The organism is Natronogracilivirga saccharolytica (assembly GCF_017921895.1).
Classification (GTDB): domain Bacteria; phylum Bacteroidota; class Rhodothermia; order Balneolales; family Natronogracilivirgulaceae; genus Natronogracilivirga; species Natronogracilivirga saccharolytica.
Genome location: NZ_JAFIDN010000002.1, coordinates 288357 through 488967 on the forward strand (window position 1 = coordinate 288357; position 200611 = coordinate 488967).

General features: G+C 50.6%; 173 protein-coding genes and 1 pseudogene (1 of these 174 running past the window's edge). 78 read left to right on the forward strand and 96 right to left on the reverse strand.

Annotated features, from left to right (window positions below; all coding sequences use genetic code 11):
- From NATSA_RS03525 to NATSA_RS03535, 3 genes are all read left to right on the forward strand, one after another.
- On the forward strand, window positions 1-659 hold the 3' portion of the coding sequence (locus NATSA_RS03525) for a M20 metallopeptidase family protein (RefSeq protein WP_210510451.1). It extends 577 nt beyond the left edge of the window; the window shows 659 of its 1236 coding nt (coding positions 578-1236); its start codon lies off the left edge, out of view; the stop codon is at window positions 657-659.
- Between the two features lie 407 nt (window positions 660-1066).
- Complete coding sequence (locus NATSA_RS03530) at window positions 1067-2998, forward strand: AMP-dependent synthetase/ligase (protein ID WP_210510452.1); 1932 nt, start codon at window positions 1067-1069, stop codon at window positions 2996-2998.
- 12 nt (window positions 2999-3010) lie between these two features.
- Entirely contained in the window at window positions 3011-4072 is a 1062-nt protein-coding gene (locus tag NATSA_RS03535; protein ID WP_210510453.1) for a bile acid:sodium symporter family protein, read from the forward strand.
- Between the two features lie 28 nt (window positions 4073-4100).
- On the opposite strand, the gene NATSA_RS03540 is transcribed toward NATSA_RS03535, so the two are convergent.
- The 3 genes from NATSA_RS03540 to lpdA all read right to left on the reverse strand — a co-directional run bounded on the left by NATSA_RS03540 (window position 4101) and on the right by lpdA (window position 11617).
- Window positions 4101-6638, reverse strand: coding sequence for a CotH kinase family protein (locus NATSA_RS03540; RefSeq protein ID WP_336244680.1), 2538 nt, complete (start codon window positions 6636-6638; stop codon window positions 4101-4103).
- A 321-nt stretch (window positions 6639-6959) separates the two neighbouring features.
- Window positions 6960-9899 (reverse strand): right-handed parallel beta-helix repeat-containing protein, encoded by a 2940-nt coding sequence (locus NATSA_RS03545; RefSeq protein WP_210510455.1) that lies wholly within the window; start codon window positions 9897-9899, stop codon window positions 6960-6962.
- A 296-nt stretch (window positions 9900-10195) separates the two neighbouring features.
- Window positions 10196-11617 carry a dihydrolipoyl dehydrogenase gene (gene lpdA / locus NATSA_RS03550; protein ID WP_210510456.1) on the reverse strand — a complete coding sequence of 474 codons (1422 nt, stop codon included), beginning with the start codon at window positions 11615-11617 and terminating at the stop codon, window positions 10196-10198.
- 250 nt (window positions 11618-11867) lie between these two features.
- On the opposite strand from lpdA, the gene NATSA_RS03555 reads away from it, so the two are divergent.
- The 11 genes from NATSA_RS03555 (at window position 11868) to NATSA_RS03605 (ending at window position 22251) form a co-directional block, all read left to right on the forward strand.
- The gene (locus NATSA_RS03555; protein WP_210510457.1) at window positions 11868-12914 is read left to right on the forward strand and encodes an amidoligase family protein; all 1047 of its coding nucleotides are present in this window, start codon (window positions 11868-11870) and stop codon (window positions 12912-12914) included.
- Between the two features lie 33 nt (window positions 12915-12947).
- Window positions 12948-13838 carry a gamma-glutamyl-gamma-aminobutyrate hydrolase family protein gene (locus NATSA_RS03560; protein WP_210510459.1) on the forward strand — a complete coding sequence of 297 codons (891 nt, stop codon included), beginning with the start codon at window positions 12948-12950 and terminating at the stop codon, window positions 13836-13838.
- Window positions 13822-14340 (forward strand): PH domain-containing protein, encoded by a 519-nt coding sequence (locus tag NATSA_RS03565; RefSeq protein ID WP_210510460.1) that lies wholly within the window; start codon window positions 13822-13824, stop codon window positions 14338-14340. Before NATSA_RS03560 ends, NATSA_RS03565 begins: the two co-directional genes overlap by 17 nt.
- A 5-nt stretch (window positions 14341-14345) precedes the next feature.
- On the forward strand, window positions 14346-15989 hold the full coding sequence (locus tag NATSA_RS03570; RefSeq protein WP_210510462.1) for a PH domain-containing protein: 1644 nt from the start codon (window positions 14346-14348) through the stop codon (window positions 15987-15989).
- A gap of 354 nt (window positions 15990-16343) precedes the next feature.
- On the forward strand, window positions 16344-17249 hold the full coding sequence (locus tag NATSA_RS03575; protein WP_210510464.1) for a CsgE family curli-type amyloid fiber assembly protein: 906 nt from the start codon (window positions 16344-16346) through the stop codon (window positions 17247-17249).
- Between the two features lie 7 nt (window positions 17250-17256).
- Window positions 17257-17688 carry a curli production assembly/transport component CsgF gene (locus tag NATSA_RS03580; protein ID WP_210510466.1) on the forward strand — a complete coding sequence of 144 codons (432 nt, stop codon included), beginning with the start codon at window positions 17257-17259 and terminating at the stop codon, window positions 17686-17688.
- Window positions 17689-17694: 6 nt separating this feature from the next.
- Window positions 17695-19065 (forward strand): CsgG/HfaB family protein, encoded by a 1371-nt coding sequence (locus NATSA_RS03585; protein ID WP_210510468.1) that lies wholly within the window; start codon window positions 17695-17697, stop codon window positions 19063-19065.
- A gap of 211 nt (window positions 19066-19276) precedes the next feature.
- Window positions 19277-20116, forward strand: coding sequence for a hypothetical protein (locus NATSA_RS03590; protein WP_210510781.1), 840 nt, complete (start codon window positions 19277-19279; stop codon window positions 20114-20116).
- A gap of 43 nt (window positions 20117-20159) precedes the next feature.
- Window positions 20160-20966 carry a hypothetical protein gene (locus tag NATSA_RS03595; RefSeq protein WP_336244676.1) on the forward strand — a complete coding sequence of 269 codons (807 nt, stop codon included), beginning with the start codon at window positions 20160-20162 and terminating at the stop codon, window positions 20964-20966.
- Between the two features lie 58 nt (window positions 20967-21024).
- On the forward strand, window positions 21025-21573 hold the full coding sequence (locus NATSA_RS03600) for a hypothetical protein (RefSeq protein WP_210510470.1): 549 nt from the start codon (window positions 21025-21027) through the stop codon (window positions 21571-21573).
- Window positions 21574-21648: 75 nt separating this feature from the next.
- The gene (locus NATSA_RS03605; protein WP_210510472.1) at window positions 21649-22251 is read left to right on the forward strand and encodes a carboxypeptidase-like regulatory domain-containing protein; all 603 of its coding nucleotides are present in this window, start codon (window positions 21649-21651) and stop codon (window positions 22249-22251) included.
- Between the two features lie 70 nt (window positions 22252-22321).
- Here the strand turns inward: NATSA_RS03605 and NATSA_RS03610 are convergent, their stop codons facing one another.
- Together NATSA_RS03610 and NATSA_RS03615 are read right to left on the reverse strand one after the other, a co-directional pair.
- Window positions 22322-24955: a cohesin domain-containing protein gene (locus NATSA_RS03610; RefSeq protein ID WP_210510474.1), complete on the reverse strand. Its 2634-nt coding sequence runs from the start codon at window positions 24953-24955 to the stop codon at window positions 22322-22324.
- A 140-nt stretch (window positions 24956-25095) separates the two neighbouring features.
- Window positions 25096-30573, reverse strand: a complete 5478-nt coding sequence (locus NATSA_RS03615) for a right-handed parallel beta-helix repeat-containing protein (protein WP_210510476.1) — start codon at window positions 30571-30573, stop codon at window positions 25096-25098.
- A gap of 367 nt (window positions 30574-30940) precedes the next feature.
- Here NATSA_RS03615 and NATSA_RS03620 point away from each other — a divergent pair, with 367 nt between their 5' ends.
- Window positions 30941-31894: a ferredoxin reductase domain-containing protein gene (locus tag NATSA_RS03620; RefSeq protein WP_210510478.1), complete on the forward strand. Its 954-nt coding sequence runs from the start codon at window positions 30941-30943 to the stop codon at window positions 31892-31894.
- Window positions 31895-31955: 61 nt separating this feature from the next.
- Here NATSA_RS03620 and hypE read toward each other — a convergent pair whose 3' ends face one another.
- The 4 genes from hypE to hypF all read right to left on the reverse strand — a co-directional run bounded on the left by hypE (window position 31956) and on the right by hypF (window position 37047).
- Window positions 31956-33056: a hydrogenase expression/formation protein HypE gene (hypE, locus tag NATSA_RS03625; RefSeq protein ID WP_210510480.1), complete on the reverse strand. Its 1101-nt coding sequence runs from the start codon at window positions 33054-33056 to the stop codon at window positions 31956-31958.
- A 13-nt stretch (window positions 33057-33069) separates the two neighbouring features.
- Window positions 33070-34152 (reverse strand): hydrogenase formation protein HypD, encoded by a 1083-nt coding sequence (gene hypD / locus NATSA_RS03630; RefSeq protein WP_210510482.1) that lies wholly within the window; start codon window positions 34150-34152, stop codon window positions 33070-33072.
- A 75-nt stretch (window positions 34153-34227) separates the two neighbouring features.
- Entirely contained in the window at window positions 34228-34488 is a 261-nt protein-coding gene (locus NATSA_RS03635) for a HypC/HybG/HupF family hydrogenase formation chaperone (protein ID WP_210510484.1), read from the reverse strand.
- 129 nt (window positions 34489-34617) lie between these two features.
- Window positions 34618-37047, reverse strand: a complete 2430-nt coding sequence (gene hypF / locus NATSA_RS03640; protein WP_210510486.1) for a carbamoyltransferase HypF — start codon at window positions 37045-37047, stop codon at window positions 34618-34620.
- Window positions 37048-37310: 263 nt separating this feature from the next.
- Here hypF and NATSA_RS03645 point away from each other — a divergent pair, with 263 nt between their 5' ends.
- From NATSA_RS03645 to NATSA_RS03670, 6 genes are all read left to right on the forward strand, one after another.
- On the forward strand, window positions 37311-39116 hold the full coding sequence (locus NATSA_RS03645) for an NAD(P)H-dependent oxidoreductase subunit E (RefSeq protein WP_210510487.1): 1806 nt from the start codon (window positions 37311-37313) through the stop codon (window positions 39114-39116).
- A gap of 85 nt (window positions 39117-39201) precedes the next feature.
- Window positions 39202-39897, forward strand: coding sequence for a 2Fe-2S iron-sulfur cluster-binding protein (locus NATSA_RS03650; protein ID WP_210510489.1), 696 nt, complete (start codon window positions 39202-39204; stop codon window positions 39895-39897).
- Window positions 39898-39909: 12 nt separating this feature from the next.
- Window positions 39910-40464 (forward strand): NADH-quinone oxidoreductase subunit B family protein, encoded by a 555-nt coding sequence (locus NATSA_RS03655; RefSeq protein ID WP_419539833.1) that lies wholly within the window; start codon window positions 39910-39912, stop codon window positions 40462-40464.
- 53 nt (window positions 40465-40517) lie between these two features.
- Window positions 40518-41993 carry a Ni/Fe hydrogenase subunit alpha gene (locus tag NATSA_RS03660; RefSeq protein WP_210510492.1) on the forward strand — a complete coding sequence of 492 codons (1476 nt, stop codon included), beginning with the start codon at window positions 40518-40520 and terminating at the stop codon, window positions 41991-41993.
- 24 nt (window positions 41994-42017) lie between these two features.
- Window positions 42018-42521 (forward strand): hypothetical protein, encoded by a 504-nt coding sequence (locus NATSA_RS03665; protein ID WP_210510494.1) that lies wholly within the window; start codon window positions 42018-42020, stop codon window positions 42519-42521.
- A gap of 21 nt (window positions 42522-42542) precedes the next feature.
- Window positions 42543-43526 carry a dihydroorotate dehydrogenase-like protein gene (locus NATSA_RS03670; protein WP_210510495.1) on the forward strand — a complete coding sequence of 328 codons (984 nt, stop codon included), beginning with the start codon at window positions 42543-42545 and terminating at the stop codon, window positions 43524-43526.
- Between the two features lie 56 nt (window positions 43527-43582).
- On the opposite strand, the gene hypB is transcribed toward NATSA_RS03670, so the two are convergent.
- The 9 genes from hypB to NATSA_RS03715 all read right to left on the reverse strand — a co-directional run bounded on the left by hypB (window position 43583) and on the right by NATSA_RS03715 (window position 53749).
- Window positions 43583-44545 carry a hydrogenase nickel incorporation protein HypB gene (gene hypB, locus NATSA_RS03675; protein ID WP_210510497.1) on the reverse strand — a complete coding sequence of 321 codons (963 nt, stop codon included), beginning with the start codon at window positions 44543-44545 and terminating at the stop codon, window positions 43583-43585.
- Between the two features lie 134 nt (window positions 44546-44679).
- Window positions 44680-45021, reverse strand: a complete 342-nt coding sequence (gene hypA / locus NATSA_RS03680; protein ID WP_210510499.1) for a hydrogenase maturation nickel metallochaperone HypA — start codon at window positions 45019-45021, stop codon at window positions 44680-44682.
- Window positions 45022-45030: 9 nt separating this feature from the next.
- Window positions 45031-46227: a TrmO family methyltransferase domain-containing protein gene (locus NATSA_RS03685; RefSeq protein ID WP_210510501.1), complete on the reverse strand. Its 1197-nt coding sequence runs from the start codon at window positions 46225-46227 to the stop codon at window positions 45031-45033.
- 142 nt (window positions 46228-46369) lie between these two features.
- Window positions 46370-47584, reverse strand: coding sequence for a chromate efflux transporter (gene chrA / locus NATSA_RS03690; protein ID WP_210510502.1), 1215 nt, complete (start codon window positions 47582-47584; stop codon window positions 46370-46372).
- A 93-nt stretch (window positions 47585-47677) separates the two neighbouring features.
- Window positions 47678-48475: an ABC transporter ATP-binding protein gene (locus tag NATSA_RS03695; protein WP_210510504.1), complete on the reverse strand. Its 798-nt coding sequence runs from the start codon at window positions 48473-48475 to the stop codon at window positions 47678-47680.
- 57 nt (window positions 48476-48532) lie between these two features.
- Window positions 48533-49615: a FecCD family ABC transporter permease gene (locus NATSA_RS03700; RefSeq protein ID WP_210510506.1), complete on the reverse strand. Its 1083-nt coding sequence runs from the start codon at window positions 49613-49615 to the stop codon at window positions 48533-48535.
- Window positions 49616-49863: 248 nt separating this feature from the next.
- On the reverse strand, window positions 49864-51036 hold the full coding sequence (locus NATSA_RS03705; RefSeq protein ID WP_210510508.1) for an iron ABC transporter substrate-binding protein: 1173 nt from the start codon (window positions 51034-51036) through the stop codon (window positions 49864-49866).
- Window positions 51020-53152 carry a TonB-dependent receptor plug domain-containing protein gene (locus tag NATSA_RS03710; RefSeq protein WP_210510509.1) on the reverse strand — a complete coding sequence of 711 codons (2133 nt, stop codon included), beginning with the start codon at window positions 53150-53152 and terminating at the stop codon, window positions 51020-51022. The genes NATSA_RS03705 and NATSA_RS03710 overlap by 17 nt, the downstream gene beginning before the upstream one ends.
- A gap of 117 nt (window positions 53153-53269) precedes the next feature.
- Window positions 53270-53749: a DUF302 domain-containing protein gene (locus tag NATSA_RS03715; protein WP_210510511.1), complete on the reverse strand. Its 480-nt coding sequence runs from the start codon at window positions 53747-53749 to the stop codon at window positions 53270-53272.
- A gap of 865 nt (window positions 53750-54614) precedes the next feature.
- Between NATSA_RS03715 and NATSA_RS03720 the strand changes: the two genes are divergently transcribed.
- The gene (locus tag NATSA_RS03720; protein WP_210510513.1) at window positions 54615-55991 is read left to right on the forward strand and encodes an MATE family efflux transporter; all 1377 of its coding nucleotides are present in this window, start codon (window positions 54615-54617) and stop codon (window positions 55989-55991) included.
- A gap of 124 nt (window positions 55992-56115) precedes the next feature.
- Here the strand turns inward: NATSA_RS03720 and NATSA_RS03725 are convergent, their stop codons facing one another.
- The 5 genes from NATSA_RS03725 to NATSA_RS03745 form a co-directional block, all read right to left on the reverse strand.
- The gene (locus NATSA_RS03725; protein WP_210510515.1) at window positions 56116-57420 is read right to left on the reverse strand and encodes a phospholipase D-like domain-containing protein; all 1305 of its coding nucleotides are present in this window, start codon (window positions 57418-57420) and stop codon (window positions 56116-56118) included.
- Between the two features lie 109 nt (window positions 57421-57529).
- On the reverse strand, window positions 57530-59458 hold the full coding sequence (locus tag NATSA_RS03730) for a hypothetical protein (RefSeq protein ID WP_210510517.1): 1929 nt from the start codon (window positions 59456-59458) through the stop codon (window positions 57530-57532).
- A gap of 14 nt (window positions 59459-59472) precedes the next feature.
- Window positions 59473-60942, reverse strand: a complete 1470-nt coding sequence (locus NATSA_RS03735) for a hypothetical protein (protein ID WP_210510519.1) — start codon at window positions 60940-60942, stop codon at window positions 59473-59475.
- A 51-nt stretch (window positions 60943-60993) separates the two neighbouring features.
- Window positions 60994-63750, reverse strand: coding sequence for a PAS domain S-box protein (locus tag NATSA_RS03740; RefSeq protein ID WP_210510521.1), 2757 nt, complete (start codon window positions 63748-63750; stop codon window positions 60994-60996).
- A gap of 99 nt (window positions 63751-63849) precedes the next feature.
- Window positions 63850-64560 (reverse strand): porin family protein, encoded by a 711-nt coding sequence (locus NATSA_RS03745; protein WP_210510523.1) that lies wholly within the window; start codon window positions 64558-64560, stop codon window positions 63850-63852.
- Between the two features lie 233 nt (window positions 64561-64793).
- On the opposite strand from NATSA_RS03745, the gene NATSA_RS03750 reads away from it, so the two are divergent.
- The 4 genes from NATSA_RS03750 (at window position 64794) to NATSA_RS03765 (ending at window position 70363) form a co-directional block, all read left to right on the forward strand.
- On the forward strand, window positions 64794-65978 hold the full coding sequence (locus NATSA_RS03750) for a PQQ-dependent sugar dehydrogenase (protein ID WP_210510525.1): 1185 nt from the start codon (window positions 64794-64796) through the stop codon (window positions 65976-65978).
- A 69-nt stretch (window positions 65979-66047) separates the two neighbouring features.
- Window positions 66048-67637: an N-acyl-D-amino-acid deacylase family protein gene (locus NATSA_RS03755; protein ID WP_210510527.1), complete on the forward strand. Its 1590-nt coding sequence runs from the start codon at window positions 66048-66050 to the stop codon at window positions 67635-67637.
- A complete protein-coding gene (locus NATSA_RS03760) occupies window positions 67588-69237 on the forward strand; it encodes an N-acyl-D-amino-acid deacylase family protein (protein ID WP_210510529.1) in 1650 nt (549 codons plus the stop codon). Before NATSA_RS03755 ends, NATSA_RS03760 begins: the two co-directional genes overlap by 50 nt.
- Window positions 69238-69418: 181 nt before the next feature.
- Window positions 69419-70363, forward strand: a complete 945-nt coding sequence (locus tag NATSA_RS03765) for an ion transporter (RefSeq protein ID WP_210510531.1) — start codon at window positions 69419-69421, stop codon at window positions 70361-70363.
- Here NATSA_RS03765 and glgC read toward each other — a convergent pair.
- A complete protein-coding gene (gene glgC, locus NATSA_RS03770) occupies window positions 70358-71683 on the reverse strand; it encodes a glucose-1-phosphate adenylyltransferase (protein ID WP_210510533.1) in 1326 nt (441 codons plus the stop codon). The two genes, NATSA_RS03765 and glgC, sit on opposite strands and share 6 nt — an antisense overlap.
- A gap of 239 nt (window positions 71684-71922) precedes the next feature.
- On the opposite strand from glgC, the gene NATSA_RS03775 reads away from it, so the two are divergent.
- The 9 genes from NATSA_RS03775 (at window position 71923) to NATSA_RS03815 (ending at window position 82477) form a co-directional block, all read left to right on the forward strand.
- On the forward strand, window positions 71923-72612 hold the full coding sequence (locus tag NATSA_RS03775; protein WP_210510535.1) for an HAD family hydrolase: 690 nt from the start codon (window positions 71923-71925) through the stop codon (window positions 72610-72612).
- Between the two features lie 359 nt (window positions 72613-72971).
- Window positions 72972-73589, forward strand: a complete 618-nt coding sequence (gene hoxE, locus NATSA_RS03780; protein ID WP_210510536.1) for a bidirectional hydrogenase complex protein HoxE — start codon at window positions 72972-72974, stop codon at window positions 73587-73589.
- A gap of 21 nt (window positions 73590-73610) precedes the next feature.
- Entirely contained in the window at window positions 73611-75260 is a 1650-nt protein-coding gene (locus tag NATSA_RS03785) for a NuoF family protein (RefSeq protein ID WP_210510537.1), read from the forward strand.
- On the forward strand, window positions 75257-75976 hold the full coding sequence (gene hoxU, locus NATSA_RS03790; RefSeq protein WP_210510538.1) for a bidirectional hydrogenase complex protein HoxU: 720 nt from the start codon (window positions 75257-75259) through the stop codon (window positions 75974-75976). The genes NATSA_RS03785 and hoxU overlap by 4 nt, the downstream gene beginning before the upstream one ends.
- On the forward strand, window positions 75973-76503 hold the full coding sequence (locus NATSA_RS03795) for an NADH-quinone oxidoreductase subunit B family protein (protein WP_210510539.1): 531 nt from the start codon (window positions 75973-75975) through the stop codon (window positions 76501-76503). Before hoxU ends, NATSA_RS03795 begins: the two co-directional genes overlap by 4 nt.
- A 16-nt stretch (window positions 76504-76519) precedes the next feature.
- Window positions 76520-77992, forward strand: a complete 1473-nt coding sequence (locus NATSA_RS03800) for a Ni/Fe hydrogenase subunit alpha (RefSeq protein WP_210510540.1) — start codon at window positions 76520-76522, stop codon at window positions 77990-77992.
- A 250-nt stretch (window positions 77993-78242) separates the two neighbouring features.
- A complete protein-coding gene (locus NATSA_RS03805) occupies window positions 78243-80588 on the forward strand; it encodes a PAS domain-containing sensor histidine kinase (protein WP_210510541.1) in 2346 nt (781 codons plus the stop codon).
- A gap of 121 nt (window positions 80589-80709) precedes the next feature.
- A complete protein-coding gene (locus NATSA_RS03810) occupies window positions 80710-81393 on the forward strand; it encodes a hypothetical protein (protein WP_210510543.1) in 684 nt (227 codons plus the stop codon).
- Between the two features lie 109 nt (window positions 81394-81502).
- On the forward strand, window positions 81503-82477 hold the full coding sequence (locus NATSA_RS03815) for a sensor histidine kinase (RefSeq protein WP_210510545.1): 975 nt from the start codon (window positions 81503-81505) through the stop codon (window positions 82475-82477).
- Window positions 82478-82502: 25 nt separating this feature from the next.
- Here NATSA_RS03815 and NATSA_RS03820 read toward each other — a convergent pair whose 3' ends face one another.
- From NATSA_RS03820 to NATSA_RS03840, 5 genes are all read right to left on the reverse strand, one after another.
- Window positions 82503-84764 (reverse strand): prolyl oligopeptidase family serine peptidase, encoded by a 2262-nt coding sequence (locus tag NATSA_RS03820; protein WP_210510547.1) that lies wholly within the window; start codon window positions 84762-84764, stop codon window positions 82503-82505.
- Window positions 84765-84975: 211 nt separating this feature from the next.
- Window positions 84976-85908, reverse strand: coding sequence for a tetratricopeptide repeat protein (locus NATSA_RS03825; protein ID WP_210510549.1), 933 nt, complete (start codon window positions 85906-85908; stop codon window positions 84976-84978).
- Entirely contained in the window at window positions 85905-86603 is a 699-nt protein-coding gene (locus NATSA_RS03830) for a DUF3471 domain-containing protein (RefSeq protein WP_210510550.1), read from the reverse strand. Before NATSA_RS03830 ends, NATSA_RS03825 begins: the two co-directional genes overlap by 4 nt.
- Before the next feature lie 128 nt (window positions 86604-86731).
- On the reverse strand, window positions 86732-89614 hold the full coding sequence (locus NATSA_RS03835) for a phosphoenolpyruvate carboxylase (RefSeq protein WP_210510551.1): 2883 nt from the start codon (window positions 89612-89614) through the stop codon (window positions 86732-86734).
- A 150-nt stretch (window positions 89615-89764) separates the two neighbouring features.
- Window positions 89765-89923 carry a hypothetical protein gene (locus NATSA_RS03840; protein ID WP_210510552.1) on the reverse strand — a complete coding sequence of 53 codons (159 nt, stop codon included), beginning with the start codon at window positions 89921-89923 and terminating at the stop codon, window positions 89765-89767.
- A gap of 89 nt (window positions 89924-90012) precedes the next feature.
- Between NATSA_RS03840 and NATSA_RS03845 the strand changes: the two genes are divergently transcribed.
- Together NATSA_RS03845 and NATSA_RS03850 are read left to right on the forward strand one after the other, a co-directional pair.
- Window positions 90013-91077: a polysaccharide deacetylase family protein gene (locus NATSA_RS03845; RefSeq protein ID WP_210510553.1), complete on the forward strand. Its 1065-nt coding sequence runs from the start codon at window positions 90013-90015 to the stop codon at window positions 91075-91077.
- Between the two features lie 104 nt (window positions 91078-91181).
- Window positions 91182-92249, forward strand: a complete 1068-nt coding sequence (locus NATSA_RS03850) for a glycosyl hydrolase family 18 protein (protein WP_210510554.1) — start codon at window positions 91182-91184, stop codon at window positions 92247-92249.
- Between the two features lie 94 nt (window positions 92250-92343).
- Here the strand turns inward: NATSA_RS03850 and gdhA are convergent, their stop codons facing one another.
- Window positions 92344-93705: an NADP-specific glutamate dehydrogenase gene (gdhA, locus tag NATSA_RS03855; RefSeq protein WP_210510556.1), complete on the reverse strand. Its 1362-nt coding sequence runs from the start codon at window positions 93703-93705 to the stop codon at window positions 92344-92346.
- A 251-nt stretch (window positions 93706-93956) separates the two neighbouring features.
- Between gdhA and NATSA_RS03860 the strand changes: the two genes are divergently transcribed.
- The 4 genes from NATSA_RS03860 (at window position 93957) to NATSA_RS03875 (ending at window position 98777) form a co-directional block, all read left to right on the forward strand.
- Window positions 93957-94382 (forward strand): secondary thiamine-phosphate synthase enzyme YjbQ, encoded by a 426-nt coding sequence (locus NATSA_RS03860; protein WP_210510558.1) that lies wholly within the window; start codon window positions 93957-93959, stop codon window positions 94380-94382.
- Window positions 94383-94442: 60 nt separating this feature from the next.
- Window positions 94443-95213: a creatininase family protein gene (locus tag NATSA_RS03865; RefSeq protein WP_210510560.1), complete on the forward strand. Its 771-nt coding sequence runs from the start codon at window positions 94443-94445 to the stop codon at window positions 95211-95213.
- A 100-nt stretch (window positions 95214-95313) separates the two neighbouring features.
- Window positions 95314-97458 carry a M1 family metallopeptidase gene (locus NATSA_RS03870; protein ID WP_210510562.1) on the forward strand — a complete coding sequence of 715 codons (2145 nt, stop codon included), beginning with the start codon at window positions 95314-95316 and terminating at the stop codon, window positions 97456-97458.
- 170 nt (window positions 97459-97628) lie between these two features.
- The gene (locus tag NATSA_RS03875) at window positions 97629-98777 is read left to right on the forward strand and encodes an AI-2E family transporter (RefSeq protein ID WP_210510564.1); all 1149 of its coding nucleotides are present in this window, start codon (window positions 97629-97631) and stop codon (window positions 98775-98777) included.
- 75 nt (window positions 98778-98852) lie between these two features.
- Here NATSA_RS03875 and NATSA_RS03880 read toward each other — a convergent pair whose 3' ends face one another.
- The 5 genes and pseudogenes from NATSA_RS03880 to rpmH form a co-directional block, all read right to left on the reverse strand.
- Window positions 98853-100718: an N-acetylmuramoyl-L-alanine amidase gene (locus tag NATSA_RS03880; protein WP_210510566.1), complete on the reverse strand. Its 1866-nt coding sequence runs from the start codon at window positions 100716-100718 to the stop codon at window positions 98853-98855.
- A 122-nt stretch (window positions 100719-100840) separates the two neighbouring features.
- Window positions 100841-102676, reverse strand: coding sequence for a membrane protein insertase YidC (yidC, locus tag NATSA_RS03885; protein ID WP_210510568.1), 1836 nt, complete (start codon window positions 102674-102676; stop codon window positions 100841-100843).
- A 221-nt stretch (window positions 102677-102897) separates the two neighbouring features.
- A pseudogene (gene yidD, locus NATSA_RS15660) lies at window positions 102898-103110 on the reverse strand (membrane protein insertion efficiency factor YidD); the annotation flags it as partial.
- On the reverse strand, window positions 103107-103538 hold the full coding sequence (gene rnpA, locus NATSA_RS03895) for a ribonuclease P protein component (protein ID WP_210510571.1): 432 nt from the start codon (window positions 103536-103538) through the stop codon (window positions 103107-103109). The gene rnpA and the pseudogene yidD (NATSA_RS15660), both read right to left, overlap by 4 nt.
- A complete protein-coding gene (gene rpmH, locus NATSA_RS03900) occupies window positions 103519-103677 on the reverse strand; it encodes a 50S ribosomal protein L34 (protein WP_210510573.1) in 159 nt (52 codons plus the stop codon). The genes rnpA and rpmH overlap by 20 nt, the downstream gene beginning before the upstream one ends.
- A 237-nt stretch (window positions 103678-103914) precedes the next feature.
- On the opposite strand from rpmH, the gene secA reads away from it, so the two are divergent.
- The 3 genes from secA to NATSA_RS03915 all read left to right on the forward strand — a co-directional run bounded on the left by secA (window position 103915) and on the right by NATSA_RS03915 (window position 108642).
- A complete protein-coding gene (gene secA / locus NATSA_RS03905) occupies window positions 103915-107280 on the forward strand; it encodes a preprotein translocase subunit SecA (RefSeq protein ID WP_210510575.1) in 3366 nt (1121 codons plus the stop codon).
- Between the two features lie 239 nt (window positions 107281-107519).
- Window positions 107520-108083 (forward strand): hypothetical protein, encoded by a 564-nt coding sequence (locus NATSA_RS03910; protein WP_210510577.1) that lies wholly within the window; start codon window positions 107520-107522, stop codon window positions 108081-108083.
- A 100-nt stretch (window positions 108084-108183) separates the two neighbouring features.
- Complete coding sequence (locus tag NATSA_RS03915; protein WP_210510579.1) at window positions 108184-108642, forward strand: RrF2 family transcriptional regulator; 459 nt, start codon at window positions 108184-108186, stop codon at window positions 108640-108642.
- Here NATSA_RS03915 and NATSA_RS03920 read toward each other — a convergent pair whose 3' ends face one another.
- The 12 genes from NATSA_RS03920 to ric form a co-directional block, all read right to left on the reverse strand.
- Complete coding sequence (locus NATSA_RS03920) at window positions 108643-111786, reverse strand: efflux RND transporter permease subunit (protein ID WP_210510581.1); 3144 nt, start codon at window positions 111784-111786, stop codon at window positions 108643-108645.
- Window positions 111787-111890: 104 nt separating this feature from the next.
- Complete coding sequence (locus NATSA_RS03925) at window positions 111891-112964, reverse strand: efflux RND transporter periplasmic adaptor subunit (RefSeq protein ID WP_210510583.1); 1074 nt, start codon at window positions 112962-112964, stop codon at window positions 111891-111893.
- A 274-nt stretch (window positions 112965-113238) separates the two neighbouring features.
- Entirely contained in the window at window positions 113239-114132 is an 894-nt protein-coding gene (locus NATSA_RS03930; protein WP_210510585.1) for a nitroreductase family protein, read from the reverse strand.
- A 164-nt stretch (window positions 114133-114296) separates the two neighbouring features.
- Entirely contained in the window at window positions 114297-115112 is an 816-nt protein-coding gene (locus NATSA_RS03935) for a YceI family protein (RefSeq protein WP_210510587.1), read from the reverse strand.
- A 13-nt stretch (window positions 115113-115125) separates the two neighbouring features.
- The gene (locus NATSA_RS03940) at window positions 115126-115737 is read right to left on the reverse strand and encodes a YceI family protein (protein WP_210510589.1); all 612 of its coding nucleotides are present in this window, start codon (window positions 115735-115737) and stop codon (window positions 115126-115128) included.
- Window positions 115738-116069: 332 nt separating this feature from the next.
- Window positions 116070-116720: a response regulator transcription factor gene (locus NATSA_RS03945; protein ID WP_210510591.1), complete on the reverse strand. Its 651-nt coding sequence runs from the start codon at window positions 116718-116720 to the stop codon at window positions 116070-116072.
- A gap of 25 nt (window positions 116721-116745) precedes the next feature.
- Window positions 116746-118353, reverse strand: coding sequence for a PAS domain S-box protein (locus NATSA_RS03950; protein ID WP_210510593.1), 1608 nt, complete (start codon window positions 118351-118353; stop codon window positions 116746-116748).
- Between the two features lie 276 nt (window positions 118354-118629).
- Window positions 118630-119877, reverse strand: a complete 1248-nt coding sequence (locus tag NATSA_RS03955) for an MFS transporter (protein WP_246481662.1) — start codon at window positions 119875-119877, stop codon at window positions 118630-118632.
- An 84-nt stretch (window positions 119878-119961) separates the two neighbouring features.
- Window positions 119962-120549: a class I SAM-dependent methyltransferase gene (locus NATSA_RS03960; protein ID WP_210510595.1), complete on the reverse strand. Its 588-nt coding sequence runs from the start codon at window positions 120547-120549 to the stop codon at window positions 119962-119964.
- A gap of 108 nt (window positions 120550-120657) precedes the next feature.
- Window positions 120658-121017 (reverse strand): DsrE/DsrF/TusD sulfur relay family protein, encoded by a 360-nt coding sequence (locus tag NATSA_RS03965; RefSeq protein WP_210510597.1) that lies wholly within the window; start codon window positions 121015-121017, stop codon window positions 120658-120660.
- A gap of 68 nt (window positions 121018-121085) precedes the next feature.
- The gene (locus NATSA_RS03970; RefSeq protein ID WP_210510600.1) at window positions 121086-121742 is read right to left on the reverse strand and encodes an ArsR/SmtB family transcription factor; all 657 of its coding nucleotides are present in this window, start codon (window positions 121740-121742) and stop codon (window positions 121086-121088) included.
- A 157-nt stretch (window positions 121743-121899) separates the two neighbouring features.
- Window positions 121900-122616 (reverse strand): iron-sulfur cluster repair di-iron protein, encoded by a 717-nt coding sequence (gene ric, locus NATSA_RS03975; RefSeq protein ID WP_210510602.1) that lies wholly within the window; start codon window positions 122614-122616, stop codon window positions 121900-121902.
- Window positions 122617-123076: 460 nt separating this feature from the next.
- Here ric and NATSA_RS03980 point away from each other — a divergent pair, with 460 nt between their 5' ends.
- Together NATSA_RS03980 and NATSA_RS03985 are read left to right on the forward strand one after the other, a co-directional pair.
- Entirely contained in the window at window positions 123077-123397 is a 321-nt protein-coding gene (locus NATSA_RS03980; protein WP_210510604.1) for an AraC family ligand binding domain-containing protein, read from the forward strand.
- A 260-nt stretch (window positions 123398-123657) separates the two neighbouring features.
- Window positions 123658-125328 (forward strand): S8 family peptidase, encoded by a 1671-nt coding sequence (locus NATSA_RS03985; protein ID WP_210510606.1) that lies wholly within the window; start codon window positions 123658-123660, stop codon window positions 125326-125328.
- A gap of 75 nt (window positions 125329-125403) precedes the next feature.
- On the opposite strand, the gene NATSA_RS03990 is transcribed toward NATSA_RS03985, so the two are convergent.
- The 5 genes from NATSA_RS03990 to NATSA_RS04010 form a co-directional block, all read right to left on the reverse strand.
- Window positions 125404-126312, reverse strand: coding sequence for a phosphodiester glycosidase family protein (locus NATSA_RS03990; protein WP_210510608.1), 909 nt, complete (start codon window positions 126310-126312; stop codon window positions 125404-125406).
- A 107-nt stretch (window positions 126313-126419) separates the two neighbouring features.
- Window positions 126420-129176, reverse strand: coding sequence for a UPF0182 family membrane protein (locus tag NATSA_RS03995; RefSeq protein WP_210510610.1), 2757 nt, complete (start codon window positions 129174-129176; stop codon window positions 126420-126422).
- A 205-nt stretch (window positions 129177-129381) separates the two neighbouring features.
- The gene (locus NATSA_RS04000) at window positions 129382-130845 is read right to left on the reverse strand and encodes a sodium:solute symporter family protein (RefSeq protein WP_336244681.1); all 1464 of its coding nucleotides are present in this window, start codon (window positions 130843-130845) and stop codon (window positions 129382-129384) included.
- Between the two features lie 260 nt (window positions 130846-131105).
- Entirely contained in the window at window positions 131106-132092 is a 987-nt protein-coding gene (locus NATSA_RS04005) for a hypothetical protein (protein WP_210510614.1), read from the reverse strand.
- On the reverse strand, window positions 132073-132801 hold the full coding sequence (locus NATSA_RS04010; protein WP_210510616.1) for a spermine/spermidine synthase domain-containing protein: 729 nt from the start codon (window positions 132799-132801) through the stop codon (window positions 132073-132075). The genes NATSA_RS04005 and NATSA_RS04010 overlap by 20 nt, the downstream gene beginning before the upstream one ends.
- Before the next feature lie 284 nt (window positions 132802-133085).
- Here NATSA_RS04010 and mnmE point away from each other — a divergent pair, with 284 nt between their 5' ends.
- The 4 genes from mnmE (at window position 133086) to NATSA_RS04030 (ending at window position 138832) form a co-directional block, all read left to right on the forward strand.
- On the forward strand, window positions 133086-134495 hold the full coding sequence (gene mnmE, locus NATSA_RS04015; RefSeq protein WP_210510618.1) for a tRNA uridine-5-carboxymethylaminomethyl(34) synthesis GTPase MnmE: 1410 nt from the start codon (window positions 133086-133088) through the stop codon (window positions 134493-134495).
- A 172-nt stretch (window positions 134496-134667) separates the two neighbouring features.
- Complete coding sequence (locus NATSA_RS04020) at window positions 134668-135957, forward strand: hypothetical protein (protein ID WP_210510620.1); 1290 nt, start codon at window positions 134668-134670, stop codon at window positions 135955-135957.
- 364 nt (window positions 135958-136321) lie between these two features.
- Window positions 136322-137620: a BspA family leucine-rich repeat surface protein gene (locus NATSA_RS04025; RefSeq protein WP_210510622.1), complete on the forward strand. Its 1299-nt coding sequence runs from the start codon at window positions 136322-136324 to the stop codon at window positions 137618-137620.
- A gap of 324 nt (window positions 137621-137944) precedes the next feature.
- A complete protein-coding gene (locus tag NATSA_RS04030; protein WP_210510787.1) occupies window positions 137945-138832 on the forward strand; it encodes a hypothetical protein in 888 nt (295 codons plus the stop codon).
- Between the two features lie 344 nt (window positions 138833-139176).
- Here NATSA_RS04030 and NATSA_RS04035 read toward each other — a convergent pair whose 3' ends face one another.
- The gene (locus NATSA_RS04035) at window positions 139177-140040 is read right to left on the reverse strand and encodes a bacteriorhodopsin (protein ID WP_210510624.1); all 864 of its coding nucleotides are present in this window, start codon (window positions 140038-140040) and stop codon (window positions 139177-139179) included.
- A 324-nt stretch (window positions 140041-140364) separates the two neighbouring features.
- On the opposite strand from NATSA_RS04035, the gene NATSA_RS04040 reads away from it, so the two are divergent.
- The 3 genes from NATSA_RS04040 to NATSA_RS04050 all read left to right on the forward strand — a co-directional run bounded on the left by NATSA_RS04040 (window position 140365) and on the right by NATSA_RS04050 (window position 143097).
- A complete protein-coding gene (locus tag NATSA_RS04040) occupies window positions 140365-141291 on the forward strand; it encodes a Brp/Blh family beta-carotene 15,15'-dioxygenase (RefSeq protein WP_210510626.1) in 927 nt (308 codons plus the stop codon).
- A gap of 315 nt (window positions 141292-141606) precedes the next feature.
- A complete protein-coding gene (locus NATSA_RS04045) occupies window positions 141607-142515 on the forward strand; it encodes a helix-turn-helix transcriptional regulator (protein ID WP_210510628.1) in 909 nt (302 codons plus the stop codon).
- 90 nt (window positions 142516-142605) lie between these two features.
- Complete coding sequence (locus tag NATSA_RS04050) at window positions 142606-143097, forward strand: hypothetical protein (protein WP_210510629.1); 492 nt, start codon at window positions 142606-142608, stop codon at window positions 143095-143097.
- Here the strand turns inward: NATSA_RS04050 and NATSA_RS04055 are convergent.
- Window positions 143054-143470 (reverse strand): hypothetical protein, encoded by a 417-nt coding sequence (locus tag NATSA_RS04055; RefSeq protein ID WP_210510631.1) that lies wholly within the window; start codon window positions 143468-143470, stop codon window positions 143054-143056. The two genes, NATSA_RS04050 and NATSA_RS04055, sit on opposite strands and share 44 nt — an antisense overlap.
- A gap of 9 nt (window positions 143471-143479) precedes the next feature.
- The gene (locus tag NATSA_RS04060; RefSeq protein ID WP_210510633.1) at window positions 143480-144037 is read right to left on the reverse strand and encodes a DUF2911 domain-containing protein; all 558 of its coding nucleotides are present in this window, start codon (window positions 144035-144037) and stop codon (window positions 143480-143482) included.
- A 489-nt stretch (window positions 144038-144526) separates the two neighbouring features.
- Here NATSA_RS04060 and NATSA_RS04065 point away from each other — a divergent pair, with 489 nt between their 5' ends.
- Complete coding sequence (locus NATSA_RS04065) at window positions 144527-145138, forward strand: trimeric intracellular cation channel family protein (RefSeq protein WP_210510635.1); 612 nt, start codon at window positions 144527-144529, stop codon at window positions 145136-145138.
- Window positions 145139-145274: 136 nt separating this feature from the next.
- Window positions 145275-146255, forward strand: coding sequence for an aldo/keto reductase (locus tag NATSA_RS04070; RefSeq protein ID WP_210510637.1), 981 nt, complete (start codon window positions 145275-145277; stop codon window positions 146253-146255).
- Between the two features lie 53 nt (window positions 146256-146308).
- Here the strand turns inward: NATSA_RS04070 and brnQ are convergent, their stop codons facing one another.
- A complete protein-coding gene (gene brnQ / locus NATSA_RS04075; protein ID WP_210510639.1) occupies window positions 146309-147595 on the reverse strand; it encodes a branched-chain amino acid transport system II carrier protein in 1287 nt (428 codons plus the stop codon).
- A 306-nt stretch (window positions 147596-147901) separates the two neighbouring features.
- Here brnQ and NATSA_RS04080 point away from each other — a divergent pair, with 306 nt between their 5' ends.
- On the forward strand, window positions 147902-148582 hold the full coding sequence (locus tag NATSA_RS04080; RefSeq protein ID WP_210510641.1) for a DUF502 domain-containing protein: 681 nt from the start codon (window positions 147902-147904) through the stop codon (window positions 148580-148582).
- Between the two features lie 6 nt (window positions 148583-148588).
- Here the strand turns inward: NATSA_RS04080 and NATSA_RS04085 are convergent, their stop codons facing one another.
- Both NATSA_RS04085 and NATSA_RS04090 read right to left on the reverse strand, forming a co-directional pair.
- Window positions 148589-149581, reverse strand: a complete 993-nt coding sequence (locus tag NATSA_RS04085) for a hypothetical protein (protein ID WP_210510643.1) — start codon at window positions 149579-149581, stop codon at window positions 148589-148591.
- 185 nt (window positions 149582-149766) lie between these two features.
- Window positions 149767-150699: an aldo/keto reductase gene (locus NATSA_RS04090; protein ID WP_210510645.1), complete on the reverse strand. Its 933-nt coding sequence runs from the start codon at window positions 150697-150699 to the stop codon at window positions 149767-149769.
- Window positions 150700-151096: 397 nt separating this feature from the next.
- Between NATSA_RS04090 and NATSA_RS04095 the strand changes: the two genes are divergently transcribed.
- The gene (locus tag NATSA_RS04095; RefSeq protein WP_210510648.1) at window positions 151097-153850 is read left to right on the forward strand and encodes a CARDB domain-containing protein; all 2754 of its coding nucleotides are present in this window, start codon (window positions 151097-151099) and stop codon (window positions 153848-153850) included.
- 155 nt (window positions 153851-154005) lie between these two features.
- Here the strand turns inward: NATSA_RS04095 and NATSA_RS04100 are convergent, their stop codons facing one another.
- Window positions 154006-155424: a sensor histidine kinase gene (locus NATSA_RS04100; protein WP_210510650.1), complete on the reverse strand. Its 1419-nt coding sequence runs from the start codon at window positions 155422-155424 to the stop codon at window positions 154006-154008.
- A 209-nt stretch (window positions 155425-155633) separates the two neighbouring features.
- On the opposite strand from NATSA_RS04100, the gene NATSA_RS04105 reads away from it, so the two are divergent.
- Window positions 155634-156992: an amidohydrolase family protein gene (locus tag NATSA_RS04105; RefSeq protein ID WP_210510652.1), complete on the forward strand. Its 1359-nt coding sequence runs from the start codon at window positions 155634-155636 to the stop codon at window positions 156990-156992.
- Window positions 156993-156996: 4 nt separating this feature from the next.
- Here NATSA_RS04105 and NATSA_RS04110 read toward each other — a convergent pair whose 3' ends face one another.
- The gene (locus tag NATSA_RS04110; protein WP_210510654.1) at window positions 156997-157344 is read right to left on the reverse strand and encodes a DUF3024 domain-containing protein; all 348 of its coding nucleotides are present in this window, start codon (window positions 157342-157344) and stop codon (window positions 156997-156999) included.
- Window positions 157345-157479: 135 nt separating this feature from the next.
- Between NATSA_RS04110 and NATSA_RS04115 the strand changes: the two genes are divergently transcribed.
- Window positions 157480-158178 carry a hypothetical protein gene (locus NATSA_RS04115; protein WP_210510656.1) on the forward strand — a complete coding sequence of 233 codons (699 nt, stop codon included), beginning with the start codon at window positions 157480-157482 and terminating at the stop codon, window positions 158176-158178.
- A gap of 65 nt (window positions 158179-158243) precedes the next feature.
- Here the strand turns inward: NATSA_RS04115 and NATSA_RS04120 are convergent, their stop codons facing one another.
- On the reverse strand, window positions 158244-158462 hold the full coding sequence (locus NATSA_RS04120) for a hypothetical protein (RefSeq protein ID WP_210510658.1): 219 nt from the start codon (window positions 158460-158462) through the stop codon (window positions 158244-158246).
- A 274-nt stretch (window positions 158463-158736) separates the two neighbouring features.
- Window positions 158737-158919 (reverse strand): hypothetical protein, encoded by a 183-nt coding sequence (locus NATSA_RS04125; protein ID WP_210510660.1) that lies wholly within the window; start codon window positions 158917-158919, stop codon window positions 158737-158739.
- 162 nt (window positions 158920-159081) lie between these two features.
- Between NATSA_RS04125 and NATSA_RS04130 the strand changes: the two genes are divergently transcribed.
- Window positions 159082-159285 (forward strand): DsrE family protein, encoded by a 204-nt coding sequence (locus NATSA_RS04130; RefSeq protein WP_210510662.1) that lies wholly within the window; start codon window positions 159082-159084, stop codon window positions 159283-159285.
- A 36-nt stretch (window positions 159286-159321) separates the two neighbouring features.
- On the opposite strand, the gene NATSA_RS04135 is transcribed toward NATSA_RS04130, so the two are convergent.
- The 11 genes from NATSA_RS04135 to NATSA_RS04180 form a co-directional block, all read right to left on the reverse strand.
- Window positions 159322-160734, reverse strand: a complete 1413-nt coding sequence (locus tag NATSA_RS04135; protein WP_210510664.1) for an NAD(P)(+) transhydrogenase (Re/Si-specific) subunit beta — start codon at window positions 160732-160734, stop codon at window positions 159322-159324.
- Entirely contained in the window at window positions 160731-161021 is a 291-nt protein-coding gene (locus tag NATSA_RS04140; protein WP_210510666.1) for an NAD(P) transhydrogenase subunit alpha part 2, read from the reverse strand. The genes NATSA_RS04135 and NATSA_RS04140 overlap by 4 nt, the downstream gene beginning before the upstream one ends.
- Window positions 161021-162124 (reverse strand): Re/Si-specific NAD(P)(+) transhydrogenase subunit alpha, encoded by a 1104-nt coding sequence (locus tag NATSA_RS04145; protein ID WP_210510669.1) that lies wholly within the window; start codon window positions 162122-162124, stop codon window positions 161021-161023. The genes NATSA_RS04140 and NATSA_RS04145 overlap by 1 nt, the downstream gene beginning before the upstream one ends.
- A gap of 261 nt (window positions 162125-162385) precedes the next feature.
- Window positions 162386-164824 carry a TonB-dependent receptor gene (locus tag NATSA_RS04150; RefSeq protein WP_210510671.1) on the reverse strand — a complete coding sequence of 813 codons (2439 nt, stop codon included), beginning with the start codon at window positions 164822-164824 and terminating at the stop codon, window positions 162386-162388.
- A gap of 34 nt (window positions 164825-164858) precedes the next feature.
- Complete coding sequence (locus NATSA_RS15570) at window positions 164859-164981, reverse strand: hypothetical protein (RefSeq protein ID WP_272491739.1); 123 nt, start codon at window positions 164979-164981, stop codon at window positions 164859-164861.
- 366 nt (window positions 164982-165347) lie between these two features.
- On the reverse strand, window positions 165348-166475 hold the full coding sequence (locus NATSA_RS04155; protein WP_210510672.1) for an AraC family transcriptional regulator: 1128 nt from the start codon (window positions 166473-166475) through the stop codon (window positions 165348-165350).
- A gap of 116 nt (window positions 166476-166591) precedes the next feature.
- Entirely contained in the window at window positions 166592-167014 is a 423-nt protein-coding gene (locus NATSA_RS04160) for a PIN domain-containing protein (protein WP_210510674.1), read from the reverse strand.
- Window positions 167007-167258, reverse strand: coding sequence for a DUF6364 family protein (locus NATSA_RS04165; RefSeq protein ID WP_210510676.1), 252 nt, complete (start codon window positions 167256-167258; stop codon window positions 167007-167009). Before NATSA_RS04165 ends, NATSA_RS04160 begins: the two co-directional genes overlap by 8 nt.
- Window positions 167259-167363: 105 nt before the next feature.
- The gene (locus tag NATSA_RS04170) at window positions 167364-167510 is read right to left on the reverse strand and encodes a hypothetical protein (protein ID WP_210510678.1); all 147 of its coding nucleotides are present in this window, start codon (window positions 167508-167510) and stop codon (window positions 167364-167366) included.
- 35 nt (window positions 167511-167545) lie between these two features.
- Window positions 167546-167959, reverse strand: a complete 414-nt coding sequence (locus tag NATSA_RS04175) for a type II toxin-antitoxin system VapC family toxin (RefSeq protein ID WP_210510680.1) — start codon at window positions 167957-167959, stop codon at window positions 167546-167548.
- A complete protein-coding gene (locus tag NATSA_RS04180) occupies window positions 167952-168200 on the reverse strand; it encodes a DUF6364 family protein (protein WP_210510682.1) in 249 nt (82 codons plus the stop codon). The genes NATSA_RS04175 and NATSA_RS04180 overlap by 8 nt, the downstream gene beginning before the upstream one ends.
- A gap of 198 nt (window positions 168201-168398) precedes the next feature.
- On the opposite strand from NATSA_RS04180, the gene NATSA_RS04185 reads away from it, so the two are divergent.
- Both NATSA_RS04185 and NATSA_RS04190 read left to right on the forward strand, forming a co-directional pair.
- A complete protein-coding gene (locus NATSA_RS04185) occupies window positions 168399-168665 on the forward strand; it encodes a DUF6364 family protein (RefSeq protein WP_210510684.1) in 267 nt (88 codons plus the stop codon).
- A 34-nt stretch (window positions 168666-168699) separates the two neighbouring features.
- Entirely contained in the window at window positions 168700-169110 is a 411-nt protein-coding gene (locus NATSA_RS04190; protein WP_210510687.1) for a type II toxin-antitoxin system VapC family toxin, read from the forward strand.
- Between the two features lie 304 nt (window positions 169111-169414).
- On the opposite strand, the gene NATSA_RS04195 is transcribed toward NATSA_RS04190, so the two are convergent.
- On the reverse strand, window positions 169415-170542 hold the full coding sequence (locus tag NATSA_RS04195) for an ATP-binding protein (RefSeq protein ID WP_210510689.1): 1128 nt from the start codon (window positions 170540-170542) through the stop codon (window positions 169415-169417).
- Window positions 170543-170989: 447 nt separating this feature from the next.
- On the opposite strand from NATSA_RS04195, the gene NATSA_RS04200 reads away from it, so the two are divergent.
- Complete coding sequence (locus NATSA_RS04200; RefSeq protein ID WP_210510690.1) at window positions 170990-173404, forward strand: T9SS type A sorting domain-containing protein; 2415 nt, start codon at window positions 170990-170992, stop codon at window positions 173402-173404.
- 88 nt (window positions 173405-173492) lie between these two features.
- Here the strand turns inward: NATSA_RS04200 and NATSA_RS04205 are convergent, their stop codons facing one another.
- The 3 genes from NATSA_RS04205 to NATSA_RS04215 form a co-directional block, all read right to left on the reverse strand.
- Window positions 173493-174242, reverse strand: coding sequence for an META domain-containing protein (locus NATSA_RS04205; RefSeq protein WP_210510692.1), 750 nt, complete (start codon window positions 174240-174242; stop codon window positions 173493-173495).
- 203 nt (window positions 174243-174445) lie between these two features.
- Window positions 174446-174727, reverse strand: coding sequence for a hypothetical protein (locus NATSA_RS04210; RefSeq protein WP_210510694.1), 282 nt, complete (start codon window positions 174725-174727; stop codon window positions 174446-174448).
- 61 nt (window positions 174728-174788) lie between these two features.
- Entirely contained in the window at window positions 174789-175811 is a 1023-nt protein-coding gene (locus tag NATSA_RS04215) for a hypothetical protein (RefSeq protein WP_210510696.1), read from the reverse strand.
- A gap of 196 nt (window positions 175812-176007) precedes the next feature.
- Between NATSA_RS04215 and NATSA_RS04220 the strand changes: the two genes are divergently transcribed.
- A complete protein-coding gene (locus NATSA_RS04220) occupies window positions 176008-176769 on the forward strand; it encodes an SDR family oxidoreductase (RefSeq protein WP_210510698.1) in 762 nt (253 codons plus the stop codon).
- A gap of 82 nt (window positions 176770-176851) precedes the next feature.
- On the opposite strand, the gene NATSA_RS04225 is transcribed toward NATSA_RS04220, so the two are convergent.
- From NATSA_RS04225 to NATSA_RS04235, 3 genes are read right to left on the reverse strand one after another with little or no spacing between them, the layout of a single operon-like run.
- A complete protein-coding gene (locus NATSA_RS04225; protein ID WP_210510699.1) occupies window positions 176852-177028 on the reverse strand; it encodes a DUF2442 domain-containing protein in 177 nt (58 codons plus the stop codon).
- Window positions 177029-177039: 11 nt separating this feature from the next.
- On the reverse strand, window positions 177040-177516 hold the full coding sequence (locus NATSA_RS04230) for an HIT family protein (RefSeq protein WP_210510700.1): 477 nt from the start codon (window positions 177514-177516) through the stop codon (window positions 177040-177042).
- 26 nt (window positions 177517-177542) lie between these two features.
- A complete protein-coding gene (locus NATSA_RS04235; RefSeq protein ID WP_210510791.1) occupies window positions 177543-177815 on the reverse strand; it encodes a hypothetical protein in 273 nt (90 codons plus the stop codon).
- Here NATSA_RS04235 and NATSA_RS15720 point away from each other — a divergent pair.
- Window positions 177802-178014: a Fic/DOC family N-terminal domain-containing protein gene (locus NATSA_RS15720; RefSeq protein ID WP_419539834.1), complete on the forward strand. Its 213-nt coding sequence runs from the start codon at window positions 177802-177804 to the stop codon at window positions 178012-178014. The two genes, NATSA_RS04235 and NATSA_RS15720, sit on opposite strands and share 14 nt — an antisense overlap.
- Here NATSA_RS15720 and NATSA_RS04245 read toward each other — a convergent pair.
- From NATSA_RS04245 to NATSA_RS15665, 3 genes are all read right to left on the reverse strand, one after another.
- Complete coding sequence (locus NATSA_RS04245) at window positions 177969-178784, reverse strand: class I SAM-dependent methyltransferase (protein ID WP_210510702.1); 816 nt, start codon at window positions 178782-178784, stop codon at window positions 177969-177971. The genes NATSA_RS15720 and NATSA_RS04245 overlap by 46 nt on opposite strands.
- A complete protein-coding gene (locus NATSA_RS04250) occupies window positions 178781-179317 on the reverse strand; it encodes an OsmC family protein (RefSeq protein WP_210510703.1) in 537 nt (178 codons plus the stop codon). The genes NATSA_RS04245 and NATSA_RS04250 overlap by 4 nt, the downstream gene beginning before the upstream one ends.
- A gap of 260 nt (window positions 179318-179577) precedes the next feature.
- Window positions 179578-180669: an HNH endonuclease domain-containing protein gene (locus NATSA_RS15665; protein ID WP_210510705.1), complete on the reverse strand. Its 1092-nt coding sequence runs from the start codon at window positions 180667-180669 to the stop codon at window positions 179578-179580.
- 384 nt (window positions 180670-181053) lie between these two features.
- Between NATSA_RS15665 and NATSA_RS04260 the strand changes: the two genes are divergently transcribed.
- The 4 genes from NATSA_RS04260 (at window position 181054) to NATSA_RS04275 (ending at window position 184027) form a co-directional block, all read left to right on the forward strand.
- Entirely contained in the window at window positions 181054-181596 is a 543-nt protein-coding gene (locus tag NATSA_RS04260) for a hypothetical protein (protein WP_210510707.1), read from the forward strand.
- Window positions 181593-182063 (forward strand): helix-turn-helix domain-containing protein, encoded by a 471-nt coding sequence (locus NATSA_RS04265; RefSeq protein ID WP_210510709.1) that lies wholly within the window; start codon window positions 181593-181595, stop codon window positions 182061-182063. Before NATSA_RS04260 ends, NATSA_RS04265 begins: the two co-directional genes overlap by 4 nt.
- Window positions 182060-182497 (forward strand): hypothetical protein, encoded by a 438-nt coding sequence (locus NATSA_RS04270; protein WP_210510711.1) that lies wholly within the window; start codon window positions 182060-182062, stop codon window positions 182495-182497. Before NATSA_RS04265 ends, NATSA_RS04270 begins: the two co-directional genes overlap by 4 nt.
- 159 nt (window positions 182498-182656) lie before the next feature.
- Window positions 182657-184027, forward strand: coding sequence for a DUF6880 family protein (locus NATSA_RS04275; RefSeq protein WP_210510713.1), 1371 nt, complete (start codon window positions 182657-182659; stop codon window positions 184025-184027).
- A 118-nt stretch (window positions 184028-184145) separates the two neighbouring features.
- Here the strand turns inward: NATSA_RS04275 and NATSA_RS04280 are convergent, their stop codons facing one another.
- From NATSA_RS04280 to NATSA_RS04320, 9 genes are all read right to left on the reverse strand, one after another.
- Window positions 184146-184907, reverse strand: coding sequence for a nucleotidyl transferase AbiEii/AbiGii toxin family protein (locus NATSA_RS04280; RefSeq protein ID WP_210510789.1), 762 nt, complete (start codon window positions 184905-184907; stop codon window positions 184146-184148).
- On the reverse strand, window positions 184856-185533 hold the full coding sequence (locus tag NATSA_RS04285; protein WP_210510715.1) for a type IV toxin-antitoxin system AbiEi family antitoxin domain-containing protein: 678 nt from the start codon (window positions 185531-185533) through the stop codon (window positions 184856-184858). Before NATSA_RS04285 ends, NATSA_RS04280 begins: the two co-directional genes overlap by 52 nt.
- A 370-nt stretch (window positions 185534-185903) precedes the next feature.
- A complete protein-coding gene (locus NATSA_RS04290) occupies window positions 185904-186812 on the reverse strand; it encodes a hypothetical protein (protein WP_210510717.1) in 909 nt (302 codons plus the stop codon).
- Window positions 186790-187722: a hypothetical protein gene (locus NATSA_RS04295; protein ID WP_210510719.1), complete on the reverse strand. Its 933-nt coding sequence runs from the start codon at window positions 187720-187722 to the stop codon at window positions 186790-186792. The genes NATSA_RS04290 and NATSA_RS04295 overlap by 23 nt, the downstream gene beginning before the upstream one ends.
- Complete coding sequence (gene yidD / locus NATSA_RS04300) at window positions 187723-188124, reverse strand: membrane protein insertion efficiency factor YidD (protein WP_210510721.1); 402 nt, start codon at window positions 188122-188124, stop codon at window positions 187723-187725.
- The gene (locus tag NATSA_RS04305; RefSeq protein ID WP_210510723.1) at window positions 188121-188789 is read right to left on the reverse strand and encodes a hypothetical protein; all 669 of its coding nucleotides are present in this window, start codon (window positions 188787-188789) and stop codon (window positions 188121-188123) included. Before NATSA_RS04305 ends, yidD (NATSA_RS04300) begins: the two co-directional genes overlap by 4 nt.
- 43 nt (window positions 188790-188832) lie before the next feature.
- Window positions 188833-189234: a hypothetical protein gene (locus NATSA_RS04310; protein WP_210510726.1), complete on the reverse strand. Its 402-nt coding sequence runs from the start codon at window positions 189232-189234 to the stop codon at window positions 188833-188835.
- Window positions 189235-189678: 444 nt separating this feature from the next.
- A complete protein-coding gene (locus NATSA_RS04315; protein ID WP_210510728.1) occupies window positions 189679-190005 on the reverse strand; it encodes an AAA family ATPase in 327 nt (108 codons plus the stop codon).
- 167 nt (window positions 190006-190172) lie between these two features.
- Window positions 190173-191060: an aldo/keto reductase gene (locus tag NATSA_RS04320; RefSeq protein WP_210510730.1), complete on the reverse strand. Its 888-nt coding sequence runs from the start codon at window positions 191058-191060 to the stop codon at window positions 190173-190175.
- A 503-nt stretch (window positions 191061-191563) separates the two neighbouring features.
- Between NATSA_RS04320 and tnpA the strand changes: the two genes are divergently transcribed.
- The 5 genes from tnpA to NATSA_RS04345 all read left to right on the forward strand — a co-directional run bounded on the left by tnpA (window position 191564) and on the right by NATSA_RS04345 (window position 194297).
- Window positions 191564-191791 (forward strand): IS66 family insertion sequence element accessory protein TnpA, encoded by a 228-nt coding sequence (gene tnpA, locus NATSA_RS04325; RefSeq protein ID WP_210510732.1) that lies wholly within the window; start codon window positions 191564-191566, stop codon window positions 191789-191791.
- A 3-nt stretch (window positions 191792-191794) separates the two neighbouring features.
- Window positions 191795-192034: an IS66 family insertion sequence element accessory protein TnpB gene (tnpB, locus tag NATSA_RS04330; RefSeq protein ID WP_210510734.1), complete on the forward strand. Its 240-nt coding sequence runs from the start codon at window positions 191795-191797 to the stop codon at window positions 192032-192034.
- A 46-nt stretch (window positions 192035-192080) separates the two neighbouring features.
- Window positions 192081-192641 (forward strand): helix-turn-helix domain-containing protein, encoded by a 561-nt coding sequence (locus NATSA_RS04335; protein ID WP_210510736.1) that lies wholly within the window; start codon window positions 192081-192083, stop codon window positions 192639-192641.
- Between the two features lie 155 nt (window positions 192642-192796).
- Complete coding sequence (locus tag NATSA_RS04340) at window positions 192797-193162, forward strand: cupin domain-containing protein (protein WP_210510738.1); 366 nt, start codon at window positions 192797-192799, stop codon at window positions 193160-193162.
- A 25-nt stretch (window positions 193163-193187) separates the two neighbouring features.
- Entirely contained in the window at window positions 193188-194297 is a 1110-nt protein-coding gene (locus NATSA_RS04345) for a fatty acid desaturase family protein (RefSeq protein ID WP_210510740.1), read from the forward strand.
- Between the two features lie 109 nt (window positions 194298-194406).
- Here the strand turns inward: NATSA_RS04345 and NATSA_RS04350 are convergent, their stop codons facing one another.
- Window positions 194407-194844: a hypothetical protein gene (locus tag NATSA_RS04350; RefSeq protein WP_210510742.1), complete on the reverse strand. Its 438-nt coding sequence runs from the start codon at window positions 194842-194844 to the stop codon at window positions 194407-194409.
- Between the two features lie 226 nt (window positions 194845-195070).
- Entirely contained in the window at window positions 195071-195238 is a 168-nt protein-coding gene (locus tag NATSA_RS04355; protein ID WP_210510744.1) for a hypothetical protein, read from the reverse strand.
- A gap of 235 nt (window positions 195239-195473) precedes the next feature.
- Here NATSA_RS04355 and NATSA_RS04360 point away from each other — a divergent pair, with 235 nt between their 5' ends.
- The 3 genes from NATSA_RS04360 to NATSA_RS04370 all read left to right on the forward strand — a co-directional run bounded on the left by NATSA_RS04360 (window position 195474) and on the right by NATSA_RS04370 (window position 197042).
- Window positions 195474-195758 carry a transposase gene (locus NATSA_RS04360; protein ID WP_210510746.1) on the forward strand — a complete coding sequence of 95 codons (285 nt, stop codon included), beginning with the start codon at window positions 195474-195476 and terminating at the stop codon, window positions 195756-195758.
- The gene (locus tag NATSA_RS04365) at window positions 195758-196597 is read left to right on the forward strand and encodes an IS3 family transposase (protein ID WP_246481699.1); all 840 of its coding nucleotides are present in this window, start codon (window positions 195758-195760) and stop codon (window positions 196595-196597) included. The genes NATSA_RS04360 and NATSA_RS04365 overlap by 1 nt, the downstream gene beginning before the upstream one ends.
- 115 nt (window positions 196598-196712) lie before the next feature.
- The gene (locus NATSA_RS04370; RefSeq protein ID WP_210510750.1) at window positions 196713-197042 is read left to right on the forward strand and encodes a hypothetical protein; all 330 of its coding nucleotides are present in this window, start codon (window positions 196713-196715) and stop codon (window positions 197040-197042) included.
- Between the two features lie 222 nt (window positions 197043-197264).
- On the opposite strand, the gene NATSA_RS04375 is transcribed toward NATSA_RS04370, so the two are convergent.
- Together NATSA_RS04375 and NATSA_RS04380 are read right to left on the reverse strand one after the other, a co-directional pair.
- A complete protein-coding gene (locus tag NATSA_RS04375; RefSeq protein ID WP_210510752.1) occupies window positions 197265-197939 on the reverse strand; it encodes a hypothetical protein in 675 nt (224 codons plus the stop codon).
- Between the two features lie 164 nt (window positions 197940-198103).
- Window positions 198104-199093: an IS30 family transposase gene (locus NATSA_RS04380; RefSeq protein WP_210510753.1), complete on the reverse strand. Its 990-nt coding sequence runs from the start codon at window positions 199091-199093 to the stop codon at window positions 198104-198106.
- A 164-nt stretch (window positions 199094-199257) separates the two neighbouring features.
- Here NATSA_RS04380 and NATSA_RS04385 point away from each other — a divergent pair, with 164 nt between their 5' ends.
- The gene (locus NATSA_RS04385) at window positions 199258-200427 is read left to right on the forward strand and encodes an O-antigen ligase family protein (RefSeq protein ID WP_210510754.1); all 1170 of its coding nucleotides are present in this window, start codon (window positions 199258-199260) and stop codon (window positions 200425-200427) included.
- Window positions 200428-200611: the final 184 nt, after the last annotated feature.

Consider the following 200611-nt stretch of genomic DNA (forward strand, 5'->3'; position numbering starts at 1 on the left):
AACCGGGCCGGGTGGCAGTAAAAAAAGGTCCGATGATGGCTTCACCATACGAATTTACTGTGGAAATCCGCGGCAAGGGAGGACATGCCGCAGCACCGCATCAGGCAGCAGATCCCATTGTAATTGCGGCCCAGGTCATCATGCAGCTTCAGACGATTGTCAGCCGCTATACCGATCCCGCCGATGCGGCAGTCGTAACCGTGTCCAGGATTAAAGCCGGTACCGCCCGGAACATCATACCCGAAACTGTTGTGCTGGAGGGTACCATCCGAACCTTCAGTGAGCAGCAGACCAAAGACATTTTCCGGAGAATTGAATCTATTTGTGACCATGCCGCTGCTTCTGCCGGCGGCAGCGCGGAATGCGAGCTCATAACGGGATATCCGCCCGTTATCAACCATCCGGAGACAACAGAAAAGTTTATGAATATGGCCGGTGATGTCCTCGTCCCATTGGAAAAACCGGTTATGGCCGGCGAGGATTTCTCCTTTTATCAGAAACAGATTCCGGGAACGTTCTTCTTTCTCGGAAGCGGAAGTGATGAAGCTGACAGCAGGCACTCCTGGCATCATCCGCGATACAATGTGGATGAGCGGTGCCTGAAAACAGGGATGCGGGTCATGGCATCACTCGTGCTGCAACTTGATCCGGAGGCATAGCTTCATCAGAATTCGAAGCAAACCCGGACATGTCCGGGCAAAAGACAGTGCCGAACGCATATGGTACGAATTCCGTTTTCTCCTGACAGCAGGTGTAAATTAAACTCTTGTATGAAGTGGTGTTTGTGGATACATTGTTCAAAAGGAAAAAAAACGTATCTTTGATTCCTGTGTTTTCATCCTGTTTCATTGCTTGTAAAGGACGTTGGGATGTAACAGTTTTATAGCACGAAACGTCTCCGCTTGTGACATGCCGGTCATCCGGTGGCTGACTTTATCGTGGGGTTTATCAGTATACTCATGCAGGTTCAGGCAGATGCCTTTGGCAAGAGCTCACATAATGCGTGTGGAGGTTTGCCGGACATCGGACTGTTCATGCATTAATCAATCTTTTCCGAAGCGGTTTTATGGAATCCCGTATCATTGCGTCAAATCTGGCTGATCTTTACCGGAAGGCTGCAGACAAGTATGAGTCGCTGCCGGCATTTGCTACACGAAAAAAAGCACTTGAGTGGGAGCCGGTCTCATTCCGGGAGTTGTACGAACAGGGCAAAGAGCTGGCAGCCGGACTGATTGAACTTGGCGTAGAGGCACGGGATCATGTCGGGCTTTTCAGTGACAACCGCGTAGAGTGGATGCTTGCCGATTACGGGATTCAGCTTTGCGGTGCGGTGAACTCCCCCCGCGGTGCCGATGTCACCGATGACGAAATGGTGTACATCATCAACCACGCCAGAATCCGGGTAGCTTTTGTGGAGAATGATGCACTGCAGAAAAAAATCATGAGGCTGAAGCCCGATATGCCGGAACTGCAGGAGGTCATTCTGCTGAGTTCGAAATCCGAACCACTCGAAGGGGTGCACCCGCTGCGGGAAGTGATGGCCATAGGCGCCCTGCAGAGGGAAAAAGGTGACCGCCAGGTTGAAGAGCGAATGGACGCCATCCGCCCGGACGACCTGTTTACGCTTATCTACACATCGGGGACTACCGGCAAGCCCAAAGGGGTCATGCTTACCCACTCGAACATGATGTCGCAGATGGAGGTGATCCCGATTGAGCTCACCTGCACTGACCGGGTTCTGTCCATATTGCCCATCTGGCATATTTTTGAGCGGGTTTTCGAGGTGTATACCATCAGCTGCGGTGCATGTAATTATTATACGAGTATCCGGACACTCGGAGATGACCTGCAGAATGTCGAGCCTACGTTCATGGGATCGGCGCCCAGATTGTGGGAAAGTCTGCATCAGCGCATCCTGGAAAATGTACGCAGCGCACACCCGGTCCGGCGGGCACTTTTCCACATCGCTTATTTCCTGGGACACTATTATCAGGAATCTATTTTCTATATAACCAACAATGATCTGCAGCTCAAGCCGCAATCCAAAATCAAACGCGCGATATTCCGGGCCGGACATCTGATCCGGCTGCTTCTGCTGCTTCCCTGGTACGGGTTCTTCAATGCGGCTGTGCTTGAAAGTGTGCGGAAAAGTGCAGGCGGTTCCATTAAAGCGACGGTTTCCGGCGGCGGCGCACTGCCCATAGAAATCGACAAGTTTTTTAATTACATCGGAATTCCTGTGCTGGAGGGATACGGGCTGACCGAAACATCTCCGGTTATTGCCGTTCGCACCGAAGAAAAACTGGTCAACGGTACGGTGGGACCGCCGGTGGCGGATACCGAAGTCCGGATTGTGGATCTTGACACTGAGGAGGTACTGTACCCCAACGAGAAATACCCGCATCAGGGACGCGGTTTGCGCGGCGAGATCTGGGTCCGCGGGCCGCAGGTGATGAAGGGCTATTACCGCGAACCGTCAATCACAAAAAGTGTGCTGCGGGATGGCGGTTGGTTCCGCACAGGGGATATGGGAATGATGACGCACAACGGTTCACTCAAAATCCTGGGCCGCAGCAAATCCACCATCGTACTGTCCAACGGCGAAAACCTGGAGCCTGAGCCGCTGGAAATGCAGCTGCGCCAAAGCCGCTACATTGAAAACTGCATGGTGGTCGGACAGGATCAGAAATTTGTGGGTGCGCTGATTGTCCCGAGGCTGGAAGTTTTTCGTGAAGAAGGTGTTGAAGCAGAATCACTTGAGGATCTGGCTGAAAACCCGAAGGCAAACCGCATCATGAAGGAGGAGGTCCGTCAGATGCTGACCCGTACCGCAGGCATCAAAAAGTTCGAGTATGTACGTGATTTCCGTTTGCTGCCCAATACCTTCAAGGTTGGCGACGAAGTAACCAACCTGTTCAAGCTGAAACGGCACGTGATCGAAGATAAATATCAGGATACCATAAACGATATTTTTGCGCCCAAAGAGGTAAAGGTTTAGGAAACGTACGACATGGATATTGAAACCCAATTACTTCACTCCATCGACCAGATCCTTCTGGCACTGATGATTTTTGTGATCATGTTCGGCATGGGTGCCAGCCTGACCATCGAGGATTTCAAGGCGGTGGCCAGAAGGCCGCGCGGCGTGTTCATCGGTTTTCTGTCACAGTTCGGTGTCATGCCTCTGATAGCATTCAGTCTGGCTGTCATTCTTGAACTTCCTCCTGCATTTGCGATTGCACTCATCCTCATAGGGTGTCTTCCGGGCGGAACAACCTCGAACATGTTTGCCTATTTTGCCCGCGGATCGGTGGCGTTAAGCATTTCGATGACTACTGCCTCTACATTGCTGGCATTGCTGATGATGCCGCTGCTGCTGGAGTTGTATGCTTCGGGCTTTACAAGGCAGATCAGTGAAGCCATGGCGGCCGAGGGTACGGCGACGGGTGCCGATTTTGTCATTCCGACCATGAATATCGTCGGATCACTGTTGCTGGTTCTGATACCCGTTGCCGGCGGTATGGTATTGCGAAGATTTTCTCCGGGATGGGCGAAGACGGCGGAAGATACAGCCGGTTTTGTTGCCATCATCGTGATTCTGTTCCTGCTGGGAACTGCATTTTCACGGCACGGCGGACTGTTCCTTCAAACGCCATGGCAGGTATATTTCTCGGCTATTTTTCTCGGGCTGCTCGGATTTCTTTTCGGTTACTGGATGTCGCGGCTTCTGGGCGTTCAGCCACTGTTTCAGCGGGCCATTTCCCTGGAAACCGGTATCCAGAACGGACCGGTTTCGTTTGCCATAATCCTGCTGAGCTTTACCGAACCTACGGTACAAAACCAGATGATCTGGCTTGCCATTCTTTACTCTACCACCATCGTGATTACGTCGTCGTTTATCACGCTCTACCTGCGGAAAAAGGGCAAGTACGATTGGGAGGTATACCGAAATACCGTTGTACACAACCGTCTGTTCGGTGATGACTACGTGACGGAGTATCCGGAAGGATTTCTCACTCCCCGCATTGCAAATGATCCCAGCCAGGGCACCTGCCCGAGCCAGAAGCGCTGAATGCGGCTCAGCCGGTGCTGTTTCGGTATTACTTGATCAGGGTGATTTTCCGGGTGAAATTATGCTGCTCACCGCTTCCAGCTACCATTTCTGCCCGCACCAGATAGACACCGCTCGCCAGCTGTCCGGCATCAAAAGTGACCTGATGTGTTCCGCTGCTGTACCTTTCATCCGCCAATCTTGCAACCTGCCTGCCGGTGACATCATAGACGGTAATACGCACATCGGCAGGGTCAGCCAGAGAGAAAGGAATGGTAGTTTCCGGGTTGAAGGGATTGGGGTAGCCCTCTCCGAGTTTGAACTGATCAGGCGTGGTTTCGCGGGTCTTTTCATCATCTCCTGATGCAGAAACATCTCTGGGCTCATCAGCAGGTGTGCCCAGGCTGAAGTTGTTGAACGTAACGCGGTTGCCGTCATCTGCCGACATATCGTCACCGTCGAACCGGATGCGTATCCGGAAATCGGGATTGTCGGCAGCATCGTCGATTTCACTGAAGTCAATTTCGTACTTCCGGAACTCGAAGGTCAGCGGATGCCGGTATTCATCCAGGCCGTCGGTTGTCCAGGTTTCCTCGCCATCCGCCGAATAATCGATGATCAATTCGTCCGCGGCAGCTTCATCCATGGCTGCAAACCGGAAAACGACATCATCCAGCCCGGTTGTGGGGACTTCGAACACCATCGTATTTTCTCCGCCGTCACCCGTGAATGGCTGCCGGACCTGAAGTGCGCGCATGCGGTTCATGTCGTAGGGTCTGCCATGATTGCCCTCGGGGCGGTAGTTGATGTCGGTGGGCCGGTTCCGTCGCTCCATTGATGCGCTGCGCCACTCGGGGTGATCCTCATCAAACGGGTAACCGTCCAGCGCCGACTCAAAGCGGATGCGGGCGCTGTCGACCAGGGCATACCGGGGCTCGAGTGTTTCGAAAGGAGTGTTGTTGGCCATTTCGTCACCGAAATACCAGAAATAGCGCAGCTGTGATTTCGGTTTGTCCGGAGGGGTGCCCATTTGCGAGTCGATCCAGCTCAGACGCTGTTCTATCCAGTCAACCATGTAGTCGACTTCTTCATCGTAGGTGTCGCCGATGAAATGATTGGGCCACACATATTCACCCAGAATTTGCCATCGGTCAAAATTGCGCTGCTGGGACTCATACAGCAGATCGGCGTAGTCACGGATGAGTCCGGTGATGTGTTCGGTGGCGAAGGGGCCGTCGCGCAGTTCCCACCAACGCTCTCTGTAGCGTTCATCAAAGCCGGGATCTTCGAATAACCGGGTATACCAGCCGTTCATGTAATCTTCTTCAGAGATTTGAGTATAATACCATCCCAGCGGGTTATAAGCCTGAAGGTAATTTCCGTTACCCAGACTGATGTTGTAGTCCCAGACCGGACCCATGACCAGCCTTCCGCCGCGGTCCTTGTGCAGATACGTACTCAGCCGGTAGCCGTCGATCTCCTTGAGCGCCTCGGTAATCAAATGATGATCGATAAAGGACTCCGGATCCAGCCAGGCGGCATAGCCCTGCCGCGGATCGTCAAAGTCGGGTCCGAACAGGGCCCGTTCAAGATTACCGATGTAACCGGAAATCCAGTTGCGCTGCTCCGGTGTGATGTCCCAGTCCTGCGGACGGACCAGCGCGAAGCCGGTATTGCGTTCATCGCTCCGGAAATGCACATCGCGGTCATAGTTGATGATGTAACCGCCGGTTATTTCGGGTTCCTGATTGTCATCGGGGCCAACTTTGGTGATGTCGACCCGGTTGTCGTCCCATTTGATGCGTTCGACCAGCATGTATACGCCATGGTAATGACCGGACGTGACCGGTCCGTCGCCGTCGTGAAGAAAGAGCTCGACGAAGCGGGTACGCGGGGCATACCGGCCCATGTCCCGGCTGAGCCGGTAGGCGACGGCATTGCGCATGAGCGTTTTGTCATCGTACGGGGCATGCATGATCCAGTTGTTTTCCGACGGCATACCCAGAATCGGCTCGTTGCGGTTTTCGTCATCCTCGTCAATCAGCCGCACACCGAACTGACGTTTCGGGAACATGGACAGGGAGCTTGTCCCGCGATAATTGGACTCGCTGCGCCCGTGCACATGAAGGTCATCCGAAAGTAGCCGGGCCCGTCCGTCATCATCGCGGTCGATGACCGAAAAATAGACAAGCGTACGCTCGCAATTTGATGGTGAATCGGGATTGTCACAATTCTCCAGCATGGTTTCTTCGAACTGATGGACGATGACAAGCGGCAGGTCGGAATCAAAGTCAGCTACGTTGGGATGGAGGCGGCTGTAGATTTTGGTTACGACTTCCCCGGGCTGATCTCCCTCCCGGTAGGCCCGCGCACGTATCATTCTTGTGCCGTGCATCTCGATGGGGTCGTCCTCAATGTACCGCCGGGAAGAGCGGTCAGGAATCCCGCCGTCGGTTGTGTAGTAAATTTCGGTTTCCTCGCCGGCGGACAAATGCAGTTCGAACGGATCGGTAAAAGTGCCGGCCGGATGGGAAAATTCGGGTGGTCCGGGGGGTGACCCTGCAACTGCCCCGGACGGGAAAGACACCAACAGGAAAAAAACTATTGCATGTAAGAATAAAAAGATCTTGCAAGAAACAAGGGGAATGCGGGAACTTCCTGATGCAGGAGACTTTTTGCTAAAACCTGTGGCAGACCGTGAATTATTAAACAGAGAGTAAAAGCGAAAAGGCATAAAAACTGAAAATACTGGTGCTGTTGTCGGCTGCTAATGAAATAACGCAAAAAAGAGGGCAACTGAAACTGATACAAAAAAGATATCAGTTTCAGAATACGTAAATTTACGGACATTTTCAGTTGGTTTGCCCTCAATGTCTATTTGGCTCTATTTACTATTAGGAAAATTTTCTTATTTGACGAAAGTCATTTTGCGCGTCAGCGAGTAGCTGTCAGCGTCCAGGCGGTACAGATAAATACCGCTGGTGATTGCTGAAGCATCAAACCGGATGTCATATTGCCCCGGCTCGCGGAGCTGGTCGACCAACACGGCGATTTCGCGTCCAAGCACATCATAAACAGCCAGGCGTACATGTGAAGCCTCTGCGACGCTGTAGCGGATTCTGGTCGACGGATTGAACGGGTTCGGGTAGTTTTGTGCCAGTTCAAAAGCGGCAGGCACCTCACGGCCCGGACCATCCACCCCGTCTCCTGCCCGCGTCGGAATGGTCCCCTGCCCCAGCCACGGATCAAACCGGGTGGTACCCACAATGGCGTCTCCGCTGCCCCCGGCAACCGTCTCTGTTACCGAATCCTCGACATCGCCCGACGGACCCGACGCACTGCCCCACCAGTTATTGCGTGCATCCGCATCGGGGCTCATATTGCCGGCATCCAGTCCGACAGCATTGGCCAGAAACTCATTATCTGCAAAAAATATGGGCGCATGTTCACCCTGAAGCAGCACGCCGGTGTCGTTGCCGGCAAACGTGTTCTCCACGATGGTTACAACTTCCGTGCCGGTTGTATTCAATCCGATCTGCAACCCGTCAAATGTGGTATTGCGGACGATCAGCGTGTCCGAAAATCCTGCCTGCACACCCGCCGCCACATTCTCAAACGCCAGATCCTCGACAACCGCATATCCTCCCTGGAAGATAATGACCTGTCCCGGATCCGCCGGGATTTCGGGAAGCGTGTCCCCGCGCGAATAGAACAGCTCTTTGCCATTCACGGTGTTGCCGCTGATGAAATGGTCGTAGTTCTCGCTGGTTTCACCCACTATCAGGATACCTGTTTCAAAATCATTGTCGTGGATTCCCTGCCGGCGCCGGATTTCAGCCATATGGATGTCTATGGGATGTCCGGACAGGGTGTTTCCTTCAATTTGGGCGCTATCGGCCAGGCGGTTATCCATATAGATACCGGTCAGGTCGTTGTCGGCGATGGTGTTGCCATTGATGTTGGCACCAGAAGCATCCGAGCCGATATAGATGCCGTATTCACTGTTCTCTTCAATGGTGTTACCGGTAATCGTCGCGCTGTTGGTAGAGTTGATTCTCACCCCGTGCCGCTCATTATGGCGGATCGTATTGTTCTCGTAGACAATGTTGCTGGAGATGAGTCTCCGCGTTCCCACCACAAGTCCATTCCCTTGATTGTGGGTTATTATGTTGTCTGAAATGGATCCCGTTCCCTCGAGATTGCCGGTTGAAATACCATTCGCGCCGTTGCGCAGCGCTGTGTTACCGATGACTTGCGGATTTCTCACCAGTCCCACACTCAGCCCGGTTCCAATATTATCATTGGCCGTGTTGTTGCTGGCAACGGACCGGGCGGATCGTGAAACGACGATGCCGGTTCCGTTTTCGGTGGCCGTGTTGTTGATGACCGTGCCATCGTGCGAGTTCCAGTTGTAAACGCCGTTATCGCCGTTGCCCACTGCGGTGTTACCGTCAAACGTAGAGTTTTCCGACCAGAAATAGACCATGCCGTTTTCTCCGTTGCCGGTCGCACTGCTGTTTTCCACCAGTGAGTGGGGCGATGACTCCAGAAACAGTCCGTCGTTTCCGTTGCTGTTGAATTCGCTTTCACGGACGGTGGTTCTTTCAGATACCACCAGCCGGACACCCGTGAAGAGATGGTTCTCTGCGGTGATATTGGTGAGGGTCACATTGTCGCTGTAGGAGATCTGCAGCCCGATCGCCACATCCGAAAAGGAGAGGCCGGACAAGCTGAGGCCGTCGGAGTTGTGGATGATCACCTGCTGCGCGCCGGCGGGGACATCATCGGCAGTGATGTTCTTTCCGTAGTACAACAACCCGCCGTTGACTGTGTTGTTCTCCATGGTGTGGTTGTAGTGGGTCTGTCCCGCTGTGAAATCAGAGCGGATGTTGTCCGGATCGATAACTATCCCTGTGCCCAGGTTGTTGTCATTGATGGTTGCGTAAGCGGACTCCACCATGTAGATGTCCGCATCGTGACCGGACAGGGTATTGCCCAGCAGTGATGTCTGGTGCGAAAATTCCTCCATTACAATGCCGTGCAGGCGGTTATCCGTAATGGTATTGTCCTCAATCACATTGCCAAGGGACTCTTCCAGATGGATGCCGTGCGTGTTGCCATCTGTGATCATGTTGCCGGCTACCATGATGGAGTCCGATTCCAGCAGATACACACCCGAGCCGTTATTCCCGGAAATCTCGTTGTTTAGTACGTTCATGTGCCGGGACCGGAGCAGCCGGATGCCATCGGAAGGATTCTCGCTGATGGTATTCAGGTCGATAAGAACCGAGTCCGATTCAGCAATCTCGATGCCAAAACCCTGACGGAATCCGAAGCGTTGGTCGGTCAACTCGTTTTCGGTGACATGAAGTCCGGGGGACCGAAACGCGGAAACGGCTTTGCCGTTGTTGGTCATGTAGTTGCCGCGGATCACTACATCGGAACTGTTTTCCACTCTCACGCCATCATTACTGAAATTCCGAATCGTTAATCCAGAGATGACCGTGTTGCCGGTATCGGTGATCCGGATGCCGGTGTTGCCTCCTTCGATGACAGGTGCCGCGTCGTCATCCGCCGCCCGAAGGGTGAGATTGGGCGTGCTTATTTCAAGATCCTCCTCAAACGCGCCCGATTCAATGCAGATGACATCTCCGGATGATGCGGAATCGATCGCTTCCTGGATGGATTCACCGTTTTCGACGATTTTACTGCAAGTTCCGGTGATGGCGGGGGAATAGGCGGACGTTATGGCGAACACGGACGAGCCGGTTACCGTTATGATTGCTGCTGCAAATAATATGAACAGGGTAGAGTTTGCCCTTATCAAGTAGTATTTGATGGATGGCATTTTTCCTGGGTTGGATTTCGGTTGCCGGATCCAGCCGGGAGGATGCAATTGTACCGTTGGATGCCGTTGGCCGGATGATACTTCCCCTTCCCGTTTACCCCTGAGACCCTGTGGTATGGTTACCCCGGTTCCGTACTGACAATGTAAGGCTGGTCATTTACAATGTCAAACAGGTATCTCCCGTGAGTTTTATGGTGTAAATGTTCAGTACGGGATTGATGTTAAATCAAAAATGAAATCGCCGTTTGTCATGAAGGGCTGATGGAATTAACCATCAGCCCGGATTTGCTCTTTTTCTACTTTTTCTTCGGAGGTGTACCCAGGTGAACTCCCTCGCCGTACGCTTCGGCCACCGCTTCCATTACGGTTTCCGAAAGGGTCGGATGCGGATGAACCGCCGAGATGATCTCGTGTCCCGTGGTCTCCAGGTCGCGCGCCACCACCGCTTCGGTGATCATGTCCGTAACATCGGCACCGATCATGTGGCAGCCGAGCCATTCGCCGTATTTCTCGTCGAAGATCACTTTTACGAAACCATCGGTCTGTCCTGCGCCCACGGCTTTGCCGTTGGCCTGGAAAGGGAATTTGCCCACTTTGACCTTGTAGCCGGCTTCCTTCGCCTGATCTTCGGTCATGCCCACTGATGCCACCTGCGGCTGGCAGTATGTACAGCCCGGTATATTTTGATAGTCAATGGGTTTCGGGTCTTCACCTGCGATTCGTTCTATACACCTCAGAGCTTCATGGGAGGCTTTATGAGCCAGCCAGGGTGCTCCGGCGACATCGCCGATAGCATAAATACCATCTACACTGGTCTTATAGGTTTTCCGGTCCACCTGAATAGCACCTTTTTCGACCTTCACCCCAATGTCTTCAAGACCAAGTCCTTCCACATTGCCGACCACGCCGACGGCTGAAAGAACCACATCGGTTTCGATTTTTTCCTCTCCTTTTTTGGTCTTGACGGTCACTTCAAGCTTCTGGCCTTTTTTGCTGACATTTTCGACCGTGCTTTCGGTCAGGATGTTCATCCCTTTTTTCCTGTACAGTTTTTCAAGTTCCTTGCTCACTTCGGCATCTTCCACCGGCAGGATATTCTTCTGCATTTCAACAACCGTCACTTCGGTTCCGATGGCATGATAGAAATAGGCGAATTCGATCCCGATAGCGCCGGCTCCTACGATCAGCATCCTTTTGGGCTGCTTCTCCAGTTTCATGGCGCGTTCGTAATCGATTATGGTTTTGCCGTCAAATTTCAGGTTGGGAAGCTCCCGGGCCCGTGCACCGGTGGCGACGATGAAATGCTTTGCCTTTATGCGCCCGGTTTCCTTGTCCTTGTCATCGACAATCTTCAGCTCGTTTTTGGAATCAAAAACACCCTTGCCCCTGATGACCTCGATTTTGTTGGTTTTCATCAGGAACTGCACACCCTTGCTCATCTTGGTGGCAGCGTTCCGGCTCCGCTTGATGATTTTCGGGAAATCGGGTTTTACTTCGCCTGCATCAAAGCCGTAGTCGCCGGCATGCTGAAAGTATTCGGCTACCTGGGCCGACTTCAGCAAGGCTTTGGTCGGGATACATCCGATATTCAGACAAACGCCTCCCAGATCACGTTTTTCTACTATTGCCGTTTTCAATCCCAGTTGGCTGGCACGGATGGCGGCGACATACCCGCCCGGCCCCGAGCCGATTACACAAACATCAAATTCTTTAGCCATAATTATTTTTCCGGATTTGTTGGTATTTTAACAGTGCAAAAAAATGGTTTATCCTGGTGATGCGTTTCCTTTATTCGCGGTAAGGTACGGATTATCGACGATTTTCTCAGAAAACGTTTGATTCAGAGAACGTTTGACAGGGCCGCACGGTAGTAACCAATACTAATATGAATCTCTGAAGGTTCATGGAGCAAGGCCCCGGGTTTACCGAACGGCCCCGGAATCACCGGAACAACAACTATAACATAGAATGGCAAAAAATATATCCGGAATGTTCCGGAAAAATCGATTTCCGGAAAATACAGATATTCCTCCAAGAGGTGAGAACCCGGAAGGAAAGCCGCGAAAGATGGGGCTGGAGATCGAATTTTCAGGACTCACCATTGATCGTATTGTATCTCTTGTCAGGCTTTGTTACGGTGGAGAAGTGGAATCGGAGAGTGATTACAAAAAATATGTCCGCAATTCACGTCTCGGCGACTTTACCATAGAACTGGACTGGATCCTGCTGCAAAAACTGGCAAAAACGGATTATTTCAAAAAAATCGGCAAGGAAATTGGTATTCATGTGGATTCCCGCTGGCAAAAGACCGTAGAAAAAGTGCTTGCATCAACAGCGGAGCCCTTTGTTCCATATGAGGTTTCGTTTCCGCCCGTCACCTTTGACCGCATTGCCGACCTGGAGGACTTGCGGAAGGCAATTTACCGGATGCGCGGCAAGGGCACATCAGCCTCGCCGTTCAATGCGTTTGGATTGCATCTCAATCCTGAAGTGCCGTCCCGTGAGGTGGACATTATTTTGCGTTATTTTCAGGCATTTCTTCTGCTGTACGAGTGGCTGCGTCTCTCCCATGAGATCGACATGATGCGCGAAATCACCCCTTTCATTGACCCGTTTCCGGAAAAATACATACTGAAGGTGCTGGACCCGTCATACAGGCCGGATGCATCCGGATTTATTGATGATTATCTGGATGCCAATCCCACCCGGAACCGGCCGCTCGATATGCTTCCCCTTTTTGCATGGATGGATGAAGAGCGCGTCAGGAACCGGCTGAAGGATGAACTGATACGGCCCCGCCCCGCATTTCATTACCGGCTTCCAAACAGCTCGATTGATGATCCGGACTGGACGTTTACAAAAGAGTGGAACGTATGGGTTCAGGTAGAACGACTGGCCGAATCAGGACAGAAGCTGATCGATATGCAGGAGTTGTATCTCGAAAAAAAACTGCACCCGCTGAAAACCTGGGCCGATGAATGGATGCGGGAAATGCGGGTTCGTTTTTTTGAATAATCCAGGTTTTTTATACAGCAAGGTGTAACTCCAATGAGACTACTGAAAAAAAAACCGGTCATTTGGGTGAGTGGTCCGGACAAAGGCGGCACCGCAGCATGGCTTGCAACGAAATTTGCCGTCCGCCGCAGCGGAGGAAAAGCAGTTCGGGTCACGCCATCGAAGCTGGATGCCATCCGCAGGAAAAGCCTGCCGGATGAACCCCATGCCCTGATTCTGGGCGGAGGTGCGGATATTGATCCCGGACGGTACGAGGATTTGATTTCCGACCTGAAGAATATCCGGACGAGCCCGGACGAAAAAGAGCCCAAGGGTCAGCGCTGGGTTACATTGATACTGGCTCCCCTGTTCGGATTGCTGCGAAAAGCGTTCAGTGCAGGGTCGCTGGCGGTCGATGAAGGCCGGGACAATATGGAGTGGCAGCTGCTTGATCTTGCCGTGGAAAGACATCTGCCGGTGCTTGGAATATGCCGCGGGGCACAGTTGATCAATGTATATCACGACGGTACCCTTTACCAGGATCTTGCATCATATTATAAGGAAAGACCCAAGATCACGACCATTTACCCGAGGAAGAGAATTCATCTGGAGACCGGCAGCCGGCTTCATGATATTTTCGGCACGGACAGCATACGGGTAAACAGCCTTCACAATCAGGCAGTTAAAAAAACGGGTCAGGGCATACGCGTGGTGGCCAGGGAAACGGATGGGGTTGCCCAGGGAATAGAGCATCAGCGGGACTCCTTTCTGATTGGAGTGCAATGGCATCCGGAGTATCTGCCGCAGGTGCCGTCCCAAAGAAGGCTGTTTGATGAGCTGGTGCGATATGCTATTTTGCGGCGTGACGCGGTACCGGCAGCGACAACGAGCAAAAGCAGACTAAAAAACAATATGAGGCAGGCGGAGCATGGAAGAAAACGATAAAGCAGAAGAAGAGATACTTCGCGATGAACAGGGGCGCCGGTTTTTGTCTACGGAAGCGATCAATGCCTGGAGGATTACCGGTGCGCTTGGATCACTTGTCTACTGGCTGGTTCCGCTGGGATACGGTGCGGTATCGATGGGAAGTGAAGACTGGCCGCACTGGCCCGGTTACGTTTTGGGTATATTGTTTTTGACTTACACCATTCTGGAAGGAACGGTGATACCATATATTCGATGGAAACGGTGGCGTTACAAGGTGGATCAGAACGAAATTGATCTGCAGCGCGGGTTGTTTGTCGTCACCAGGACCCTTATTCCTATAAAAAGGGTGCAGCATGTTGATACGCGTCAGGGGCCGGTATACCGGCAGTTCGGGCTGGCTTCGGTTACGGTTACCACTGCCGGGGACACCCATGAGATTCCCGCGCTTTCCGAGCCGGTAGCCGATGACCTGCGCAACACCATATCCGAATATGCACGAATTGCCAGGGAGGATTTGTAGCTCAGATGTCCGATCCGAATTTACCAGATCCTGAATACGAGAAGCCTGATCCGGGCATGAAAGGTGCTGAAGGGAGTCCTGCAGAGGATTCGCATTCATCAGGCAGGCGGGATGCCCCGGGACAAACAGATGATACCGCAAGAACTGATGCCGCAGATGACATCAGGCAGCCCAGACGCCAGCATCCTGTGGCAACTTTGACGTTCGTTCTGCGCACGCTCCGTGAGATGATCGTGCCCATCATCCTGGTCTTTTTTCTGGGCCAGGGAGGCAATTCGCCCCTGTTTACCTGGTGGGGCCTGTCCTTGCTTGTTTCCGTTCTGCTTGTTGTGGGCTTTGTCAGCTGGTTGCGGTTCACTTGGCGTGTCGAGGAGGACGAGCTTCGGATTGAGCAGGGACTTTTTGTGCGGAAAAAAAGATATGTCCCGCGTGACCGTATTCAGGCCATAGACGTGAGTTCCGGACCTGTGCAGCGGCTCTTCGGCCTGGTTCGCCTTAATGTACTCACGGCCGGCGGTGATTCCCCCGAAGCCGAGATCAGTGCCATAACACGGCAGGATGCCCGGAAGATCCGCAAAGCTCTGGATGTCGAGATGCGCAATAGCGTATCTTCTGAAACGGCAACGGATTATCCCGTCTACAGGCTGTCACGCAAAAGGCTGCTGATTGCAGCCAGCACTGCAGGCAGCTTTGGAGTGGCTTTGTCCATTGTCGGCACGCTGATGGCCCAGGTAAATCAGGTTGTCAGCGAAGAGCAGATGATAGCTTTCATTGAGGCATATACCGGCGGAACAGATACCGAGTTCTGGATCACAATGGCTGCAGCAGCAGTAGTTGCGGCATGGCTGCTGTCTGTTTTCGGGACGCTGCTGCGGTTTTCAGGATTCACCCTGTCCCGGAACGACCGGGAGCTTCAGATCCGCCGCGGTCTGTTTGAAAAGAAACAGATTACCATTCCGTTTCATCGCATTCAGGCAGTGCGGGTAGTTGAAGGGATTTTGCGTCAGCCGTTTGGCTATGCGATGGTATATGTGGAGAATGCCGGATTCGGAGACGAAGGGGGTAAAACCACGGTGGTCATACCCCTGATACGAAAAAAAGAGCTTGAACAGTACTTTGACGATATGCTGGAGGAGTACAATGAGTCACTGCCGGGTGTTCGTCCGCCGGGAAGAGCCTTTCTGAGGTATCAGATCAGGACGGCCGCTCCGGTACTTGCCATTGCCGCACTGGTGGTATGGTATCTTGGACTTTACAGTTTATTGCCGGTAATACTGGTACTGGCTGCCCTGATCGGATACTTGCGTTACCGTGATGCTGCCGCCGGTTTCCGGAACGGGCTGGGTTTTCTCAGGTTCAGGAGGCTGGCCCGTTCAACGGTAATTTTTCACCGCAGGCGGATTCAGTCATTGACGGTGCTGGCAAACTGGTTTCAGCGGCGAAAACAGCTCTGCTCCGTGATGGTTACGGTGGCATCGGGCAGCGGCGGCGCTTCATTCCGCGTGGATCATCTTGATGAATCGGTTCGTGCCGACTGGATGGGCTGGTACGGAGCTGACAGAGCAGCAGATGAGCCCGCAAGTCCGGCAGGAAAGTGGCCTGACTGGAATGTTGCGATTAGCCGGCCGGCTCCCGCTGATAAAGGTTAAGATATTCTAATATATGACCGGTTTTTAACCGAACGGGCAACACAAGGACATCCAAAAGAAAAATAAAGCGGCTGATCGGCTGTCCGGCAGTGTTCAATATGTGATCATGTTAATATCTAATAAATTATTAACAAGACTCAAAAACGGCCAGAGAAACCATGATGAGAGTTAAGTAATTCTAATTTTGATTCTTACATGATTTTGCCGAAAATTAGCCTAGGGAAAAAGGCGGAATGAAACAGCAAAATAACTGGTAATCACTGCAAAACAATCAAGGGAATCGATTTGAAATAGCTGTAATTTATCATCCTGTCGACGATTGACAGATTCAATATTTGGTTCCTGATTTTATTAATGATCACTAAGCCTCTAAATATAATCCTTATCCTGCTATTGCTGCCTGTTCTTCCTGCAGGTGCCGGCGGACTGTATGCTGATCAGGACGAAGAAATTGCAGGGCTGATTTCGTGCGAAGAACCCAAGGAAACCTATACAATTGAAGAGGGTGATCATTTGTTTGGAATTGCGGAAAAGTACGGAAGTGGTTTCCTGTGGGAGGCTATTTATGCGCTGAACGCAGACAGGATCGCCAATCCGCATTTTGTCCGGCCGGGCAAGACGCTCGAAATCCCGCATAAAGTCTACCGGTTTGAAGAAACCGGGATGACCGCCCAGCAGGTGCTTGACGATCCCTTCTGTGAATCATCACGGGTCCCGGTTGAATTCATAAATCTTGAGTACTCGGAAATCATGTATGAGGACCGGCTGCTCACTTTTGTGCAAAACGAACTGGAAGCAAGAAGACAAAAAGAGCTTGAAAAGGAAGCAGAAGATACCGTCGGGGTGGAAGACGAAGAAGCGCTTGAAAAATTCAGGGAAGCATTTGAAGCTCTTGTGAGGGAGGAAGAACAGGAAGAGGAAACAGCAGAGCAAAGGCAGGCTGAAGCAGAGCAAAGAATGTTTGTGGAGATTGACGGAATGATCCATGATGAAACCAGGTCGAAGGTGGGCCGCGATTTCTACGATATATTCTACTCAAACTGGCAGCCTCCTGAAGAAGCTAGTAATTACTCCATCCGAATAACCGAACAGCCGGCCCCCAATCTTGGTACGATAGTTGCTGTAGAAGTGAACAATACGGAAACCTTCCGTACCCGTCTGCAGCCCAGATATGATTTAATTGAAGAAGCAAGTGAATTTGCGGTGCGCCGCACGTATATTTACCTGCGGGATCATCAACAGCAGTTTCAAATCTACTGACAAAACTATGCGAATCTACAGATCTGTACTAATTGCCGTAACGTTGCTCATGACAGCAGGAATCTTCACTGTAAGCCAGGCGCAACAGATGATATATGAGCCCAAAAATCCGGCATTCGGAGGCAATCCGGCCAACTACTCCTGGCTTAAAAACAGTGCCCAGACTCAAAACCAGCATGAAGAGACCAGAGATGCCCGGTTGGCCAGGGACCCGCTTCAGGATTTTCAGGCTTCACTGCAGCGCCAGGTTCTCTCACAGCTGACCCGTGATATTGTGCGGAGGCAGTTCGACCTTGAAGAAGGTGAAGTGATGGATGAGTCGCGCTTCGAGTTCGGTGAGTTTACCATTGACCTTCAGCCCGGTGTGGATGGTGTTACGGTTCTTATTTCCAACATAATGACAGGTGAAGAAACAAGTATCACCGTTCCCAGTTTTTGATATCATATGAAAATCCGATTTACACATATACTATTTTCAGTAGTTCTGGTCATTTTGGTGACCTCCTGCTCCGGGACCATGCGCCCGATGCATACCGAACCGGTTGAACACGGTGTGCTAAGCAGATCCAATGAAGCACTGCGTTCGCTGCCGGAACCAGAAGAGAAAATTGTTGCGGCTGTGTACCGCTTCAGGGATCAGACCGGCCAGTATAAACCGTCGGACCGGGTGGCAAGCTGGTCAACAGCTGTTACACAGGGGGCAACATCTATCCTTATCAAGGCCATGGAGGACTCCGGCTGGTTTACCGCCATTGAGCGTGAGAGCATTTCGAACCTTCTGAATGAGCGTCAGATTATTCAGAATATTCGCCAGCAGCATTCAGGTGGCCAGGTAAGTCCTCTCCCGCCTTTGCTGTTCGCCGGAGTGATGCTGGAGGGAGGTATTATCGGATATGATACCAATATCATTACCGGCGGAGCAGGTGCGCGATATCTTGGCATCGGTGGTTCCAGTAAATACCGCAAGGACCAGGTCACTATTTATCTCCGGGCTGTTTCTACGCAAAGCGGCCGCATTTTGAAAACGGTGCATACTACCAAGTCAATCCTGTCCCAGCAGCTTGAAAGCGGAGTATTTAAATTTGTTGATACGAACAAGCTGCTTGAAGCTGAAACGGGATATACCTATAACGAACCTCCTGTTATGGCTGTAACAGAGGCAATAGATGAAGCCGTGAAGAAGCTGGTCCTTGAAGGAATTGAGGAAGGACTCTGGGGTGCAAAGGATGATGATGAGGTGATGGCTTATCGCGAACAGTTTGACTACGAAAAGAAAGTACAGCGTCAGCTGGAGCGCGATTATTTCGGATTTACAAACAGACCGGACTATCGTGGTGGCTGGTCGCTTATTACCAGCGCCTCAATGGGCAGTATTATAGGGAACTACAATAACCCTGAAGTCAATCCCGGATTTTCTATGATGATTGAACGTGGCCTGACACCGCACTTTTCGCTTCAGGCCCGCGGTGAGAGAACCAGAATCAGCGCTCAGGATGCTTACTCAAGTCCGGTCAATGCAGCTGATCTGTCATTGAATATGTATGTCCTGCCGGATTACAGGCTCACCCCTTTCTTCTCTGGAGGAGTGGGGTCATTTGCATTTGACAGAAAATTTGACGGTCAGGATGACAGATTTTTCCCATATGTGGCAGCTGAAGGTGGACTTGATTTCAGGTTCAACAGAAATTTTGGAGTTCGTGTCAGTTCCAGCTACCGGTATCTTATGTTAGACGGACTTGACGGGGTCTCGATGGGCAAATACAACGATCAGCACTGGGGTGTTAACGTTGGTTTTGTAATAAATCCGGCTTACTGATGGATATGTAAAAAAAAGCAAGGCAACGTTGCAGGAACCTCACAATATATAATGATGTAAGGGGTGACCAACCAAAAACCTGAACGTTACCTTGCATAAGACTTGTAAACAAAAATTAAAAAAAAATCATAAATAATCTACCTTTTTACAGGAGTTTTTTTTAACCGATGTGATTTTAGAAAAACTAAGCGCCTGGTGCCTTAAAAAAACAATGAAATTCACTTTATTTGCCATAATACCGGCTTTCATGCTGCTGGCTTTCACAGGCAGCAATGAAGCAACTGTCAGTCAGCTGGGAAGTGTCAACGAAGCTTCCATAGAGCAGGTTGGCAGTGCGAATTATACGGCACTGGAACAGGAAGGTGCCGGAAGCAATGCGGATGTGGCACAAGCCGGCGGCGATCACTATGCCGATATAGTGCAGCAAGGCAGTCATGAGGTGTTTATTGAGCAGCAAGGCAGCGGAAACAGGGCAACAGTAGTTCAGCAGGAGGGTGACTCACAGGGCTCATTCCCGCCAGGGTCAGGTGATTCTGTACCGTTCATGAATGGTTCTGATGGAATGTACACCTCATCAGCATATATAGATCAGATCGGAGAAGATAATGTGGTAAGCCTCGGGCAGTACGGGAGTCATTATGCGGAAATTTATCAGGATGGCAGCGGTAACCAGGCAAACGTAATGCAGTCAGGGTACGGATCTGGTATTCCATTTGATCCGCCTGGCAAAGGCAGCCCCTCCCCCCCGCCGTTCTCCAATGGTTATGAAGGGAGCGGGTCTGTCGCCATGATTCATCAGGAAGGAGATGATAATGTGATCAATTTAAACCAGGATGGTTCTCACTATGCAGCTGTTGAGCAGCATGGAGGAGGAAACCAGGCTGAAATCAATCAGTACTATGGAAACAACGGTGCTGACTATGGTTCCTATGCCTGGATTACCCAGCACGGAGCAGACAATATGGTTGATGTGCACCAATATGGTGGCGGACACTCTGCCGTGGTGGATCAATTTGGCAATGGAAACACAGCTATTGTAATTCAAAGGTAAAAAATAACGTTCTTCAAATAACAAGAACTCAGGGTGACCAACCGTGAAAAAAATAATTACAACATTATTTGCAATTTTGCTGTCTTGTGGCGTTGTTCAGGCACAGGACAATGAAGCTGCAATACAACAGCAAGGAGACATGCAGGATGCTGTAGTCCAGCAAATGGGCTCAGGCAACGATCTTTCTGTTTCCCAGATGCAGGATTTCAACTATGCCTGGCTAAGCCAGACGTCAAATGAGTCTGGTTCATCACGTGCCACAGTGACTCAGGAAGTGACTTCAGGGTCAGGGCAAAACCCGGAAAATGGCGGTCATGAAGTACGGCTGGAACAGGTTGGGAGCAATAAGGCTGAGATAGAACAAATTGGATTCGGGAATATTGTTTCCGGTTATGCGGGTGGCGATCCTGCAATGCAGCAGAGTACAAATCAGAGGAACACACTCATCATCACACAACATGCCGGATGGTCGGTTACCGGAGTAAACCAAAAAACCGGCGGCAATGAAGCGTTCATATCACAAAGTGACGGTGATAATCTGCAAATGCTTCTGCTTCAGGATGGTGAGGGCGGCAGTGCAGCAGAAATCATGCAGTCCGGGGATGAATCTGCCATCGATGTACATCAAACCGGTGATGGCGGACATAACGTGACAATTAACCAGGGAATGGCGGGTGGCGATGCTGGTCAAAGCGGCATCATATTTCAGGATGGTTATGGTCATGAAGCGGTTTTAAATCAGTGGGGAAACGGAAATACAGCGACAATCATGCAGTATGTATCATCCAGCACCGCTTCTGTATCACAGGATGGAAGTTCAAACAGGGTTTCTATCAGTCAGGATAATTAATTTTCTTTTGATTCCGATTTTTGTTACATAAATAAAACGAACATCTTATATTCAAGTTATGAAAACACTTGCAATCATATCGGCCTTCCTGCTAACGGGATATACAAGTGTGCTATCCCAGAACAGCGAACGGGAAGTTTTTCCGGAACAAGTGTCCATTGATCATAATGAAGCTGTAAGAGGATTCAGTGGTGATTTTGTCACAATGAATCCAACAGCCGGCCGTACGGATGAAGATCTGCCTGAAACCTCGCAAAACACGGCAATCATATCGTTGATCGGAATGGAAAACATGGTCATGCTTGAGCAAATCGGAAGTATGAACAGAGCCGCACTGTCTATTAATGGTGACGGTAACGATGCCGAATTCACCCAGAATGGCATCGGAAATACCGCATCAGTTAATGTTGTTGGCAGCGATAACTTTATCAGAGGCTGGCAGGAAGGAAATTACAATCATATTGGTCTTAACTATGAAGGCTCCGGCACCCAGCAGCAAGTTCAGCAACTTGGCAATCATCAATCTGCTGAGTTCAACGGTGTAGGAATGCCGTTAACCATTACACAGTCCGGAGATGGTGCCCGGGTAATAATTGAAAACAGATAAAGCTGATCAGCGCCAGACGTACCCCCTAAAGATATAATACCTATGTATAGCCGTATAAATGCTGTTCTCAGCATTATGATAATATTTTTGCTGATATCCTGTTCACAAGATACTGTCAATACCGAAGTATATGGTGATATCGAAGGTGTTGTTATAGATGCAAAAACCGATGAGCCCATTCGAAGCGCAAGCATTGCCACTTCTCCCGGAACGGTGGCCATTCTGACGGAAGATGACGGATCATTCTATATTGATGATGTTCCAACCGGAAACTACAATATCACAGCACGTAAAGACGGCTATAGCAATGCCTCGGTGAGTGTTGCTGTCCGCGAAAGCCGAGTGGCTACGGCAAGCATTACAATGAGGCCTACCGATGAAGATACATCAGCTTCAACAGATGACCTTGAAGCCAATGTGACTTCCTGGTTCAACAGAGCAGATGGTGACTCCATGTTCGTTGATGTTGAATACAGTGTCAGTAATATTGGGGCTGATGCTGATATTGATGATTACGAAGTATATTTCGAGATCAAGACGGACAGCGTATCTTTTTTTTATGATGTAGCAGGAACTGATTTAAAGAAAGGACAAAAGAGATTCAGGGAGTTCAGCAAGTATATTTATACAGCAACAGCTACCGATGTTGTGGTTCTTGAAACATGGGTCAAGGAATAGCAAAGCACAGAAAGCTTTGCAGCATAAAGTTTTTTGGTAAATACGGAGCACAGAGGTAAGTTCGCCACCCCTATTTAATTATTGTCATCTGGCGGGTTATGGATTTCTGACCGGCTGTCAGGCGGTACAGATAAATACCACTCGAGAGTTCAGCTGCGTCAAACTCAACACTGTGATACCCGGCCGTCTGTCTTCTGTTTACCGGCACTCCGATTCGTTGCCCGGTGACGGTAAATATTTCCAGTTTTACTTCTGCCTCAGACGGAAGGGCATAGGTGATTGTTGTGACCGGATTGAACGGGTTGGGATAATTCTGATGCAATGTAACTGATGATGGTAACTCTTCTGTTGCTTCGATAAACGTCTCCATGACGGTCTGGAATGAAAACGTGTCAGACCATTCACTGGAAAGGGAGTCGCTATAAGCCCGCACCTGCCAGTAATAGTCAGTCATGTAATCCAGATCAGATACATTGTATGTGGTGTCTGAAACCGTAACCTGATCGATCATCAGCTCGGAAAAGTCAGAATGTGCGGAAAGTTGAACGCGGTAACTGTCCGCTTCTGCCACAGAATACCATCGCAAGATAACAGCTGTTTCTACGTCTGCTGCACCATTATCCGGAAATGCAAGCTGAGGTGCCTCAGGAGGCACGGGAGAAGGCTCATCATCTTCCTGGATGGTGGTAAAGCTTCGGGGCCCTGACCAGTTACTTGTCCCCTGAAAATTGACACCGCGAACCCGCCACCAATATGTAGTCTCCTTCTCAAGTTCCATTTCCAACGTATATGTTTCAGATTCAATATCATTCAAATATGCAACCAGGTTTGAAAAATCACGGTCTGTTGCAATTTGAAGGTCATAAGTTTCCGCAAGTTCTCCCTCCCATGCAAATTCAGGTGTCAGCTCCACTTCAAGAGCGTCGTCTTCTGGCTGAACAAGTACAGGGACAGAAGGATCATCAGGGTCAGAAAAAGAGATTATGCCATCGTGCAAAAGAGCTGTAGGAGCTCCGGGCAGACCCGGATCATTGAAGGTGAGTTGCTGCAGATAGAGACCGGCAGAGGATCCGGCCGAAGCTTCCGGTCCTTCTGAAAATACAAGTTTTAAAAGCTGTCCCTCACCTTGCAATTCTTCAGTTCCGGCAGCCGCAATTTTCAACATGCCGTCACTGATATTAGAGCTGACGGACATGCCTTCGCTAATTGTTTCACCCGTTTCCAGACCCTGGAAATCAAGCATGGTCGTATCCAGTGCGATTTCCATTTCATAGGAAAAAATGCCCAGCCCGGACACATCGTCAACGATCACGGGCAGTTCCGCTTCCAGGCCGGTGAAAAGGGTAATGTTTTTAAGCGAAGCGTTGATATCATGAACGACAATTTCGCTGGAACTGGAAGTAAAACCTTCATCATCAATAGCAAAGACTTCCGCAGTCCCGCTGCCGGCAGCCGTTATTTCACCGGTTTGCTCGTCAATGGTGACAACGTCTTCATTAGTCGTCTGCCAGTTGAAGGGCGAGGTGCCCCCGGTTTCCACTGAAATGGTTGCGGTGTCACCAGTCACCAGCTCAATAAGCTCTTCCGTCAGTGTGATCTCCGGTGCATCCAGGATAGAGATGGTTCCGTAATCAAAATCCGGATCGATGTCCTCATTAAACATTAAAGTGGAGAATTCAGGAGTTCTGTTTCCGGAGGCGTCATTTCTGACACGAAACTGAAGCCAGATAAGCGGACCGGAGCCTTCCGGGGGATTTACACCGGCAGCTGCCACGCTCAGGGATCCGGAGCTGTGGTCATAATCCACAGATCCGAAGCCGGCGTCATCAAGAAGAGAGTTTTCGGTGCTGAGGGCCAGGAACTCGAGATGCTGGCCGGACCACCCAAGTTCGAACTGCATTGAAGTGATATTCAGGTCCGTCACATCACTAACCGAAACCGGCCACCAAAAGTCCCGGGTCTGACTGACCGAAGTATCGGGTGTCGAAACAGTAAGGGTCTGCAAAACATCAGGCTGTACCCGGAAAAGATCCGTCGAATCTCTGAGGCCAATCTGATCCTCAACAAATACCCTGATTGTGCCCGGCTGGAGGCCCGTAAGCCAACCTTCCTGGCTGATTGATGCGCGCTCACTGTCACTAACACTCCATGTTACCGGTGGATGAACATCTCCACTGACAGAAAAACGGGTCGAGTCTCCCTCAATCAGTGTTACAGAGGAAGGTGAGACGGAAATGCCGGGAGATCGGATGACACCAGAAACAACCGTGTTTTCCGGAGTACCCTCATTGAAAAAGCCCTGCATTTCAAAATTTGTCTCATCGCCGCCGGAAGCATCATCGTCCATGATGATGGTCAGATAAAACAGGATATTATCATTGTCATCGCTGAAAGTCAGGGCTTCAGAAGAGGCAAAAGCAATACGGCCCGTAGTTGCATTATAATCCAGGCTAACTGATCCCTCCAGCAGGGAACCATCGGTTGCCACCGAGGTAACGGATATAAGTGAGCGGTCATAGTCCAGTGTGAACTCCCCTGACAACACGGAGTCATGCCCGTCATAAGTGTCGACCGTAACGGGCATCACAATCTGGTCACCGGGCAAAACAATGGTGTCAGGCATGGTAATATTCATCGTTTCAGCCCGGAGCCCGGATGACAGCATGGTCAGTATCAAGACGGAAGTGATAATCAGGCCGCGCATACAACCCGCAGCCAGCCTGAAGGGGAATAGAGACCGAATTAAATAAATCACGGGCCTTGTGTTACGATCGGGGCAAAGATCAGGATTGTAATTCATCACCCTGAGTGTCATATAATCTCCTCTGATGTGGCTGTTTCAAATTACTTGACCAGAATCATTTTACCGTTGTCAATGAATGACTGATGGTCGTCACTCTGAATTTCAATGCGGTAAATGTATGTTCCGCTTGCCAGTCGGGAGGCGTCCAGCACAGCCTCATGATATCCGGCCTGCATCTCTTCCCGCACCAGAACCTGAACCTGCTGACCAAGAATGTTGTACACCGTCAGTGTGACATTGCCATCCACGGGAAGCTGAAACGGAATAGTAGTGGTCGGGTTGAATGGATTCGGATAATTCTGCTGCAATTTAAATTCATCCGGGATATCGGTAAGCTGTTCCGAAGCAGATGTGACCATATCACTGAAAATATGTGTCAGGTCATGACGGTTAAACCGGTAGGTATCAAGCGAGAAGAGATTGCGTCCACGCAGGTCTGTTTCCTGATCGAGGTGCAGGCGCAGGTGGATTATATCACCCGGCTGATTAAACGGTTCGGATGCGGCTGCAGCAAGCATGAATTTCCCGTCCTTGTCGTTGGTAAACAGCGTAAAATGGTCACTGAATGAAGTTTTCAGATGTTCCACCTCTGATATGGCATCACTGTCATATTCCAGCACCAGATCCGTGGCAAATGCATCCCTTTCGGTTTCCAGTCCTATGGTGACATCCAGATACCGGTCAGTGGCTTCAGTCACAAGGAACAAGTCATCCCGGATATCCGGCTCCGGAAGCCTCCGGCCCATTCCGGGGAAGCCGCTGATTTTACCGACAACAAACTGAAGTATATAGGATGCATCCATGGCAGTAACGGTTCCGGTGCCCATCACATCAGCCGCCTGAAGCTGGGATGTGCTAAGTTCAATGGCATCAACGAGGTATTGCAGCACAAGGGAAGCATCAAAGGCAGATATCATCCCTGATTCGCTGACATCACCAAGAAGGATGCCGGTGCGGTCAGTAAGCCAGGGGTCATAATCTACATTCCCGGCACTGCCCATTCTGATTTCATTGCCTTCTCCACCCAGATTGGGTTTCTCGGAATCATCTACAAAAGGTCCGCTTTCGTGTCCCCAGTAATTATCGACGGCAGTAGTGGTATTGCCGGATGAGTTTTCAAGTCCGTAATCTTCATTATCCCTGATATTGCTGAGCCTGATGACAGGTTCTGAGCTGCCGGTTACAAAAATACCGGTGGGATTGGAGTGGATTTCAGAATAGTTGATGGTCGGAGAGGCATCCCGAATGTAAAGACCGTTGTTGCTGGCATGGGAGCTGAATAGCGAATCGATAACCATTTCATTGTTCCGGATATCCAGGTTCCAGCTTGCATATCTGACAATGACATGACTCATGTAGGAATCGTCATCACTGCTGTATATGCGGAGGTTGCTCCAGTCTCCGGGCTCCGGCACTGTTGCCGTGCTGTCCGCATTGGTGTCGCCTCCATAGGTGTCGTCTTTCCAGGAGGTAAAGACAATTTTGTCCTCGGCCTTACCGGCAGCTGTTATTTTTCCGTCAATCTGCATTCTGCGTCCGTCAAGCTTGAAAATGGTACCGGGCGCAATATCAATTTCCCTGTTGCTGCTGACAGAGACATGATGATTTTTTGCAACGAAAACAGGACGTTCGCCCGCTTCTCTGTCGATATCCTGAGGGGCGGTGTAGCCTATCCTTCCATATATGCTGCTGCCCAGTTTGATGGCACTGGCCGGATAGGTATTGTCCTGAATGCTGTTACCTGAATAGACGTTTCCGTACGGATTGCCGCTGTCTTCCAGTGAAAGCTGCTCCTGCACACCGAGGCCGAACCGGTTCCCGGAAATAGTATTGTCCGAAATAAGCGCCCTGGAGGAATAAATTCCGACATGGTCATTGTCAAGAACCTGGTTGCCGCTGATAACCAGAAGCGTATCAACGTCATTGTTCAGGCTGTTGATTCTCATTCCATGTCCGCTGTTTGTCTGGATGGTATTTCCGGAAAGGGTCTGAGGGATATTGGCCTGATCAATCAAAATACCGTCTCCGTCATTTCCTTCTATAACCGTTTCACTGACAACCCGGAAGGAACTGCCGGAGGTGCTTCTGAGTCCTTCGTCGCCATTGTTTCTGATGATACTGTTTCTGACGGAGGCCTCATTGTTTCCGAATATGTAGATACCCTCGTCACTGTTATTTTCTATGGTAGCGTATTCTAAAGACACTCGTCCGCTGGTTTGTACCTGAACGCCCCTGCCGGAAGAGTGGTGGCTGTGAAGATGCCGTACGGCATGCTCCATATTTTCTCTGAAAATAACGTTGTTGTTACCATAAGCGACTACTGCATGTTCGAGCCGGGATGAGGCAGCCCCGCTTCTGAAATCAAGCTGATCCCAGTCGCCCGGCTCAGCAACATCTGTATCATCGGGATGATGTGTCCAGCCACCCCTGGTGGTATCACGCCAGGAGGTGAATACAATCGGGTCTGTCTCATTTCCAACGGCTTCCAGCACTGCCGAAACACGTATCCAGTTTGAGTCTTCCACTTTTATAATAACACCGGGATCAATTTCCAGATCATTGCTGATGGAGATATTCTGAACAGCGACATAGACGGGTTCAGGTATACTCCCGGGAAAGTCAGCAGTAAGCCGGCTTCGGATACCGGAATAGACAGCAAGGGCTCTGTTGAAGACGTTATCTTCAATAACATTGTTGTCATTACCCTGGTTATCGGTGTAGATGTTTCCGGATCTGCCCATAACCCCTATCGGATACCTGTTTTCCCGGATGGAATTGTCAACAAACCGCGCGCGGGAAGAGACGATGCCCTCCCGGCTGTTTCCGGTCACAATGTTACCAATAAACTGCAGCTCCGTGGCAGCGGCAACCGAGTTGTTGTTCCAGATACCCGAGTCCGAATTGTTCCGGATAATGTTGCCGGAGAAGGACTGCGGTATTGTGGAGTTGTCAACCCATACACCGTGACCGTCATTATCCTCAATCGTAGTGTTGGATACTTCCCGGAAGCTGCTGCCTGAGGTTGCGGCAAGACCGTTGTCTCCGTTGTTTCGGATATAACTGTTCCGGACAATCGCTTCATTATCGCCGAAAATATAAATGCCCTCACTGTCATTATTTTCGACGGTTATTGTATTGAAGGTGACCTGTCCTCTGGTCTGGAGCTGTATCCCGCGGTTGGATCCGTCATGAACATGAATATTTCTGACTGTATACTCCATGTTTTCACGGAATATCAGATTGGTACGGCCATAGCTGACAATTACATGTTCCAGTCTGGAGTTTTCCGAACCGCTGCGAAAGTCGAGCTCATCCCAGTCGCCCGGACCAACCGGTTCGTTATCATCCGAAGCCCGGGTTGCACCACCCCGTTCATCGTCACGCCACGAGGTGAACACAACAGGATCGTCACTTGTCCCGACGGCATTAAGTTCGGATGAAACCCGTATCCAATTGGATCCCTGTACTTTGAAAAAGACGCCCGGTTCAATTTCAAGTCCGTTGCCAATACTGATATTTTCCACGGCTACATAAACCGGCTCGGGCATGGATTCCGGAAACACCGTTCCCATCGTGCCGCGAATTCCGGAGTACACGGAAATGGCATTGTCATATCTGTTGTCTTCAATGATATTTGTATCGTTTCCAAGGTCATCGGTATACGTATTTCCAAGGTAACTGACCACACCTATAGGATAGCGGTTGCCACGGATTTCATTTGCCGTAAAGGATGCAGCCGTGCTTACGATACCATCGCGCTGATTGTCTTCGATTATATTGCCGTCAAATACAATGGTTTCGCTGCTGTTCTCAACCCAGAGGCCGTACCGGTCATTTTCACGGATTTCATTTTCTGCAAATGTCTGCTCGCCGTCAGCTGTGGTGTTGGTGACCCCTCCGCTTCCATTTTCAGCGACTACGGAGTTTTGCAGCAATTGAATGCGCGCATTCTGACCGGATGCGTCGATTCCGTAGTCATCATTGAATTTGAATTCCGAGTCGGTTATTTCTAGCACATAATCGGAGACGGCACTGATGCCGGAACCGCGGTTATTGTTTGCTGTGATCCCGGACATGCTGACTGTTGCTTCACCGGAAAAGAACCTGATACCGTCGTTTCCACTGTTGAGAATCTCAAGATGATTCAGCGTATAGGAGCCGTCACGGGCATAAATAGCCGCATTATTCCCGCCGCCAAAACGGATCAGACTGTGCTCGATCACGGAACCGGGGTTCCGGAGATATATCTGGCTCCAGTCACCGGAGGATGGAATGCTCCCGGGATCATTATTGGTGTCTCCTCCGTAACTGTCATCATTCTCTGATGTGAATACGATGCGATCCGACTCGGATCCCTGTGCTATGAGCTGTCCAAATACCTGAAGCCTGACGCCGTTTCCAAGCTTAACTATTACACCCGGTTCAATCGTGAGCGTATTACCGGAAGTCACATTTACAGAACTCCGAATCCAGTAGACGCCTTCACTCCAGATCTGATCCGATTCGATGTCATTGGTTATTTCGGTGACATCAAGGTCATCTGCTTCAATCAGCCATGGATCATAATCCACAAAACTGCTGACCCGATCGCCTTCTCCGCTAGGGTTGGCAACGGGATCGAACGGCCCGGTATCATCCCCCCAGAAATTTCTTGTGGCATCAAGCTGCCTGCCTGCAGAGGTGGCATTTCTGATTCCGAACTCCGTGTTTCCTGCAATATGGTTGTTGCGAACGTCCGGACGGTCCGAACCCAGTTCCGTAAAATAAATACCTATGCGGTTGTCCAGTATCTGATTGTCATGTATGGTTGTAGAGGCATCGTCACTGTTGTAGATTCCGTAGTCATTATTTTCAATAACGTTATCTGTGATGACGGGGGAGGTGTTGATGGGCACATGGACACCGCCAGCTGAGTTGCCGGATATTGTGGAGTTTGACAGCTCAAAGTTTGAGAAAAGGTCTGAAAAGACACCGTATCCGGCATTATCGGTAACGGTAAGGTTGGTCAGAACCGGACTCGAAGACCGGGTGTCAATACCGTTACCATCGCCGGACTGAATGGTTGTATGGCTTACGGGTACTCCGAAGGCTGATGTGCGATAATAGATGCTGCTGTTGGTGGAGCCATAGCCGGCATATTCCACCACGGCATATTCCAGTACGGATCCGGCATCATTCAGCCTTTCGAAAGTGATTCCCGCCCAGTCACCTGGTTCCGGACCGGAAGCAGCCGAAGTGAAAAGTACCGGTTCGCTGTCACTGCCCCCGGCGACAAGTGATCCGGCAACGATCAGTGCTGTCTGCGGCTCAAAACGAACTTCCACGCCGGGATCAATAGTGAGAGTGGCATCTTCACCGATAATCAGACTGTCAGATACGGTAACCGGACTGTCGGAAATTGTCCAGTTTGCATCTTGTGTCAATGTTCCGCCTTCCTGTGCATACAGAAAGGAATTGAAGTGTGTTAAAAGAAAGAAAAGAGAGACAGGAAGTATCAATAACCGTATTTGTTTTACCATGACCAGGACCCTTGAGTTTTATGTAAAAATCTGCAAGTGCAATTTAAGTAAGCACTTTGTTCGCACAGGCCTTAATTAACAGATATTTACGCGCAATAACAAAAAAGTAAATTAAATCTAATGTTTGCGGCAGTGTGGGACTGACCTTCAGAATTCCTTATTTTCCAATATTGTTTTTGTAATTAAAATAGAAGCGGGGGCTGTACTGAATGTTGCCGGAAAAAGAACGTTGCAACTGGGGACATCGTTGATGGATAAACAACACAGAAGTGTCCGGGCAAGCTGATGAGAGAAAGGGTGATGCGGGAAACCCATTATCCTTGCCCGGTATTTCTTTCCCTGTTTTTTGTAAACCTGAAGATGCAGTATGAACAGCAAGACACATAATCACTCTGAAGTATCCTTCCCGGATGTATCGGTGAATCTTTACAAACCCAACAATCCCGTTGAGGTCAGTGTGGTTGAAAACAAGCTGGCAACGCTTGAGGTCAGTCCGAATATCATCAGACATATCACATTTGATGTCAGCGGGACAGAGCTGGAAGGGAATATCCGGACGGGGCAAAGTATCGGCATCATTCCGGAAGGCTATACCGAGCATGACGGCAAACCGGCAAAAGTCAGATTATACTCTGTCTCGTCACCTTCGAGGGGTGAAGACGGCGAAGGAAAGCTGATTTCCACTACCGTAAAGCGCGTCATTGAGGAAGATCTGGATACCAATAATCTGTTTCTCGGCATTTGTTCGAATTATCTCAGCAGTCTCAAACCGGGTGACAAGGTAAAGATGACCGGTCCCAGCGGAAAAAGATTTGTCCTGCCCGAAAACAGCCATGATTTCAATTATGTGTTTTTTGCCACCGGAACCGGTATTGCCCCCTATCGCGGCATGATCACCGATTTGTTCGAAAACGGTTTTGATAAACAGGCTGCACTGATTTTTGGCGCGCCTTATCGCACCGACCTGCTGTATTACGATTTTTTCCAGGGGCTATCGGTCCGCAACGACAATTTTCATTACCTGACCTCTATTTCCCGCGAAGGAACGCGTCCCGACGGCACCAAACCCTATGTCCAGTATCAGCTTATCGATTCGCGGGAGGTGCTGCGGCCGCTTCTTGAGCAGGATAATACGCTGATATATGTTTGCGGACTGAAGGGCATGGAGCTGGGGCTGTACCAGCTGCTGGCTCAGGAAGGCTACGAGGGCTATCTGCGGATTTCCGATGACATAAGGGACAAATCACCTGCGGAATGGGACCGGGATGATTTGAAAAAGCGGGTAAGACCATCCGGAAGGATGTTCCTTGAGGTGTATTAGTGCAATCCGGATGAGCGGCAGGTCATTGTCCGGCAGGGGTGTGACAGTAATGATGTATTGATCAGCATATCCGAGGCAACTGTTCGCCGGCCAGCATATCCAGAAACCTTCTTCCGCCTATCTCTGTGCTGAGCACGACTTTCCCTGGTTGCCGGTCAGTAACAGTTCCAATAATGGCGCTGTTATTACCGAGCGGGTGATCCTGCATTACGGAAAGCACGCCGTCTGCCTGGTCGGGCGGAACAACCATGACTACCTTTCCCTCGTTTGCCATATACAGGGGATCATAGCCGAAAACTTCGCAGATACCGCGAACCTCTTCATGGACCGGAATGGTGCTTTCATCAACATGGACTCCGAATGCCGGCCGTGAGCTTTTGCTTTTGGCCATCCGGGCCAGTTCTGCCAGAACCGTTGCCAGACCTCCCCGGGTAGCATCACGCATGAAATGCACGTCGTGGCCGGACAGAACATCTTCAATCAGACCATTCAGGCAGGCAGCATCCGACAGAACAGGAGAAGAGAATGACAATGATTCGCGCTCGCCGAGAATGGCGATGCCGTGATCGCCCACGTATCCGTTGACAATAATCTTGTCGCCGGTCCGGATGCGGTTTCCCTCCGGAATATGGGAAAACCGATGCTCAAGAAAACCCACCCCGGCAGTGGTGATGAACACCTTGTCGCATTTTCCCTTGTTCACAACCTTGGTATCGCCGGCGATGATCTGTACCCCCGCATCCCGCGCAACCGTGCCCATCTCACGCACAATCGCCTCCAGCTGGTCCAGCGGAAGCCCCTCCTCAAGAATGAAAGCCGCAGACAAGTACAGCGGCCGGGCACCGGTTACCGAAATGTCGTTGACCGTTCCGCTCACGGCCAGAGAACCGATATTGCCTCCGGGAAAAAAAATCGGATCTACAACATAGGCATCGGTGCTGAAGGCTATGCTTCCCCCCTGAAACCCGTTTACGTCACTCTGAGATTGTTTCTTGCCGCCCTGAAATTCTTCCCTTCTGCCCGGCTGCGGGAATATCCCGGAATCCCCCTGACGCCACAATATTTCGTTGTCAAAATGCTTCAGAAAAAGATCGTTGACCAGATCATGCGTCAGTTTTCCTCCGCTGCCGTGGCCAAGCCTGATATTTCGGTTCTGTTCCATTACTGCCATTCCGTTACTGTGATCCGTATTTGTAGAACGCGTGGCACGCCCCCTCTTCCGAAACCATGCAGGTCCCGACCGGATTGGCCGGATCACAAACCGAATCATACAAAATGCAATCCGACGGATGCCTCACCCCTTTCAGCACGTCCCCGCAGATGCATCCTTCCGGCTCTTCAGCAGCATCCACCTCGACCTCAAACCGGCGTCCGGCATCCCAACTTGCAAATTCCTCTCTGATTCCCAGACCGCTGAGCGGCAGAACACCCAGCCCGCGCCACCAGTCATCGCGGTATTCAAAAACCTCATCCAAAAGTGCCTGCGCTTTCCGGTTGCCCTCGGGTTTTACCACACGCATGTACTGAATTTCGACCCCGGCCCGTTTCTTTTTCCGCTGTTCAAGCAGCATGTGAATCGACTGCAGGATATCAGCCGGTTCGAACCCGGAAACAACAACCGGCAAACTGTACTTTTCTGCAATGTCCCGGTAAATTTCGGATCCTGTAATTGTGCTTACATGGCCCGGCGCCAGATAGCCGCTGATCTTCACATTTTCATCCACGATGGCAGCCATGGCCGGCGGCATCACTTTGTGCGCGCTGAGCAAATAGAAATTGGACAGGTTTTCCCGGCGGGCCTGAGTCAGTGCCACGGCACTTGCCGGCGAAGTCGTTTCGAATCCAATCCCCAAAAAAACCACGTTTTTGGATGGGTTGTCTCTGGCGATGGCCAGCGCCTCCAGAGTCGAGTAAACCATACGGATGTCCGAACCGCGCGATTTTTCCTGCTCGAGGGAAGATGAGCTGCCGGGGACGCGGATCAGGTCGCCGTAAGTGGTGATGATGACATCGCTGCGCCGCCCCAGTGCTATGGCGTGATCGACGAACTGAAGCGATGTTACGCAGACGGGACAACCCGGTCCCGACACCAGCGAAACATTATCAGGCAAAAGTGACGGAATCCCGAATTTCTGGATGGCCATGGTGTGACCGCCGCACACCTCCATGAACCGCACAGGCGGGCCGTCATAGGCGTTGATCCGTTCCACCAGAATGTGCACCAGATCTTTGTCGCGGTATTCCTTGATGTATTTCACGGGGCTGTTTCAGGTTAGTTGAGATTGTCCGGCCGGCTGTTCAGATAAAGCACTTGCCGGTACCCGGGAGTTCTGCTAATGCTGCTGATGAAGTCCGCCGGACGGCCCGTTTCCGGGATCTCCGGGCCCTTCCATTTCGCGGATGAGCTCGAGGGTGCGTTCCGCTTCTTCCTCACTGATTCGCTGCAGGGCAAAGCCGCTGTGGACAAGGACATAGTCTCCGATGCCGGCATCTTCAACAAGCTGCAGTCCCGCTTTCACTTTGCTTCCGCCAATGGATACCGTGGCAATATCGTCATTGATTTCTATGATTTTTCCTGGAATGCTGAGGCACATGATAGTGTTTTTTTGCCGTGAATGTTACTGCTGTTCGTGATTGTAATGTAATATTTTTTTTTGACCTGTTTCTGAGGCAGATGATGCTGCAGGGACCGGTCCGGCTGCGCTGCGTCCGGCCACGAAGGCTCAGATATTCCGGCGTGCGGCAACAGCAAGCTGCCCCAGCGCAATACCGGCATCATTGCAAGGTATTTTCAAAGGGGAGTAAACGTCAACAGATTTTTGCAGTTCGGACTCGGTTTTTTCCAGCAGGTAACGGTTTTGAAAAACCCCGCCGGAAAGTACGACTGTACTGGTGCCATAATGATCCTGCATTCTGGCTACCATATCAACAGCAATGGCTGCCAGCGTGTTGTGGAATCTGGCCGATATGACAGGCAGCGGTGTTTCCTGCTGCAGGTCAGCAACCATATCGCGGATCAGCGGAGCCGTGTTGACGACGGCCGGTCCGGATTCTTCTCCGGCCGGCTGGATGGAGTAACGATAGGAATCGCTGACCGTGTGATCGATGGCGGATTCAAGCCTCATCGGCGCTTCGGCATGAAAGGAGTTGCGGCTGCAGAGCCCCGTGATGGCGGCAGCTGCGTCGAACAAGCGCCCCACGGATGATGACAGCGGTGCATTCAGCTTGCGGTCAATGGCCTGATACATGAGCGGCCATTCCGGTCTGTGCCGGACCTCATCCGCAAAGGGTAGCCGGAGTTTCCAGATATCATCACCATAGACCCGGTACAGCAGTGAAGCCCCGGTCCGCCAGATGTCTTCTGCGGCCTTGTCGCCGCCGGGCAGCGGAATGTGACCGAAGTGGCCATAACGTCCGAATGAGTAGAAATCGGCATGGAGAAATTCTCCGCCCCATATGGTGCCGTCGGTTCCCAGTCCGGTTCCGTCCCAGCAAATTCCAATAACAGATTTTTCAAGGTGGAATTCAGCCATTGCCGCGGCGATATGTGCATGATGATGCTGGACCTGCTCCACAGGCAGACGAAGATCATGGGCGTACCGGGTGGAGAGGTAGTCGGGATGGAGGTCGCAGGCCGCCCGCCCGGGCTCTACCCGGAACAACCGGCACAATCGCTGCGCCGATTCATCAAAAAATTCGTATGTAGCCGGATCCTTGAGGTCGCCGATATGCTGGCTGAGCAGGATTTCATTACCTTTTCCTATAGCAAAGCAGTGATTCAGTTCGGCTCCGGCTGCGAAGATTCCGTCTGCCGGAAACGGCAGGTGAACCGGCTCGGGTACATAACCGCGGGAACGCCGGATCAGTCTGGGTTTGCCCCCCGATACGAAGGCAACCGAGTCGTCAGTACGGTTATGGATATCCCGGTTGTAGGTCAGAGTGGCATCAGCCATCCCGGAAAAAGTATCCAGGGCGGATTCGTTGTCCGTCACTATCGGTTCATCGGAGAGATTGCCGCTGGTCATAACGATGGCGCAGGGTCCTTCGGGAAGCAGCCTGTCGAATAGTTGGTGATGAAAGGGCATGTAAGGGAGCATCAGTCCTGCCGTGTCAAAGCCGGGGCTGATATCCTCTGCGAGGGGATTTCCGTTGACTGGCCGGACCTGCTTAAGCAGTACGATAGGACGTCTCCAGGATGTCAGCAGAGTGGCTTCTTCTGCGGATACATCGGCAAAACGGCGTGCCGAGGCGATGTCGGGTACCATAACCGCAAATGGCTTGCCGTTGCGCTGCTTGGCATTGCGCAATTTCCTGACGGCGGAATCGCTTGTCGCATCACACATCAAATGGAATCCGCCCAGACCCTTTACGGCCACCACGGCGTTGCTGCGGATCAGCCTGACACATTCATCCAGGATATTGCCGGTACCGGTGACGGGCTCCGGACGGTGCGGTTCCGGGTTGTCATATCGGGAGCCGGCTTTACCCGAATCAGATGGAGCATTTGTCCCGGAGTGAGCCTGGTGAGAAAATGAATCGCGGTGAGGTAATGAATCGCAGAGAGGCAATGAATTGTGATGCACGTACAAGGTATACACCGGCCCGCAGTGATTGCAGGCGACGGGCTGGGCATGGAACCGCCGGTCATCCGGAAAATCATACTCACCCCGGCATACTTCACACATTTCAAAAGGAGCCATTGTGGTATTGGGCCGGTCATAGGGCAGTTCCCGGATAATGGTGAAACGCGGTCCGCAGTGCGTGCAATTGGTGAAGGGATAGCCGATCCGGTGATCCTGGGTATTCATGTCTGAAAGGCAATCCCGGCAGACTGCGATATCGGGGCTGACTCTGGTAATGGAGTGGGATACTTTCCGGCTTTTTCTGATCCGGAAACCTGCGTGGTTTTCCGGTTCGGACTGATGAATTTCAAAGGAGTGTATATCTGATGATGCCGGTGCCTTGTCCCGGATGTCTTTTATAAAAAGCGCAAGCTGCTCCCCGTCACCTTCGGCAAAAATATGCACCCCGTCGGAAGAGTTGTGCACCCATCCTGCCAGGCCGTGCCGGCGGGCTATGCGGTAAATAAAAGGCCGGAATCCGACTCCCTGAACCAAACCTTTTACAGATATTTTCCTTGCCTGTATATCCATGGCTGCCGCCTTTTATTAACAGTGATGATGGAGACCGGGTGTATGATAATATAAATGAATTGCGGTGTCTTTTATTGACATTATAAATACCACACAGGAAAAAGTCAGCTGTTAAGCAGTGTTAATCAAAAGATATCACCAAATATTTATGATGTATGAAGAATAGTAATTTATAATGGATATAAATGCTTTTTTATATTATTATGGTAGTAATAGTATTGAAGCAGAAAGCGCTTTTTTCAACTATTTAAACGGTGATTACGATGGAAGAAAGTATTGCATCCACACTCGAGAAGTATCACCACGATCCCACCCGCCTGATGGATATTCTCATTGATGTGCAAAGCGAGTTCAGCTGCATCAGTGATTCCGCAATCAAGCAGATTTCCCGCGGACTTGATATATCGATAGCGGATGTTGAGCAGACGCGTTCGTTTTACCACTTTTTTTCAAAAAGACATACTGGCGAATTCTCCATCTTTTTGAATACGAGCGTGAATGCCTACATGATGGGACGTGATGCCGTTGCGCGGACCTTTGAGCAAGAAGCCGGCATACCGTTCAATGAAGTGACCCCGGACGGGCTGATCGGACTTTTTGATACGTCGTGTATCGGCATGAGTGATCAGGAACCCGCTGCCATCATCAACGGCAAGATCTTTCCCAACCTCACCCCCTTCCGGGTCAAGGAGCTGATCCGTGATATCAGGGCCGGTAAAAGTATGGAGGAACTGGTCGTGGAAGGCTACGGGGACGGCGAAAACAGCAACGAGGACATTCGCGCCGTTGTAAACAACAACATCAGGAAAATCGGACCGGTACTGGATCCGCAATATCGTCCCGGTGATGTGATCTGGAAAATACTTCCGGAAATGTCACCAGACAAGGTTATTGCTGAAATCAAGAAATCGAATATCCGTGGACGTGGCGGTGCCGGCTTTCCGACAGGTATGAAATGGGAGCTCGCCAGGCAGACAGAATCCGATGAAAAGTACATCATATGCAATGCGGATGAGGGTGAGCCGGGCACGTTCAAGGACCGGGTGATTCTGACAGAGCGCCCCAAACTGCTGCTCGAAGGCATGGTTATCGCCGCATATGCAACAGGAGCAAAAAAAGGCATATTGTATGTCCGGCATGAATACAAATACCTGAAAACGTATCTCGAGAACCTGATTAAGGGTGCCCACGAACGCAATCTCATGGGCAAAGACATCGCAGGAATCAAGGGATTCGAATTTGATGTGCGTATTCAGTACGGCGCAGGTTCCTATGTGTGCGGTGAAGAATCGGCATTGATCGAATCGGCGGAAGGCAAGCGCGGAGAACCGCGTGACAAGCCTCCGTTTCCGGTAGAGCGCGGGTATCTGGGCAAGCCAACGGTAGTGAATAATGTTGAGACCTTCTGCTCCGCGGTGAAGGTGCTGCTCAACGGTGCGGACTGGTACCGGTCTTTCGGCACAAAAGATTCCACAGGCACAAAAGTGCTGAGCATATCCGGAGACTGCCGGTATCCCGGAGTTTATGAAGTTGAGTGGGGATTTACGGTGCGTGATCTTTGCGAGATGTCCGGTGCTGTGGATGTGAAGGCAGTGCAGGTTGGCGGGCCGTCCGGTTCGCTCGTCGGTCCGGAAGATTTTGACCGGACCCTTTGCTTTGCTGACCTGTCAACCGGCGGATCGCTGATCATGTTCAATTATTCCAGAGATCTGCTTCAGGATGTCGTGCTCAACTTCACTTCGTTCTTTATTGAGGAATCATGCGGCTCCTGCTCTACCTGCCGGGTGATGCCGGTTATCCTGCGCGACAAATTGCAGAAAATTCTCAATGCACGCGGAGTGAAAAGCGATGTCAGCGATATGCTTGAATGGGCGAAAGTGCTCAAATCAAGCAGGTGCGGACTTGGCCAGACTGCGGCTAATCCGATTGTGACAAGTATCCGGAACTTCCCTGATCTGTACGACCAGAAGATCAGAGGCAAGGATGATTATGATACCGGTTTTGATCTGAACAGAGCTACCCGGGATGCCATGGCTGCAGCCGGAAGACTGCCGGTCAACGGGGGCTGAATATTCATCCTGCGACCGGCGGCGGAAGGAATCCAACCGCCGGGAAGTGTGAACCGTAACATTGCATTAACATAAGAGATTACATATGAGCAGCCTTAACAGATTTAACCTCGACGGTGAGAAGTGCATGGCCTGGGAAGGCGCCACGATTGTTGACGCTGCCAGGGAGAATGACAAGTATATCCCCACACTTTGCAACCTTGAGGGGGTGCCGCCCAAAGGCGCCTGCCGCGTGTGCACCGTCAAGGTGAACGGCAAGCTTATGACGGCGTGCACTACAAAAGTAACCCAGGGCATGCAGGTGGAAAGCGACACACCCGAACTGAACGACCTGCGAAAATCGATAGTGGAAATGATGTTTGTAGAAGGAAATCATCTGTGCCCATCCTGCGAGAAAAGCGGTGATTGTGAGCTGCAGGCTCTGGGCTACCGCTACAAGATGACCGTACCCCGCTATCCGTACTTTTTCCCGAAACGGGACATCGACTCCACCCATCCCAAAATTATCAAGGACCACAACCGGTGCATTCTTTGCAAGCGATGTATCCGGGCTATAAAGGATAAAAACGGACAAAGTATTTTTGCATTTCTGGGGCGTGGCTTTGACACAAAAATCTATGTGGATCCGGATCTCGCGGAAAATCTGACCGATGAACTGGCCGATAAATCCGTAGAGGTTTGTCCGGTCGGCGCCATTATGAAGCGCGGTGTCGGGTTCAAAACACCGATAGGCCAGCGCCGCTATGACCATCAGCCGATAGGAAGTGATATTGAGAAATAAACGGAGGTGAAAATTATGAAAAAGCCCGTCGTTGCCACAGCTTCGCTGGCCGGATGTTTTGGGTGTCACATGTCCCTGCTGGACATTGACGAGCGCATTCTGGATCTGATCGAGCTGGTGGATTTCAACAAATCCCCGATAACTGATATCAAAAGTTTTACCGGAAAATGTGATATCGGGCTGATCGAAGGGGGATGCTGTCTGGATGAAAATGTGCATGTGCTCAAGGATTTCCGGAAACATTGCCGGATTCTGATTTCTGTCGGAGAGTGTGCTATTATGGGCGGTTTGCCGGCGATGCGCAACGGTATTCCGGTACAGGAGTGCCTGGAAGAAGCATACATCAGCGGCCCGTCGGTCAAGGATTCCAATCCGGAGAGAATCATACCGAATGACAAGGAGCTTCCGGTGCTGCTGGATCGTGTTTACCCTTGTCACGAAGTGGTCAAAATGGACTATTTCCTGCCCGGGTGTCCGCCAGATGCCGATCTCATCTGGAATGCCCTGACAGCCTTGCTTGAAAATCGAGAGATAGATCTTCCATACGAAGTATTCAAATTTGACTGACAATATTGCAGTTAATAATCTGATAAAAAGTATTTGCAACCGAAGGTGTCTTTATGGGACAGAAAATCACAATTTCTCCAGTTACCCGTGTTGAAGGACACGGCAAGGTGACCATCCATCTGAACGACAAAGGGCAGGTTACACAAAGCCGCCTGCACATTGTAGAATTCCGCGGCTTCGAGCGCTTTGTTCAGGGTCGGCCCTATTGGGAGGCGCCTGTGCTGGTGCAGCGCCTGTGCGGCATTTGTCCGGTGAGCCATCATCTCGCCGCAGCGAAAGCCATGGACGTCATCGTTGGTGCAGGTACGGGTGACGGACTTACCCCGACGGCCGACAAGGTGCGCCGCCTGATGCACTACGGACAGCTCTTCCAGTCTCATTCCCTCCATTTTTTCCACCTCGTCTCCCCGGATATTCTTCTTGGCATAGATGCGGATCCGGCAATCCGGAACGTGATTGGCGTTGCAAAGTCATCCGAATACAAAGACCTGGCAGTTCAGGGGGTGATGATGCGCAAGTTTGGTCAGGAAATCATTCAGGCCACGGCAGGTAAAAAAATCCACGGAACCGGGGCGGTGCCCGGAGGTGTGAACAAGAGCCTGATTCCGGAAGACAGGGACCGGTTTCTGAATGGCGAAGACCCGATGAATATTGACAAAATGATCGAATGGGCGGAAGGTGCCATCGCACTGTTCCTTGATTATCACAAGAAGCACAAGGAGATGGTGGACAACTTCTCCAAATTTCCCTCCAACCATCTGAGCCTGGTCGGCAATGACGGGGCGCTTGATCTGTACCACGGCCGTCTGCGAGCGGTGGATCATGAGGGCAAGAAAATCCTGAATGACATTGATTATCAGAATTATCTGGATTATATCGGCGAAGAGGTGCGCTCCTGGAGCTACATGAAGTTTCCGTATCTTACGAATGTCGGCAAAGAGGAAGGATGGTACCGGGTGGGACCGCTAGCCCGGCTCAATACCTGTGATTACATTCCGACGCCCAAAGCGCAGAAAGCCTTTGAAACCTACAAGGCGTACACCGACGGCAAGCCGAACAACATGTGCATGCACACGCACTGGGCACGGCTCATTGAAACACTGTTTGCAGCCGAAATGATGAAGGAGCTGCTCAATGATCCGGATATCACGGGAAGCGACATCGAAGTTAAGGGTGATAAGATATTTGAGGGCATCGGCTTGCTGGAAGCGCCGCGCGGCACGCTTTTTCATCACTACCGCATCAATGAGTTCGACCAGATCACCATGGCCAATCTGATTGTCTCGACCACCAACAACAACGAGCCTATGAACCGGGCGGTCGGACAGGTGGCGAGGGAGCAGATGAACGGTCAGAAGGAGATTACGGAACCGATGATGAATGCGGTGGAGGTGGCGATCCGCGCCTATGATCCGTGTCTGAGCTGTGCCACTCATGCGCTGGGCCAGATGCCGCTTGAGCTTGAGCTTTATGATGCAACAGACCGGCTGATTGATCAGAAAGCCCGCTATATTGACACACCCGGCTGACGGAGGCGGGATTAATTATACATCATGGCTGAATCCGGCAACATATTGATTTACGGATACGGGAATCCCGGGCGGCAGGATGACGGCCTGGGCAATGAAATAATCGGGCTGGCCGGGGATTGGGCTAAACGCGAGGGGATCAAAGGTCTGGCGCTGGATTCAAACTATCAGCTGCAGGTTGAGGATGTGACCATGATCCACGACCGTGATCTGGTGATATTTGTGGATGCCAGTATGCGTCAGGATATTGCCGACTACCGGCTGGAGCCGGTTCAGGCCGATCCGCGGGCAACTTTCACCATGCACTCGGTGGCTCCCGGTTATATCCTCGCGCTGTGCCGGGAGATTTACGGGCAGCATCCTCCCGCCTATTTGCTGCATATCCGCGGTCACGAGTGGGAAATAAACGAACCGATATCTGATAAGGCCAGGGAGAACCTGCAAAAAGCCTGGGTGCGGCTCCGAAGGCTTATCAGAAAACCGGAAAAAGCCATGTCAGCCATAGATGATTTCAATTCTGCGGAGTAAACCCTAACCGGAGGTGCCGTTATGAAACTGTCGACACGTTATCTTGGACTCGAGTTGCGAAATCCGCTGGTCATGAGCGCATCGCCACTCAGCAGCAATATGGAAAATCTTCGTGCATGTGATGAACACGGAATTGGCGCCGTGGTCTTCCAGTCCCTGTTCGAGGAGCAGATCCAGAATGAAATGGACATGATGCTGGATAAGGATGACATGTATTTCTGGTATCCGGAAGCCGCTGAACTGGTAAAGGAGATCACAGGCGACCAGATGATCAGGCCCTATCTAAAGCGGATAGAGACTGCGAAAAAGGAGGTTTCAATGCCGGTGATCGCAAGCATCAACTGCCATAGTGCCGGCAGCTGGACCGCATTCGCCAAACAGATTGAGGATGCCGGAGCAGATGCCCTGGAGCTCAATATCGCGACGCACCTGCCTTACGAAGATGAGATGGATGACCGCACAATTGAGCAGATACAGTCGGATATTGTCAGAGCAGTCAAAAAACAGACCAGCATACCGGTAGCGGTGAAAATGGGTCCGTATTACACCAATATCATCCGCGCCGCACGAAAACTGACGGATGCAGGCGCTGACGGCTTGGTTCTTTTCAACCGGTTTTATCAGCCGGATATCGACATTGAAAAAATTGCTTTAGGCTCTGACAATTACATGAGTGCTCCGGAGGAAATGCTTCAGTCACTCAGGTGGATAGGCATTCTTTCCCCGCAGCTGACGTGCGATTTTGCCGCATCAACCGGCATCCACAGCTATGAACAGGTGATCAAGCAGCTTCTGGCCGGTGCAACGGTCACCCAGATCTGCACAACGCTCTACAAGCGGGGTTTTGATTATATTCCGTGGATACTGGAGGATCTCAGGGGATGGATGAAAGAGAAGGGCTACGCTTCGGTGGATGAATTCCGCGGAATCATTGCGGATGACAGACTGAGCTCGCCCAAATTTGAGCAAATTCAGTTTATCAGGAAAAACACGGTTCTTGACTGATGCAGGCTGTTGATGTCAAACAGCCCGGATGACGCGTAACCAGATCTTTCCGGACATTAGTGGTTTTTGACCGCTTTCAGAGATTTCAGCCAGTCGGTCCAGGTGTCCATGCCTTCTCCTGTGTATGCCGATACCTCGAAGAAACGTATGCCGGGGTTGATGCGCCGGGCGTATTCCCTGGCTTTTTCAAGGTCAAAAGGCACATGCGGCAGCAGATCGATCTTGTTGATTATGCAGTAGTCCGCATTCCGGAAAATGGTGGGGTATTTTGCCGGCTTGTCATCGCCTTCGGGAACGCTGAACATAACGATCCGGTGCGACTCGCCGAGGTCGAAGAGCGCCGGACAGACAAGGTTTCCGACATTTTCAATCAGCAGCAACGACTCCGGTCCGGGATCAAGCTGCTTCATTGCGCTGTTGATCATTGAGGCATCCAGATGACATCCGCTGCCGGTATTGATCTGCACAACCGGCACGCCGGTGGCATCAATACGCTCGGCATCATTCATGGTCTGCTGATCACCCTCGATGACAAAAAACGGGATTTTATCTTTGAGCTTCCCAAGGGTTTTTTCCAGCAGGGTTGTTTTTCCCGCGCCCGGTGAACTGATGAAATTCAGGGCGGTTATCCCTTTGGCCTCAAGATAGCCCCTGTTGCGCTCGGCCAGCAGATTGTTGTGCGATAAGATATCCTGCTCCAGACGTATTTCACGGGCTTTGGGCGAATCCTGATGTCCGTGATGATGCTCATGATTGTTATCATGGTGGTGATGATTGCCGTGGTGGTGAGCATGAATGTGACCGGTACGATCATGATGGTGATGATGATGGTCATGATGCACATGATCATGGCCATGCTCGTGAGCCCCGTGTTGGCCATGGTTGTGCGTATGTTGACCATGGGGACCGTGATGGTGGTGTGTCCCGTGGTGATGCTCATGGCCGTTGTCGTGTTTTTGTCCTGGCCGGCGAATGGTTACGCCGCCTTCGGTATCGCTGCATCCGCAAGTTCCGCACATAAGGCGCTCCGATTTTTACGGTCTGAAGGGCTGGAAAAATAATATCTGATGCTTACAAGCAACATACACAATTCGCCGATTGAGTGCAACGAATCAGTGTGCATAACGTCCGTTTAAAACAGCTTTAAAGCAGCTCAGACCACGCTCAGTGATGCAACACGCAGCTCCTTGCCCTGTATGATTTCCAGAGAAGCCGACGGGCACTCCGGACACAAATCTATATAGTCGGATACCGGGTACTCCCTGCCGCACGTGCGGCACGATCCGCGCGCGGGGATCTCCCGGATCGAAATCCTGGCCTGCTCTGCCACCGAATTGCGGACTGCTTCCTGCAATGCAAACTCAAGGGCATCCACTACAACGCCCGACAGCGCCCCCACGTCAATCTGCAGATCTGTAACCCGCTCTGCACCGGCCTTCCGGACTTCCAAAGTGGCAATATCAACGATATTTATCGCAATGGAGAGCTCATGCATGCAGACACCTCATGTTTGGTTTTCCAGACGGATGCCGCCGCCGTCCAGCGTTCCGGGACGAACACGGGCGCAGTCAAAGCAAAGAATGGCAGCGTTGTTGTGAGAATTTACCGGTTGCGGGGCTGCGGCGGATGGTGTTCCTGCGGATGTCTCCGGTTTTGATTCAGAACCCCCTGATCCGGCATTCGCTGGTACACGGACGGTACGGGTCGCCATGACATCTTCACCACAGTGATGGCACTTTTCGCTGTGATGCGACGGTGCATAATCCGGCACCGTCACGGTTACCCTTTTCGTATCAAACAACGTGTCAAAATCAAGTTCCAGGGTGCCGAAGGAGCGTTCTGTGCCACTTTGCTTGTAGGCCGCAACTGCTTCTTCAGAACGATCCTTATTTTTAATCACCTGCTCATAGAGCTCCTCGAATCCGGGAAAGGAAGACCGGATGTAATCGCGGGACTCCGGCCGCGAGATGATCCGCAGGCCATTGCCGCTTCGGTCAGCCAGCGTAAAGGCGGTTTTGCCGACATCCCGGAAAATGAGTCCGTTGTTTCCGAGAGAACATCCGGTAACTATCTGTACACCATCGGCAAAACAATTATTGGTTTCGACGATGGCGAGCAGGTCTTCCAGCCCGTCGGATTCCGGCCCGTTTTCATCGCGCAGATGACGCATGGCATGTGTGGCCGCCATAACTCCCATGGCCAGCCCGGGACAGTAATGTCCGTGCATGGCTGCAGCAGTCATGAGCAGTGACCGGGTGTCATTGGCCATGATCTGTTTGCGGATCGCCCGGCGTGGCTGTTTCTTCCGGATGGACTCGTGAACCGGTCCGGCAGCATCCAGCAGAGAGGTGTCAGGCGCCTTGATGTCCAGCACCGGTGTATTGTCAACTGCATCGAGACCGGTAACATAAAGAGTGTTGCCCTCACGGCGTTCCAGCTGTACTGTGGTGATGCCGATAGGATTGGGACGGACGGGCGACCGGCTGGCAAACGCGCCGTCAGGTTCCCGGCTGCGGGATTGATGAAAGAAAAAAATGATGTCAATGTATTGATGCTGCTCCAGTCCGTGCAGACCTGCGGTCATTTCGTCATTCAGGATGATTCGGCTGGTTTTGTGCTTGTATTCATAAGCCCTGTCAACATCGGTTGCCTCATTCCGGATGACACCGACGGGAGTAAAAGTGCAGGAAGTTGTGTTCATGGCTGGCATGTAATCTGATGCGGATCTTTTGTGAAATATCAGAAATATCCCGGTGCAAGTCAGCAGTCCCGGACGAATTTTCCGGTTTTATGATGAGTTGCTGAATTTTTGGGGAGAGCCTTCTGCTTAAAAGTTTATGTACTCACACAAAAACCCCGGCAACCAGTGCTGCAACGACAATCAGCGGTGCCGGAATCTTGCCGGATGCGAGCAGTATGACAGAGATAACAACGGCAATAATGTTTTCCGGTTGGAAGCCACTGGCCTGCATCAGGATAATTGCCGCTGAAGCAATGAGTCCCCCGGCAACGGCATTGATCCCTTTCAAAGAAATACGGATAGCATGAATTTGCTTGAGCTGTTCCCATACGGGATAAACAAAATAGATCAGAAGCAAACCCGGCAGGAAGATACCGATACCACCGGCCATGGCTCCCCCGATCTGCAACAAGGCTGTTCCGTCACGAGCCGCCATGCCACCGGCATAAGCGGCAAAACTGAACATCGGTCCGGGCAGTCCCTGAACCAGACCATAACCGGTCAGAAACTCTTCGTTGGACAGGTATTCCCGAATTTGAACCAGTTCGGAATGTATCAGGGGAATGACAACCTGTCCGCCGCCGAAGACAAGATATCCGTACCGGTAAAAATGCTCGAAAAGCTGAACAATCCGGTTATCGGATACTCCGGCCACAATCAGAGCGCAAAAAGCCACTGCTGCAAATATAATAAAGTATCTCCATGGTGGATTGAGCCGCACACGGTTCCAGATGTCCGATTCCCGGGAAACAAGAATACTGATCAGCCCGCCTGTGATCAGCACGACGGGAAATATCCAGGGATCGCGGAGGAACCATGTTGTTGCGGCACCAAATAACAGGAGCAGAGCCGTGGTGGTGTCGTTAACAACCTTTTTTCCAATCCGGAAGGTTGCAACAATGATAAATCCAACGGCCATCGGTCCGATGAATCGCAGGATGTCATCAGAAATCTCCCGGGCTGCGAGAAACTGATAAAGAAAGGAAAGTGCGGTCATTGCAGTGAGTACCGGCAAAGCCCAGACAAGCATTGTCAGGAAAGCGAGCAGGGGTCCTCCGGTTTTGTGCCCGACGGCGATTATGGTCTGTGTACTGGTCGGACCCGGCAGTATGCTGCATAGTGCTATAAGTTCTACCAGTTCGTTTTCGGTCAGGTATTTTTTCCTGGCTACCAGCTGATCAAGAAAAACACTGTAATGCGCTTCAGGCCCGCCGTAGGCACCCAGCGAGCAGATAAGGACATCCTTCAGAAAGGTACTTCTTTTTACAGGGTGCTCCGGTCCTGCTTCTTGTTCACCGGTTTGCGCAGAAACATTCATCTGTTAAAGTTGTGATGTGCTTTGGGAGTTTTTGCGGCCCGCCCGCTTATCAGCAAGTACTGGCAAGAGTTGTCTGACGCTATGTCCGGCATGTTAATTATTGGTATGGTTTGAGTGCTGTGAAGCAGGTATCTCCCGCCGGGGCAGAACCCAGATGTATTTGTCATCACGACGCACCTGCACCTGCACTCCGTACAGTTTCCGGATGTTGTTTTCGGTAATTATATCCGGTCCGCCATCGGCAAAAAGGCGCCCCTCTTTCATCATGAGAATCCGGGAGCTGTACATTGCGGCGGTATTAATATCGTGAATCGCCATGATGATGGTTATACCGCTCCGGGCCAGTGACTCCAGAAGCTCCAGCACCTCCATCTGGTATCTGAGGTCGAGGTTGGCTGTGGGTTCATCAAGCAGAAGGATTTTGGGTTCCTGAGCCAGTGCTCGTGCGATGAAAACCCGCTGCTGCTGTCCGCCACTCAGTTTGGTGATGTCGCGATCGGCAATATGTTCAAGGTTCAAGTCGTGCAGAATGCGGGAGGTTACCTGCAGATCGTGCTGACCGGGTTTCCAGTGGATGTGAGGTTTGCGCCCGAGAAGCACCGCATCAAAAACCCGTGCCGGTACCATTTTTTGCTCTGTTTGCGGAACATAGGCGATCATCCCGGCCCGTTCACGGGGACGGATATCCTGCAGTGTGCGATCGCCGAGTATGACACTTCCCTTTTGCGGTACCTGAATTCCGTTAAGACACTTTATCAGTGTACTTTTTCCGGAGCCGTTCGGGCCCACCAGCGCCGCAAATTCGCCGTCTTCAAAGTTCGTGGCAATATCCTGCAGTACCGGTATCCCTTTCTCGTATTGAAACGTGATATGTTCAAGTGTGATGCGCATGTGTGATAATGTATGAGAGTCACGGTAAAGCGGCAATGTCGGGTTGATGCGTGCGTGTCAGGTCCAGTAACCCCGTCCGACCCCCCTGATCAGCAGAAACAGGAACAGCGGTGCGCCAATGAACGATGTCAGAATGCCGACGGGCAGGATGACCGGGGAGAAAAGGGTGCGTGCCACCGTATCGGAAAGCAGCAAAAACATGCCTCCGAAAACTGCGGTGGCCGGAATGAGAAACGATTCGTCCCCGCCGATTATACGCCGGACAATGTGCGGAACCACCAGTCCTACAAACGCAATTATCCCGTAATAGCTGACCACAACAGCTGTGGCCAGGGAAGCGGCAAGCATTCCGCTCAGCCGGATACGGTCCGGATTTACGCCAACACTGCGTGCATATTCGTCCCCGGATTGCAGCGCCTTGTAATTCCAGGTCATAAACATGAAGAAAACCATTATGGGCGTGAGGATCAGCGCAAGCATGCCGATGTCGGTCCAGCCGGCACGACCCAGGTCGCCGAACATCCAGAAAACGATAGCGGCGAGTTCGATATCCGTGGCGATGTACTGCAGGGCCGATAATCCGGCGCTGAACAGCGATCCGATTGCGATGCCGGCCAGGATCAGGATTTCCGGGGTAATCCCGCGGAATCTGGCAATGGCCAGGATCAGACCGGTACCTGCCAGACTCCATATAAACGCCGAACCCATCACCGCGTAGCGATCCTGAAATACCGAAAAAAGACGAATGGCTGCTTCTCCGTCACCGCCGGCAATGTGTCCGGAACCCAGGAAGACGATGCCGAAAGCGGCTCCGAAAGCGGCGGCGCCCGATATCCCGAGCGTGTAGGGTGAGGCCAGCGGGTTTCGCAGCAGGCTCTGCATCACAGCTCCTGAAACCGATAGTGCGAGTCCGCCAAGCAGTGCTGCCAGCACCCTCGGAAGCCGGATATGTATAACAATCTGTTCCGTGACGGTATCACCGCGTCCGGTTACGGCCAGGATCACATCGCGCCATGACAGTCCCGCAGCACCGCTGGACATGGCATAGACAGCGACAAGCAGTGTCGCCAGGAAGATCAATGCCAGAAACAGCAGTCGCTTGCGGATATGATGATGATATTGGCGGATGACCTGGTTCATGCCGGAAGGTAGGCTGCTATTGTTTCTGTTTCAAATAAACAGGGTAAAGAGCTGCGGATTTTTCTGTGTGAACACAATCTTGCCTCGTCCGTAAATTCCCCCTTAACTTCTAAAGAGCTGCGGATTTTTCTGTGCGAACCCGTTTGGGTGGGATCCATGTTATGTTCGGTTGAGTGTCGGCCGGATCCGGCAATTCGCCTGAAAGAAGCCTCCTGCAGCAGGATGGTGCAGACAGCCATCGGGGAAACTCACAGTTCACCGGACAGACTGCGAAGCCCGCCGTTCATGGTTCCGGACACCTGGTCATACACCCCCCGTCCCAAAAAAGCTTTGTAAACGGAGTCCGCTTTATCGGCCATGTCAATATCGTCGAACCGCCCGGGGTATAGTTGTTTGCCGGCATACCAGGCGTTGATGAGCATGTGCTCGTAGTTTGCGGCGTAGTTGTTGTAGGGCAGCAGACCGTAAACGCGGCCCTCCCCGATAGCGGAGAGGCCGTTATACAGCGGTGTGCCGGACCGGATTTCCGGCTGTACCACCTGCCAGCTCGATAAATCGACAAACAGCACATCCGGATTCCACATCAGAAGCTGTTCCTTGTCTATGAATGTGCCGTCTATGGGATTGATAAGCTGTTCATCGAGATCTGCGGCGACATTGTCGATTCCGGCAAACCGGAACGGCGGATAATGAGGCTCGGTGGCATTGATGCCCTGTGCACCGCGATAGGATATGCCGCCGACATAGGCGCGCGGACGTTCACCGGAGTTTACATCTCCGGTGCGGTCTTTCAGATCGCGGATGGATGAGCGGATGAAGCGGGTAAGTTCTTCGGCACGCTCCTCCCTGCCAAGCACGCGCCCCATAAGTTCCAGCGACTCCAGAAGCACGCCGCGGCGTTCGGCAAAATCGCCGTAATCCAAGACCACGACCGGGATGCCGGTTTGATTTTGCAGCTCATCCGCCTGTCCTGAAGTGGCGAATGTCATGAAGATAACATCCGGGCGGGCTGCAACCAGCAGCTCGGCATCTCCTCCCATCAGCGGACCAATGACCGGACGTTCGCGCAGTTCGGGATGGGCGAACAGATAGGGCCGGTCGGCATTGCGTTCCGGCTCTTCAATCCCGGCAACCATATCAGATGCATTCAGCCAGGTAATCAAACGCAGCGCACCTGCGCGCAGGCCGATGATGCGTTCGGGCGTACGGTCGAATGTGATTTCACGACCGGCCATGTCGCGAACGGTTATGGAGGTATCTTCCCGGGCATCTGTGACGTCCCTTGCGGGTTCAGAAGAACTGCCGCCGTCGCGCCCACCGTTTTTGCAGGTCGATGTCACAAAAAGGAATGTGAGCAGGAGCGCAATGGCGGCCGTCATTTCCAGAAATCTTCCGTTGTTTTTGCTATTGCGGCCAGTCATAACTTAGCGTCAGGTTCAGCATGCGGCCCGGAGACATGTCCTCGGTTGTTTCCATGCGGCGGTTATCAGCGATATCAAGAACCTCCAGTGACGCCGAAACTCCGTAACCGATATCGCGGGCCACCATCAGATCAAATGTAACATAGCTGTCAAGTGATGCCGTGTTGTCATCGGATGTGTACTGCCGGCTTTTGTACAGGGCGGAAAGTCCGAACTTTGCAGGGGCGCCCCGCCACTGGAGGCGGCCTTTGATCTGATGTTCGGGCGAATAGGTCAGCCTGTTGCCTTCAAGGTCTTCGCGCTCGGGAAAGGACAGGATACGCGTGTGATTGTAGCCGTAGTTGGCACTCAGATGCAGGCGCTCCCCGGCAATCCAGTTAACGTCGAATTCGGCTCCGGCAACCTGCACTGCGGAGACATTCTGGCGCTGATGAATCATCGGACCGTTTTCCCATAACCGGTCACCTGTGGCGACGTAATAGAGAAAATCACGGCCATAGGAGTAGAACAGCGAAGGCGCCAGCTGCCAGCGCCAGTGGGGGCGCCATTCGCCGCCGGTTTCCCAGGTATCGACGGTCTCGGGTCCGAGGCGGGGATTGGCAATTTTCGGACCGACACGGCTCCAGCCGGTTCGGGTCAGGTCATCCAGTACCGAGGCGCGGAATCCCCTTCCGTATGACAAATAAGAAGAAGCATTCGGTTGTGGTGAAAAGCGAATAGCAATGCGGGGACTGAACGTGGACCAGGTGTGCTCATCCAGCTCGCCGTTCCAACCGGCAAAATCGCTGACCTCATCACCATCCGCCCAAAAATATCCGTCGTAAAAGCTGACGTGATCGTACCGGAGTCCGAGCTGCAAGTGCATCGTTTCGTCGCGCATGGAAATTTCGTCCTGCACGTATCCGGCCAGAAATCGCATGGTTCCCCGGTTGACGACCTGGTCAGGCGAGGTCTGATAAAAATCTCCGCCGTCAATAGAGCCGCGCCGGACATCGAATCCTGCCGTGAGTTCATGATTTGCGTTCCCGGTAAGCGACGGGATCGTTCCGGTCTGATGGAACAGATCGAGCGTCAGGCCCATGTCATCCCGGTCCGAGTCGACATCAAACCGCTCATAGTTATCGCCGCGCATGCGCTCGCTGATCCGGAAATAGTCCTCACGCTGGAAAAATACGTTGAGCCGGTAGCCGAGATCGGCGCGCTCTCCCCTGGCCTGCAGCCTCATGCGTGTCATGTCAAAATTGCGATGCATTCCGTCCGGAGCCTGAATTTCCGTGCCCTCGCCACGCTTGTCGCGGTAAATATCCAGCCCGGCATCCAGTTCAAGAAGACTACCGGCCCGGTAGGTGGCCCGTCCCTGAACGCCGCCTTCCCGCAGGAATCGGGGGACACTGTATTCGTAGCCCGGTTCGGACCGAAGGGAGTCCGGGGTGGTGTTGTAGCCGTCACTGTAATTGAAGAAACCGCTGATGCGGAAATCGAACGAATCGGATGGGCGTCCGGAAAGCGTGAGGCTGCTTTTAGAGGTGTTGAACGTTCCGTACGATACAGCGGCGGATGCGGCAAGCGGCTCCTCCGGAGTTCTTGTGACAATGTTGATCACACCGCTCATGGCATTGCTTCCGTAAAGAGACGAACCGGGGCCTTTGAACACCTCGACCTGCTCGATGGTCCGGGTACTGATGCTGTTCCAGTTGACTCCTCCGGAATCCGAGGTGTTTACCGGCATGCCGTCCAGCAGCACCAGTGTGCGGCTTTGCTCATCGGCGGAGATGCCGCGTATGCTGACGCGCGGGCGCATGGTAAACATACCCATGGAACTGTTGACATTGACACCGGAAACGGTACGGAGCTTGTCATCGAGGCCCCGGGCGGGTGTCAGATCCCAGTCACGTGACGACAGCACATCAACCCTCGCCGGCACACTGCGTGCCGGGCGGGCTGTTTTTGTTGCGGTGATTTCGATGTCAAGAAATTTGTGAAAAAGCGTGTCGATGCGATCTGTTTCGGCTGTTGCATTACCCGGACTGGCTGACAGGGAACCGGAAAAGGCGAAAGCAGACAGCATCACCGGGATTATGGCAGGCACAGAAGACTTCAGTATCGTACGTATCATGACAGATAACCTCGGTGTGTCGGGTTGTTGTATCTGCTTTCAAAATACGATTTTGTGTGAAATCTCTGTGAAATACCATTCAGCAGATACCGATGCTGCTGAGATTAAACATCAACATTATTCGATAACTTCTGTAATAATGTCCTCTATTTCACTTGTAGCCCTGGCCATGACATCCTCTATGACACCGCTGAAGGAACGGGCAATTGCCTCATTGTCCATCCGGGATATGTAAGTGTTGCCGTTGCTTTTTTCGTAGACGGCAATGCGGCACGGCATCAGGGGTGAGATGATCCGTTCGTCGTCGAGCTCAAGGATCCGGGCAGCATAGTGTGATGAACACAGTTCCAGTATCTGAATATTCTGAACGTCATGACCGTGACCGGCCAGAGTGGATTTCATGTCGTGTACGTTGACGATACCCCATCCGGCATCATCCACTTTCTTTTCAATCTGTTCGATGGTTGTGTCGAAGTCAAAACGGGAACGGTCTTCCATCAGGATGTGATCATCGGTGGAGCTGAAGGCGAAGATACCGGAGAAAATCAGTGCGAACAGAGCACCTGAAAATGTAAATAATGCTGTATTTTTAATCATTTTTATATGTAGTTGCTTGTTGTTGGTTAATTTGTATTATAAAATATATATAAATATATAAGTATATGCAATAGCTGTCTCCTTATCTTCTGCAAGGCAGGAAGAGATTGGAATTCCGGAACCGGAACATGATTAAAAAAGAGTGAACTTTTAGCATAACAAGGGCCGGATAATGCATGGTAATATTAAATACTCTTAATGACCGACGGCAATTATTAGACCGCTGTAACATTGAGCCGGGCAAAACGGCGATTTTGAAGCGAAATAATGTGACTTTATCAGAACAGCGCTCTGGCAACCCGCTGTCGGTCCAATTCGCTTAAGGTATTCTAATTTGGAGACTGAGGGCGACGGTTTTAGATTACCTCCAGAATTTAAAAAGCGCTGTACAGATGCAGCGTAATTACTGAAGAGCAGAATGTGAAACAGCGGGTGACCAACCCACAGAAATAAAGGTGACCAACCTGACGTCTTGGAAAACTGATTAATGTTGCGGTATGCAACCCGAAAATCAGGAGAAGTAACTATTACTCAAGACTATGTTAAAAAGCCCCGGTATCATGCAGATGCCGGGGCTTTATATTTTAGCACTTCGTCAGCATTTCAATGCCGTAGTGTCATGTCCGGATACAAGAAGAGGACAAGCTTTTCGTTTGAAGATGAGCAACGGAATCTTGTCAGGCCGGCAACTGTTTCATACTCCATCACTAATGATAGTTCACACTGTTAAGGAAACAGCCCGATTCTCAGCAATGAGATCGGCAGCTGCTCAAACAAACCGGACGGCAGGTTATTAACGACAGGTCATTAACGAAACGATATATTCTTATGGCATCCTGTTTTACCGGGCAAGCACGGAGGAAGTTTGAGCGACGATAAGAGGGACGCTTTCGGCACGCAGCCCCTTGGTCAGCTGCTTCGCAAACAGGCGGTACCGGCATCAGCCGGAATCCTGGTGATGTCAATCTATGGTATCGTAGATACATTGTTTGTCGGACTCTGGGTCGGATCGCTCGGCATAGGAGCAATCACCGTGGTACTGCCAATCTCATTCCTGATAGCCAGCATCGGCATGGCAATAGGCATCGGTGGCGCATCGGTCATATCCCGTGCATTCGGCGCCGGTGATGACGAGAAAGCATATCACACTTTCGGCAATCAGATGGGGATGACATTTACCCTTTCAGTGGTCTTCATGGCTGCCGGGTTTCTGTTTATGGATTCCATTCTCAGCTTGTTTGGCGGCCGTGGTGACGTTGCCGAGTTTGCCCGCACGTACTTCGGGATCATCCTGCTGGGTGTTCCCTTTCTGGCGTGGGCGATGATGAGCAATAATGTAATCCGCGCAGAGGGACACCCGCGCACTGCGATGCTGATCATCATGATCCCCGCTGTTGTCAACATCATACTCGATCCGATTCTGATTGTATATCTGGACATGGGTCTTGCCGGGGCTGCCTGGGCAACTACATTGTCCTACATGTGCAGTGCCGTTTTCGCCACCTGGTTTTTTCTCAGGGGAAAGTCCCGGATGAAGCTGCGGGCAGAGTATTTGCGTCCGGATCCAACTATCGTTCGTGAAGTGTCATCACTGGGGGCCGTCTCATTCGCCCGCCAGGGTACCATCACGTTACTGTCGCTGGTTCTGAACAACTCGCTGTTTATCTATGGCGGAGAAATGGGGCTGTCCATATACGGGATCATAAACCGGCTGCTGATGTTTGCAAACTTCCCCGTAATTGGCATCACGCAGGGATTTGTCCCCATTTGCGGATATAACTACGGTGCCCGGCTCATGAAAAGAGTACGCCGGCTGACCCGTATGGCCATAACATCAGCCGTGCTTATATCACTGGGCATATTCACCATCATTATGACAATGGCTCCTCATATCGTCTCCATTTTTACCAACAACCAGGAGCTTATTGAGCAAACAACCCCCGCCCTTCGCTGGGTTTTTCTCGGCATTCCGCTCATAGGCATCAATCTGATCGGCAGTGCCTATTTTCAGGCCATTGGAAAAGCACGTCCGGCACTGGTGCTGGCACTTGCAAAACAGGGCATATTGCTGATTCCGCTCGTTCTGATGCTGCCGCTTGTTTTTGGAATCAATGGCATATGGTACGCGTTTCCGCTTGCAGACCTTGGTGCTGCATTGATTACACTTGTGTTTTTCCGCTACATGGGAAAGAAACAGGAGTATCCGGTCGAAGCAAAAACTGAAGCTGTTGCAGGGAATTAAAAACCGGTTGTCTGATGATGACTTCCCGGTCTGAGAATATGAAGTTGCGGCAACTGCTGAATCAAAGATAAGCTTCGATGTCCGGCAAGATTGAAGCCACAGTCGCGGCATTCACATCAGTTAATCACAGATAGGCTCCGATGGTGCCGCGGACAATCCATCCCCATGTTTTGTGCCGCAGTGGCCTGTTGCTGAGATCTTCCAGAGTGAGTCGTTCGGATTGTGCCAGATCCCGCTCATAATGCTGCACCATTTCTCTGGCAAAAGTGGAATCCAGTGCGTTGACGTTCATTTCATCATTGATCCGGAACGAGCGGTTGTCAAAGTTCGTCGAGCCAACAGACACAAAATAATCATCGATAATCAGCATTTTTGCATGATACATTGACGGCTTGAACTCGTAAATGGCCACACCGTCTTCGATCAGACCGGTATAAAGCGTATGGGCAGCATGCCGGATGTATTTCTGGTCAATGTGTTCACCGGGCGTAAGGATAGTGACGTCTACTCCGCGGCGGGAGGCATCACGAATGGCATCCAGAAAGAAACGGTCCGGGAAAAAGTAAGCGGAGCTGATACGGATGGAGTTTTCAGCCGAAGCGATGGCGTGCAAAAGCATTTTCCGCATTCGTTTTTCACCTTCCCTGGGCCGGCTGCTGACTACCTGCATGGCAGCGGTACCGACGGAGTCGGAATTCGGATAATATTGTTCACCAAGGAGCAGCTCGCCGCGGGCAGACACCCAGTTTTCAGAAAAAGCGCCCTGTATTTCTCTGACGACCGGACCGCTGATCCGGAAGTGGTAGTCCCGATACCCGCCGTCCACCGGGTCGGGAAGCCAGCTGTCGGCTGTATTGACGCCGCCGGTGTAGGCAACACGGCCATCCAGAACCATAATTTTCCGGTGAGTACGGTGATTGAACCGGGACAGATGATACCATGCAGGTTCGCGCCATCGCTCGAGGTCGACTCCGGCTTGCTGCAGTGTGTCCAGCTGTGCCCGTGTTGCGGCAACGGAGCCGATGAAATCCATCAGGAAATGAATATCGACCCCGCGGCGTGATGCGGAAGCAAGTTCCGCGGCAAACCGGGTGGCCACCTCATCGCCTCTGAAATTGTAGGTCTCCTTGGTGATACAGCACCCGGCCTCACCAATGTCACGGATCATCGCATCAAAGATATCCTTGCCGCGATCCAGAACCTCAATGTGATTGCCGTTTACCCAGTCACGTCCGGTCAGCCGCCCGCTGTCCCGCCGGAACTGGGGATCACTGACGGAATAGGATGTTATTACCGGTTCGGTTACACGAAATTCCTTTGGTGTGGCATTGAAAAAGACCAGGGACCCCAGCAAATACAGGAACAACAAACCTGCCGCAAAGGCAAGCAGTTTCAACAGGCGTTTCGATATGCGAACGCGTTTCAGCATAGAGAGCGGTAATAAATCCCAATGTTAGCAGATACTGCAGATACAGAAATAATAACGGATTCCGAGATTAAAAAAGGATACACAAAATTGCAGCATTAAGCGTTCCCTGCTACCGGTTACGTGACACCTGCGGGTTCAGATCTGCCATTCTTTTACGGGCAATCCGCTGAGCGCGAATCCATTCCTGTTTTACAGGATCAACAGCGGGAGGGCGTTCACTCAGATAGCTGACCGGATGTTCGGTCATTTTTTCCCGCATGTCGAGCAGTTCCAGTACTTCTGTACGTGCGCCATATGTGTAGTGCAGGAAGTCCCGTTGATCTTCTCCCAGCTCCACATCATATAACCGGACCAGTGTCTCTGCCATCTGTTCAGCGGCATACCCCAGGCGGTTGTCGGCATCTTTTGCCATCCGTTTGCCCAGTTCGGCCTTCCTTACGGCATTCATGTCCGGAGCCAGTTCACCAAGGTAAATTGCTTTGGTAGCGTTTATATTTCGCTGCACTTCGGGTCTGGAGAGTTTAATGTGCGGTTCAAGGGCGAGGGCAATCTCAATCGCCAGCCGGCGCGCGGCCATCGCTCCGGAGGTATACGTGCCGGTTTCATGATCCAAATCATCCGGGAAAAGTGTTTCGTTATTGGCTGATGCAAAGGCAAAGCCGGTTTTGTGCACATCCAGCCGCTCAAAGTACCAGGCCAGATGCCGGCAAACCTCAAGCCTTTCATCATCATCCAGAAAGATCATATCCTCTTTTATGCGGATACCCCTTCGCCCCGAACCCAGTCGCAGACTTGCGGGATCACCGTACGCCTGCGAGGTTATCTCCTCCCATTTCCGGGAAGCTTCGATCATGCTGGCATGACGTCTGCCGGTCTCGTTATAGGCCCGGTGCGCCATGCTGTAAAGCTCCAGCCCGGTTTTCATAATACGTACCAGGCGCTGCAGTTCATCTTTAGATGTATTGGGATCCATTGCTGATCGCCGGAGCTCTCCGGCAAGCTGGTCCATCATCCGGGTGACATGGTCAATAAGCTGATGGATGGTCAGGCCTTCCGGCAAATCCTCAACGGTGGCATAGCCCGATTCGATCAGAAAAGCCGAAAGAGCCCGGATCCGGTTGCCTCCGCGGGCCTGATATACCCGGTATTCACTGCGTTTTTGCTCCAGTTCATCCAGCGCACGGGCATATTTCCATCTTCCGGAGTACTGGAAAACAAGCATGGGGATTTCCCTTCCGCTGATCAGTTCATAGGCCAGAATGATCATCTCCTCGACATCGCGGAAAGTCATCAGCCGGGGATTGTTGTTTTCGATGGAGGACATGATACGCTGAAGGAAGTGCGGCTCTCTGGCTATCCCGAACCGAGAAGAGCCGAAGGTCAGGCCGGTAAACCAGTCATGCAGTTCTTTGGCGGCTTCAGGGGCGTCATCTTCGAGTTCCTGTTCGATCTGCCTTATCTGTTCCCGGTATCGGGCATACAACTCCCTGACCCGGGAGTAGAGTCCGATGCGCCTGTAGGTATAGATCTGACCCATGATATCACCGATCTCCCGTCTGCCGGTGAGATCACTAAATGCAATGGTCACGCCGTAGGATGTCAGGTCAACCCGCCTCAGCAGCTGCAGGGCCGCTTCACGCTTGCGTGCGTCTCCTTCATAAGCCTGTACGTTCATATCACGGGCTGCAAGGATCAGATCTCCCAGTTTGTCTGTGACATCGAGCACATCCCGCTCCCCCTGCTCCTCAAGATGACCACGGGTTATATTGTAGAATATACGGGCAATCAAACCGATCAGTCCGGAAAGCACCGTGAAGCTGATGAAATAAATCAGCAGATTAAGGTCGGGAAACTGACCGAAACCAATGTAATAGCCGCCGATCAGCCCCAGTCCGGTCACCGGGCCGGCGGTCCAGAACAACTGCATCAGGGTGCGGGACACGCGCACCTGGTTCAGGCTGCGCTTGAATCGCAGGGAATGCGAACTTATATCCCGCTCAATGGAAATGCGGTTTGATTTGCTTTCTCTTTGATTCACTTCAGCGGAAAAAATTAAAACGCGTTATCCAGCAGCTCAAGATGGTCGAAAGAAATATCGAAAAGCTCTTTGCTGCGACCGGAAATTTCTTCGGAGACGGAATCCCAGTCGGAGGCGCGTTCAAAGGCATCGCCTTTCCGGTACATATTGCCTGCCATGGTGATGAACATTGCGGCGGTTGAAACGGTCAGCCGGTCGTCGGTCACGGATCCGTCGGAAAAGTCCAGCTCCGTCACAAGCCGGCCGTCTATGAGATGGTATTCCATCGCTCCGAGAAGCGCCTCATCAGAAATTTCGCCAATCAGGTCAAAGACGTCAGAACGGTGTTCGGTCAGGTACATGGAGGTTCCTTCCCGTTCGCGGTCAAGGGCATAGCCGCCTCCGAGGTGATTGAGAAACTGATACCAGTCATAAAGGGAGACGGTTCCGGAGGCCGGGCGGGTGCCATCCGGGGTGAATGAAATGCGTTCGGGAAGGCCCCATGGTTCGGCAAGCGGTGCAATAGCTTCCAGCATGGCAACGGTACGGTCAAATATGGTCCGGGACAGTTCCGCATCATCCTCATCGCCAAACATGTAAAGAAAGTCATACATTGCTTTTTTACCGCGGATCATAGCACCGGCGGCGTCCAGATCCCACTCGGTGCCGTCGCCGAAATCGTAGACGGACCTGTCACTGTCCCAGGCATCGTCTAGCACAGCGGCAGCCCCGCGGTATATAGCCACCATGTCGTCGGGAGTGTGTCCCATATGATGACCCAGCGCCTGTTCCGAGAGCACACCCATATCATCTGCCCCGCCCGGTTTTTTCCAGGCAACCCATGCATAGGCATTGGCATGCAGTGCGCCGAGGGCATAACTCATGCTTTGATGATCCATGACACCACTGTCATCATAAAACGCACCATCGCGGTAGTGTTCATTCATGATATACCGGCCGGGAGTGACCAGGTAATTTGTTGGTTCGCGGTTCAGCCGGTTGTACAGGACTTCATTGTCTTCAAAGCGGCCGCTCCGGTGGTGGATGTGATAGGCATAAACAAGATGGGGGTAAAGTGAGAGATCAAGCTCTCCGGAGGCTTCATATACCCCTGCGGATTCTTCCAGCCAGGGGGTGATCCTGCCCTCTTCGTTGAAATAGTCATCGATCTGTACAACCATGGAAAGCCATTGCTCCGCACGCTCCATCATGGCATCAGGGTAGAGTTCTGGCCGGTAGGCTTCATTGCCGTACTCGGAATCTCGGGAAACCGTAGCAATCACAGATATGGCATTGAGCACATTGCTGTAGTCCCTGAAGCGAAGCTGGTCCTGCCTGAATCCGGGCACTCCTTCGGCGTCAATGGTGTAAGGCACCAGTATATCGGGCGCACCTGCTTCCGGAACCGCCTCACCGGGGTCTCTTTCACGGTCAGCATCATTACCGCAGGAAAAAACGATAAGGGGTACTATCAGGATGAGGATGAAAGCGTTGAAATAATTCATGTAAATTGGCTGTTTTTGGTGATTTGTTTGGAAAAATCGAACCGGGATTATTCAGAATAAGGGTAGCTGTGATGGCGGGTTGTCCGACAATCCGGATGATCCGTTTTCCGCATCACTATTTTCGTCATCATCATTGCTGAGTGTATTTCCGATTCCTGAAATATCTTTCTTGGTGAATGTAAGGTCAAATACGGTGCCGTTTCCGGAATTGTATAATTTGTGCTGCGCCTTTAGCTGCTGCACCAGGGTCTGAATAATTTGAAGACCAAGAGATTCAGATGAATTTGCATTTTCGGGGATACCGACGCCATCGTCATGAATGGAAATGCCAACCTCATTTCCGTTTTCCTGCAGTCTGACCGTTATTCTTCCATGCTCTCTGCCTTTGAAGGCGTGTTTGTAGCAGTTGGTGAGCACCTCGTTAATGATCAGTGAACACGGAATGGCCTGATTAATATTGAGTTCCAGGGGGATGAGATGCACTTCCTTTTCAACCGTCACCTCGTCGGGAAGAACCTGTTCAATGGTGTTCATCAGTTTTTTGATGATATCGGTAAAACTCAGGCGGGAGAAATTTTCGGACTGATAGAGCAGTTCGTGGATGGTGGCCATGGTTTGAATGCGCAGGGTACTGTCATGCAGCTTTTCACGAACGACGGCATTGGGTTCTTCCATGGCCTGCAGCTGCATCATGCCGGAAACAACGGCCAGGTTGTTTTTTACCCGATGATGTATCTCCGAAAGCAGCGTCTCTTTTTCCCGGAGTGAATTCCTCAGTTTTTCTTCTTGATATTTTTTGTCGGAGATGTCCCGGAGTGCACCTATCATGCGGACAGCCTGATGATTATCATCCCTGATAATGTATCCGTTTTCGTAAACATAGGCATAACGGCCACTCTGTTTTTCGAAACGGTACTCACAGGTCCATTTTGACTGACCGGGAGTGTCAATTGCCTTTTCAAGGCTCTCTTTTACGGCAGTGACATCATCCGGGTGGATCAATGAGTACCAGTTTTCGATAGGAAACGGCTTGCCATGAACCTGATAGCCGAACTGACGGCGAAATCCGTCACCCCATTGCAGGTGGTTCTGCAGCAAATCCCAGTCGTATATGGCATCATCGGTTGCTTTGTTTACATACCGGAACCGTTCATTGCTTCCCTTGAGAGCCTTGTCCTTGATCTCACTTTCAAGGATTAGTCTGAGCAGTTCGCATATGCGTTCCACCGTTCGTTCTTCCTGGTCGGACGGGGTTTTGGGCTGATCATAGTAGACAGCCAGTGCTGCAAGTATGTCACTTGTGTTGGAGTCAATTATGGGGTGGGACCATGAAGCCCGGATATTTTCGTTTTGTGCAAATTCCCGGTACGGTTCCCAGCGGGGGTCGTTCATGGTATCATCGACAAATACTTTTTCACCGGAAATTATGGCAACACCTGTGGTTCCCTGATCTTTGCCGATGACAAAAGACGCCACGTGCCGGATCAGATCGTCGCCAAATGATGGCGCGGAAAGGACTTTCATCTGTTTTCCCTGTACCTGAATAAATGCATAACGGATACCGGGATAGAGTTCTTCCATACCGGTCAGCAGTTCATCAAAAATTGAGGCAAGAGGTTTATCTTCAGCAAAACTTTTGAGTGTCTTGCGCTCGAGTTTGTCCAGCTCCTGAAAAAAAACCGAATGGGTTATATCCTGTGAGTTGACGATGAATCCCCTGACGGCCGGATCCTCCCGCAGATCTGTAATGGTGCTTTCGAACCACAGGAAATCGGAACAGTCCGGTTCGTTGTAACAGAAGCGGTAGGGACTGGTTTTGAGTCTGTTTTCCTTATCCAGTTCAGAAATTTCGGAAAGAAGCTGCCGCCGGTCGTTTTTATGGATGAAGTCTGCGACCGGCCGCCCGATCAGCTCTTCAGAAGGAATGTCAAGCAGCTGTTCGTATGAGGGGCTGACATATATGAACAGGCCCTGTTCGTCGATAATCCCGAAGTAATCGTATCCGCCCTGGACCAGGGCACGAAACCTCTGCTCGTTGATCCTGACCAGTCGCTGTGACTCTTTTTGATCCGTGATATCAAACCGGATGGCCAGGAAGTGCTCGGGATTGCCGCCGGAATCCATAAAAGGCACAATGGTAGTATCAACCCAGTAAAAAGAGCCGTTTTTTGTTTTGTTCCTGATTTCCCCCCTCCAGACTTCACCTTTTAAAATGGTGTTCCAAAGCTCTTTAAAAAACGAATCGGGATGATAGCCGGAATTGTTGATATTTGTGTGGCTTCCGATGAGTTCCTCTTCTGCGTACCCGGAAAGTTTGCATGTATGTTCGTTGACTTCCGTAATGTAACCTTCAACATCCGTGATCACGATATTTGCAGCCTGGTCCAGCGCATACTTGTATTCGGAAAGATGCTTCAGCGACTTTTTCAATTCAATATCGGTCGCTTTTCGCCCGGAAATATCCAGCAGTGTCGTGGAAGTGAAAGCTTCTCCCGATTCGTCGTGAAAAATTGCCGAGTAGAACTCGCAGGGAAAAGTCTCGCCGTTTTTTCGAATGGCGGTCAGCTCGCCCCGGGCACTTCCGGCTTTTTCGCGCTCCTGCAGAAAACCGGATAATCCGGGACTGTCGGTATGGATGATTCCGCTCCTGCCGATTTGCCGCAGCTGCTCAACAGTATAGCCGAACATGTCGCAGGCAGCAGGATTGGCAGTGATGATGGTACCGTCAGGTCGCGTGATCAGAGTGGCCGTCAGTGAATGCTCGAATGCTGTCTTGTATCTGATTTGTTGATCCTTTTCCTGCGACATGCCGCTTCCTTACAGAATATGACAGAAGGTATTTCTGCGAAAACTTTTTTCGCCCAGGTTGCTTATCCTGATCAATATATCCAAATTAACTGATATAAATCAGAAATAAATTCCGGCCGTAATGGTGAAGACCCGGTTTTTTGAATCGGGATCTGTGACAAAATCATCATCTAAATCATTATTGAAGTCGTTGAAATCGTCAAAATCATCATTATTGGAATCATCGAAAATATCAACAAGGCCGAGCGAGTATCGGGCCTGAACGTTAAGTTTCGTCACACCGACATTGAAGTCCACTCCGACTCCTGCGATCAGGCCGAAATCCAGTGATTCCGTCTCGTCACTGATATCACCCGAAATGGTCATGCCATTCATAGTGACTTCAGACTCGGCGTCCAGCAGATAAGCAAAATAGGGGCCGGCAACTATGTGGGGACTTATGGGACCCGGAGGGCCGAAATACAGTTTGCCCAGCACCGGTATGGTCAGGTAATCAAGTGAAAGTGTGCTTTCGAAATCAAATGTTTCACCAAACTCTTCAAAACTTTCGGAAATGGTGGCACCCTGCTGTGAGTAGTAGAGGCCGGTTTCAAGGCCGACCGGCAGCATGGGCAGTCCGATATCCACAACACCACCGATAATGATTCCGGTTCGTGAATCGGCATCGTCGAAGGCATCGCCACTGACATTGGCGATATTGATTCCGGCTTTGGCTCCGAAAGAGAGCGGACTTTGTGCATGGGCGGACTGAGCAAACAGTACCATCGCCAGCAGAGTAGCAAGTGTTATACAGAAGAGGTTGCGTATCATGGCAGTGTGGTTTGGTTACGGATGAAAAGTGACAGTGAGACGGCGAAATGAACAGATCAAAACAACATGTTGTTAGTGAGTTAGTTAACAAACTGAAATTAATGCGTTTTGGCATAGAGGCAAAGTGAAATCTGCTCTTCGCCATGTTAAACTTAAAGGGGATCAGATTCAAGAAACTGCACTCCTTATTTTCAGAAGCCGAATTTATCTCTTAAAAAACGGGGGAAGACATCATGAAACTATCTGCATATTCACCAGTTCTGATTACAGCACTGCTTGTTCTGCCCGCACTGATTCTGACCTCTTGTGATGACCGGGTCAGTATCGAAACCAATGCATCGCCGGACGGCGATGTGGTCATTGAGTCCGTAGAGTCCGAAGATGCCGACTTCAGGCTGGTCCGCGTTCTGGGCGGCCTTGAGAACCCCTGGGCAGTGGCCTGGCTGCCGGATGATCGCATGATCATCACGGAACGCCCCGGGCGTATGAACCTTTTTGACGGCGAGACGGTAACAGAATTGTCCGGATTGCCGGATATTCATTCCCGCAGTCAGGGTGGCTTGCTGGATGTTGCGCTGCATCCTGATTACGAGGATAACGGCTGGATCTATTTCACATACTCCAAAGCGGATAACGGCAATACCGGAACCGCGCTCGGACGAGCCAGGCTGGATGGTGAGCAACTGGTTGATGTTGAGGAGCTGTACGTCGAGGAACCTGCCAAAAATCCGGGCCGGCATTACGGATCACGTATAGCTTTCCCGGGGGACGGAACGGTTCTCTTTACAATCGGAGATCGCGGGGAGCGTACACCATCGCAGGATCTTCAGGACCCTGCAGGTTCTACCATCCGCCTGAATTACGATGGGTCAGTCCCCGAAGACAATCCGTTTGCAGGAAGCGATGAAGCACTGCCGAAAATCTATTCCTACGGCCATCGCAATGCGCAGGGCATGGTCATCCACCCGGAAACCGGAGCGATATGGCAGCATGAGCATGGCCCGCAGGGTGGAGACGAACTGAATATAATTCAAGCCGGAGGCAATTACGGATGGCCTGATGCCACTTATGGTGATGAGTACGGCAGCGGGCAACCGATTGGCATTGAACCTCATGAAGATCCGGATATTGTCAATCCGCTGGTTCACTGGTCACCGACATCCATAGCCCCGTCGGGAATGGCTTTTTTCTACGGAAATAACTTTCCCGGCTGGCATGGTGATGTATTTATCGGCGCACTGGCCCAGCAGCATGTCCGGCGTGTGGTCGTCGATGGCGAGGAGGTTGTTCGTCAGGAAGAGCTGCTGAGCGGGGAGCCCGGGCGTATCCGGGATATCCGGCAGGGTCCGGACGGCAATCTCTACTTGCTTACAGACCACTCGGATGGAGGCTTGTATCGTATCGAGCCGCTTGACTGATGCACGGTTGGTGATGTTTGACTATATTCCCTCTTCCTGCAATAAAGTCAAATCAACTAGTGTCCTGGTATGATAATCAAAAACCTGTTCCGTTTTGTTAAGGTGGCACGCCTGAACCTCCCGCTGGTGATGGCCTCCCTGATGCTTCTAACAGTTTCATGTAATTCGCAAAATGACGCGGATCTGCATGATCTGTTGATTAAAAATGCAAAAATAATCGATGGAACCGGCTCTGAATCGTTTGCAGGGCATGTTGTTGTTGATGAGGGGGTTATTGTGAACGTCGGTGAATTTGACGCAGAGATTGTGCAGTCAAAAAAAACCATTGACGCAGAAGGGCGCGTACTTTCTCCGGGCTTCATCGATGCCCATTCACACGGCGATCCCCTGGAAACGCCCCGTTTCCACAATTTTCTGGCCATGGGTGTGACCTCGGTCAGTCTGGGTCAGGATGGCCGCAGCCCTGGTGGAAGAGATGTGGCCGCCTGGATGGACAAGGTGGATTCGTCAGGAACCGGACCCAACATCGTACACTTTGTCGGACACAGTACATTGCGCGAACTCATCGATGCTCCCCGCGAGTCAGGACTGGACCAAAGCTATATAGAACAGATGCTGGAGATACTCGGCCGCTCTCTGCAAGCCGGATCCTTCGGACTGACTACCGGTCTTGAATATGATCACGGAATGTTTGCTGATTCTGACGAGCTGGCAGCTCTTGCCGGTCCGGTAGCGGAAGCGAACGGATTGGTCATGAGTCACATGCGAAGTGAGGACGACGATAAAATTCTGGATTCCGTTACTGAACTGCTGAACCAGGGGCGCGAATCAGGAGCGCATGTCCACGTTTCTCATATAAAAATAGTTTTTGGTGATGATCCCGCGCTGGCAGGCGAAGTGTTGGGATTGATGGATGAGACCAGGAAGGAAGGCCTGCGGGTGACAGCTGACGTCTATCCCTATGTCGCAAGTTTTACCGGTATTGGGATTGTCTTTCCGGAATGGGCGCTGCCTCCCAATGATTTCGATGAAGTGGTGGAGAACCGGCGTGATGAACTGGAAGAATATCTTCGCAACAGAGTTGCCATGAGAAACGGACCGGAAGCAACACTGTTCGGCACAGATCAATGGGCCGGAAAAACGCTGGCCGAAGTTGCCGAAGAGAAGGGCAAGCCCTTTGAACAGGTACTGATCGATGATATCGGTCCCCGTGGCGCCAGCGCAGCCTATTTTGTAATGGATGAGGATGTTATGCAGCGTTTTCTTACCGATCCTCATGTGATGGTCAGTTCCGACGGAAGCCCGACTATGCGCCATCCCCGCGGCTACGGAAGCTTCGCTCGCATTATCCGGAAATATGTCAATGAAAAAGAGCTGCTGACACTGGAAGAGGCCATCCATAAAATGTCCGGACTCACTGCCGAAACCATCGGTCTGTCTGATCCCGGCCGGGTTGAAACGCCGCGGGGGATCATCCGGGAGGGATATGCCGCAGATCTGCTGCTGTTTGATCCCGGTCAGATCCGGGACCTGGCAACATTTGAAGAACCGCACACCTATGCCAAGGGCTTTGACCGGGTATTCGTTAACGGCACAGCCGTGGTGGAAAATGGAAATAAAAACACGGAACTCCCGGGCCGGGTCCTGCGGAGAAGATAATGACAGCCAGAAAATGACTTTTACTGCAAGATGTACTGCTTTGTTTTTGATGCTCGTGTCGTTTGCAGCCGCAACGTGCTGTTCTCCGGACCAGCAAGAAAATGAATCCACGGTTCTGATCACAAATGCCCGCATTATCGACGGAACAGGTTCACCGGCATTTGACGGATCAGTTCTGATCCGGGATGAAAAAATCGCCGGGGTCACTAAGGCAGGTTCGGGCGAAAATGAGGGATCTGAAGATGTGAGCCGTGTTATTGACGCCGGCGGAGATGTTCTTGCTCCCGGTTTCATCGATGCGCATTCACGGGGCAACCCTTTTGAAACTCCGCGATTTGATAACTTCCTCTCGATGGGGGTTACAACCATCACTCTCGGTCTTGTCGGGACCCATCCCGGCGGCGAAGATGCAGCATCATGGCTGGATGATGTCAATGCGCGCGGAACAGGTCCCAATATAATCCATTTTACCGGACACAGCACACTCAGGGAGATCGTTGATGCCCCGGATGAGGGAGATCTTGATGCCGCATATATCAGCGCTATGGCAGACATCCTCTCCGGTGCCATGAATGCGGGATCATTCGGCCTTTCGCTCGGACTGGAGTTCGAGCCCGGGAGTTATGCCGGCCGGCAGGAGCTGACGGCTTTGGCCGAAGCGGTTAACGACCACGGCGGAATACTCATGGCCCACGTCCGAAGCGAGGATGACGACCGGATTGAAGCTTCCGTGCAGGAAGTGCTTGATGCGGGGCGGGGATCGGGGGTGCCGGTCCACTTTTCACATCTGAAGATCGTGTACGCCAATGAAGTTGAGCGGGCAGAAGACATTCTCGGAATCCTTCAGGAGGCCCGGGATGAAGGGCTGACTGTCACCGCCGATGTCTATCCCTACGTTGCGAGTTTTACAGGTATAAGTATCGTTTTCCCGGAATGGGCGCGGTCGGAACAGGATTTCGAAACGGCCGTCTCTGAACGCCGGGAAGAGCTGGAGGAGTACCTTCGCGCCCGGATTACCCTCAGAAACGGTCCGGAAGCCACACTTTTCGGGTCAGGGCCCTGGACCGGTAAAACACTTGCGGAAGTGGCCGAAGAGCTGGATATGCCATTTGAAAACGTGCTCATTGATGAGGTTGGTCCGGATGGAGCCAGCGCAGCCTATTTTGTTATGAACGAAGATGTGATGCGGCGTTTTCTTCAGGATCCCCATGTTATGATCGGATCAGATGGCGGCCCGGAAATGCGTCATCCGAGAGGGTATGGTTCATTTGCCAGGATTATCCGCAAGTATGTCCGGGAAGAAGGATTGCTCACCCTTGAGGAGGCGGTTCATAAAATGAGCGGCCTGACTGCTGCCACACTGGGTCTTTCGGATGACGGGATAGTCGATACTCCCCGGGGGTTGATCAGGGAGGGATATGCCGCAGATCTGCTGATTTTTGATCCTTCAAAAGTGCAGGACCGGGCCGTGTTCGAGGATCCGCACCGCTATGCTGCCGGCTTTGACCATGTTTTTGTTAACGGGGAACATGTCATTGCAGACGGTGAAAACGACCACCTGCCCGGAAAGGTGATCAGAAGGCAGGTTCAGGCCGAATAATACCATCCGGCATTCCAAATGTAAGGCGATTTTCATATTTTATGCCGCTTTCACCAACTGTAAGCAGAGTACCAGTATGCAGGTAATATTTCGCAGATAATATGCAGGTAAGCAGAGTATCCGCATTCAGAGTGCGTTGGTCAATTACAGGTCTCTTAGATAACATCAGAGCAGCAACCCCATGAGCAGCTTTTCAGAATTATCCAGGAAAATTGCAGAGTCGTCCTGGTTCAATCAGTTTATTCTTATCGTGATTCTTGCAGCCGGTGTGGTTGTCGGTATCCAGACCTACGGTGAAAAAGTAGCGGACTACAAGGAGCTGTTATGGACGCTCGATCAGATCATCCTGTTCATCTTTCTGGTCGAGGTGATTATTAAAATGTCCGCCGAGGGAAACAAGCCGCTGCGCTATTTCAATGATCCCTGGAATGTCTTCGATTTTACAATCGTGACGGTCTGCTACCTGGCGCTGCTTTTTCCGGAGGTGGAGGGTGCGTTTGTGGCGGTATTCCGCCTGGCACGCGTGATGAGGGTTTTCCGGATCGTCCGAACCATACCAAAGCTCCGGCTTCTGGTCAATACGCTGCTCAAATCCATACCCTCCATCGGATACATCGGAATTCTGCTCAGCGTCATTTTCTATATTTACGCCACGATGGGTGTGTTTCTGTTCCGGGAAAATGATCCTGTTCATTTCGGGAATCTGCAGTTGAGCCTGCTGTCGCTTTTCCGGGTGGTAACGCTGGAGGACTGGACCAATATCATGTACATCAACATGTACGGATGTGATCACGCCATCTGGGGATACGGTGAGGAGAACGGCTGTACGGATCCGCAGGCATTCGGCTTTGGGGCAGCGCTTTATTTTGTGACTTTTGTGCTTATCGGCACCATGATTGTGCTTAATCTGTTCATCGGCGTAATTATGAACAGCATGGATGAGGCCAAGCGTGATGCCCGCGATGAAGCGGAAAGGGCGATCGGCCTGAGGGAGCGGTCACTGCAGGAAGAGTTGTCACGCGTTTCAGGTGAGCTGGATGAGATGAAGCAGCGCATTGACACCCTGGCCAGGCGCCATTCTGTTACAAAAGACACAAAAGACGGCCCGGACCGACACCGGTCATGACTCTCCGGAAATGTTCAGGCGCATGGCAAGGTATTGGCTGTCGGATGTTCTTCGATACTTCTCCCGGGTGTTGAGCATTTCCGGTGTCACGAGGACGATTCCGCCGTCAGTGATGTGAAACCACTTTCCGTCTTCTTCCACTGATTCACCGATGACTATACCTTCAGGAATGACGCAGTATTTGTCGATTATAGCATTTCGGATTCGCGCATTATTGTTGATTACCACATCAGGCAGAATTACCGAGTCGCTGATCCGTGCGTCCATGATGTATACATTGGTGGATATCAGCGAGCGTTCCACAAGTGATCCGGAAATAATACTTCCTTCAGAAACGAGTGAATCCACAGCCATGCCGCGCCGGTTGCTGTCATTAAAGACAAATTTTGCCGGCGGGAACTGGGCAAGGCAGGAGCGAATCGGCCAGCTGCGGTCGTAAAGATTGAATTCAGGGGAGACACTGACCAGATCCATATTGGCTTTCCAATAGGAGTCAACGGTACCCACATCCCTCCAGTATCCGGGCCTGTTCTGCTCCTCATTCCAGAAAGTCCATGAAAATACCCGGTCTGACGGGTTTGTTACTGACGCGGGTAAAATATCACGTCCAAAATCATGCGCGGTCCCCGGTTTTTTGTCATTTTCAATAAGTTTTCTGGTGAGGAATTGCGTGTTGAAAACATAAATACCCATGGAGGCGAGACAATAATCGGGTTGATCCGGAATAGGAACGGGTTTTTCAGGCTTTTCCACGAACCGTTCAACATGGCCGGAATCATCAATTTCCAGCACGCCGCACGCAGATCCCTCCTTGAGTGTAACCGGTACGCTGGCAATGGTAACATCGGCATTCCGCTCTCTGTGAAACTGCAGGATGTAATTGTAGTCCATGCTGTAGACATGATCGCCGCCAAGAACAAGCACCCATTGCGGGTTGTTGCGGACGATGAAATCCATGTTCTGAAATACGGCATCTGCCGTGCCACGGAACCAGTCATTTCGGTTTCTCTGCTGTGCGGGGACAACTTCAATGAATTCGCCGAACTCTGAATTGAAAACATTCCAGCCATGATAGATATGCCGGATCAGTGACTGTGATTTATACTGTGTCAGTACGGCTATTTTTCGCAGATCCGAATTGATGCAATTGGAGAGTGTAAAATCGATGATCCGGTATTTTCCGCCAAAAGGGACAGCAGGTTTGACACGCCAACGGGTGAGATCGGCCAGACGTGATCCGCGTCCGCCGGCCAGGATCATGCACAGCACAGATCCCTTTTTGGGTGGTGGCGTGCTGAGAGAAGGTTTTGCTGTATGCATCACAGGGCGCAAGAGGTGATTAGTGTCTGAGAACCCATGCTATCTACTGGAAATATAGTGAGGAAAGCATAAAATAAGGTTATATTAATTTGCTGTTTATGGATAACAACAGTGTCGCTGAATGACTGTTTGCACGATGAGAATTCATGAGTAAAACAGAGCCACCTTTTCCAATATCATTTTTTAATCACTATTTTGGTCTGAAATGAACTGCGCATTAGCGATAAAGACACAAAGCCGTGAGTAAAACAGTGATAGAAGCCGTTATTTTCGACATGGACGGACTGATGATCGATACCGAACCCATGTATAAGACGGCGCTGCAGGAGACAGCCCGACAGTTTGGATATGAAATGGAGGATGCATTTTTCTACCAGCTCGTTGGGCTTCCCAATACCGCATGCAAGAAGGTAATTGCAGGGAAAATGGGGCCGGGCTTTCCGCTTGATGAGTTTTGGGCCTGGTGGCCGGGAATCTGGAAAACAGAGGCCAGAAAAAACGGGATTGATAAAAAAAGCGGTCTTGATGAATTTTTGAGCTGGCTGTCAGGAACCGGGCTGCCGGCAGCAGTTGCCACATCCAGCACACGCAAACAGGCTTCATTCAGCCTGGAGGCAGCAGGCGTTGACTATCCGTTTGAACATATTGTAACCGGCGATGACGTTAAACACGGCAAGCCCGAACCGGATATCTATATTGAGACAGCTGAAAGACTTGGAGTGCCGGCCCGCAATTGTGCGGCACTGGAAGACTCGGAAAATGGTGTCCGGGCTGCATCATCAGCCGGAATGCTGACCATCATGATCCCCGATTTGAAACAGCCCGGACCGGAGGTGCGCAATGAGGCCGATTATATTCTGAATTCACTTCATGAAGCACGTGATATTTTGTCGGAATTGCACGGGCAATATTCAAAGAGCAGCAAGTAGTTTCAGGATGGAATCAGGTGGCGCGCAGGTGCCACCGGTGATTTTGGTTCATTTTTTTTGTTCTGTTTGACAGAAAAATTGTATTATGATATAAGTACATGGCTGCCGGATGAATACTGACTATTTCCCCGTCCGGTAAATCATGTAATTTCAGAATGTTATTTCGCAAGATTATTGAAAAGAAGTTATACGCGGTTTTTGTAAAGCGAATTTGGCAGAACATCAGCAGCACAGACGCACGACCGACGCAGCAGGAAACACAAATTATTGTACCCGGTACTGCCGCACAGTGTCGTCTCTATCCTGGGAATCACAGGAGAATCAGGCAGTAATTATTGCAGTACGTTCAGCAAATTCATTTGAACGGAAACAAAATTCGGTACAGGGAGTTCACTATGGAACAGGGTCAGGCAGCAAAAGAAAGCAACAGAAGCAGCAAAAGCTCACCGGTGTCTGCATCAGAAAGAAGGCGATCAGCCGGTCGCAAAGGCTCTAAGGTAGCACAGAAAGACAAGCGCCGCAAACTGGTGGATGCCACCATGCGCCGATACGGACATTCCACCTATGCACTGATTGAGACGCTGCATACCGTCCAGGAGGCTTATGGTTATCTCGATGATGACAATCTGAAGTATGTGGCTCATTCACTTCGGGTTCCGCTCAGCAAAGTTTACGGGGTTGCTACTTTCTATCATTTCTTCACCCTTAAACCACAGGGAGATCACACTGCGGTTGTGTGCACCGGAACGGCGTGCTATATCAAAGGCGTGCCCGCCATTATGAAAGCATTTAAGAAGAATTTTGATGTCGAACCCGGTGAAACGACCGCCGACGGCAAGCTGTCACTGCTCACTGCCAGGTGCATAGGATCATGCGGACTCGCACCCGCCATGGTCTATGACGGAGAAATTGCCGGAATGCAGGAGCCGGAGGATATCGTGAGCAAAGTCCGGGCGATGATCCGGAACGGGAACTGATCAAAGTAAAGGTGAATCACTATGACACCGGAAGAATTCAATAAAATCGGGGAAACACACAGAAAAAAACGCAAAGAGTATCCCCAGAATATCAATGTCTGTACGGCAGCGGCTTGTGTCTCTCTTCAGAGTGAGTCCGTAAAGGAGGCGATTGAGGAGGAAGTAAAAAAGCAGGGCAGGGAGAAGACCTGCAGGGTCAGTGGAACAGGATGTCTTGGTCCCTGTGCCACCGGTCCGCTTATTTCCATCAATGACGGAGAGGCACTCTATGCCGGAGTATCGGTCGGTGATGCTCCGGAAATCGTGAAAAATATCGACAAAAAACCGGTCAGCCGCCTTGTCGTGTCCCCGGATTCACCGTTTTTCACCCACCAGGAACGAGTGGCGCTTGAACACTGCGGCAACATCGATCCGGAAAGCCTGAACGACTATCTGGCCCTGGAGGGATATGAGGCGCTTTATGAAGTGCTGACAACCATGACTCCGGTGGAAGTAATTGAAGTGATCGTGCAGAGCGGGCTTCGCGGCCGTGGCGGGGGGGGGTATCCGACCGGCCTGAAGTGGAGCACGGTAGAAAAAGCCGTAGGGGAAAAAAAGTTTGTGATCTGCAATGCGGATGAGGGAGACCCCGGCGCCTTCATGGATCGCAGCATGCTTGAGAGCGATCCGCACAGCATCGTGGAAGGCATGGCCATTGCCGGATATGCCGTTGGTGCATCGAAGGGTTATGTGTACATTCGCGGCGAGTATCCGCTGGCAATTAAGCGGCTGAGAAATGCCATAAAACAGGCAGAAAAACGGGATTTGCTGGGGAAAAACATATGCGGCACTCCGTTCAGTTTTGATATTGAGCTCCGGCTTGGAGCCGGAGCCTTCGTTTGCGGAGAGGAAACCGCTCTTATCGCTTCTATTGAAGGTCGCCGCGGTGCTCCCCGGTCCCGTCCTCCCTATCCTGCAGAATACGGACTCTGGGGCCACCCCACGCTTATCAATAATGTGGAGACATTCGCCAATGTGAGTCCGATCATCCGCAGAGGCGCGGATTTTTATGCTGCGATCGGAGCAGGAAAGAGCAAGGGCACCAAGGTCTTTGCGCTTGCGGGCAGCATCCGGAATACCGGACTTATTGAAGTGCCCATGGGGATATCACTCCGGGAAATTGTGTATGAAATCGGCAGCGGAATTGTCGATGACCGAAAATTCAAGGCTGTTCAGACCGGCGGGCCTTCCGGTGGATGTATCCCGGAAGAATATCTGGATATGCCGGTCGATTACGAATCGTTGGCCGAGGCAGGGTCGATCATGGGGTCCGGGGGCATGATTGTGATGGACGAAACATCGTGCATGGTCGATGTGGCCAGGTATTTCATGGATTTCTGCCGTACCGAGTCTTGCGGCAAATGTGTACCCTGCCGCGTAGGTACAGCACAGATGTACAACATGCTGACAAACATATCGACCGGAAAAGGGACGATGCACGATCTGCAGCTGCTTGAGGAGCTGTGTGATGTGCTGAAACATACCAGCTTGTGCGGACTCGGACAGACATCCGCAAATCCGGTGCTGAGTACCATCCGGTTTTTCAGGGATGAATACACGGCACATATCAGGGACAAAAAATGTCCGGCCGGTGTATGCACTATGGAACATGAAAACGAGGTTGTGTCATGAGTTCATCCGTAAAAATCAAAACCCTTATCATTGACGACCGGCACGTTGGTGCACGGGAAGATCAGAACATTCTTGAAGTGGCAAGGGAAAACGGAATCGATATACCCACGCTTTGCAGCATCGACGGTCTGTCAGCATACGGCGGATGCCGGCTCTGCATGGTGGAGGTTGCCGGTACACCAAAACTGCTTCCGGCCTGCATGACAACGGTGGAAGAGGGTATGCAGGTTTTCACCCAAACCGAACGCCTCCGGAAGCTTCGCAAGAATCTGCTTGAACTCTATTTTTCAGAGCGAAATCATGTCTGCTCGGTGTGCGTGTCCAACGATAATTGTGACCTGCAGGCGATGGCACAGAAAGTGGGAATGGATCATGTCCACTATCCCTATATCTATCCCGATCTGGAGGTGGATGTGACCAGTGAGCGCTTTGTCATGGATCATAACAGGTGCATCATGTGTACCCGGTGCGTGCGGGTGTGTGATGAGATCGAAGGTGCCCACACGCTTGATATCAAAGACCGCGGTATTGAAGCCAGAATAGTTACTGACCTCGATCAGCCATGGGGTGAATCCGAAACATGCACGCTCTGCGGAAAATGTGTACACGTCTGTCCGACAGGCGCGCTTTTTGAAAAAGGAAAATCGGTGGGTGAAATGTCGAAACGCAGGCAATTCCTGCCTTATCTGTCATTAATGCGGGGAGAGAAGAAATGAAGAAACTGAGTCTTGCAACACTTTGGCTCGACGGCTGCTCCGGCTGCCACATGTCCCTCATCGACATTGATGAACGCATCATCCAGCTGACCGAGTCCTATGATATTCTGTACAGTCCGCTGGTGGACTACAAGGAATTTCCCGCGAAGGTGGATGTTACGCTGCTTGAAGGGGCTATCAGCACCGATGAGGATCTGGAAATGGTCAAAAAGATCCGCACAAGCACCGATATGCTGATATGCTTCGGAGATTGTGCCGTAACCGGAAACGTTCCGGCCATGCGCAACCGGTTTAAAGTTGAACAGGTGCTGAATCGCGGCTATGTAGAAACGACGCCGGATAACAAGACGATGCCGGATCAGTACGTGCCGAAGCTGCTGGACAAAGCCTATCCGGTCCATCATTTTGTGGATGTGGACCTGTTTCTGCAGGGGTGTCCGCCATCTGCGGATGTCATTTTTTATACACTTAGCGAAATTGCCGCAGGCAGGACTCCCGACCTCAGGGAACGTACAAAATTCGGATAAAAGGAGATGTTGATTCATGGCTAAAACCATCACTATTAACCCACTGACCCGGATCGAGGGGCACGGCAAAGTGACCATTCACCTCAATGACAAGGGAACGGTTGAGAATGCACTGTTTCATGTTACCCAGTTCAGGGGCTTTGAAAAACTGTGCGAGGGCCGTCCGTTTCGTGAAATGCCGTCACTGATGGCGCGCATATGCGGAATTTGTCCGGTCGCGCATCTCATTGCGGGTGCAAAGGCCTGTGACCGGATTCTGGCCGTTCAGATACCCGAAACAGGCGTGAAGCTGCGGCGGGCAATCAATCTGGCCCAGATAATCCAGTCGCATGCACTGAGCTTTTTCTATCTCTCGTCGCCTGATATGGTTTTAGGCATGGATGCCGATCCCGCCAAACGCAACATATTCGGGGTAATGAAGGAAAACCCGCAAATGGCCCGTGACGGCATTCGCTTGCGCAAGTTTGGCCAGACTGTCATTGAAAAGCTGGCAGGTCAGCGGGTCCATCCTTCCTGGATTGTGGCCGGAGGCGTCAGTGAACCCTGCCGGGAGGAGGTCCGGGATGAAATTCTGGCGCAGATTCCGGAAATGCAGAAGATTATCCTGCGAAATCTGGACTGGTTCAAGACATCGCTGCTGATTGACGGACAGCAATCGGTTCGGGTGAGCAAGTTCCGGGATGAAATCCGGAGTTTTGCAAATATTCAGTCGCTGTTCCTCGGGTTGGTCAATGATGAAGGCGAACTTGATTTCTATGACGGAAAAATCCGTGTTGTGGATGCATCGGGAAAGATTATCGCCGACAGGCTTGAGCCGGAAAATTACCAGGAGTACATCGGTGAAAAGGTGGAAGACTGGTCCTATCTCAAATTTCCGTATTACAAGCCGAAAGGGTATCCGGACGGGATGTACCGGGTCGGGCCTCTGGCCAGGCTGAATATTGTCGACCGGTGCGGGACTCCACAGGCCGATCAGGAGCTGACCGAATTCCGAAGTTTATCGCGCGGGTCGGTGCTGAGCTCGTTTTACTACCACTATGCGCGCCTGATCGAAATTTTGTTTGCCATTGAGAAACTTGAGCAAATTCTCGATGATCCGGGAATTCTGAACAAAAATGTAAAAGCCCGGGCAGGGCGAAACAATACCGAAGGTGTCGGGGTTGCCGAAGCTCCGCGGGGCACCTTGTTCCACCACTACAAGGTCAGGGAAGACCATGGAATCATGGAATGGGCCAATCTGATCATCGCAACCGGGAATAACAACCTGGCAATGAACAAGGGGATACTGCAGGTAGCAAAGCAGTTTGTCAAGGGAGAAAAATTTGTGAAAGACGGAAGTGTTGACCAGGGGGCACTGAATCGTGTGGAAGCGGTGATCCGCGCCTTTGACCCTTGCCTGAGCTGTTCCACCCATGCTGCAGGACAGATGCCGCTGCGGATGGAACTGGTAGGTCAAAACGGGGAAGTCCTTGATACATTAAGGCGTTAGAATTTTCTCATAGAACGTCCGCGCCATTATCTTTTACAGAGAAACAATTATATTTGATTCAGAATTAGAATCGAGGTCGGGTGTAAATTATTTCATTCGATATATCCGGTCACGGAGATATCCGTGATGCTCTCAATTTGGCAATAAGATCGATTTGGGTTCGGTTGCAATGGGCCACAGCACGGGCAGCCGAGCCGATGCGTACAAACGTAATGGATCTGACTCAACACTTTCCGCATAACCGGTATTTATGAAAGGTCGTGATTACAAATCACTGATACACAATTCACCTTTCGGTTTCGTATATCACGAATCGACGGACAGCGGTAAAGGAACACCCTCAGACTTTCGAATAACAGAGGTTAATGCCGCTTTTGAGGCACTTTCTGGATGCAGCAGCAAGATGCTTGAAGGCCGGACGACCGGTGAACTCGCCTCCCGCCGGGAAGGAAAGGGATTTGACTGGGCCGGATACCACGATGCTGTTTCAAACCGCCGGGATGAGGGTGAGTTTGAATTCTATTCCGAACCTTCTGACAAGTGGTTCAAGGTACAATTGTATCGATCGGAAGAGGGGTGTTTTGCCGCTGCGTTTACGGATATTACTGATCAGAAGCGAAACAATGAAAACCTGAAGACCAGTGAAAAGCGGTATCGCGGACTTCTGGAGTCGCAAAACGACCTTATTGTGCGGGTGGATCGTGAAAACCGGTTTACATATGTCAATGATGCTTACTGCCGGATGTTCGGAAAGTCACGGGAAGAGTTGATCGGGCGGACATTCATGCCTTTTGTGCATGAAGACGACCTGCCGCAGACACTTGCGTCCATGGAGCAGCTGAAGCATCATCCATGGCGGGCGCAGATGATACAGCGCGCAATGACACGGGATGGCTGGCGCTGGCTGCACTGGGAAGACAGTGCCGTACTGGATGAACATGGAGATATCAGGGAAATCCAGGGGGTCGGACGGGACATAACAGAGCTGAAAAAGGCCGAATCAAAATTTAAGAAGGCTCAGACACAGCTCAAGTCACTGCTCTCAGAGGTGCCGGCAGTAGTCTATACCATAAAAAACTGTGATGGTATCCCGAAAATCGCCTATGTGAACAAAAATGTAAAAAACATTCTGGGATATCCGCCCGAGAAGTACATTGAAGATTTCGAATTCTGGAAAGCACAGGTGCATCCGGCCGACAAAGAAAAGCTGTTGAAACGATTTGCAGAACATGCTAAGACTGATTTGGCAGGAGAAGAAAAGACCATCGAATATCGGTTCCGGGATCGTGAGGGCCGGTATCACTGGCTCTTTGACCGGTATCGTGTAATTTCCGGGGAGGATGGAACGACCGAGATTGTCGGTGCCTGGCTTGATATCACGCACCAGAAAGAAGAACAGCAGGCGCTCGAAAACGAGCAGAGGCTCAGGGATATCGTCGAAAATATTGACGAAGCATTCTGGCTTTGGTCATCAGACATGACAGTGCTGCTTTATGCCAGTGAAAAGTTTGAAGATGTATTCGATATTTCGCCGGAAGAGCTGACCAATGACCCCGACGCATTTTTCAGAGTCATTCATGAGAATGATCTCTCCCGGATCCGTGACGCCTTGAATCAGGGAGGTAATGCCGGGTACTTTCACGAAGAGTACCGTATCTATGACAAAAAGGGCAATGTTCGCTGGATAGAGTTCAAGAGATTTCCGGTAACAAACGAGGAGGGAGAAGCTGTACGCTTTGTCGGTCTTGCCAGCGACATCACCAGTCGCAAAGAGGCCGAAATCGAACTGCAGCTGGCCAAAGAAAAAGCCGAGGAGAGCAACAGGCTGAAATCCGCTTTTCTTGCCACCATCAGCCATGAACTTCGTACGCCTCTGACATCCATTATCGGTTTCAGCCAGATCATCAAATCATCCACTGAAAATCCGGAAGAGGCGAAATACGCGTCCATTATCAATGAAAGCGGCAGGCAGTTCCTCGGGATGATAGAGGATATTTTCGATATTGCATTGACCGAGCAGGGAGCGGTGACCATCCGGGATCAGTCCTTCGATCTTGAAACCTTTGCAAGAGAGAAGCTCCAGGGCCTTGAGGAGCTGCTGAACGAATCGGGCAAGGGAGACCGCATTGCCGTCATTTATGATCCGGATGAAAAGCTGCTGAAAACTCAGATCTCCTGTGACCGGATGAAGGTCGGACAGGTGCTGACCAATCTGTTTCGCAATGCCGTCAAGTTCACGGAAAGCGGGACCCTGACCTTCGGGTTCCGGAAAGAACAGGATAATGAAATCAGGTTTTTTGTCAGTGATACGGGAATAGGAATCCCGGAAGAGAAACTTGACGTCATTTTTGATTTTTTCAGACAGGCTGATGATTCCACAACACGTAAATACGAAGGGCTTGGTCTTGGGCTGGCCATATCCCGGAATATCACCCAGGCAATGGGAGGCAGTCTTTCGGTGATCTCCACTCCCGGCAAGGGATCCGTGTTCTCCCTCCGCGTGCCGGTCAACGAGGTTAGTACGGCTCCAAACAATGCGGGCGGAAATAATGAACCTGCCAGGGTTCACAAGCGGTCGAGAATCGGGACATTCTGATTTTTTCCCGTTTAGCCTGAAGCAATTCACTGAGTAAGTGAACCGGGGTATGCCTTCCTTCGTATAATCTGGTGAACCCGGCATGGCCGGATATCACTCATTTTAACTGCGGAATGTCCTTATGAAAACATCTTTTGCCTTTTTTATTACACTTATCTTTGTATTGTCGGGCTTTTCTTATGCACAGGCCGATATGATTCCGGGTAAAATTTCCGATACGCAATCCATCAAGAAGGGGATGGCGAATGAGCAGACACCCGGATTTTCCGGTCAGCGCGGCATGCGTCCGTCAGCGGATAACCGCCTCATTATGCAGCTCGATGATATTACGGACGAGCAGCGTGAACACATCAACGAGCTTCATGAGTCTCACCGCGCTGAAATGCAGCAACTGATATCGAAGATGAGAAAAGAGGACATTGACAGAGAGGAGTACACCAGTCGCCGCAGAGAACTGTACAGAGGCCACCAGCAGGATCTCAGAAAAATTCTCTCGGAGAAGCAATGGGAGCAGCTTCAGACGTTGCGCTCCGAACGACGCCCGGAGCGCAGATCGGAACGGGGATATCGGCAGTCATCATACCAGCCGGACAGAAGCCCGGTGATCATACCGGACCTCGACAGGAATGGAGAGTCTGCCGGTGAGCAGGCTTCTGCGACTGAATTGCATCAGGAAATGACCGAAGAAGCGCGGATCTGGAATCAGAGAAGATTCTTCGGAAGAATAAATCCAAAGGATATTCAGCGAAATATATTCAAAGCTCATCTGGACTGTCAGGTACAGCCGCACGGTATCACCGGTTGATGAAACTTTTGTGGTTAATTTCCCGGATTATCATTTAAATTGTGGTCAGGAGTTTATGACTACAGTTGCGGTAATCTTTTAACCTCATATCACCGGGGGGTGGAAGTGTATGGCAGAAAAAACAATCGTCACGGGAAGACTTGAATTTCTCATCAGGAGCAGTCCGTTCGCAATTGCCGGGCTGTATATCATAATCAGTTTTTTGTGGATCTTTTTCTCGGATGCGGCTGTGCTTGCGATGTTTAATGACCCGGAACAGATCACACGGATCCAGTCGATCAAAGGAACATTTTTTGTTCTGGCGAGCGGTTTTTTGATATTTATCCTGGTATGGAAAAACAATACTGTTATGGACAGGGCGATTCATGATCTTGAGCGGAGCCGGATAATGAACCGCAAGTCTGCTGATGAAAAGGAAGTGCTGCTTTCGGAGGTGCATCACCGGGTAAAAAACAACCTGGCACTCATTTCAGCCATGCTGGACTTAAACAACATGCACTATGATGACAAACGGATCAATGCCATCATCCAGAATTATATCAAGCGTCTGAAAAGCCTGTCGCTGACCCATGAGCTCTTTTCTTATGAGGGTAGTGCGATGCACGTTGATTTCAGCCGTTCTTTAAGCCAGCTGGCCGATCTTTATGTTTCAGATGATGAACAGAACATGGGCATAACGCTTGAAAAGAACCTGTCATCCGTTATGCTTAACATTAATCAGGCCATTCCGTTTATTCTTCTTTGCAATGAATTGCTGGTGAAGGAATCCAGGGAAGGTCACAGCCCGGAAGAGGATGAGCAGGAAACGACTGCAAGAGGGGGAATGGTTGCCATTTCGCTGAATGAGAAGAACGGACATATTACTCTTAACTTGCGCGACGACGGTCCGGGCCTGCTGGACAGTCATGATATTTTTAACGCGGAATCATTCAGTCACATGATTGCGCAGGCTCTTGTATCGCAGCTTGGCGGTTCAATGGAACTGGATCCTGACAAATCGGGCACTTCTGTTTCTGTGACCTTCGCAAAGAAAACAAAAAAAGGTGCTTCCAGTACGATAACCGGCAGCGCAACCATCTTTTAGAAAGCAGTTAATTTGCCGCCAACGCTCAGTCGAACGGATTAAGCCCCATGGTGAACCAGGCAAAGGCATACCGGTCGGCCCATTCACTGATCCTCGAATCGGTTGTACGTCCGGCGCCGTGTCCCGCCCGGGTTTCCACACGCAAAAGTACGGGATTGTCGCCGTTATGGCTGTTCTGCAGTTCAGCAGCAAATTTGTAAGAATGCGCCGGCACCACCCGGTCATCATGGTCCCCCGTGGTTATCAGGGTGGAAGGAAAGGTCACCCCCTCTTCAACATTGTGCACCGGAGAATAACCAAGCAGATACCGGAACATCTCCTCGCTTTCATCGGCCGTGCCGTAATCATAAGCCCAGCCGGCTCCGGCAGTAAAGGTGTGATAGCGAAGCATATCCAGCACCCCGACAGCCGGAAAGGCAACCCCCGCCAGATCCGGACGCTGTGTCATTACGGCACCGACCAGCAAGCCACCGTTTGAACCGCCTGCAATTGCCAGCCGCTCGCTGGAGGTATAATTATTATCGATGAGATATTCGCCGGCTGCAATGAAGTCATCAAATACGTTCTGCCTGTTTTTCCGGATTCCGGCATGATGCCAGCTTCTGCCATATTCACCGCCACCGCGTATGTTGGGTTGCGCGTAAATACCGCCGTTCTCCAGCCAGATCAGCCGGGCTACGCTGAACGACGGACGAAGACTGACATTGAATCCGCCGTATCCGAACATGTAAGCCGGGTTGCTGCCATCCAGTTCAAGTCCCTTTTTGTATGTGATGAACATCGGAACTTCGGTGCCGTCCTTGCTTTCATAAAAAATTTGTTCGGTGACATACTGCTCCGGATCAAAGTCGATGTCGGGCATCCAGTACAGTTCAGATTCGCCTGAGGCGATATCGTATTGAAAAATCGTGGATGGATAGGTGAAGGAAGTGAACGTGTAATACAGGACGGTGTCCTCCCTTTCGGCAGAAAAACCGCTGGCCGTACCGATTCCGGGCAGCTCCGCCTTGCGTATCAGGTTGCCGTTGTAATCAAACTGATGGATTTCGGTCTGCACGTCTACGAGGTAGTTGCCGAACAGATATCCGCCTGCAGTGCTGACATTCAGGACATGTTCGGTTTCCGGGATGACATCCTCCCAGTGCTCCGGTCCGGGATTACCGGCATCGGCCTCGACAAGGCGGTAGTTCGGGGCATCGAGGTTGGTGTAAATCAGCAGCCGGTCTCCGTCAGCGTCCACGATGCTGTGGTCGTGCTCGAAATCATCAACTACCGGCACGAGTTTGCCGTTTTCATCCTCCAGGTCCTTGATGTAAAGTTCATTGTTGCTGGTGGTTTCACGGGCGGAGACAACCAGAAAGCGCTGATCATTGGTCACACCACCGGATACATACCGCCGGCGCTGATCTTCACCAAAAACCAGTTCATCCTCACTTTGCGGAGTTCCGACACGATGAAAAAAGAGCCGATGCTGATCGGTCCGGGCCGAAAGCTGGCTGCCTTCCGGTGTTTCGTAGCTGCTGTAATAAAACCCTTCGTTTTTATACCAGGAAATGCCGGAAAATTTGATGTCCGTCAGCGTGTCGCCGATCTGCTCCATAGTCCGGGTGTTGAGGACGATGAACTTTCGCCAGTCTGATCCCCCTTCGGATATTGCATATGTTGCAAGTGAGCCGTCTTTGGTAAAACTCAGGCCGGCCAGTGAGGTAGTCCCGTCATCGGAAAAGGTGTTGGGGTCAAGAAAGATCTCGGCATCGTCCGGATCAGACCCGGTGTCTTCGCTGCTTCCTCTCCGGCTCTCATCATCTTCGGAAACCGGTGTGCGATAGATCACAGAATGGTTCTGCAAACCGTCATTGCGGGAGAAGTACACATAATCACCGCGCTGACTTGGTGAGCTCAGGCGCTCATAATTCCAGTCTTCTTCAAGCCGCTCCCTGATTCGTTCACGGAAGGGTATCTGCTCAAGATAGTCGAAGGTGACCTTGTTCTGTGCCTCAATCCAGGCCGACGTTTCATCGGAAAGGTCATTCTCAAGCCAGCGATAGGGGTCCGGCACTTCAACATCGAAGTAGACATCCACCGTATCGTCACGCCGGGTTTCGGGATAGTCGAGCAGGCGGGCAGTGGAACGGGTAACCTCACCGGAGGAGGCTGCTTGTTCAACGTTGGAGGGTGTTTCTGTATCTGATGGTGCCTGTGCCGATTCGTGCTGTTTGCAGCCGCTGATAATCAGGAAAAATGAAAAAAGCAGCAGAGAGCGTCTTGTGACGGATAATAGTTGCATAATAAATTTTGATATGGTAGAGGCTGTACCGGCGGGACCGTTTATGGTTTTTTATTTATCATCTTAAGTTCATCTTAATGATGACTGTATAACCTAAAAAAATACAAAAAGTTCACATTTTTTTACACTTTTTATTGCAATCACACCTGTTACCTGCTGCAGAATGTGATTAATGGTTGATGTGAACTGCACCGGGTGCGGGAGAGCGGCATCAGAATGGGCGCCGGTTGCAGTAGTTCCGAATAGCCAGATCCGCTGCGTGGTTCTCAAGCGAACTTGCGGTGCGCAGGTCCCGGCAGCCACCATACCAGTTACCCTGGTCGAGTTTGATCAGGCCGCGGTAGAGCCATGCACTGGCATAGGAATCGTCAATCGCGATAGCCTGGTTGTAGGCATTCCGGGCCCTGACCGGCTGCCGGAGCATTTCATGACACCGGCCGGCATACATCCATGCGGCAGCGTGACGGCGGTTGTGATTAACGGCGGCGCGGAAATGAACAAGGGCGCTTTCATAATCATCCTGAAAATAGGCCAGAAAACCGCGTGTCAGCTCCCGGGCTGTATCAAGGGTGACCGCATCAAGCAGGGTGTCGATATGACTAGGGTCAAGTTCTCCGTCCTTTTCAAGCAGGGGCAGGATGTATCGGATGAAATATCCGGAACCGATGGTCCTGTGCAGATCCATCACCTTGTGAAACTCTTCCAGGGCAACCATTACCAGGCCCTTCTGATAAAAAATCAGACCGCGGTAATGATAGACCTTTTGCATGTCCGGGTACTGTTCTGCCAGCCGGTTGAAGTAGTATAGTGCCTTCCGGTCCTGATGCCGGTAATAGTGGATTTTCCCGAGATAGAAAGGAACCAGCCGGCAATCCGGTGCTTTGGCCCGGACCCGGTAAACTTCCATTTCTGCGTCAATCCAATAGCCGTTCTGCAGGTTTTCGCGAATTTTTTCAAATGTATCTTCGAAAGGCTTGCACTCATCGGGAAGCCCATAATCGGTATAGCCGGTTGATGCCGGTGCGGTTGAAGAAAGCAGTACAATCAGCATCATCCAACCTGCCAGTACAAGGCTATGGAGGCTGCCTCCGCTTGCGGAATGGCGTTTGCAAAACTCTGATAGCGATACCAGAGAAGAAGTCACTTTTTCAGAAATTTCAGTTGCTGTCCGTCCTGATGCAGTGTGGCTGCATTGACTTTGCCGTCGGAATCCCTGTGAAAATGCAGCTCTGCATCAACCTCCCGGTAGAAAAACACGTCACGTTCTCTCGGTCGGATTTTCATATCGTCCTGGCCGCTTATGCCGGCCGTTAACGAGTCATTGTCCCGGCTGATGGTCAGCTTCAGTCCGCCGGGCATTTCATAGGTTCCGGTGTACTCATCCAGGTCTTCGGTCTCCATGAAGATGATTTCCGGGTCGATGGCGACATCGGCTTCGATCATGCGCCGGAAAAGGTAAGCGTCCTCCTCGCCGGGCTGATAGTATAAATTCTGGGCGAGGTCGTTGCGGAACTCCTCAAAACGAAAACGGGCATCGAGAGTGCTGTTTTCAAACTTATTTTCACTTACAGCATAAAGAGGTTTCACTGACGCTCCGGCAAAGCGGGCAAAAAGGCGCTCTTCGTCCCGGAAGACAGAGACGTCCGGAAGATCATCCACCGATGCATATGTACCTGCGAACTTGTCCAGCTCTTCGATGCTGAATTCCTGCGATTCGGCAAGGTCCGGCACCCCGGTTTCTCCGGCATCATCCGATTCTATGGGTTTTCCGGAGCATTGAAAGAGCAGGCCGGCAGTTACGGCAAGGATGACAGGCATCGGGGGTATTCGGAAAGCCATGATGGTAAAGAGAAGAAATGAGAGATTGTCTTCTGTGTATATCAGGTAACTTATCCGAATAAACCGTTCCTGTCAATGATAAAACAGCGTTTTTTTGTAAAACAGCAGTTTTTGTCGCCGGGTTGTGCTTAACCGGTTGTTCCAAGCCCTCCGGCGATGGCATTGAGTACCAGCAGCATGTCCGGAAGCATCGCATCTGCCTCCTTCTCCTTTCCGTCCCGTTTCAGATTGCGCCAGGTTTGAAGCTGGCGTATCTGCAGACGATGCAATGGTTTGAGTCGCTCGTTGCGGAATCCGATCATGGTGTACATACGCGGCCGGCGTTCGTGCAGTTCATGACCGTACAACAGCTCAAGCATCTGTTTTGTGCGGTGGAATTCTTCGGTGATGGTCTCAAAAAAACGACCAGCAACGGCCTGGTCATCCATGAGCTCCGAGTACCATTTCATGATCTCCGTGTCGGACAGGGCAATGGCCGAGGAAGCGTTGGTGATGATGTACCGGAATGGCATGAAGTGGACGGCATGCTCGCGAAGGATATCGAAAGATGCGGGATCTTCCGTTTGCAGCTGCTCAAGGGCGCTTCCGACACCGTACCATCCGGTCAGGAAGAAACGGGACTGACTCCAGCTGAATACCCATGGAATGGCGCGCAGATCTTCAAAACTGCGCTTTCCGGTCCGCCGTGCCGGACGCGACCCGATACTGCTCGACTCAATAATGTCGATGGGCGTCGCCTGGGAAAAGAAAGAAACGAATCCGTCTGACCGCACCAGTCCCTGATAGCTGTCAAGGCTGTAATCATAAAGCCGCGAGACGATGGGCTCGAGTTTGTCATATTGTTCGCGCGTGGACCATTTTCTGTCAGCCGGGCCGGATGCATCGTGATCGGTATCACCGGTGTCGAACGCCCCGAGCGTCAGTCCTGCGGTTCCGGCCTGAAGAAGTTCCAGGTTGTACAGGGCCGTCAGCCGGTTGGCATATTTCTGTGATATCACCTCACCCTGTTCGGTCAGCCGCATGTCGCCGCGGATGGTATGCGAAGGGAGTCCGGCGATGAAACGGTGAGTCGGACCGGCGCCGCGGCTGATGGTGCCGCCGCGTCCGTGGAAGAAGCGTATCCGGATGCCATGCCGGTCTCCAATCTCACTGAGCTTCCGCTGAGCGATACTGAGACTCCATAAGCTGGCCAGAATTCCGCCGTCCTTGTTGCTGTCACTGTATCCGATCATAACCTGCTGGTAGAGGTCGTTTTGCCCGGATTGTGCGGATGAAGCTGCCGTGCCGCAAACTTCATCAGATACGAGCATCTGATGGGTGACGGGCCGGCCGTCAGACAACTCTTTTTGTACGTTCAGGCTGCGGCGAGTGACCGGATGACTCAGGAAATCGTCCAGAATCTGCGGCCCTTTTTCGAGATCTTCGATTGTTTCCAGAAGGGGAACTACAGAAAAAAGGCTGGCGAGGCCGTCCTTCCCGGAAACCATCAGTCCGGCCTCCCTTGCAAGAACATAGACCACCAGCAGGTCGGACAAGCTGCGAGTCATGCTCACAATCAACGAACCGATTCCCCGAGTTCCGTACCGGCGTACGTGGCGGTAAAGTATGCGATAGCTGGCCAGTACCGCATCAGCCTCATCACCCAGCCCTTTGCGGTGCCGGACAAAAGGGCGGGCGGTTTTCAGTTCCTCATTGAGAAAAGCCAAACGGCGTTCTTCGGGCCAGTGTTCAAAGTTTTCGGCATCCACTATACCGGCGGCCTGCATAAGCTGCGACAGCGCTTTGTCGTGAAACTTGCTGTTCTGCCGGATATCAAGCGAGGCCATGTGAAAACCAAAAGCAGCTGCTTTTCTGGCTACAGGTTCTACATCAGCCCTTGCGATACGATAAGCCTTGATCTCTGTAAGAGAGTCAGCCAGAATCTTAAGATCCTGCTGGAGCTCCTCCGTGCGGGAATAGTAGCGGTCATCTTCGGTGGATGTCAGCGGATTTCCGGAATCATCCAGTGGCACCCGGAGCTGCATCAGATTCACAAATTGCCGCCAGGGTTCATCCGGATTGCGGTTCATGGCGCTTTTGCCGGCTTCACCGGTGACGTTTTGCAAATAGTTCAGATGCTCACCGAAAAAACCGGGGACAGAAACTTCGTGAGATGAGATGCTGATTTTCCTTGAGAGACCGACCAGATCATCTCTGACCTGATGCAGTGCTTCCGTACGGAGGCGCCGGAGGGTATGCTCGGTAACTTTGTCGGTCACGTAGGGGTGCCCGTCCCGGTCGCCGCCGACCCAGTTTCCAAAGGAAACTCTGGGAAGTTGTTCGCGCTTGTCAATAAGTGAGGGGTCGAAGCCTGCATGTACCCAAGCCTCGCGCAGCCGCTGATCAAGCAGCGGAAGAACTTTGGGAAATACGTTTTTCAGATAATGAAGAACGTTGCGGAGTTCATCATGTATAGAGGGCTTTTGCAAAAACACCTGGCCGGTTTTCCAGAGACGGCTCAGGGCCACTTTGATATCTTCGGCAATCCGCTTTTTCTCGTTTTCGGTCCAGACCTGGTTCTCCCGCTTGACCATGAGCAGATAAATGGCCCGGAGCTGGTCAATTACCGTCGAACGTTTGGATTCGGTAGGATGGGCGGTGAGGACGGGTTCGATGCGGATACGGGAAAGCTCGGATGCGATCTCTTTGCCGGACCTGTTTTTCTTTTTGAGATCCTGAAAAATGCGGCCCCACAAGCCGGATATGCGTTGCGTTCCGTGCTGGTCTTCCAGTTTTCTGCGAAGCTGGGCGGCGGCATTTTCCTCCACTATGGTGGTCAGCTGAAAGTACAGCGAAAATGCCTTGCTGACCTTATCCGGGTCAGCTTCGGCTTCATGATCTCCTTCAAGCTGGCGAATTACCTGGTGTTCCCCCAGATCCCGGAGCACATCAATAAAGCAGGTATGCAGGTAAGAGATATCGTCCTGCACTTTTTGCAGGTCGATGCTGTCATCGGTTGTGCTGAAATACATGAGAAATCTCCGCTCGTTTTAAATCCTGTTCCGGACAGCAAGATAATGACTCAGAGCGAAGTTCTCATGAATTATTAGCAAATTACAGTTGGTAACAGCAGGTTTCAGCCGGATCCAATGACCGGAAGCTGATAATGGTTAACCGGGCTGTTACCGCCTTATATACCGGCAGTAGGTTCCCATACCGTCGTAATCGGTCGGCGTTTCCACGAGTTCTTTACGATTTACACGGTAATCGCGGATCCAGCCAAGCGGAAGGATAATCAGGAGAATCAGTAAGCCGAGGAGTGTTGCAGTAAGTGGTGTCATAAGTCTCTGTTTTACAGGTATTCAGGTTTGTCAGCAAAAGCCCAAACCCCCGGTTGACTTAAATCGTTTCTTTCAGCACTTTATTTGTTATGAAATCGTACATAATCATGCCTGCCCTTGCGGTTTTATTGATCGGATCCTTTTCAAACGGGACTCTGAAGGAATCGCCCCGGAATATTCCCGTTTTGTGCTATCACACCTTTTATCCGGAGTCATTTGAAGGCACACCCGGCACGCTGGCAGAATCCTACAGCAATTTTGAGGAAAAGCTCCGGTTTCTCAGTGATAATGGCTACCGCAGCTACATACCTGACGGTACATCGGAGTCAGATGCAAGCAGCCCTAAAGTAGTTATCACCTTTGATGACGGACACCGAAGCCAGTTCCGTGCCGCTGCACTGCTTGAAAAGTTTGACATGCGGGGCATTTTTTTCGTAATCCCGTCACTCATTGATGATCCGGATTATCCGCACATGACATCCGGGCAGCTTACCGAACTTGCCGGGCGCGGCCACCTGATTGCTGCCCACGGCCACCGGCATAAAAGCATGCCTGTATCCGGACCGGAAATCGTAGCATCACTTGATACCGTACCAGATATCCTGCAAACCATTCCGGGCGTCAGCGGTGATGACCTGCACTCCATCGCCTATCCGTACGGACACTATACACCGGCAGTCAGGAGGGCTATGCTGCCGCAGTATCCGCTGCAATACACTGTCAATCCGGGGTACTGGGACGGCAAATCAACTCTCATCCCAAGGATACTGATTGCCAGCGGTACTGACAGCCAGTTTTATTACGATTATCTGCAGGGCGCTTTTGCGGGTGCACGGTCGCTCACCATGCAGGAGGAAAACGGATCACGTCAATCCGTCGTCCATTTTGACAATCCGGATGGACTTGATCCTGATTCACTCTACATTCAGGCTACGAGTCCGGATGGTGCCGGCCACCACTACAGTATTTTCAGCGCAGCCTCTTATTTGACATCCAAAAACGGAGTCCTGCATTTCGACATTACAGATTATCTGGAAACGCACCACTCCGCAGAGCGAAGGGCGCTTTCATTTGCAGTAGCTCAGCAGAAAAACGGGGATTTACGCTATGTGTCGGACGGCTATCTGATCTGGGTAACAAGAACCGACCGGTGACATCGTCGCGGGGCCCCGCCATAAAGAGGTTTTGCAGTTTCACAAACGTGCATTACATCAGTTCAAAAACATGGCGTAAAAATCATTCAATATGGAGGAGGAACATGGTACCGTTACGGGGAATTTTTGTGCTTCTTATGATCACAGCTATCACAGCAGGCAATGCAAAGGCTCAGGAGTTTGAATTTCAGTTTGCCTACCGGCCGATGGCATTCGAGGTCCTGAAAAAGCATGTCGACAAGGTTGATCTGGTGGCGCCGGAACCGTTTATCATTGACAATCGCGGAGTGATTCACGGCGAACCGGATCCCAGGCTGATGGATCTGGCACGGGAACATAATCTGAAGGTAATGCCGCAGGTCAAGAATCTGGATGCCTCGGCCGGATTGTTTTCACAGGCCTGGGTCAACGAAATGCTGAATGATCCGCAGGCGGTTGACCGGGCCATTGCCTCCATGCTGGAATTGTGCCGAAAGTATGATTTATACGGTATCCAGATCGACCTTGAGGCGGTCCATATTGACGACCGGGATGCGCTGACCGATTTTTATCGCAAAACAGCCGAAGCGCTCCATGCCGAAGGCTATAAAATCAGTATTGCCGTAGTCCATCGTTTCGAAAAGACCGGAGGTGTAAACTCATATACCCGCTGGATGATGGAGGACTGGCGGGGCGGATATGATCTGAAAGCACTGGGTGAGATCAGCGATTTTGTCAAAGTCATGTCTTATGCCCAGCATACCCGGCGTACCACGCCCGGCCCGTCCCAGGGGCTGCCCTGGCTGACCGAAGTCATGGACTACATGCTGGAATATATTCCGGCTGAGAAGCTGAGCATGGGCCTGAACATGCGCTCGTACCACTATCATACGGCAGCCGATCCGGATCGCTATCACATCAACGCCCGCTCCTGGAGCCGCTCCCTTTCACTTGATGAGGTCGAATCACTGATGGATCAGTACGACGGCATGCCTCTGACCTGGGATGACCGGCAAAAAGTGCTTTTCGGATATATCGAGCGGGGCGGTACGCTGGAATGGTTCTTTGTGGATAATGATCCGCGCAGTCTCGAAGCCAGGCTTGATCTTGCCAGGGATCGTGGAATACGCATGCTCAATATGTGGGTTTTCGGGGATGAGGATCCGGCGTTCTGGGAAATGATCAGCAATTGATGCGTCGTCTTCCGGCAATGCCGGCGGTATGACTGTTCTTTTCCGTCAGGCCGCCGCCTCTGTTGATCCATCGAGACCTTCTCTGCAGCAGGGTTTATACCGCTCCCTGGTCCAGCATGGCATCGGCAACTTTGACGAAGCCGGCGATATTGGCGCCTTTGACATAGTCCACTTCGCCGCTTTCGGTTTTGCCGTATCTGACGCACTGGCTGTGTATGTTTTTCATGATGTACAGCAGCTTTTCCTCAACCTTTTCACGCTCCCAGCTGAGTCGCAGCGCGTTTTGTGCCATTTCAAGTCCTGATGCCGCAACCCCGCCGGCGTTGGCGGCTTTGCCCGGAGCAAACAACACCTTGTGATCCTGAAACTGATACACCGCTTCGGTTGTGCAGGGCATATTGGCTCCCTCGCCAACATACGTCACCCCCTTTTCAATCAGCTTTTTTGCATCCTCTTCGGTGAGTTCGTTTTGCGTGGCACATGGGATGGCGACATCAATGTCGCAGGGCGCATTCCAGCTGGCTTCCCCTTCGTAAAAAGTGAGCTCTTCAAACTTATCTGCCATTTCACTCACACGTCCTCTGGCTTCATTTTTCAGCTCCATCATAAATGCGAGATGGTCTTTTGTCAGGCCGTCAGAGGCGTAGATATAGCCGGATGAATCCGAGACGGTTACAACCTTCCCTTCCAGTTCCAGGATTTTTTCAGCGGCATACTGGGCGACATTGCCGGAACCGGAAATGGCAACCCGCTTGTCCTTGAAACTGTCATTTGCCGTATTCAGCATCTCAATGAGAAAATATACCGTGCCGTAGCCGGTTGCTTCCGGACGGATGAGTGACCCGCCCCAGTTGAGGTCCTTGCCTGTAAGCACTCCGGTGAATTCATTCTCCAGCCGTTTGTACTGTCCGAAAAGATAGCCGATTTCCCGTTTGCCGACCCCGATGTCCCCTGCAGGAATGTCGGTGTACTTGCTGATATGCCGGTGGAGCTCAGTCATGAAACTTTGGCAAAACCGCATGACCTCGCCGTTGGTTTTTTCCTTCGGATCAAAATCCGAACCTCCTTTAGCACCGCCAAGCGGAAGGGTGGTCAGTGCATTTTTAAAAATTTGTTCAAAGCCGAGAAACTTGAGCACGCTCAGGTTGACGGTGGGATGAAACCGCAACCCCCCTTTATACGGGCCGATGGAGGAACTGAACTGAACCCGGTAGCCGCGGTTGACCTGAATCCGTCCGTCAGTATCAACCCAGGGGACGCGAAACATGATTACCCTTTCGGGTTCAACCATACGGTGCAGGATATTGGATCCCTTGTATTTTGGATTTTCTTCAATGAATGGGATCACAATTTCGGCGACTTCCCTTACCGACTGGAGAAATTCCGATTCATTTGGATTCTTTTTTTCTACATCATCCATGAAGGATTGGATCTGTGACTCAAAAGAGTTGCTCATCTTACCGAAGTTAAGTTGCTGTTTTACAGTCCCTTTAAAATTTTATTGGGCAATAAGTTACAAAAAAATGTACAGAACCGGTAGTCACAGGCCGCATCGAATAGGTTGTACAACCCGACCTTTGGCCGGCTGATTGCCTTCACTTTAATTATCAAGCCGGTGCCGGTCCGGCTTCATACGTTTTCAACTTACAGAAATTCAGCCTATTATTATGATCTGTAACCGCAAATGGGACTACAAACAGGAAAAGCATGATCATATCCACGAGCGATATCCATTTGAAAACTAAAGGTTTTTCAGATATTCACGATCTTTCGGGCAAGGTAGACAAGGCCGTCCGGGACTCCGGTGTCAAAGAGGGGTTTTGTCATGTATTTGCCGTAGGGTCAACGGCCTCAATTTCTACCATGGAGTTTGAACCGGCACTGGTGAAGGACATCAGGGAGAAGCTGGAAGACTTTGCCTCCGAGAACATGCGTTCCCATCACTCGGAAACGTGGGGCGATGACAACGGGTTTTCGCATATCCGATCCACGTTTATGGGACCGGGCATCACAGTCCCCATTCGTGACGGCCGCTGCATTCTTGGGACGTGGCAGCAGATTGTGCTTCTGGATCATGACAATCGTCCCAGGGACAGGCATGTTGTTGTTCAGGTAATCGGAAATGATGCATAACCGACCTGTAACCCTGCGCTGAGAAGCAGGGGCTGCATCCTAAACCAGATAAGAAGACGTATGAATGAAAAACCCTGGCTTATAGCCGAGACCAACTGGAAAACTGTTATGGATACCGATTATGAGGTGGCGGTACTGCCCTGGGGGGCTACTGAACCTCATAATTATCATCTGCCTTATGCAACCGATAACATGGAGTGCGAATTTGTTGCCGCTGAAGCCGGGCGCCTGGCCTGGGAAAAGGGGGCAAGGGTGGCTGTCCTCCCCGCCGTTCCCTATGGCGTGCAGACCGGAATGCTTGATCTGCCTTTTGCCGTGAACATGAATCCATCCACACAGGAGGCGGTCCTCGGTGACATCGCGCGGTCACTGGACGGGCAGGGCATCCGCAAGCTGCTTGTTCTGAACGGACACGGTGCCAACAACTTTCGCCAGATGATCAGGGAGTTGCAAACAGATCTGGAGCTGTTTTTGTGTACGGCAGACTGGTATCGGGCAGCAGACTGGAACACGTTTTTTGATGAGCCCGGAGATCATGCAGGTGAATTCGAAACCAGTGCCATGATGTATTTGCGGCCGGATATTGTGAGGCCGCTTTCGGAAGCAGGTGACGGCCATGAGCGGAAGTTCCGGCTGAAGGCTATGAAAGAAGGCTGGGTCTGGGCGCCGAGAACCTGGAGCGAGATCACCGACGATACGGGTGTCGGCAACCCCGAAAAGGCCACAGCTGAAAAAGGCGAAAAGTTTATTGCAGCAGCGGCCCGGAATCTCGCCTCATTTCTGGTTGAGCTGGCTGAGACACCGGCGGAACAGCTTTACGAAAGCGAATAGCTTGCTATTACCCCCTGTGAGCCAATACCGTAAAACGACATAAACCCTGTTCTGCCACACAGACCACCAATTCCAAATTTTTCCAATCTCAATTTGTATCATGTTCCCTGCCGAATTACGCACCGCACCAACCGTTCTTTTAATCAGCATAATCTTTTCAGCCGGCCTGTTGCTGCCGGCCTGCGCTCCGGGCGGATCCCTTGAGTCATCAGAGGACAGCTCCGGAGCGGAAACAGCATCCGGAAATATCCACGAAGAGCCGTCCGGGCAGGGTGATTCAGCTGATAAAACACCGGAAGCAATGAACCGCATGGATAAGGATACCCCCGATACGGTATATGTGATGCCGGAGCGCCCGTTGCCGCGCGAAGCAAAACCGCCGGAAGGCTACCTGCGCGCTGTCGATGAAGGAATCCGTACAGCGGACGGCCGTCCCGGTGATGATTACTGGCAGCAGTTTACAGAATATGATATCGACATTACGCTGGACCCGGACAGCAAAACCCTTGGCGGAACAGCAAGAATCACCTATCACAACCATTCCCCGGACGAACTGCGTCATCTCCATCTGGAGCTCGTTCAGAATCTGAACCAGCCCGGAGTGCGCAGAAACCGTCCCGCCGAAGTTACCGGCGGCGTCAGTCTGCATGATGTGATCGTGAACGGCGACACGCTCACCGATGAAAGCGGCCGGTCTGCCCGGTACAGCATTCAGGGCACGCGTATGGTAATTCGTCCCGAAGAACCCGTTAAGGCCGATACTTCCGTTGAGCTTGAAATCAGCTACGATTTCACCATCCCCCGGCAGGGAGCGGGCGGACGCATGGGGCACAGCGGAGATAATTTGTTCTATCTCGGCTACTGGTATCCGCACATGACGGTTTACGATGATGTGGTCGGATGGCACCCGGATCCCTATCTGGGCCAGGCTGAATTCTACCATGGCTTTGCGGACTATGATCTGAGAATAAGGGCGCCTGAGGACTGGATCATCATGGCTACCGGGGAGTTGCAGAACCCCACGGATGTGCTTGATCCGGAACTGGCAAGCCGGTGGGAGGATGCCCGCAAGCAAGATGAGCCCATGCGGATTTTCACGGCTGGCAGCGATCAGCCGGCGACGGTACGGGCTGCGTCATCCGGGGATGCGGGAGCTGCAGGAACCGACACCCTGCTTACCTGGCATTACAGGGCGGAAAATGTCCGCGATGTCGCCTTCAGCGCCACACTTGAATCCAACTGGGAGGCTGCAAGAACGGCCGTCGGCGACCGGACAGGCGACGGAGAGACTGATTACACACTGATCAACACGTTTTGGCGTGATGAAGCACCCTTGTGGGAGGATGTCACCGAATATCAGCAGCATGCCATAACATTTCTGTCCGATATGACGGGTCTCCCCTATCCCTGGCCTCACATGACAGCGATTGAGGGAAGCGGAATCATCGGCGGCGGAATGGAGTACCCGATGATGACCATCATGGGCGATTACAACGACCGCGGAGCCGAAGCACTTTATTCGGTCACGGCACACGAACTGGCTCACATGTGGATTCCGCTGATTGTCAGTACCGATGAACGGCGTTACAGCTGGCTTGATGAGGGGAATACCGTATTCAGCACAGCTGAGGCGGTGATGGATTTTCTGCCCGAGCGGCGTCCGCACAACCAGTCCCGCAATGCCTACACGAGGGCGGCGCGATCCGGAAATGAAGGGCCGATGATGCGAAGATCCGATTATCACTACTCGACCCAGCAGTTCATCATTGCATCGTACCGAAAACCCTCGGCCGTCCTGGTCGCCTTGCAAAAGGTGCTCGGTGAGGATATGTTCTGGAAGGCCTATCGTGAGTTTATCAGCGAATGGGCTTTCAGGCAGGCCTATCCCTGGGATTTTTTCCGGACATTCGAACGTGTAAGCGGCAAAGATCTCGGCTGGTTCTGGTACAGCTGGTACTACGAGACCTGGGTGCTGGATCAGTCGGTTGCGGAGGTTGAAGAAACCGGTGAGGGAACGCGCATTGTGATTCGGGATAAGGGCGATGTGCCCATGCCGGTTTATCTCACAGTAACGTATGACGGAGACAACAAGGCCACCTACACCATTCCGGTGGATGTCTGGCTAAAAGGCAGCCGCAGCGAGGAATTAGTCATACCAGAGCGGGATGTCCGCCGGGTCGAGATCGACTCCGGGCGGGATCTGCCCGACATAAACCGGCAGAATGCGGTTTGGGAGCGGTCTTGAGAAGAGCATGCGCCGGGAGCCGGTTTAAAATGGAATAGCATGTACTAATCGTTGGTTTGTGAGCGTCAGTCTGATTATTTTTCAACCGGCACAAATTTCGTGGCCGGCACCTCGCCGGCACAGTTCAGTCATTGTGCGGATGCAATAGCAGACATCAACAGGAGACTAATTTGGCAAATCAGACGACACTACCCTGGTATGTAAAAGGAACGATTGTTCTTGGGGGGCTGACCCTTTTTGTATTTTTCCTGATTACGGCCAGCTCCATTCTGGTTCCCTTTCTGTTTGCCGTCTTTTTTTCCGTTCTGCTTACACCGCTTTCATCGTTTCTCGAACGCTACAGGATCCATCGCATTTTTTCATCACTGCTGAGTGTTCTGATCGGCATCTCATTTCTGGCCGGTGTCATTTTTTTCTTTTACAATCAGATTGTCAATTTTGCCCAGGACATTGGCATGATTGAAGACCGGATCAACGAGCTGTTTGATCAGTTTTCCGGCTTTATCAACGCCTACCTGGATGTGGAGCCTGATGCTCAGCTCGAGTCGGCTGAAGAGGCCATCATATCCTTCCTGCGTGACAACGTAGAGCCGCTCACCCGCGGGGTTATGACGGCTGCCACAACGCTGACCATGTTTTTCCTGATTCCCATCTATGTATTTCTGCTTTTGATGTACCGGGATTTTTTAAGGGATTTCTTCCTGATGGCGCTTTCCGGCCGGGGAGAGCAGGGCAAAAAAGTTGAGAAGGTGATGAACAAGGTTCGCAGTGTGATTCAGAACTATATTACCGGCATGTTTCTGGTTATTTGTATACTGGCGGTTCTGAACAGTGTGGCATTGCTTATTATCGGTGTGGATCACGCCATGTTTTTCGGAGTATTTGCCGCCATCCTCAATGTCATTCCGTTCCTGGGTCCGATTATCGGTTCGATTCTTCCGATCATCTACTCCCTTCTGACCATGGATTCCCTCTGGTACCCCGTGGCGGTTCTTGCAACATTTTATGTCATCCAGCTGTTCGAAAGCAACCTGTTTACACCAATGATCGTAGGACAGCGGGTAAGTCTCAATCCGCTGGTCACCCTGCTGGCCATATTCATCGGCGGACAGATATGGGGACTGGCCGGCATGATCCTGTTCATTCCGGCGCTGGCCATGCTGAAGGAAATCTTTGATGAGGTTGATTCGCTGCGGCCGTACGGATATCTGCTCGGCAAAGTGAAAACCAGAGAAGAGACCGAACGTGAATATTTTACCGGCCGGCTTGCACGATTCAAGAAAACAGGTCAGGATACGGGAAAAGCGGAGTCAGAGTAAGTCTGAAAGGACCAGCAAGTTGACCGGGGTGCCACGTCATCAATCTGCAGCAGGAATTAACCTGAAAGGCAGGCCTTATCTCATAGCATGCCTGGTGGTGTCGGTGCCGGAGTTTTCAGCAGCATATTTGCGGTAATAATCCCGCAGGCCTTCCGTAATCTTCTCAGCCATTTTTTGCTGATAGTCCGGATCCATCAGCATCATTTCATCCTCGGGGTTGGAGATGAAGGCGGTTTCGACAAGTACATTCGGCATTTCGGTAAGTGCATTCAGTGTGAAGTTGAAGCTGCCAATCAGGCCGAAATCCCTGAGCGGCAGTTCAAGCATCCGGTTATGCACTTTGGAGGCCAGCGGCTGGAACGCATGATAGCGGTAGTATGAGCTGGTACCCTTGACGGCGTCAGGATTGGTTGCACCGCCTATGGAATTGGCATGTATACTGACCAGCACATCGGCATCGGATGCGATCAGCATTTCACTTCGCTGTATCATCGGAATATTCACATCGCGCTCGCGCGTCATGAAGATTTCAGCTCCCTCTTTTTCAAGCAGCTTTTTCAATTTCTGCGTGATATCCATCACCACCTCTTTCTCCTCAATGCCGGTGGCGCCAAGCGCACCGCGATTGCTGCCTCCGTGTCCGGCATCAAGAGCGATATGAACCCCATCCAGTGGTTGTTCTCTGGTTGCAATTTCAGGCGGACGCCGCACCTGGATGCGAAGACTGGAGCCCACTCCATACCCGATGTGATAGCCCCAGTGGGAGTCGTGCTTCAGGTGGATACGCAACCGGAAGTGATTGCTGCCGATCTGCTCCCATTCCACACTCTCAATGCCCATGGCGCTTTTGTGATGCGTGATCCAGTTGGTATTGGAGTCGGCCCCGAAAATGTCTACTTCGATTATGTTCGGATCGGTGCGCATGTTGGCTACGTACGGCAGACGCTGCCCCAGTGAAAATGTGATCATGTCGGCCCGGTCATTGCCGCTGACAGTTGCAGAACCGGTCAGTGACCGTGGCAGGGGTGTGTTTTCGGGCAGAATCTCTGTAAAGCGCATCGGAATGTAGGCTTCCATCTGATCAGAAAGCCGGACGCGGTACAAACTGCCTTCTATGGCGACAATTTCGAGCCTGACACCTTTTTCCAGGAAACCAAGACGGGCGCCGCCCAGCCGGTCGGTTCCGGATCCGGAGTTGAGAAATGCCCTGCGGGCAGTGACTTCCGCAACTCGCGGGAAATCATCCGGTGTGATGGATACCGTAACGGGGGAAGTGGCCGTCACCTTTTCTCCCTGGTCGTTTTCGAGAGTGAAGGTGACTTTTTGATCGCGGACAATGTCATCCGGCCGTGTTGTGTAGCTGCCGCGATAAACACCCCGCAGCCCGCCCGTTCTCGAAGGGTGCTGTTCTTTCATTTCCACGTCTTCTTCAATACCGTCGATACTGAAATAGGCGCGCTGCCCTTCGCTTCCCTTGAACTGCATTTCGATGGTTTCGTCTTTGCCGAGAACAAGCGTCTGAGATGGCAGCATCATGGCATCATCAATTCTGAGCGGTGATGCCGGTGTGGTTTCAGGCGGTTCCGGCCGGATGAAATGGCGCTTTTTGGTGCGGGTCACACCCTCTTCATCAATTACTTTGATCTTCGTCTTGCTTTCGCCAACGGGGACATCGGCAAGTCCCACAAACGCGCCGGATTTATGAACCTTTACCTCTTTGCCGTCAATATAAGCGCGATTGCCGGGACTGGTATTGGCGGCAATTCGCTGGCGGCTCTGTGCAACACGGGTAGTATCATCACCGGGAACGATAATATTGAACTCAGGCCCGTCGTGTTTGCCGTGCCTGTAGCTTTCGGTTTCAGAGCCATAATACGCGCTGTTGCCAAATGAGAAAAATGCAAAAAGAAGCAGTGCCAGAAAATGAGGTAAAAAATGCATGGGGAAGTGCCTGAAAGTGATACTTGGTGATGCCTGGAGGCTTTTCCAAAATAACATTTTTTACGTAACAAGAAAGCATGCAGGGCGACAAGCACTGCAAAAAAAATGGTGCAGTCCTGTTGTTATGCTTCTTTTTCTTCGGCCTGGGCTTTTTTCTTCTTTTTGTTTTCGAGCAGCTGTTCCTTGCGCAACTGCTTGGCCTTCTTCTTGTCCACACTTTCCATCATCTTCACGTGATCGATTTTCTTGTTGATCATTAGCTGCTGAACGATGGACAGGGCGTTATAAACCAGATAGTAGAGACTCAGTCCGGACGAAAGCCGGTTGAATATGAAAAGAAGCATGACCGGAAGCACATATTGCATCATTTTCAGTGCCGGATTGGGGGCCGTATTGCCCTGTCCGGAAACCCGCATCTGAATGACCATTGAGGCGGTCATCAGCAATACGAATCCGGCAATATGATCGCCCATAAGCGGAATCGTAAAGGGCAGATTGAACAGAATATCCGGTGCGGAGAGATCTTCGGCCCACAGAAAGCGTTCCTGCCGGACTTCAATGGCGTTCTGGAAAAAGCGCCAGAAGGTGATCAGGACAGGTATCTGGAGCAGGTTCGGCAAACAGCTTCCCAGAGGATTAACCTTGGCGGTTTTGAACAGCTTCATCGTGGCCTGCTGCTGTTTCTGCGGGTCATCCTTGTACTTCTCCTTGATCGCTTCCATCTCGGGCTGAAGCTCCCGCATGGCGGCCATGCTCTCAAAACTCTTCTTGGTAAGCGGATACAGTACAATTTTAATGAGGATGGCAAACAGAATGATCGTCACACCCATATTGCCGGTAAATCCGCCGACAAATGCAAAAAATGGCAGGATGATGTATTTGACAAACGGATCGGAAAACCACCGCATGAATCCGAATCCGGTATCCACCATGTCATACGCTGTGCCATCGAAATCCCGCAGCTGGTAATAGTCCAGAGGTCCCAGGAACATCTGGTAATTGTACGATGAGGCATCGGAAAGACGGGTGCGGATCGCCGTATTGTAGTCGTGAATCATCTCCCCGTTATCCGGGTCGATGGCGAGCTCAGCGGAGAGTATGGCACCATCGGTGTTCTCCTGAGCTTTCATAATCTGGGTGAAAAACTTGGATTTGCTGGCAACCCAGGATACATCTCCCGTTATGATACTCTCAGAATATCCCTCATCGGAAGGCTGGAATTCCTCCAGGACTCCGCCGGCATAGCTGTAGGCCGATGTGTACTGAGCTTCGGATGCGATATCCCGCTCAGTGGGTGGTATGGCGGGTTTCCAGGCCAGTTCGAAGCTGCGGCCGCTGATGTAGTGTTCCACACCTTCGAATCCGACATTCAGGTGGATCTGATATGAGTCGGCATCAATGGTATAGGTGTAGATCATCCGGCTGCCGTCTTCCAGTTCCAGTTCGTACTGAACGGTAGTGGTTTCACCTTTATCGAGTGTGATGACGGGCTCCGTCGATACCGGACGGAATAGCAGTTCATCGGTCTCGATGTTGTAGTTCTCTGTGGAGAGGAACTCCAGGGAATAAGCCGAACGGGTAGTGTCGGACATCAGCTGGACCGGTCCGCCGTCCCAGCGTTTGTGCTGTTTCAGTTCCAAACTGGCAGGGCCGCCGCCGAGGTTGGTGAAGCGTGCACGGAATTTTGGTGTTTCTATCCAGGTATCAATCGTGTCAGATACTGTTTCGTGGCCGAATACGCCCAGTGAGCGGGTTTCAACAGGCTCCACATCGGGATCCGTTTCAGCCAGGTCCTCTTCAAAACGCGGTTCTTCGGGCTCCTGCTCGGGAATAGTGTCGCGGGCCTGGCGCTCCTGGCGCTGGCGTTCCAGCTCTTCCTCTGAGGGCATGGTGACATACATCCAGGCAAGCATCAGCCCGAATATGAGAAGAAATCCGATTACGGTATTACGATCCAAAATGGTACGGTTTAAAAGTCGTTGGAAATAACAGGTGACATCGTTTTCTCCGAAACGGCAGCCGGCCGGTTACGCAGCCGGTGAGGGTGATGCCGGTTTCGATAGTGGTGTCGTTTACTTTTTTTAATCACCAGGCCGTGGTTTCCGGTACCGGACTGGTGTTCGTGCTGCTCATGTTTGTCATGACTCCCGTCTGTGGCATGACTGCAGCTGTGGGAGCGTGTGCCGGGCACCAGGTCTTCTCCGCCGGCAGTCCAGGGGTTGCATCTGAGAATTCGCCAGACTGTCAGCGCCAGGCCTTTCAGTACGCCATGAACGCGGAAGGCCTGAATGGCATAGTGGCTGCATGTCGGATAATACCGGCAGCTGGTCGGGAAATATGGGGAAATGAATAACTGGTATCCGCGAATGAGGTATATGAAAAAGTGTTTCATGATGCTCCGTCTTTTTCCCGGGCTTCGTCTTTTTCCCGGGCTTCGCGGACCCGCATGAGCAATGACCGGCACTGCTGTTCCATTTCCTGATACGGGATGCCTGCTTTTTTTGCAATAAAGATCCCGTGGATACCGGAGGTTCCGGATTCCGTCAGTTCACTGACAAGGTGCTGGTTATGCCGGTAAGATTCCCTCATACGGCGTTTGGTGGCGTTGCGTTCGTGTGCTTTTCCGAGTCGTTTTCCGACGATGAACCCCATCAGGCAGATGCCCGGCTGACCGGGTAGAATGAGATAACGCAGATCAATGTGTTTTTCGCGCAGGACCCTGCCTTTCCGAAAGAGGCGCTGAATGTTTTCACGTCCTCGCAGGATCCTTGAGCGGGGTAAAGTGTAATTCCGCCGGATATTATTTGCGGAACCCTTCATCACTCACGGTCAGTCGCTTCCGACCTTTGGCGCGGCGTCGTTTCAATACATTGCGCCCGTTGGCTGATTCCATCCGGGAGCGGAAACCATGCTTGTTGCTTCGGCTGCGCCGACTGGGTTGATATGTTCGTTTTGGCATGTTGTTTCGATGTTTGGAATTCTATGAAAGTGAATTCGTTTTTGAATTTAACAAAGACACAAAAAATACCATTTTTTCATTTAAAATTGAACAACGATTTACAGGCTATTTTTAATGTTTGTTCGTTGGAGAGGAGAAGCGAAACAAGAAGGCTGAAACAGCAAGTTGAATGAACCTGTAATTAGCCGTACTTTTAAAGATTGCATCAAATTTTAAAAAACAAGCCAGAAGGCTGCTATGATTGACAAAATTTTTGCCGGTATTTCCAAAATAATGGGCTCCAAAAGTGAGCGGGATATCAAGAAAATCCAGCCCATTGTAGATGAGATAAAATCGTATGAAGACGAGCTGAAGCAGCTCACCGATGACGAACTGAAGGGGAAAACCGAAGAGTTCAAACAGGAAATCCAGGGGGCGACAGCGGCCACCCAGCAGAAAATCAACGAGCTCAAATCTGAGCTGGAGCAGATTCACAACGCCGAATCCGACGACATCGACCGGCGAAATGAACTGGAGACCGAGCTTGAGGAGCTGGACAAAGAGTGGCTGGAAATTACCGATGAAGTGCTTGATGACATTCTTCCGGAGGCGTTTGCCGTGCTGAAAGAGACCTGCCGGCGATTTGTGGGCAAAAGCTGGAAAGTGGCCGGTAATGAAACCGAGTGGAACATGGTTCCGTACGATGTTCAGCTTATCGGTGCCGTTGTGCTGCACCAGGGCAACATCTCCGAGATGAAAACGGGTGAGGGAAAGACCCTGGTTGCCATTTTCCCGACTTATCTCAATGCGCTGACAGGACGCGGTGTGCATATCGTAACGGTAAACTCCTACCTCGCCGAGCGTGACTGTGAGTGGAACGAACCTATTTTCAACTTCCACGGAATTCATGTGGATTGTGTCGACCGCTATCAACCCAACACCGAAGCGCGCCGCAATGCCTACCGGGCGGATGTCACCTACGGAACCAACAGTGAGTTCGGTTTCGACTATCTGCGTGACAATATGGTGATCAACAAGGATCAGCTCGTACAGCGCGGACACCACTATACTATCGTTGATGAGGTTGACTCGGTACTGATCGATGAAGCGCGTACACCGCTGATTATCTCAGGCCCGGTTCCGCAGCAGGACAATCAGAATCAGAAATTCACCGAACTCAAGCCGAGGGTGGAGAAGCTGGTCGAAGCACAGAAAAAGCTGATCGCCAAATTCCTTCATGAAGCAGAGGAAGCGTATGCTGCCGGGGATGAGCAAAAGGCCGGACTGGCACTTTTCCGCGCGCGCCGCGGCTTTCCCAAAAGCAAAAAGTTTCAGAAAATGATGCAGGATCCGACCCTGCAGAAGCTCACGCAGCAGACCGAGTATCTGTATCTGCAGGATCAGGGCAAGAATATGCACATTGTCGACGAGGCGATGTATTACGCTGTGGACATGAAGCAGAATACCATCGAGCTGACCGAGATGGGCCGCGAGCTGATCACCCCTTCCAACGAAGACCCCGAGTTCTTTGTCATTCCCGATATGGGAACCGAAACTTCGGTTATTGAGGAGGAACTGGAAAACAAAGAGCGGGAACAGATTCAGGAGATTGAGAACAACGCCGGATTCAGTGATGATTACAAGCAGCAGCAGATCGAAAAGGTGAAAGAGGAGATCAAGAAGGAGCGGTCGGACCGTATGTCCGGGTTGTACCGGCTGTTTTCCGAGCGCAGCGAGCGCATCCACTCCGTCAACCAGCTTTTAAAGGCATACACACTTTTTGAACGGGATGATGAATACATCGTCACCGAAGGAAAAGTGCAGATTGTCGACGAACACACCGGACGGGTGCTGCCGGGGCGCCGGTATTCTGACGGACTCCATCAGGCCATCGAGGCAAAAGAAAATGTCAAGGTTGAAGCGGCCACACAGACCTATGCCACCATTACCTTGCAGAACTATTTCCGGATGTATCACAAACTGGCGGGCATGACGGGTACGGCATCAACCGAAGAGGGCGAGTTTGCAGAGATTTACGACCTGGAAGTGGTTGAGATTCCGACCAATGTGCCGGTACAGCGTATTGACAGGGAGGATCTGGTCTTCCGGACCAAGCGTGAGCGTTACAATGCCGCGGTTGACAAGATCCGGGAGTATAATGACAAGGGGCAGCCTGTACTGGTGGGTACAACCAGTGTCGAAGTTTCCGAGATGCTAAGCCGCATGCTTAAGCGGTCGGGTATCCGGCACAACGTACTTAACGCGAAACAGCACAAAAGCGAGAGTGAAATTGTAAAAGAAGCCGGACAGAAAGGCTCTGTCACCATCGCAACCAATATGGCCGGACGCGGTACCGACATCAAGCTCGGAGAAGGCGTTCGTGAACTGGGCGGACTGGCGATACTCGGTACCGAGCGTCATGAATCCCGCCGGATTGACCTTCAGCTGCGGGGACGCGCCGGCCGTCAGGGGGATCCGGGTGAGTCGCAGTTCTATGTCTCCCTTGAAGATGATCTGATGCGCCTGTTCGGGTCCGAACGGGTGGCCAATGTGATGGACCGCCTGAAATTCGAAGACGGCGAGGTGATTCAGCATCCGTGGGTGTCCAAATCACTGGAGCGCGCGCAGAAGAAAGTTGAGCAGAACAACTTCAGCATTCGTAAGCGTCAGCTTGAGTATGATGATGTTCTGAACAATCAGCGGAATGTGATATACGGCTACCGCCGAAAGGCGCTGCTTGGTGACGGATTAAGCAGCATGCTGCTCAACATGCTTGAAGATATGATCACGGCCATTGTAAATGAGCTGTATAAAGAAGGTGACTACGATGGTATCCGTGAGCGCATACTCCGCCAGCTTGCTGTGGATGTGGAGGTGGATCGTGAGAGATGGTCGAGTTTGCGGGAAGACGGCGTAATTGACCTGATTTTTGAAGAAGCAGTCAAAACCTATCAGCAAAAGGAAGAGCGCCTGACCACTCCGTTCTACCGGGTAATAAAGCAGGTACATGAGAATCAGAATGAAAACAAGCCGACCAGCGTGCAGATCATGTTTACCGACGGCGTCAAGCGCATGCGGGTTGTGGTCAATGTAGAAGATGCAGTTCAGAACGAAGGCCGCGAGGTCGTCCGGGCGCTGGAGCGCTCGGCGGTTCTGTCGGTCATCGACGAAAAATGGATGGAGCATCTCCGCGAGCTGGATACGGTCAAGGAAGGAATCGGCTTGCGGGCGTTCGGTCAGAAGGATCCACTGCTGGAGTACAAACGTGAGGCATTCAACATGTTCTCACAGTTGCTTGAGGATATCAACAGTGATGTCATTTCGCTTGTCTGGCGTGCGGTTCCGGAAGTGGCCAGCGATCCGAATCAGCTGCAACAGGCCAAACAGCCGGCCCGTGCCAAGGTGGACCTCGACAAACTCAAGACCCAGCATGATTCCGCCGAAAACATGGGACTTCGTTTTGGCGGAGGTGACGGTGAAGGGGATGCACAGCGGGCTGCTGCATCGGCGGGACGTGGTGAAAAAGCCAAGCGTCAGCCGGTAGTTGTGGAGGAGAAGGTCGGACGAAACGATCCTTGTCCCTGTGGTTCCGGTAAAAAGTACAAGCACTGTCACGGCAGGTAATGGAGTCACGGCAGGGGCCTGATATTCAGAATTCCTTATTCCAACCGGTGTTGTGATCCAGGCTCCATTTGTTTGCATTCAAATTCCAGAGCAGAAAAAACGTGATGATTGTGTTGGCCAGGCAGCATACTGTAATTTTGCTGTCAGTGCTGATTTACCAAGGGAATATTATTCAAAGCTTGTATATTATTGGTTGAAATCAGCAGCAAGACCAAAACCTGTACGTCATCACGATTGCCATGGCCAAACCCGCCCGATTTGGTTTTATACTTGCAGCACTTCTGTTAATTCCGGTTTTCTATCAGCCGGTTTGGACAATCACTTTCAGCTCTCCTACATTAGAAAAAGATTTCGGCGCCTATTTCTGGATTGATGACATTACAAGTCACAGTGAAGGTGATCTGGAAACAATAAATTTTATAAGCAAACACATAGGCTTGGAGGAGCTGGATCCTTACAACACTCCGTATTTTGAGTATACTCAGGCGGTGGTTATCGGCATCATGGTGTTTTCGGTTCTTGTAGCGTTGTTCGGAAGCCGTGGGCTGGCCTGGCTCTGGGTTTTCCTGGTTGTTGCCGCTGTTCTTGCGGGACTCGCCGAGCTGTTCATGATCGGCTTTGATTACGGACACAATATGGATCCGCGTCAGTCCATTGTGATCCCGGACAGTCCGGATAGTGCGCAGCCAACGGACATGCAGACTCTGCAAAATGTCAATGTGGCGTCCTGGCCATACTGGGGGGCATTCTGGATAGGGATATCATGGGTGACCGGCATGCTGTCCATTTGGCTCAATCGTTAGTTTCCTGCCGACGCAATGCTTCCGCGCCGGTAAATTTTCCTGTTTTTATTTCAGACTATTCAGTCTTACTTTAAAGCACTTTTTGACTAAAAATAACAATATGGTACTGTCCAAAGCATGTACATACGGTATTCTCGCTTCATTGTTCATAGCGAGAGAGACTGCGCGGTCCACTGCATATGTCCCCATTGGAAAGATGAGCAAGGAACTGCACATCTCGTTTCATTTTTTGACCAAAATACTTCAGGAGCTCACCTCGGCAGGACTTCTGGTTTCAATGAAGGGACCCAGGGGCGGGGTCGCATTCAAGCGTGACCCGGATGAGATTACCATACTGGATGTGGTTCTGGCTATTGATGGCATCAAGGTGTTTCGCGAATGCCTGCTTGGACTGCCCGGTTGCGGAAACGAGGAGCCGTGTCCAGTTCATGATGAATGGGCGGAGATCCGCGAGAACTTGTATAATACATTTCACTCCAAGACCCTTTCAGATACCGCACGCAGAATAGATGAGCTCAATCTGCGTTTTGCTTTGCCGGAGCTTTATGATCAGAAGTGATTATTTTTTAAAAATATTTCGCAGATCGGCTGCAATAACATAGACACCGGGCAGTAACAGCAGAGTAAGTAAACTGCCGATCAGTAATCCTCCTATCACAGTTACAGCAAGGGGCTGCAAAAGTTCGGACCCCTCTCCTATTCCAAGTGCCAATGGCAGCATTCCGAATATGGTTGTCATTGTGGTCATCATGATCGGGCGGAAACGAATTTCACCGGCGCGGATCACGGAATCTTCAACTCCCATGGTTACTCTGTTTGTTTCAATGAATTCAACCAGCAGAATGGCATTATTCACAATTATACCGGTCAGGAAAACCAGACCAAGCAGTACCGGAGCACTAAGTGATAATCCGGTAATCCAAAGCATAAATCCAACCCCGATTAAGGCAAAGGGCAAAGTTGTAAGAATGACTAACGGACTGGATAGTTTCTCGTATTGAACCGCCATAACCACAAACACAAAGAAAATTGCCAGAGCAATGGCAAGCATCAGCGATCTCTCTGATTCTTCGATTGCTTCTTGTTCACCACCGTAAATCAGACTGTATCCGTCAGGCAAATCAATATCCTCCAGTTGATTGCGTATACGGTCAGCGACTTCTCCAACGGTGGCTTCCTCCATGTTGACTGTAGTGTTGACCCAAACAACACGGATCTGGTTGAATCTTTCAATATGTGCCGGTCCGGTTGTTTCCTCAAAAGATGCAAGAGCACCAAGAGGGACGGATTGTCCGTCCGTATTGAATACAGGAATCCGGGAAAGTCCGTCCGTTGAACCGGTAACACTTCTTGGAAACCGAACCCGGACGTTGTATTCAAAACCGCCTTCGACGAAGTGTGTGGGAACAACACCTTCGACGGCACTATTGAGCAAATCAGCAACTTCATTTTGACTCATGCCGTGATCTGCGGCTCTTTCCTCATCCACGCGGATCATCAGCTGAGGAATTTGTCCTTCCCGCCCAATCTGGATACTGCCAAGGCCTTCAATTCCTTCAAGCTGCCGGAAGATTCCGCGGGCTTCGGTTTCAAGAACATCCAGATCCTGTCCGACCACACCAATAGCAATATCAGCATCAAGGAGTCCGGTTTGGATGCCAGGCAAGCGTGGCCCGCGTATTCGTTCCTGGACAAAAGGAAGCCCCATCTCATCCGTTTTCTCAGAAAATTCGGAAGCCCAGCGTTCCCCTGAATATCCTCTGCGTTCCGACAAGGGAACAAGCTGAACGGTAATATCAATCATGCCACCGCGAATGGAGAGTTGTCCCCCACGGAAATACCCGCCTACCGTCATGTAAACAGTTTCCACGTGGGGCATATCCCGGATAGCGTCTTCTATGATTTCTGAAGCTTCATAAGTAGGATCAACAGAAGTTCCTGCTGGCAACACAAAGCGCATGGTGATACGGCCGTCATCAACAGGAGGTAAAAATTCGGTGCCGAGTCCGCGAATAATATATATGCTGCCGCCAAGAAGAATCAAAGCAAAGGTAATCAGCCAAAACCGGCGTCTGATGAGCCATTTAAGTGAGGTGGTATAGTGATTCCTAACCCGCAGAAAACCGGAATGAAATAGCCTGACGGGGAGGGATCGGCTGAGCCCGCTGTTTCCGGAGCGTCCGGCGAATTGTGCTGAAAGTGTGGGGACAAGAGTTACGGCAGCCAGCAGGGAGGCAAGTATGGCAAAAGAGATGGTCAGAATCAATTCACGAAACAGCAGTGCGGCCAGACCTGTGACAAGCAAAAAAGGTAAAACTGCAGCGAGATTTGTCAATGTACCTGCAGTAACGGCAGAGATTACCTCTTTGGCGCCGTTATGGGCAGCCTGGACAGCGGAGTCACCCTCCTCATTTTGTCTTCGGAAAATATTTTCCAGCATGACGATCGAATTGTCAATCAGCAGTCCGACACCCAAAGCAAGGCCGCCGAGGCTCATGACATTGAGTGTTAGTCCGCTCATCGCCATGAGTAAAAAAGTGGCAATAACAGCGACGGGGAGTGAGAGTATGACAATAAAAGATCTGCGGATGCTTCCGATGAAAAAAAGGATAACTGAAATAGCCAGAAGTCCGCCAATAATGGCTGCAATACTGACTGAGCGCAATGAGGCATCAATGAAAAAAGATTCATCCCGAATAACATGGTATTCAAGATCGGGTGTGATAAAGCCCGATGCCCTCAGCTCTTCAAGTTGTGATTTAACATTGGCAATGGTAGCCGATGTGTTGGCCAGCGGCTGTTTCATGATGGAGATCTGAACGGCATCATCTCCGTTCAACCGGGCAAATAACCGTTGTTCGCGGTGGCTGTCACTGATATCAGCTATATCAGACAAGCTGATGCGCCGGTTCATACCGCCGATATTAACCCGGGTATTGCGGACATCATCTTCTGTCCGGTACCGCGTCTCGATACGCCCCATGATGTCGTAATCCGGAGAGGTGATGTTTCCGGCTGCTCTGTCCACACTTCTGCCTTCCAGTAATTCACTGATGTCGGGCAAGTTCAGCCTGTATGAGCGAAGCCGCTCCGGGTCCAGCACCACGTCCATTTCCCGCTCCTTCCCGCCTCCTATATCAATAGTTCCAACCCCGGGAACCGAGAGCAGCTGAGGAGCCAGTTGCTGATCTACCCAGTCCCGTACTTCAATGGGATCACGGACAGGGGAGCTGATGGCAAGCTCAAATACCGGATCCTGTGACGGATCCATTTTCATGATACGAGGCGGGTCTATGCCATCAGGCAGTTCGGTCCGGGCACGTTCCAGCTGGCGGGAAGCATCCTGAAGTGCAATGTCAATATCTGTTTCATAATCGAAGAACATTTCAATATAACTGCGGCCCTCAGATGCCCGTCCATGCAGCTCCGTCAGGTTTTCAGTTGCAGCAAGGTTGCGTTCCAGTGGTCGGGTGACCTGTTCTTCGATGACTTCCGGAGTTACCCCCGGGTAATTAACTACTACTCTTATGTGGGGATAGTCTGCCTGTGGGAGCAAATCTACGGGTAGTCGTCCGGAAAACAAAAGGCCCAGTACCAGAATAACAGCAGTCAGCGAGAGTGTGGCAACCGGTCGCCGGATGGCTATGGATGGTAGACCACTGTGCTGAAAGTTGCTGCCGGGTTTGTTTTGAGAGTCGGTCATATAGCTAACAATATCGGGCGAAGATCTGTTATGATATCATTCGGGTCAGAAATAAATAAATTATAAATCAGCGCTTTTATTTAATGCCGGATAAGAGTGGTTTGTCAGTCGCGGAAGCCTGATCTGCGAAACTCTCCGACAACGGAAACGGCAGAACCATCGTCAAGCGCATCTATGTTGGCAGCTGCAACAGTATCATTTTCTTCAATACCGGAGATGATATGGGTCCACCCGTCACGCCGGACTCCCGTTTCGACAGAAGCAGCCGTAACCGTCGTTTGATTTTCATCAATCAGGAATACAACGGTCTCATTATCCCGTTCTGCAATAGCGCTTGTCGGCACTGTAAGGGCCGGGTCCTGATGGTCTGCGGAAAAAGAAACCCGGGCAAGATAGCCGGGACGAATGACCGGGTCTTCATCAGAGTGCTTCACCTGAAGTTCTACTGTAAAGAGCCTGGAATCAGCATCGACATCAGGGAAAATACGCCGGACCTGGCTTTCAAACTTGTGGTCTGGATACACATCAAGAGTAACATCAATGGTTTGCCCCTGTTCAACGCCTGACAAATCCATCTCCGAGATACCGGGTCTGATCACAAGGTTGTTCATGTCGACAATTTCAAAAATCTGCTCATTTTCTGATACACTGTTTCCAATTTCCACATCACGGGACGTTACAACGGCATTTTTGGGTGCGGTAATGTAGCTGTAGTCGATAAGTTGTTCCAGTCTTTCCACTTCATTTTCAGCCAGTTCAAATTCCCGTTTGTCAGCAAGGTATTCTGACTCGCTTATGGCCTCACGTTCGTAAAGCTGCCTGGACCTTTCATAGTTTGTTTCCGATTCAGCGAGTACTATTTGGGCACGATTTAATTCGATCTGCTGAAGCCTGGTATCGATTTCAGCCATGACATCTCCTTCCTGAACATGATCGCCTTCCTCAAAATAGACTTGCCGGACCAGCCCGGAAATTTGGGAGGCGACAAACACCCGTTGATAGGGCTCCACTTTGGCAGATGTCCGGACCCTGTGTGATAGATCTCTGTATTCCGCGGAAGCTATCGTGACTGAAGTCGCGTCGGTTTCATCAGAGACGTCAGTTTCGCTATTGCAGGCTGAAAATACAAGCAGACCAAGAATCACGGAAAGGGTGACGGGTGTAAGTATTTTGTTCATGGGAAAATAGCTTTCCGGGTGAAATGTATGATTCTTGAGCAAGATTATGAAAGTTATCTGGATGCAGATAATAACTCTTTTACAGCGTTGTCTTTAAAACAAGCATAAGCCTGAAATAATTTCACTTCAACGAGTTATAACAATTTCACAGGATAAGAGATAAGCTCTGAATTAACAGGGTGTAAAGGAGCGGTGGTGACATCCCCTGGCGTGAAAAATTTGCAATTCAGTGGACGGGCTGGCATTTATACGTGCTGAACATGCCGTGGCTGTCTCAGAAACCCTGTTTGATGAGTTCCTGCAAGGGTCGTTTTTGCATATGCTCCCTTGGTTTAACCGGATGCATCTTCAACACAAATTGCGGGTGACCGGGAAGGTTGATCTGCTCTCTGATCCATTTCCTGCAGCAATCGGTGCTGATTACAGGCAGCGCCATCATACCTGCATCCTCACATTGCCTGAGATGTATCATCATGTTTCCGAGCACTTCGCCTGATCGCAGCCAATTGTACCGGTTATCGGTCCTGGTGTACAGTATAAAGTACCTGTGTTTTAATTCTTCCGGAATCCCGGAACCACTGCCTGCGGTAAAAGAATTATTGAAAAAGCTGTCGGACAGTATCACTTCATCTTCATAGATGGTGTCGGAATCGGATTCTGACCGGAGCAGTAAATTCAGACTATTTCTGAAATACTCAGTATCCAGCTTTTTGGCGCAGTTCGACCTGAAGTATTTTTCGAAACGCAGGTTTTCATCATCATTTTGAACCGTCAGCTCGGTATCCTTTTGACGGGCAATACGTGTTATATCCTGCTGGATTTTTTCGATGCAGCGTTTTTGGGAAGTTGGTGCCTGTTCAGTATCTGTAGGATCGCCGGGACCCTTAAGCTTAATAAAAGCAACAAGGTTTTCTTCTTCGAATCTTGGAAAATAGCTTGTTTTTTGCATCCACCCTTTTTCCCGGATGGCATGGGACAAATGTGAAATGAATGTGCCGCAACTGGCAAGCTGAAGCCGTCCGTGCGGATCAACCGGTTCAAGCTCCGGAATTTTGTTCAGATACAGCTCAATGGTGTTCCCGCATACGCGAAATCTCCACGGCTGAGAGTTCAGAACGGACGGGGCTCGGCGGGCCTGTTGTAATATATCGGTTATTACATCTTTCATTGTATGTTGCAGATCACATTATTTGCATCTGAAACATGTATCAGATGCAGTATAATCACTTTTTGAGTTTGGTTTCGCATAAGTTTGCGGCGATCAGCGTCACTAAAAGTAAAAAGCATTTTTTAGAAACATGTGAACCGGGCTTTTGGTTTCTGAAATTGAAGTCAGTGATTATCCTGCTTTGCCAGAACAATGAGATCGAAAAAGACAGTAAGGTCTTCATGAGCGCGGATCAGTCCACCAAGTGCTGTAGGCGGTTCAATGTCAAAATCATGCATGGAAATCTCTTTGTGCCCTTTTACCCGGTATCTGCCGTCCCCTTCCGAACGCCCCTGTGTAATCAGGGTGATCTTGCGATCGACACCGGCAACATTCAGTGTACCTTCAATGGTGTAAGCCCGGAAATCACCGGCAAAAAGTGAGTCAGGTTTGGACCCGTTCTCTTCGATTGGATCAGCCTTCTCAAAATCAAATGTTATGTATTCGTATTCATCTGATTTCAAAGCCTCATACATGTCACGGTTCATGCGGGACCTGCCGCAGTCGAAACTTTCAATCGGGACTTTCAGATTGACATTCAGCCCGGGCTGATCGCCGGAACCGGCGCTTTCCCCGGAAGCGTGATTGTCCGTCCGTGAACCTTCATTGCTGTTACCGCTTCCGGCATTGCCTGCCAGATGCGCTGGTGTGGCAGCAGATGAGGTTTCGACGTAGGGTCCGCCTCCATCATGAGCCTGTCCGGCAATATCCGGGTCCTTACGCATCGTCCCGTAATTTTCCATGTAGGCCGTACCCTCTATGGACATGGCCACACAGTCAAAACTGTGAACGGAAGAAGACCCTTCAAGCCACAACTTACTGTCTACGTGTGTTTCGAAATAGACCTGTCCGGATACATCTTCAGAAAAGGCGAAGAACAGGAAGCATGCAGACAGTAAAAGTGACCTGGTCCACAGGGTGTGTTCGGACAAGGTACTCATAGGTCCCCGGGGATTATTTTTCCAGAATCAGCTCAAATTCGATGGTCATTTCATCACGTGCGCGTACGGACCCAAGCATGGCTGTAGGAGGTTCGATACCGAAATCAGACATTTTCAGATCTTGCGAACCGCTGATAACTAGTCTGCCGTTTTCCTGTTCAGCGATTTCAACATCATGAACAATTTCGTGTGATGCTCCGGCAGCACTGATATTTCCCTTGACCGTGAGCTTATACCCCGGATTGTCAAGTGAAGCAAGTTCTTCGGCTTCAACCAGATTGTATGTGATCTCGGGATAGTCATCCTCTTTAAGATACTCATGCATGTTTCTGTTCATACGCCGGGAGTCAGCATCAATATCACCAACCGGAATGCTGACAGTGACGCTTTCAAACCAGGAGGCTTCGGCCTCGGACCAGTCTTTACCTTCCGGGTTATTAATCGTTATTTCACCGTTGATGGTCTTCACTTCAGCATCCCAGTCGGTAACATTGGCCGATCCGTAAATGTACATATGTGATTCATCAGAGATGGTGAATGTCTGGGCGGAAGCCTGGGTAAACTGTCCGGCTGCAAAGAAAAACAGCAGGGTGAGAAGATATGGTGTGATTCGGTTTGTAAGCATAAAGAAAAAATTTATAAACAGAGCCTAAGGTAAACTCTGTCAGATTAGACGTTAATATACTTTTTAGTGTTTAAGAAACTTAATTCAAAAAACTTGATAATCGCTTCGAATTTTTTGCCGATTAATGTGTTAAATTCGTGTAGTCAGAGGAGAGCGTTTATTCCGAACTACGAAAAATCATCCGAAACTTCAGCTGATTTCCTTTGACCACGGTAAGGAGTACCGGCAACAAGAAGTCAACTGTAATTTCTTTACTTATTCGTTATCAGGTAATAGGCTATACCCTGAATATGAGGTAGGAAATCTCCTGCGTTGTTTTGTAGTGAAAAATCCTACAACTCTTTCTCATTGACAAAATGCATGGCCTGCTGAAGCAGCGACGCCCTGTCGGGTATATTGAGCTTTTCACTGATCCGCGATTTGTAGGTATCGACGGTTTTCGGGGAGATATTGAGGCGTTTAGCAATTTCTTTGGCCGGTTTCCCGCGGCCGATCAACCGGAATATTTCCAGTTCCCTGTCAGTAAGTCGTTCCAGCGGAGAGGCATTTTTGTTATCTGAAGCGGATGAAATTCCCATTAGCAGTTTCTGGCTTACCGCTTCACTGAGATAGAGTCCGCCATTTGCAATACGGCGTACGGCATCTACAATCTGTTCGCCGGCATGCAATTTCATGATATAACCCTGTGCTCCGGCCCTGACGGCACGTTCGGCAAACAACTCCTCCTCATGCCGGGAAACAACAAGAATGCGCAGGTCAGGATAACCGGAACGCAAATGCCGTATGAGCTCAATGCCATTCATGCCTGGCAGAGAAATATCGACAACGGCGATATCAGGCCTGGTCTCTTCGATCAGTCCGAAGGCCTCTTCAGCTGTGGACACCATGCCTGCAACCTCAAAATCAGGCTCTGTCTGAAGCGTCATCTCCATCCCTTTTTGCATCATGGGGTGGTCCTCAACCAAAACTATTTTATGACCCATATGATTGCCATTGAGTGATGATCGTTCAAGAGGTTTCCGCACCGGCACTGTCCAGACTGTAAGATGATTCCGAAGCCGGAATCTTGCAGACAATACGGGTACCGTTATCAAAGTGCTGAATGTCAAGAGTGGCGCCTATCAGCCGGGCACGAAACTGCATGATATCCAGGCCGGAACCTTTTTTGTCCTGCCAGTTTGGTGAAAAACCCTTGCCGTTATCGGAGATGCCAAGTTCAGCAGCGTGATTGTCTGCATCGAGATCCAGCAGCACACTATCGGCAAGTCCATGCTTCACTGCATTGCTGATGGCTTCCTGGGCTATCCGGAAGAGATGTTCTACAGCGGAGTTGTCGTGAAAAACCGGGGCGTTTTTTTCCTTGAAAGTGCAGGTAACGCCAAACAGTCTTTCGGCATTTTGTGCCAGCCGTTCCAGAGAGGTGACAAGTCCCCGGACTTCAAAGTCAACCGGCAGCAGGCCGCGCGACAGGTTTCTCGCATATTGATCGGCATCTTTGATCAGACGTGTAATTTCTTCGGCCTGTTCCGCGGCTTCCGAATGCTCATTTTTCAGCCTGTTTTTCAGGCTTTGACTCATCAGCCCGATGCCGGTGAGCATCTGTCCCAGTCCGTCGTGAAGATCCTGCCCGATGCGCCTGCGCTCATGGTCACTTGTATTCAGGACTTCCTGTTCCAGGCTCCGCTGTTCCGTTATGTCCCTGACAATCCCGGTGAAGTGCCGTTTGTTGTCGATGTGAAACTCACTGACGGCAAGATAGAGCGGGAATGTGGTACCATCCTTGCGGAGGCCGGTGACTTCACGGCTGCTGCCGATAATTCTTTTTTGTCCGGTTGATGAGTACTGCTCAATATACCGGTCATGTTCCGACCGGAACGGTTCCGGCATGAGCATGCTGACATTTTTACCGATAACCTCATCTTCCCTGTATCCGAAAACTTCCTGTGCCGCCTTGTTAAACAATCCGATATTGCCGTTGGCATCAATAGTTATGATGCCGTCAACAGCGGTGTCCAGAATGGCTTTGGATCGTGATTCGCTCTTTTTCAGCTCCCTGTCCTTGGCATCCCTGGCAAGTTTGCCGGCCAGCATGTTCGCAATTGTTTTCAGAAAATCCTGTTCATGCTGCAGGAAGTTTTTTTTATTGCGGTCATAAACGGCAAGAACGCCGCTTGCACTATCTTCACCCGGTATGCGGGTGCTCATGGATGACCGGAATTCGCGAAAACATTCACGATCGGGCGGATAGTATACTTCGGATTCGGAAAAGTCCGAAACCGCAATCACCCCGGAGCTGTCCATGGTAGTCTGCAGGTGTGGATTCTCGATCCAGTTGGTTGTCTCCAGCTTGTCCATTTCGCAGAAGCCGCAGGCGGAATAGAGCCTTACCTGATTGGATTCCGGAATGCGCTGCAGAACCAGGCATCCGTCCACCTGAAGGACATCCCTGACCAGCCGGCTAAGCATACCGTAAACTCTTTCATCTTCCTCATGACGCAGAAAGAAATCTGAGAGCGTTGCAATGGTATCCTGCTGCCGGGTCAGGAACTCTGACCCGGTAAGAGATTGTCGCGAACGCTGATCCGGTATCTTGAGCTGATTATTGCAGGTCTTCATAAGAGTGATATAACCGGATAATCACGTCATCCGGAAGTATTGATTCAGTAAAAGATGGCAATGACCGGCCGGGTTTCAGTTGCCGGCAAGCCATTACAGATCCGGACTGACGGTAACTGCCGGTCATTGATTGTGCAACAGAAGAAGATATCATTATATCTTTAACATACTTACAACTAACGATGTGTCAGTATAATTATTTATGCCGGATTGTTCTACTGGTAACAAGGAAAAAAATGCAGCTATGCCGATGCCGGTGGTGGCCGGCATAACGTGTCAGTTGCGGCGTTCTGAATGTGACTTTTTCATTCCTGAAAACATCCAAATTGAGGAGGCTATAATAAGCAGTCCGGTGATGAAGATTACAAAATGCAGATCAAACATATCAGCAATAATACCTGAAAAAATGGCTCCGAAGGCGTAACCTCCGTCCCGCCACAAGCGAAAGACGCCAACGCTTTCTGCGCGGTCCTGCGGATGTGTGAGATCGGCAATAGCGGCGAGAAAGGTTGGATAAACCATAGCCGTGCCAGTTCCAAGGAGTGCTGCCACGAGAATGAATGCCGAGTAGCTTTCAAGTACGGAAAAAAGCAGCAAACTGATTCCCTGAACCAGCATTCCGGTCCAAAGCATATGTCTGCGCCCGGTATAATCGGATAATTTGCCGGTAAAAATTTGCAGTATTCCCCAGAACGCAGGGTATACAGCTGCAATGACACCAATCTGACTTATGGATAGTCCGGAAGCCGCCAGAAACATCGGAAAAACGCCCCATGCCATGCCGTCCTTGAAGTTGGTCATCATGCCGGCTTGAGAAACAGCCATCAGACTCCGGTTGCCCCATGTGACTTCCCTGAAAAGGTTTTTCTTCTTTCGGATGCGGCTGTCATTTCCGGACTCGTAAGCGACAAATGGAGCGGTATCACGTACGATGAACAGAGACATGCCGAGTCCCGCCACAGCCAGGGCGATACCAAGGTAAAACGGATATGGTCTCAGGCCGAATTCTGCAGCAATCCATCCCGTCAGGAAGGCAACGGCCGCCACAGCCAGATAGCCGGCAAACTCATTCAGCCCCATGGCAAGACCCCGGTCCTTTTCACCGGCCAGGTCAATTTTCATGATGACATTAGCTGACCACGCCAGTCCCTGATTGATGCCCAGCAGGACATTGGCGGCTACAACCCAGCTCCATTCGGGAGCAAACATCAGCATGAAGGGAACGGGAAGGCCAAACAACCATCCGGTCACCAGCATGTTCTTGCGCCCGAATTTCTGGGCAAAACGACCGGCAAAGTAGTTTGACAGTGCTTTGGTGATTCCGAAGACTACAATAAATGAAAAAATCGCAGATCGGGCGGCAATGCCAAAGTCAGACTCGGCAATTTCAGGCAGAATGGTGCGCTCGAGTCCGACCATGCCACCGACAAAAGCGTTGATCAGAACAAGCAGTGCAAACTGTCTCCAGTTTTTTTTCAGACCCGGTTTGTGGGTATGATCACCGGGTGATGCAGTTGAATGCAAGCGCGGTTTATGAAACGGCAAGGCAGTGCGGGTTAAGTGTAAGAATTTGACCGGGAGCAGGAGTTGACCCGAAAGATGTATGTCTCAAGTTATTCTACCCAATACACCAAAATGATAAGGTTTCAGTACTAAAGGACCTTTGAAAACCCTGAACCCCGACTTTTGAAATTGTGATACGATATACTCCGGGGTTGGACGAATAGATAAATCGGGGCCGCGGGGTGTGGGAATGTCACTGCGCCAATGAATGATGCCGGCAAGTCCACCGGGCTTCAAAATACGCCGGGCCTCACCGAGCAGTTCTTCCGGATGTTCATGATGCATGATATTAAAAAGCATGACATAGTCGGAGACGTTATCGTGTAGTCCTGTGGATTCTGCAATTGCGTCACGTATATGTGTTTTGATGCTATCGGAAAGGTTTGTGCCGGCTGTCTGATGTATTTGTATGCTGTGATCCAGGTGTTGTTTCATTTGAGGATCAATGTCAAACGCATGCAGGGTTCCACTGATGCGCTTTGCGGCGGGTATTGTAAAGGTTCCGAATCCGAAACCGATTTCCACCACATGCCGAAGCTTGTAACTTACCTCCATCTCATCCAGAATTTTGTCAACATCAAAATGAGAAGACCAGTTCTGTTCATCAGGCATGCCGCTGTCTCGTACTTTCATCTGTTTTAAATATTTGGATTTATATCGCCATATGAACCGAAGGTCACGAAGTGAAATATCATGACCGAATGTGATCATGCATCAGTGTATCTGTGACCAGGTTGGGTTTCAAAATGTCATTACCTGATCGCTTTCGGCAATCCAGTTACCCAGTTCAGGCATTGTGCTCAGTTTTGCACCTTTGACAAATTTGTTTTCGGCGATGCCACGAGCCTTGGCACAGGTGCCGCAAACTCCAATTTCTGCACCTTTTGCAACTGAAAGCTTGAGCATTCGCTCGATGTTATAGTATCCTTCCGGCGTGTCCTGTCCCGCAACAGCACAGAGTGCTGCATCTGCCATCAGGAAAAGGCGTACGTGAATGTTCTCTTTGTGATCTTTAGCCAACTGGTTTGCTATACGCATGGCATTGTATGCTTTTTCAGTTCCGTAAGGAGCGTCATTGATAATGATCAGAATATTCTTCATCCGTTTGGCTGATTTTGAAGTTCATAGTGATGGTGTTTATAGTGAAATGCAGGGGATTTTTGCAGATACTATTCAACAGGCAGATCGTAACTCTGCCATTCGGGATAGCCGATATCCATTCGCGCGGCATCAAACCCGTGGTCCCGCAGTATGCGAACTGCATCATCCGACATGGCGCAAAGCGGGCCGCGGCAATAGGCTATGATCTTGCGGTCACGCGGAAGTTTATCAAGATGGTCGTTTAATTCAGCGACCGGAATAGAGGCGGCATCGGCAATATGGCCGGCGTCGAACTCTTGTCTTGGCCGGACATCAAGCAGCAGCGTCTCCCGGTTTCGGATGCGTTCACGAAGCTCTTTTGCATTCACAGGTTCCAGTGCGGATGGCTGTTCGTGCAAATCCTGCATGAGTTGCCGTATCTCGGAATTCAATGTAAAACCAAGGTCGCGAAGTCCCTTCCAGGCACTGAAAACCTGTTTGCCGGCAAGGTAGTAGTAGCTGTACTTTCCTCTCTTTTCCGCACGCACCAGACGGACTTTTTTCAGATTCTGAAGGTGTTGCGATGTGCTGGCTATACTGCTGCCGGTTTGTTCGGATATGTATTCAACAGAAGCGGGACCCTGAGCCAGAAGCTCAAGAATCTCAAGCCGAAGCGGATGTCCCAATGCTTTGGTGAGATCAGCCAGCTCTTCGTATACCTGTTTTTTGAATGACCGGATTTGCATGGTTGTGATTTTTTATTCCAGGTTGACAATGAGCAAGTTAATCATTATCAAACTATCATTCAGCTGAATAATATAATGATTGAATGAATGCAGTGGAATCTCTGCACTTTCCGGTCATAATAAACCGTCAATAATAACCCGTCAAAGCAGGACAGCCTCAGACCAAAGCCTGGGCTTTGCGGAACAGAAGATTTTTTTCAAGATGCACGTGTTTATGAAGATCCTCTTCAAATCCGGCCAGGTTTTTGTAAAGAATTCGGTATTTAGTGCAGGCATCATCGGGAGGAGTAAAGCCATTGCTCGCTTGTCTGATGGAAGCCATGAGGTTGCCGGCACCTTCATGATCTTCATGAAGCAGCTCCAGTCCGTCGTGCAGCTTTTTTACTGTATCTGCATCAATTGCTGCTCCTTTATTGCTCATCTCTTCTATCTTTCGAATTAGTGGAAAGACCTTTTTTTCCTCTTCTTCCAGGTGATCGAGCATGTCCTCGGAGAGCTCCAGGAAATCCTGATAAATGGTTATGTTCCACGGGTGGCGCTGACCATGAACATGGGCCACTTTTTTTGCATAATCTGCTATTTCATATACTTTCTGACGGACAAACCGGTGATGCCTGCTTTCAATGTAATCAATCAGCAAACCCGGGCTCCAGTCCTGAAATTGTTCATCAGATGCTTCCCTTTTTTCCAGTGCATCCAGAAGTTTTCCGGATACCTCCTCAGTTGAGATTCCTTTCCTTTCACATGCTTCCCGGAGTGTGATATCCCCTCCGCAGCAAAAATCAATACCATACTCCCGGAACACGCCGGCGGCATGGTAGTTTGAGCAGACAATGTCACTTACGGTGGTTTGATGCAATTCAGATGTGTTCATTTTTGTAAACGTTTGGATTAATTGTGATTAAGGTGTCAATATTCAAGGGGATGACAATGATGTTGTTGTATATCAGAGCGTACAACCTGCCGGGGTATGTAAGTACGAAACTGGAATTAAGAGTATTGTGTCTTAAATATATTTAATAATGCCTCTGCCCGGCAATTAACGTTATATGTACACTTTCCGGGAGAACGGTTGCGGCGAAGCCGATACCATTCAGCCGGAAGCGAATAAGCTGTGAAGCATCGGATAGTCAGCCATCCGGATCGCGGGGAGTGCCGGGGTCGCGGTCGTGTGGGCGGATCTTGTACGTGCAGGCGTGGTCGCCGTTCGGTATGAAATTTGTCCGCCTGACTTCGGCATCAAAGAGTTTTTCTTGCAACGGTGCAATATTTCATATATTTTTGAGATAAAATAGTCTTAAATACAAAAACTCTGAACACATAGCACAATTATTATGCCAAAAAGATTTGAAGCAGAATTATTCGAACCAAAAAATTTACCTGAGCGCGGTATTCTCAGTGAAACAATTTTTAAAAACGATCATACGGCAATGGTCATGATGCACCTTGCTCCGGGAGAGGAGTTGAACGAGCACACCTCGAAGTTTCCTGTCTGGATTCAGACCATCGATGGCCGGGGTGTTCTGAAAACACCGGATGATGAGCAGGATATGACTCCGGGCAGCTGGATCTATCTCGAACCTTCCGAGGAACATGGCGTGTATCCCGCCGGCGAGACATTCGTCCGTTTTGCGCTCATCATCATGAAAAAATAGCTTCGGTCAGCAGGAAGGGATATGTCTCCGTTCTGGTTGATGATGGCCGGTCTGCTCCATCAGAACAAGTAAAAACAGACCGTTACCCTCAAGGTTTTTAAAAAACAAAGACTGTTTTGCAGGTGTTTATTATCTTGCAGTCAGGCATTTCCGACTTTTTGCCTTGCCGGACGTATAATCAGACAGCAACAGGTGCCTTTCCGTTTTCCGGAGCGCCGGTGTCACATAAATTCGAATATTTTTCTGATAGATTTTGGCCTATGACCATTTTGACAATTTCAATACTTATGCTGCTCGTATTGTGGCAGCCGGCAGAAGCACAAAACGGCGCGGGCGATCATCATCCTGACCGGATTATGATCCTGTTCGAAGCGCAGAGTCCGGTTATTTCAGAAATCGCGCCCGGACCCGAACTTCAGAAGTCGTTTCCTGATGGTATCATCACACTGGAAAGAGCGGCATCCATGCCCGAAACCGAAGCACTGATTCGCGATTACGGACTGGAGTCTATGCGGAAAATGGTCCGCTCTTCGGTGAACCGGAAGGTGAATTCTGACGAACTGCCTGCCCGTGACCGCATGTTTGTTGCGTATATTGCTGAATCACGTGATCTCGACGAGGTGATCCGGCAGCTTCAGCAGCGCAATGACATCATATATGCCGAGCCGGACTTCAAGGGAAAAGGAAGCGGCAAACAGAACTCAAATACAAACGCATTCCCCAACGACCGGTTATTTCACCTGCAGTGGGGGCTGGAAAATTCCGGTCAGGCTATCGATGAAGTGGATGGGGTCGCCGGAATAGACATCAACATCCTTCCGGCATGGGAAATTACGACCGGAAGCAGTGATGTCACGCTGGCTGTTCTCGATTCCGGTCAGCCCGATTCTGTCCCGGATTTCGGCAACCGCGTTGTGCCGGGATATAATTTTGTCAGTAACAGCACAAATACGGCAGATGATCACGGCCACGGAACCAGCGTGGCGAGTATCGCCCTTGCAACCGGCGATAACGACGGCGTGATGGCCGGGGTGGACTGGAACGCCTCCATCATGCCCGTGAAAATCCTGGATGAAAACAATGAGGGTTCTTATTCCTGGTGGATTGACGGTATTTACTGGGCGATGGATAACGGCGCCGATGTTCTGAATATGAGCGTGGGAGGAAGCAGCGAGAGCAACTTGCTGCGACAGGCAGTGGAAGATGCATTATCAGAGAGTGTCCATGTCATCGCCTGCATGATGAATGAAGACAACGATGTTACCTTTTATCCGGCCGGGTACGACGGAGTGGTGTCGGTCGGTGCGATTAATAGCCGGGGAGAGCGTGCCAGCCCGTTCAGCTGGGGCGGCGGCAGTAATTATGGAGATCATATCGATCTTGTAGCCCCCGGGGATATGATTGTTTCCTTATCGAGCCAGGATCCCGAAAGTGGAACGTACTGGTCGGGAACATCCCAGGCTGCCCCGATGGTGGCCGGTGTGGTTTCCATGATGCTTTCTCTGGATCCCGGTTTGTCACCGCAGGAAGTTAAAGATCTGCTGACGGAGCAAGCCGATGGTGACGGGACCTGGGACCGGTATTACGGATGGGGCCGGCTTGATGCCCATGAAGTCATCAGGGCGGTGTATAATCCTACGGGAACCGAAGTTGCAACGGACAAGCCGGAGGATTTTTTGTTGGAGCAAAACTACCCCAATCCGTTCAATCCTTCAACAGAAATCGGATTCCGCCTTCCGGAGGCCGCAGATGTACGGCTCGAGGTTTTCGACATTCTGGGACGGCGGGTGGCATTGCTGGTCGATGAACAGATGGCGGCGGGACGGCATCAGGTTACTTTCGACGGGACGAACCTGTCCAGCGGCACCTATATTTACAGGCTGACAACCGGGGATATGATGCGGTCGCGCACGATGGTTCTTTTGAAATAAGGAAATTTTACTGATAGAAACCGGGGCAGACGGCAGCCTGAACAGCAGGTGAATCAATAGCGGCATAAAGGCCATCTATTTCACATAGATCACGGTCTTGATCTCACGCTCTCCTTCATGGTCAAACTCCTGATTGTCAGTGGGGTGATTGACCACTCCTTTCGCAGCGGTCCACATGGTAGTTGACCCGCCCCCGTCGAGGTTGATGCCGTCCATACATCCGAGATCCAGCATGAAACGGGCGAGTTCGTTGAGGGTAAGCCCTTCGGCCTCGCCATCGTGGCGTCCGTCTGCGGCAATCAGAAGGGTGTGTCCGCCATAGGTGCGGCAGATGGCGGTCCGGGGATGTCTGACGGCTGAATGGCGGTCTTCGATATGGGTCGTGTAGGACTCGTCATAGACAACGGGATAGACCGATCCGCCGGTAACCAGCATGTGTCCGCCCGCCATGGCATGATCTACTTCAGGCCACTCGTCGTCCCAGTCATCGCCGTTCCTGGTGCGGAAAACAGGCATCCCGTCCTCATCCAGACCCACAGCCGAACTGCCGACAAAATGGAGCTCGTCGGGTTCGTCATCAAAAAAAGGCAGCAGTTCACCGTCGATTTTGAGTATTCCGGAATTGGCATAGTCCGGTCCGCCGTGTCCGAAACCGGAATTGATGGCAGCAATGGCCCCGAGGCGCTCCCCGTATCGTGACACCGGTTTGCGAAGGTCATCGAACAGGTAGCCGGACGAGAATCCAAGGCCGATGTCACCGGCATCCGGGGTCACTGAAACGACATGGATAAACTGGGGCGCATCGAACAGCGAATCATAGTGGCGTTGAATCAGCTCCACTCCGTCATCCAGTTGGGTGAGTGTCCAGGATTCCGGCTCCGGAAACGAACTGAGCACCGAGTCGCTGTCATTGCCGCATCCGGACAGCAGCGCTGCCGGCATCAGCCAGATAAATATGTATGCGGGCAGCTTTTTGATATTCATCCCGGGTAAGACATGTGATTCTGACATAGAAGTATCAGTGATTTAGTGAGATCAGATCTGAAAATGAAAAAAGGTCTGATAATGAAAAAACTTCTGATGCGGAATAATCAGGGTTCGAGCAGGTTGTCCAGTTCATCCATAAGCTCGCCGTACTGGCGCCAGTCGCCGTCACTGATGGCCTGGCGCATTTCCTGCCAGAGCGACCGGATTCGCTGCAGTTCATCCGGATCAACAGCAACGCCCGGTTCTGCGCCCGGCCGGTCCTCAACCGGAAGCGGCTCTTCCATTTCGGCCAGCAGCTCCTCATCATCCGGTATCGCTTCAGGAGCAACTTCCGGCTCAAGAAAATCGGCATCTTCGCCGAACAGATCGACCATCGCCGTTTCGATGGTTGGTTGCATGGATATGTCGTCACCGACCGCCACGATCACGCGCTGAAGCTGCGGGATGTCGTCACGGTCAGCCAGCAGGAATACCGGCTCGACATACATAAAGGAGTTGGCGACGGGCACGACCAGCAGGTTGCCGCGAATGACCCTGGACCCGCGCTGGTCCCACAGCGCCAGCTGCCGTGAAATTTCCGGATCCTGATCGATGCGTGATTCGATCTGGGACGGCCCGAAAATGAGGCGGTCTTTGGGCAGACGGTATGTGATCAGCTCACCGTAATGTTCGGGATCGGATCGCGCCGCCATCCAGGCGATCATGTTGTTGCGGCCTTCGGGCGTGAACGGACTGATAAGCTTGAACTCCAGCTCTTCGGTTTCTTCACCGGGAAGCCGGCCAAGCACATAGTAGGGCTCCATGACTGTCCGTTGTCCGGCGTACTGTTCAAAGGGTCGCCGCCAGCGGTCTTCGTCATTATAGAAAACGCGCGGATTGGTCATGTGATAGCGCGTGTACTGCTGCATCTGCACCTCGAAAAGGTTGACAGGGTAGCGGAAATGTTCTTCCAGACCTTCGGGAACCTGGTCTGCCGGCTGGAATATATCCGGGAAGATATTCTGATAGACGGCCATCACCGGATCGGTTTCATCCACAACATAAAAATCCACCGAGCCCTCATACGCATCCACTACAATTTTGACCGGGTTGCGCATATAGTTGATATCTCCCTGAGGTTCGGAGTAAGGGAATTTTGAGGATGTGGTATAGGCGTCCTGAATCCAGACCAGCCGTCCGTCATGAACGACCAGATAGGGGTCCTCATCGAGCTGGAGGAACGGAGCGATGCGTTCAATGCGGTCCTGCACCCCGCGCCAGATCTGCAGTCGGCTTTCGGGTGTAATGTAGTCGGACAGCAGGATGTTGATGTCCCCGAGCTCCCAGGCGAACAGCAGCCGGTGGAACCAGCTCCGGAACGGGATGCCTCCGCTGCCGGAATAATGATGATAGACATTGCCGTCGCCGGCAGGATAATGCAGCTCTTCGGTGCCGGTGTTCACAATGTGATATCCAACGCTCTGCTTGCCATAGTAGATAGCCGCATTGTCGATGGGAATGTCGGGATGGGTGACTGGAGGGAGGTCACGGGCCAGCATAAGGGGCTCGCCCTGGCGGTTGGAACGGTTGACCGGACTCATGGCAACGCCGTATCCGTGCGTGTACTGCAGGTGGCGGTTTACCCAGGTGTTGGATCCGTCCGGCAGACGCGGAGACAGTTCACGGCCGGCCAGCATGACCTGCTGTTTCTCACCGTCGATGCGATAACGGTCGATGCCGATGGTATTGAACTGGTAGTACGGACGGATCTCCTGAAGCTGCCGGTAGGTCTGGATGAGCAGCCGGGGATCCCAGAGCCGGATGTTTTCGATTATTTCCTGATTCTCCCGGATATCGCCTGCCTTCAGCGTATCATCTGCTGAATAATCGATCTCCCGTACGTTATCCAGACCGTAAGCAAGCCGGGTCATTTCAATATTATGCTCGATGTAAGGGCGTTCTACCTCAAGTTCGTTGGGGTCGACGCGGAACTGCTGCACGGCCGCAGGCAGTATCAGCCGGCCGAAAAGAAGTGACAGAACAACCAGCACGGCCACACCGGCGAGCACCTTGTTCATCCGCACCCATCGGCTGGCAATGAGCAGCGCCGCCAGAAGAATGGTCAGTATGGATGCAATCCACAATGCGGGAAGTTCAATGGCCACATGCGTGTAGCCGGCTCCGAAAACCACCCCGTCCTCACGGAAAAGCAGTTCGTAGCGGGAAAGAAAGAATCCGAAGCCGAGAAAGAGCAGCCAGATCGCACCGTTGATTTTGATCTGCATCAGCGCCGACGGGTCGGCCCGGAGTCCCTCGTTGGGCCGGGCACTGATCATATCGGTGGCAAAGTAAATCACGGCCAGCAGAAATGTCACAAAAAAGGCCAGCGCGGTGATCGATCCCTGAATGGTGGAAATCAGCGGCAGCTGAAACATGTAGAAGCTGATTTCGCGGCCGAAAACGGGATCAACAGCGCCGAATGGCTGGGCGTAGAAGAACCGCAGGGCGTCATCCCACCGCAGCATGATCGCCAGGGCAAAAATAAAGGCGATGATCAGTGATCCGGCGGTGAATGCGCGGCGCAGCCATTTGTACTGGCGGTCTGCGGGAATGGCAATGTTGAGGCTGCCGATGATGGTGGTGACCAGCCGGGAGTTTTGAAGCTGCCGGGCCAGAAACCGGAAATTGATCATCAGATAAATTCCGGAGAGCAGAAACGCCCCCAGAAACATCATTACCTGTGTGGATTTAAGCACGCGGAAAATATCGGCGTAGCCCAGCTCGCGCAGCCAGACCCACTCCATAATCCAGCTGGAGAAGATCATCAGCAGAATCAGCGGAATGATAATAATAAGAGCGATGCGCAGTATGCGTAATGTCATGGTAAGGTTTGGCTTTTTTCAATGAATTATTTCAGCTGTAAATTAACCAAAAGCCAGCCCTGCCCAAAGTGACCCGCACAAAAAACGACAATTCGTTTCCGGGGTGCCGCCGGGCGAAGAATCCGTTGACTGCTCCCGTTCAGGAAACGTTAAGACAGTACCTTATCGGTCGATGTGATGCGGCGCCGGTGGAAATGGCACTGGGTTACTTTTTCACCTTCTGCATGGCCTCATCCAGGGACTTTTCCGTAGTGTAGAACCGGCCCCACTTTTCTTTCGGATCGGGCGGGGTAAGCAGCGATACCACGATCAGCACCAGAATGGATGCCGATGCCGCCGGCAGAATAATGTACTGCTCGTTGAGCAGCTGCTCGCCGGTTGTACTGACAAGGATGGAATTTGCCACGGTGATGAAAAGCGTGACGCCCATCCCGGTAGCAATGGATGAGACACCGCCGGCAACGGTCACGCGTTTCCAGAGGAAAGCGGCCAGCAGCGCGGGAGTGAGTCCCGCCCCCACCATCGTGTAGGCCGTAAGCGCCATCGCCAGGATCGTCTCGAACTGGGTAAGCAGCAGCCAGGCCAGAATCCCGAGAAGTACTACCGCCATCCGCTGGATGATAACGATCATCTTGCCGTCGGCATGCGGATTGATAAACCGCTGATAAATGTCGCGGGTCAGGTTGGTGGATGGCGTCAGCAGGAAACTGTTCCCGGTCGAGGTGATGATGGCGACGGAGGCCATGATCAGCAGCAGTCCGACGATCAGGGGCAGACCGACTTCGGAGCCGTACCGGGCCGTGTGCAGGATGATCCGCTCTGATTCGCCGCTGGAGAGGAAAAATTCGGAAGCGGACGGCAGTGCGTTGAAGTGGCTGAAGGCAAAGATGGCCAGCGAGGCAAGGGCCGTTTCCACAATGATGGTGCCCACGACCCACCACATAACGGCGGTTTTGGCGGATTTTTCATTCCGGGCAGAAAAGAACTTCTGATACATGTTGGACTCGCCCAGCAGCAGGAAGAACGTCGGCAGAAAGATCCCCATCGCCCACCAGAAATTGTTTTCACCGAAAATGGTAAAGTAGGATGGATCCAGCGTGGTGGTCAGATGCTCGGCGCCGCCGATGTTGATGTAGACCAGCGGGACGGCTATGATGACTGCCGCAGTAATTACCGCACCGTTGATGATATCCACCGAGACGATGGAAAGCATGCCGGCAAAAGCGGTGAAGGTGACGATGAACCCTGCGGTCAGCAGCACACCCTGCCATTCGGGAACACCGGCGACCAGGTCCAGGACAAATCCGCCCGCGCGGAACTGGTACCCCACGATGGTAGTATAGGCGATCACGATGACGATGGTGCCCAGTATGCGAGCCCACTTGTTGTACCGCAGCTCAAGGATGTCGGGCACGGTGAATTCGGCGATGCGGCGCACGCGGGCGGCGAGAAAGAAGACGATGACGATGGCAACCCAGGCTCCGGCAGCCATCCAGAGCTCGGAGAACCCGATGTTGGCGGCGAGTCCGGCTCCGGCCAGAAGACTGCCCGATCCCATCCAGGTGCAGAGGAGCGTACCGACCAGCTTGGATGTGGAAACCGACCGTCCGGCCACCATGAAGTCCTCCTGGTTTTTCACCAGAAAGCTTTTCCAGATAGAGATGGACATCAGCAGGATCAGGTATCCGATCACAACAATAAAAAAGATCACAAAAGCCTCCGTATGTTCGTCCGGCCGGATAATATCCGGCGATGTGGCAGTTTTTCAAGCGCTCCGGGTGCCCGGGCAGTGTCGCGGCTCAGAATGCAAGCTCAGAGGCGGATAATAAATGAATGTGCGGTTATTCACAAGTGACGGCAGGCAATTCCGGACAAATTGGATATCGTCCGTCGGGTAAGTCGCGCTGCCGGGCAGGTTGCGGGGTGCAATCAGCGGAACACGAAAGGAGAATTGGCGCGAATGCCGAGTGTCAGCAGATGCGCTTCTTCCGGTTCGGCCGGGATGCCGCTGTCGTGGAGATATTCGTAGCTGAGCACAAGCCGGAACTCACCGCCGCTCCGGGGAAACCGCCATCCGACGGAAGCGGAACGGTTCAGCCGCAGCCGGTCTTCCATATTAATGAGCTGCAGACGGGTTTCGGCGAACAGACTTTCCTCCTGCGGATTTGCATGCCAGTGCATGTGCAGGGTGGCCATATTCTGAAGATCGTTCCAGTCCGGACCGGTCTCTTCAAGTTCGCGGGGTGTTCGGCGGTCCCAGGTGATCACATACTGCTCAAATCCCAGCATCATCATAAGGTCATCTTCCCTGAGCAGACTTCCAAGGTGCTGGTAGCGCAGGATCATGCTGCTGAAAATGAGTGAGCGCTCCCTGCCGATGTCGAGGTTGTCGATGTCGTGCTTGCAGCGGTGCATGAAGCCAAGCTGAAGAAAGCCGGGGGAGAGGCGTGTGGTGTAGAGAAGTCCTTCTTCCCAGAAAATGGCCCTCGGATTGAAGTTGATGTCGTTGTGCGGGTCGGCGAGGAACTGGATCTGGCCGGTCAGCAGCATGGAAGAAGTGTCACCCTGACGCCAGAGCTCCACATAGCCACCAAGATCCTGATACCACAGATGGTGATCATCGCTGCTCAGCGGGAAATTTCCGAACCCGGCCCAGCCTCCGAATGTGTGAAAAGCGCGGACATCCATGTCCGGCAGATGGTTCCGATCGTCAAGAAGCGGATTGATGATCAGTGAACGTGCTGCATGGCGCTGGGCACCGGCTTCCGGTGCCAAAACAAGAGCCGCAACCAGAAGCAGCAATTGAACGGCAGGACGGATTATTCCGGAAATCCCGGTTGGCGGATGCCGGAAGTGCATGGAAGACCGCTGATCCCCGCAGTCGATGCCGGGTAATTCAGACCTTGCGTCCGGCAAGGAACGTCCACGCTTCACGGAAAGATGGTATGAAAACCCGCTGTTCAACAAAATCTGTGAAATGAGGTTTCAGAGCGTTTTCGATATCGCTCATAATGTCATCGCGTGCAATACCTGTCTCTTCATCAAACGCACGAGTTCCGCAACATTGCATATTGAGCATTCCGCCCGGTTTAAGACTGTCCGCCACCTTCTTCATCAGATCGCTGAGAAACTCCGCGCGGGTCTGCCCCTCTCTGACCGGATCGATAGTGAGATCGTAAATCACACCGTCAAGCTGATCCTGAGAATCGATGTACTCAAATACATCACCGGCAATCACCTCGGCTTTGGGATGGGCGAACGCATCTCCGCACAGGCCGGGCAGATATTTGCGCGACAAACGCATGACCTCCTCATCTATATCGATCATTACCGCTTTTTCCAGTGCTCTGGACTGCTGGCGGTCGATCTCGAGAAGTTCGTGCAGGACGCCGCCGTCACCGCCGCCCAGTATGGCGACGCGTCCGAACGTGCCCAGCATGACAAGCGGACTGACCATGGCTACGTTGTAGGACCTGTCCGATTCGGATATCTGCAGGTCCTTATCTATAATGAGTTGGTGCCCGAACTTTTCATGATACCGGATTTCGATATCCTGCCAGGGACTGGTTGTCCGGGTGATAATTCTGGATTCGGCATCATTTACCGCTTTTTCGAATTCAGCCATGTGTCAGCATAATTTGTGTTCAGGTATTGCGGTCGGTGTGGGGGTCCGGTCGATAAGACTGGCCGGCGCAGCTTCATCAGCAGTTGCAAAATACAACAAATAGTACCTGTATCACCGTTTTTCAGGTAACGAAAGGTACAAAATCCGGCGCATATTCGCATATGCCGAGGTCAGGGTCTGGTTGCTTTGCGGGTATTGGACTGCTCCGTATTTTTCGTGACCTTACATTGTTTGTAAAAATGTATTGTTTGTTTCTGAGTTATCCGTATGATCATTTCGAATCCATGACGCAAGTGACCGAATCCCAAAAACCGGACATCAGCCAGAAACCGGCCATTGCCGCCATCGCCACAGCGCTGGGCGAAGCCGGTATTTCGGTGATACGAGTATCCGGTGAGCAGGCCATCGAAAAGGTGTCCCGGATTTTCCGGGGGAAAAAGCTGTCCGGACAGCCCACGCATACGGCTCATTTTGGACGCATTGCAGATGGAGACCGGATGATTGACGAGGTTGTTGCAACGATATTTCGGTCGCCGCGATCTTATACCGGGGAGGATACAATCGAAATATCGTGCCACGGCGGTGTACTGGTGACCCAGGAGGTGCTGGAGGCGATACTGCGGCAGGATGTGCGTCATGCCGACCCGGGGGAGTTTACACAGCGTGCGTTTCTGAACGGCAAGATGGAGTTGTCACAGGCCGAAGCGGTGGCGGATATGATCCACGCGCGCAGCCGGAAAGCGGTTGAGGCGGCCGGGCAGCAGCTTGATGGAGAGCTTGGCAGGCACGTGAAGGCCTTCCGGCAGCAGATCATCGATGCCACAGCGATGGTGGAGCTTGAGCTGGATTTCATCGAGGAGGATGTCGAGTTTGCCAACAAGGAACAATTGACCGGACTGCTTCGGGATGTGGACAGCGAGCTGGGACGGTTGCTTGAGACATATGAATCGGGCCGGCTGGTGCGGCACGGGGTGCAGACGGTATTCGTGGGCCGTCCGAATGCCGGCAAGTCCACCCTGCTGAATACGCTGATGGGCAAAGAACGGGCAATTGTGTCGGCAACGGCGGGCACCACCCGCGATGTCATCGATGCGGAATGGAGCTACGACGGACTCACCTTCACGCTGACCGACACGGCCGGATTGCGGGAGACGGCAGACGAAATCGAGTCGGAGGGTGTCAGGCGATCCGAATCGGCAGTGACCCGGGCCGATCTGATCATCTATCTTAAAGACATATCCGAGCCGGTTGATGACGAAGAGCTGCGCCTGCTTGCACGGATCGAGAAGCGGGCCAAAGGCAGGGCTCTGCTGAAAGTGGGGACCAAGCTGGATCTGCTGACATGTGCAGAAGCGGACAACGGCGGAGTTCCGGAATGGTGTGACATGGTGGTATCTGCCAGGGACGGCAGGGGGATGGATGAGCTCAAGCAGCGGATGCGCGCCGAAGTTTTGCAGAACCGGGAGATCGACACCGGCAAGCTGATGGTTACGTCCAGCCGTCATCGTGACGGACTCGAAAAAGCGCGGCATCACGTCCGGGAGGCGCTTCAGGGGCTCGAGGCCGGAATGACCGGAGACTTTCTTGCCATCGATCTGCGGGCGGCGCTCAACGAACTGGGTGCCATAACCGGTGAGATCACAACCGAAGATCTTCTGGACTCCATATTTTCGCGGTTTTGCATCGGTAAATGACCGGTGATGCCGGTTTCTTATCCCGGAGCAAAAGGCCTGTAGGGAAATCCCTTACAAAGATATCAGATTAAGTATTACAAAATAATACTATTTACTCTCATATTTTTAGATCGGCAGTGGGAAGCCTGTAACTGCTTATAAAAATTACAACTAAAGTATTTAATTGAATGCCATGAAAAAAATAATCGTAACGATCATAACAGTGACATTTCTGGTTGGATTGTCTGTTCATACTGCTGACGCGCAAAAACCCGAATATGACAGAAAAGGGATCGAAATAGGATCAACAGATAATCTTCAATTTACACTTGGCTTGCATTCCGTCGGAAGAGTTCAGGTTCTTTCACAAGACAATGTCAGAGTCTGGGATGATGGTGACTGGGTTACTCCGGACGAAAATCTGCACGGTATGCAAACATCCTTTGCAAACCTGGAGTTTAACATGACCATCGGTGACAATGATATCGATGTGTTTTTTGACGGGCTCCTCGCTACACAGCGCCATCCAAGCCAGTGGTGGGGAAACCAAGGGTATATGTACATCCGGAATATCCCGGGGAATTCATTTTTAACAGCCCTGAACCCTGTTCTTGAATACATAGACATTAAAGCAGGTAACTTTTTTGTCAACTTTGGTGAACACCAGTTCACAAGAACCATTAATGCTGATGCTCACAGAAATCCATTGGTGGGCAACCCTGTTCTTTCCCCGTTAGGAGCCGAACCGGGTATGGAAATTTATCATAAAGGCCCCGGTTATGGACTGATGGTTGGTGGTGGAATCGGTGCTCCTGAGCAGGATTTTCAGGATGCCCGGAGTTACAGCTTCCGAACCAAAGCGTGGCTGGACATGATTGACGGCGTATATCTCTCCGGATCTTTCTATACCGTTAACCATGATGCAGGCGTGTTAAGAGGTACTAACCTTTTCCGCAGAGAGCGTCATGGTTCATCCTACGGAGCAACATGGAACCTGAATAATGATGGCTCGGGAGCCGGTGAAGGACCCGGTCAGGGACGACCCGGTGTCGGGCAGGAAACTACTGCATGGGAGGCAAATGCCATATTCAACCTGTTTGAGGGTAACAGAATATCTGCTCTGTTCGGTATGGCTACGGACGTAGGCCCTAACCCCGATAACTTTAATGAAGAAGGCGAGGAAGAGTGGAGCTATTATTCTGTAGAGACACGTCAATTTCTGAATGAAAACTTCTACCTTGCCGGACGATACAGCGCCATTGATTACAGCAAGTTTATGACTACGGACAATGATGGGAGTGTATCCCGGATTCAGGCCGGCTTCGGAACCTTTATTACGGATAACATTCTTCTGAAAGGAGAGTATGTTTACCAGTCGGCTTCCGGTTTCCAGGAAGGAACCACTGGAGTTGTTACCAGTGTGGATGTCGGGCAGGACCCGTCATTTCAGGGGGTAATACTTGAAGTGGGTGTTAGCTTCTGATATATCTTAAAAATTCAGTCTGATTATTTAAAAAGGTCACCGGCCGTAATAGCCGGGTGGCCTTTTTTTGTTGTTTCTCATCACTCCGGGGACGTACCGGATAGCTGTGGTTTTGAGTATTTGTAAATTATTATTAATAATGACTTAAAGCATATCACAAATAATAATAGCAGCTATCCATAATGTGTCCCCGGGTACAGTCATACCAGAGACGAGATAACGGCTTCACTATGCATTGCCATCACATCCTGCTATCATCTTTGTAGAGGGGAGTCAGGGAGACAGGGAATTCGGGTCACATTGAAACGAATACCGGAGGTTTCATGCGTTTGAGTTACATTGTTTTATACATTTTTCTTTTTTTATGGGGACGGGCTTTAACACAGTACAGGCACAGAGTGATGATCCCTTTATCACCGTCTGGAAAACCGATAATGAGGGTGAATCAGATGATAATGAGATAACCATACCGGGCCAGGGGATCGATTATCCGATACAATGGGTGCAGGTCCAAAGAGATCGCCTGCAAATTTGGCGGGAGGTAGACGGAGGTCACTCCGGTAGTGAAACCGGCTCCGGTACTCACACCATCGAATTTCCGGAGGCCGGATTCTATATGGTAAGCATTGGCGACGGTTTCAGAAGAATCAATTTTAGTCATGAAAGTGACAGGCTTAAAATTGTGGATGTCACCCAGTGGGGCGATATCGAATGGACAACCATGAACAGTGCTTTTCCGGGTGCAGAAAACCTGAGTATTACCGCTACCGATGCGCCTGACCTGTCACAGGTTACGGATATGACCCGGATGTTCCGGAACGCTGAATCTTTCAATGGTGACATCGGTCACTGGGATACCGGCAATGTCGAGACCATGAACCGGATGTTCAAAAGAGCTGACTCGTTCAACCAGGACATCGGCGGATGGTACACAGCCGAAATCACCAGTATGTTTGAGGTTTTCATGGGAGCCGAATCATTTAACGGAGACATAAGCAATTGGGATACCAGAAATGTCACACACATGAACGAAATGTTTAAAGGTGCCGAAACCTTTGATCAGGATTTTGGTTTTTGGAATACCGGGCAAGTAGAAACAATGTCGGGAATGTTCTCAGAGGCGGTTTCCTTCGACCAGGATATCGGCAATCTTGATGTCAGGGATGTCCAGGACATGGAAAACATGCTGGACGGATCGGGTCTCTCGGTCGATAATTACGATAACACACTCGCCGGTTGGGCTCAGCAGCAGGTCCAGCCGGATGTGATCCTGGGTGCAGAAGGACTTTATTACTGTCATTCGGCAGAAGAGCGGCAACATCTTGTAGATGAATTTGACTGGACCATCAATGATGCTGGGATATCGGTGTATTGTGAAAAACCCGGACCAGTCGTGTTGGTTGACCCGGGCGACGAAGATCCTATTGAACCCGATGCCGTAACATTTACCTGGAATGTCCCTCAGGCAGGTGTTGAGCAGTACGGATTTGAACTGGCCGGTGACGAGTCTTTTGATGCGTTGGTTATCGACTCGGTGACTACTGATACCACCATCACTCTGAACGATCTGGAGTCGGAATCGATCTACTACTGGCGGGTCCGGGGCGAAAACGACACCGGCCGGGGGGGGCTATCTGGTGCGGATGCAGACGGCAGGCTATAGCGATGTGAAAAAAATAACGCTTGTTAAGTAGATGACGGCGATGTTCCGGCATCCAGCGCTGTGTCAATAGATTTTTTTGTTAGAAAGTGTTAATCCGTTGGCGGGTTGCCGGTTAAAACCTTTTTGTATTTCAAAATATGACCGAATTGAGTTGCAGGCGCAGATTAGGCAATCTTAATTAAGCTAATTTAACTTGTAATGGACAAGGTTTTCGTCGTTTATTTGTGATCAAAATGATCATATGCATAATCGCTGTGGTCAAGCAATTGCCGATGTTCCGCAGTTATTGCAAGCTTTTGAGTATTTCATATTTACCAAACGAAAATGAAAAAACCACTGTCCACACTTTTTACCTCCCTGTTGCTGTTTGCGTTTACTCCGCATGGAAATGAGGCGGAGATCGAACAAATTGGTGACGGAAATGAAATCGGGATCGAGCAAATCGGGTCCGGTCATTCCGCGTTCATCACACAGATCGGGAATGATAACGTTGCGGACATAGAACAGATGGGTGCGTCTCATGAAGCCCGTGTTTCACAGGAAGGCAGTCATGAAGTGCATATTGAGCAGGCTGGTACCGGCAATCAGGCCTTTGTAGAACAGGTTTCCGGTCAGGGTAGCAGTGGTGGTGACGGGAACTGGCCGGGCAACTCCAGTCCGTTTGCTTTTCAGGGTGGAGGAGCTGCCGGTGACGGATCATCGTTTGCTCACATCGAACAGGTAGGCGAGCAGAATGTCGCTTCAGTTACTCAGGAGGGTTCACACTTTGCTGATATTTATCAGGATGGAACCGGCAACGCTGTTTCACTGACCCAGGTCGGTGGCGCTTCGGGCGAAGGTTCGGCAGGAAATCCCGGCAACGCCAATCCGCCGCCCTTTTCCGGCGGCAATTTCCCGGGCAATGCCAATCCGCCTCCATTTTCCGGAGGAGCTGAAACTTTCGCGGCATATGCAGAGCTTCATCAGGAAGGGCATGATAACCTGATTGACCTCCATCAGGAAGGCAGCCATTATGCCGAAATAACTCAGATTGGAGAAGGCAATCAGGCTAATGTGAACCAGTTGTGGGGTGACGGCAATGGCGGGTCCCATGCGGATATTTACCAGCACGGAATGTCCAATATGGCAGACGTAACTCAGTATGGAGGCGGCCATTCAGTGATCATCGAGCAGTTCGGAAATGGCAATTCAGCCACTGTGATCCAGCGATAACCGTCCGGTTAATGCAAGGTATGATTTAAGCCGGATGTCGGGAACAGGCAGCAATACCGACGATCAGTTGATGATCATTGCCTGTTCCGATTTATCAGATTGAAAACAAAACCTGATTTCGTAATCCGGAGTCGGGTTTTTTTATGTGCTGATCTTTGCAGGGTTATGTTGCCAATCAGTACAATTGCTTTAAGTAAAGTTGTAATGATATATAAAATAAAAGCCTTGCCGATGATAATATCGGCAAGGCTTTTTCAAAAACCGGGTAACCGGGTTAGCTCTGTTGAAATCAAATTGATGTCATAGAAAACAAATCGGTTAATGCAGGATACCCGCTTTTTGTATCAGCTTGTTGTGGTAAGCTTTTCGTAATCATAGCCGTCCGCCTTGCTCATCTCCTGAGCCGTCAGCGTAAGCAGAATGCCGTAGATTACCTTGGAGCTGACGTCTGCCACGGTGTAGGTGATGTGCCGTCCGACTACAGCAGCTTCACTCAAAGCAGGTTCGAGACCAAGGTTGAACAGATACGGCATCAGATAGGCGCCGGGGTACAGCATCCATGAGAAAAGGAACAGAGCCCAGATCGTGCTGAGATATTTCTGTACTTTCGGCGGCGCTCCTTCTTTACCTTCGGTGATTACCTTTTTCATGACCACAAGAATGTGGATGAAGAACAGTGTGGATATAAAGCCCCAGACAAAAAAGAGTGTTGGGTTGGTGTATTCATAATACTGGCCCACATATCCTGTGAGGATCATCAGTGTTCCTGAAAACCAGAACTGATTTCTTATCGAACTGAACGAGCTTCTGGTCAGCGAAACGACAAAAAGGATCTGAAACAGCAGCATGGGGACATCGATGAGCCAGTTCAGATAGCGGTAACCATTGTTGAACTGATCGGTTTCTGACCCCAGGAAGTAGCGTCCGGCATCTGAATCAAAGACAAAGGCACTGGTCCAGTTCTGCTGCTGAATCATCAGCAGAAGGAATGCAGAAACCATAACCACAACTGAAAGAACCGATGAAATCCGGTATTTCGGAGCTACCGTCTTCATTGTGAGTACGAAATAGAGCAATGCCGCCAGCATAATGGCAAAACCGACAGTCAGGACGTGCGCTGACATCTGGTAAGCCATTTCGGTATATCCTGAATCAATGCCCACATAATTTTCGAAAGTGGCGTTGCCCAGGGACATCAAATTATCCATAAACTCTCCTTTTGGTTAGGATTTAAAAAAAACTGATTTTTTTACAGCATGCCCCAAAACCGAGTTTTTTTTAAAAAAGTTTGACCTGAGTCATGTTTTTTTGAATGATTTCCGTCGTTACAAGCTTGGTTTTTTTACAATTGATTAAGGTGCAGAGAGTTGTGCTGGTTTTCCTGTCAAGGGATTTTTTTATCCGGAAAAAACAGGCAGGCTGTCCCGGAAATGTATCCGGGAATGTCTTCGGGAATGATTCCGGCAATGATTTGTTTTGTTTCAAAGTCATGTGGCAGCTCCTTCTGATTCCTGTATAAAAGATTCATATCTATGAGGCATTCATCCAAAGTGATGGTCTGGTCCGTTGTCCTGGTAACCATTGTCATGATCCTGTTCAGCAGCCTGTTTTCAGATACGGCAGCAAACTGGAGTCTCTGGATCGTACTTGCATCCGTGGTGCTTGTTGGGATACCGCACGGTGCCATTGACCACATTATGGCCGAAAAAATCTACGGACTGGACGCATCATGGCGCGGCCGGGCGCTGTTCTATGGTATGTATTTCGGACTGATGATACTTGTTGGCGGACTCTGGCTCATCCAGCCTGTGCTCGGACTGCTCTTCTTCTTTGCCATTTCCATCTATCACTTCGGCCAGGCTGATATGGAGGATTTTCTTACGCATGAATCAAGTGGATTCACCTGGTACATTACCCGCGGACTTTTCATCATCGGACTGATCGTATTCTCTGACACGACGGTGAGCTACCCCATTATGGCAAAGGCAGTGAATACGGATGCTGCAGCGATATCACACCTGCTTCCGGATGCCGGTGTCATGTTGTCTTTTGTGACAGTGATCTATGGTTCGGTCTTTTTTTATGCCTGGCTAACCAACAGGCTTCAAAACGGAATGCGTTTTCTCGCCGACAGTCTGCTTCTGACGGCTCTTTTTTTATTTACCGGCCCAATGATCGGTTTTGCTGTTTATTTTGCACTATGGCACTCTGCCGGACATGTATTCGAGATGCAGCGTTATCTTGGCGAACAAAACGAACCTATGTCGCTTTTACAGTTCTACAAATCGGCCGCTCCCTTTACGCTCATCTCCCTTGCCGGCCTCGCACTTCTTGCCGCTGTAAATCATGCATTTGGTATGGAAGAGCAGTTCATTGCTCTCATGTTTATTCTCATCAGCGTACTGACTCTGCCGCATATGGTCATTGTCGACAAGATGTACGGAGAGGCAGGCAGTTAAATTCCTGCTGAGAGACGCTTTATTTATCCAATTTCATTGAAACCATCTGCCGTCATTCAACTACGACACTGGTTGTCGCATCAGGATGGTATATTTCAATAGAGTTTAGAAGGGAGACCGCAACGAAGGGCGCGGCCGCTCGGGCAGCTCCTGATGCAAGCCGTCCGGTTGCCTTGTCATCTTCTGAGAAGAGGAGTTGCCCGCAGCGGATTCTGCATGATTATGAGATATCAGGTTGCTATATTGCCTCCATCGTCATGCGGTAATCAACTATTTCTGAGAAACAACTATTTCTTACTAATCATCAGCACCATCATGGTAAAACGCTACTTGCTTCTAACCGAGAAGATAAGCAACGACTGGTACCCTTCGTTCGATGAGCTCAGGGCTTTCCTCAATGAGCACGATATTCACATTTCCGGCCGGACACTTCAGCGCGATATTCAGCACATCCGCAACGAGTACGGTATCGAAATAGAATACGACCGACGGAAAAAAGGATACGTCATCAACCGGGAAAAAAGTCTGGATGTGAACTCTTTCCTGAGGTTCATGGGAATGGTACGGACGGCGGATATCCTGACTGACTCGCTGCGGTCAAGCCGCGAAAGCATGCAGTATCTGCAATTCGATTCGGTTCATCTGTTTGCCGGCAGGGAGTACATCAAACCGCTGCTGCGAGCGATCCACGACCGGCGGCTTGTCGGGTTCACGCATCAGAAGTTTGACCGGGACAAGCCATCAAACGTCATATTTCAGCCCTACTTCCTGCTGGAGTATCAGTATCGATGGTACCTTGTCGGAATTCCGGAAGGTCAAAAAGAGCCCAAAAATTACGGCCTCGATCGTATTTCACGACTGGATATCCTGCCGGAAACATTTGAGCGAACCAGCGATACGTACATCAGGGATAAATACCGCAACACGGTGGGACTCAATTATGATGCCGGGGATCCGGTCACCGTCACCATCCGCTGTACGGCACTTACCGGAAAATACCTCGAAACGCTGCCAGTTCACGAATCTCAAGCAGTTCTGGAAAGGGGAGAATCACACTGGCTGATACGCTTCCGGGTAGTTCCGAATTTTGAGTTTGAACAAAAGCTGATGATGCATTTGCAGCAGATGGAAGTTGTGAGTCCGGACTGGTTTCGCCGGAAATTTGCAGGAAAGCTGCGGGAGGCGCTTAAATATTATGATGGCACAATGCCATCGTCCGGATGACGGGAACGCTGCAGCCCGATGGAGGTGTAATTATAGCTCAATGCCATCACATAATGTCATCGCTATAAAATTACACTTCGCCCAAAATTTATGCCCATTTTTTCCCGCCTTCTCAATCAGTACGACCACATCGACCAGTCTGTCACCCGGTGGATGGCCAGAAACGGAATTTTCCTTCTGCGGATCAGCATCGGCCTGATATTCGTCTGGTTCGGAGCGTTGAAATTCTTTCCCGGTGCCAGTCCGGCCGAGCAGCTTGCCGGCAGCTCCATCGAAATCCTTACATTCGGCATCATCCCGGCCGCAATCGGGCTGCCGTTGCTGGCTGTCTGGGAGTGTCTGATCGGAATCGGCATGTTCGTCCGCAAGTACATGCGGTTTACCATTCTGATGCTTTATGTGCAGATGATCGGCACCTTTTCACCGATTGTAATTCTTCCTTATGTCGTGTTTGACGGATTTCCCCTGGTCCTGACCATGGATGGCCAGTATATCATCAAAAATGTGGTGGTGATAGCGGCGGCTTTGGTGATTGGCGCTACGGTGCGCGGCGGGAAGCTTGAGTCCGAGCCTGAATCCTGAAAAACAGATACGGCCCGATGAATACCCAGACCGGTACCAGCACCCACAAATTGCCATCGGAAATGTTATAGTTCTGCATTATTTCCTGCCAGGATAATCCGGTTGCATAGCGTCCCAAGCCGGTTTCAAATGCAAGCGTCATAAGCAGCCAGATACCGCCAACCGCCCGGGCCTGATTTGCAGAGGCCAGCGGCCACCGGACAGTGAGTACCCGGAAGTAAACGGAAAACAGAAGCAACAGGATGACGGTGGAAATCTGATAGGCGGCAGATGCTGACATTAGCGGGAGATATAAAGCATCCCTGGCGATTCCGTTCAGGATCGCCAGGATCATCATCCCGAACCATGCAAATATGTATTTGACGAGGATCACGTGCCGGTTTCAGGACTCGTCAATCCGGAAGCCGAATTTGACATCATCCCAATGCAGCATCAGTTTCCCCGAATCTTCGGCGATATCTTCAAAGTAAAACATCATCTGCTCCATGTGGAATGTTTCTTCGGGTTCAACCCGGACACGCAAGGCATCTTCATCCGGATTGTAGTTATAGGCGCCCCACTGATCGGCCACCTGATTGAAGATTACCGTCCAGGGTCCCTCTTCCTGCGGGATGGTAAACAGGCTGTACGTACCGGCTTCAAGAGGCTCGCCCTCAACTTTGACATCATCAGAAAGCGTGATGGTGGTAGCCTCATCGGCGCCGGTCCGCCATATTTCGTCAAACGGGACGAGTTCGCCGAAGATGTCCCGATCGCGGACAGCCGGTCTGCCGTAGGTTATCGTAACTTCGGTGGTTCCTATGGTCTGGGAAACAACGGCGTTTGGACTTACGCGGATGTCGTCATGGGCGCGGTCCTGCGCTATGGCGCCTGGTGCCGCGATCAGGTAAATAATGAGTCCTGCCAGAATAGTTTTGATGGATAACATTTGAGCTTTCATAGGAATACTGGTTTTGGTTCCTGTTTCGCGGAATAGTTCTCCGACCATTGTTGTTGTACCATACGCGCTTTCATATCTGTAACGATAAATACAGCTGCCGGTGTTCCGGTGTACCTGTCCGCTTATGGGCATAGCACTTCGTGACCTTCGGTTCGTCTGTTTAAAATTTTCGATTTATAATGACAGATAGAATGACATGACCGTTTTTAATTATGCTCATGTGTGTCCGGATTTCAGCTGGTCATGATCATTTCATGTGTTTAAAATTTTTGATTAAGTGGACACATGCAATTCCATGACCGGTTTTAATCATGCGCCTGTGTGTCCTGACGCCCGTCCGGTCATGTTCATTTCATTTAAAAATCATGTATCGTTTGCAATATGTAAATTATGGTCCGAGATGCCGTAATATTGCAGCCGGCATTTTTTTCTTATGGAAGCTGACTCCGGTCCGGGGCGGCATAAGCATATTTACTTTCTGTGTTACTCATGATGTACATACTTGATCTGCTTGGCACGGCAACATTTGCGGTTACCGGCGCCCTCGCTGCAGGCCGCAAGCGGATGGATATTTTCGGAGTGGTTGTTCTCGGATGTGTCACCGCTATCGGCGGCGGGACGCTTCGTGACGTGATTCTCGGCAATCATCCGGTATTCTGGATTTCCAACAATGTGTACCTTCTGGTTGCCACGCTTGCAGCAGTGGGAACCTTTCTGCTTGTCCGGTACTGGAGGGTGCCGATGAGAACGCTGGTGTACGCAGATGCGGCCGGACTGGCGATTTTTACTGTTATTGGTTTTCAGCGCGGACTCGAAGTGACCGGTTCCTACAGTATCGCCGTCGTTATGGGTGTGACCACAGGCGTGGTTGGCGGGATGATTCGCGATGTACTTGCAGGCGAGATCCCGCTGATTCTGCGGCGGGAGATTTACGCTTCTGCCAGCCTGTGCGGAGCCATTCTTTTTGCATTGATGCACTATTTCCAGTTCCCTGGTGTATGGGCCGTCATCGTTGCTGTCCTGACCATTTTCACGATTCGGCTTGCCGCACTGCGATGGAATGTGTCCCTGCCGCTGCTGCGTCTCGAGGAGGAAAGATAAACGCAATCGTCATTGCAAAAGGATTTTCTTTTTGATACTCTCTGAGAGCAGGCCCGGTGCGCGGGTTATATCCGCCGTTGCAGGGCCCTGTGTTTGGAAAAAAATGATAATAAATGGCTAAAAGAGGTGCATGAGTATGAAATATCGTCCGTTTGGCAATACAGATCTCATGGTCAGTGAAGTTGGCTTTGGTGCCTGGGCCATCGGTGGTCCGGCCATGGCCGGCAATATTCCCATCGGATGGGGGAATGTGGACGACCAGGTTTCCAGGGAGGCGCTGAAAGAAGCACACCGGCAAGGGGTTAATTTTTATGACACTGCCGACTTTTACGGACTGGGCCATTCAGAAAAGCTGATCGGCGAGGTGTTTGGCAACAGGGATGATGTCATCATTGCCAGCAAGGTCGGACACCGTCTCAAAGATGACGGGGTCATTCAAGTTGATTACTCAAAAAAATATGTGATCGAGGCGTGTAACGAGAGCTTGCAGCGCCTCCAGCGAGATACCATCGATCTCTACCAGCTTCATACGGCAAAAGTGGCCGATTTGGAAAACGGGGAGTGTCTTGAGGCACTTGATAAACTGCAGCAGGAAGGCAAAATCCGCTACTGGGGCTTGTCATTGCATACCTTCGAACCCGAGCCCGAAGCAGAATTTATACTTTCACATGAGCTGGGAAACGGATTCCAGCTTGTGCTGAATATTTTGAACCAGCAAAGCGTGCCTCTTCTGGATAAAGCCGCAAAGCAGGGAATGGGGGTGATTGCCCGTATGCCTCTGCAATTCGGCGTACTGACCGGCAAATTCACGAAAGAAACCCGTTTTGGTCCGGATGATCACCGGAGTTTCCGGCTCCCGCCGGATATTTTAGGCCGTACGCTCGATGCGCTTGAGAAAGTCTGGCCGCTGACCGAAAAATACGGATGCAGCAAAACCGAACTCAGTTTGAGTTTCATTCTCAGTTTTGACGCGGTATCCACGGTGATCCCGGGCATCAAAACACCGCATCAGGCCAGGGAGAATACCAGCGGAATCGTGCGGCTGTCCGATGAAGACCGGGATTACATCACTTCATTGTATGAGGATTTGTTCAAACCTGTGCTGGTGCAGAAATAATATGGGGGCATCGGCCGGGCAGCAGCAGTTGTCCGGAAATCAGACAGGATATCTTATTCTCTCCTGAATGTCCTGACCAGGAAGCCGGCTGCAACTCCGGCTGCAGTCGGGATGAGCCATGCGAATCCCTGTCCGGATAAGGGGATGTAGCCGATCAGCGTATCCAGATTATCCAGCGGCAGTCCGACAATGGTGAGTGCTTCGGGGACACTGGTCAGCAGAGCACCGATAACCGCTCCGGTATATACGGCGCGATCGGCGAAGGGGCCGCCGATGAGCGTCAGGATAATCAGGGCGATGGCAACCGGATAGACCATCACCAGCAGCGGCACGGCGACGTTTACGATGGTTGTCACACCTACGGTCGCAAATACCCCGCTGAATACCACGGTGATCACAGCTACAAGCCTGTAATGAAGCCATCCTTTTGTGAGGCTGCTGAAGTATTCGGCCACTGTGGCCGTCAGGCCGATAGCGGTAGTCAGGCAGGCGAGGCTGACCGCCAGTCCCAGCGAAAGCATGCCGGTTTCGCCCATCAGTTCATACGCAATAGCGATCAGCAGATCGGTTCGCTCTATGGAAGTTGCGTACAGCTCACCGGCCGTCGCACCAAGGTACATCAATCCGCCATAAACCAGCCCCAGGCCAAGTGCGGCAATTCCTCCGGCCATCGAAGTCATCATCACCTGCTCTTTGACATTTTTGTACCCTTTGAGCAGCAGCGCACCAATGACAATCTGGGCAAATACCAGTGATGCCAGCGCATCCATCGTCTGATACCCTTCCCTGAAACCGCGTCCTGTCGGACCCTCAAGCTCGGATCCCGTAATACTTCCCATGGGAGAGAAAATCCCCTTCAGGATGATCCAGGTCAGGGTGATCAGAAGCAAAGGTGTCAGAAATTTGGCAATTTTATCAACAACGGCAGTGCGATTCAGTGAAAACAGCAGGGCGATGCCGAAAAAGATGATGGAGAACAGAAAACGCGGGAAGCCTTCCCAGGACGGACGCACACCAAGTTCAAAGGCCGTCGCGCAGGTGCGCGGAATGGCCAGCAGCGGCCCGATGGCAAGAATGATCACGATACTCAGCGCCAGTCCGAACCATGGGCTCACCCTGCTCCCCATATGCTCGATGGTACCGCCGGCCCGGGCAGCAGCCATAATTCCCAGCAGCGGCATGCCGATGCCCGTTATCAGAAATCCGAGAAGCGCCCATTGCCAGTCCACTCCGGCCAACAGACCCATATAGGGCGGAAAGATGAGGTTTCCGGCCCCGAAAAACATGGCAAACAGTGCCACCCCCACAACCAGGACATCTCTGCTGTTCTGCTTTATCATAATGGATGTTACAATGATTCGGACTAAATGACAATGTCGGGAAGGAGACTCCCGAAATGCCGTACACGGCAAGCCCGCATCCGGCAAGCCTGCATCTGGCAAGCCCTTATACCTTAGCCAGTGTCCCGGAAAGAAAGTATATTGTCATGCACCGGTAATGAAACAATCTGATGATAATCACAGAACTTTTCCCGGTAAAGACCGGCCGCTTGCACGGGCTTATTTTGAACTTTTGGATGGTAGTTTGAATTAATGGAAAAGCAACGGCAGATTCAAATACCCGATATACCATAACTTTATACCACAATGTTTGAGCAGAAGAGATCCCGAAAAAAAAGTATTCAGCCTTTTTCCGGCGAAGACAACACCCAGGACTTTTTCAAGAAAGTCAGGCAGTCCTTTTTGCGCGGACTCGCGATTCTCATCCCGGCCTTGATCACCATCTGGGTGTTACAGTTTCTTTTCTCAGCTATCGATGGCATTGCCTCACCATTTTACCGGTACATCGGACTTGATATTCCGGCTCTGGGCTTCATCACTGCCATTATAATCATCTTCCTGGTAGGGTATTTTTCCAGGAATCTGGTTGTAAAGTTCACCATTCACGTTATGGAACGGATATTTCTTAATATTCCGCTTGCCAAGTCAGTTTACAGCGGCGCCCGTGAGCTTATTAACGCCTTTTCACCCGAGCAGAAAGGCCGGACATTCCAGGAGGTTTGCATGATCGAATATCCGCGGAAAGGAACCTATTCGATCGGTTTTGTGACCAATGAGATGAGTTTTCGGGAAAGTGAAACCCGGACCCGCTCCCTGACGAACGTCTACATCCCGCTGCCGCCCAACCCGACGACCGGGATGCTGACACTGGTCCCGACCGAGGATGTTATTCCGCTGAATATCAGCGTGGAGCAGGGAATGAAGCTGATCCTGTCAGCAGGAATTGTTTCCCCCGAAGATTTTGGCAGAAGTGTAGAAACGGATTGACGTTTTCTACCGCAGGCTGCTGGCGAAATCTACACTCAAACTCATCAGATCAAGATGCCGCTGACGTGAATGTGTCTCAGAAAGCGGAATGGATATATCGAACCGCAAACCACCTTTATCCAAAACGGAGACTCTGACAGGCTTCGTTATACTGTGATCAAGGGGGGTAAAGAGATCAAATGTGCCGGTACTTTCATGACTGACATCGTCTGACAAATCTGTTTGTACCGATTCATATGAGTTACTGTTCTGGAAGAAAGGTTTCAAATCCTTGCCTGAAATGCTTTCATCAGCGAACCAGACTTCGACATGGTATTGACCGTCGCGGCCTTCTGAAGCTGTCATGTTTATTCCGCCTTTTTCAGGTGTCAGGTGCAGAGCTTTCCGCAATACAGACCGGAGAATGTTTTCCAGGTAGTCCGGATTGATCTCGGCCATTTTACGTGAATTGCCAATAAGCGATGAGAACTTCTTGTTCATCTTATTTGCTTCAGCGCGGAAGTTCTCAGCTATCAGAGTTACGATGGTGTCGGCACGGAAACTTGCTCTGAGCTCATCAAGTTCGTTGGCCTCCATAGAAGCTGTTGGTTGATGAGCACTTTCTGATGGATGTTCTGCAACTTGTTTCGGTCGTGCTTTGTCTGAAGCGGCTACGCGCTGTTCCGTCCGGTTGTTATTGCCGGTTTTAGTAATGGTACCGGCCTGCATCCGCTTAACTGCGGATTTCAGGGTTTGATTCGTACTGTTTAGGGAGGATTTGTTTTGTTCAAGAGTGATTTGATGCTGGTCCAGGCGGTCGGTTTCTCTTTTCAGCAGAAATACAAGTACTCCGGCAGCCAGTGTAAAAAGGAAACCATTCAGCCAGGTGACAGAATGGAAGTGTTTGATTTCAGTAAGAAATTGAAGCAGATCTGCATTGAGAATCTGGGAAATAAATCCTGAATCTGTCAGAAAATCTGACGTTGCAAGCAGCGGTACCGGCAGAATATCAAAAAGCATCATAAGCGAACTTTGGAAACAGAACGATTGGTTGACAGATCAGTTGTAACATCCTGGCAGGCAGGAATCAGACACAACAGCTGTCTCAGTTGATTAGTTCGTTCTTCCCGAAAAATTCGCACGGATATAAAACGGAAACCTGTGGCGTCAGCCGGATAACGTGAAGCGGTTACCGCATGATGCATTTACCCCTGTGCAACAGCCCGTATTTCTGCCATTTCTTCCTCGCTCAATTGCTCGAATGAGCTGGCGATACGCACGTCTTCTTCCAGGTGCGGGATGGCTGATATGCCCATGATCGTAGTGGATACCGGATAGCTCATGGTATAGGGAAGCAGCTGCCGGATCGACAGTCCCTTTTCAAGCAACCGGCCGCGGTTGGCCACCTTCATGGCAATCACACCCACCTCCTTTTCCTTCGCGATTTCGAAGAAACGGTCGAGCTGGTCGGTATCGTCCATGACCACCTGAGCGGCATTGATGGTAATCAGTGCGCAGTCATAGGGATAGTCCTGAAGGGCATCGGAAAGAATGCGGGAAGAGTGTCCGGTCACGCCGATGTTGCCGATAACGCCTTCATCCTTCAGGCGCTCGAATGCCTGCCGGGCACTGTTTTCCTTCTGAAGGTCTTCGAGCTGACCGAAATGTCCGACAAAATGGTGCTGATACAGGTCGATGTAGTCGGTTTGCAGGCGGTGCAGGCTCTGGTCGACCAGGCGCATCGTGCCGTCGTAGGTATAATCATGGCTTTTGGTGGCCAGGAAGACCTCATCCCGGCGATCTTTGATTGCCGCCCCGATGTTCAGCTCACTTGCTCCATTGCCGTACCATGCGGCTGTATCGATATAGTTGACGCCGAGATCCAGTGCGCGGTTGATAATCTCAACCGCTTCATCATGACGGTCGGCCATCTCAATGGTGGTCTCCCCGCCGAGACTGAAAATACTTACCTGATGACCGGTTTTGCCCAGAGGCCGGACAGGCATCGGTCCGTTGGCCGGTTCGGTTGCCCAGGCTTTCGTTTTCGCAAAAATCCCGGTGGTTCCCACCAGGCCGATCCCTGCCGTTGTTGCAAGACTTTTCTTGAGGAAGGTTCTGCGGTCACATCCGTTGCTCATAAAAACCTCCTTGGTTTGTGGCCGCCTGAATTGGCGGTGGCAATACTTTTATGTTCTGCGGTGCGATGTTTTGCGGCGCAAAAACCGGCGCCGGTTATATGTAATAAATTATGTCAGCGGCGCAAAAATCAGCGCCGGATAAATGAAAAATGATAGTCCGGAACAGTAGAACTGATCCAATAGCAAGGTATAAAAAATCGCGCAGAATGTGAAGATGAAGGCTTTAAGGGCACTTTCAGGGGAGCGGGGGACAGGTCTGCGGCATGGCAAAAAAGGTGTAGGCGCAGCAAAAACAAATGCTTATATTTGTAAAATATTGTTACGTCTGCAGCTGTGTTCTGATGATCATGCACATCATTTCAAGTGCATCCCCCCTAAACCATAATCCTATCTCCAAATGAACACGATCAAAGAGGTATTCCATGCCGGCGGTGTATTCCGCCCGAAAACAGCCGAAGTGACTCCGGGCAGTATGGGCCTGAATTGCCATGAAAGCGGTGCTGACGGGAGACTGTTTTCTGCTGCTAATCTGTTATTTGTTTTTGCACTGGTTTTGATGACGTCCTGCGTTCCCACAGAAGCCCTTCCGGAAATAGAACCCGGGACGGTAACACTTGAGGCTCCGGAAGAGGCCATGTATGTCGGCTCCTATGCCCGGGTGCCCGTACTGATTGGAATCCAGGACGTTGGATTTGACGATCTGAGCTTCCGGGTTGCCGAAGGAGCTCATGGCGGCGTGGTTTCCGATTCCCGGGACCGCACTTTCGATCCGCAGCAGCCCCATACCATGCTGATAGCAGGACCCCGTCCCGGAGAGTATACGCTTGAAGCGGTGCAGGAAAGCACCGGTGACGTGGTCGGAGAGGCATCCTTCAAAGTCACGGTCAGAAGTGCCGGCGGAAGCCGCGGGCCCTCCTTTGTCACCCAGGCATCCGGACCGGGACCGGTGGTTGGTTCAGCCTGGGGAGGCGGTCCTTCCGGACTGCAAAATGTCGGCACCAATCTCAGCACCGGACAGCAGAATATCGCTTTGATATTTGTGGATACCGAAGATCAGCGCTTTACCAGTGACGATGATGAGCTGGATGAGTTTCGTACGCGGTGGCAGGAGCATATGACAGACGGCTTCACCATGCCGGATGGTACTGTGCGAAGCGTTCGCAGATATGTTCAGGAAGCATCCCTGAACCGGGCGGATGTAACCATGGAGATGTTTGGTCCTTATCAGCTGGATGGCAACTGGGATGAAGTCGGAGCCGGAGCCGGACTGGGTGCCCATGCCCAGGCCGCCATAACCACCGCTGATGATGACATCAACTACAACCAGTTCAATTCGGTGCTGATTGTATCTCAAAGTGTCGGTGCGGTCGATGACACAACGGCCAGCTTTGCCTGGCCAAGGGCAACGCTCGGCAGGGGAGCCTGGTGGACGACATCCGACGGCAATGTGACCCTGGGTGCGATGCAAATGCCGAACGACTGGACGGAGCGTGACGGACGCCAGCTCTATGCCACAACCATGCACGAACTGGGGCACAACTTCGGCCTCCCGGATCTTTATACTCCCGAAGTGAGCGGTCGTAATCCCGGCCACTGGGATATCATGCATGCCGACAGGCGAATTCCAAATTTCACCCTGCCAAACCGGCTGCGCCTGGGCTGGACTGACGAGGACTGGGTTCGAGGGTATAACTTCGCAAACCTGGGTACCGATGTGGATGAAACGATATCACTTCGCAGGCCATCATCCGGAAATCCGGGATCCGGAAATTTTGTCGGGGCCGAGATCAGGATTACAGACGGACTCAATTATTATTTTGAGTTCAGAAATCGTGATGATACGCAGATAGCGGATCTTCAGCTCCCGTCGAACCGCCGTATTCTGGGAACCGATGCCCGCAGCGACCCATTTGTGCCACCGTTTGCCCGTCCGGCCATTCTGCGGCTGCCCCAATTTCCGGGAAGTGTGGGTGCTGTGCTGGGTGAAGGCCAGGCCTACCGTGAAACCGATAATACATCGCCTATATATCCTGTTGAGTTTGAAGCCACTGCGCTCAACATTCAGGACAACAGTGCAGACTTGCGCATCAGGTATGGGGTGAATGACAAACCCGATCCGTCCATACGACCCTGGGGCGCCCCGCCGTGGCAGACACCGGATATCGAGGTTCGCAACGAGCGCAATGCCAATAACCCGGAGTGGTTTAATGTACCGTGGCAGGGCAATCCGAACACGGTTATCGCGAAAGTCAAAAACAACGGCATGCTTGATGCACCTGGTGTGCAGGTTGATTTTTATGTAAAGAACTACAATATCGGAAGTGTGCCCGAGTCCTATCTTGGCAGTGATATACAGGATATCGATCCCGGAGAAACAGTTGAGTTCAGCACAAACTGGGTGCCTCCCTCCGATGGTCATTACTGTATAGTGGTGCGTATCCCCCTGTATACCCGTCCGGGCGAACCTCCGGTTACCGAAATGACCGAACTGAACAATATCGCTCAATCGAATTATGACCGGTTTATCTCACCCACGGCTTCGCCGGCTACCCGGCGGATAACCAGTGTGGAGGTCAGCAATCCGTATGATCTGCCCACGCGGGTGTATGTCGGCCTGGATCAGAACAATCCCTATTACCGGACCTATCTTGAGCACCGGTGGCTTGACCTCGATGCAAATGAGACGACCGAGGTTGAAGTGATGATGGAATTTACCGGATCGCTTCCGCCTATCGGGGTCAAAGACCGGCCGACACATAAGCTGGAAGAGCCAAACCGGGTCAGTATCCAGTCACTGATCGTCGATCCATATGATGCGAACGGACATGTTATGCACCGGCTCGGTGGTGCCGAGCTGGATGTAGTGACCGGTCTTTCCACCAGGATTGAGGAGTTCGGTTTCCGGGATGGCGGCTTCGGAGGGGTTGTGATCACATCCGAAGGAGATCCCGTTCCAGGAGGGACGGTAATTCTGACGATCACGACAAAAGGATCGCAGGACGAGGATCCGGAGGTGACGAATGCACGGGGTGAGGTTCAGAATGGTCAGTTCCATATCCCTGTTCAGCGGCGGGAAGGTGATGTGCAGGCCTATTTTGTGCCGAGGCAGGGGTATGGGGACGCAACCAGCGAGGTGGTTTCCCTGCCCTGATGATATGCCCTGATATCGCGAAACACGCAGCAGGTAAGAAATGATAATCACAGCCTCTGCCGGTCATCCTGGCTGGCCGGCAGAGGCTGTGTGGCTGCGGTCCACAGATCTGACTGAAAAAAGGTGCGGGGTTATCGCCTGTACTGCCGCCGGCGCTAACGCAGGCGATACGGAAGCGTAACTGTAAACTCGGAACCCCCATCGGGTATGTTCCGTGCTGACAGGGTGCCGCTGTTGCGTTCTGTAAAATCGTGGCATATCATCAGACCCAGTCCGGTTCCCTTTTCATTGTCGGTGCCCGGACGTGAGGCGGCTTTTCCTTCTTTTATCAGATCATCAAGATGTTCACCTGAAAAACCGGCACCGGTGTCCCTGATTTTCACAGAAATTGACGTCGCATTTCCGTCATGGTCATACTCTTTGTCTGCTGAAATGGCAATTTTACCGTTTTGCGGGGTGAATTTTATCGCATTCGACAACAAGTTGCGAAATACCGCAGACATGGTGGCATAGTCCATCTCAACAATCAGGTCCGCGGGCATATCCGGATCAAAGCTGATGTTTTTTGCATCGGCCTGAACACTGATAACGTCAATGACATCGTTCAGCAGATCCGGCACAGAATGAGGCCGCGGATCCAGTGCGATTTTTCCCGTCTGGCTCCGGGCCCAGCTCAGCAGGTTGTCTATCAGATTAAGTGTGTTGTGACTGGATTTGTTGATCATCCGGGCATAGTCGGAAATTTCCTGTCTGGTCAGGTTGTCTGACTCGGTGCTGATAATGTCGCTGTAGCCGGTGATGGTATTGAAAGGATTGCGAAGATCATGAGCGATGATCGAAATCAGCTTTTCACGAGTCTGGAGAGTTTCTTTCAGTGTTTTTTCCGAATCACGGAGCATCAGGTTGGCCCGGTTTATGGCTTCATTGTGCTCCTTTGTTTCGCGATACAGTGCTTCGGCACGCTGCTTTTCTACACCGAGCATGTACTGACTTTTGAAGGTCTGAAAACTGTATCTGCTTTGGATGATGTTGAACAACAGACCGGCGATCATCATGGGATAAATATTGAAATAGCTGATATCCCAGACGTTCTCCGGGTAGAAAGCAAAAAAGGTAAACACGACGGGTGACAGCAGGTAAACACCCATGGTTATCGCCAGATTGGTTCGCAGCTCTAACGACAAGACCAGCACCACCAGCAGCAGTCCCGCCAGGCTTCCTCCGATCTCGGGATTATCATCCAGCAGAATGACCCTGACGAACATCATAAGCAGGAGACTGATGAGAAGTACGTTGTATAAATGGCGCTTCTGCGTTTGGTAGCCTTCGGTTGTCAGGTTAAAGAAAAGCAGCGTTGCGGCCAGGGCTATGGGGATCAGCCGGATAAGCGACACCGTGAGATTATGGAGCAGTGTGTAATCGGTGTACATGAACAGGACGAGCACACCAATCAGCGGTACCATTTTCAAGGTCATGCCGCGCAAAGCCTGGTCATTTTGCCAGACGTGCCAGCCCGGCATCAGTCCGGAGTCATATTCGGAAGCGGCAGGAATATGTACACTGCTCCTGTTCATACGGATAATAATTTTTCTGAAGTGACTTCTTTTCCCCAACAAAAATTTACAATAATTAGAGGACTATAATATAAATAATTCGCCGGATGTTTTATGAAAAAAAGAACGGGTGTATTTTGAAGGAAGCAGTGTTTATCATGATGCATGTTCATCGGAATGATACAGCAGTTTTTCACTGACTTCCTTAATCTTACATCAATTTCTGGCCTATGCGTTTACTGGTATACATCAGCGTGGTGATAGTCACCTTTGCAGCAAATTCGGCTGCAAACCCGAATCATACTGCGGCAGCTTCCGAAGTGCTGGCCATCCATGATGTTCATGTGCTTACCATGGAGGATGAAGAGATAAAACGCAATTACACCGTCATTGTACGTGACGGCCGGATTGACCGGATGGGGCCTGCGAATGACATCGAAATCCCGGAAAATGCACAAATGATTACCGGCGAACTGTATCTGATGCCGGGGCTCGCCGAGATGCACGGGCATATACCCGGTCCCGACCAGCATATGGATCCGGAAGAAACCCTCCGCATGTACCTGGCTCAGGGAATAACCACCGTTCGTGGCATGCTGGGCCAGCCGTTGCATCTGGAGTTGCGTGAAAAGGCTGATGAAAGCAGCATTTCCAGTCCGCGAATAATCACGTCCGGACCCGGATTCAGCGGGCAGTCGGTCGACAGTCCGGAGCAGGGAAGGCAAATGGTTCGCGAGCAGCATGATGCGGGATATGACCTGCTCAAGTTCCATCCCGGATTAACCCTGGAAGAATTCGAAGCCATTACCGGGAAGGCTCATGAGCTGGATATGGAGTTTTCCGGACATATTTCGTTTGATGTGGGGCTCGAGCGCAGCCTGGATGCGGGCAAGGGCACCATCGACCACCTTGACCGTTATATGGAGTTTATTGCCGATGCACCGGAGGGCCGGGAAGATCCGCCGGTTATTTATTTCGGCTACGATCTGACGGATCATGTCGTGGATGAACGCATCCGCGAAGCGGCCCGCATTACAAGGGAGGCCGGTGTCTGGAATGTTCCGACCAATACGTTGCTCCATAATGTGCTGAATCCTGATTTATCGGTAGAAACCATGCAGGAGTGGCCGGGAATGTCATTTCTTCCGGAGGAGATGGTGGAAAACTGGTCTGAGTTTGTAACCGACCTTCGGGAAGGTGAAATGTATGATCCCGACCGTGCACGGCGGTTTTTGGAGATACGGGACCGGATTACACTGGCTTTGCACGAGGAAGGAGCCGGAATCATGCTTGGTGCAGATGCGCCCCAGATCTTCAATCCTCCGGGGTTTTCGGCTCATCGCGAGCTGGCGCTGTATGTTGATGCCGGACTATCGCCGTTCGAGGCACTCAAAACAGGAACGGTTAATGTTGCACGCTACCTGAATGAAGAAGGCAAATCCGGGAAAGTAGCGCCCGGCTACCGGGCGGATCTGATTCTGCTCACAGAAAATCCGCTGGAATCCATTCCATTTCATGATCACCTTCACACGGTGATATCGGAGGGAGTTCCCTACTCGACGGATGCGTTGCTGGAGAGTTTGAGATAGTTGCCTAACCCCAGAAAGCTCCGGTTTCATCTTCATCAATAATCTGCAAGGCCCTGGCCAGAGTGTCGGTTTGCGGTTGATGCTCAAAACTATGCCATTTCAGGTCCGACATCATCCAGTAGACTTTCCAGGCATTCTGCTTCCTCACAAATGTGATTTTGGCTACGGGGTCTTCCATTGTTTTGTCCGGCCGAATAAACTGAGGCCGTAATTCGAATATCTCGATGCTCTGATTTTTAATGCGATAGGAAAGATCCAGCTTATCGCGCATATCTTCCGGAGGCCGCCGACGTTTCAGAAAATCATCCATTAATTTTTCAATTTCATTTTTTTCAGAGGAAGAAAAGGCCATGGTGTATTGCAGTTTTTTTTCTGGAAAATGCTGATATTTAATATAACAATTTCGTAGAGCAAAATTGCCGGCAAGGGTTGTTTGTGTGGCGGGATGTTGCTTGATGTAACCCTGAAACCGATAAGGAGGGGGCTTATGAGATATTCGTATTTGTTCATCACGATCATTTTTGGCGGCTTTTGGGTGTTCTCCTGTGACAGATTGGTCTCTTCAGATGAATCTCCGGACCTGCAATACGACCGGGAATATTACATTGTTAATGAGGACACGGTCCATGTCCATTTGAGCCATGATATTATCGCCGTCTATCCGGCAGAAGATGCCGATCCCGATGCCTTTAATAAACTGATCCGGTCGTACGGACTCCAGCCGTTGAGGCTATATTCCCATGAGCCGATCAGTGAGGTGCCGGCACAGTTTGTTGAGTCTGGGCGCCCGGTGATCTTCCGGTTGCCTTCAAATATGGACAGACGTCATTTCTACAGTTATTATGAAGGTCTGAATCAACACAGTTTTGCCCGGCATCAGCTTGTGTATTATTCCTCAGCTGCCGGCAAACAAGATCCTGACAGAGAGGGTTGGTTTTATCCAACCAACAAAATTGTAGTCAAGCCTGCAAAAGAAGATTTTTCTGTCCACGATTTGGAAGAAACCTTTCATGTCACTTTGGTTTCTAAAACAGAACAGATAATGTCGTATACATTTCGTGATGAACAGTTCAGAAACGGCAATCCTTATGCTGCAGCGCAAAGTATTTACGAATCAGGTTCATTCGAATACGTATACCCGAGCGCATATCACGAGTATACCACCATGTCAGCTTTTTTGAATTGACCTGAAACGGAAAAAATACTCAGAGTCTCTCACCAGCAGGTAACCAGCAAATATTCAAGGATTCATCATCCCCCGTTTTTCCGGGCATTTCCTTTATTCCTCGTGAACGGACCAAAGGTGTAATAGACACCGGTATATACAATCAGAAACAGCAAAAGATGAAGCGTGTAACCGATATGTCTGTTGGCAAACAGGTTTCCAATATCAAAAAATGAGATTGTGCAGTTTGTAACAATCATGGTAATTATGATGGTTACTATGAATTTCACATAATATGGAGCCATGACTTTTGTTCTGGATTACGTTAAAAAGAAAACCTGTCACCATCTGAGAGGATGGTAACAGGTTTCATTACATCATTCATTGCAGCATGTAGCCTCACTGCAATCAGCGCTGATTCCCTGCTGAATACCATTTATTACTTCGGTGACAATATATCCAGCCAGAAAACCGAATACGACAGGGTTTCCTCCAAAAACAGACCTCAGTTCGTTTTCGGATAAAAAGGTGATTGATTTATGTTCTCTCATGACTTTAGAGTTTAGTGTTCTTGGTTAACTACCTGACCATGGAACCAACACCCGATCTTGCAACGTCTCCGTCAATAACTCCTTCGCAGCCGCATTTAAGATCGGTAATAAACTGGGAAATAACCCGGGAAATCCAGCCGCCTCCCCCGTTTACCATTTTACACTCCTGTTCAGTCATGGATGTAAAGTGCGATATTTTCGTGTTATTCATGATACCTCCTTTTTTATTGTTAAGGTTTAGGGTGTAGTCATAAATAACAGCTGTATACTACACTTATAAATACAGTAGAATATTTTTTTTAATAAAAAAATGTATTTTTGTATCCGATATGTGCTGTTATGGCTGGAAATTTTTCTTATGGCGTGACACGGGTTGCATTTTGTACAAGCCGACCGTTCACCCGGAGACCTTCTCAATAATCTGACAGCACAGGGAGTGCAGGTCGAAGTTTGTGGTATCTATCTTCCTAACCGTGAAGCTGATGAGGATGATCTGGCTGAAGGTATCGGCATGGCGGCACCACCCGAGGTTGCAGAATACATGAGGCAAGAGCACGTGCGCTACTTTACATTCTGATCCGGGCGCAATGTTTCAATCATCCGCAGAACCAGCCTAAAGCTCTTTGAGCGCCGCGATCAAATCGGTGACAGAACTTTTGGCATCTCCGAAAAACATGTAGCTGTTTTCATTGAAAAACAGATCGTTTTGAATACCGGCATATCCCGGATTCATACTCCGCTTGAACACGACCACGCTTTTTGCCTTTTCCACATTCAAAACGGGCATGCCGTAGATAGGACTTGCGGGATTGTTATTGGCAGCCGGATTCACCACATCATTGGCGCCAAGCACCAGCACCACATCGGTATTGGAAAATTCGTCGTTGATTTCTTCCATGTCATAAAGCTGGGGATAGGGGACATTCGCTTCCGCCAGAAGGACATTCATATGGCCGGGCATGCGTCCGGCAACCGGATGAATCGCATAGCGGACATCCACGCCCTTTTTCTCCAGATGCTCGGCGGCCTCACGGATGGCGTGCTGCGCCTGGGCGACAGCCAGGCCATAGCCGGGCACGATAATCACCCGTTTGGAATAGGCCGTCATCACGGCAACATCATCGGCCTGCACTTTCCGTATGGTTTTATCACCATCGGTTTCGCTTCCGGCCTCCATGGAGCCTCCGAATGCTCCGAACAGAACATCAGTCAGTGTCCGGTTCATGCCTTTACACATGATCATGGTCAGAATGAGTCCGGCGGCACCGACAAGCGTCCCGCTGATGATCAGCAGGTTGTTGTCGAGCACAAATCCGGTAGCCGATGCGGCAAGTCCGGACAGTGAGTTGAGGAGGGATATCACCACCGGCATGTCAGCTCCGCCGATCGGCAGCACAAAAAGGATACCCAGCAGCAGGGAAAGTCCGGCCAGAACGGCAAAGGCCGTAACGGGATCAACACCGGCAGCAAAGAATCCGGCAGCAACAATAATAATTGTGAGGATGCCCAGATTTATCCACCTCTGCCCGGCAAACCTTGTGGCATTTCCGTTGATGAGTCCGCTCAGTTTTCCATAGGCCATCAGGCTTCCGGTAAAGGTGACCGAGCCGATCAGTACACTGAGGGATACGGTTATCACAGCCTGCATTCCCGGATCCGCATCGCTGAACCGGAAGTATTCGCCGCTGGCAACCAGTGCGGATGCGATTCCGCCGAATCCGTTGAACATGGCCACCATCTCCGGCATATCGGTCATCGGTACCGTGCGGGCAATAAAAGTCCCGGCCACCGCTCCGATGATCACTCCGGCTATGATGTATTCAAATGTGAGGATTTGCTGATCAAGCAGGGTCACAACCACGCCGATCAGCATTCCGGTTGCAGCCATCTGATTGCCTGTGCGGGCCGTGTCGGGTGAGCTGAGGCGCTTCAGTCCCAGGATAAACAGCACAGAAGCAATAAGATACGCCAGCTGAATCAGGTCAGGCACCCATGTCTGCATGTAATCCGGCAGTAAATTGCTCATTGGTCACCCTCCTTTTTTCTGAACATTCCGAGCATCCGGTCAGTCACCATGAATCCCCCAACAACGTTGATGGTAGCAAAAACAAGGGCTGCAAAACCGAGCCAGGTGCTCAGCGCCGAATCAGAGGAGCCCGCGATTACCAGGGCGCCCACAACGGTGATGCCGGAAATGGCATTGGCGCCGGACATCAGCGGGGTATGCAGTGTCGTGGGAACTTTGGATATGACCTCAAATCCGACAAAGCAGGCGAGGATGAATATAAACAGGTTGAATATGAGTGTTTCCATCACCTGCCCCCCTTTCCGTTATGGGTGAGTATGGTGTCTCTGGTGATCTGATCTTCAAAATCAAATGTCATTTTGCCGTCTTTAATAAGGTGTCCCAGCAGCGCCAGGATATTTTTCCCGTACAGCCGGCTTGCATTCACCGGCATGCTTGCCGGGAGGTTGGTCGGACCGAAAATCGTAACCTGATGCTGTTCAATCTCCTCGTCAGGCCTGCTGAGCTCGCAGTTGCCACCCTGGCCGGCGGCCATATCGAGAATCACTGATCCCGGCATCATATCCCTGACCATGGGCTCGGTTACAAGAACCGGCGCTTTTTTTCCCGGCACCAGGGCGGTGGTGATGACAATATCCGACTTCGCGGCATGTTTGTGGATCAGCTCCTGCTGTTTTTCCCGGCTGGATTGATCCAGTTCCTTCGCATACCCGCCTTCCCCTTCGGCATCTTCGTCCATCTCCACTTCAACAAACGCAGCTCCAAGGCTTTCAACCTGTTCTTTGACGGCAGAACGCACATCAAAAGCTTCCACGGCCGCACCAAGCCTTCTGGCTGTTGCAATGGCCTGCAGACCGGCAACACCAGCCCCGAGCACAAGCACTTTTGCAGGCGGGATGGTGCCGGCGGCGGTCATCATCATCGGCATGTATTTACCCAGGGCGGATGCAGCAACCAGCACCGCCTTGTAGCCGGCAATGGATGCCATCGATGAGAGCGCATCCATGCTCTGAGCACGCGAAATTCGCGGGATGGACTCCATGGACATCACCGTGACATTGGCCGATTCCATGCTGCGGATCCGGTCCTGGTTTTCACCCGGACTCATGAAGCTGATCCATACAGTGTCTGCTTTCAGCTGCGTTATAACATCTTCATCGGGCGGATTGACCTGCACCGCGATATCGGCATCGGCCAAAAGTTCTGAGCGGTCGTGGAAAATTCGGGCACCCTGTACTTGATAGGATTCATCACTGAAGAATGAGCGGCTTCCTGCGCCGGCTTCGATTCCGACCTCAAGCCCCAGCTTTTTTGCCGCAGAAACGCCATCCGGTGACAGCGCAACGCGGGTTTCTCCGGCTCTGTTTTCCCGTAGTATACCTAATAACATATAAATCCAGCGATACAGATTGGATGCCGGTCCGTCTGTTTGGAGGGCATCATTTTACAGTCCTAATATTGAAAGGAAGTGCGGCCGGGCTGCATACTCAGCAGTCTGCAGGAATGAGGTCATATGCGGCCAATTGGGTGCTGACACTCATCCGGATTCCGTACTTCAGCAAGGATCAAATATAAAAAATATCAATGACTAATGAAGCCCCCATATGATTTGTAAATGACGTGCTTGTCCGGTCATGTCACATCATCTGATCTAAAATTCAATTGTGTAACTGATACCCGGGACCACAACCACGCTTTTGTCCAGCACCACGCTTTGGGTTCTGTAGCTGTAGTTGTATCCTTCCGGCATGGCCCTGCCGAGTGCATTTTTGACCTGCACGGCCCAGATGCTTGAGTATCCCGGACGGTTAAGGCGCCATGTCAATGACAAATCGGCGTACACCAACGAAGGCAGCTGATTGCTGAAGGCACGGGTTTCATCGAAGAAGACCAGCTCGCGTTCCCGGGATTTCTCCTGCAGTATAGGACTGACCCGCTCCCCGCCCGCAACATTAAACCGGGTGTTCACGCCGAGGATCCTGCGGCCGTCACGGAGGGCAAACTCCCTTCCAACCAGTGCGTTGGCGACGTAACCCTTGTTGAAGCGGGTGTTACGCCATACCCCGTCGCCGCCTTTGTATCGCGACGAAAAAACCGATCCGGTGACGAGGAAGTAGTATCCGTTGTGCAGGAACCGCTCGAAGGTCACATCCAGCCCTACATTCCGGCCAATGCTATTGTTCTCCAGGATATCACTGAAAAACCAGTCCTGCTTGAAGTTGATCATGGAGAAGGAGCTGTCCGCGATGCCGGGTGCATCAAAAAGGAACTGGGCATAGGGCTCAACCTTCATCCGCATGTTGTCGCTGATCTGCCAATCCCAGGCCAGCACAAAATGGTGTGCACCGGAGAGTCGCAGGTCCCTGTTCGGGAGCGCAGCGGCCCTGCTCGCTTCAGCCCGGATCATGTAAATCTTAAGCTCCTCCCGCTGACTGTGCCTGCCGTAGCCCAGGCTCAGGGAGTGGCTGTCATGGAGATCATAGCGCAGCGCAATCCTCGGGTCCACCCAGAAGGCCTCATTTAGCGCAAAGTACCCGCTGTTCACCCCGGCATTCAGCACCAGGTTCTGCGCCAGGTCCCATCGCCACTGCGAATAAAACTCCACCTCGTGGCTGCTTCCGGTTTCATCGATCACATTCCGGTAGGTCGACGGATCGCTGTCGATGGTGCTGCTCATGGCAAGGTTGTACTGCAGTCTTTTGACGGTTAAACCGGTCTTTGTGGAAACCCTCGGACTGAACGTGTGGCTGATATAAGATCCGAGGCTCAGCTTGCCAGAGTTGTCGACCGCATTCAGGTCGTCGTGGGGAACCAGGTCATCATCCTGCCGGATCGTCACCATGCTGTTTCGGGTACCCGTTGCGGCCAGCGTGGTGCTGACATATGTCCTATTGCCGGTAAGCAGGCGGTGCGAAAGTCCGGCCGCTCCCATCTGGATGTCCCAGTCAAACGAAACCCGGTCCCAGTCGTTCTCCCACATCAACGGATTGGTCTCGAGCGGCTGGGCCATCCGGTCGATGCCGCCGAGTCCCCAAAGGGAAAACGTGCCGGCATTGCGCGTGGGCAGGTTGAACTTGAAGGAGAGGTCCTGATACCGGAACTCCTGATCTGTCGGGATCACATTCAGGTCGGTGAGCAGTCCCAGTGTCGAGTACCGGTAGTTGAACAGGTAGGATGCGTTCGAACCCGGCACAATAGGCCCTTCGGATGCGATATCCAGTCCCAGAGTCCCGGCCTGGAAGGTGTGCTGATGGACCGTGCTGTTGCCGGTGCGCAGGTTCATGTCGAAGACCCCGGCCAGCGCATTGCCGTACTCGGCAGGGAAGGCGCTGGTATGGAAATCGGAATTGTCCAGCATGTGGCTGCTGAAAATGGTCACCACGCCTCCGCCGGCCACGTTGCCACCCGGAAGATGGTGCGGAGTGGGGATTTCCACCCCTTCCACCCGCCATGAGATGCCCTTCGGGCTGTTGCCCCGCACGATGATGGCATTGTCCTGGACGTTGCCGACCGCAACGCCGGCGAACGCAGATACCAGCCGGGCCGGATCGTCCATGCCGCCCGCATACCGCCGCGCTTCCTCCACGCTGAACGACCGCGAACTCACCGTGGCCATGGCGTTCAGCGGCTTGTTCTTCCGGATTTTCGGGGTGATGATTACCTCGCCCATATCGGCGATAGATTCACGCAGGCCGACATCCACCACGACCTCCCTTCCGGATGTGGCCATCACCTCGGGGATGATCACCGGTTCGTAGCCGATGTAATTCACCTGGAGCGTGTGCCGGCCCAGCGGCACTCCGGGTATGCGGAAGCTGCCCCCGGCATCGGTCGATGCGCCCCTAAGAGGCTGGCTGTCGCGTATGACCACCGTGGCACCGATCAGCGGCTCGCGCGTCTGGATGTCATAGACGGTGCCCTTGATGGTTTGGGTGATCGGTTGGGATTGTGTGGTCTGTGCGGTTTGACTAGTCTGAGTGGCTTGGGTACTCTGCGCGGTTTGGGTGTTTGACTCAGACCGGGATTCCGGGACGATGGTGAGCAGCAAAATTGCCGCCAGAATGAAGCTGAGAAGGATGATTCGTACCATGGGTTATATTTCCTGGTTTGGGTGGATTGGTTTGTCAGCGTGATCCGCCGACTGTGTGTATCCAGAGGATGAAGGCCATGATCGCCAAACTGATCAGGCAGATGGCCCCGAGGAGCAGGTAGCGGATGATTTTAATGAGTGTGTTTTGCCGGTTCATATCGCAGTCTTTTGATCGTGTTCCACGGTTGTTGCGTCAACTGCGGTAAATATGGCAAGATGGGATCTGAAGATCGTCCAGGCGTACAGGCATGTACTTCCGTACCGGTCCAGCCCTGCAGGGTTGGACGCTGCACTTCTGGGTTGGACGCTGCCACAGGCATGGGGCCGCAACCTAAAGCATGAAATGGTATCGCATCGGGATGATATGATATCCATCAGCTTGGGATGTAATCCTCAGCATAGGATAGTATCCAACATCATAAAATGGCATCTCTCAGGACGGACGGAGTCCAATGGAATGGCAAGGTGTCTGTCAATGATCGGCCGCATCCAAAAGGAGGGAGGGCAGGGATAGGGTCAGGGTTTACGCTCCGGAAATATGCTGCGACGGAGTTTTGCCCGAGACCTTTTTGAACACCTGGTTGAAAGAGGATTTGGAGTTGAATCCGGAATCCAGCGCGATGGCCAGGATGCTGTAGCTGCTGTTGGCCGGATCGGCGACCCGCTGCTTGAATTCATTCACACGGTAGGTGTTCACAAAATCGAAGAAGTTTTTCTCCTCGTACTGGTTGATGATCTGCGACAGGTGGTTGGCGGAAATGTCCAGTTCGCGGGCCAGGTGGCCGAGGGAAAGTTTCGGCTCGAGGTAGGGTTTGTTCGCGCTCATGTAGTCGAGCAGTTTCTGATGGTACTGCTGCGCGAGCTCCGTTTTCAGTCCCGACCTGACATACTCCCCTGGTAATTTCGGCTCCACGATCTGCGGGATCTGGCTGGTTCCATCGGCGAAAATGTTTTTTTGTCTGATGCCCGAGTATCCCAGAAACAGGATGAAGCCGACGAGGGGCACGTACAGAACCAGGTCGGTGTTGAACCCGAAATTCACTCCCATGCTCCACTCGAACAGGATCACGACCGCGGTTACCAGAAAGATCATGCCGATGCCCCAGATGAAATACTTGAGCCATCCCATGTCGATCGATTCGCTGTACGCGAAATTCTGGCTGGTCAGGTGTTCGTGCCTGCTGAGCATCCGGTAGGATGCGATGGCGTAGCCGAGGCCGGAGGCAAAGAATGCGAACAGCGAAAAGACGATGAAACCGGCGTAATCATCTACCTCCCCGTGGTTTACCATGAGCTTCTCTTCTGCGGAGTAGAAAAACAGGAACGGGATCATGTAGACATAGAAAAGCAGTGCAGGGCTGAAGTGGAGGTAGTCCCTCCAGCGCAATCGCTGGTCGCTTTTGAGCGAGAAAAGCACATAAAGGTACAGAAACGGGCCATGCAGCAGAGGGAAAGGGTGGTGGATGCCGGACAGATGCGGATATCTGTCCCAGTATCCCAGATAGTAGAGGTAATAGCTGAACAGATGCAGGCCGATGAAAAACATCCACACGCCCAGGATCCGGTCGGATATAGACGCCTGCTTTTTCGACAGCAGCAGGAATTGCAGGAAGAAGCAGAGGAAGATCCCTATGGTGAAGACGGTGTTCATTTGGTTGGTTTCAGACAGCTGGTATTAAGCCATCGCAGGCTGGATTCTGCATGGCCATTAAAAAAGTAGCTATTTGCGGCGTGTAAACCAATCTTCAAATGATGGTAAAGGCAGTGTCAAAAATCAGCAATGCGTATAAAACCGGACGGTGAAAAGACCGGAAGCCGTTGCAAAGCATATTTATAATCGTCCGTGTTTCTGGTGAGAAAATAATCGCTGTGGTGGCGCAACGCTATGTAATATTGCAGGGCATCCTCCTTGTCCGTGAATTCCGATTCTATGGCCTGTATGAAAACAGATTTCCCTCCGCTGAACACTTCACAGGCTTCTACGAAATGAAGTAATCTTCCCCCGGCATTTTCAAGCTTGTAGATGTCGAAGCTAAGGTACATAAGAGTGGCCAGGCACGCTTCTGATATCTGGAGCTGGACTTGCTGCCGGCCAGCCATTTGCAGCAGCGGAAGCGCATCAGTGAAAAAAGGCTCCCGTTTGGAAATGAGGTCAAAAGCAACATCCGTATCCAAAAAAACATCAACCATATTTGCGCTCAATATGACGTTTAAGCAGTTCTTTATCGTCAAGTGGCTGCACTGCCTCAGCTTCTTCCAAAAGGGACAGCAGTCGCCTGGCTGCTTTTTGGGTTTCTGTCTCGATGGGATTCACGTCATACGTTTGGAATGCCTCCTCAAACATTTGCGATACAGAAATACCCTTCTTGCGAGCCATTTTTTTAGCTCGTCTCACCACATCAGATTCAACAGTCAGAGTTAACTTTTGTTTCATGGAACACGTATTTTCTTAAATATACGTGTATTCAGTCAGGATTACAAACGACTTGCACGCAACGGAACGCCAGAGCAGTGTTTTTGGTATCCGGGATCAACTTCTTCAACCATCCTGCCACACTCCTTCTATCGGAGATGTGATCTCATCTTCATGGATAACAGACCCCATACTGGATTCTCCTGCTCCAGCGACTTTTTGACCGGCTGCAAGAACTTCATAATCCGGCTCCCGGATTCGGTATGCTGCCATATAGGTCACCTTTTTGAGATAAGGTGGATGGGAGATTATCCCCGTAATTTTTCCGGTGGAATTACTTCGATATCACCCGCACCGGTGCGGAAATCACGCACATTTCGGGTCACGATCCGGGTGCATCCCGCCTCCAGCGCAGCATGGTAAATAATAGTGTCCTCCGTGCCGTTCCAGCGGGCTTTGAGTGCGGCGCGAATGATGTCGCCTGTAACCGGCGCCACCTCCAGGATTTCCAGCAGATCCTCCAGTACGGCGTTCGTGTGTGCGGATGTCGCATTTCGCCGGATCATAAATGCAAGCGTATCGACCGAGGATGCCGCAACGAACCCCTTGATGCGACCCGAAGCCGCGAGTTGCAGGGCAGGGCCTGATCCCGAGATGTGTGGTTGCCGGCTTTCCAGCACATCAAGGAGGACATTCACATCGAACAAGACCCGCTCAGCCATATTTCTCCCGCAAAGCCCGCTCAAGCCGCTCGTCATCGCTTGCCGCGGTGGCGTCGGGTGTTACCGCACCGGTGAGCCGGACCAGCACCGATCCGGCCGGCGGACTCCAAGCCTCCTCCCGCGTCTGCTCTGCAAGATAGCTTTCAACCATATCCGAGACGGATGTGTTTTGTGCGCGGGCATGACGCTTGGCGCGTTCAATTACCTCGTCATCGATCACCAGTGTCAGTTTTTTCTTCATGATTGCTTGCACACGTGTAAAATATAAGTGACACGTGTAATATGGCCAAACATCCTGATTTCGTCAATCTGGACAATATAAGATTGGTTGCACGGGAAATACGCACAGAGGGCACATAACAGTACTCATTAGTAGTTGCATTTGTGGGTTGGATATATTAGTATACGTATAAACTAATAGTATACGTATAAGCATGTTATGGCGAATAAAAACAAGAAATTGACACTGTACGTGGATGAGGAGGTAATCCGGCAGGCCAAGGAGCATGCGCGGAGAAGCGGAACTTCCGTGTCGGACATGGTTGAGAAGTATCTTTCCGAAAAAACAGGAATCGCTAATCGGGACGAGATGACGGATGATTCCATACCGGCTGAATTCGCCGAATTTTACGGGGTTGTGCGCGTTCCGGACGACTTCAATGAAAAGAAAACACTGCGGGATCATCGGCTTGATCGCCACCGGTAACCGGATCATCTGCTGACAGGACTGAGAATATTGGATGAAAAATCTGTTTGTGGACACCAACATTCTGATCGATATCCTGGCCCGTCGCGAACCATATCACCGGGAGGCGATCAGGTTGTTTGAGCAAGCCGATAATAAGCTGGTCCGTTTGTACACTACCGCCACAAGCGTGACCACAGCTTGGTACATGCTTGTCAAATACGGTGACGCCAGGGTCGCACGAAATGCCATTACAGGCTTGTTGAACCATGTGAATATCATCCCGATCTCGCAACGTGCCGTCGAGATGGCCTTACGGTCGGATTTCAGGGATCTGGAGGACGGAGTGCAGCATTTTGCCGCTCTTGAATCCGGTAACATGGATGCGATCATCACGCGGAATCTGCGTGATTACCGGCATTCGCTGATCCGCGTGTGCACAGCCGGGGACTACCTGGAGTTCTGATTCCTCGAAACCGACCTGCGGGATATGCGCCTGGCCCTGGTAACGATGAAATAGCCTAGACCGATCAACACGATCAGCCCGCCAATGTGATGTTTTCGCCTGCCCTTCCTCCAGGATGTCAATGGCCGCCAGTCGCGATTTCGGGAACTCCTGGATTCGGTACGCTGCCATATGGGTCACCTGCGTGAGATAATGGTGGATGGGTGTGAGTCAGGATATGGAGGACGGATTGGTTTGGTATTGAAGAATGGAATTCAGGGTGGATATGATGGACGGATTACCTCAAATGAACTCGCAATGTGCATCATAACAAAAAATCGCGGTAATTATCGCGGTGGATAACTTGAAAACTGCTGTTTGGGTACGTCTTAAGAAATTCGGACGGCTTTTTGACTTTTGCCGCCGGATTCCATTTGAATTCAACGGCTGCAAGTTTTCCGCCGGCCTCCTCAATGTAATCAATCTCCTTGCGGTCATAGGTCCGCCAAAAAAACCGGTTAGGAAACCGGCGCTGATTGTGCAACAGCTTCATACGCTCAGTTACGCAAAAGTTCTCCCAAAGTGCCCCGGTGTCATCACGCAGTTCAAGCGGGTTGAAGTTGTTGATCAGGCTGTTACGAATTCCATTATCATTAAAGTAGACCTTGAATGATTTTGAAAGTTCCTTACGCAGGTTCCGGCTGAACGAACTCAAACGGAAAATCACAAAACTCTTCTCAAGAAGTTCTATATAATTCCTGACAGTATGATGATTCTCGCCCAGTAATTTGGCCAGCTCCCCGTATGATACTTCATGACCTGTCTGAAATGCCAGAGCCTGAAGCAGCTTGAAAAGCAGGTCAGAGCGTTTGAGCTGGTTGAATTGCAGCACATCCTTGTACAGATAGTTGGTTGCAATATCTCGCAGTTCTTCGATGGCCATTTCCTCAGATTGTCCGTATACCTCCGGGTACATACCAAAACGCAAGATGTTTTTAAGCCGCGCACCCCAATCAACCGGATGTGTTTCCTGCGATATCTCGGTCAGGGAAAAAGGATACAGGATAAAGGTGCGGGATCGTCCGGTCAGCGGTTCGCTGACAGATTGGGCCATATCAAAAGATGAAGAACCAGTCGCAATAATCTGCAGATCAGGCCGGGTATCTGCGAGCACTTTCAGGATAAGGCCGATATTGGGTAAACTCTGAGCTTCATCCAGTACAATGATCCGGTAATCTCCCAAAAAGTCATTCAGCAAGGCCGTGTTGGTGGTATCGAGTGCCTGTCTGTATTGAAGGACTTCGCAATTGATGTAACGACCTTCATCGCCGAATTCAGAGAGGATGGTTTTTGAGAGGGTGGTTTTACCGGTTCTGCGCGCCCCGTACAAAATGATGACCTTGCCTTTGAACAGAAATTTATTGATATGATCCTGAATGCTTCGTCGAACCATTGTTCAGGTTAATTATTGATAATGAAGTATATATATGTGTGTGTGCGGGGCGATTGCACTTCAATAATGTAACAAAATTAAACAAATTATGGAAGTCTACTTCCAAATTTATATTAAATTATGGAAATTACATTCCATATTTTTCAAGGGATATACAATCATTCACCAGTTGGATGCCTGCTTTTTTGACGGCAGCAGAAAGAAGCAGAGGAAAATCACGATGGTGAAGTCGGTATTCATTTGACCGGTTTCCGACGGCTGGTATTAAGCCATTGCAGGCTTGTTGAAACCATGTGCATATCATCCCGATCCCGCAACGTGCCGTCGGGATGGCCATACGGTCGGATTTCAGGACAACTTGAAATTTATCAATGAGATGATTAGCCTTCGCGTGAGAACGAAGAGATTAAAAAAAGCATGACTATTCACTTAGTACACGGATTTAATATGACACATAATTACAAAAGGAGCTTTCAATACGCTAATGGGTTTTTTGTCGCACTTTTCATTTTTGCTTTGATTTTCGGATCGGCCCTGAACACCGTTGCCTGGAGTAATGAAAGTTCTGAAAACATAAATCCCGAGAGGGACAATACTACTCGATCTTCACAGCTTGCCGGATTCACCATCCGCCCGGTGCAGGATCCCATCCAGCAGGGCGACCCGCTGGAGGTTGAGTTCGTTGATGCGGTCGATATGGATGGCAATCCCTACTCCACCAGCGATGGAAGCTTCACCAATATCGATATTGAGCATCCCTATGATGAAGAACCGCGCCGCTTTGCCCTGGCTTTTGAGGACGGCGAAGGGACCAGCACGTTCGAGTTGCTGGACGAAAAGGAAACCGAAACCCTGAACCCAGGTATTTATGAGGATCTGCAGGCCTGGGATGTCAACAACGTCAGGGTCCGCAGCACCTACGACATTGAGATCGTGACCACGCGCCTGGCCGAATTCACCATACGCCCGGTGCAGGATCCCATCCGGCAGGGCGATCCGCTGGAGGTGGAGTTCGTTGATGCGGTCGACATCAACGGCGATCCCTACACCACCGGCGATGACAGCTTCTCCAATTTTGATATCGAACATCCCTATGACGATGATCCCCGCCGCGTTGCCATTGACTTTGAGGACGGCGAAGGGGTCAGCACCTTCGAGCTGCTCGACGGGGACGAGACCGAAACCCTGGATCCAGGCACCTATCAGCGTCTGCAGGCATGGGACATCAGCGACAACACGATACGCAGCACCTACGATTTCGAGGTCGTAGCAACCCGCCTGGCCGAATTTACGATCCGACCGGTGCAGGATCCCATCCGGCAGGGCGATCCGCTGGAGGTGGAGTTCGTTGATGCGGTCGACATCAACGGCGATCCCTACACCACCGGCGATGACAGCTTCTCCAATTTTGATATCGAACATCCCTATGACGATGATCCCCGCCGCGTTGCCATTGACTTTGAAGACGGCGAAGGGGTAAGCACCTTCGAGCTGCTCGACGGGGACGAGACCGAAACCCTTGATCCGGACACTTACGAAGGGTTTGAAGCATGGGACATTAGCGATGCTTCTATCAGATCCAGCTATGACATAGAGATCGTCGCCACGCGCCTGGCCGAGTTCACTATTCGTCCGGTGCAGGACCCCATCCAGCAGGGCGATCCTCTGGAGGTGGAGTTCGTTGATGCGGTCGATATCAACGGCGATCCCTACACCACCGGTGATGACCGCTTATCCAACTTTGACATCGAGCATCCTTACGATGATGATCCCCGCCGCGTTGCCATTGACTTTGAGGACGGCGAAGGGGTCAGCACCTTTGAGCTGCTCGACGGGGACGAGACCGAAACCCTGGATCCGGACACTTACGAAGGGTTTGAAGCATGGGACATTAGCGATGCTTCTATCAGATCCAGCTATGACATAGAGATCGTCGCCACGCGCCTGGCCGAGTTCACGATCCGACCGGTGCAGGACCCGATCCAGCAGGGCGATCCGCTGGAGGTGGAGTTCGTTGATGCGGTCGACATCAACGGCGATCCCTACACCACCGGTGATGACCGCTTATCCAACTTTGACATCGAGCATCCTTACGATGATGATCCCCGGCGCGTTGCCATTGACTTTGAGGACGGCGAAGGGGTCAGTACATTTGAGCTGCTGGACGGCGAGGAAACCGAGACCCTGGATCCGGATACATATGAGGGGCTGGAGGCCTGGGAAGTCAATGACACCACAATCAGATCCAGCTATGACATACAGGTTGATGTGAAACCACGTCCGTTCTTTGAAGTTTCCGATCTGGATCCGGAGGAAACCGAAGCAGATCCTGAAGAGCAATTGACAATCACCGCCGATGTCATCAATACCGGTAATGTCACAGATGTTGCGGAAGTAGTTCTTCTGATTGATGAAGACTCAATTCAAACCAAATCTGTTGAGCTTGAGGTTGAGGAGTCCGCCACAATTTCATTTGAGGTTGAAGCTCCATCCGAACCGGGTGAATACGAGCATACCATATCAACCGGTTATGATGAAGTAACGGGATTGCTGCATGTGATTCGGAGCACTTCGGGAGAAGAAATGGCAGACCTTCCGGAAGAGGTCAGTCTGGGACAAAACTATCCTAATCCGTTCAACCCTGTAACCACGATTTCCTACAAGTTGCCGGAAACAACCAATGTAGAAATCCGTGTTTACAATACCCTCGGACAGGAAGTGACAACCCTTGTGAACGAACAGGTGTCTGCAGGTCATCACGAGACTTCGTTTGATGCTTCAACTTTGACATCCGGTATATACATATACCGCCTTTATGCCGGCGATGAGGTAATAACCCGGCAAATGACACTGGTAAAATAGTGTGAGTGGTATCTGGACAGGTCGTTACTCTCTATGCACGGGCGATGACTCTTATGTGTGGTGTGAGCAATATCCGAATCAATAGTAATTAATCTTTTTGATCCGGACGAAAACGATGTTCATCGCCGGATTCCTCATCGAACAATACCAGTTGCCGGTCAACCACCCGGTAGTAGGTAACGTTCGTCAGCCGGCTCATGACCTGTGACTGCCCGGCCGAACCGCCGCGGCTGCCCGTTTCGTAAAACCGGAATTCTCCGTCTTCAGCGATGCCCCAGTACCCCTTGATACGGTAGGAATCGAAGACCGAATCGTCGGCATCCCAATACCAGTTGATGGCAAACGTCCGGTCGGCATTCAGCGAAAGCTCCGGGGTCATGTTACCTTCAAAATTGTCGATTTCCCGGTCCGTCGATCCGCTCAGACGCCAGCGGGTGGCCACCATCGGGGTGCCGGCGACCTCTTCGGGATGGCTGCTGCGGTAGTGGTAGATTCCATCGCCGGATTTAATGGTCAACTCATCGTGTCCGAACTCCGGTAAAAAAGGTTGTGTCAGGTGGTCGTATGGAAAAGTGGCAAAGTCACAGGCAATTTGAGTACTGTAAACGGCGGATGGATTAACGGAGTCATTTTCGACAGTAAACTCGCCATAATATTTATTGCAGCCATCGTCACCCTGGAAATGGGTGCTGTCATTGAACACCAGATTGAAATCGGGAAGATCATCGCGGCGGAGATCTGTTTCGCCGGTATCCCACCGTTCCAGCGTCCAGATAATGCCGGCAGCTTCATCGAGCGTTCGTCCGGGTTGTTCCCGGTCACCGGAATCAGCGCGCATCAGATCGCATCCGGCGAGGAGCGCGGCAGATAAAAACAGCACAGACAATACGACCGGGGAGGCCGGAGAGAAGTGACCGGTCGTGCATGTCCGGCAGTGTCGGAAAAACCGTTTGGCGGCTATGTTACCAGGCCGGTTCATGACATAAGGGGTTAATACACCTGCAAAGTGCAATATCTCTATTTATAGATAGTAAAAAATCATTAAACCTCAAGGATAATCGAATTTCGGGCAGAATTGCGCGGCGTCATGCGGGTATAAACCACGGCATCCGGCCGGCGAAACAGGTCCATGAATGTGCCGGGGAATCCGCGTTCCAGGTCGAATACATCCGAGAGGATATGCCTGGCAAAATTCCGGAACCGAAACAAATCCTCTTCTGAAGATCTGCTGTCTGATTCGTTTTGCTTCTCCTTGCCGGATGTCTGATCAGTTTTGTGCTGATCGTTTTGCATGTTTTCTGGATTGTGATCTTCTTGTGTCATGATGGAAACGGCACATTTCCGGATACAGGTTTATACACCAACGCATTATCAGATCAGGAAGTTAGAGCCCTGCTGATGTTTTTGCAAACGTATAGCCGGGATCCCACCGGACGATGACATTTCTGTGCTTACTGTGGCTGGTACAGGCGTAAAAGAGCCCGTTGCTGTCCCAGTCCATGGCGTAGACCGAGGCTGCCAAAAACAGGGGATCCTGTCTGTACCGTTGGGACAGGTCCAGCATGTATCCGGCGGTGGGTGACGCAAATCCGATCGGACTACTTTCGCTGATCCGGTAGGCCAGAAAGTTTTCGTCTGGCGACAGGGAATAATCTCTTTTCCAGTTACTTGAAATCCTGTGCCCGTGCAATTCCCATATGCCGATTCTTCTGCTGAGCCATCCCCGTGGACGATGACGGGCCAGTTTTCTTCCGTCATGTGAGTAGATTTCAATGCGCCTGTCGGATTCCCGGCGGACCGAAATGTCCGGCTTGACGGCATCAGGCGATTCAGAACACGAAATATGATCGGTTTCTCTGATGATAAAAGGTTTTTCGGTCAGATCCACGACATAGTGATAGCGGGTGACTCGTCCTCCGGGTACCGAAAACCCTGCTGATGCCCCGTCTCGGGGTGCATCGTCCTGAATATCTTCTGTTTCCTGTGTTTCCTGTTCCGATCTGTTAAACTCGCTCATATCCGTAAATCTGAAATAGAGCCTGGTCTGATCGGGACTGAAGCAGCCAAGTCCGTCCGGCCCCAGTCCCTCCGCAATACGGCTGCGCACAGCGGCATCCGGTTCAACAGGATAGTTTTCGCCTGTTTCCAGATCAATCAGAAACGATGTGCGCTGCTGCTCGGAATATCTTTCTTCGGATTGATGATAAGGTGACTGTTCGCCAATATATTGCAGCCATTTTGCATTTCCGGAAATCCGGAAATCGCAGTTTGTAGTCGAGGCAAGAATTTCGCCGCCGGAGTTTTCCGGGTCGGATGTGACCGCACATCCTGAAAGGCTTATACAGACAGCTAAAACCAGAAATGCGAGGCGTGCCAGTGATGACGGGGACAGGACGTTTTTTGTCATAAGAGGTGGCGCTTTTTCTCTCACATATCACTTATCATTGTCAGGTACTTGATTTTACATATTATACACTATTTTTCAGAATGTATTTACAGAATATTCTATTTCCGGCATCAAATTGAATAACCCGGCCTGCTTTTTTTTTATCTTCGACAGGTAACAGAAGATTTACTTGTTCATTTCTTATACAGGATCACGTATGGCTGACAATTTCAAACGCATAGCGATAGTAACCGGAGCCACTTCCGGAATAGGTGAGGCAACGGCTGAAACATTTATCCGCAACGGATACGGCGTCGTAGGCAACGGCCGCAACCGCGAAAAGCTGAACTCACTTGAAAAGGAACACGGCGCGGCTTTTTGCGGAGTTCAGGGGGATGCCTCCCATACCGAAATCATCGATGCGCTGTTTGATAAAGCAGAAGAGCATTTCGGTCGTCAGGCAGACGTGATTGTTGCCAATGCCGGCCGTGGGCTGGGAGGATCGGTCAAGGATGCCGATTTGTCCCAATTTCAGGATGTGCTGAATATCAATGTTACCGGAACGCTTTTTCTGATTCAGAAAGCGGCAAAGAAACTGGTTGAACTGCAGGAGTCCCGCTTCCCCGACTCGGCCGCTGATATCATTATCATCGGGTCGACGGTTGGCCGCATGGTTTCGCCTTTCAGCAGTGTTTACGGTGCCACCAAGTTTGCCGTTCATTCGCTGGCGGAAGGGCTGCGTCGTGAGGTCGGTCCGCTTGGTGTCCGGGTCAGTCTGGTCGAACCGGCCATCGTCATCAGCAAGTTTCAGGAAGGAGCGGGATACAGTGATGAGCTGACCCAGAGTTTTCACGACAAATTTGGGCCGTTGATGCAGACCGAGGATATCGCCAACGCCATCCAGTACATCGTACAGCAGCCCCCGCATGTGCATGTGAATGACATTATGATACGGTCAACCAGGCAGGATTATCCGTAATCGCTGATCATCATTGAGCACGATCTCTTGCACGGATTGGATTTAATGACCAGGTATAATGACTGCTTTATAGTACGGGTGGTCATATTCCGATCAACCGCCATTTTTCTCTTTCAGCTTGACCGGCATCCCGCAGTTTTGGAAACCAGTCCAGTGGAACGGCAAGTTCACGTCCATCCGCCAGCAGGACGACCATTTTATGAGCGGTAAACCGAATGCTCGTTGCTCTTGCCGGTTTTATATTAGCTGAAGTACTCATGCCATGCAGTTTCAATAATCCCCTTTTCCCGGGATGCAGTGCCGCACACCGCCGCGCGGGTTGAGCGTGTCTCCGTCGTAGCGCGGGATGACGTGGATATGCGCGTGATATATCGTCTGTCCGGCGCTGCGTCCACAGTTAAACCCGACGTTGATGCCGGTCGGCTGGTAGCGATCCAGCAGATACTGGCGGACCCACTCCACCAGTTCCCAGCAGGCGGATTTCTCTTCCGGATGCATTCTGAAGTAGTCGGCCACGTGCCGCCGGGGGATGACCAGCGCGTGTCCATCCGATACCGGATAGGCATCCGGAATGGCATAGGCCAGGCGCTGCTCAATGATCTTCGGGGCGGATGGAGCACAAAACGGGCATCTCGCCGGGCCGCGGGACGGGTCACCGGCCGGATTGTGTGACGGATTGGCGCCGGACCGGCTGGCCGAACCGGACGGCGATGTCGATTTTTCAGGTTTGGATCCGGTTTCACTCATAACACAAGGTAAGCAATAGATCCGCATTAGTCATAAATATCCGTTTTATTAGTATAAACTACATATGCTAAACCAGGATAAATTACCGTCAGGCGATCAACTCCGGCATCGGAATCCGGTATCATTTGTGTTCCATAAAAAACTAAAAACAAAATTTGTGTTCCATTTTCCTCTATATTCGGAACACAAATAACTTTGCTTATCATGGGTGGACCACAAATACAGCCATACAAGCCTGCCGATTTACCAATCCAAAACATCGATTGGTCAGCATTTATTGAACTTATGGGCAAGGCCAATCACTATATTGCCCGGTATGATGGTTTGCTTCAATCAATTGTGAATCCGGAAGTATTGTTATCTCCGCTCAGAACACAGGAAGCAGTACTTTCATCAAAAACTGAAGGTGTTTGTGGCCAGGTTAAAGCACCTGAAAGTTCCCGGAAAATCCGCTACTTGTACCCTTTCACAACCAGAAACTCTCCTGGAATATCATAGCCTGCCCCGTTGTGATAAGGCGCAACTGAGTCCAGATATTCCTGGTGCGCCTCTTCCCGGGTCAGTTCATCAAATTTGTTGTACGCCAGGGCAACCGGACCGCCGAGAAAGGCTGCCGTCAACAGATGCTCCGGACTTGTGAAATGCAGATTAACATTGAACCGGCTGGATTCGATATCCCGGAAACCCGCTTCACGAAACGTATACTCCATCGTATTGCCGGTGCCCTGCTGGAAGAACATCGGGCAGACATCAGAGGCAACTTTGTTGTCTACTATCGGGAAAATATCCGCCCAACCGCAGTTTTTCCGCTCTCCCCATATGGCCACAACAGCCCGTCCGCCGGGTTTGAGAACCCGGTACATCTCCTGCATTGATGTGAGCGGATCCGGCATGTACATTATGCCCAGACAGCAAAGTGCCGCGTCAAACTGATCATCATCCAGCTCCAGCTGCCCGGCATCCATCCTCATAAATGAGATGTTCCGGGTGTGTTGAGAACCGTTTTCATTTTTGGCCTGTTCCACCATCTCTCCGGAGATATCCGTGGCGACGACCTCTCCCTCCGGACCCGTTTCTGCAGCAATCCGGAAAGTAACCAGTCCGGAGCCGCATGCGGTCTCGAGAACCCGTTCACCGGCTTTCAGTTCAGCTGTTTCCATCAGCCGGTCCCGGGCCGGCTTCAGCTGTTCCCTCCATGAATTATCATAATAGCCGGCGGCTTTATCCCATCCGTATCGTTGTACCCGTCGTTGCAATTCCGGTTTCATGATGATGCCTCCTTTGCGTCTTTTGAGTTTACAATGCTGATATTCCGTTTTACCGGGATGGCCCGTTTGAAGTCATCGAGCACCGGGCTGTGCCGGTCTGCCTTATCGATAACCTTCTGCACATCGGCTTCATCGGCGGGACTTTCGATGTGTACATTATATCTCAGTTCGATGAAGCCGGGCGGCCGGTCGTCAATGCCCAGCATCCCGCGGGCGTCCAGGTCCGACTCCACATGCACCTCGATGTTGTCTATCGGAACCTCCAGAACCGCCGCTATCTGCGAATAGGCAATGGCAAGGCAGCTGCCCAGGGCACCGCGTTCAAGAATACCAGGCCCCGGTCCGGCATCATTTCCGCCCTCACCGGTTCCGATATCGACCTTGAACTTCCAGTGCTTGTGCTCCACCTCGCAGGTGGTACCGTCAAACAGCCGGATCTTTGTCACCGCTGTGTTTTTACCCAGGGAAGGCCGGATGCGCACCGCCTCCCGGTTCCTCTCATACGCATTTTTAATTTCAATCGGATGTGCCATCTTTCTCCGGATTTAACATTTGCGATGCAGCCGGAAAGCCATGAAAAAGAGAAGAAGAATTCCGGTTTGCCTGCACGGTGCAGGGCGAGACTATATGATATTAAAATATACGTACATTTGCATAAGTTATTATTAATATTACTCTTGAAAGGGGGCGGGGCTCAAATGCAAAAGTGGAAGACTTTCCTCCCATCCGGTAATTACCTGTTATCGCTTTTGATGAGCTCTACAGCGGAAGCTCATCGGGATCTCTCCGGCTGTCACAAATCAAACTCCGGAAACCCCCGTTTGTCGATCAGGTAGGCGCTGATCTGCTTCAGCGAGCCGATAGCCGGGTCCAGCTCATCCCCTCGCCCGATCTCACTTTGGCCTTCAGCTTCGCGCACGGCAAAATCCCCGGAAACATCCCCGCCAGGCTCCCTTGTCCCGCGGGCACGCTCCGCAGCACCTCCGCGACCCACCGCCAGCCCCTCAAACAACTCCCGGTAAAATTGGCTCCCGTAATTCCCGGCATACAGTCCCCATACCTCCCGGATCCTCCCGGCACTCCGGTCGATCAGCCCCGGCGTCGGAATCCGGTCCCGTTTCCTGCTGTTGACCGGCGCGCTCACCGGAAGCAGATTCCACAAATTGTTATTCTGCCACAGCGAATACGGCAGGGCATGGTCGATGTTCAGATCGCCGCGAATCTCCCGCCCCGACCATACGCACCGCAGCCCGCCGGCCCGCTCGCGCTTCAGCAGCCGCCGCACCTGCCCCACATCCCGCGGAATGTCCACTGCCTGATGCAGCAGCGCGATCATATCCTCCCGGGAGAGGTCCGACCCGGGCGCATGGCTCCGGGCAATGCTGCAGGTGAAATCCGCCCAGCCGTAGATGATCGAATCGTGGCCGATGATGAGCGTGCCGATCTCGTCCAGCACATCGTGCAGCTCCGGGTGCATCACAAATCGTCCGGCATCGCGAATCAGCCCGGCGTATGACGGCTCGCGGATGGTCCCGGATGTGCTCCTGACCATGCTGTAATGCTCATTGAAAATCGAGAAGCCGAGGTGCTTCATCGGCATTCGGGTGATTGTGGACCGGGTTTTGCGCATCAGTGAGAGTACCGCGGGGCGGATGTCATCGGGGACGCTCTCGTGGATGAGGTCGTAGCGGAATTGACGCAGGCCGCCTTTGCCGCGGTAATAGTCGATCACGTGGTTGAACTCGCGCCTGAATGCGATGGTACGTCCGGTATTAAGATCCGGCGACTCGCCGTTTTTCTGCGGGATGAAGACCGGATGGGCAAAAATGGGATAGTAGTAGAACATCCAGAAATAGATCAGCAGGCCGAGCGGATAGCTGATCACGTACGGGGCATTCGGCAGGATGGGTTTTGAAACGGATCCATCACCCGCTTTCCAAGCGAAAGGATTGGCATCGATCTTCTTATGCGCGCGCTGCTCCGTCACGCACTGCACGATGGCCCGCAGCAGGGCGAACTTGTACGTCGCGTCCTTGCTGTCCCTGGACAGCAGGGCGGTCACTAATCGCGTGTCAAGACGTGTCATGAGAAGCAAGGTAACAAATCACCGGGAAGAGTTCTATTTCCTTGGACAAGATGTGGTAAAGGATTATTCTGGGTTAAAAGTGAAAAAGCATTTAACGATCAGTTTTTTTGTGCAATGATGTAATTAGATACTAAATCAGATAGAGACAGAATACATATCGGAACTATTTAATCAACCTGTAAGTTGACTAAAGTGAAAATCGTCTGTATTATACCGGACCAAAAAACGTTTCTAAGCGTTGTTGATGAGGAAACTGGCAACCCGGAATTTCGCCAGATTTTTGAACGGTGGAGTGATATTGATTATTTATATGCCTTTTTCGAACGAAACAGATCTGTTATAAGCCGCATAACCATCGAAACCGCAATTAAACGGGTGATAAATGATGCCAGCGAGCTTGAGGAGAAACTGCTAACCATTGCTGAAAATGATGTAGATCAACTGCAATCGATATTCAAACCGCTCAACCCCGGAGATTACCGGTTGCTGGAATTTCAAAAATCAAAAGCTTATGGAACCATCAGAAAAAGTTGGCTGCGAATATATGCGATACGAATAAACGCAGAAACATACATCATTACAGGCGGAGCAATCAAACTGACAAGAACCATGCAGGAAAGATCTCATACAAAAGATCAGCTGAAAAGGCTGACTCAGGTCAGGGATTATTTGATTCGGGAAGGATTTGATGAAACCGACATTGAAGAAATTGAGACAGATCCATGAATAAAAGAGAAAGGAAACAACGGTTTTTCGAAAACATTGAAAACGACAGTGGAAACTGGCTGGAAGAAGCTCGTTACCGCAGGGATAATCGTGACTGGCTGCAAAAATCCCGGGATATTGCCATTCTCCTGCAACAGTTTCTTCGTGAAAAAGGAATGAAACAGAAAACACTGGCGGAGCTTTTGGGTGTTTCTGTTCAACAGGTGAGCAAGGTCCTCAAGGGCAAAGAAAACCTGACACTTGATACGATATCGAAACTGGAAAAGGTACTAGGAATTACGATCATTGAGGTTGTCGGGTTTCAGGCAGAACTTGAGATGCCTGAGTTCAGACTATATGATGAAATATCAACAACTCGTTCTGCCAAACATTTTAAGACCGATGCAAAAATAAGCAAAATCGAAAGCCAGCAATGGACACAACGGCCCGTAAATGATGATTCATCAAAATACCGGATAACAGGATGACAAAAGAGGGAGAACTAGCTCTTGGTTTCAAACTTGCCCGAATCAATACGGAGGAGTTTGCAATTATTGAAGAGGCTTTTGACAAAAAAGAGTCCAGCGGGCTGAGCACTCATGTACAATTCGGTTATAATTTCGATAAAAAAGCCATTGCCGTTAATTGTAAATTTCAGTTTAAGCAAAAGAAAAAGCCATTTCTGATTATTGCTGCTCAGTGCATATTCGAAATGGAAGCAAAAGCATGGGAGAATCTGACCGATAACGGGCAAAATAAAATTACCATGCCAGTTGGTTTTGCATCACATTTGGCCATGATCACGGTTGGTACGATTCGGGGCATCCTGCATGAGAAAACACAAAATACCGAATTCAACCGGTTTATCCTGCCACCGGTGGATCTGACTCGTATCATCAAAGAAGATATCGTTCTGGAATAGTCGGCTTATTTTAGGTCATGCAATTATTGCACTACTTCGTAATCCACCTATGACTAGTTTTTTCCGTAAATCTTATCATGAAGACGTTTTCTGTCGTTTCTCTTTGAAGCGTTTGTACGAAAAAGTTCTGCAGCAAGTAATGAACAAGCAGACAAGATCATGAATGATACCAAAACCAGTACAAATAATACCAAAAGAAAGCGCCTGGTAGAACTGGGCCCGGAGTCACTGGCGGATGCCCTGCTGCAACTGGCCGGACACAATGATACCGCTGATGAACTGGTGGAACGTCTGATTGCCACACCCCGGGAGAATGTCAGGAAATTCCAGGCAAAACTGACCGGACTCAAACGTTCACGTCGTTTTATCAGATGGGGTGAATCTTACGAATTTTCCCACGAGTTGAAGCAGCTGCTTGAAGTTCTCAAAGAGGGAGCAGAGAATCCGGCTATGGGCTCGAAACTGGTTGTGAAGTTTTTCAAGTGCGACGAAGCGATCTTTGAAAGATGCGATGACTCCAGCGGACATGTCGGGGACGTGTTCCGGTATGACGCCACTGAACTATTTTCTACATACGCACAACGCTGTTCCAGCAAAGAGTGGCTGGCTGATCTGGTATTTGACCTTAATAAACAAGACCCCTATGGCGTCCGTGATGCTCTGATTCATTGCGCAGCGGAATACCTTCCGGAATCAGTTGTTCGTTATCTTATCCATCGCATGCAACAGACGGCTGATGAGGAGTTGGATAAATACGAAAAACAACATTGGCTGCATCTTATAGAGTCATTGGCCCGCCAGATCAGGGATCCGGAGCTGTTCCTCAGGACCCGTACAGCTTACCGGGGATCACTGAACGCCAATGCCTGGCTGGATATCGCCGGAGTTTATCTGGCATCCGGTGATGCTCAAACCGCTCTGGAGTGGCTGGAAAAGATCAGCGATGATGATGTCCTTCAAACATCCCGGCGGGACACGATGCTGCTTGAAGTTTACGGTCAACTCGGTCAGTCACAGAAACAGGAAGAAATTGCCTGGAAAAAATTTCGCAGCTGCCGTACTGTCACTGCACTGAAGGAATTACTGGAGGTGATCGGCAAAGAGCGGCATGATACCGTAGTGCAAGAAGAATTACCGAAGATCCATGCGAATAAAAATCTATCGTTGACCGATGCCGCTTTTCTTGTCGATTTGAGCCTTATGGATGAAGCCGGGGACTATGTGCTTGAGCGGGCGGAACAACTAGACGGGGATCACTACTATAGCCTGCTGCCACTAGCGAAAGCCCTCGAAGAATCCGGCTATCCGCTCCCGGCCTTGGTTGTCTACCGGTCGCTGCTCGATTCCATTCTGCGTCGCGGAAAATCGACCATCTATCATCATGGAGTGCGCTATCTCAAAAAGCTGGATCGACTGGCAGCTGATGTTGATGACTGGAAGAATGTGTCCGATCATCAGTCGTATGTCCAGAAGTTAAGGCAGACCCATGGCCGGAAGTCTGCGTTCTGGTCAAAATATGGCGTTTGTTGATGATCATGCAGGATTTAAAGGAGTAACCTAATCTATTGGCAAACCGATCAGCAGTTGGAAATCATATTCTGGACCAAAGTATTGATTTATTTATATGAGACCCGGATAAACAACGAATTCAAAAAGCATACTGCCGCACGACAGCCTGAAATTGTACTACTTTCTTCTTGTCCGACGGATTAAATAAAAACGGCTCTACGTCACCGGCCATCTCATCCATATCCAGCTGCCGGCACCTCTCAAGTACAGCATTTTTCAAAGTCCCGGCATCAGATACGGATATTTTCTCTTTCAGGTACGAGTAATCCGGTTTGATATTCCGGCTCATCAGAAATACCAGATCATGGAAATCCCTTCCTTTATTTCTTTCACGATTGATGATGGCATGCAATTTTTGAGCCATCAGCAATGGCAATGGCGTGAGTAAAACAGTGGTAAACACCTCGAAACGATTAAGTACAAACCGTTCCGGATCATAATTAAAATGCTGTGATTCGGTATCCATCCGAATGAGAAACTTCTCTTCTTTATGGCCGGACAAACCCTCCCCGAACAGCAGCCCGGGGAACGTTATATGGCAGTGCCAGACCCCTTTCAACACGGTTCTCATTTCGGTTTCAAATCCTTCTCTTGTCAGCTCTTTTTCAATGATGCCCGCCAGTTTTTCAAAATCAGCTTCACCCAGAGCGAGATTATCAAAATCCAGATCCTCGGAAAATCGCTGATTCCCGTGCACTATTCTCAGGCAAGTTCCGCCAAGAAAACTGAGCCCATTGGCATACGGGCTGTCATAAATAATTTCCAGAATTTTGCATTGCAGATACTCTCTTAGCAGAAACCTGGGGAACCGCCGTAACGGCTCCGGGTAGAAGGTTTGAATCTCTTCAAGTAGTCAGCATTCAAATAGCTATTCAAATGGTTCATACGGATTTTCAATGCATTGGAGTTTATATAATTCAGATACGCATCCAGCTTTTCCTTACACAAGCGATTTGAAATTTCAACCTTGTTCCATCGCAGGCTTTCAAAATCCGCGGGACTCTCTATTTCATTGTGCAGATACAGGTAGTCGATGATCGTTTTTTCGGGCCCGGCAATGGCATAGTGACGGGCATTCCACTTCCGGAGCTGGTATCCAAAAAAAAGAGCCGGTTTGACATTCCTGTAGGCAAAGGCTGCGATCGGAGTATCAAACCTGTTGGTTTTAAGTGTGGTGCAGGAGGTTATTTGGAAGACACCTTCCGGTATAAAACCATGAATGGACAAGGCCGATTCCAGCGACACGTAGGAAGGAGCATAGATGGTATTCGCGCAGTAAAACAGGTAAGCTTCATCAACCTCCTGATCCATGAAGCGATAGAACCGGTTGCGCAATTTCTGGATGTAGCCTTTCTCCTGCCACTCTACAAGCCTTCTGTTGTCGAAGCCGGGGAAATGCTTTTCGATCTCCCTGACTGAGAAGACCGGAAATGCCTGCAAGGTTTGTTTGAATGTAAGATAGGTCATGATTTTATTTCCATTTATTGTTAATTATAACAACTTATAGAAACAAATATGTGCTTTTTCGCTTTTACAGCAATCATCATCCAAAATATTCATGATCGTGGCATTGAAACAGTCGCATGACTTAAATCGTCATGAATATTCTATGTGTCCTTATGAATCCAATGATTTTAATCACATGAATACCGATTTGGGTATTTTTTCCGCATGCTGAAATATGCAAGGACATCGTTTATCATCAATTCAAGTCGAAAAAATGACTACTACGTTCTCATGGTGCAGGATATGAGCTGGTCATAAATACCAATCCACTTGTTGTTAAACAAAAAAACGCCCGACCAGTCAGGTCGACTTCCTCGTCCGGAAGACTGCCTTACTCTGCCCCCAGAAAATCATCACGTTTCAGAGAAATATCGCCCTGCATAAAGGACTCCCTGTAAATCTCGTCAAGGGACTGCATGGCTTTTCGAATGGCTGACTGTCTCTGGCGGTTATTATATTCATGCACTGAGTGAGCCGCATTATCTCTGTTTCCGTCGTAGTAGCGCCACCACAACAGGGATCCGATCAATAAAGTATGATGATAGTTTTCAAGGGTAACGGACCGGACCAGCAATGCAATGGTGGCCGAGTTTACCATAACTGCACCCAAAGCGTTTGTGTATTGACGGGCGTATAATTGTCCCGCTCCGGGAATAGCGGTTGACAACACTTTTGCCTTATTTTCAGATTTGTAAACCGGTTCCATGCCGGCATAAGAACCGGCTTCCGCCAAATGTTCATCGATAGTATCAGGCAGCTCCAGCTGCAACTCCTTCGCCTGATTAAGATAATATGCCATTTGATACAGATCATTTAAATAGCCGTATAAACGGGCGAGATACAATGTTATGTGCAGTTTCAAAACAGGATCTTCCGCGGCCATCCGGGATCGCAGCAGCTGCAGTTCGCCTGTTGCATGTTCATGATTTACAATCAGACTTCGCCCAAGATGATATCTGAGAACCGGGTCATTCTGTTCACTGGTATTAAACCGGATGGATTCCCGGATGTGACGGATGGAGTTGCTGTACTTCCCTTCCGCATAGTATAACTTCGACAGGTTATAGTGTATGTACGACTTGTAACCCGTTTTGTCCTGTCCATCAAGCTGGTAAAGGGCATGATGGTACCAAAGAATGCCTGTCTCATACTTTTGCTTCTCTGCCGCTGACTGCGCTTTTCGGACCGAGCTGTCAGCAGACGCGGCAAATGCGTTTTCAGGGAGTGTAATACTTGTCAAGAATATCGTCAGAAGCGTTGTCAAGATCATAGTAAAGCGATTCATTGTACTCTTTAACACGGCGGTAACTTCCGTATATATTCCCTATGTGGAATGAAAAACCGAGTCCTCCCAATATGATCGAAGAGTAATGATTCAATCCGTTATTTACAATGGATTCTCCGGTGAGAGCCGCCAGCCCGCCTGCAAGGAGAAAGCTGTAGGCCGCATCCCAGGTCCTTCCGGCATACAGCATTCCCGAACCGGGGACAAATGTCGATAATGCACCGGCCAGGAAAGGGGATTTTGATGAGGGCAACGCATTCAGCTCCCTGTAGAAATTATCTGTTTCAGTTCTTTCCATAAAGGGCTCTTCAGCAGCACCCGAAAGTTGATAGAATGCATCGCGGGCCTCGTCAGGATTTCTCGAAAAAACATGGTATATGCTTGTATTCAGCAATGTGAGGGGATCGCCTTTGTTGTCTGATCCGTGGTGCAGCGCCTGCCCGTCTGAAGAGGTGTTACGACTTACTCTGAACTTTTTGAACGCGTCCAGCTGCCTCCCGGATAAATACCACCCTTCCAGTTTCCTTTGATAGCTGTTCTTTTCTTCAAAATCCAGATCCGCTTCTTCGACAATTTTCCGTAATAAACCTGTTGCAGAATCATGATTTCTCAGAAGCCACTCGGACCAGGCACCTAATGCCGCTTTTTGAATCCAGTCGGACTCATCAGGTTCAAGTGAAGCCGTTAACGTTGAAACGGGCTGATAGTACTCATTTTCATAGAGGTACTCCCAGAACGATAAAGGGAACGACCGGAGTGAGTCGTTGCCGCCGTGGGATAATGCCGCCGCCGGAACAGGCAGTAAAGCTAACGTAAAAAGTGCCCCTGCGGCCAATAATACGATGGTCTTTTTATTGCAGGGCATTTATTCGGACGAGGTATAGTTGCCGGCCGGATCTATAAAGTATCTCCGGTTTTCATCCAGGGGGTAGGAGCCATACATGCCCGGAAGCCCGTTGCACCGTAAAAGCCGGTCGAATGTTAACAGATAGCCTGTTGCGAAATTCTCCTTGCGGAATGCCTGTCTGGAAAACTCGGAACAGTTCGGGTGAAACGGGCAGGATGTATTGTCGTGAGGTGAGATCATGTTCTGATAAAATGCCAGAACCAGCTGCGAGCCAGAATCGATGCTGCCGGAACTGCGGGAATCACTGTGATCCGAAGAAATTGCCGATTTCAAATCCTCAAAATCGTCAGAAAGATCCTGGGCATCAGCAGAAATACTGAAAAAGAAGAGCAGGATGAATATGCAGCGTAAATGCTTCAAAATTGCCGTGTTTCAATTTCTGCGTTCTCCGGGAAAGCAAAATTCCGGACAGAGTCGGGAATATCCGGATTTACCGAGATCTCGTCAAAATAGAGTTTCTCATGAGTAGAGCTGCGCTGATTTTGATGCGATGTGCTTATTTTTGTCGGTATCGCGTGACCATCAATGGTTTTGTGTCCATCCAGCTCAGTCTCCAGTGATATTGACTGTGCTTCAAACCGGGCTTTGACAATGACATTGCCGGAGTGATAAACTTCAAATACCCCGTTTTCGGAACCGGAAGCATGTTCCCATTGTGTGATTAAGGTGTCACCGGAAGTGCTGTTGGACCGCACCTTAAAGCCGATGGCTGCCAGTCCGTAATCATCTTTCAGAGAAGCGATTAAGGAATTGACTATGGGCAGGTCAAACGGAGTGTCGGACGACATGTGGTACCCCCGGTTGCTGTACGGGTAGTATACTTTCATGCTGCCGCCGTCGACATAAGAAATTTGATTTACCGGATGATGAACATGCAGGTGCAGTGACTCATCAAAATAATATGCCCTGCCCAGCAGAGTATCGGATGAGTTATCACCTTTCTGAATTTGCTTGAATTCGAAAGCTATGTTATCCGGCTGGTTCTGACCATACACCTCTGCGGCAAGGGCAAAAAAAATCAGCAACAGGGCTGCCTTTGCCGGGAGGTGCTGTAACAGCCGGCATGCATTACAGCGGATCATCGGCAGCAGCAATTACAGCAGCATAAAGCACAAGGGTTGCCCCGGTACCGACCAGACAACCGTACATGGCATTACTTCTGCGCGTGCTTTGCACTTCCGAAATATAGGTATCTGTAAACGTGGCAACATATTCTTCATCCTTGCCAACGATCGCTCTTGACGGCGGATTGGGTGTGATGGCTGTAGCGACGATATATCCGATAAACCCACCGACACATCCGATCAAAAACCAGGTGCCTCCGCTTTCATCATCTGCATAACTCTTTGCTTCCGCAACCGGATCGGAATCTGAAAAGGCACTGGATGCAGTGTTGAGCGGTTGAACTACCAGTGAAAAAGAAACGATAAGAAAAAAGATACTGCTGTATTTTCTTACTGATTGGCTCATAATTGTCCCCATATAAATTGGCATTTTGTGTGATTCGTGTCCCCGGGATTCGTGTCCCCACAGGGATAATTGTTTACCCCTGGCAAAGAATCTACTATTATTACGATACTTAGTAAAATAAAAATTGCCCGAATCTATATGCTGGTCCCGGGGCGGGTTCCCCTAAAAGCTGAAGCAAGGCAATGGTGTCTCCGGCAGGCAGGGCAGTCGCCAGACGAATCGGGACCGCCCCAAATTGTCCCCACTCCGGTGTCAGCCGGCAGCTGAGTCATAGAAACAGGTTTGATGGATTTTTCTTATCCGGAAAAACCACATTCAGTGAAAACTGGCATGGATTTTGGCTGTGACTTTCATTTCGTGGTTTGCCCGGATATTGCATCCGGCATTACAAACTCCCGGAAGTTATCCCGGGTAATTCCCTGCATCGTTGCACGGTAGGTTCTTTCAAATGTTTTCGGAAAGCTGTTTTTCCTTGAACTGATCAGTAATAATTTTGGATGTCAGTCCGATCCCGGGAATGCGCTGAGCTTCGTCTATAAAAATGATCGATGCAGAGCCGAGGATGGTTCGCAACTCCTCCGTATTCGGTTCTTCCAAAACCTTCCGTACCGTTGGGTCATCTCCGTCAAAAAAAAGAACCTCTTTTTGCGACGGTTCAATGATATTTTTAATCAGCGTTGTCTTACCCGATCTTCGGGGTCCGGTAAGCAAAATGGCCCTGCCACAGAATAATTTCTTTTCAATAAGCCCTTGTAATGTTCTTGGGATCATTGCGGCTTGCCAAATGTTTGATCGTTATTATTATAGTTATTTTGGAATAGACTACAATATAAATATAATAATTTTGGATTTTAATCCTTTATCAAGCAGCATCAATCTCCCAGAAAGATTATTCGCACACAGCGCCGGTCGCAAACCTTAAAGCCCGGATCTCCCCCTCATCCATACCTCATGGCGGTCACCAGGTTCTCATTCAGCACTTTCTTCCATCCGCGGTCACCGATGCCGGTGTTGGAATGCGAAATGACGGCTGATGAAAATGACCGGTCCAGCACATCTTTGTATGACAATCTGGCGCTTTCGACCGGACCCTTGCCTTCATAAGACCGGGTTACCTTGATGGCGGCGACGGTGCATCCTTTTTCGAGGATTTCGGGTATCACAGGCCTGTAATCCACCAGATCGTCCCCGACGTTCAGAACCAGATGGTCCAGGTCATACTCATCCACCAGCTTCACGGCCGTCGACAGGCTTACCGCACCGTGAGATGAAAATCCGGTATTGCCGATAAGGCCTTTTTCGCGCAATTCAAGGAGGGCTGAAAATGCCGAGGCGTTGTCCTCAACACTGTCCCTCAGGCCGGTGTTATGCAGGAGATACACATCGAGATAGTCCCGGCCGAGTTCTTCCATGCTGGTATGGAAGTCGCTCATCACCCCGTCATAGGTGCTCGAGTCGGTTTTGGAACTCACTATAAGCTGGTCGAAGTCATCATCGGTAAGCATTTCCCCCAGGAGACGCTCGCTGCCCGAGTAGTTTCTTGCCGAATCGATGTAATTAACCCCCTTTTCCATGGCGTAGCGCAGGTATTCCTCCCTTTCATCATCAGGAATATGGGACCGGCCGGTGAAACGGCTGCCGGCGCCAAGGCATAGCACAGATGCCATCAACCCGTTTTTCCCCAGCTTTCTCTTGGGAATCACAGCATTCTTCAATTCATCAGGAGTCTCAGTATCATGCGAAACCGTGCTGCCGGAACAGCCAACAATCACTCCAAGCGTCCCAAGACCAACGCTTTGCAGAAACTTTTTTCTGTTGATTTTCATCTTAAGGGATGAGTTTTATTGGATTTGGCCTGTTATGCAAAATACATGCGGGGATGCACGACATCAAGGGGGAGTTGGCAATCGGGCGGATGTACGATGCGTCCATGATGTGTCCCGTACGGTGGGGATGTCGACGGGCGGAAATTGGGGCGCGTCATGAGGTACCGTGCCAAACCGCCGGGAAGTGTTGCATATTCTTGCGCAAGATGAGGTAATGCACTCTCTGCTGAATGCAACATGTACTTGCAGTAAGTGACCTGTATACAAGCTTATGTGCTGCATCTACGCCAGGTCTGCAGCGGGAAGTTCGTTTCCTGGAAATTGTTCAGGGAATCTTCTGGGAATAAATTTTAAGAGATGCTAAGTAGTTTAATTGTATCCATGCAGGCAATTGCATCTTTCGCTGAATAAACCCAGGTTGTTAGCTTAAAGCCAAAAAAGCAATGCAATTGGAAAAACAGCAAAGAATGTTCTCACTGGTCGAGCAGTGGTAAGCCAGCCAGATGACAAAAAAAGAATTTTGCCGGCATCACCAGATCAAGCTATCCACATTTGGTTACTGGACCACCCGCTACCGCCGTAGCTGTAAAGAGTCTGCAGGTGGTTTTGTCCAGATTGATCCGGGCGGTGCGCCATTAGATGGTATGCAGATTATCTATCCCAATGGAGTCCGGCCGAGCGTTGAGGGTTATGATGCCGGTTTGATCGGTGAGCTGATCCATCTGTGGTAAGTCATGTTTACCTTAGGCAACACGCTCACCTACCAGTTATATCGCAGTGTGTGTGACATGCGCAAGTCCTTTGATGGATTGTGCGGGCTGGTCCGCAATGAGCTGGGCCGCCGGCCGGCCAGCGGGGAAGTATTTGTCTTTTTGAACCATCGCCGCATGCTTACTTTTACACTGAATTTGAGACTTGACCCTGGCGTTGCCGGCAGCTACCCTGAATGGATATCTTATATGGAAATGATTTAATAAGGCATCTCAAATGTTGTTCCACCAATGAATGTTAATGGGAGTTATGAAGCTATATATAAAATATATGGTCAGCCTGCGTTGCAAGATGCTGGTACAGGAAGAGTTGAAGAAGCTTGGTCTGAACCGGGTCGCGGTGGATCTCGGGGTGGTGGAAATTTTCGGGGATATCACGGATGAGCAACGGGAGAAATTCAGAAATAATTTGAAAAAAGCGGGACTGGAACTGCTTGACGATAAAAAGCAGATTCTGGTAGAAAAAATCAAAAATGTCATCGTTGAAATGATTCATTACTCGGATGAAATCCCGGAAATGAACGACTCGGACTTTATCAGCGAAATGCTGGGCTACGATTATACCTATCTGTCAAATACGTTTTCGGAAGTCAAAGGTATGACCATCCGGCATTTTATTATCCTGCACAGGATCGAAAAAGCCAAAGAACTGTTGATGTACGACGAACTTACCCTGACAGAGATTGCTCACCGGCTGCATTACAGCAGTGTAGCCCATTTATCCAGCCAGTTCAAAAAGATTACCGGTCTAACGCCCAGCTATTTCAGGGAGTTGAAGTATAAGCGAGTGAAAAATCTCGAGGATCTGTAACATCTGTAACATTTTCCGGATTCGGTGTAACGCATGTTGTATTGAAAATTCCCACCTTGGCGGGTGAGTAAAGAAGGACGAGCTGACGGAATGGAGTCTTTCCTGACTGTTGCGATTAACGCACAATGAACATCACCTGAAAGAGACCGGAAAATATGCAATCAGATGACGGATCCAGGTCTAATGAGATGGAAAAGGCCACGGCTTTTATCATCGTTGAGATCATCGAATATGTTCCCGGTTCGGTAGTGATCAAAACCATCCTTAAGAAAAGAACAGGAAATGTCAGCGCCGTTTCGGTGGATTCCGACGGAGAACTGGAAGAAAAGGCATCCCCTTTTGATATTTTCATACAGATAATAGAAGGCCGCACGGAAATATTCATCGAGGATGATGTATTACATCTTGAAACCGGCCAGTCCGTTATCATACCGGCGCATTCCCGCAACTCTTTCAAGGCCGGCCACCGGTTTAAAATGATATCCACGGTAATAAAAAGCGGATATGAAGAAGTAAGCTGAAGCACGTATTATAATCAATAAGATTATGCAGAAACGACAAAGAGTTACATTCGTTGGTAAAGACAGGAATATCTTTTTTAAAACCCTGAAACAGAGAGTGGACCGGCATTTCCGGGATCAGGGCAAAACCATGCACGCCAATGCTGCCATGGTTCTTAAGTCCGTAATCATGCTGGCGTTGTATATAGTACCGTTTTGCGTGATCATTCTGATGCAACCGCCGCTGTGGTTGTCGCTTCTGCTGTGGTTTGTGATGGGCGTCGGAATGGCCGGTATCGGCATGGCCATCATGCACGATGCCAACCATGGAGCTTATTCTTCACGTCCGGCCGTGAACAAAATACTCGGGTTTTCACTGAACCTGGTTGGAGGCTCCCGGCACAACTGGCACTTGCAGCACAATATCCTGCATCACACCTACACCAATATTACCCATCTGGATGACGATATTGAGAGCAAGCTGATTCTTCGCTATTCCCCGCATACCAGGGTCAGGTGGTACCACAAACTGCAGCCGTTCTACGCTTTTATTTTTTACGGCATTCTCACCCTCTACTGGGTTACTCTCAAAGATTTCGTGCAATTTGTCCGGTATACCATGGACGGTGTGAACCCGAATTCGTTTGGGCGCAATACGGTTTTATTGTCCGGTATCATCTCCCTGAAAATTGTTTATTTTTTCGTGTTTATCGGGTTGCCGGTTCTTGCCGGTATTGCTGTTTCCCATGTGGTCGCCGGATTTCTGTTGATGCATTTTGTCGCAGGAATTATTCTGACCACCGTATTTCAGCTGGCTCATTCCGTGGATGAAACCGAGTTTCCCCTGCCGGACGAGGAAGGAAAAATTCAAAACGCCTGGGCCATTCATCAAATGGAGACCACCGTCAATTTCGCGCGTTACAACAAGTTGTTGTCCTGGTATCTGGGTGGTTTGAACTTTCAGGTGGAGCATCACCTGTTTCCGAAAATTTGTCATGTGCACTATCCGGAAGTTGCCGAAATTGCGCGGAAAACCGCACGGGAATTTGATGTCACGTACAACGAACATCAAACCCTTGGTGCTGCCCTGAAATCGCATATCCATTTTATGATCCGGATCGGGAAGCTGCCGGATTTAAATGATGGTATCGGTTGAGATTGAATATTACTGTAACAACAAAAGCGTATCAATCGGATAAGCCGTGATGAATCCTTTGACGTGATCTGTTGCCGCAACCTGTTGCCGCGTCCTGTTGCCGCGAGTATCAAAACAGGGCCCGATCGTGACGCAACAGGCCCCGCCAGGACGATTCCAAACAGCATTCCGGAGAAAAGCGGCCTTCTCCGCTGTATTCAAAGGAAAACCGGTCGATCTGGAATAGCGGGAAGGGCGAATCCACCGGTACAAAGGCCATGCTGCAATCCCAACCTATTACCCACCTGCTAAAGCGGGTCAATTCCTGTCCGCCTGAAAACTTGGATTTAAAGTTCTTCATCAATTTCTTTTTTTTCGCTTTTGCACAGGCTCCCAAATCAATAGCCGAAACAGAACCTATATCTTGTTGAAGATATCGGTAAAGATTACAGGTGATTAGCGGCATTAATAATCTCTTCCGTGTTGTGGTCAATGACGCGAATGGAAAATTTGCCTTTTGTTGAAGAAGAGAGCGAATCTGATCCATGCTTTTTGGTTTTGTAGCCACACTTGTCCTCCTTTTGATTATGTGTTCAAAAGCAAGCAAAATACTTTCCGGCAACAGGTGGGTCAGTTTAAAGTGAAACGGGTGGATCAGTATAGGGTGATATTCTCAATTAATTCACTTCTTTCCACCTTTGGGTGGCTTCACCGGTTTTCTGCCTTTATTCTGTCCCGGAGGTGCAGGTTGAGTAGTTGGTTTTGGCGGTTTTTTCTGTTCTTTTGCCATAGTTCTATAGGTTATAGGTTACAAAAATGGAAATGCTTACAAAGCCAAAAGTAAATAAAGCGAGAGAAAACGGATTTAATAAATTCAACCATTTTGTGTACTGTCCTCCAGGATCGACCTCTTCAAAGTTTTTACTATCATCCAGCTCATCTATCGCTTTTCGAAATGCCAAGGCACTCAGGTAGTATGAAATTAAACTGATCACAATACTCAGTCCCCAGGTGAGCCAGCTTGTTATCAGCCACCCAATCATTACCGGCTCTCCGTCAACGAAGTTGGATACAAACGCAAATGTCACCGCAAACGCACCACCTGAAAGCTTAATGAGTGTCTTGTCAAACTCATCCTGGGAGTGTAGTGGTCGGGAAAAATTGGACGGTTAAATCCTAACCGTTGATTTGCCTGACATGAAACGTAAACGCCGACACTTCAGCCCTGACTTCAAGGCTACCGTAGCCATAGAAGCCCTCAAAGAACGCCAGAGCGTCAATCAACTGGCCGAGAAATACGAACTGCATCCCAACCAGATTACCACCTGGAAAAAGGAATTTGTGGATAACGCCGACAAAGCCTTTTCTGATGAGAAAGCCAATGCCGAGCAGAAGGATCGGGAAAAGCAGATGGAAGAGCTCTATAAGCAAATCGGTCAAATGAAGGTGGAAACCGACTGGTTAAAAAAAAAGCTTCTATGATGCCGGTGGCGGATCGCAAAAAACTGGTAGACATGAACCTTACCAAGCCCAGTATTACCAGGCAGTGCGGTTTGCTGGGGTTGGCTCGTTCGACCTACTACCATAAACCCAATCCGATCAGTGAGCAAGACCTTCAGATCATGCATACCATGGACCGCATGTATCACGAAGATCCAACCCGCGGCACACGCCGCTACGCCGATGATCTGGCCCATGAGGGCTACAAGGTCGGCCGGGATAAAGTACGCCGACTGATGCAGCTCATGGCCATTGCCGCCATTTACTGTAAACCCAGAACCACGGTTGCTGACCCGGCAAAGTACAAGTATCCCTATCTGCTCAGGGGGTTGCATATCAATCGCACCAATCAGGTCTGGAAGATTGACATCAGCTACATCCCGCTGCGCAAGGGGTTTCTTTATCTGGTTGCCATTATCGATGTTCACAGCCGCTATATTGTGGGTTGGGATATCTCAAATACCATGGAAGCCGAATGGGTGGTGGGTTGTGTCAAACAGGCTGTCGCCCGACATGGTGCTCCTGAAATCATTAATTCTGATCAGGGAAGCCAGTTTACCAGCGATGAGTACATCACCTACATCACAAGCCTGAAAACGGTCAAAATCTCGATGGACGGTAAAGGCCGAGCCACCGATAATGCGCACATTGAGCGCTTCTTTCGAACCATTAAACACGAGAAAATCTATCTTCACCTGCCGGAAAACGGACAAGAGTTATATGCGCTTTGCTCTGAGTTCATAACCTTTTATAATACCAAGCGGTCTCATTCCAAAATTGGAAAGATTCCTCCGGTAAAGCGGTACCTTCCGGCAGCTTGAAATCAAACGAACAATCCTCAAAGAGCTGTCCAACCATTCCCGACCATCTCACGGAGCGGACGCGGGAGGTCAACAGCATGGAGACAATGAAGACAGTGTAAATGAACCGGCGGCAATGACGCCATCCGTGGACTGGAGTGTGATGGATGAAATTGCCGACCGGGTAATGCAGCCGGACATTCCGGACGAAACGTTGTATGGCAGATACCTGGCACTCACCTATATTTTTTTGGCAGCTCCATCTTTGGCCATGGTCTCATATCTGCTGTTTAAAAATGAAAGAGGCCGCTTTTCCCAGAATTTTGTAATGAACCTTTATGCTGTTTCACATATGCTGACTTTCAGCATAATCCAAATCCCCAGTATCCTCTACCAGGGGCAGGTATTTGACTTTCACTCCCACTTAATATACTGTACCTGGTCTGGATGTACCATCGATATTTGAATGTACGATCCATACGAACTGCTGTAAAAGCAGTCTTTTCCTACCTGCTGAGCCTGGCCCTTTAAATTCTTTTTTCCAGTGCTGTTCTATTGATTGCAGCCTTCATTTGGACACAATTATCATGAGAATCGCTCCTGCTCCCATCTAGAATCGCTCCTGCTCCCATCTCACTGGTAATATGTTTCTGATTTTGCCTGTTACACCTTCCGGGAAAAGTCCTGTCTACCACATTCTGTCCGGTGTGATGGCTATTCCGATATTAAACCCGGGGTAGCTCATGCCTTTGCGGAAACCTTCTCCATAGGTGACATCCATCTCTATCAAATCAGGAATCACAGCTAAGCGCAGTCCGGTCTGAAATGAGGGAGTTTCAAAATTGGATGTGAAAATTTCTGAAAGGATCATCACCCTGTCACGAATGCCGAAATCCCCACGGATACCGGATGTAAAGGCGTATTCCCGGTCATGTTCATTAAACCCTTCCATTCCAAGGTTAAGATGCAACACCGAGCTGCCATCCAGTATCATTTTACTGAATAGAACATATGAAAAAAACTCATCCAGATCGCCGTCAAAATTAAAAACCGGGGCCAATACCAGCCCGTAAGCCCAGCCATCCACTTCAACATCTCCTGGCACGGCTTTAAATTCTATAAACCAGTTATCGGGCTCGAGCCCATCTGAGGAATCGAAAATCATTCCCGCGGTTAATTCAAGCCACCGGGTGACAGAAACAGCCGGCTGAAACCAGGACTCTTCGGTTCCATACCACGATTCAATTTGAAAAGAGCGTTGGGTCGTTACAGCCGCATCATCCACGATCATCTGTTGCGCGTCTGCCTTTTTAGAAATCAATATTGGTACAATGAACAGCAGAATAGCTGTGTATCGAATCATTATTATAATTTTGTTCACTTGCATGAGTATCACCTGTTTTTGATAACAGCCACATTACTTTGCCGAATCAAGGCCCGACTCATTGGCGAAAAAGCCTGAATTGATTCAGTTGAATGAGCTCACTGGTACTTGGCAGAATAACATTCCAAGTGCCCGATTATGATTTATGAGGTATCGGGTATAGTTAAAGGTTTGAAGGTATTGAAGAATACTTCAAAAGGCGTTTTATATCCAAGTTTTTTTCGTGGTCTGTTGTTGAGTTTTTCAGTGATGGCCCGCAATTGTTTTGGTTGCACGAATCGAAGATCCATTTTTTTGGGCAAATACTGTCGCACAAGCTTGTTGAGTTGCTCAATACGCGCACTTTGATTGGTTTGATAGGGATGACAAAACCATACATCGGTTTTCAAATACCGGGCAGTGAGCCGGTGATCGGCGAATTCAATGCCATTGTCGTTGGTCACCGATTTGATGTGATATCGAACGTCTTTGAGCTGTCTCCGGGTACCGATATGGGTATCATAGGAAGCTTTTCGGTGAATCTGATCCAACCAGCAGTAACTGGATTTGCGATCGACGATGCTCAATATGGCTCCTTTGTTGGCCGGACCAACGATGGTGTCACGTTCCAGGTCTCCGATTCGCTCGACTCGGTCGACCACATCGGGACGTTGGTCGATGAATCTTCGGTTTTTGATGAACTCACGTATCGTTTTGTGCTTTCTGCGGCGTTTGGGCTTCTTCCTTGCTGTTCTCAGATGTTTGTAAAGGTCTCCTCCGTGTTTGGCATCACAATAAATATGGCGGTATATGGTCATATGAGAGATGTTCATATGCTCGCCATGTTCCATCGTGAGTCTGGGGCCAATGCCGGCCGGTTCCAGACCGGTAGCGGTAAGCAGTTGCAATGCCTTCTGCTTCAAAATACCTTTAAAGCGGTAGGGATGGCGTTTTTGCGTTCGTTTTTTCTTATAACGCTTATGAGCATGATCCGGATCATAGTTGCTATAACCGCCGCCTCTGGCAATTTCGCGCCGAATGGTTTGCGGATCCCGCTTCAAGGTTCTGGCAATATTGGCAGGCCGGTAATCAAATTGAATTGCGCTGCGGATGTGGTATCTTTCCCACAGTGCGAGGTGTTTGTATGGCTTCATGTGCTCGACTCTTTGGTAGGAGAAAAGACGGAAGCTACAAAACTTCGCGAAAAATCCGGGGGGGCTAGCCCCCCGGATTCAAACTTTTCTCCCAGAATCGGGCACTTCAATTGTTAATTAGCCCTGATTATGATCAACTGAAACTTTGGGTATGAATAACCAAAATGAATAAGTCAATAGCTATATTAACTGGTTTAGTATTTACACTTTCTATTAATGTATGGACATTTTACCCTGGAGTAACATCTGCTAGATTAGCAATTATATGTATTATCATTGTTAGCTTTATAAAGCTTTTTAATAATATGTATAAAATACCAAGAAAAGTGATTGTTTTACCCTTATTAGGTATTTTAGCAGCTACTTTCACGATGTTTGGTCTTTTAATTAATGATGGAACAATATGGTATATCTTTTCTTGGGTTTTTTTAGGATTGTTAGGGGGTTTAATTCATTATGTATTACATGATTTTAATCAATATGAAAAGGAGCTTTTATTAAAAACCATACTATATACATTCTTGATCATCATAATATATGTTGTTTATATTATGTATAATAATAATGTGTTATTTAGTGAAGGGCATATAACAAGGAGATGGCTAGATAATTATGTTCCTAGTGGGCTTAATAGATTTCTTAATGGCATTACACTATCATCATTAATCATTTTAGGGGCATTAATTATGAATATTACAAAAAGTAAAGCATTTAATATATTTTCATTTGTTGCTTTGTTTGTTTTTCTATTAATTGCAATTACATCAGGTTCACGTCAATCAATTCTGGTGTTTAGTATTTATACTTTATTTCTTTTTTTTTATATATATATAAAGAATATAACAAATTCTCAAAAGCCTTCATTTTTAATATTATCATCCTTACTAATTGTTGGATATTCTGTATACTCATTAACTGAGGATTGGTTTATGCAAAGATTTATTAATCCCGTGATACATAGAACAACAACTTCTAGTGATGAAACAAGATTAGATATTCTTGAAGCTGGTTATGATATTATCATAAATAATCCATTTGGTATAGGTGCTGGTAATGCTTATAGCATGCTTGGTAAATATCCGCATAATGGCTATTTAGGATTTATAATGGAGAATGGAGTAGTAGGTTTTATATTTTTATTAATAATATTCATATATACAATAAGAAAATACTTGACAATAAAGGAAGGTAATTCTTTATCAATGTTGTTTATGCAAATATATATAGTTTTAGCGATTATTATGACTCTAATGAATGATTTGTTTAGGGAGCCAATTTATTGGACAACATTGGGGTTTTTATATGGTATTATTGACAGTGGAAAGAATAGATGAATTTAATCATATATAGTTATATTATTTAAAAAAACATTTAATATCAAAAAAATATCACCTGATTCCGTGAGTTAGTGCTCATTTTCAATTTTTGGAACCGAAAAATCCGGCAAACGTCTTCTTTCATTTCTTTTCGCAGACAATTGGGCTGGAAAAAAGCATAAACAAGCTTATAAATCCGAGC

Bases quoted from the DNA above. Each gene is read 5' to 3' on its own strand.
- NATSA_RS04180 (WP_210510682.1), bottom strand. From the start codon at position 168,200: ATGAAGAAAAAACTGACACTGGTGATCGATGACGAGGTAATTGAACGC.
- NATSA_RS03645 (WP_210510487.1), top strand. From the start codon at position 37,311: ATGGAAGAAAGTATTGCATCCACACTCGAGAAGTATCACCACGATCCC.
- NATSA_RS04105 (WP_210510652.1), top strand. From the start codon at position 155,634: ATGCGTTTACTGGTATACATCAGCGTGGTGATAGTCACCTTTGCAGCA.
- NATSA_RS04040 (WP_210510626.1), top strand. From the start codon at position 140,365: ATGAGGCATTCATCCAAAGTGATGGTCTGGTCCGTTGTCCTGGTAACC.
- NATSA_RS04010 (WP_210510616.1), bottom strand. From the start codon at position 132,801: ATGGCTGAATTCGAAAAAGCGGTAAATGATGCCGAATCCAGAATTATC.
- mnmE (WP_210510618.1), top strand. From the start codon at position 133,086: ATGACGCAAGTGACCGAATCCCAAAAACCGGACATCAGCCAGAAACCG.
- NATSA_RS04335 (WP_210510736.1), top strand. From the start codon at position 192,081: ATGAAGCTATATATAAAATATATGGTCAGCCTGCGTTGCAAGATGCTG.
- NATSA_RS04070 (WP_210510637.1), top strand. From the start codon at position 145,275: ATGAAATATCGTCCGTTTGGCAATACAGATCTCATGGTCAGTGAAGTT.
- NATSA_RS03860 (WP_210510558.1), top strand. From the start codon at position 93,957: ATGATCATATCCACGAGCGATATCCATTTGAAAACTAAAGGTTTTTCA.
- NATSA_RS03650 (WP_210510489.1), top strand. From the start codon at position 39,202: ATGAGCAGCCTTAACAGATTTAACCTCGACGGTGAGAAGTGCATGGCC.
- NATSA_RS03710 (WP_210510509.1), bottom strand. From the start codon at position 53,152: ATGATACGTACGATACTGAAGTCTTCTGTGCCTGCCATAATCCCGGTG.
- NATSA_RS03915 (WP_210510579.1), top strand. From the start codon at position 108,184: ATGGTACTGTCCAAAGCATGTACATACGGTATTCTCGCTTCATTGTTC.
- NATSA_RS04205 (WP_210510692.1), bottom strand. From the start codon at position 174,242: ATGCGCGCTGATTCCGGTGACCGGGAACAACCCGGACGAACGCTCGAT.
- NATSA_RS03815 (WP_210510545.1), top strand. From the start codon at position 81,503: ATGGCAGAAAAAACAATCGTCACGGGAAGACTTGAATTTCTCATCAGG.
- lpdA (WP_210510456.1), bottom strand. From the start codon at position 11,617: ATGGCTAAAGAATTTGATGTTTGTGTAATCGGCTCGGGGCCGGGCGGG.
- rpmH (WP_210510573.1), bottom strand. From the start codon at position 103,677: ATGCCAAAACGAACATATCAACCCAGTCGGCGCAGCCGAAGCAACAAG.
- NATSA_RS03735 (WP_210510519.1), bottom strand. From the start codon at position 60,942: ATGAATTATTTCAACGCTTTCATCCTCATCCTGATAGTACCCCTTATC.
- NATSA_RS03665 (WP_210510494.1), top strand. From the start codon at position 42,018: ATGGCTGAATCCGGCAACATATTGATTTACGGATACGGGAATCCCGGG.
- NATSA_RS04365 (WP_246481699.1), top strand. From the start codon at position 195,758: ATGCCGGTGGCGGATCGCAAAAAACTGGTAGACATGAACCTTACCAAG.
- hypB (WP_210510497.1), bottom strand. From the start codon at position 44,545: ATGTGCGGAACTTGCGGATGCAGCGATACCGAAGGCGGCGTAACCATT.
- NATSA_RS03700 (WP_210510506.1), bottom strand. From the start codon at position 49,615: ATGAACCAGGTCATCCGCCAATATCATCATCATATCCGCAAGCGACTG.
- NATSA_RS03810 (WP_210510543.1), top strand. From the start codon at position 80,710: ATGAAAACATCTTTTGCCTTTTTTATTACACTTATCTTTGTATTGTCG.
- NATSA_RS04320 (WP_210510730.1), bottom strand. From the start codon at position 191,060: ATGAAAATCAACAGAAAAAAGTTTCTGCAAAGCGTTGGTCTTGGGACG.
- brnQ (WP_210510639.1), bottom strand. From the start codon at position 147,595: ATGATAAAGCAGAACAGCAGAGATGTCCTGGTTGTGGGGGTGGCACTG.
- NATSA_RS03995 (WP_210510610.1), bottom strand. From the start codon at position 129,176: ATGACATTACGCATACTGCGCATCGCTCTTATTATTATCATTCCGCTG.
- NATSA_RS04200 (WP_210510690.1), top strand. From the start codon at position 170,990: ATGACACATAATTACAAAAGGAGCTTTCAATACGCTAATGGGTTTTTT.
- NATSA_RS03765 (WP_210510531.1), top strand. From the start codon at position 69,419: ATGAGCAGCTTTTCAGAATTATCCAGGAAAATTGCAGAGTCGTCCTGG.
- NATSA_RS03950 (WP_210510593.1), bottom strand. From the start codon at position 118,353: ATGAAGACCTGCAATAATCAGCTCAAGATACCGGATCAGCGTTCGCGA.
- hoxU (WP_210510538.1), top strand. From the start codon at position 75,257: ATGAGTTCATCCGTAAAAATCAAAACCCTTATCATTGACGACCGGCAC.
- NATSA_RS03940 (WP_210510589.1), bottom strand. From the start codon at position 115,737: ATGCTTACAAACCGAATCACACCATATCTTCTCACCCTGCTGTTTTTC.
- NATSA_RS04375 (WP_210510752.1), bottom strand. From the start codon at position 197,939: ATGATTCGATACACAGCTATTCTGCTGTTCATTGTACCAATATTGATT.
- NATSA_RS04140 (WP_210510666.1), bottom strand. From the start codon at position 161,021: ATGGAAACACTCATATTCAACCTGTTTATATTCATCCTCGCCTGCTTT.
- NATSA_RS03610 (WP_210510474.1), bottom strand. From the start codon at position 24,955: ATGCGCGGCCTGATTATCACTTCCGTCTTGATACTGACCATGCTGTCA.
- NATSA_RS04145 (WP_210510669.1), bottom strand. From the start codon at position 162,124: ATGTTATTAGGTATACTACGGGAAAACAGAGCCGGAGAAACCCGCGTT.
- NATSA_RS04250 (WP_210510703.1), bottom strand. From the start codon at position 179,317: ATGGCACATCCGATTGAAATTAAAAATGCGTATGAGAGGAACCGGGAG.
- NATSA_RS03570 (WP_210510462.1), top strand. From the start codon at position 14,346: ATGTCCGATCCGAATTTACCAGATCCTGAATACGAGAAGCCTGATCCG.
- NATSA_RS04380 (WP_210510753.1), bottom strand. From the start codon at position 199,093: ATGAAGCCATACAAACACCTCGCACTGTGGGAAAGATACCACATCCGC.
- NATSA_RS04195 (WP_210510689.1), bottom strand. From the start codon at position 170,542: ATGGTTCGACGAAGCATTCAGGATCATATCAATAAATTTCTGTTCAAA.
- NATSA_RS04030 (WP_210510787.1), top strand. From the start codon at position 137,945: ATGAAAAAACCACTGTCCACACTTTTTACCTCCCTGTTGCTGTTTGCG.
- NATSA_RS04165 (WP_210510676.1), bottom strand. From the start codon at position 167,258: ATGAAACAAAAGTTAACTCTGACTGTTGAATCTGATGTGGTGAGACGA.
- NATSA_RS04370 (WP_210510750.1), top strand. From the start codon at position 196,713: ATGACGCCATCCGTGGACTGGAGTGTGATGGATGAAATTGCCGACCGG.
- NATSA_RS04060 (WP_210510633.1), bottom strand. From the start codon at position 144,037: ATGAAAGCTCAAATGTTATCCATCAAAACTATTCTGGCAGGACTCATT.
- NATSA_RS03670 (WP_210510495.1), top strand. From the start codon at position 42,543: ATGAAACTGTCGACACGTTATCTTGGACTCGAGTTGCGAAATCCGCTG.
- NATSA_RS03970 (WP_210510600.1), bottom strand. From the start codon at position 121,742: ATGCAAATCCGGTCATTCAAAAAACAGGTATACGAAGAGCTGGCTGAT.
- NATSA_RS04215 (WP_210510696.1), bottom strand. From the start codon at position 175,811: ATGACAAAAAACGTCCTGTCCCCGTCATCACTGGCACGCCTCGCATTT.
- NATSA_RS03580 (WP_210510466.1), top strand. From the start codon at position 17,257: ATGCGAATCTACAGATCTGTACTAATTGCCGTAACGTTGCTCATGACA.
- NATSA_RS04080 (WP_210510641.1), top strand. From the start codon at position 147,902: ATGTTTGAGCAGAAGAGATCCCGAAAAAAAAGTATTCAGCCTTTTTCC.
- NATSA_RS04100 (WP_210510650.1), bottom strand. From the start codon at position 155,424: ATGAACAGGAGCAGTGTACATATTCCTGCCGCTTCCGAATATGACTCC.
- NATSA_RS03985 (WP_210510606.1), top strand. From the start codon at position 123,658: ATGACCATTTTGACAATTTCAATACTTATGCTGCTCGTATTGTGGCAG.
- NATSA_RS03660 (WP_210510492.1), top strand. From the start codon at position 40,518: ATGGGACAGAAAATCACAATTTCTCCAGTTACCCGTGTTGAAGGACAC.
- NATSA_RS03745 (WP_210510523.1), bottom strand. From the start codon at position 64,560: ATGATACGCAACCTCTTCTGTATAACACTTGCTACTCTGCTGGCGATG.
- NATSA_RS03925 (WP_210510583.1), bottom strand. From the start codon at position 112,964: ATGAACAAAATACTTACACCCGTCACCCTTTCCGTGATTCTTGGTCTG.
- NATSA_RS04150 (WP_210510671.1), bottom strand. From the start codon at position 164,824: ATGGTACGAATCATCCTTCTCAGCTTCATTCTGGCGGCAATTTTGCTG.
- NATSA_RS03935 (WP_210510587.1), bottom strand. From the start codon at position 115,112: ATGAGTACCTTGTCCGAACACACCCTGTGGACCAGGTCACTTTTACTG.
- NATSA_RS03990 (WP_210510608.1), bottom strand. From the start codon at position 126,312: ATGAATATCAAAAAGCTGCCCGCATACATATTTATCTGGCTGATGCCG.
- NATSA_RS03715 (WP_210510511.1), bottom strand. From the start codon at position 53,749: ATGATTAAAAATACAGCATTATTTACATTTTCAGGTGCTCTGTTCGCA.
- NATSA_RS04125 (WP_210510660.1), bottom strand. From the start codon at position 158,919: ATGAATAACACGAAAATATCGCACTTTACATCCATGACTGAACAGGAG.
- NATSA_RS04045 (WP_210510628.1), top strand. From the start codon at position 141,607: ATGGTAAAACGCTACTTGCTTCTAACCGAGAAGATAAGCAACGACTGG.
- NATSA_RS03755 (WP_210510527.1), top strand. From the start codon at position 66,048: ATGATAATCAAAAACCTGTTCCGTTTTGTTAAGGTGGCACGCCTGAAC.
- NATSA_RS04110 (WP_210510654.1), bottom strand. From the start codon at position 157,344: ATGGCCTTTTCTTCCTCTGAAAAAAATGAAATTGAAAAATTAATGGAT.
- NATSA_RS03635 (WP_210510484.1), bottom strand. From the start codon at position 34,488: ATGTGCCTCAGCATTCCAGGAAAAATCATAGAAATCAATGACGATATT.
- NATSA_RS04190 (WP_210510687.1), top strand. From the start codon at position 168,700: ATGAAAAATCTGTTTGTGGACACCAACATTCTGATCGATATCCTGGCC.
- NATSA_RS03980 (WP_210510604.1), top strand. From the start codon at position 123,077: ATGCCAAAAAGATTTGAAGCAGAATTATTCGAACCAAAAAATTTACCT.
- NATSA_RS03930 (WP_210510585.1), bottom strand. From the start codon at position 114,132: ATGAAAGATGTAATAACCGATATATTACAACAGGCCCGCCGAGCCCCG.
- ric (WP_210510602.1), bottom strand. From the start codon at position 122,616: ATGAACACATCTGAATTGCATCAAACCACCGTAAGTGACATTGTCTGC.
- NATSA_RS03920 (WP_210510581.1), bottom strand. From the start codon at position 111,786: ATGACCGACTCTCAAAACAAACCCGGCAGCAACTTTCAGCACAGTGGT.
- NATSA_RS03590 (WP_210510781.1), top strand. From the start codon at position 19,277: ATGAAATTCACTTTATTTGCCATAATACCGGCTTTCATGCTGCTGGCT.
- NATSA_RS04050 (WP_210510629.1), top strand. From the start codon at position 142,606: ATGCCCATTTTTTCCCGCCTTCTCAATCAGTACGACCACATCGACCAG.
- NATSA_RS15720 (WP_419539834.1), top strand. From the start codon at position 177,802: ATGGGCAAGGCCAATCACTATATTGCCCGGTATGATGGTTTGCTTCAA.
- NATSA_RS03600 (WP_210510470.1), top strand. From the start codon at position 21,025: ATGAAAACACTTGCAATCATATCGGCCTTCCTGCTAACGGGATATACA.
- rnpA (WP_210510571.1), bottom strand. From the start codon at position 103,538: ATGAAGGGTTCCGCAAATAATATCCGGCGGAATTACACTTTACCCCGC.
- NATSA_RS04265 (WP_210510709.1), top strand. From the start codon at position 181,593: ATGAATAAAAGAGAAAGGAAACAACGGTTTTTCGAAAACATTGAAAAC.
- NATSA_RS03960 (WP_210510595.1), bottom strand. From the start codon at position 120,549: ATGAAAGTACGAGACAGCGGCATGCCTGATGAACAGAACTGGTCTTCT.
- NATSA_RS03615 (WP_210510476.1), bottom strand. From the start codon at position 30,573: ATGGTAAAACAAATACGGTTATTGATACTTCCTGTCTCTCTTTTCTTT.
- NATSA_RS04170 (WP_210510678.1), bottom strand. From the start codon at position 167,510: ATGGCAGCATACCGAATCCGGGAGCCGGATTATGAAGTTCTTGCAGCC.
- NATSA_RS03760 (WP_210510529.1), top strand. From the start codon at position 67,588: ATGGAAATAAAAACACGGAACTCCCGGGCCGGGTCCTGCGGAGAAGAT.
- NATSA_RS04135 (WP_210510664.1), bottom strand. From the start codon at position 160,734: ATGAGCAATTTACTGCCGGATTACATGCAGACATGGGTGCCTGACCTG.
- NATSA_RS03740 (WP_210510521.1), bottom strand. From the start codon at position 63,750: ATGTCGCAGGAAAAGGATCAACAAATCAGATACAAGACAGCATTCGAG.
- NATSA_RS04270 (WP_210510711.1), top strand. From the start codon at position 182,060: ATGACAAAAGAGGGAGAACTAGCTCTTGGTTTCAAACTTGCCCGAATC.
- NATSA_RS04285 (WP_210510715.1), bottom strand. From the start codon at position 185,533: ATGACCTATCTTACATTCAAACAAACCTTGCAGGCATTTCCGGTCTTC.
- NATSA_RS04035 (WP_210510624.1), bottom strand. From the start codon at position 140,040: ATGGATAATTTGATGTCCCTGGGCAACGCCACTTTCGAAAATTATGTG.
- NATSA_RS04245 (WP_210510702.1), bottom strand. From the start codon at position 178,784: ATGAAACCGGAATTGCAACGACGGGTACAACGATACGGATGGGATAAA.
- hypA (WP_210510499.1), bottom strand. From the start codon at position 45,021: ATGCATGAGCTCTCCATTGCGATAAATATCGTTGATATTGCCACTTTG.
- NATSA_RS03845 (WP_210510553.1), top strand. From the start codon at position 90,013: ATGAAATCGTACATAATCATGCCTGCCCTTGCGGTTTTATTGATCGGA.
- NATSA_RS04345 (WP_210510740.1), top strand. From the start codon at position 193,188: ATGCAGAAACGACAAAGAGTTACATTCGTTGGTAAAGACAGGAATATC.
- NATSA_RS03795 (WP_210510539.1), top strand. From the start codon at position 75,973: ATGAAGAAACTGAGTCTTGCAACACTTTGGCTCGACGGCTGCTCCGGC.
- NATSA_RS04115 (WP_210510656.1), top strand. From the start codon at position 157,480: ATGAGATATTCGTATTTGTTCATCACGATCATTTTTGGCGGCTTTTGG.
- NATSA_RS04225 (WP_210510699.1), bottom strand. From the start codon at position 177,028: ATGAGTACTTCAGCTAATATAAAACCGGCAAGAGCAACGAGCATTCGG.
- NATSA_RS04230 (WP_210510700.1), bottom strand. From the start codon at position 177,516: ATGAGTGAAACCGGATCCAAACCTGAAAAATCGACATCGCCGTCCGGT.
- NATSA_RS03910 (WP_210510577.1), top strand. From the start codon at position 107,520: ATGGCCAAACCCGCCCGATTTGGTTTTATACTTGCAGCACTTCTGTTA.
- tnpA (WP_210510732.1), top strand. From the start codon at position 191,564: ATGACAAAAAAAGAATTTTGCCGGCATCACCAGATCAAGCTATCCACA.
- NATSA_RS03945 (WP_210510591.1), bottom strand. From the start codon at position 116,720: ATGGGTCATAAAATAGTTTTGGTTGAGGACCACCCCATGATGCAAAAA.
- NATSA_RS04295 (WP_210510719.1), bottom strand. From the start codon at position 187,722: ATGCCCTGCAATAAAAAGACCATCGTATTATTGGCCGCAGGGGCACTT.
- NATSA_RS04025 (WP_210510622.1), top strand. From the start codon at position 136,322: ATGGGGACGGGCTTTAACACAGTACAGGCACAGAGTGATGATCCCTTT.
- NATSA_RS03800 (WP_210510540.1), top strand. From the start codon at position 76,520: ATGGCTAAAACCATCACTATTAACCCACTGACCCGGATCGAGGGGCAC.
- NATSA_RS03565 (WP_210510460.1), top strand. From the start codon at position 13,822: ATGGAAGAAAACGATAAAGCAGAAGAAGAGATACTTCGCGATGAACAG.
- NATSA_RS03695 (WP_210510504.1), bottom strand. From the start codon at position 48,475: ATGCGCATCACACTTGAACATATCACGTTTCAATACGAGAAAGGGATA.
- NATSA_RS03870 (WP_210510562.1), top strand. From the start codon at position 95,314: ATGTTCCCTGCCGAATTACGCACCGCACCAACCGTTCTTTTAATCAGC.
- NATSA_RS03850 (WP_210510554.1), top strand. From the start codon at position 91,182: ATGGTACCGTTACGGGGAATTTTTGTGCTTCTTATGATCACAGCTATC.
- gdhA (WP_210510556.1), bottom strand. From the start codon at position 93,705: ATGAGCAACTCTTTTGAGTCACAGATCCAATCCTTCATGGATGATGTA.
- chrA (WP_210510502.1), bottom strand. From the start codon at position 47,584: ATGAATGTTTCTGCGCAAACCGGTGAACAAGAAGCAGGACCGGAGCAC.
- NATSA_RS03880 (WP_210510566.1), bottom strand. From the start codon at position 100,718: ATGCATTTTTTACCTCATTTTCTGGCACTGCTTCTTTTTGCATTTTTC.
- NATSA_RS03620 (WP_210510478.1), top strand. From the start codon at position 30,941: ATGAACAGCAAGACACATAATCACTCTGAAGTATCCTTCCCGGATGTA.
- NATSA_RS03530 (WP_210510452.1), top strand. From the start codon at position 1,067: ATGGAATCCCGTATCATTGCGTCAAATCTGGCTGATCTTTACCGGAAG.
- NATSA_RS15570 (WP_272491739.1), bottom strand. From the start codon at position 164,981: ATGAACCGGCAAAACACACTCATTAAAATCATCCGCTACCTGCTCCTC.
- NATSA_RS03750 (WP_210510525.1), top strand. From the start codon at position 64,794: ATGAAACTATCTGCATATTCACCAGTTCTGATTACAGCACTGCTTGTT.
- NATSA_RS04220 (WP_210510698.1), top strand. From the start codon at position 176,008: ATGGCTGACAATTTCAAACGCATAGCGATAGTAACCGGAGCCACTTCC.
- NATSA_RS04155 (WP_210510672.1), bottom strand. From the start codon at position 166,475: ATGAACACCGTCTTCACCATAGGGATCTTCCTCTGCTTCTTCCTGCAA.
- NATSA_RS03840 (WP_210510552.1), bottom strand. From the start codon at position 89,923: ATGACACCACTTACTGCAACACTCCTCGGCTTACTGATTCTCCTGATT.
- NATSA_RS03560 (WP_210510459.1), top strand. From the start codon at position 12,948: ATGAGACTACTGAAAAAAAAACCGGTCATTTGGGTGAGTGGTCCGGAC.
- NATSA_RS04065 (WP_210510635.1), top strand. From the start codon at position 144,527: ATGATGTACATACTTGATCTGCTTGGCACGGCAACATTTGCGGTTACC.
- NATSA_RS03805 (WP_210510541.1), top strand. From the start codon at position 78,243: ATGAAAGGTCGTGATTACAAATCACTGATACACAATTCACCTTTCGGT.
- NATSA_RS04000 (WP_336244681.1), bottom strand. From the start codon at position 130,845: ATGTCCATCTCTATCTGGAAAAGCTTTCTGGTGAAAAACCAGGAGGAC.
- NATSA_RS04020 (WP_210510620.1), top strand. From the start codon at position 134,668: ATGAAAAAAATAATCGTAACGATCATAACAGTGACATTTCTGGTTGGA.
- NATSA_RS04360 (WP_210510746.1), top strand. From the start codon at position 195,474: ATGAAACGTAAACGCCGACACTTCAGCCCTGACTTCAAGGCTACCGTA.
- NATSA_RS03585 (WP_210510468.1), top strand. From the start codon at position 17,695: ATGAAAATCCGATTTACACATATACTATTTTCAGTAGTTCTGGTCATT.
- NATSA_RS04085 (WP_210510643.1), bottom strand. From the start codon at position 149,581: ATGCTTTTTGATATTCTGCCGGTACCGCTGCTTGCAACGTCAGATTTT.
- NATSA_RS03830 (WP_210510550.1), bottom strand. From the start codon at position 86,603: ATGGCTTTCCGAATACCCCCGATGCCTGTCATCCTTGCCGTAACTGCC.
- NATSA_RS03705 (WP_210510508.1), bottom strand. From the start codon at position 51,036: ATGACTGGCCGCAATAGCAAAAACAACGGAAGATTTCTGGAAATGACG.
- NATSA_RS03820 (WP_210510547.1), bottom strand. From the start codon at position 84,764: ATGCAACTATTATCCGTCACAAGACGCTCTCTGCTGCTTTTTTCATTT.
- NATSA_RS04210 (WP_210510694.1), bottom strand. From the start codon at position 174,727: ATGACACAAGAAGATCACAATCCAGAAAACATGCAAAACGATCAGCAC.
- NATSA_RS03725 (WP_210510515.1), bottom strand. From the start codon at position 57,420: ATGCTGAAACGCGTTCGCATATCGAAACGCCTGTTGAAACTGCTTGCC.
- tnpB (WP_210510734.1), top strand. From the start codon at position 191,795: ATGTTTACCTTAGGCAACACGCTCACCTACCAGTTATATCGCAGTGTG.
- NATSA_RS03555 (WP_210510457.1), top strand. From the start codon at position 11,868: ATGGCAAAAAATATATCCGGAATGTTCCGGAAAAATCGATTTCCGGAA.
- NATSA_RS03685 (WP_210510501.1), bottom strand. From the start codon at position 46,227: ATGAACACAACTTCCTGCACTTTTACTCCCGTCGGTGTCATCCGGAAT.
- NATSA_RS03965 (WP_210510597.1), bottom strand. From the start codon at position 121,017: ATGAAGAATATTCTGATCATTATCAATGACGCTCCTTACGGAACTGAA.
- NATSA_RS03605 (WP_210510472.1), top strand. From the start codon at position 21,649: ATGATAATATTTTTGCTGATATCCTGTTCACAAGATACTGTCAATACC.
- glgC (WP_210510533.1), bottom strand. From the start codon at position 71,683: ATGCATACAGCAAAACCTTCTCTCAGCACGCCACCACCCAAAAAGGGA.
- hypF (WP_210510486.1), bottom strand. From the start codon at position 37,047: ATGGATATACAGGCAAGGAAAATATCTGTAAAAGGTTTGGTTCAGGGA.
- NATSA_RS04175 (WP_210510680.1), bottom strand. From the start codon at position 167,959: ATGGCTGAGCGGGTCTTGTTCGATGTGAATGTCCTCCTTGATGTGCTG.
- NATSA_RS03575 (WP_210510464.1), top strand. From the start codon at position 16,344: ATGATCACTAAGCCTCTAAATATAATCCTTATCCTGCTATTGCTGCCT.
- hypE (WP_210510480.1), bottom strand. From the start codon at position 33,056: ATGGAACAGAACCGAAATATCAGGCTTGGCCACGGCAGCGGAGGAAAA.
- NATSA_RS04275 (WP_210510713.1), top strand. From the start codon at position 182,657: ATGAATGATACCAAAACCAGTACAAATAATACCAAAAGAAAGCGCCTG.
- NATSA_RS03835 (WP_210510551.1), bottom strand. From the start codon at position 89,614: ATGTATTTCAGCACAACCGATGACAGCATCGACCTGCAAAAAGTGCAG.
- NATSA_RS04090 (WP_210510645.1), bottom strand. From the start codon at position 150,699: ATGAGCAACGGATGTGACCGCAGAACCTTCCTCAAGAAAAGTCTTGCA.
- NATSA_RS04185 (WP_210510684.1), top strand. From the start codon at position 168,399: ATGGCGAATAAAAACAAGAAATTGACACTGTACGTGGATGAGGAGGTA.
- NATSA_RS04160 (WP_210510674.1), bottom strand. From the start codon at position 167,014: ATGGTTGATGTTTTTTTGGATACGGATGTTGCTTTTGACCTCATTTCC.
- NATSA_RS03535 (WP_210510453.1), top strand. From the start codon at position 3,011: ATGGATATTGAAACCCAATTACTTCACTCCATCGACCAGATCCTTCTG.
- NATSA_RS04120 (WP_210510658.1), bottom strand. From the start codon at position 158,462: ATGGCTCCATATTATGTGAAATTCATAGTAACCATCATAATTACCATG.
- NATSA_RS03865 (WP_210510560.1), top strand. From the start codon at position 94,443: ATGAATGAAAAACCCTGGCTTATAGCCGAGACCAACTGGAAAACTGTT.
- NATSA_RS03785 (WP_210510537.1), top strand. From the start codon at position 73,611: ATGACACCGGAAGAATTCAATAAAATCGGGGAAACACACAGAAAAAAA.
- NATSA_RS04095 (WP_210510648.1), top strand. From the start codon at position 151,097: ATGAACACGATCAAAGAGGTATTCCATGCCGGCGGTGTATTCCGCCCG.
- NATSA_RS04315 (WP_210510728.1), bottom strand. From the start codon at position 190,005: ATGATCCCAAGAACATTACAAGGGCTTATTGAAAAGAAATTATTCTGT.
- NATSA_RS04340 (WP_210510738.1), top strand. From the start codon at position 192,797: ATGCAATCAGATGACGGATCCAGGTCTAATGAGATGGAAAAGGCCACG.
- NATSA_RS03545 (WP_210510455.1), bottom strand. From the start codon at position 9,899: ATGCCATCCATCAAATACTACTTGATAAGGGCAAACTCTACCCTGTTC.
- secA (WP_210510575.1), top strand. From the start codon at position 103,915: ATGATTGACAAAATTTTTGCCGGTATTTCCAAAATAATGGGCTCCAAA.
- NATSA_RS04385 (WP_210510754.1), top strand. From the start codon at position 199,258: ATGAATAAGTCAATAGCTATATTAACTGGTTTAGTATTTACACTTTCT.
- NATSA_RS04310 (WP_210510726.1), bottom strand. From the start codon at position 189,234: ATGAGCCAATCAGTAAGAAAATACAGCAGTATCTTTTTTCTTATCGTT.